The 230,686-nt window shown below is 56.5% G+C and carries 210 protein-coding genes, 3 tRNA genes, 1 pseudogene, 1 riboswitch and 1 other annotated feature (2 of these 216 running past the window's edge); of the genes and pseudogenes, 102 read left to right on the top strand and 112 right to left on the bottom strand.

Annotated elements, in window-relative coordinates:
• Together btuF and NWV12_RS03720 are read left to right on the top strand one after the other, a co-directional pair.
• Positions 1-282: the end of a vitamin B12 ABC transporter substrate-binding protein BtuF gene (gene btuF, locus NWV12_RS03725; protein ID WP_047060090.1), read on the top strand. Its footprint begins 519 nt before the window's first position; only the last 282 of its 801 coding nucleotides appear in the window; the start codon falls outside the window, past its left edge; its stop codon occupies positions 280-282.
• Positions 283-309: 27 nt separating this feature from the next.
• Positions 310-933 carry a TRIC cation channel family protein gene (locus tag NWV12_RS03720; RefSeq protein WP_023310447.1) on the top strand — a complete coding sequence of 208 codons (624 nt, stop codon included), beginning with the start codon at positions 310-312 and terminating at the stop codon, positions 931-933.
• Positions 934-1,026: 93 nt separating this feature from the next.
• On the opposite strand, the gene erpA is transcribed toward NWV12_RS03720, so the two are convergent.
• Positions 1,027-1,374, bottom strand: a complete 348-nt coding sequence (gene erpA / locus NWV12_RS03715; RefSeq protein WP_023310446.1) for an iron-sulfur cluster insertion protein ErpA — start codon at positions 1,372-1,374, stop codon at positions 1,027-1,029.
• A 79-nt stretch (positions 1,375-1,453) separates the two neighbouring features.
• Positions 1,454-2,854: a H(+)/Cl(-) exchange transporter ClcA gene (gene clcA / locus NWV12_RS03710; RefSeq protein WP_048978989.1), complete on the bottom strand. Its 1,401-nt coding sequence runs from the start codon at positions 2,852-2,854 to the stop codon at positions 1,454-1,456.
• Positions 2,855-3,031: 177 nt separating this feature from the next.
• Here clcA and hemL point away from each other — a divergent pair, with 177 nt between their 5' ends.
• On the top strand, positions 3,032-4,312 hold the full coding sequence (gene hemL, locus NWV12_RS03705; protein ID WP_048974989.1) for a glutamate-1-semialdehyde 2,1-aminomutase: 1,281 nt from the start codon (positions 3,032-3,034) through the stop codon (positions 4,310-4,312).
• 93 nt (positions 4,313-4,405) lie between these two features.
• Here the strand turns inward: hemL and fhuB are convergent, their stop codons facing one another.
• From fhuB to hrpB, 6 genes are all read right to left on the bottom strand, one after another.
• Positions 4,406-6,388: a Fe(3+)-hydroxamate ABC transporter permease FhuB gene (gene fhuB, locus NWV12_RS03700; RefSeq protein WP_048978990.1), complete on the bottom strand. Its 1,983-nt coding sequence runs from the start codon at positions 6,386-6,388 to the stop codon at positions 4,406-4,408.
• Positions 6,385-7,275, bottom strand: a complete 891-nt coding sequence (gene fhuD / locus NWV12_RS03695; RefSeq protein ID WP_048978991.1) for a Fe(3+)-hydroxamate ABC transporter substrate-binding protein FhuD — start codon at positions 7,273-7,275, stop codon at positions 6,385-6,387. The genes fhuB and fhuD overlap by 4 nt, the downstream gene beginning before the upstream one ends.
• Positions 7,275-8,072 (bottom strand): Fe3+-hydroxamate ABC transporter ATP-binding protein FhuC, encoded by a 798-nt coding sequence (gene fhuC / locus NWV12_RS03690; protein ID WP_033144663.1) that lies wholly within the window; start codon positions 8,070-8,072, stop codon positions 7,275-7,277. Before fhuC ends, fhuD begins: the two co-directional genes overlap by 1 nt.
• 50 nt (positions 8,073-8,122) lie before the next feature.
• On the bottom strand, positions 8,123-10,372 hold the full coding sequence (gene fhuA / locus NWV12_RS03685) for a ferrichrome porin FhuA (RefSeq protein ID WP_048978992.1): 2,250 nt from the start codon (positions 10,370-10,372) through the stop codon (positions 8,123-8,125).
• Between the two features lie 235 nt (positions 10,373-10,607).
• Entirely contained in the window at positions 10,608-13,133 is a 2,526-nt protein-coding gene (gene mrcB, locus NWV12_RS03680; RefSeq protein WP_033144661.1) for a bifunctional glycosyl transferase/transpeptidase, read from the bottom strand.
• Positions 13,134-13,321: 188 nt separating this feature from the next.
• Positions 13,322-15,751, bottom strand: a complete 2,430-nt coding sequence (gene hrpB, locus NWV12_RS03675) for an ATP-dependent helicase HrpB (protein ID WP_048978993.1) — start codon at positions 15,749-15,751, stop codon at positions 13,322-13,324.
• A 73-nt stretch (positions 15,752-15,824) separates the two neighbouring features.
• On the opposite strand from hrpB, the gene thpR reads away from it, so the two are divergent.
• The 9 genes from thpR to panD all read left to right on the top strand — a co-directional run bounded on the left by thpR (position 15,825) and on the right by panD (position 22,763).
• The gene (gene thpR, locus NWV12_RS03670) at positions 15,825-16,379 is read left to right on the top strand and encodes an RNA 2',3'-cyclic phosphodiesterase (protein ID WP_101744435.1); all 555 of its coding nucleotides are present in this window, start codon (positions 15,825-15,827) and stop codon (positions 16,377-16,379) included.
• The gene (gene sfsA, locus NWV12_RS03665; RefSeq protein WP_048978994.1) at positions 16,369-17,073 is read left to right on the top strand and encodes a DNA/RNA nuclease SfsA; all 705 of its coding nucleotides are present in this window, start codon (positions 16,369-16,371) and stop codon (positions 17,071-17,073) included. The genes thpR and sfsA overlap by 11 nt, the downstream gene beginning before the upstream one ends.
• Positions 17,074-17,249: 176 nt before the next feature.
• Positions 17,250-17,705: an RNA polymerase-binding protein DksA gene (gene dksA / locus NWV12_RS03660; protein ID WP_001155232.1), complete on the top strand. Its 456-nt coding sequence runs from the start codon at positions 17,250-17,252 to the stop codon at positions 17,703-17,705.
• A 59-nt stretch (positions 17,706-17,764) separates the two neighbouring features.
• Positions 17,765-18,655 (top strand): tRNA glutamyl-Q(34) synthetase GluQRS, encoded by an 891-nt coding sequence (gluQRS, locus tag NWV12_RS03655; RefSeq protein ID WP_048978995.1) that lies wholly within the window; start codon positions 17,765-17,767, stop codon positions 18,653-18,655.
• Between the two features lie 42 nt (positions 18,656-18,697).
• The gene (gene pcnB / locus NWV12_RS03650; protein WP_072162357.1) at positions 18,698-20,095 is read left to right on the top strand and encodes a polynucleotide adenylyltransferase PcnB; all 1,398 of its coding nucleotides are present in this window, start codon (positions 18,698-18,700) and stop codon (positions 20,093-20,095) included.
• Positions 20,092-20,571: a 2-amino-4-hydroxy-6-hydroxymethyldihydropteridine diphosphokinase gene (gene folK / locus NWV12_RS03645; protein WP_033144656.1), complete on the top strand. Its 480-nt coding sequence runs from the start codon at positions 20,092-20,094 to the stop codon at positions 20,569-20,571. The genes pcnB and folK overlap by 4 nt, the downstream gene beginning before the upstream one ends.
• A gap of 123 nt (positions 20,572-20,694) precedes the next feature.
• Complete coding sequence (panB, locus tag NWV12_RS03640; protein ID WP_014882600.1) at positions 20,695-21,486, top strand: 3-methyl-2-oxobutanoate hydroxymethyltransferase; 792 nt, start codon at positions 20,695-20,697, stop codon at positions 21,484-21,486.
• A gap of 11 nt (positions 21,487-21,497) precedes the next feature.
• Entirely contained in the window at positions 21,498-22,349 is an 852-nt protein-coding gene (panC, locus tag NWV12_RS03635; protein WP_023310431.1) for a pantoate--beta-alanine ligase, read from the top strand.
• 33 nt (positions 22,350-22,382) lie between these two features.
• On the top strand, positions 22,383-22,763 hold the full coding sequence (panD, locus tag NWV12_RS03630; protein ID WP_006810068.1) for an aspartate 1-decarboxylase: 381 nt from the start codon (positions 22,383-22,385) through the stop codon (positions 22,761-22,763).
• A 3-nt stretch (positions 22,764-22,766) separates the two neighbouring features.
• Here the strand turns inward: panD and NWV12_RS03625 are convergent, their stop codons facing one another.
• The 4 genes from NWV12_RS03625 to NWV12_RS03610 form a co-directional block, all read right to left on the bottom strand.
• A complete protein-coding gene (locus NWV12_RS03625; RefSeq protein ID WP_048978997.1) occupies positions 22,767-24,014 on the bottom strand; it encodes a polysaccharide deacetylase family protein in 1,248 nt (415 codons plus the stop codon).
• 62 nt (positions 24,015-24,076) lie between these two features.
• Complete coding sequence (locus NWV12_RS03620) at positions 24,077-24,517, bottom strand: PTS sugar transporter subunit IIA (protein ID WP_101744434.1); 441 nt, start codon at positions 24,515-24,517, stop codon at positions 24,077-24,079.
• A gap of 104 nt (positions 24,518-24,621) precedes the next feature.
• Complete coding sequence (locus NWV12_RS03615) at positions 24,622-25,392, bottom strand: ABC transporter permease (protein WP_023310428.1); 771 nt, start codon at positions 25,390-25,392, stop codon at positions 24,622-24,624.
• Positions 25,389-26,315 carry an ABC transporter ATP-binding protein gene (locus NWV12_RS03610; RefSeq protein WP_032660633.1) on the bottom strand — a complete coding sequence of 309 codons (927 nt, stop codon included), beginning with the start codon at positions 26,313-26,315 and terminating at the stop codon, positions 25,389-25,391. Before NWV12_RS03610 ends, NWV12_RS03615 begins: the two co-directional genes overlap by 4 nt.
• Positions 26,316-26,422: 107 nt before the next feature.
• Between NWV12_RS03610 and can the strand changes: the two genes are divergently transcribed.
• Positions 26,423-27,085, top strand: a complete 663-nt coding sequence (can, locus tag NWV12_RS03605; RefSeq protein ID WP_008501947.1) for a carbonate dehydratase — start codon at positions 26,423-26,425, stop codon at positions 27,083-27,085.
• A gap of 61 nt (positions 27,086-27,146) precedes the next feature.
• Here the strand turns inward: can and hpt are convergent, their stop codons facing one another.
• Positions 27,147-27,683, bottom strand: a complete 537-nt coding sequence (gene hpt, locus NWV12_RS03600; protein WP_008501948.1) for a hypoxanthine phosphoribosyltransferase — start codon at positions 27,681-27,683, stop codon at positions 27,147-27,149.
• Positions 27,684-27,891: 208 nt separating this feature from the next.
• Here hpt and NWV12_RS03595 point away from each other — a divergent pair, with 208 nt between their 5' ends.
• Complete coding sequence (locus NWV12_RS03595; RefSeq protein WP_039260774.1) at positions 27,892-30,282, top strand: glucose/quinate/shikimate family membrane-bound PQQ-dependent dehydrogenase; 2,391 nt, start codon at positions 27,892-27,894, stop codon at positions 30,280-30,282.
• A 132-nt stretch (positions 30,283-30,414) separates the two neighbouring features.
• Here the strand turns inward: NWV12_RS03595 and cueO are convergent, their stop codons facing one another.
• On the bottom strand, positions 30,415-31,983 hold the full coding sequence (cueO, locus tag NWV12_RS03590) for a multicopper oxidase CueO (protein WP_048978999.1): 1,569 nt from the start codon (positions 31,981-31,983) through the stop codon (positions 30,415-30,417).
• A 145-nt stretch (positions 31,984-32,128) separates the two neighbouring features.
• Here cueO and NWV12_RS03585 point away from each other — a divergent pair, with 145 nt between their 5' ends.
• The 3 genes from NWV12_RS03585 to speD all read left to right on the top strand — a co-directional run bounded on the left by NWV12_RS03585 (position 32,129) and on the right by speD (position 34,256).
• Positions 32,129-32,476: a YacC family pilotin-like protein gene (locus NWV12_RS03585; RefSeq protein ID WP_014882582.1), complete on the top strand. Its 348-nt coding sequence runs from the start codon at positions 32,129-32,131 to the stop codon at positions 32,474-32,476.
• A 115-nt stretch (positions 32,477-32,591) separates the two neighbouring features.
• The gene (speE, locus tag NWV12_RS03580; protein ID WP_023310424.1) at positions 32,592-33,461 is read left to right on the top strand and encodes a polyamine aminopropyltransferase; all 870 of its coding nucleotides are present in this window, start codon (positions 32,592-32,594) and stop codon (positions 33,459-33,461) included.
• On the top strand, positions 33,462-34,256 hold the full coding sequence (gene speD, locus NWV12_RS03575; protein WP_032649781.1) for an adenosylmethionine decarboxylase: 795 nt from the start codon (positions 33,462-33,464) through the stop codon (positions 34,254-34,256).
• Between the two features lie 31 nt (positions 34,257-34,287).
• Here speD and yacL read toward each other — a convergent pair whose 3' ends face one another.
• Together yacL and acnB are read right to left on the bottom strand one after the other, a co-directional pair.
• Complete coding sequence (gene yacL, locus NWV12_RS03570) at positions 34,288-34,650, bottom strand: protein YacL (RefSeq protein ID WP_023310423.1); 363 nt, start codon at positions 34,648-34,650, stop codon at positions 34,288-34,290.
• A gap of 190 nt (positions 34,651-34,840) precedes the next feature.
• Entirely contained in the window at positions 34,841-37,438 is a 2,598-nt protein-coding gene (gene acnB / locus NWV12_RS03565) for a bifunctional aconitate hydratase 2/2-methylisocitrate dehydratase (protein WP_033144650.1), read from the bottom strand.
• A gap of 399 nt (positions 37,439-37,837) precedes the next feature.
• Here acnB and NWV12_RS03560 point away from each other — a divergent pair, with 399 nt between their 5' ends.
• A complete protein-coding gene (locus NWV12_RS03560) occupies positions 37,838-39,394 on the top strand; it encodes a DUF3300 domain-containing protein (RefSeq protein WP_048979000.1) in 1,557 nt (518 codons plus the stop codon).
• A 10-nt stretch (positions 39,395-39,404) separates the two neighbouring features.
• Positions 39,405-40,196, top strand: coding sequence for a DUF2950 family protein (locus NWV12_RS03555; protein WP_048979049.1), 792 nt, complete (start codon positions 39,405-39,407; stop codon positions 40,194-40,196).
• Between the two features lie 53 nt (positions 40,197-40,249).
• On the opposite strand, the gene lpdA is transcribed toward NWV12_RS03555, so the two are convergent.
• From lpdA to pdhR, 4 genes are all read right to left on the bottom strand, one after another.
• Positions 40,250-41,674: a dihydrolipoyl dehydrogenase gene (lpdA, locus tag NWV12_RS03550; protein ID WP_003856313.1), complete on the bottom strand. Its 1,425-nt coding sequence runs from the start codon at positions 41,672-41,674 to the stop codon at positions 40,250-40,252.
• A gap of 175 nt (positions 41,675-41,849) precedes the next feature.
• Complete coding sequence (aceF, locus tag NWV12_RS03545) at positions 41,850-43,745, bottom strand: pyruvate dehydrogenase complex dihydrolipoyllysine-residue acetyltransferase (RefSeq protein ID WP_039260787.1); 1,896 nt, start codon at positions 43,743-43,745, stop codon at positions 41,850-41,852.
• A gap of 14 nt (positions 43,746-43,759) precedes the next feature.
• Positions 43,760-46,423: a pyruvate dehydrogenase (acetyl-transferring), homodimeric type gene (aceE, locus tag NWV12_RS03540; RefSeq protein WP_023310418.1), complete on the bottom strand. Its 2,664-nt coding sequence runs from the start codon at positions 46,421-46,423 to the stop codon at positions 43,760-43,762.
• Between the two features lie 244 nt (positions 46,424-46,667).
• Entirely contained in the window at positions 46,668-47,432 is a 765-nt protein-coding gene (pdhR, locus tag NWV12_RS03535) for a pyruvate dehydrogenase complex transcriptional repressor PdhR (protein ID WP_008501960.1), read from the bottom strand.
• A 263-nt stretch (positions 47,433-47,695) separates the two neighbouring features.
• Between pdhR and NWV12_RS03530 the strand changes: the two genes are divergently transcribed.
• The 4 genes from NWV12_RS03530 (at position 47,696) to NWV12_RS03515 (ending at position 51,863) form a co-directional block, all read left to right on the top strand.
• The gene (locus NWV12_RS03530; protein WP_080277755.1) at positions 47,696-47,923 is read left to right on the top strand and encodes a hypothetical protein; all 228 of its coding nucleotides are present in this window, start codon (positions 47,696-47,698) and stop codon (positions 47,921-47,923) included.
• A 46-nt stretch (positions 47,924-47,969) separates the two neighbouring features.
• Positions 47,970-49,340 (top strand): aromatic amino acid transporter AroP, encoded by a 1,371-nt coding sequence (aroP, locus tag NWV12_RS03525; protein ID WP_029739677.1) that lies wholly within the window; start codon positions 47,970-47,972, stop codon positions 49,338-49,340.
• Positions 49,341-49,504: 164 nt separating this feature from the next.
• On the top strand, positions 49,505-50,902 hold the full coding sequence (locus tag NWV12_RS03520; RefSeq protein ID WP_048979001.1) for a glycoside-pentoside-hexuronide (GPH):cation symporter: 1,398 nt from the start codon (positions 49,505-49,507) through the stop codon (positions 50,900-50,902).
• Positions 50,903-50,912: 10 nt separating this feature from the next.
• On the top strand, positions 50,913-51,863 hold the full coding sequence (locus tag NWV12_RS03515; protein ID WP_048979002.1) for a family 43 glycosylhydrolase: 951 nt from the start codon (positions 50,913-50,915) through the stop codon (positions 51,861-51,863).
• Positions 51,864-51,881: 18 nt separating this feature from the next.
• Here the strand turns inward: NWV12_RS03515 and ampE are convergent, their stop codons facing one another.
• Positions 51,882-52,736 carry a beta-lactamase regulator AmpE gene (gene ampE, locus NWV12_RS03510; RefSeq protein ID WP_033144645.1) on the bottom strand — a complete coding sequence of 285 codons (855 nt, stop codon included), beginning with the start codon at positions 52,734-52,736 and terminating at the stop codon, positions 51,882-51,884.
• A 9-nt stretch (positions 52,737-52,745) separates the two neighbouring features.
• Complete coding sequence (ampD, locus tag NWV12_RS03505) at positions 52,746-53,297, bottom strand: 1,6-anhydro-N-acetylmuramyl-L-alanine amidase AmpD (RefSeq protein WP_048979003.1); 552 nt, start codon at positions 53,295-53,297, stop codon at positions 52,746-52,748.
• Positions 53,298-53,384: 87 nt separating this feature from the next.
• Between ampD and nadC the strand changes: the two genes are divergently transcribed.
• The 4 genes from nadC to hofC all read left to right on the top strand — a co-directional run bounded on the left by nadC (position 53,385) and on the right by hofC (position 57,457).
• Entirely contained in the window at positions 53,385-54,278 is an 894-nt protein-coding gene (nadC, locus tag NWV12_RS03500) for a carboxylating nicotinate-nucleotide diphosphorylase (protein WP_048979004.1), read from the top strand.
• 174 nt (positions 54,279-54,452) lie between these two features.
• Positions 54,453-54,890: a prepilin peptidase-dependent pilin gene (gene ppdD / locus NWV12_RS03495; protein ID WP_048979005.1), complete on the top strand. Its 438-nt coding sequence runs from the start codon at positions 54,453-54,455 to the stop codon at positions 54,888-54,890.
• Positions 54,891-54,900: 10 nt separating this feature from the next.
• Entirely contained in the window at positions 54,901-56,283 is a 1,383-nt protein-coding gene (gene gspE, locus NWV12_RS03490; protein WP_048979006.1) for a type II secretion system protein GspE, read from the top strand.
• Complete coding sequence (gene hofC, locus NWV12_RS03485; RefSeq protein WP_101744433.1) at positions 56,273-57,457, top strand: protein transport protein HofC; 1,185 nt, start codon at positions 56,273-56,275, stop codon at positions 57,455-57,457. Before gspE ends, hofC begins: the two co-directional genes overlap by 11 nt.
• A 43-nt stretch (positions 57,458-57,500) precedes the next feature.
• Here the strand turns inward: hofC and NWV12_RS03480 are convergent, their stop codons facing one another.
• Complete coding sequence (locus NWV12_RS03480) at positions 57,501-58,544, bottom strand: GMP reductase (RefSeq protein ID WP_033144634.1); 1,044 nt, start codon at positions 58,542-58,544, stop codon at positions 57,501-57,503.
• 228 nt (positions 58,545-58,772) lie between these two features.
• Here NWV12_RS03480 and coaE point away from each other — a divergent pair, with 228 nt between their 5' ends.
• The 3 genes from coaE to yacG are packed head-to-tail and all read left to right on the top strand — an operon-like array spanning position 58,773 to position 60,340.
• Entirely contained in the window at positions 58,773-59,393 is a 621-nt protein-coding gene (coaE, locus tag NWV12_RS03475; protein ID WP_039260810.1) for a dephospho-CoA kinase, read from the top strand.
• Entirely contained in the window at positions 59,393-60,136 is a 744-nt protein-coding gene (gene zapD, locus NWV12_RS03470; RefSeq protein ID WP_023310405.1) for a cell division protein ZapD, read from the top strand. Before coaE ends, zapD begins: the two co-directional genes overlap by 1 nt.
• A gap of 9 nt (positions 60,137-60,145) precedes the next feature.
• Entirely contained in the window at positions 60,146-60,340 is a 195-nt protein-coding gene (gene yacG, locus NWV12_RS03465) for a DNA gyrase inhibitor YacG (protein WP_023310404.1), read from the top strand.
• Positions 60,341-60,374: 34 nt separating this feature from the next.
• Here the strand turns inward: yacG and mutT are convergent, their stop codons facing one another.
• From mutT to leuO, 23 genes are all read right to left on the bottom strand, one after another.
• Complete coding sequence (gene mutT, locus NWV12_RS03460; RefSeq protein ID WP_023310403.1) at positions 60,375-60,767, bottom strand: 8-oxo-dGTP diphosphatase MutT; 393 nt, start codon at positions 60,765-60,767, stop codon at positions 60,375-60,377.
• Positions 60,768-60,824: 57 nt separating this feature from the next.
• On the bottom strand, positions 60,825-63,530 hold the full coding sequence (secA, locus tag NWV12_RS03455) for a preprotein translocase subunit SecA (RefSeq protein ID WP_023310402.1): 2,706 nt from the start codon (positions 63,528-63,530) through the stop codon (positions 60,825-60,827).
• A gap of 58 nt (positions 63,531-63,588) precedes the next feature.
• Entirely contained in the window at positions 63,589-64,092 is a 504-nt protein-coding gene (secM, locus tag NWV12_RS03450; RefSeq protein WP_048979050.1) for a secA translation cis-regulator SecM, read from the bottom strand.
• A gap of 279 nt (positions 64,093-64,371) precedes the next feature.
• The gene (lpxC, locus tag NWV12_RS03445) at positions 64,372-65,289 is read right to left on the bottom strand and encodes a UDP-3-O-acyl-N-acetylglucosamine deacetylase (RefSeq protein WP_008501977.1); all 918 of its coding nucleotides are present in this window, start codon (positions 65,287-65,289) and stop codon (positions 64,372-64,374) included.
• Between the two features lie 101 nt (positions 65,290-65,390).
• Entirely contained in the window at positions 65,391-66,542 is a 1,152-nt protein-coding gene (ftsZ, locus tag NWV12_RS03440; RefSeq protein ID WP_008501978.1) for a cell division protein FtsZ, read from the bottom strand.
• A 63-nt stretch (positions 66,543-66,605) separates the two neighbouring features.
• The gene (ftsA, locus tag NWV12_RS03435) at positions 66,606-67,862 is read right to left on the bottom strand and encodes a cell division protein FtsA (RefSeq protein ID WP_023334508.1); all 1,257 of its coding nucleotides are present in this window, start codon (positions 67,860-67,862) and stop codon (positions 66,606-66,608) included.
• On the bottom strand, positions 67,859-68,701 hold the full coding sequence (ftsQ, locus tag NWV12_RS03430; RefSeq protein ID WP_023310399.1) for a cell division protein FtsQ: 843 nt from the start codon (positions 68,699-68,701) through the stop codon (positions 67,859-67,861). The genes ftsA and ftsQ overlap by 4 nt, the downstream gene beginning before the upstream one ends.
• Before the next feature lies 1 nt (position 68,702).
• Positions 68,703-69,623 (bottom strand): D-alanine--D-alanine ligase, encoded by a 921-nt coding sequence (locus NWV12_RS03425; protein ID WP_048979008.1) that lies wholly within the window; start codon positions 69,621-69,623, stop codon positions 68,703-68,705.
• Positions 69,616-71,091 carry a UDP-N-acetylmuramate--L-alanine ligase gene (gene murC, locus NWV12_RS03420; protein WP_033144631.1) on the bottom strand — a complete coding sequence of 492 codons (1,476 nt, stop codon included), beginning with the start codon at positions 71,089-71,091 and terminating at the stop codon, positions 69,616-69,618. The genes NWV12_RS03425 and murC overlap by 8 nt, the downstream gene beginning before the upstream one ends.
• A 56-nt stretch (positions 71,092-71,147) precedes the next feature.
• The gene (murG, locus tag NWV12_RS03415; RefSeq protein WP_048979009.1) at positions 71,148-72,212 is read right to left on the bottom strand and encodes an undecaprenyldiphospho-muramoylpentapeptide beta-N-acetylglucosaminyltransferase; all 1,065 of its coding nucleotides are present in this window, start codon (positions 72,210-72,212) and stop codon (positions 71,148-71,150) included.
• Positions 72,209-73,453: a cell division protein FtsW gene (gene ftsW / locus NWV12_RS03410; protein WP_023310395.1), complete on the bottom strand. Its 1,245-nt coding sequence runs from the start codon at positions 73,451-73,453 to the stop codon at positions 72,209-72,211. The genes murG and ftsW overlap by 4 nt, the downstream gene beginning before the upstream one ends.
• Positions 73,453-74,769: a UDP-N-acetylmuramoyl-L-alanine--D-glutamate ligase gene (gene murD / locus NWV12_RS03405; protein WP_039260814.1), complete on the bottom strand. Its 1,317-nt coding sequence runs from the start codon at positions 74,767-74,769 to the stop codon at positions 73,453-73,455. Before murD ends, ftsW begins: the two co-directional genes overlap by 1 nt.
• 2 nt (positions 74,770-74,771) lie before the next feature.
• On the bottom strand, positions 74,772-75,854 hold the full coding sequence (gene mraY, locus NWV12_RS03400; RefSeq protein WP_008501985.1) for a phospho-N-acetylmuramoyl-pentapeptide-transferase: 1,083 nt from the start codon (positions 75,852-75,854) through the stop codon (positions 74,772-74,774).
• On the bottom strand, positions 75,848-77,206 hold the full coding sequence (murF, locus tag NWV12_RS03395; protein ID WP_048979010.1) for a UDP-N-acetylmuramoyl-tripeptide--D-alanyl-D-alanine ligase: 1,359 nt from the start codon (positions 77,204-77,206) through the stop codon (positions 75,848-75,850). The genes mraY and murF overlap by 7 nt, the downstream gene beginning before the upstream one ends.
• Entirely contained in the window at positions 77,203-78,690 is a 1,488-nt protein-coding gene (gene murE / locus NWV12_RS03390; protein WP_048979011.1) for a UDP-N-acetylmuramoyl-L-alanyl-D-glutamate--2,6-diaminopimelate ligase, read from the bottom strand. The genes murF and murE overlap by 4 nt, the downstream gene beginning before the upstream one ends.
• A complete protein-coding gene (locus NWV12_RS03385) occupies positions 78,677-80,443 on the bottom strand; it encodes a peptidoglycan glycosyltransferase FtsI (RefSeq protein ID WP_033144627.1) in 1,767 nt (588 codons plus the stop codon). Before NWV12_RS03385 ends, murE begins: the two co-directional genes overlap by 14 nt.
• Before the next feature lie 15 nt (positions 80,444-80,458).
• Positions 80,459-80,824: a cell division protein FtsL gene (gene ftsL, locus NWV12_RS03380; protein WP_008501989.1), complete on the bottom strand. Its 366-nt coding sequence runs from the start codon at positions 80,822-80,824 to the stop codon at positions 80,459-80,461.
• Positions 80,821-81,762, bottom strand: coding sequence for a 16S rRNA (cytosine(1402)-N(4))-methyltransferase RsmH (rsmH, locus tag NWV12_RS03375; RefSeq protein WP_021240527.1), 942 nt, complete (start codon positions 81,760-81,762; stop codon positions 80,821-80,823). The genes ftsL and rsmH overlap by 4 nt, the downstream gene beginning before the upstream one ends.
• A gap of 2 nt (positions 81,763-81,764) precedes the next feature.
• Entirely contained in the window at positions 81,765-82,223 is a 459-nt protein-coding gene (mraZ, locus tag NWV12_RS03370) for a division/cell wall cluster transcriptional repressor MraZ (RefSeq protein ID WP_021240528.1), read from the bottom strand.
• A gap of 599 nt (positions 82,224-82,822) precedes the next feature.
• On the bottom strand, positions 82,823-83,830 hold the full coding sequence (cra, locus tag NWV12_RS03365; RefSeq protein ID WP_008501993.1) for a catabolite repressor/activator: 1,008 nt from the start codon (positions 83,828-83,830) through the stop codon (positions 82,823-82,825).
• Positions 83,831-84,008: 178 nt separating this feature from the next.
• Positions 84,009-84,500, bottom strand: a complete 492-nt coding sequence (gene ilvN / locus NWV12_RS03360; protein WP_048979012.1) for an acetolactate synthase small subunit — start codon at positions 84,498-84,500, stop codon at positions 84,009-84,011.
• A 1-nt stretch (position 84,501) separates the two neighbouring features.
• Positions 84,502-86,226, bottom strand: a complete 1,725-nt coding sequence (gene ilvI, locus NWV12_RS03355; RefSeq protein WP_029741224.1) for an acetolactate synthase 3 large subunit — start codon at positions 86,224-86,226, stop codon at positions 84,502-84,504.
• A gap of 379 nt (positions 86,227-86,605) precedes the next feature.
• Positions 86,606-87,550 (bottom strand): transcriptional regulator LeuO, encoded by a 945-nt coding sequence (leuO, locus tag NWV12_RS03350; RefSeq protein WP_047060143.1) that lies wholly within the window; start codon positions 87,548-87,550, stop codon positions 86,606-86,608.
• A 606-nt stretch (positions 87,551-88,156) separates the two neighbouring features.
• On the opposite strand from leuO, the gene leuL reads away from it, so the two are divergent.
• From leuL to NWV12_RS03320, 7 genes are all read left to right on the top strand, one after another.
• The gene (gene leuL, locus NWV12_RS22105; protein ID WP_071786497.1) at positions 88,157-88,243 is read left to right on the top strand and encodes a leu operon leader peptide; all 87 of its coding nucleotides are present in this window, start codon (positions 88,157-88,159) and stop codon (positions 88,241-88,243) included.
• 91 nt (positions 88,244-88,334) lie between these two features.
• Complete coding sequence (leuA, locus tag NWV12_RS03345) at positions 88,335-89,906, top strand: 2-isopropylmalate synthase (RefSeq protein WP_029741222.1); 1,572 nt, start codon at positions 88,335-88,337, stop codon at positions 89,904-89,906.
• A complete protein-coding gene (leuB, locus tag NWV12_RS03340) occupies positions 89,906-90,997 on the top strand; it encodes a 3-isopropylmalate dehydrogenase (protein WP_048979013.1) in 1,092 nt (363 codons plus the stop codon). Before leuA ends, leuB begins: the two co-directional genes overlap by 1 nt.
• A 2-nt stretch (positions 90,998-90,999) precedes the next feature.
• Entirely contained in the window at positions 91,000-92,400 is a 1,401-nt protein-coding gene (leuC, locus tag NWV12_RS03335; protein ID WP_048979014.1) for a 3-isopropylmalate dehydratase large subunit, read from the top strand.
• A 10-nt stretch (positions 92,401-92,410) separates the two neighbouring features.
• Entirely contained in the window at positions 92,411-93,016 is a 606-nt protein-coding gene (gene leuD, locus NWV12_RS03330; RefSeq protein ID WP_039260825.1) for a 3-isopropylmalate dehydratase small subunit, read from the top strand.
• Between the two features lie 162 nt (positions 93,017-93,178).
• Positions 93,179-94,069 carry a cation diffusion facilitator family transporter gene (locus NWV12_RS03325; RefSeq protein WP_048979015.1) on the top strand — a complete coding sequence of 297 codons (891 nt, stop codon included), beginning with the start codon at positions 93,179-93,181 and terminating at the stop codon, positions 94,067-94,069.
• Positions 94,070-94,175: 106 nt separating this feature from the next.
• On the top strand, positions 94,176-94,757 hold the full coding sequence (locus NWV12_RS03320; RefSeq protein ID WP_048979016.1) for a cytochrome b/b6 domain-containing protein: 582 nt from the start codon (positions 94,176-94,178) through the stop codon (positions 94,755-94,757).
• A gap of 48 nt (positions 94,758-94,805) precedes the next feature.
• On the opposite strand, the gene NWV12_RS03315 is transcribed toward NWV12_RS03320, so the two are convergent.
• Positions 94,806-95,984, bottom strand: a complete 1,179-nt coding sequence (locus NWV12_RS03315) for a sugar efflux transporter (protein WP_048979017.1) — start codon at positions 95,982-95,984, stop codon at positions 94,806-94,808.
• Positions 95,985-96,103: 119 nt separating this feature from the next.
• Entirely contained in the window at positions 96,104-96,256 is a 153-nt protein-coding gene (sgrT, locus tag NWV12_RS03310; RefSeq protein WP_023334488.1) for a glucose uptake inhibitor SgrT, read from the bottom strand.
• A gap of 88 nt (positions 96,257-96,344) precedes the next feature.
• On the opposite strand from sgrT, the gene sgrR reads away from it, so the two are divergent.
• From sgrR to thiQ, 4 genes are all read left to right on the top strand, one after another.
• A complete protein-coding gene (gene sgrR / locus NWV12_RS03305) occupies positions 96,345-98,000 on the top strand; it encodes an HTH-type transcriptional regulator SgrR (RefSeq protein WP_048979018.1) in 1,656 nt (551 codons plus the stop codon).
• A gap of 36 nt (positions 98,001-98,036) precedes the next feature.
• Positions 98,037-98,137, top strand: a riboswitch (TPP riboswitch).
• 31 nt (positions 98,138-98,168) lie between these two features.
• The gene (thiB, locus tag NWV12_RS03300) at positions 98,169-99,152 is read left to right on the top strand and encodes a thiamine ABC transporter substrate binding subunit (RefSeq protein ID WP_033144619.1); all 984 of its coding nucleotides are present in this window, start codon (positions 98,169-98,171) and stop codon (positions 99,150-99,152) included.
• A complete protein-coding gene (thiP, locus tag NWV12_RS03295; RefSeq protein WP_048979019.1) occupies positions 99,128-100,738 on the top strand; it encodes a thiamine/thiamine pyrophosphate ABC transporter permease ThiP in 1,611 nt (536 codons plus the stop codon). The genes thiB and thiP overlap by 25 nt, the downstream gene beginning before the upstream one ends.
• Positions 100,722-101,423, top strand: a complete 702-nt coding sequence (gene thiQ, locus NWV12_RS03290) for a thiamine ABC transporter ATP-binding protein ThiQ (protein WP_048975040.1) — start codon at positions 100,722-100,724, stop codon at positions 101,421-101,423. Before thiP ends, thiQ begins: the two co-directional genes overlap by 17 nt.
• Before the next feature lie 44 nt (positions 101,424-101,467).
• Here thiQ and NWV12_RS03285 read toward each other — a convergent pair whose 3' ends face one another.
• Both NWV12_RS03285 and araC read right to left on the bottom strand, forming a co-directional pair.
• Positions 101,468-102,235, bottom strand: a complete 768-nt coding sequence (locus tag NWV12_RS03285; RefSeq protein ID WP_047060155.1) for a DedA family protein — start codon at positions 102,233-102,235, stop codon at positions 101,468-101,470.
• A gap of 128 nt (positions 102,236-102,363) precedes the next feature.
• A complete protein-coding gene (gene araC / locus NWV12_RS03280; protein WP_023310373.1) occupies positions 102,364-103,209 on the bottom strand; it encodes an arabinose operon transcriptional regulator AraC in 846 nt (281 codons plus the stop codon).
• Positions 103,210-103,546: 337 nt separating this feature from the next.
• Between araC and araB the strand changes: the two genes are divergently transcribed.
• The 6 genes from araB to rluA all read left to right on the top strand — a co-directional run bounded on the left by araB (position 103,547) and on the right by rluA (position 113,651).
• Positions 103,547-105,256 carry a ribulokinase gene (araB, locus tag NWV12_RS03275; RefSeq protein WP_048979020.1) on the top strand — a complete coding sequence of 570 codons (1,710 nt, stop codon included), beginning with the start codon at positions 103,547-103,549 and terminating at the stop codon, positions 105,254-105,256.
• Between the two features lie 10 nt (positions 105,257-105,266).
• Positions 105,267-106,769: an L-arabinose isomerase gene (gene araA / locus NWV12_RS03270; RefSeq protein WP_048979021.1), complete on the top strand. Its 1,503-nt coding sequence runs from the start codon at positions 105,267-105,269 to the stop codon at positions 106,767-106,769.
• A 47-nt stretch (positions 106,770-106,816) separates the two neighbouring features.
• A complete protein-coding gene (gene araD, locus NWV12_RS03265; protein WP_048979022.1) occupies positions 106,817-107,512 on the top strand; it encodes an L-ribulose-5-phosphate 4-epimerase in 696 nt (231 codons plus the stop codon).
• Between the two features lie 74 nt (positions 107,513-107,586).
• Positions 107,587-109,944, top strand: coding sequence for a DNA polymerase II (gene polB / locus NWV12_RS03260; RefSeq protein ID WP_048979023.1), 2,358 nt, complete (start codon positions 107,587-107,589; stop codon positions 109,942-109,944).
• Positions 109,945-110,072: 128 nt separating this feature from the next.
• Positions 110,073-112,979, top strand: a complete 2,907-nt coding sequence (gene rapA / locus NWV12_RS03255; RefSeq protein ID WP_048979024.1) for an RNA polymerase-associated protein RapA — start codon at positions 110,073-110,075, stop codon at positions 112,977-112,979.
• 12 nt (positions 112,980-112,991) lie between these two features.
• Positions 112,992-113,651, top strand: coding sequence for a bifunctional tRNA pseudouridine(32) synthase/23S rRNA pseudouridine(746) synthase RluA (gene rluA / locus NWV12_RS03250; RefSeq protein ID WP_008502014.1), 660 nt, complete (start codon positions 112,992-112,994; stop codon positions 113,649-113,651).
• Between the two features lie 29 nt (positions 113,652-113,680).
• Here rluA and djlA read toward each other — a convergent pair whose 3' ends face one another.
• Complete coding sequence (gene djlA, locus NWV12_RS03245; protein WP_008502016.1) at positions 113,681-114,496, bottom strand: co-chaperone DjlA; 816 nt, start codon at positions 114,494-114,496, stop codon at positions 113,681-113,683.
• A gap of 239 nt (positions 114,497-114,735) precedes the next feature.
• Between djlA and lptD the strand changes: the two genes are divergently transcribed.
• The 6 genes from lptD to apaH are packed head-to-tail and all read left to right on the top strand — an operon-like array spanning position 114,736 to position 121,465.
• Positions 114,736-117,087, top strand: coding sequence for an LPS assembly protein LptD (gene lptD / locus NWV12_RS03240; protein ID WP_048979025.1), 2,352 nt, complete (start codon positions 114,736-114,738; stop codon positions 117,085-117,087).
• Between the two features lie 53 nt (positions 117,088-117,140).
• On the top strand, positions 117,141-118,427 hold the full coding sequence (gene surA, locus NWV12_RS03235; RefSeq protein ID WP_023310364.1) for a peptidylprolyl isomerase SurA: 1,287 nt from the start codon (positions 117,141-117,143) through the stop codon (positions 118,425-118,427).
• Entirely contained in the window at positions 118,427-119,413 is a 987-nt protein-coding gene (gene pdxA / locus NWV12_RS03230; RefSeq protein WP_048979026.1) for a 4-hydroxythreonine-4-phosphate dehydrogenase PdxA, read from the top strand. The genes surA and pdxA overlap by 1 nt, the downstream gene beginning before the upstream one ends.
• The gene (rsmA, locus tag NWV12_RS03225) at positions 119,410-120,231 is read left to right on the top strand and encodes a 16S rRNA (adenine(1518)-N(6)/adenine(1519)-N(6))-dimethyltransferase RsmA (RefSeq protein ID WP_023310362.1); all 822 of its coding nucleotides are present in this window, start codon (positions 119,410-119,412) and stop codon (positions 120,229-120,231) included. The genes pdxA and rsmA overlap by 4 nt, the downstream gene beginning before the upstream one ends.
• A gap of 3 nt (positions 120,232-120,234) precedes the next feature.
• A complete protein-coding gene (gene apaG, locus NWV12_RS03220) occupies positions 120,235-120,612 on the top strand; it encodes a Co2+/Mg2+ efflux protein ApaG (RefSeq protein WP_023310361.1) in 378 nt (125 codons plus the stop codon).
• A 4-nt stretch (positions 120,613-120,616) separates the two neighbouring features.
• A complete protein-coding gene (gene apaH, locus NWV12_RS03215; protein ID WP_023310360.1) occupies positions 120,617-121,465 on the top strand; it encodes a bis(5'-nucleosyl)-tetraphosphatase (symmetrical) ApaH in 849 nt (282 codons plus the stop codon).
• 39 nt (positions 121,466-121,504) lie between these two features.
• Here the strand turns inward: apaH and folA are convergent, their stop codons facing one another.
• The 13 genes and pseudogenes from folA to NWV12_RS03150 form a co-directional block, all read right to left on the bottom strand.
• Entirely contained in the window at positions 121,505-121,984 is a 480-nt protein-coding gene (folA, locus tag NWV12_RS03210) for a type 3 dihydrofolate reductase (protein ID WP_008502023.1), read from the bottom strand.
• 114 nt (positions 121,985-122,098) lie between these two features.
• Complete coding sequence (kefC, locus tag NWV12_RS03205; protein WP_033144606.1) at positions 122,099-123,964, bottom strand: glutathione-regulated potassium-efflux system protein KefC; 1,866 nt, start codon at positions 123,962-123,964, stop codon at positions 122,099-122,101.
• Complete coding sequence (kefF, locus tag NWV12_RS03200) at positions 123,957-124,487, bottom strand: glutathione-regulated potassium-efflux system oxidoreductase KefF (RefSeq protein WP_023310358.1); 531 nt, start codon at positions 124,485-124,487, stop codon at positions 123,957-123,959. The genes kefC and kefF overlap by 8 nt, the downstream gene beginning before the upstream one ends.
• A gap of 103 nt (positions 124,488-124,590) precedes the next feature.
• Positions 124,591-124,824, bottom strand: a complete 234-nt coding sequence (locus NWV12_RS03195) for a YgdI/YgdR family lipoprotein (protein WP_023310357.1) — start codon at positions 124,822-124,824, stop codon at positions 124,591-124,593.
• Between the two features lie 138 nt (positions 124,825-124,962).
• A complete protein-coding gene (carB, locus tag NWV12_RS03190; RefSeq protein ID WP_039260850.1) occupies positions 124,963-128,187 on the bottom strand; it encodes a carbamoyl-phosphate synthase large subunit in 3,225 nt (1,074 codons plus the stop codon).
• A gap of 18 nt (positions 128,188-128,205) precedes the next feature.
• A complete protein-coding gene (gene carA / locus NWV12_RS03185) occupies positions 128,206-129,354 on the bottom strand; it encodes a glutamine-hydrolyzing carbamoyl-phosphate synthase small subunit (protein ID WP_048979027.1) in 1,149 nt (382 codons plus the stop codon).
• A 453-nt stretch (positions 129,355-129,807) separates the two neighbouring features.
• Positions 129,808-130,629 (bottom strand): 4-hydroxy-tetrahydrodipicolinate reductase, encoded by an 822-nt coding sequence (dapB, locus tag NWV12_RS03180; protein WP_048979028.1) that lies wholly within the window; start codon positions 130,627-130,629, stop codon positions 129,808-129,810.
• Between the two features lie 205 nt (positions 130,630-130,834).
• Positions 130,835-131,785, bottom strand: a complete 951-nt coding sequence (ispH, locus tag NWV12_RS03175) for a 4-hydroxy-3-methylbut-2-enyl diphosphate reductase (protein ID WP_048979029.1) — start codon at positions 131,783-131,785, stop codon at positions 130,835-130,837.
• Position 131,786: 1 nt separating this feature from the next.
• Positions 131,787-132,236 carry an FKBP-type peptidyl-prolyl cis-trans isomerase gene (gene fkpB, locus NWV12_RS03170; RefSeq protein ID WP_003856450.1) on the bottom strand — a complete coding sequence of 150 codons (450 nt, stop codon included), beginning with the start codon at positions 132,234-132,236 and terminating at the stop codon, positions 131,787-131,789.
• A 52-nt stretch (positions 132,237-132,288) separates the two neighbouring features.
• A complete protein-coding gene (lspA, locus tag NWV12_RS03165; RefSeq protein WP_033144602.1) occupies positions 132,289-132,789 on the bottom strand; it encodes a signal peptidase II in 501 nt (166 codons plus the stop codon).
• Positions 132,789-135,605: an isoleucine--tRNA ligase gene (gene ileS / locus NWV12_RS03160; protein ID WP_032660749.1), complete on the bottom strand. Its 2,817-nt coding sequence runs from the start codon at positions 135,603-135,605 to the stop codon at positions 132,789-132,791. The genes lspA and ileS overlap by 1 nt, the downstream gene beginning before the upstream one ends.
• Positions 135,606-135,650: 45 nt before the next feature.
• On the bottom strand, positions 135,651-136,577 hold the full coding sequence (gene ribF / locus NWV12_RS03155) for a bifunctional riboflavin kinase/FAD synthetase (protein ID WP_023310350.1): 927 nt from the start codon (positions 136,575-136,577) through the stop codon (positions 135,651-135,653).
• Between the two features lie 7 nt (positions 136,578-136,584).
• Positions 136,585-136,803: pseudogene (locus NWV12_RS03150) on the bottom strand (DUF2575 domain-containing protein).
• Between the two features lie 101 nt (positions 136,804-136,904).
• Between NWV12_RS03150 and rpsT the strand changes: the two are divergent.
• Entirely contained in the window at positions 136,905-137,168 is a 264-nt protein-coding gene (gene rpsT, locus NWV12_RS03145) for a 30S ribosomal protein S20 (protein ID WP_003856458.1), read from the top strand.
• Between the two features lie 57 nt (positions 137,169-137,225).
• Here the strand turns inward: rpsT and nhaR are convergent, their stop codons facing one another.
• The 4 genes from nhaR to dnaK form a co-directional block, all read right to left on the bottom strand.
• A complete protein-coding gene (gene nhaR, locus NWV12_RS03140) occupies positions 137,226-138,125 on the bottom strand; it encodes a transcriptional activator NhaR (protein WP_033144600.1) in 900 nt (299 codons plus the stop codon).
• A gap of 58 nt (positions 138,126-138,183) precedes the next feature.
• Positions 138,184-139,359: a Na+/H+ antiporter NhaA gene (gene nhaA, locus NWV12_RS03135; protein WP_048979030.1), complete on the bottom strand. Its 1,176-nt coding sequence runs from the start codon at positions 139,357-139,359 to the stop codon at positions 138,184-138,186.
• A 172-nt stretch (positions 139,360-139,531) separates the two neighbouring features.
• Positions 139,532-140,677 carry a molecular chaperone DnaJ gene (dnaJ, locus tag NWV12_RS03130; RefSeq protein WP_023310347.1) on the bottom strand — a complete coding sequence of 382 codons (1,146 nt, stop codon included), beginning with the start codon at positions 140,675-140,677 and terminating at the stop codon, positions 139,532-139,534.
• A gap of 87 nt (positions 140,678-140,764) precedes the next feature.
• The gene (dnaK, locus tag NWV12_RS03125) at positions 140,765-142,678 is read right to left on the bottom strand and encodes a molecular chaperone DnaK (RefSeq protein ID WP_024907421.1); all 1,914 of its coding nucleotides are present in this window, start codon (positions 142,676-142,678) and stop codon (positions 140,765-140,767) included.
• Positions 142,679-142,974: 296 nt separating this feature from the next.
• Between dnaK and satP the strand changes: the two genes are divergently transcribed.
• The gene (gene satP, locus NWV12_RS03120) at positions 142,975-143,541 is read left to right on the top strand and encodes an acetate uptake transporter (protein WP_023334461.1); all 567 of its coding nucleotides are present in this window, start codon (positions 142,975-142,977) and stop codon (positions 143,539-143,541) included.
• On the opposite strand, the gene NWV12_RS03115 is transcribed toward satP, so the two are convergent.
• The 3 genes from NWV12_RS03115 to tal form a co-directional block, all read right to left on the bottom strand.
• Positions 143,518-144,840, bottom strand: coding sequence for an MFS transporter (locus tag NWV12_RS03115; RefSeq protein ID WP_101744432.1), 1,323 nt, complete (start codon positions 144,838-144,840; stop codon positions 143,518-143,520). The genes satP and NWV12_RS03115 overlap by 24 nt on opposite strands.
• Before the next feature lie 121 nt (positions 144,841-144,961).
• Positions 144,962-145,549, bottom strand: a complete 588-nt coding sequence (gene mog / locus NWV12_RS03110; protein ID WP_023310343.1) for a molybdopterin adenylyltransferase — start codon at positions 145,547-145,549, stop codon at positions 144,962-144,964.
• A 110-nt stretch (positions 145,550-145,659) separates the two neighbouring features.
• Positions 145,660-146,613: a transaldolase gene (gene tal / locus NWV12_RS03105; protein ID WP_023310342.1), complete on the bottom strand. Its 954-nt coding sequence runs from the start codon at positions 146,611-146,613 to the stop codon at positions 145,660-145,662.
• A gap of 262 nt (positions 146,614-146,875) precedes the next feature.
• Here tal and NWV12_RS03100 point away from each other — a divergent pair, with 262 nt between their 5' ends.
• Positions 146,876-148,306, top strand: a complete 1,431-nt coding sequence (locus NWV12_RS03100) for a sodium:alanine symporter family protein (RefSeq protein WP_048979031.1) — start codon at positions 146,876-146,878, stop codon at positions 148,304-148,306.
• A gap of 66 nt (positions 148,307-148,372) precedes the next feature.
• Positions 148,373-149,146, top strand: coding sequence for a peroxide stress protein YaaA (yaaA, locus tag NWV12_RS03095; protein ID WP_048979032.1), 774 nt, complete (start codon positions 148,373-148,375; stop codon positions 149,144-149,146).
• 32 nt (positions 149,147-149,178) lie between these two features.
• On the opposite strand, the gene NWV12_RS03090 is transcribed toward yaaA, so the two are convergent.
• From NWV12_RS03090 to yjjY, 7 genes are all read right to left on the bottom strand, one after another.
• Positions 149,179-149,481, bottom strand: coding sequence for a DUF2502 domain-containing protein (locus NWV12_RS03090; protein ID WP_048979033.1), 303 nt, complete (start codon positions 149,479-149,481; stop codon positions 149,179-149,181).
• Between the two features lie 256 nt (positions 149,482-149,737).
• Positions 149,738-151,024, bottom strand: coding sequence for a threonine synthase (gene thrC / locus NWV12_RS03085; protein WP_039260864.1), 1,287 nt, complete (start codon positions 151,022-151,024; stop codon positions 149,738-149,740).
• Positions 151,025-151,027: 3 nt separating this feature from the next.
• The gene (gene thrB / locus NWV12_RS03080) at positions 151,028-151,957 is read right to left on the bottom strand and encodes a homoserine kinase (RefSeq protein ID WP_023310337.1); all 930 of its coding nucleotides are present in this window, start codon (positions 151,955-151,957) and stop codon (positions 151,028-151,030) included.
• A gap of 1 nt (position 151,958) precedes the next feature.
• Positions 151,959-154,421: a bifunctional aspartate kinase/homoserine dehydrogenase I gene (gene thrA, locus NWV12_RS03075; protein WP_048979034.1), complete on the bottom strand. Its 2,463-nt coding sequence runs from the start codon at positions 154,419-154,421 to the stop codon at positions 151,959-151,961.
• Between the two features lie 24 nt (positions 154,422-154,445).
• Positions 154,446-154,563 (bottom strand) — a sequence feature (Thr leader region).
• Positions 154,502-154,570 (bottom strand): thr operon leader peptide, encoded by a 69-nt coding sequence (gene thrL / locus NWV12_RS03070; protein WP_015572623.1) that lies wholly within the window; start codon positions 154,568-154,570, stop codon positions 154,502-154,504. (Overlaps the previous feature by 62 nt.)
• 211 nt (positions 154,571-154,781) lie before the next feature.
• The gene (locus tag NWV12_RS03065) at positions 154,782-155,468 is read right to left on the bottom strand and encodes a tRNA/rRNA methyltransferase (RefSeq protein ID WP_048979035.1); all 687 of its coding nucleotides are present in this window, start codon (positions 155,466-155,468) and stop codon (positions 154,782-154,784) included.
• Between the two features lie 399 nt (positions 155,469-155,867).
• Complete coding sequence (gene yjjY, locus NWV12_RS03060) at positions 155,868-156,008, bottom strand: protein YjjY (RefSeq protein ID WP_085928893.1); 141 nt, start codon at positions 156,006-156,008, stop codon at positions 155,868-155,870.
• 95 nt (positions 156,009-156,103) lie between these two features.
• Here yjjY and arcA point away from each other — a divergent pair, with 95 nt between their 5' ends.
• A complete protein-coding gene (gene arcA / locus NWV12_RS03055) occupies positions 156,104-156,820 on the top strand; it encodes a two-component system response regulator ArcA (RefSeq protein ID WP_003856501.1) in 717 nt (238 codons plus the stop codon).
• 45 nt (positions 156,821-156,865) lie between these two features.
• On the opposite strand, the gene creD is transcribed toward arcA, so the two are convergent.
• The 4 genes from creD to creA are packed head-to-tail and all read right to left on the bottom strand — an operon-like array spanning position 156,866 to position 160,873.
• A complete protein-coding gene (gene creD, locus NWV12_RS03050) occupies positions 156,866-158,218 on the bottom strand; it encodes a cell envelope integrity protein CreD (protein WP_048979036.1) in 1,353 nt (450 codons plus the stop codon).
• Between the two features lie 56 nt (positions 158,219-158,274).
• Positions 158,275-159,699, bottom strand: coding sequence for a two-component system sensor histidine kinase CreC (creC, locus tag NWV12_RS03045; RefSeq protein WP_033144589.1), 1,425 nt, complete (start codon positions 159,697-159,699; stop codon positions 158,275-158,277).
• Positions 159,699-160,388 carry a two-component system response regulator CreB gene (gene creB / locus NWV12_RS03040; RefSeq protein WP_048979037.1) on the bottom strand — a complete coding sequence of 230 codons (690 nt, stop codon included), beginning with the start codon at positions 160,386-160,388 and terminating at the stop codon, positions 159,699-159,701. The genes creC and creB overlap by 1 nt, the downstream gene beginning before the upstream one ends.
• Before the next feature lie 14 nt (positions 160,389-160,402).
• Positions 160,403-160,873, bottom strand: coding sequence for a protein CreA (gene creA, locus NWV12_RS03035; protein WP_023334448.1), 471 nt, complete (start codon positions 160,871-160,873; stop codon positions 160,403-160,405).
• A 211-nt stretch (positions 160,874-161,084) separates the two neighbouring features.
• Here creA and robA point away from each other — a divergent pair, with 211 nt between their 5' ends.
• Positions 161,085-161,954, top strand: a complete 870-nt coding sequence (gene robA, locus NWV12_RS03030) for an MDR efflux pump AcrAB transcriptional activator RobA (protein WP_029740850.1) — start codon at positions 161,085-161,087, stop codon at positions 161,952-161,954.
• Here the strand turns inward: robA and gpmB are convergent.
• Positions 161,951-162,598: a 2,3-diphosphoglycerate-dependent phosphoglycerate mutase GpmB gene (gpmB, locus tag NWV12_RS03025; protein WP_023310332.1), complete on the bottom strand. Its 648-nt coding sequence runs from the start codon at positions 162,596-162,598 to the stop codon at positions 161,951-161,953. The genes robA and gpmB overlap by 4 nt on opposite strands.
• Positions 162,599-162,648: 50 nt before the next feature.
• Between gpmB and yjjX the strand changes: the two genes are divergently transcribed.
• On the top strand, positions 162,649-163,164 hold the full coding sequence (yjjX, locus tag NWV12_RS03020) for an inosine/xanthosine triphosphatase (protein WP_048979038.1): 516 nt from the start codon (positions 162,649-162,651) through the stop codon (positions 163,162-163,164).
• A gap of 28 nt (positions 163,165-163,192) precedes the next feature.
• Here the strand turns inward: yjjX and trpR are convergent, their stop codons facing one another.
• On the bottom strand, positions 163,193-163,522 hold the full coding sequence (gene trpR / locus NWV12_RS03015) for a trp operon repressor (protein ID WP_039260875.1): 330 nt from the start codon (positions 163,520-163,522) through the stop codon (positions 163,193-163,195).
• 55 nt (positions 163,523-163,577) lie between these two features.
• A complete protein-coding gene (gene sltY, locus NWV12_RS03010; RefSeq protein ID WP_048975080.1) occupies positions 163,578-165,515 on the bottom strand; it encodes a murein transglycosylase in 1,938 nt (645 codons plus the stop codon).
• A 227-nt stretch (positions 165,516-165,742) separates the two neighbouring features.
• Between sltY and ettA the strand changes: the two genes are divergently transcribed.
• Positions 165,743-167,410 (top strand): energy-dependent translational throttle protein EttA, encoded by a 1,668-nt coding sequence (gene ettA / locus NWV12_RS03005; RefSeq protein WP_006810191.1) that lies wholly within the window; start codon positions 165,743-165,745, stop codon positions 167,408-167,410.
• A 91-nt stretch (positions 167,411-167,501) separates the two neighbouring features.
• On the opposite strand, the gene NWV12_RS03000 is transcribed toward ettA, so the two are convergent.
• Positions 167,502-168,401: a LysR family transcriptional regulator gene (locus NWV12_RS03000; protein ID WP_048979039.1), complete on the bottom strand. Its 900-nt coding sequence runs from the start codon at positions 168,399-168,401 to the stop codon at positions 167,502-167,504.
• A 108-nt stretch (positions 168,402-168,509) separates the two neighbouring features.
• Between NWV12_RS03000 and NWV12_RS02995 the strand changes: the two genes are divergently transcribed.
• Positions 168,510-169,511 carry a zinc-binding alcohol dehydrogenase family protein gene (locus tag NWV12_RS02995; protein WP_048979040.1) on the top strand — a complete coding sequence of 334 codons (1,002 nt, stop codon included), beginning with the start codon at positions 168,510-168,512 and terminating at the stop codon, positions 169,509-169,511.
• A gap of 96 nt (positions 169,512-169,607) precedes the next feature.
• Here NWV12_RS02995 and nadR read toward each other — a convergent pair whose 3' ends face one another.
• From nadR to serB, 3 genes are read right to left on the bottom strand one after another with little or no spacing between them, the layout of a single operon-like run.
• Positions 169,608-170,840, bottom strand: coding sequence for a multifunctional transcriptional regulator/nicotinamide-nucleotide adenylyltransferase/ribosylnicotinamide kinase NadR (nadR, locus tag NWV12_RS02990; protein WP_006810194.1), 1,233 nt, complete (start codon positions 170,838-170,840; stop codon positions 169,608-169,610).
• 37 nt (positions 170,841-170,877) lie between these two features.
• Positions 170,878-172,263, bottom strand: a complete 1,386-nt coding sequence (radA, locus tag NWV12_RS02985; RefSeq protein WP_014068810.1) for a DNA repair protein RadA — start codon at positions 172,261-172,263, stop codon at positions 170,878-170,880.
• Positions 172,264-172,274: 11 nt separating this feature from the next.
• Complete coding sequence (gene serB / locus NWV12_RS02980) at positions 172,275-173,243, bottom strand: phosphoserine phosphatase (protein WP_023310325.1); 969 nt, start codon at positions 173,241-173,243, stop codon at positions 172,275-172,277.
• A 117-nt stretch (positions 173,244-173,360) separates the two neighbouring features.
• Here serB and NWV12_RS02975 point away from each other — a divergent pair, with 117 nt between their 5' ends.
• The gene (locus NWV12_RS02975) at positions 173,361-174,005 is read left to right on the top strand and encodes a YtjB family periplasmic protein (protein WP_033144581.1); all 645 of its coding nucleotides are present in this window, start codon (positions 173,361-173,363) and stop codon (positions 174,003-174,005) included.
• A 39-nt stretch (positions 174,006-174,044) separates the two neighbouring features.
• Positions 174,045-175,061 (top strand): lipoate--protein ligase LplA, encoded by a 1,017-nt coding sequence (gene lplA, locus NWV12_RS02970; protein WP_048979041.1) that lies wholly within the window; start codon positions 174,045-174,047, stop codon positions 175,059-175,061.
• A gap of 61 nt (positions 175,062-175,122) precedes the next feature.
• Here lplA and deoD read toward each other — a convergent pair whose 3' ends face one another.
• From deoD to deoC, 4 genes are all read right to left on the bottom strand, one after another.
• Entirely contained in the window at positions 175,123-175,845 is a 723-nt protein-coding gene (gene deoD / locus NWV12_RS02965; RefSeq protein ID WP_010427122.1) for a purine-nucleoside phosphorylase, read from the bottom strand.
• 125 nt (positions 175,846-175,970) lie between these two features.
• A complete protein-coding gene (gene deoB / locus NWV12_RS02960; RefSeq protein WP_048979042.1) occupies positions 175,971-177,194 on the bottom strand; it encodes a phosphopentomutase in 1,224 nt (407 codons plus the stop codon).
• A gap of 53 nt (positions 177,195-177,247) precedes the next feature.
• Positions 177,248-178,570 carry a thymidine phosphorylase gene (deoA, locus tag NWV12_RS02955; protein WP_033144578.1) on the bottom strand — a complete coding sequence of 441 codons (1,323 nt, stop codon included), beginning with the start codon at positions 178,568-178,570 and terminating at the stop codon, positions 177,248-177,250.
• A gap of 109 nt (positions 178,571-178,679) precedes the next feature.
• Positions 178,680-179,459: a deoxyribose-phosphate aldolase gene (deoC, locus tag NWV12_RS02950; RefSeq protein WP_023310320.1), complete on the bottom strand. Its 780-nt coding sequence runs from the start codon at positions 179,457-179,459 to the stop codon at positions 178,680-178,682.
• 262 nt (positions 179,460-179,721) lie between these two features.
• Between deoC and NWV12_RS02945 the strand changes: the two genes are divergently transcribed.
• Both NWV12_RS02945 and NWV12_RS02940 read left to right on the top strand, forming a co-directional pair.
• Positions 179,722-181,269 carry a YjjI family glycine radical enzyme gene (locus tag NWV12_RS02945; protein ID WP_048979043.1) on the top strand — a complete coding sequence of 516 codons (1,548 nt, stop codon included), beginning with the start codon at positions 179,722-179,724 and terminating at the stop codon, positions 181,267-181,269.
• Positions 181,244-182,104, top strand: a complete 861-nt coding sequence (locus NWV12_RS02940) for a YjjW family glycine radical enzyme activase (RefSeq protein WP_048975090.1) — start codon at positions 181,244-181,246, stop codon at positions 182,102-182,104. Before NWV12_RS02945 ends, NWV12_RS02940 begins: the two co-directional genes overlap by 26 nt.
• On the opposite strand, the gene NWV12_RS02935 is transcribed toward NWV12_RS02940, so the two are convergent.
• The 8 genes from NWV12_RS02935 to NWV12_RS02900 form a co-directional block, all read right to left on the bottom strand.
• Positions 182,099-182,881, bottom strand: coding sequence for a TatD family hydrolase (locus NWV12_RS02935; protein WP_048979044.1), 783 nt, complete (start codon positions 182,879-182,881; stop codon positions 182,099-182,101). The genes NWV12_RS02940 and NWV12_RS02935 overlap by 6 nt on opposite strands.
• Positions 182,878-183,930 carry a patatin family protein gene (locus NWV12_RS02930; protein WP_048979045.1) on the bottom strand — a complete coding sequence of 351 codons (1,053 nt, stop codon included), beginning with the start codon at positions 183,928-183,930 and terminating at the stop codon, positions 182,878-182,880. Before NWV12_RS02930 ends, NWV12_RS02935 begins: the two co-directional genes overlap by 4 nt.
• Positions 183,931-184,051: 121 nt before the next feature.
• Positions 184,052-184,213, bottom strand: a complete 162-nt coding sequence (locus tag NWV12_RS02925) for a DUF1328 domain-containing protein (protein ID WP_003856556.1) — start codon at positions 184,211-184,213, stop codon at positions 184,052-184,054.
• 127 nt (positions 184,214-184,340) lie between these two features.
• Entirely contained in the window at positions 184,341-184,958 is a 618-nt protein-coding gene (gene osmY, locus NWV12_RS02920) for a molecular chaperone OsmY (protein WP_032660819.1), read from the bottom strand.
• A 298-nt stretch (positions 184,959-185,256) separates the two neighbouring features.
• A complete protein-coding gene (gene prfC, locus NWV12_RS02915; protein WP_032660822.1) occupies positions 185,257-186,846 on the bottom strand; it encodes a peptide chain release factor 3 in 1,590 nt (529 codons plus the stop codon).
• A 91-nt stretch (positions 186,847-186,937) separates the two neighbouring features.
• Positions 186,938-187,615, bottom strand: a complete 678-nt coding sequence (gene yjjG, locus NWV12_RS02910; protein WP_048979046.1) for a pyrimidine 5'-nucleotidase — start codon at positions 187,613-187,615, stop codon at positions 186,938-186,940.
• 19 nt (positions 187,616-187,634) lie between these two features.
• On the bottom strand, positions 187,635-188,078 hold the full coding sequence (gene rimI / locus NWV12_RS02905; RefSeq protein ID WP_033144573.1) for a ribosomal protein S18-alanine N-acetyltransferase: 444 nt from the start codon (positions 188,076-188,078) through the stop codon (positions 187,635-187,637).
• A complete protein-coding gene (locus NWV12_RS02900) occupies positions 188,047-188,460 on the bottom strand; it encodes a DNA polymerase III subunit psi (protein ID WP_048979047.1) in 414 nt (137 codons plus the stop codon). The genes rimI and NWV12_RS02900 overlap by 32 nt, the downstream gene beginning before the upstream one ends.
• Positions 188,461-188,562: 102 nt before the next feature.
• Between NWV12_RS02900 and rsmC the strand changes: the two genes are divergently transcribed.
• The 4 genes from rsmC to NWV12_RS02880 all read left to right on the top strand — a co-directional run bounded on the left by rsmC (position 188,563) and on the right by NWV12_RS02880 (position 190,084).
• Positions 188,563-189,591, top strand: a complete 1,029-nt coding sequence (rsmC, locus tag NWV12_RS02895) for a 16S rRNA (guanine(1207)-N(2))-methyltransferase RsmC (protein ID WP_048979048.1) — start codon at positions 188,563-188,565, stop codon at positions 189,589-189,591.
• 172 nt (positions 189,592-189,763) lie between these two features.
• Positions 189,764-189,850 (top strand) — tRNA-Leu (locus NWV12_RS02890).
• A gap of 28 nt (positions 189,851-189,878) precedes the next feature.
• Positions 189,879-189,965, top strand: a tRNA-Leu gene (locus tag NWV12_RS02885).
• Positions 189,966-189,998: 33 nt separating this feature from the next.
• Positions 189,999-190,084: transfer RNA gene (locus NWV12_RS02880), tRNA-Leu, on the top strand.
• A gap of 41 nt (positions 190,085-190,125) precedes the next feature.
• Here the strand turns inward: NWV12_RS02880 and NWV12_RS02875 are convergent.
• Positions 190,126-190,395: a DUF1435 domain-containing protein gene (locus NWV12_RS02875; RefSeq protein ID WP_039260915.1), complete on the bottom strand. Its 270-nt coding sequence runs from the start codon at positions 190,393-190,395 to the stop codon at positions 190,126-190,128.
• A 215-nt stretch (positions 190,396-190,610) separates the two neighbouring features.
• On the opposite strand from NWV12_RS02875, the gene NWV12_RS02870 reads away from it, so the two are divergent.
• Positions 190,611-191,675, top strand: coding sequence for a diguanylate cyclase (locus NWV12_RS02870; protein WP_039260916.1), 1,065 nt, complete (start codon positions 190,611-190,613; stop codon positions 191,673-191,675).
• 95 nt (positions 191,676-191,770) lie between these two features.
• Positions 191,771-192,559 (top strand): siderophore-iron reductase FhuF, encoded by a 789-nt coding sequence (gene fhuF, locus NWV12_RS02865; protein ID WP_048978967.1) that lies wholly within the window; start codon positions 191,771-191,773, stop codon positions 192,557-192,559.
• Positions 192,560-192,655: 96 nt separating this feature from the next.
• Here fhuF and NWV12_RS02860 read toward each other — a convergent pair whose 3' ends face one another.
• Positions 192,656-194,002 (bottom strand): PTS sugar transporter subunit IIC, encoded by a 1,347-nt coding sequence (locus NWV12_RS02860; protein ID WP_023310306.1) that lies wholly within the window; start codon positions 194,000-194,002, stop codon positions 192,656-192,658.
• 328 nt (positions 194,003-194,330) lie between these two features.
• On the opposite strand from NWV12_RS02860, the gene NWV12_RS02855 reads away from it, so the two are divergent.
• Positions 194,331-194,789, top strand: coding sequence for a YbaK/EbsC family protein (locus NWV12_RS02855; RefSeq protein ID WP_008502085.1), 459 nt, complete (start codon positions 194,331-194,333; stop codon positions 194,787-194,789).
• 38 nt (positions 194,790-194,827) lie between these two features.
• On the opposite strand, the gene bglJ is transcribed toward NWV12_RS02855, so the two are convergent.
• Together bglJ and NWV12_RS02845 are read right to left on the bottom strand one after the other, a co-directional pair.
• Complete coding sequence (gene bglJ / locus NWV12_RS02850; protein ID WP_048978968.1) at positions 194,828-195,463, bottom strand: DNA-binding transcriptional activator BglJ; 636 nt, start codon at positions 195,461-195,463, stop codon at positions 194,828-194,830.
• Positions 195,460-196,197, bottom strand: coding sequence for a response regulator transcription factor (locus NWV12_RS02845; RefSeq protein ID WP_047060233.1), 738 nt, complete (start codon positions 196,195-196,197; stop codon positions 195,460-195,462). Before NWV12_RS02845 ends, bglJ begins: the two co-directional genes overlap by 4 nt.
• A 409-nt stretch (positions 196,198-196,606) precedes the next feature.
• On the opposite strand from NWV12_RS02845, the gene NWV12_RS02840 reads away from it, so the two are divergent.
• From NWV12_RS02840 to NWV12_RS02795, 10 genes are all read left to right on the top strand, one after another.
• Positions 196,607-197,383, top strand: a complete 777-nt coding sequence (locus tag NWV12_RS02840; protein ID WP_023310303.1) for a threonine/serine exporter ThrE family protein — start codon at positions 196,607-196,609, stop codon at positions 197,381-197,383.
• Positions 197,374-197,847, top strand: a complete 474-nt coding sequence (locus tag NWV12_RS02835; protein ID WP_023310302.1) for a threonine/serine exporter — start codon at positions 197,374-197,376, stop codon at positions 197,845-197,847. The genes NWV12_RS02840 and NWV12_RS02835 overlap by 10 nt, the downstream gene beginning before the upstream one ends.
• 67 nt (positions 197,848-197,914) lie before the next feature.
• Entirely contained in the window at positions 197,915-198,556 is a 642-nt protein-coding gene (locus tag NWV12_RS02830; protein ID WP_033144567.1) for a TetR family transcriptional regulator, read from the top strand.
• A 41-nt stretch (positions 198,557-198,597) separates the two neighbouring features.
• Complete coding sequence (locus NWV12_RS02825; RefSeq protein ID WP_048978978.1) at positions 198,598-199,050, top strand: MarR family winged helix-turn-helix transcriptional regulator; 453 nt, start codon at positions 198,598-198,600, stop codon at positions 199,048-199,050.
• Between the two features lie 83 nt (positions 199,051-199,133).
• A complete protein-coding gene (locus NWV12_RS02820) occupies positions 199,134-199,562 on the top strand; it encodes an organic hydroperoxide resistance protein (protein ID WP_023310299.1) in 429 nt (142 codons plus the stop codon).
• Between the two features lie 148 nt (positions 199,563-199,710).
• Entirely contained in the window at positions 199,711-200,256 is a 546-nt protein-coding gene (gene dnaT, locus NWV12_RS02815) for a primosomal protein DnaT (protein ID WP_033144566.1), read from the top strand.
• Positions 200,253-200,990 carry a DNA replication protein DnaC gene (dnaC, locus tag NWV12_RS02810; protein ID WP_048978969.1) on the top strand — a complete coding sequence of 246 codons (738 nt, stop codon included), beginning with the start codon at positions 200,253-200,255 and terminating at the stop codon, positions 200,988-200,990. The genes dnaT and dnaC overlap by 4 nt, the downstream gene beginning before the upstream one ends.
• Positions 200,991-201,073: 83 nt before the next feature.
• Positions 201,074-201,556 (top strand): DUF2501 domain-containing protein, encoded by a 483-nt coding sequence (locus NWV12_RS02805; RefSeq protein WP_073001066.1) that lies wholly within the window; start codon positions 201,074-201,076, stop codon positions 201,554-201,556.
• Positions 201,557-201,826: 270 nt separating this feature from the next.
• Entirely contained in the window at positions 201,827-204,118 is a 2,292-nt protein-coding gene (gene opgB / locus NWV12_RS02800) for a phosphatidylglycerol--membrane-oligosaccharide glycerophosphotransferase (protein WP_047060246.1), read from the top strand.
• Positions 204,118-204,633 (top strand): GNAT family N-acetyltransferase, encoded by a 516-nt coding sequence (locus NWV12_RS02795; protein WP_048978970.1) that lies wholly within the window; start codon positions 204,118-204,120, stop codon positions 204,631-204,633. Before opgB ends, NWV12_RS02795 begins: the two co-directional genes overlap by 1 nt.
• Before the next feature lie 90 nt (positions 204,634-204,723).
• On the opposite strand, the gene tsr is transcribed toward NWV12_RS02795, so the two are convergent.
• Together tsr and hpaR are read right to left on the bottom strand one after the other, a co-directional pair.
• A complete protein-coding gene (tsr, locus tag NWV12_RS02790) occupies positions 204,724-206,388 on the bottom strand; it encodes a methyl-accepting chemotaxis protein (RefSeq protein WP_047651681.1) in 1,665 nt (554 codons plus the stop codon).
• Between the two features lie 83 nt (positions 206,389-206,471).
• Complete coding sequence (gene hpaR / locus NWV12_RS02785; RefSeq protein ID WP_023334396.1) at positions 206,472-206,912, bottom strand: homoprotocatechuate degradation operon regulator HpaR; 441 nt, start codon at positions 206,910-206,912, stop codon at positions 206,472-206,474.
• Between the two features lie 269 nt (positions 206,913-207,181).
• Between hpaR and hpaG the strand changes: the two genes are divergently transcribed.
• The 14 genes from hpaG (at position 207,182) to yjiA (ending at position 222,158) form a co-directional block, all read left to right on the top strand.
• Complete coding sequence (hpaG, locus tag NWV12_RS02780; RefSeq protein ID WP_048978971.1) at positions 207,182-208,459, top strand: 4-hydroxyphenylacetate degradation bifunctional isomerase/decarboxylase; 1,278 nt, start codon at positions 207,182-207,184, stop codon at positions 208,457-208,459.
• Entirely contained in the window at positions 208,456-209,922 is a 1,467-nt protein-coding gene (gene hpaE, locus NWV12_RS02775; protein ID WP_048978972.1) for a 5-carboxymethyl-2-hydroxymuconate semialdehyde dehydrogenase, read from the top strand. Before hpaG ends, hpaE begins: the two co-directional genes overlap by 4 nt.
• 2 nt (positions 209,923-209,924) lie before the next feature.
• On the top strand, positions 209,925-210,776 hold the full coding sequence (hpaD, locus tag NWV12_RS02770; RefSeq protein ID WP_048978973.1) for a 3,4-dihydroxyphenylacetate 2,3-dioxygenase: 852 nt from the start codon (positions 209,925-209,927) through the stop codon (positions 210,774-210,776).
• 9 nt (positions 210,777-210,785) lie between these two features.
• Complete coding sequence (locus NWV12_RS02765) at positions 210,786-211,166, top strand: 5-carboxymethyl-2-hydroxymuconate Delta-isomerase (protein ID WP_048978974.1); 381 nt, start codon at positions 210,786-210,788, stop codon at positions 211,164-211,166.
• 122 nt (positions 211,167-211,288) lie between these two features.
• Entirely contained in the window at positions 211,289-212,092 is an 804-nt protein-coding gene (hpaH, locus tag NWV12_RS02760) for a 2-oxo-hept-4-ene-1,7-dioate hydratase (RefSeq protein WP_039262280.1), read from the top strand.
• A gap of 10 nt (positions 212,093-212,102) precedes the next feature.
• Positions 212,103-212,900 (top strand): 4-hydroxy-2-oxoheptanedioate aldolase, encoded by a 798-nt coding sequence (gene hpaI, locus NWV12_RS02755; protein WP_048978975.1) that lies wholly within the window; start codon positions 212,103-212,105, stop codon positions 212,898-212,900.
• Positions 212,901-212,921: 21 nt separating this feature from the next.
• Complete coding sequence (gene hpaX, locus NWV12_RS02750) at positions 212,922-214,274, top strand: 4-hydroxyphenylacetate permease (RefSeq protein WP_048978976.1); 1,353 nt, start codon at positions 212,922-212,924, stop codon at positions 214,272-214,274.
• A complete protein-coding gene (hpaA, locus tag NWV12_RS02745; RefSeq protein WP_045888117.1) occupies positions 214,246-215,178 on the top strand; it encodes a 4-hydroxyphenylacetate catabolism regulatory protein HpaA in 933 nt (310 codons plus the stop codon). Before hpaX ends, hpaA begins: the two co-directional genes overlap by 29 nt.
• A 177-nt stretch (positions 215,179-215,355) precedes the next feature.
• Positions 215,356-216,918, top strand: coding sequence for a 4-hydroxyphenylacetate 3-monooxygenase, oxygenase component (gene hpaB, locus NWV12_RS02740; RefSeq protein ID WP_033144556.1), 1,563 nt, complete (start codon positions 215,356-215,358; stop codon positions 216,916-216,918).
• A 17-nt stretch (positions 216,919-216,935) separates the two neighbouring features.
• Positions 216,936-217,448 carry a 4-hydroxyphenylacetate 3-monooxygenase reductase subunit gene (locus NWV12_RS02735; RefSeq protein ID WP_048978977.1) on the top strand — a complete coding sequence of 171 codons (513 nt, stop codon included), beginning with the start codon at positions 216,936-216,938 and terminating at the stop codon, positions 217,446-217,448.
• A 179-nt stretch (positions 217,449-217,627) separates the two neighbouring features.
• Complete coding sequence (locus tag NWV12_RS02730; protein ID WP_039262271.1) at positions 217,628-218,545, top strand: YafY family protein; 918 nt, start codon at positions 217,628-217,630, stop codon at positions 218,543-218,545.
• A 191-nt stretch (positions 218,546-218,736) separates the two neighbouring features.
• Entirely contained in the window at positions 218,737-220,890 is a 2,154-nt protein-coding gene (locus NWV12_RS02725) for a carbon starvation CstA family protein (RefSeq protein WP_023334384.1), read from the top strand.
• Between the two features lie 100 nt (positions 220,891-220,990).
• A complete protein-coding gene (locus NWV12_RS02720; protein ID WP_003856610.1) occupies positions 220,991-221,194 on the top strand; it encodes a YbdD/YjiX family protein in 204 nt (67 codons plus the stop codon).
• Positions 221,195-221,204: 10 nt separating this feature from the next.
• On the top strand, positions 221,205-222,158 hold the full coding sequence (gene yjiA, locus NWV12_RS02715) for a GTPase (protein WP_039262268.1): 954 nt from the start codon (positions 221,205-221,207) through the stop codon (positions 222,156-222,158).
• A 449-nt stretch (positions 222,159-222,607) separates the two neighbouring features.
• Here the strand turns inward: yjiA and NWV12_RS02710 are convergent, their stop codons facing one another.
• Positions 222,608-223,966 carry an esterase-like activity of phytase family protein gene (locus NWV12_RS02710; RefSeq protein ID WP_048980595.1) on the bottom strand — a complete coding sequence of 453 codons (1,359 nt, stop codon included), beginning with the start codon at positions 223,964-223,966 and terminating at the stop codon, positions 222,608-222,610.
• Between the two features lie 411 nt (positions 223,967-224,377).
• On the opposite strand from NWV12_RS02710, the gene NWV12_RS02705 reads away from it, so the two are divergent.
• Together NWV12_RS02705 and NWV12_RS02700 are read left to right on the top strand one after the other, a co-directional pair.
• Positions 224,378-224,923 (top strand): YfaZ family outer membrane protein, encoded by a 546-nt coding sequence (locus NWV12_RS02705; protein ID WP_023310269.1) that lies wholly within the window; start codon positions 224,378-224,380, stop codon positions 224,921-224,923.
• Positions 224,923-225,243, top strand: coding sequence for a hypothetical protein (locus NWV12_RS02700; protein WP_039262264.1), 321 nt, complete (start codon positions 224,923-224,925; stop codon positions 225,241-225,243). The genes NWV12_RS02705 and NWV12_RS02700 overlap by 1 nt, the downstream gene beginning before the upstream one ends.
• A gap of 45 nt (positions 225,244-225,288) precedes the next feature.
• Here the strand turns inward: NWV12_RS02700 and NWV12_RS02695 are convergent, their stop codons facing one another.
• Entirely contained in the window at positions 225,289-226,659 is a 1,371-nt protein-coding gene (locus NWV12_RS02695) for an NAD-dependent succinate-semialdehyde dehydrogenase (RefSeq protein WP_048980598.1), read from the bottom strand.
• A gap of 151 nt (positions 226,660-226,810) precedes the next feature.
• Here NWV12_RS02695 and NWV12_RS02690 point away from each other — a divergent pair, with 151 nt between their 5' ends.
• Positions 226,811-227,554, top strand: a complete 744-nt coding sequence (locus NWV12_RS02690; RefSeq protein ID WP_048980600.1) for an AraC family transcriptional regulator — start codon at positions 226,811-226,813, stop codon at positions 227,552-227,554.
• Between the two features lie 47 nt (positions 227,555-227,601).
• A complete protein-coding gene (locus NWV12_RS02685) occupies positions 227,602-228,240 on the top strand; it encodes a LysE family translocator (RefSeq protein WP_048980602.1) in 639 nt (212 codons plus the stop codon).
• Between the two features lie 30 nt (positions 228,241-228,270).
• Here NWV12_RS02685 and NWV12_RS02680 read toward each other — a convergent pair whose 3' ends face one another.
• Both NWV12_RS02680 and NWV12_RS02675 read right to left on the bottom strand, forming a co-directional pair.
• Positions 228,271-228,573 (bottom strand): BrnA antitoxin family protein, encoded by a 303-nt coding sequence (locus NWV12_RS02680; protein WP_048980603.1) that lies wholly within the window; start codon positions 228,571-228,573, stop codon positions 228,271-228,273.
• Complete coding sequence (locus tag NWV12_RS02675) at positions 228,560-228,847, bottom strand: BrnT family toxin (RefSeq protein WP_048980720.1); 288 nt, start codon at positions 228,845-228,847, stop codon at positions 228,560-228,562. Before NWV12_RS02675 ends, NWV12_RS02680 begins: the two co-directional genes overlap by 14 nt.
• A gap of 170 nt (positions 228,848-229,017) precedes the next feature.
• On the opposite strand from NWV12_RS02675, the gene NWV12_RS02670 reads away from it, so the two are divergent.
• Positions 229,018-230,289, top strand: a complete 1,272-nt coding sequence (locus NWV12_RS02670; RefSeq protein WP_048980604.1) for a DUF445 domain-containing protein — start codon at positions 229,018-229,020, stop codon at positions 230,287-230,289.
• On the opposite strand, the gene NWV12_RS02665 is transcribed toward NWV12_RS02670, so the two are convergent.
• Positions 230,286-230,686, bottom strand: partial view of a DUF2955 domain-containing protein gene (locus tag NWV12_RS02665; RefSeq protein ID WP_023310256.1) — the 3' end only. Its footprint extends 676 nt past the window's final position; the window shows 401 of its 1,077 coding nt (coding positions 677-1,077); its start codon lies off the right edge, out of view; the stop codon is at positions 230,286-230,288. The two genes, NWV12_RS02670 and NWV12_RS02665, sit on opposite strands and share 4 nt — an antisense overlap.

Below are 230,686 nucleotides of genomic sequence, written 5' to 3'. Positions count from 1 at the left end.
TCGATTCAGAACCAGGTACTGGAAGTCTGCGGCGGTGAAAACATCTTTGCTGCCAGCCGGGTACCGTGGCCGCAGGTGAGCCGCGAGCAGGTCCTGGCGCGCCAGCCGCAGGCCATCGTCGTGGTCGGAAATGCGAGCGAGATTCCTAAAATTGAACAATTCTGGCAAAAGCAGCTAAAAATTCCGGTGATCCCACTCAACAGCGACTGGTTTGAACGCGCCAGCCCGCGTATTATCCTCGCCGCAAAACAGCTCTGTGCCGCGCTGGCAGAGAGTCACTAACATAAGACCCTTTTCGAGGATTTAACGATGCTCGTTTATTGGCTGGATATTCTTGGCACAGCCGTTTTTGCTATCTCCGGCGTTCTGCTCGCCGGAAAACTACGCATGGATCCGTTTGGCGTGCTGGTGCTGGGCGTCGTGACCGCCGTCGGCGGCGGGACTATCCGCGATATGGCGCTGGCAAATGGCCCGGTGTTTTGGGTGAAAGATCCTACCGATCTGGTGGTCGCGATGGTCACCTGCCTGTTAACCATTGTGCTGGTTCGCCAGCCCCGCCGCTTGCCCAAGTGGATATTGCCGGTACTGGATGCCGTGGGTCTGGCCGTGTTTGTCGGTATTGGCGTCAACAAGGCGTTTAATGCGGGTACCGGTCCGATGGTGGCAATCTGCATGGGCGTATTAACCGGCGTGGGCGGTGGGATCATTCGCGACATTCTGGCGCGTGAAGTGCCGATGATCCTGCGTACTGAAATTTACGCAACGGCCTGCATTGTGGGCGGGATTGTTCACGCGACAGCGTACTACACCTTTGCCCTCCCGCTGGAAAATGCCGCGATGCTGGGGATGGTCGTGACGCTGGTGATACGCTTAGCGGCGATACGCTGGCACCTGAAGCTGCCGACGTTTGCGCTGGATGATAATGGCAGGTAAAAACAAAACGGTAACCGCAAGGTTACCGTTTTTAGTCTTTTCTCCCTCTCCCTGTGGGAGAGGGACAGAGTAACGGCATCAGCCCGTACTCTGTTAGATGCTGAACGAAGATCCACACCCGCAGGTGCTTGTCGCATTCGGGTTAGTGACCACAAAGCGCGAACCTTCCAGACCCTCGGTGTAATCCACCGAACCACCCACCAGATATTGCAGGCTCATCGGGTCAACCACCAGCGCGACGCCCTGTTTCTCGATAGTCATATCGCCATCGTTAACCTGATCGTCAAAGGTAAAACCATACTGGAAGCCGCTGCAGCCGCCACCGGTAATATAAACGCGCAGTTTCAGATCCGGATTGTCTTCGTCGGCAATCAGAACTTTCACTTTGTTGGCTGCTGCTTCGGTAAATTCGAGCGGTACAGCTACTACGTCATCACTCATCTTATGCTCCCATGAATACTGCTATTGGGTAAAATTCACCCAATTCTTTGTCTCATTATCTAATACCCTGGTAATTCATTCAAGTATTCTGCATGGCGGCCCGTTCAGCCTCTTGTTTCGCCAGGGTACGCGCGAGGATGGTGGAGTATAGCGGTTTTCCACCCAGGAACTGGGCTAATAGTGTCGCGCCGAGACAGGTGATGATCATTGGCAAAATGAGCTGGTAATTGTCCGTCATTTCCAGCACCAGCACGATCCCGGTCAAGGGCGCACGCAGGGACGCGGCCAGCAGCGCCCCCATTCCGGCCACCGCAAAGGTCCCGGCTTCAAGGTGATAGGCGGGAAAGCCCACTTCAGCCGCCATACCAAACGCGGTCCCGAGCAGCGTACCCAGCGCCAGCATCGGGGCAAAAATCCCCCCGGGCGCGCCGGAAGAGAAGCACAGTACCGTCGTGATAACCCGTGAGATAAACATAAACAGCAGCAGACCCACGCTGAAATTCCCCGCCGCCGCAATGGGAATCAGCCCGAACCCGCCGCCTGCGGCATTCGGCTCGATAAACCCGAGTACGCCACACATTCCGCCCAGCAGACCGCCCATCAGCACCCATTTCGTGGTGTTACCGCCGTGAATGCGCTGGAACATATCCTGAGCGCGCAGGATAAAGGTGTTAAACAGCGGTCCCACCACGCCGAAAATCATGCCGAGGATCAGGTAAAGCCACAGGGTGTTGACCGGCGCGTTGGTCAGTTTACCCACCTCAATGACCGCTCCCTCGCCATTAAAGATGCGAAACACGATGCTCGACATAATGACGCCGGTGAATACCGCTTTAATTGAGATCAGGTTGTAGCGGAACTGCGCGCGCATCTCTTCGATAATGAATAAAATGCCCGCCAGCGGCGCGTTAAACGCGGCGGAAAGTCCCGCCGCCGCGCCGGTTGCCAGCAGCGTATGGCGCGCTTCGGCGCTTCGCATCCGAAACAGATCGCCCACCATGCGGCCGACGTTCCCCCCCAGCTGTACCGTGGGTCCTTCCCGTCCAAGCACCATTTCCGCGCCCAGAGTCCCCATGCCGCCGATGAACTTAACCGGAATCACCCGCCACCAGCGCACCGGACGCAGCTCCTCAAGCGCGCCTTCAATTTCAGGGATGCCCGATCCCCCGGCTTCCGGCGCGAATTTTCGCACCAGAAAATACCCCACCATGGCAAACAGCGCGGACAGCCCGAATGCCCACACCCAGACCAGCCATTCGCTGTCGGCGAAACCGGCCACGGTGCCCACTCGCCAGTTGAGTACGGCATTAACCGCTTTTTCAAACGCTACGCCAACCAGGCCCGCGAGAGTGCCCACCACGGCAGCGGCCAGCAGGATCGCCAGCGGCGTTTTATCGCGATTGAGCAGCCGCCGAATGCTGATTCGGTGCTGGGCAAGCGTAAACTGTTGTTCTTCAAAAGACGGAGAATCTGATTTCATGTCCTGTTCTTATTTGTCACACAAAAAGCCGCGAGGATTTTACCAGAGACGGCCCCACCGTCTCCTGAAAATTACTTAACAAATCTTAAAGCATTGCCCGGCTAAAAATTTCATAACCTTCCCCGAATCACTTAGAATAGTGGGCTTAACCATTTTATTCGAACCAGGAACGACGCCATGAGCAAGTCTGAAAACCTCTACAGTGCAGCCCGCGAGCTTATTCCGGGTGGTGTGAACTCACCTGTGCGCGCCTTCACCGGCGTGGGCGGTACGCCGCTGTTTATCGAACGTGCTGACGGCGCGTATCTGTATGATGTCGATGGCAAAGCCTATATCGATTATGTGGGTTCCTGGGGGCCGATGGTGCTGGGGCACAACCATCCGGCCATTCGTAACGCGGTAATTGAAGCCGCCCAGCGCGGCCTGAGCTTCGGTGCGCCAACCGAAATGGAAGTGAAAATGGCGGAGCTGGTGACCGAACTGGTGCCTACCATGGACATGGTGCGTATGGTGAACTCCGGTACCGAAGCCACCATGAGCGCCATCCGCCTGGCGCGCGGTTTTACCGGTCGCGATAAAATCATCAAGTTTGAAGGCTGTTACCACGGTCACGCCGACTGTCTGCTGGTGAAGGCCGGTTCCGGCGCGCTGACGCTCGGCCAGCCGAACTCGCCTGGCGTACCGGCAGATTTCGCGAAGCACACCCTGACCTGCACCTACAACGATCTTGCTACCGTTCGCGCGGCGTTCGAGCAGTATCCGCAGGAGATCGCCTGCATCATCGTTGAGCCGGTTGCCGGCAACATGAACTGCATCCCACCGCAGCCTGACTTCCTGCCGGGCCTGCGTGCCCTGTGCGACGAGTTCGGCGCGCTGCTGATCATCGATGAAGTCATGACCGGCTTCCGCGTGGCGCTGGCGGGTGCCCAGTCTTACTACGACGTAGTGCCGGACCTGACCTGCCTCGGCAAAATCATCGGCGGCGGCATGCCGGTCGGCGCATTCGGTGGTCGTAAGGACGTGATGGAAGCCCTGGCGCCAACCGGCCCGGTTTACCAGGCGGGCACGCTTTCCGGTAACCCTATCGCCATGGCGGCGGGCTTTGCCTGCCTGACCGAAGTGGCACAGCCGGGTATTCACGAAACCCTGACCGACCTGACCTCGCAGCTGGCAAACGGTCTGCTGGAAGCGGCAGAAGAAGCGGGTATTCCGCTGGTGGTTAACCACGTGGGCGGCATGTTCGGGATTTTCTTCACCGATGCGAAAACCGTGACCTGCTATCAGGACGTGGTGAAGTGCGACGTTGAACGCTTCAAGCGCTTCTTCCACCTGATGCTGGAAGAAGGCGTGTACCTGGCGCCGTCCGCGTTCGAAGCGGGCTTTATGTCCGTGGCGCACAGCGAAGATGATATCAACAACACCATCGACGCGGCGCGCAAGGTGTTTGCGAAGCTGTAAGATGTGCGGCTTGATGCCCTCACCCCAACCCTCTCCCACGGGGAGAGGGAGCAAACACTAAAACGGCAATCAAAGGATTGCCGTTTACTTTTATTACCGACTCTGCTTTCTCAACAGATAAATAAAGTACGGCGCACCGATAAAGGTCGACAGCAGACCCGCCGGGATCTGATACGGGAACAGCACCATTCTTCCGCACCAGTCCGCGAACACCAGCATCACCCCGCCCGTCAGGGCCGACATGACGATATGCGGCATCGTCCGGCGGAACCCCATCATTCTGGCAATGTGCGGCGCCATTAGCCCGACAAAACTCAGCGGCCCAATCGTCAGGGTTGCCGTCGCCGTCAGGCACGCCGCCAGCAGCAGCAGGGCCACGCGCGCTGGCGTCAGCGCCATTCCCACCGCACGCGCGGTTTCGCCGCCGAGCGGCAGAATGGTCATCCAGCGGCGGCACAGCGGCACCATCGCCAGCAGCACGAGCATCGCGATCCCGGACCAGACCACCTGGCTGCCGGTGGCGTTGTAGGTTGAGCCGGAAATCCAGGTCAGGATCTTCGCCATACGCGGATCGCCGCTGGCCTGCAGCATCATCAGCAGCATGGTAAATGCGGTGCTGAGCGCCATCCCGGCCAGCAGCATGCGGTGCGGCGAAAATCCGCCGCGACCGGCGGCAATCAGGATAATCATCAGCGTGATTGCCGCGCCGATACTGCCGGCAGGCATCAGCCAGCCAAACGCATTCCCCGGCACAAAGAACAGCATCAGCACCACGCCAAAGGCGGCGCCAGAGCTGATCCCGAGCACTTCAGGGCTTGCCATCGGGTTGCCGGTCAGACGCTGAATAATGCACCCCGCCACCGCCAGCATCACCCCTGCGATCAGCGCGGAGAAGATACGCGGCCAGCGCCACTGCACCAGTTCATTGAGTAAATCACCCGTTGCCCAGTGCCAGCCCATGGCATCGCGTCCGAATGAGAGCGCCGCGAACGAGGCGATAATCAGCACCGCCAGACCGGCAAGGCTAAACCACAGCACCGACTGACGTTCAGCGTAGACTTTATCGCCGGCGTCCATCGCCGGTGCGCTCATGCTGCGCAGGCGCGGCAGCAGCCACAGCAGCAGCGGCGCCCCGATAAGCGCGGTCACAGAGCCGGTGGACACTTCCCTCCAGACCTGCGCCAGCCAGAGAATAAGCTGATCGGAAAGCCAGAGGATCAGCGCTCCAATCAGCGGCGCCAGCATCAGACGCGCCAGCAGGCGACGCGCCCCGAGCATTTTCGCCAGCAGCGGCGCAAACAGGCCGATAAACCCGATGATGCCAACCGCGTTGACCAGCAGGGCACTCAATACAATCGCCAGCGTCAGCGCCGCCAGACGAGCCAGCGACAGCGCCAGCCCCAGGTTACGCGCCACGCCATCATCCAGCCCCATGAGCGTCAGAGGGCGCAGCAGCAGCAGCGTCAGCATGACGCCGCCAGCCAGCTGCGGCCACAGGTGCTCTACAACGCTCCAGTCGGTCTGGGTGAGCGTGCCGGTACTCCACAGGAACATGCTTTGCAGCCGATCGTGATGGAACAGCACCAGCAGCTGGTTAATCGCCCCGCAGTACAGGCTCACCACCAGCCCGGCCAGAATAAGCGTTACCGGAGAAAGGCGCTTGCCCCAGGCCACGCCAAATACCAGCGCGCCCACCACGCACGCCCCCGCGAGTGCCGCAAACTGCGAGGTTAACGCTCCCGGCAGCGCCCACAGCGTGGTGATGGTGATCCCAAGCTGCGCGCCGGTCGCGACGCCGAGCGTGGTTGGTTCTGCCAGCGGGTTACGCAACACCTGCTGGAACAGCACGCCTACCAGCCCTAAGCCGGCCCCGACCAAAAGGGAGATCGCCAGACGCGGCAGCAGGCTGTAGTGGAACAGCATCTGCTGAATATTGTCGATATCCGGCGAGGCCAGAGCGGCCCCCCACTGCGCGCGCGGTAAGGCCGCGGAGAGATTGAAGCCGGTTAATACCAGCGCAACCAGAAAAAGCAGGGATAACAGCAGCGCCGGGAAGCGGGCGATACGCGTACTCATGCTTTACCTCCCAGGGCGTTATCCAGCACGCGGGCAAAATGCATGGCCGACAGCGTCGCGCCGTAGAACCAGACAGCCGGGGCGCGCTGGAAGCGCCTCTCGCGCACAAACGGCATCGCCTGCCAGAGCGGGGTCGCCATCAGGGTTTGCATGTCGCGTTCGTTACCGTGGTCGAAACAGAGCACGTCCACATCGCGAAACGCCGCCAGGCGGTCGATACCCACGGCGGTACTGCCCCAGAAGGTCATCTCCCCTTCCCAGGCGTTGCGAATGCCGAAGCTGTCCAGCACCTCCTGGAACAGACAGTTTTTACCGAAGACCAGCATATGGCGGGCGTCCAGCAGCGTCACCATCAGCAGCGGACGATCGCCCCGGTGAGCAAAGCGCGGCTTCAGGGAGTAGATCAGGGCATCAAATTCGTCGAGATGCTTTTTGGCCTCCGCTTCGCGGTTGAGGAAATGCGCCATCTCGTTAATCGAGTTTTTCGCCACGGCCAGCGGTTTTTTACCGTCACTGAAAGCAAATCCACGTCCCGGCGCAATGCGCGCCATTGTCTCCTCTGACGGGCCGTAGCCCGCTGACCAGAACAGGAACGAGGGTTTCATCTGGGTGAGCAGCTCAAGGTTTGGCTCCGTACGCAGGCCGACGTCGATCACCGAGTCCGGCAGCTTTGGCTCGTTCACCCAGAGGTTATAGTTAGGAATGTCCGCCACGCCATAGGGCGTGACGCCGAGCGCCATCATCAGTTCGACCGGCAGCCACTCCAGAGCCACAATACGGTGCGGATCGACGGCGGCGGCACGCGCCGTATTCATTTTTAACAGCAGCGGCGAGAGCGCCATCGCCGTCAGCAGGCGACGGCGGCTAATGCGTGTGTTATTCAGCATCAATAGACAAAGCTCACCGGTGCAGCCCCGGCCGGGTGAGGCAGAATACCCATCGGAATACCGTAAATATGTTCCAGCGTTTCGCTGCGCATCAGCTCTGCCGGTGTCCCCTGGGCAATCATCTCGCCCCCGCGCAGCGCGACGAGGTAGTCACAATAGCGCGCGGCCATGTTGATATCGTGCAGGACCGCAATGACCGTCAGGCCACGCTGCTGGCTCAGGCGATGCACCAGCGCCAGGACGTCGACCTGATGGGCAATATCCAGCGCAGAGGTCGGTTCATCCAGCAGCAGACAGCGGCTGTCCTGCGCCACCAGCATCGCGATCCACGCGCGCTGACGTTCGCCGCCGGACAGGCTATCCACCAGACGGTGCGCCAGCGGTTTTAGCCCGACCAGCGCAATCGCCTCTTCCACCTTCTCTCTGTCGGCGACGCCGAAGCGCCCAAGCGCACCGTGCCACGGATAACGCCCAATCGCCACCAGCTCGCGCACCGTCATCCCTTCCGCCTGCGGCAGCTGCTGCGGCAGATAGGCCACTTTGCGGGCAAAGGCTTTACTGCTCCAGCTCTCCAGCGGTTGGTCATCCAGCAGAATATCGCCTTCTGAAGGCGGCTGATGGCGCCCCAGCATCTTGAGAAGCGTGGATTTACCGGAACCGTTATGACCAATCAGGCCCGTCACTTTACCGGCCGGAAACGTCAGAGAGAGCGGATGCAGCAGCGTGCGCCCGGGTACGCGAAAGGAGAGATGGTTGAGCGTAAAGGTGGTGTCGGGTTGCGTTTGAATATCCTGCATATCAGCCAACTTAAATAAAAAGGGCACGGCGAACCGTGCCCGAAGAGAGATTAGAAGCGGAAGGTCGCGGTGGCAACAACCTGACGTTCAGCACCCCAGAAGCAGCCGTAGGTATTGAAGCAGCTGGCAACGTACTCACGATCGAACAGGTTGTTTACGTGCAGCGCCACGTTTGAGCCAGCCATGCCAACGCGTGCCAGATCGTATCTGACCAGCGCATCGACTACGGTGTAGCTGCCCACCTTGAAGGAGTTCGCCGGATCGCCATAGCTTGAGCCCGTGTAACGCACGCCGGTACCCAGCGTCAGACCCGACAGCGCACCGTCAAACAGGGTGTAATCGCCCCACAACGATGCCATGTGTTTTGGCACCTGAGCAGGCGTGTTGCCTTTGTAGGTGGTGTCCGTGGTGTATTCCGCATCGGTGTAGGTATAAGACCCCACCAGGTTGACGCTTGCAGACAGGGCCGCTTTCGCTTCCAGTTCTACGCCACGCGCGCGGATTTCACCGCCCTGAACCGAGAAGAAGGAGCCCGCCGGGTCCGCCATCAGGTTGTTGGTTTTGGTCAGCTGGTACAACGCACCGGTGACGACGATCGGACGATCGTTCGGCACGTATTTCACGCCCGCTTCGTACTGTTTGCCTTTAGACGGGGAGAACAGCTTGCCCTGGGCATCGGTCTGCGAAGCCGGTTCAAACGATTCGCTGTAGCTAAAGTACGGAGTTACGCCGTTATCAAACAGATAGTTAACGCCACCGCGCCAGGTGAACTGGGTATCATCACGTTTGGAGGTGGTGTTCGTCACGCGGTTGTAGGATTCCTGATCGGCCCAGTCATAACGGCCGCCCAGGGTTACCAGCACTTTATCCCACTGCGCCTGATCCTGAACGTACAGACCCGTCTGTTTTTGACGGTTGAGGATCTGATATGGGCCGGAGGTCGCGGGATCTTTTGAGCCGAAATCAAAATCGCCGTTTACCGGATTGTAGAGATCCAGCAGCGGAACAGAGTCGTCGTAACCGAACCAGGAGTTGATGTCATTCCGCATGCGCATAAAGTCAACGCCGGTCAGCAGGACGTGGTCCACCTCGCCGGTTGAGAATTTGCTCTGCAGCTGGGTATCAACGGTAAAGTTCTGCAGCTTTTCGTTATCGACAACGTATTTACGCGCCAGATAATGGCCTTTGTCCGATGGCGCTAGCGCGGCACACTGTTTGTTGCCGCTGTTTGCCGGATCGGTACAGACGCCATAGCCATATACGCTGTTTTGCGAGGTTTTGTTCTCGGCAAAGCGCAGGTTCTGACGCACGGTAAAGGTATCGTTGAACTCGTGGTCGAAGCTGTATCCCACCATTTTCTGGTTACGGGAATAGGTATTGTTCTTCGCGCCTTCGTTGAAGTTCGTCGGCAGACGATCGCCGTTCGGCAGCGGCCCAACCGTTCCCTCTTTTGGCAACCAGCCGTAGTAGCCCGTTTCAGGCTCGTTCTGGAAGTAGGAGAGGAACGTGAAGGTGGTTTTATCATCCGGACGCCATGAGAACGATGGCGCGATGGCGTAACGCTGCTCTTCCGCACGCTCCTGCTGAGCGTTATTAGAACGCGCAACGCCCGTTAAGCGATAAGAGTAAACGCCGTCGTCGTCGATCGCATCGCTAAAGTCAAACCCGGTCTGGAACAGGCTATCCGTGCCGACTTTGAACTGGATCTCTTTCAGCGGCTCGGTTGTTGGGCGCTTACTGACCATGTTCAGCAAACCGCCCGGGCTGCTTTTGCCGTACAGAACGGAAACCGGACCGCGCATGATCTCGGCGCGCTCCAGCATATAAGGATCAATCACCGCGTCGTTATAGAAGTTCCCCTGCATTTTCATGCCGTCGAGGTAGTTATTCTGCGTCTGGCCATCGGCCGCGAAGCCGCGGATGATCAAATAGTCATAGGTGTTAGACGCGCCGCGCGTGCCTACCGCAACGCCCGGCGTGTAGCTCAGGGCTTCTTTCACCGAGCGCGGCTGATGCAGCGCCATCTCTTCGGCCGTGACCACAGAAATAGACTGCGGAACCTTTTGAATAGGGGTATCCGTTTTGGTTCCGGTCGCGGATTGCCGTGCGGCGATGGTCGCAGCAGGCCCCCAGGCACTTTCCTGTGCCGCAGGTGCTGCGGTAACCGTAATGGTTTCTTCTTTTTTCGGGGTTTCGGCCGCGTGAGCATAAGCAGACATGCCGGCAACCGCTGTGGCGACGACGACCGCGAGCTTACGCAGCGACGTGTTCATTGGCTGAGCAGTATTGGAAAGCGCCATGTTGAATCTCTGATGTGAAAGTGAATGATAACGTAAACGAGAATTATTATTATGAGCGCCAGAATAATATGCGAAACGCTGGTTGCATAGCAAGCAGTAAGCGGCCCTATGAGAATTAAGGGTTTAAGAAATCATCAAGAGAAAACGAAGGGTTAATCAGAGTTAAAGCGAGGGTTAACGAAATGAGGTTTACGGGTAAAAAAAGCCCCCTTCCAGGGAAGAGGGCTTTAAAAGCTTAGTTACCGCCGAACATGTCTTTAATCCAGCCCGCGACACCGTCGCTGTCTTTCTTCTCATTCTGCTGCTGCGGCTGTTGCTGCTGCGGCTGCTGTGGCTGAGAAGACTGGTCGAACGGGTTACCCGTTGGCTGTTCTGGCTGGCTTTGCTGGCACAGCGAGTCCGGGTTTGCGGTCCAGACAGGCAGCGTACGCATTCCGCCGCCGCAGACGAAGTTACCGGAGCTGTCTACGCCCATATCGACGATATCTTCCGGCGCAACCAGATTCAGCGGCACAGGAGACTGATTCGCCAGATAGCGCTGGTAAATCGACATCGCCCCGCTCGCGCCGTACAGCTTGGTCGGCTGGTTGTTGTCGCGGCCTACCCAGGTGATCACCACTTCACGGCCATCAATACCGGCGAACCAGGTATCGACGTTGTTGTTGGTGGTCCCGGTTTTACCCGCCAGATGCAGACCCGGATACTTCGCGCCCAGCTGACGGCCGGTACCGCGCTGCACGACCTGCTGCATCGTCCACAGCGTCATATAGGCGGCCTGAGCAGGAACGGCACGCTCCGCCTGCGGGAAGCTCTGATACAGCACGGAACCATCTTCGGCAATCACTGAGCGCAGGGCAGACAGCGGCGCGCGGTTGCCCCCGCTGGCAATGGTCTGGAACGCCTGCGCCACTTCGATCGGCGTCAGGTTAAGCGCGCCGAGGATCATCGCCGGCACCGGGTGCAGCTGATCTTTCGCCACGCCCAGTTTTTGCCAGGTATCGACAATCGCCGGCAGTCCCAGCGACATGCCCAGGTTCACCGTTGGCACGTTCATGGAACGGGTCAACGCATCCACCAGCATGACCTGGCCGCTGAACTGTTTATCATCGTTCTGCGGTGACCAGACCTGGCCGTTAGGCTGGCGCAGGGAGATCGGCGCATCCGCAATCCAGGTATTCAGGCGATACTGATTTGGCTGGCTCAGGGCTGTGAGGTAGGTTGCCGGTTTTGCCAGAGAGCCGATTGAGCGACGCGCCTGCATCGCACGGTTGTAGCCCGCAAACTGCGGCTCGGCCCCGCCCACCATCGCGCGCACTTCGCCGGTGTTACGGTCAACCACCACCATCGCGGTTTCCAGATCGGAGAGCTTACGCTGTTTCTTCAGTGCCGGAATGCCTTCCACAGCCGCTTTTTCGGCCGCATCCTGCGCCACGGAGTCAAAGGTGGTGAAGATCTTCACGCCGGAGAGATCTTTGACCTTATCACCGAGCTTGCTTTGCAGCTCCTGACGCACCAGCTGCATAAACGCAGGCTGAGGCGAAATCACGCCGCCGCGCGGCTGAACGCCGAGCGGACGCGCGCTCAGCATGTCGTACAGCTCCTGGTCAATCACCTGCTGCTGTTGCAGCAGACGCAGAACGAGGTTACGACGCTCCAGCGCCAGTTTCGGGTTACGCCACGGGTTATAAATGGACGCCCCTTTCACCATGCCCACCAGCAGCGCCTGCTGGTCCAGGCTCAGCTCTTCTACCGGACGGCCAAAGTAGTACAGGCTCGCCAGCGGGAAGCCGCGGATTTCGTTATCGCCGCTCTGACCAAGGTACACCTCGTTCATGTACAGCTCAAGGATACGATCCTTGCTGTAGCGCGCATCCATCAGCACGGCCATGTAGGCTTCGTTCGCTTTACGCCAGTAAGAGCGTTCGCTGGAGAGGAACAGGTTTTTCACCAGCTGCTGGGTCAGCGTACTCGCTCCCTGCACGGTGCGACCGGCAGTCAGGTTAGCCAGTACCGCACGGCCAATCGAGTAGAGGCTGATGCCATCGTGCTCGTAGAAGTGACGGTCTTCGGTTGCCAGCAGGGTATCAACCAGCAGATCCGGGAAGCCGTTACGCGCCACGAACAGGCGCTGCTCGCCGTTTGCTGACGAAAGCATGGTGATCAGACGCGGATCGAGACGGAAGAAACCGAACTGACGGTTGTTATCCATGTTCTCGATGGTGTCCAGACGATCGCCGTCAAAGGTCAGACGCGCGCGCACCTGCCCCTCTTTGCTGTCCGGGAAATCAAACGGACGACGAATCATCTCAATGCTGTTGGACTGCACGGTAAATTCGCCAGGCCGCGTCATTTTTGACACCTGACGATACTGGGTGGCTTCCAGCAGTTTGACCATCTCGTTCTTGGTGATGGACATATCTGGCTCAAGGTTCACCATACGGCCATACACTGCCGCAGGTAGCTGCCAGACTTTACCGTCGATACGGCTACGGATCTTCTGATCCAGATACACGCCGTAAATCGCCATCAGGACGACAAAAACAATAAACAGCTTCAGCAGCAGCCAGAACCAGCCGCGTTTGCCCCGAGGCTTACGCCCTTTGCCTTTTCCATTACGCGGCATCGGTTCTTCATCCTCATAATCGTCTTCATAGTCATCGTCATAGTCCTCATCTCTGAGGCGACGACGGCTTACCTTTTCTTTCGCCGGACGCGTTGGTTTTCCCTTACGTCCTATTGGCTCGCGGTCATTCCCCGCCATGCTTTTTCTCCGCAACTTTCAGGCGCAAAGGCCAGATTTTCTTTTCTTTCACAGGCCTGTGAAAGAAGAAATCTCTCAAAATAAACAGCAAGACTTTCCTGTCAGGAAAGTCTTTAGTGTTTTCTCCCTCTCCCCGTGGGAGAGGGCCGGGGTGAGGGCATCAGGCCGCACTCCCTCTTTCACCTAACCTACGAATATTTCTTCGTTCGCCGCGTCGGCGCCGTATTCGCCGGATCGTCCGGCCAGACATGTTTGGGATATCGCCCCTTCATCTCTTTTTGCACTTCACGGTAGCTTCCCGCCCAGAACGCACCCAAATCTCGGGTGATTTGTAATGGACGATGCGCAGGCGACAGCAGCTCAAGCACTAACGGCACACGCCCTTCCGCAATGGACGGCGTTGTGGCTTCACCAAACATCTCCTGCATCCGAACCGCCAGCGCCGGAGGATTATCCTCATGATAACGGATGGCAATCCGGCTTCCGGTCGGCACAGTGTAATGCCCTGGCAGTTCACTATCCAGACGTTGACGTAATGACCAGTCCAGTAAATTCTGTAACGCGGTCTTAACATCAAGCGCCTTAAGGGCTCGCAGAGAGTGTACGCCGCTCATTTGCGGCAGTAGCCAGCGCTCAAGCGTAGCGAGCAGCGTCTCGTCATCCACCGCAGGCCAACCGTATTCCGGTAGCCACTTCGCGGCGCAGTGCAGACGAATGCGGTACTGCTCCGCTTCCGGCGTCCAGTTCAGGGCGCTCAGCCCTTTTTCCCGAATTCCGTTCAGCATCGCCTGATGAAGCTCGTCTTCCGACGGCTTCGCCAGCGGCTTCGTCCCAAGCGTCAACTTGCCAATCTGGCTGCGACGAAAGGCCTTCAGCGTGCCCTGGGCGTCATCCCATTCCACGGTATCAGATTGCTGAAGCAGCTGCGGACAGGCACGCGTCAGGGCGTCAATATCTACGGCTATCGCCAGCAGGATACGCGCATCCGGAGAATGGCTGCCCTGCAGCAACAGCGGGGCGATCAGCCATTCGTGACGCGTCAGCGCATCATCGCTATCCAGCATCGCTCCCATGCCGTTTGCCAGCTGGTAGCGACCATCCAGCCCGCGCCGACGCGCGATCCTGTCCGGGAAAGCCTGGGCCAGCAGGAAGGCAATCTTATCGCTGTCAGGCGCACCTCCCCGGCTATTCAGGCGTTTGCCCAGCTGCTGCGCCCGCTGCTGCCAGTTCCCCTGGCTGCGCGAAAACGCCTGCCCCAGATCGCTGCTGCCACCGCGAGGCGGCTCCTCAAGAATAGCCGCCAGTTTTGCCGCCGTGGCAATTTCATCATCCCCTTGCGCGGCCACCAGCATCGCGGCCAGACGCGGATCGTTGCCCAGCGCCGCCATTTTCTGGCCGCGCGCCGTCAGACGCTCGCCTTCCAGCGCGCCAAGCTGCGTCAGCAACGTGCGCGCAGCGGTGAGGTTTACGACAGGAGGAGGATTAAGCCAGGTGAGCTGCTCAGGGTTCGGGCAGCCCCACTGCAGCAGATCCATCACCAGACCAGACAAATCGCTTTGTAAAATTTCCGGCGTGCTTTGCTGTGCAGCGCGTTCAGCCTGCTCCGCGCTGGTCAAATGCAGGCAGATGCCCGGCTCAAGACGCCCCGCGCGGCCCGCGCGCTGCACCATCGACGCCTGGCTGATGCGCTGCGTCAGGAGTTTAGTCAGCCCGGTACGAGGGTCAAAGCTTGCCACCCGCTCCTGCGCGCTATCCACCACCAGGCGAATCCCTTCAATGGTCAAACTGGTTTCAGCAATGTTGGTTGCCAGCACCACCTTGCGCCGCCCCGCCGGTGCGGGAACAATCGCTTTACGCTGATCCTGCAGCGACAACGCGCCGTAGAGCGGACAAAGCAGCACGTCGCCGCCTACGCGGGTAGAAAGCTGCTCCTGCACGCGCTGGATTTCGCCCACGCCGGGTAAAAACAGCAGCAGGGAACCGGCTTCCTGGCGCAGCAGCTCAGCGGTGGCAATGGCGACGGCCTCGTCAAAACGCTGGTGGGAGGGAAGCGGCTGATAGCGGCGTTCAACCGGAAACGCCCGCCCTTCCGAGCTGATGACCGGCGCATCGGGTAATGCCTGTCGTAGCCGCTCGTTATCCAGCGTGGCCGACATAATAAGCAGCCGGAGATCGTCGCGCAGCCCCTGCTGCACGTCCAGCAACAGCGCGAGGGCCAGATCCGCCTGCAGGCTGCGCTCGTGGAATTCATCGAGGATCACCAGCCCGACGCCGTTCAGCTCCGGATCGTTTTGCAGCATGCGGGTGAGAATACCCTCGGTGACCACTTCAAGACGCGTGTTCGGACCAACGCAGGTCTCGGCACGCATCCTGTAACCTACCGTTTCGCCCGGTTTTTCATTCAGCAGCTCCGCCAGACGCTGAGCCACGTTGCGCGCGGCCAGCCTGCGCGGCTCCAGCAGGATAATTTTCCCGCGGATATTTCCGTCTTTCAGAATCTGCAGCGGCAGCCAGGTGGACTTGCCCGCGCCCGTTGGGGCATTCAGCAAAACCTGTGGGGAATGGTGTAAGGCAGCGAGAAGCTCAGGAAGAATGACGGCGACCGGCAATGAGGACACTAACAGCTCCAGAGGGTTAACATTAGTCGGCGTACATTGTAGCATCGGCGCATATCATTACCGAGTCCTCCGTATGCCTGAGTCGAAACGGCTGTTTTTTGCCATTGAATTGCCCACCACAATACAGCGTCAAATTGTTCGCTGGCGCGCCGATTGCTTTCCGCCGGAAGCGGGCCGCCCTGTCGCGGCGGCCAACCTGCACCTGACGCTGGCCTTTTTGGGCGACGTCAGTGCCGAAAAACAGCGGGCGTTAGCCGCAATGGCCGGGCGTATTGCCCAGCCGGAATTGACGCTGCACCTCGACGACGCGGGCCAGTGGCCGCGTTCGCGCGTGGTGTGGCTGGGAACGCGCCAGCCGCCGCGCGGCTTATTGCAGCTGGCGAATATGCTGCGCGCCCAGGCGGCGCGCAGCGGCTGTTATCAGAGCCCACAGCCGTTTCATCCACATATCACGCTGCTGCGCGATGCCGGTCAGGCCGTTGCCATCCCGCCGCCGGGTTTTCACTGGGCCTTTCCGGTCAACGCATTCGCGCTTTACGAATCCGTCTTTGCACAGGGACGCACCCGCTATACGCCGCTACAGCGCTGGACGCTGGGCAACACCGAAAGGAATTCTGATGAAGTTTAGTCCTCCCCTGCAGCACGCTACGCTTATCCAACGCTACAAACGCTTCCTCGCCGACGTGATCACCCCCGAAGGGGTTCATCTCACCCTGCACTGCCCCAATACCGGCGCCATGACGGGGTGTGCGACGCCGGGTGACAGGGTCTGGTATTCCACATCAGAAAATAGTAAACGCAAATATGCCCATACCTGGGAAGTGACCGAAACCCAAAACGGAGCATTTATTTGCGTTAATACCCAGCGCGCAAATCAGCTGGTTAAGGAAGCGCTGACCCTTGGCGCCATTCCCGAACTGGTGGGATATGGCACGCATAAAAGTGAAGTGAAATATGGCGATGAAGGCAGCAGAATTGACTTCATGTTACAGGCGGAAGACAGGCCCGAGTGCTATATTGAAGTAAAATCAGTGACGTTAGCGGAACAGGAAAATGGCTACTTCCCGGATGCGGTAACGCTGCGTGGCCAGAAGCATCTGCGAGAGCTAATGAGTGTTGCGGCGGCGGGCAAACGCGCCGTATTGCTGTTTGCGGTGTTGCATTCAGCCATTGAACGTTTCTCCCCTGCCCGCCATATTGATCCTAAATACGCGCAATTGTTGAATGAGGCACAAAAGCAGGGGGTAGAGGTTTTCGCTTATAAAGCGGAACTTTCTGCCGATAATATGACTCTGAGATCCTCTCTTCCCATTGTCTTGTAAGGGATTAGACGATTGTCGAATAAGTGTTCTGGCCGCGTGCGCAAATACGCTTTTCCTCACAGGCTTGTCAAGTGTTACGTTTAGATAATTGCCTTACGGAAAAGCATCTGCTATTTATAGCGACCTGATTTTTCCCCCAACACGGGGATCGATAGTGCGTGTTAAGGAGAAGCAACATGCAAGAAGGGCAAAACCGTAAAACATCGTCCCTGAGTATTCTCGCCATCGCTGGGGTGGAGCCGTATCAAGAGAAGCCGGGCGAAGAGTATATGAACGAAGCCCAGCTGTCGCACTTCAAGCGTATTCTTGAAGCATGGCGTAATCAACTCAGGGATGAAGTCGATCGCACCGTTACTCATATGCAGGATGAAGCTGCCAACTTCCCGGATCCGGTAGACCGTGCCGCTCAGGAAGAAGAGTTCAGCCTCGAACTGCGTAACCGTGACCGCGAACGCAAACTGATCAAAAAGATCGAGAAAACGCTGAAAAAAGTCGAAGACGAAGATTTTGGCTACTGCGAATCCTGCGGTGTTGAAATCGGTATTCGTCGCCTGGAAGCGCGTCCAACCGCCGATCTGTGCATCGACTGTAAAACGCTGGCCGAAATCCGCGAAAAACAGATGGCCGGTTAATACCAGCGCTGTTTACACACTCCAAAGGCGGGAGTCTCTCCCGCCTTGTTACTGTTGATATGTCTGAATCACACTATATTGGGCGCTTCGCGCCATCTCCTTCCGGTGAATTACACTTCGGCTCATTGATTGCCGCGCTCGGCAGCTACCTGCAGGCTCGCGCCCGCCTGGGAAAATGGCTCGTACGCATTGAAGATATTGACCCTCCTCGTGAAGTTCCCGGTGCTGCAGACACTATTCTGCGTCAGCTGGAACATTACGGTCTTCACTGGGATGACGAGGTGCTCTGGCAGTCAAAACGTCACGATGCCTATCGGGAACGTCTGGCCTGGCTTCGCGATCGGGGGCTTTCATATAACTGCACCTGCACCCGCGCGCGTATCCAGAGCGTGGGAGGGGTCTATGACGGCCACTGCCGCACGCTTAATCTTCCCCCGGAAAATGCCGCCGTACGTATAAAGCAGCGCTCCCCGGTGACGCGCTTTACCGATCTCCTCTCCGGTGAGATTCATGCCGATGAACGTCTGGCGCGTGAGGATTTTATTATTCACCGCCGTGACGGCCTGTTTGCCTATAACCTGGCGGTGGTCGTCGACGATCGTTTCCAGGGCGTGACGGAAATTGTGCGCGGGGCGGATCTGGTCGAGCCGACCGTGCGACAAATATCGCTGTATCACCAGTTTGGCTGGACGGCACCGGACTACATTCATCTGCCGCTGGCGGTCAATGCGCAGGGCTTTAAATTGTCAAAGCAGAACCACGCCCCGGCCCTGCCAGACGGCGATCCGCGTCCTGTTTTGATCGACGCGCTGCGATTTCTCAACCAGAATGTAACCAACGAATGGCAGGATCTGCGTATTGACGAACTGCTGAAAATGGCCGTTGCCAACTGGACGCTCGCGGCAGTGCCAAAAATCCAGCATTCTCAAATGCGTTGCGCTGAGCTATGATTAGCCGCTTTTTTCATAACAAAACACACTACGAGGTGTACCATTTTTACCCGAGTCGCTAATTTTTGCCGTAAAGTGCTAAGCCGCGAAGAGAGCATGGCGAACGATGCTATTGCACAGCCACACATGTCGGTTATTCCGCGTGAGCAGCACACTATTTCCCGCAAAGATATCAGTGAAAATGCCCTCAAGGTGCTCTATCGTCTGAATAAAGCGGGCTACGAGGCCTATCTCGTGGGCGGTGGAGTGCGTGATTTACTGCTGGGCAAAAAACCAAAAGATTTCGACGTGACGACCAGCGCCACGCCTGAGCAGGTGCGCAAATTATTCCGCAACTGCCGTCTCGTTGGCCGCCGTTTCCGTCTGGCTCACGTGATGTTTGGCCCGGAAATTATCGAAGTGGCGACCTTCCGCGGCCACCACGAAGCGGGCGCATCCGATCGCACCACGTCACAGCGCGGCCAGAACGGCATGCTGCTGCGCGACAATATCTTCGGCTCTATTGAAGAAGATGCCCAGCGTCGCGACTTCACCATCAACAGCCTTTATTACAGCGTGGCGGATTTCACCGTGCGTGATTACGTCGGCGGCATGCAGGACCTGAAAGAAGGTCTGATCCGTCTGATCGGCACGCCGGAAACGCGCTATCGCGAAGATCCCGTGCGTATGCTGCGCGCCGTGCGTTTCGCCGCCAAGCTCAATATGCGCATCAGCCCGGAAACGGCAGAGCCGATTCCGCGCCTGGCGACGCTGATTAACGACGTGCCGCCTGCCCGCCTGTTTGAAGAGGCGCTGAAGCTGCTGCAGGCCGGCCACGGCTTTGAAACCTACAATCTGCTGCGCGAATACAACCTTTTCCAGCCCCTGTTCCCGACCATTACCCGCTACTTCACCGAAAGCGGTGACAGCCCAATGGAGCGGATGATTGCGCAGGTGCTGAAAAATACCGATACCCGTATTCGCAACGACATGCGCGTCAATCCGGCGTTCCTGTTTGCGGCGATGTTCTGGTATCCGCTGCTGGAAACGGCCCAGCGAATTACCCAGGAGAGCGGGCTTGCCTATTATGACGCCTTCGCGCTGGCCGCAAACGACGTGCTGGACGAAGGGTGCCGTACGCTCGCTATTCCAAAACGCATTACCACGCTGGTGCGCGATATCTGGCAGCTTCAGCTGCGCATGTCCCGTCGTCAGGGCAAACGCGCCTGGAAGCTGATGGAGCATCCAAAATTCCGCGCCGCCTTCGATCTGCTGTCGCTGCGTGCTGAAATTGAACGCAATCAGGAACTGCAGCGCCTGGCGCAGTGGTGGGCCGAATTCCAGGTTTCCGCCCCGCCGGAGCAAAAAGATATGCTCACCGGGCTGGATGAAGAGCCGGAACCGCGTCGCCGCCATCGCCGTCCGCGCAAACGCGCGCCGCGTCGTGAAGGGACAGCATGACCCTCGCGTATATCGCCATCGGCAGCAATTTAGCCTCTCCGCTGGAGCAGGTGAACGCTGCCGTACAGGCGCTGGGGGAGATCCCGCAAAGTAAGATCGTGGCGGTCTCCTCTTTCTACCGCACGCCGCCGCTGGGCCCGCAGGATCAGCCTGATTATCTCAATGCCGCCGTGGTGCTGGAAACTGCCCTTGATGCCGAAACGCTGCTGGATAACACCCAGCGCATCGAACTGCAGCAGGGACGCGTACGCAAAGCCGAGCGCTGGGGACCGCGCACGCTGGACCTCGACATTATGCTGTTTGGTCACGAAACCATTAACACTGAACGTCTCACCGTTCCGCATTACGACATGAAAAACCGCGGGTTTATGCTTTGGCCGCTGTTTGAAGTCGCCCCCGATCTCATCTTCCCGGATGGCATCCCACTCAGGACCATTCTGGACAACCTCAACGCGGAAAGACCCGCCCGCTGGTGATCCGGTTCCCCTGCCGATTAACCTCAAAATAATTGTGGCTAATCGGTTACCTAAAATCATTGTTCCCCCGAATGTTACTGTTAGAATGCGCAAAGATTCGCTTTTGGGCTATCAGGAAACAGTATGAAACCAACCACCATCTCCTTACTGCAGAAATGCAAACAGGAAAAAAAACGCTTCGCCACCATCACCGCGTATGACTACAGCTTCGCCAAACTCTTTGCCGAAGAGGGTATCAACGTCATGCTGGTCGGAGATTCGTTAGGGATGACGGTACAAGGACATGATTCCACCCTGCCGGTCACGGTTGAGGATATCGCTTACCACACGCGTGCGGTGCGCCGCGGGGCTCCAGCCTGCCTGCTGCTTTCCGATCTGCCGTTTATGGCCTATGCCACGCCGGAGCAGGCATTCGAAAACGCGGCAGCGGTCATGCGTGCTGGCGCTAACATGGTCAAAATTGAAGGCGGCGCCTGGCTGGTGGATACGGTGAAGATGCTCACCGAGCGCGCCGTGCCGGTGTGCGGCCATTTGGGCTTGACGCCGCAGTCCGTCAACATCTTTGGTGGATATAAAGTGCAGGGCCGCGGTGACGCCGCCCAGACGCTGTTTGATGATGCCCTGGCGCTGGAAGCCGCAGGCGCCCAGCTGCTGGTGCTGGAGTGCGTGCCGGTTGAGCTGGCGAAGCGTATTACTGAAGCCCTGTCGATTCCGGTGATTGGTATTGGCGCAGGCAACGTGACCGACGGTCAGATCCTGGTGATGCACGACGCCTTTGGCATCACCGGCGGGCATATTCCGAAGTTTGCCAAAAATTTCCTCACCGAAGCGGGCGACATGCGCGCTGCGGTCAGGCAGTATATTGCCGACGTTGAATCCGGTGTTTACCCGGGTGAAGAACACAGTTTCCATTAAGGAGTCTCGTTGTGCTAATCATTGAAACCCTGCCGCTGCTGCGCCAGCATATCCGTCGTGCGCGTCAGGAAGGTAAACGTATCGCACTGGTCCCGACCATGGGCAACCTGCATGACGGCCATATGAAGCTGGTTGACGAAGCAAGAGCCCGTGCAGATATCGTGGTGGTCAGTATCTTCGTTAACCCAATGCAGTTTGACCGCGCCGACGATCTGGCACGCTATCCGCGCACCCTGCAGGAAGATTGCGAGAAGCTCAAAAAACGCCATGCGGATATTGTCTTCTCTCCGGCACCGGCGGATGTCTATCCTCAGGGTACCGATGAGGCCACCTACGTTGACGTACCGGGCATTTCCACCATGCTGGAAGGCGCAAGCCGCCCGGGTCATTTCCGCGGCGTATCGACCATCGTCAGCAAGCTGTTCAACCTGGTGCAGCCGGACGTTGCCTGCTTCGGTGAGAAAGATTTCCAGCAGCTGGCGCTGATCCGCAAGATGGTTGCGGATATGGGCTACGATATCGAGATTGTCGGCGTACCGATTGTACGCGCGAAAGACGGTCTGGCGCTCAGCTCGCGAAATGGCTACCTGACCGCGGACCAGCGTAAAATCGCGCCGGGCTTAAGCAAGGTCATGAACACCATGGCAGAACAGCTGCTGGCGAAAGAGTTAACGGCCGAAGAGATTATTGCTCTGGCTGAACAGGCGCTGAACGATAAAGGCTTCCGCGCTGATGATATTCAAATTCGCGATGCCGACACGCTTCTGGAGCTTACACAGACCAGCAAACGTGCGGTCATTCTGGTGGCGGCATGGCTCGGTCAGGCCCGCCTAATCGACAACAAAGTGGTTGAACTGGCGTAGGTTTCTCTACCCGGAAGATGAAAGGTAAACGTAATGATTCGCAAAATGCTGCAAGGTAAGCTTCACCGTGTGAAAGTCACCCAGGCCGACCTGCACTATGAAGGCTCCTGCGCCATCGACCAGGATTTCCTTGATGCTGCGGGCATCCTTGAAAACGAAGCGATTGATATCTGGAACGTTAACAACGGCAAACGTTTCTCAACCTACGCCATCGCCGCCGAGCGCGGGTCTAAAATCATCTCCGTTAACGGCGCGGCAGCGCACTGCGCGGACGTGGGCGATATTGTGATTATCGCCAGCTTCGTGATGATGTCTGATGAAGAAGCGCGCCGCTGGCAGCCGAAAGTTGCCTACTTTGAAGGCGACAACGACATGAAACGTACCGCGAAGGCGATTCCGGTTCAGGTTGCTTAAGCACTATCCCTGCGGCTGATTGCTGATCAGCCGCGACATTGTCTCCAGCGAATCCGTTCTTAAGATGTACAGGCGTTTCAGTAAGAACGGATTATCCCCCGGCTTCACCTTCCCTTTCACCGTCGTCACCGCCAGATGGAAACCGGCATCATTCGCCGCCTTTATCGCTTTATTGTCGTAGCCGCCAAACGGATAGGAAAGATAGAGCACGCGTGGATTAAACTGCGCCAGCGCGCGACGCGAGCGTTCAAAATCAAACAAAATCACGTGATAGCTGCGGCTCAGTAAAATCGGGTGCTTATACCCATCCACGCGGTGCAGGAAGTGGGTGTGGGACTGAATATCGAACACATCCTGAATCTCCTTAATCTCCTGCACGCTCATAAACTGCAGCGATTTTGGATCCCACTTCTGCGGATGGCCTTTTATACGGGAAGAGATAATAAACGCGGTAGCCTTGAAGCCGTACTCTTTCAGCACAGGATAGGCATAGCGGCTGACGGATTTCAGGCCGTCGTCAAAGGTAATCACCACCGATTTTGCAGGCAGGTTCATTTTGTTACGCACGTACCCTTCAAGCTGGTACATCGTCAGAGTGGTATAACCCTGATCGCGTAGCCAGGCCATCTGGTTGTTGAACGCACGTACGCTAGTGGTCGTGGACGTATGTCGAAAGCGCGTGTTTTCTTCATCACGCAAAATATGATGGTAGGTCAGAACCGGAAGCCCGTTATCTTCCTGCGCGTCCAGGCTGCTGATCCACGCCAGACGATTACCGATGCGGATCTGGAACCAGGTCTGATTCAGCCGGTCCTTCAGTTTATTCAGTATCGGATAGCGCAGATTGGCGCTTAACGTGCCGAACGGCGCGCTGCCGCTCGACGGCGCGTTATACACCGGCGTGTCTTTCCAGGTAATGAGGTTCTGATTGCTCAGGGGCTTATTGAGATCCCCGAGGCTGTCCTCGACGCGCTGTTTCCCCTGAACCGGCTCCAGGTGCCCCTTGTCGATAAACCCCGTGCCAAAACCGAAGCGAAATTCGTAGTAGTCCGCCGCCGCGGGCACAACGGCCAGGATCTGCCCGGCGCGCACGTTACCGACGTTGATCACACTGTTCCCCACCTGCGCCCAGATCGCCGCATCTTCGGTGGTTTGCATGTACTGGGCAGGCAGCGTGTGCTGACTGAGTAAACTGGCTGAGCTGACGCCGGAAATGAGCATCAATAGCAAGAAAAGAATGCGCGGTAGCATGGTGTCTTAATCGGTGCGGAAAACTGCCACTATTGTAACAAATGAGACATCAATACCCACGTTTAATTCTTATACAAATCGTGGAGCAGGACGAAGGGAGGATTTTTTTGCTGCTGATGCCACAAGCTGCTGACGCCCGGAACGCCCTGCGCCACGATGGCCTGGCGAAACTCTGCGCTGCTTAAGGATCCACGCTGCGGATACATTAACGCCAGCAGGGAGAAGTTAATACCCGAGATCACTTCACAGCACGCGTGCTTATGACTCAGCAACGCGGCTGCGCGGTAAGGCGCCGCGCCCGATTTATCGGTAAGAAAAATCACGCCATCCCCGGTGTCCGTTTCATGCAGGGCATCGCACATCATGCGGCTCAGCATGTTGGTGCTCAACCCGCGCCAGTAGTTTACCGCCCGGCATTGCACCAGCGGGCCAAATCTGGCTTCAAGCTTATCCAGTATTTCCTGCGCCTGTTCATCGTGGCAGGTGATAACCCATCCCAGCATAACTCCCTCCTTAGCAGGCAAGTAGTTTAGCGGAGTGAAGGTTAGCTTACGGTGATAACTGTCAAAGAAAGTGCCCGGCAAACAGAGCGTCGCCGGGCAAAAGATTAGCTGCGCAGCCCGCGTCCGCGCTGGATCAGCGACCAGCAGAGCAGGTAGAAGGCGATGATGAACACCACCAGTACCGCCACCGTGGTAAACAGCGGCACATCGGTGATGCCGAGGAAGCCAAAGCGGAACCCGCTGATCATGTAGACAATCGGGTTCAGGTGCGACAGCGCCTGCCAGAACGGTGGCAGCAGCGTCAGGGAGTAGAACACCCCACCGAGATAGGTCAGCGGCGTCAGCACGAAGGTCGGGATCAGGCTGATATCGTCAAACGTTTTGGCGAACACGGCGTTCAGCAGACCGGCCAGCGAGAACAGGATCGCCGTCAGGAGCAGCGTCAGCGCGACAAACAGCCACGAGTGGACCTGGAACGGCACGAAGAACAGCGAAATCGCCGTGACCAGGATCCCCACGCACAGCCCGCGCGCCACGCCGCCGCCGACATAGCCCGCGATAATAACGTGCGTCGGCACCGGCGCGACCAGCAGCTCTTCAATATTGCGCTGGAACTTGGCGCTGAAAAACGACGACGCCACGTTGGCATAGGCGTTGGTGATCACCGCCATCATGATCAGGCCCGGCACGATAAACTGCATATAGGTAAAGCCGTGCATCTCACCAATCCGGGAGCCAATCAGGTTACCGAAGATGATGAAATAGAGCGTCATCGTGATGACCGGCGGCACCAGAGTTTGCACCCAGATACGCATAAAGCGGTTGATCTCTTTCGCCCAGATACTTTTCAGCGCGACCCAGTAAAGATGCGTCATGCCTTGTCTCCTTGTTTGTCATGTACCAGAGAGACAAACAGCTCTTCCAGTCGGTTCGCTTTGTTACGCATACTTAAAACCTGAATCCCCTGCGCGCTCAGCTGTGAGAACACGCTGTTAATCCCCTGCTCGCGCAGCACTTCCACTTCCAGTGTCGAGGTATCCACCAGACGATAGTTGTAGCCTTCAAGTTTTGGCAGCGCGCTTTTCGCCGCCAGATCGAGAATGAAGGTTTCGGATTTCAGCTTGGAAAGCAGATTCTTCATCGAGGTGTTCTCCACCAGCTCGCCGTTCTGAATGATGCCGATATTGCGGCACAGCATTTCAGCCTCTTCAAGGTAGTGGGTGGTCAGAATAATGGTGGTGCCTTTGTCGTTGAGATCTTTCAGGAAGCCCCACATGGAGCGACGAAGTTCGATGTCAACACCCGCTGTCGGTTCATCGAGGATCAGCAGCTTTGGCTCGTGCATCAGCGCACGGGCGATCATCAGGCGGCGCTTCATCCCGCCGGACAACATGCGCGCGCGTTCGTTACGCTTTTCCCACAGATCGAGCTGCTTAAGGTATTTTTCGCTACGCTCGAGGGCCTCTTTACGCTCAACGCCGTAATAGCCCGCCTGGTTAACGACAATTTGCTGCACCGTCTCGAACGGGTTGAAGTTGAACTCCTGCGGAACCAGCCCCAGCTGGCGCTTGGCGTTCACCACGTCTTTTTGCAGGTCGTACCCAAAGACGCTCACCCGGCCGGACGTTTTATTGACCAGCGAGCTGATAATCCCAATGGTGGTCGATTTCCCGGCCCCGTTCGGCCCCAGAAGCGCGTAAAAATCGCCGGCCTCTACTTTCAGATCTATTCCGCGTAGCGCCTGAACGCCACCCGGATAGGTTTTTTTAAGCTGCTCAAGCTCCAGTGCAATTGCCATGAAATTAACTTACCTTCAGTTCTTACACACGTTGTGTGGTTTCATTAAAAGTCGGGTTACCCTATAGTAGCGCAACGCAATAACTCGGTTACAGGTCGCTAACCTCCATGAACAACATAGATACACTCATCAGCAACAATGCACTATGGTCAAAAATGCTGGTGGAGGAAGACCCCGGATTTTTTGGAAAACTCGCGCAGGCTCAGAACCCACGCTTTCTCTGGATTGGATGTTCCGACAGCCGCGTACCGGCGGAGCGCCTGACCGGCCTTGAACCCGGCGAACTGTTTGTTCACCGCAATGTCGCCAATCTCGTGATTCACACCGATCTCAACTGTCTTTCTGTTGTTCAGTATGCCGTGGACGTTCTGCAAGTCGAGCACATCATCATTTGCGGCCATTATGGCTGCGGCGGCGTGCAGGCGGCGGTTGAAAACACGGAACTGGGGCTCATTGATAACTGGCTACTGCACATCCGCGATATCTGGTTCAAACATAGCTCACTGCTGGGCGAAATGCCGCAGGAGCGTCGCATGGATACCCTTTGCGAACTCAACGTGATGGAGCAGGTGTATAACCTGGGCCACTCAACGATCATGCAATCAGCGTGGAAACGCGGGCAGAAGGTCTCTATCCACGGCTGGGCGTACGGGATTCACGATGGCCTGCTGCGCAATCTGGAAGTGACCGCCACCAACCGCGAAACGCTGGAGCAGCGTTACCGTTCGGGGATTGCTAACCTTCAGCTTAAGCATGTAAATCATAAATAAAGCCGGGGATTTTCTCCCTCTCCCTATGGGAGAGGGCCGGGGTGAGGACATCAGCCCTCGATTACTCGTCCAGCAATACTACTTTCCCAACATACGGCAGATGACGATAGCGCTGCGCGTAGTCAATGCCGTAACCGACGACGAATTCGTCAGGAATCGAGAAGCCCACGAACTCTACCGGCACCTGCACTTCACGACGGTCGGGTTTGTCCAGCAGCGTACAAATCGCCAGAGATTTTGGCTCGCGCAGGCTCAGGATCTCGCGCACTTTTGACAGCGTGTTGCCGGAGTCGATGATGTCCTCAACGATCAACACATCTTTGCCACGAATATCTTCATCCAGATCTTTCAGGATTTTCACATCACGGGTAGTGGACATGCCGCTGCCGTAGCTGGAGGCGGTCATAAAATCGACCTCATGGGGCACATGCACCTCGCGGCACAGGTCTGCCATGAACATGAAAGAACCGCGCAACAGACCGACCAGCACCATTTCGCTGCCGCTGTCCTTGTAATGTTCGGTGATTTGACGACCCAGTTCGGCGATACGCGCTTTGATCTCGGCTTCCGGGATCATCACTTCAACAGTATGTTTCATATTACTAACCAAATGATTTTAATGAAAATCTCTCAATGCTGGTGAATTCATCTCCGGCATCGATACGCAAGCCAGCCATTATATCAGCAAATGGATAACCCTGGCGTATGAGTTATAAAAAGCAAATATTGTGATTCCGATCACACTTGTTAATACCTATAATTAGTTGCTAGCAAATTATTAACAAAAACTGACGAGTACACTTTCTATGGCTGAAACAAACTCTAAACAGCCGCGTCTACTGGTGACATTAACAGCCGCATTCGCAGCCTTCTGCGCGCTGTATCTGTTAATCGGTGGCGTCTGGCTGGTCGCTTTAGGCGGCTCCTGGTACTACCCGATTGCGGGTCTGGTTATGGTTGGCGTAACCGTCCTGCTGTTGCGTAGAAAACAATCTGCGCTGTGGCTGTATGCCGCCCTCCTTCTTGCCACCATGATCTGGGGCGTCTGGGAAGTCGGGTTCGACTTCTGGGCACTGACGCCGCGCAGCGACATCCTGGTCTTCTTCGGTATCTGGCTGATCCTGCCGTTCGTCTGGCGTCGCCTGATTGTGCCGTCCAGCGGTGCTGTGGCGGGCCTGGTTGTTGCCCTGCTGATTACCGGCGGCATTCTGACCTGGGCCGGCTTTAATGACCCGCAGGAGATCAACGGTACGCTGAACGCAGAATCCACGCCTGCTGCGGCTATCTCGCAGGTCGCTGACGGCGACTGGCCAGCGTATGGTCGTAACCAGGAAGGTCAACGTTACTCCCCGCTGAAGCAGATCAACGCGGACAACGTCAAAAACCTGAAGGAAGCCTGGGTATTCCGTACCGGCGACCTGAAGATGCCGAACGATCCGGGTGAACTGACCAACGAAGTCACGCCGATTAAAGTCGGCAATATGCTCTACCTGTGTACGGCGCACCAGCGTCTGTTCGCGCTCGACGCGGCCACCGGTAAAGAGAAATGGCACTTCGATCCGCAGCTGAATTCCAACCCGTCCTTCCAGCACGTCACCTGCCGCGGCGTCTCTTACCATGAAGCGCGCGCCGATAATGCGAGCCCGGAAGTGGTTGCTGACTGTCCTCGCCGCATCATGCTGCCGGTGAACGATGGCCGTCTGTTCGCCATCAATGCCGAAACGGGCAAGCTGTGCGAAACCTTTGCCAACAAAGGTATCCTGAACCTGCAGACCAACATGCCGGACACCACGCCGGGTCTGTATGAGCCAACCTCACCACCAATCATCACCGATAAAACCATCGTGATTGCCGGTTCGGTAACGGATAACTTCTCCACGCGTGAAACCTCCGGCGTAATCCGTGGTTTCGACGTGAACACCGGTAAACTGCTGTGGGCCTTCGACCCGGGCGCGAAAGATCCCAACGCGATCCCGTCGGACGAGCACACCTTTACCTTTAACTCGCCAAACTCCTGGGCACCCGCGGCGTATGACGCGAAGCTGGACCTGGTCTATCTGCCAATGGGTGTGACCACGCCAGATATCTGGGGCGGTAACCGCACGCCGGAGCAGGAGCGTTATGCGAGCGCTATCGTGGCGCTGAATGCGACCACCGGTAAGCTGGCATGGAGCTACCAGACCGTTCACCACGATCTGTGGGATATGGATATGCCGTCCCAGCCGACGCTGGCGGACATTACCGTTGATGGCAAAACCGTTCCGGTGATTTACGCGCCGGCCAAGACGGGCAACATCTTCGTGCTGGATCGCAGCAACGGTAAGCTGGTTGTGCCAGCACCGGAAAAACCGGTTCCGCAGGGCGCGGCGAAAGGCGATTACGTCAGCAAAACCCAGCCGTTCTCTGACCTGAGCTTCCGTCCGAAGAAAGACCTCAGCGGTGCGGACATGTGGGGTGCCACCATGTTTGACCAGCTGGTGTGCCGCGTGATGTTCCACCAGCTGCGCTATGAGGGCATCTTCACGCCGCCGTCTGAGCAGGGCACGCTGGTCTTCCCGGGTAACCTGGGGATGTTCGAGTGGGGCGGGATCTCCGTTGACCCTAACCGTCAGGTGGCAATTGCCAACCCGATGGCGCTGCCGTTCGTTTCCCGCCTGATCCCACGCGGTCCGGGCAACCCAATGGAGCAGCCGAAAGACGCGAAAGGCAGCGGTACCGAAGCCGGCATTCAGCCGCAGTACGGCGTACCGTTTGGCGTAACGCTGAACCCGTTCCTGTCGCCGTTTGGTCTGCCGTGTAAACAGCCTGCCTGGGGTTATATCTCCGGTCTGGATCTGAAAACCAACCAGATCGTATGGAAAAAACGTATTGGTACGCCACAGGACAGCATGCCGTTCCCGATGCCGGTTCCGGTGCCGTTCAATATGGGTATGCCAATGCTGGGTGGCCCAATTTCCACCGCCGGTAACGTGCTGTTCATCGCGGCAACCGCAGATAACTACCTGCGCGCGTACAACATGACCAACGGTGAAAAACTGTGGCAGGGCCGTCTGCCGGCGGGTGGACAGGCCACGCCGATGACCTATGAAGTGAATGGCAAGCAGTACGTTGTCATCTCAGCGGGTGGTCACGGTTCGTTTGGCACGAAGATGGGCGACTATATCGTCGCGTATGCGTTGCCTGACGAAGGCAAATAAAAGCAAAACGGCAACTTCGGTTGCCGTTTTTGTGTTTGTTCCCTCTCCCTGTGGGAGAGGGTCAGGGTGAGGGCATCAGGCCGCACCTGCGAAATCCAGGCCGGGTAAGGTGAAGCCGCCACCCGGCTTTTTTTATACGGTAAAGCCGAGCATCATCCCCGTATCTTCATGCTCCAGCAGGTGGCAGTGCGCCATATAGGCAAACTCTTTCGGCGCCTCGTGGTCAAACTTCACCAGCACCTCGCTGACGCCGCCCTCCACTCTCACCGTATCTTTCCAGCCCGCGCGATGCGCATCCGGCGCTTTGCCGTTCTCTGTGAGAATGCGGAACTGGGTGCCGTGGATATGGAACGGGTGCAGCATCATGTCCCCTTCGCCTGAAATCACCCAGCGCTCAAGCTGACCCTTTGTCGCAGCAAACATCGGCGTGTTCATGTCGAACGCTTTGCCGTTGATCATGTTGGCGTTGTGGAAATCAAAGCCATGGTCGCCGTGATTCATATTCCCCATGCCGCCCATTTTGCCGTGGTCCATATTCATGTGGCCCATCATCTGGCCGTGCTGCATCCCCGCCATCGCCTTATCGCCATATTTCGCCATCAGCGCCTGCATGCCCATCATATCGAGCATCGGGTTCATGGAGAGCTGCAGCTTGCGCTGCGTAAGCCCCTCCAGCGACGGGAGGGCTGGCAAAGTGGTTAACGTATCAGGCAGCGTGCCGGATGCGGCCACCAGCAATGGCTGAATACGCAGCACCGGATGCGGCTTATCAAACGGTGCGACCGCCATCCCCATCTGGCTCACCGGCAGCGTCACGAGGTCAAACGGCTTGCCGTCGCTGATATCCACCAGCACCTCAAAGCGTTCGCCCATGAGCATCGGCAGCTCGCTCACCGTCACCGGCTCCGGCAGCAGCCCGCCGTCGCTGGCTACCACGTACAGCGGGCGTTTATCGCTGGCGGCGAAATTGAGCGAGCGCGCGTTACAGCCGTTGAGCAGGCGCAGGCGCAGCCAGCCTTTCGGCGCGGCGTGCTGAGGGTAAATGGTGCCGTTGGTCAGCAACGTGTCGCCAAACCAGCCTACCGCCGCGCTCATCACGTCCAGCTGATAGTCAATTTGCCCGTCAGCGTTGAATTTCTTGTCCTGCACAATCACCGGTACATCGTCGATGCCCCACTGTTTCGGCAGGCGCAGCAGGCGGCTTTCGTCGTCTTCAATCAGCACCAGCCCCGCCAGCCCCATCGCCACCTGATGGCCCGTTTTGCCATGCTGATGCGGATGGAACCAGCAGGTCGCCGCGCGCTGATCGGGCGTAAAGGTCACGCTGCGCGTACCGCCCGCTTTGATGATGCCCTGCGGCCCGCCGTCCACCTCGCCCGGCACTTCCAGCCCGTGCCAGTGCAGCGTCGTCTCTTCGGCGAGCGTGTTGTGGATATCCACCGTCACCGCTTTCCCTTTACGTAGCTGAAGCGCCGGACCGAGCAAATTGCCGTTATAGCCCCACGTCGTGGCGTTGTGCTCGCCGAACGTCGTTTTACCGGCCTGAACCACAAGCTGGATACGGCTGCGGGCGTCAGCGGTCAGTAAGTCAGGAATGGGTAAGGCAGGCCTGTCGGCCGCGAAAACCGCGCGGCTCCAGAGTGGTAATGCGCTGGCAGCCCCCAGCACAGCGGAATATTTTAAAAAATCACGACGTTGCATGTTCATTTCCTTATTTCCAGCAGGCGATCTTTTGAGCATAAACCCTCCCCTTACCGGAAGGTCAAGTCAAGCGGCAATAATAAAGATCGTCGCACCGGCATCAAGTATGCTAACGTTAATTTTCCGTGAAGAAGTGGTAGAAGCAATGAAGACGTTTTTCAGGACAATTTTGTTCGGAAGCCTGATGGCAATGTGTGCGAACAGCTATGCGCTAAGTGAAAATGAAGCGGAAGATATGGCCGATTTAACGGCGGTTTTTGTATTCCTGAAAAATGATTGTGGCTACCAGAATTTACCCAACGGGCAGATTCGCCGCGCGCTGGTCTTTTTTGCCCAGCAAAACCAGTGGGATCTCAGCAACTACGACAGCTTCGACATGAAGGCGCTCGGCGAAGACAGCTACCGTGACCTAAGCGGTATTGGTATTCCCACTGCCAAAAAATGCAAAGCGCTGGCTCGCGACTCACTCAGCCTGCTCGCCTACGTCAAATAACCTTCCCGACGCCCCCTGTTGAACCTATAGCCGTGCAACCACGGTTATAGTTAGCTATCATGTTTCGCTCATTTTTTGTGAGCGTAACGGATGTTAACAAAGGAGGAGTCCGCGTATGGCCGACCACACGTTGTGGCATGAAACACTGCATGACCAGTTTGGTCAGTACTTTGCCGTTGATAACGTGCTCTATCATGAGAAAACCGATCACCAGGATCTCATCATCTTCGAAAACGCCGCCTTTGGCCGCGTGATGGCGCTGGACGGCGTCGTGCAAACCACCGAGCGCGACGAGTTTATCTATCACGAAATGATGACCCACGTTCCGCTGCTGGCGCACGGTCACGCGAAGCATGTCCTGATTATCGGCGGCGGCGACGGCGCAATGCTGCGTGAAGTGTCCCGCCATCGTTCCATTGAAACCATCACCATGGTGGAAATCGATGCGGGCGTCGTCTCTTTCTGCCGCCAGTATCTGCCCAACCACAATGCCGGTAGCTATGACGATCCGCGCTTTAGCCTGGTGATTGACGACGGCGTTAACTTTGTTAACCAGACCTCGCAGACCTTTGACGTCATTATCTCCGACTGCACCGACCCAATCGGCCCCGGCGCGTCGCTGTTTACCTCCTCCTTCTACGAAGGCTGCAAGCGCTGCCTGAACCCGGGCGGGATCTTCGTCGCACAAAATGGCGTCTGCTTCCTGCAGCAGGATGAAGCGCTCGACAGCCATCGTAAGCTCAGCACCTATTTCGATGACGTCAGCTTCTATCAGGCGGCCATTCCGACGTACTACGGCGGGATCATGACCTTTGCCTGGGCGACCGATAACGACGTATTACGCCATCTCTCCACCGAAATTATTCAGGCCCGCTTCCATCAGGCCGGTCTTCAGTGCCGATACTACAATCCGGCTATCCATACCGCAGCGTTTGCGCTGCCGCAGTACCTGCAAGACGCATTATCCACTAAGGGGGTGAGCTAATTGAAAAAGCTTAAACTGCATGGCTTTAACAACCTGACGAAAAGCCTGAGTTTTTGTATTTACGATATCTGCTATGCCAAAACAGCGGAAGAACGCGATGGTTACATCGCCTATATCGACGAACTCTACAACGCCAACCGTCTGACCGAGATCCTGTCAGAAACCTGTTCCATTATTGGCGCAAACATCCTGAACATCGCCCGACAGGATTATGAACCTCAGGGCGCCAGCGTGACCATTCTGGTCAGCGAAGAGCCGGTCGACCCGAAGCTTATCGACAAAACTGAACATCCGGGCCCGCTGCCGGAAGTGGTCGTGGCCCACCTGGATAAAAGCCATATCTGCGTGCACACCTACCCGGAGAGTCACCCGGAAGGCGGGCTGTGCACGTTCCGCGCCGATATTGAAGTGTCGACCTGCGGCGTGATTTCACCGCTGAACGCGCTGAACTATTTAATCCACCAGCTGGAATCGGACATCGTCACCATTGATTATCGCGTGCGTGGTTTTACCCGCGATATCAACGGCATGAAGCATTTCATCGACCATGAGATCAACTCCATCCAGAACTTTATGTCCGAGGACATGAAATCGCTGTACGACATGATGGACGTGAACGTGTATCAGGAAAACATCTTCCATACCAAGATGTTACTTAAGGAATTTGACCTTAAGCACTATATGTTCCACACGAAGCCGGAAGATTTGAGCGAAGAAGAGCGTAAGGCGATTACTGACCTGCTCTGGAAAGAGATGCGCGAGATTTACTACGGCCGCAATATTCCGGCCGTGTAAGAGCAAGCCGGAGCAGGGATGCTCCGGTCTGTTACTTCTGTTTCATAAAGTCGCGGTAGGCATTTACCACCTGAAGGAAATCCTCTACGCCGCACATCGACAGGCTTTCTTCGTCGTAGTAGCTCATCCCCTCTTCCATCTCGTCACCTGAAAACTCGAGCTGGTTGGCACGCACCATGACCTCTTCACCGTCCATCCACAGCGTATATTCATGCCCGGCGCGCTGCCAGGATCGTTCACTGCCTTTCACCGTATTTGCCGCCTGTTCAACTTCATCAAGAAGTGCGAGATTTTCTTTCACCTCTTCGTTAAACCAGTGTCCAACGGCTTCGTGGCCCATCGACATACGCACTTTCACCACTCCGGTGATGTCGCGCAGAAATTCGTAATCCATAGTGTTTTCCTCTGCAAAGCCATTAAGGTAATTATCGCAGCAGCGAGGAAGAAAAAAAGCGTGAGAGGTGGGAGGAATGAAAATAAAAAGGTGAGAGCAAGACCCTGCGGCCTGATGCCCTCACCCCGTCCCTCTCCCACGGGAGAGGGTGCAAACACTAAAAACCGTCTCGTGGAGACGGTTTTGCTGTTTATACCGCCGTCTGGAAGATCACCCCGTCAGCCTTCTCGGTGTACTGAGAGAGCTGGTCGAAGTTCAGATAGCGATAGGTATCCACCGCGGTCTTATCCACCTGAGCCACAAAGGTCTGGTACTCTTCCGGCGTTGGCAGTTTGCCAATCAGCGCCGCAACCGCCGCCAGCTCCGCAGAGGCCAGGAAGACGTTCGCACCGGTACCTAAACGGTTCGGGAAGTTACGGGTAGAGGTGGAAACCACCGTCGCACCGTCGGCTACGCGCGCCTGGTTGCCCATACACAGGGAACAGCCAGGGATTTCGATACGCGCCCCGCTCTTACCAAACACGCTGTAGTAGCCCTCTTCGGTCAGCTGAGCCGCGTCCATACGGGTTGGCGGCGCTACCCACAGACGGGTTGGCAGCTGGCCTTTGTGGGTATCCAGCAGCTTACCGGCAGCACGGAAGTGACCGATGTTGGTCATACAGGATCCGATGAACACTTCGTCGATCTTCTCGCCCTGAACCTCAGACAGCGGACGCGCGTCGTCCGGATCGTTCGGCGCACACAGGATTGGCTCTTTGATATCCGCCAGATCGATGTCGATCACCGCCGCGTACTCTGCGTCAGCATCGGCTTCCAGCAGCTGCGGATCGGCCAGCCATTTTTCCATGCCCTGGATACGACGCTCCAGCGTACGACGGTCGCCGTAGCCTTCTGCAATCATCCACTTCAGCAGCACGATGTTGGAGGTCAGATACTCAATAATCGGCTCTTTGTTCAGCTTGATGGTACAGCCAGCCGCAGAGCGCTCGGCGGAAGCATCGGTCAGCTCGAACGCCTGCTCCACTTTCAGATCCGGCAGACCTTCAATTTCCAGAATGCGGCCAGAGAAGATGTTTTTCTTCCCTTTCTTCTCAACGGTCAGCAGACCCTGTTTAATCGCATACAGCGGGATCGCGTGGACCAGGTCGCGCAGGGTGATGCCCGGCTGCATTTTACCTTTGAAGCGCACCAGCACCGATTCCGGCATATCCAGCGGCATCACGCCGGTCGCAGCAGCAAACGCCACCAGACCGGAGCCCGCCGGGAAGGAGATACCGATTGGGAAACGGGTATGGGAGTCACCGCCGGTACCGACGGTATCCGGCAGCAGCATGCGGTTCAGCCAGGAGTGGATTACGCCGTCACCCGGACGCAGGGAAACGCCGCCGCGGTTCATGATGAAGTCTGGCAGCGTGTGGTGCGTGGTCACGTCAACCGGCTTCGGATAGGCCGCCGTGTGGCAGAAGGACTGCATCACCAGATCAGAAGAGAAGCCCAGGCACGCCAGGTCTTTCAGTTCGTCACGGGTCATTGGGCCAGTGGTGTCCTGAGAGCCCACGGAGGTCATCTTAGGCTCGCAGTACGCGCCAGGACGAATACCGGCTACGCCGCACGCGCGCCCCACCATTTTCTGTGCCAGAGAATAACCGCGGTTGCTTTCAGCAACGTCTTTCGCCTGACGGAAAACGTCAGAGTGCGGCAGACCCAGCGCTTCACGCGCTTTGGTAGTCAGACCACGACCAATGATCAGCGGGATACGGCCACCGGCGCGCACTTCGTCGATCAGCACGTCGGTTTTCAGCTCGAAGCTTGCCAGCAGCTCGTTGGTCTCGTGGTTGCGCACTTCGCCTTTGTACGGGTAAACGTCAATCACGTCGCCCATGTTCAGGTTAGAAACGTCCACTTCGATCGGCAGGGCGCCCGCATCTTCCATGGTGTTGAAGAAGATTGGCGCAATTTTGCCGCCGAGGCACAGGCCGCCGCCGCGCTTGTTCGGCACGTGCGGAATGTCGTCGCCCATGAACCACAGCACGGAGTTGGTTGCGGACTTGCGGGAAGAACCGGTACCCACAACGTCACCCACATAAGCCAGCGGGAACCCTTTTTTCTGCAGGGCTTCGATCTGTTTGATCGGCCCGACGCTGCCCGGCTGATCCGGCTCAATACCTTCACGGGCGTTTTTCAGCATCGCCAGGGCGTGCAGAGGGATATCCGGGCGAGACCACGCGTCCGGTGCCGGAGAGAGGTCATCGGTGTTGGTTTCACCGGTCACTTTAAAGACGGTAACGGTGATTTTTTCAGCCAGCGCTGGGCGGTTCAGGAACCATTCGGCATCAGCCCAGGACTGCATCACCTGCTTCGCATAGACGTTGCCCGCTTTGGCTTTTTCTTCCACATCGTAGAAGTTATCGAACATCAGCAGCGTGGACGAGAGCGCTTTAGCGGCAATCGGTGCCAGCTTGTCGTTATCCAGCGCGTCAATCAGCGGATGAATGTTGTAACCACCCTGCATGGTGCCGAGCAGTTCAATGGCTTTTTCAGGAGTAACCAGTGGGGAGGTGGCTTCGCCTTTGGCGATAGCAGCAAGGAATCCGGCTTTTACGTAGGCAGCTTCATCTACGCCAGGCGGTACGCGGTTGATCAGCAGATCTAACAGGAATTCTTCTTCGCCCTTAGGCGGGTTCTTCAGCAGCTCGACGAGCGCGGCCATTTGGGTTGCATCTAAAGGTTTGGGTACAATTCCCTCGGCGGCACGTTCTGCTACGTGCTTACGGTATTCTTCTAGCACGACGGTTCTCCTCGCTCTCATTGTCATATGCGGCGGGCGTTCTCTTCACGCTCCTGTGAGACAGCAGTTTGTAGGGTAAATGCCCGATACCGCGTCGGGCAGCATAGCAGGATTTCTGCACAGTGTTAATCCGTTTACAAAAAAGCAACATTAAAAAATTTGCTGAATCGTTAAGCATGGTGTAGCGGGGATTCAGGGCATATTTTTGCGGCATCTTCTGCACCGTGACACTTCAGTTTTTTCTTCATCAGATATAATTGTGTAATAAATACTCACACTCTTTATCCGGACGTCCCGGACGCTTCCCAATAAAAGTCAAAACAGTAAAAGGCGGGTGAATAATACTCACGCCAACCGTAACGCCTCACGGCACAGCGCTTGTCTCGTTGGAGTCATTTTATGAAGTTGCCCTTTAAGCCACATCTGCTCGTCCTTTTGTGCAGTGCCGGGCTGTTTGCCGCCTCGGGCGTCATGTTTGTCAAAGGCCGCGCCACGGAGCCCGCCGCGCCGGCCCCCGTCGCACAACAACCGGCTGCACCTGCGCCTGCCGCAGCCCAGCCCGCACCTGTTGTCGCGCCAGCCTACACTGCCGCGCAAATCGATCAATGGGTTGCTCCCATCGCGCTCTACCCGGATGCTCTGCTGTCGCAAATTTTAATGGCGTCGACCTATCCGGCCAACGTGATCCAGGCGGCGCAGTGGTCCAAAGACAACCCTAAAATGAAAGGGGACGTCGCGATTCAGGCCGTTGCCAGCCAGCCCTGGGATCCCAGCGTAAAATCGCTGGTCGCGTTTCCTCAGCTTATGTCCCTGATGGGTGAGAACCCGCCGTGGGTACAAAATCTGGGTGATGCGTTTCTCGCGCAGCCGAAGGACGTGATGGATTCCGTTCAGCGCCTGCGCGCGCTGGCGCAGAAGACCGGCGCTTTACAATCCACGCCCCAGCAGACGGTCACCACCGTGACAAAACCGGAGCCAGCGAAAACCAGCGCCACCGACGCAACAACAACCACGACGGCCGCGCCCGCTCCAACGGTAATCAAAATTGAATCTGCCGACCCGCAGGTTGTTTACGTCCCGACCTATAACCCCAATACGGTTTACGGGACCTGGCCAAACGCCGCCTATCCGCCCACCTATCTTCCGCCTACACCCGGGGAGCAGTTTGGCAACAGCTTCGTAAACGGTTTAGGCTTCAGCCTGGGCGTCGCCACAACCTATGCCATCTTCAGCAACATCGACTGGGATGATGACGATGACTGGGATCATCACCATGGCGACTGGGATAATCACGGCGGCTATAACCGCAACGGCGATAACAATATCAATATCAACGTTGAGAACTTCAATAAAATCAGCGGACAGCGCCTGACGGACGCCAACCGCACCTGGCAGCACAACCCGGCCTATCGGGAAGGCGTGCCCTATCCGACTAACCAGCTCAACACTCGCTTCCACTCCACCAACGCGGCGACAGGGCTCAGTTCAACGCAGCAAAAACCGGTTAACCGCGATAGCCAGCGTCAGGCCGCGCTAAGCCAGATGGAGAAATCCACGGGTAAAACCTTCCCCCAAACGGCGCGCACCGGAACGAAAGACGTGCAGCGTCAGGCCTCAGGTGAACAGCTGAAGCAGATTTCGCAGCGCAATAACTACCGCGGCTACGACACCAAACCGCAGACGGCGAAGCGGAGCACCGCGCAGCAGCGAGAAAATCGCCAGACCACCGCGCAGAGACAAGAGAAGCGGGCTTCGCAGCCCGCGCAGCAACGCACGCTCCAGCAGCGAAGCAGCCAGCCGCGGGCCAATGCGCTGAGCGGTAACGACAGCCGCTCGGCGAACTGGCAGGCGCAGCAGCAGCGCGGTGCGCAAAGCAGACAGCTCGCTGCGCGCCAGCAGCAGCCGCGTCAGGCGTCTGGTGGACGTGCTGAACGCCGTGAAATTCGACATCGCTAAGGGAACCGACATGAAACGTAAACTACTCAGCGGAATGGTGTTGTTCATGCTTTCGGCCCCGGTGATGGCGCAGCAGTCCTTTAGCACGCCCGATCGGGCAACCGATGCGCTGACCAAAGCCATCAGTGAGCAAAACGAGAGCACGATGACCAACCTGCTTGGAGAGAACTGGCGCGATTTTCTCCCGCCTGAGGGCGTTGATCCGGATGCTGTCGATCGCTTCCTGCGCGACTGGAACGTCCGTCATACCACGGTTGTCGAGGGAGATACGGCGCATCTGGTTGTCGGAGACAGCGGCTGGCAGCTTCCCATCCCGGTGATCAAAACCTCTGCAGGTTGGCAGTTCGACATCAAAGAAGGGGCTGAAGAGATCCTGACCCGTGAAATCGGGCGTAATGAGCTCGCCGCCATTGAAGCCTTGCATGCCTATGTTGATGCGCAGCAAAGCTATTTTGCGATGAACCAGAAATACGCGCAGAAGATTGTCAGCTCGAAAGGCAAAAAAGACGGTTTGTACTGGCCTGCCTCGCCCGGCGAAGCGCCCAGCCCGCTCGGCCCGGCATTTAGCCCAAAAGAGCCAGGTACCGGCTATCACGGCTATCGCTTCCGCATCCTGCCGGACAATCACGGTTTCGCGATGGTGGCCTGGCCGGTCAGCTATGGTCAGACGGGCGTCATGAGCTTTGTGATAAACCAGGACGACAAGGTGTACCAGTCCGATCTCGGCAGCGATTCAGAGCAGAAAGCCCGGGCGCTAGCCGCCTATAGCCCTGATAAAACCTGGCAGCCTGTGGCCCCCTGAACGCAGCGCATAAAAAAAGCGGCCATTGGCCGCTTTTTTTCATCTGAAGAAACTTATTTCTTCTTCGCTTTCGCGTTTGGCAGGTCGGTGATGCTGCCTTCAAACACTTCTGCCGCCAGGCCAACGGACTCGTGCAGAGTCGGGTGAGCGTGGATGGTCAGCGCGATGTCTTCAGCGTCACAGCCCATTTCGATAGCCAGACCGATTTCACCCAGCAGCTCGCCGCCGTTGGTACCGACAATCGCACCACCGATGACGCGGTGAGTCTCTTTGTCGAAGATCAGTTTGGTCATACCGTCAGCGCAGTCGGACGCGATAGCACGGCCAGAAGCAGCCCACGGGAAGGTGGCGGTTTCGTAGCTGATGCCTTTCTCTTTCGCTTCTTTCTCAGTCAGACCCACCCATGCCACTTCTGGCTCGGTGTACGCGATAGATGGAATGACTTTCGGATCGAAGTAGTGCTTCATGCCGGCGATAACTTCAGCGGCAACGTGACCTTCGTGAACACCTTTGTGCGCCAGCATTGGCTGACCGACGATATCGCCGATAGCAAAGATGTGCGGCACGTTAGTACGCAGCTGTTTGTCAACGCGGATAAAGCCACGGTCATCCACTTCCACGCCAGCTTTGCCCGCGTCGAGGTTTTTACCGTTCGGCACACGGCCGATAGCCACCAGCACGGCGTCGTAACGCTGTGGTTCGGATGGGGCTTTTTTACCTTCCATGGAAACGTAAATACCGTCTTCTTTCGCTTCAACGGCAGTCACTTTGGTTTCCAGCATCAGGTTGAATTTCTTGCTGATGCGTTTGGTGAAGACTTTAACGATGTCTTTGTCGGCAGCCGGGATAACCTGGTCGAACATTTCAACCACGTCGATCTCTGAACCCAGCGCATGGTACACGGTACCCATTTCCAGACCGATGATACCGCCGCCCATGACCAGCAGACGCTTAGGAACGGTTTTCAGCTCCAGCGCATCGGTGGAATCCCACACGCGTGGATCTTCATGCGGAATGAATGGCAGTTCGATTGGGCGAGAGCCTGCCGCGATGATCGCGTTGTCGAAGTTGATCACGGTTTTGCCGTTTTCGCCTTCCACTTCCAGGGTGTTCGCACCGGTGAATTTACCCAGACCGTTTACCACTTTCACTTTACGGCCTTTGGCCATACCCGCCAGACCGCCGGTCAGCTGAGTGATAACTTTCTCTTTCCAGGTACGAATTTTGTCGATATCGGTTTTCGGCTCGCCGAAGACGATACCGTGTTCAGCCAGCGCTTTGGCTTCTTCGATAACTTTCGCTACGTGCAGCAGCGCTTTAGAAGGGATACAGCCGACGTTCAGACAAACACCGCCGAGGGTGCTGTAACGTTCTACGATGACGGTTTCCAGACCTAAATCCGCTGCACGGAATGCTGCGGAGTAACCTGCCGGGCCTGCCCCAAGTACTACGACCTGAGTTTTGATTTCTGTGCTCATCATGACCTCTTAATTTATACCCGTCGTCCACCGGGTCGTTCTATCCGCCCGCAGTTTACAAAATTGTTAACAATTTTGAAACAACAAACGGCTCACGAATTGTCGCTTTCGCCAATAACCTCACAAACACCATGAGATTATCAGAAAAAAGCCGGCCGACTGGCCGGCTTTTCGATTACATCACCAGGCGGCGAATGTCGCTCAGCATGTTGTTGATGATGGTGATGAAGCGCGCACCATCAGCACCGTCGATCACGCGGTGGTCGAAGGACAGAGAGATTGGCATCATCAGACGCGGCACGAACTCTTTGCCGTTCCACACCGGCTCCATCGCGGACTTGGACACACCGAGGATAGCCACTTCCGGCGCGTTAACAATCGGTGCGAAGTGGGTGGTACCCAGGCCGCCGATGCTGGAGATAGTGAAGCAGCCGCCCTGCATTTCGCCGGCAGTCAGCTTACCATCACGCGCTTTTTTGGAGATCACGGTCAGTTCACGGGACAGCTCAGTGATGCTCTTCTTGTTCACGTCTTTGAAGACCGGAACAACCAGACCATTTGGCGTATCAACCGCAACACCGATGTTGATGTATTTCTTCAGCGTCAGCTTCTGGCCGTCTTCGGACAGGGAGCTGTTGAAGCGTGGCATCTGCTCAAGGGCAGCGGCAACGGCTTTCATGATGAAGACCACTGGGGTGAATTTCACGTCCAGTTTGCGCTTCTCAGCTTCAGCGTTCTGCTGTTTACGGAACGCTTCCAGATCGGTGATATCGGTTTTGTCGAAGTGCGTAACGTGCGGGATCATCACCCAGTTACGGCTCAGGTTAGCACCAGAGATTTTCTGGATGCGGCCCAGCTCCACTTCTTCGATTTCGCCGAACTTGCTGAAGTCCACTTTCGGCCATGGCAGCATACCCGGGATACCGCCGCCAGCGGCTGCAGCTGGTGCAGCTTCGGCGCGTTTCACCGCGTCTTTCACGTAGGTCTGAACGTCTTCGCGCAGGATACGACCCTTACGGCCGGTCCCTTTTACTTTCGCCAGGTTCACACCGAACTCGCGCGCCAGACGACGAATCAGCGGGGTAGCGTGGACGTAAGCGTCGTTTTCAGCGAACTCTGATTTTTCTGCTTTAGCAGCAGGGGCAGCGGCGGGTTTAGCAGCCTGAGCCGGTGCAGCAGCAGGTGCTGGAGCAGCCGCGGCTGCCGGAGCTGCGGCAGGCGCAGCGCCTTCCACTTCGAAGACCATGATCAGAGAGCCGGTAGACACTTTGTCGCCGGTGCTGATCTTGATCTCTTTAACGGTACCCGCGAACGGCGCAGGCACTTCCATAGAAGCTTTGTCGCCTTCAACGGTGATCAGTGACTGTTCAGCGGCAACTTTGTCGCCCACTTTCACCATCACTTCGGTCACTTCAACTTCGTCACCGCCGATGTCCGGTACGTTAACATCTTTCGCGCCGCCAGCAGCTGCTGGTGCAGCAGCCGGAGCCGGAGCAGCGGCCTGCGCAGGCGCTGCAGCAGGTGCAGCACCCGCCACTTCGAAGACCATGATCAGGGAGCCGGTAGACACTTTGTCGCCGGTGTTGATCTTGATCTCTTTAACGGTACCCGCGAACGGAGCCGGCACTTCCATAGAGGCTTTGTCGCCTTCTACGGTGATCAGTGACTGCTCAGCCGCAACGGTGTCGCCCACTTTCACCAGGATTTCAGTGACTTCAACTTCGTCACCGCCGATGTCAGGCACGTTCACTTCTTTCGCGCTCGCGGCAGCTGCTGGAGCAGCGGCGGCCGGAGCGGCTTTCTTCTCTTCCTGCGCAGGTGCAGCAGCTGCTGCACCGTCGGCGGAATCGAAAATCATGATCAGTTTGCCAGTCTCGGTTTTATCGCCAACAGAGACTTTGATCTCTTTAACGATGCCAGCCTGAGGAGACGGGACTTCCATAGAGGCTTTGTCGCCTTCTACGGTGATCAGCGACTGTTCAGCTTCAACTTTGTCGCCTACTTTGACCAGGATCTCGGTGATTTCAACTTCATCAGCCCCGATGTCCGGTACATTGATTTCGATAGCCATTATTCTTTTACCTCTTACGCCAGACGCGGGTTAACTTTTTCTGCATCGATGTTGAATTTGGTGATTGCGTCCGCAACCACTTTCTTATCGATTTCGCCACGTTTAGCCAGTTCGCCCAGTGCTGCTACAACCACGTAAGAAGCATCAACTTCGAAGTGGTGACGCAGGTTTTCGCGGCTGTCAGAACGACCGAAGCCGTCAGTACCCAGAACGCGATAATCATCAGCTGGAACGTAAGTACGAACCTGCTCTGCGAACAGTTTCATATAGTCAGTAGACGCCACCGCTGGCGCGTCGTTCATCACCTGAGCGATGTACGGAACGCGTGGAGTTTCCAGTGGGTGCAGCATGTTCCAGCGCTCACAATCCTGGCCATCACGCGCCAGTTCGGTGAAGGAGGTCACAGAGTACACGTCGGAACCCACGCCGTAGTCTTTCGCCAGAATCTGCGCTGCTTCACGTACGTGACGCAGGATAGAGCCGGAGCCCAGCAGCTGAACTTTACCTTTGCTACCTTCGATGGTTTCGAGTTTGTAGATACCTTTACGGATACCTTCCTCGGCACCTGCTGGCATTGCCGGCATGTGGTAGTTTTCGTTCAGGGTGGTGATGTAGTAGTAAATGTTCTCTTGCGCTTCACCGTACATGCGCTGCAGACCGTCATGCATGATGACTGCCACTTCGTATGCGTAAGACGGATCGTAAGAGATACAGTTAGGGATAGTCAGAGACTGAATGTGGCTGTGGCCATCTTCGTGCTGCAGACCTTCACCGTTCAGAGTCGTACGACCGGAGGTACCGCCTACCAGGAAGCCGCGAGCCTGCTGGTCGCCTGCCTGCCAGCACAGGTCACCGATACGCTGGAACCCGAACATGGAGTAGTAAATGTAGAACGGGATCATCGGCAGGTTGTTGGTGCTGTAAGAGGTCGCAGCAGCCAGCCAGGATGCGCCTGCGCCCAGCTCGTTGATACCTTCCTGCAGGATCTGACCTTTCTCGTCTTCTTTGTAGTATGCAACCTGCTCACGGTCCTGCGGGGTGTACTGCTGGCCGTTCGGGCTGTAGATACCGATCTGACGGAACAGACCTTCCATACCGAAAGTACGCGCTTCGTCGGCGATGATTGGAACCAGACGATCTTTGATCGACTTGTTCTTCAGCATCACGTTCAGGGCACGAACGAAAGCGATAGTGGTAGAGATCTCTTTGTTCTGCTCTTCCAGCAGCTGAGAGAAGTCTTCCAGCGCTGGCAGTTCCAGCTTCTCTGTGAAGTTAGGCTGACGAGCTGGCAGGTAGCCTTTCAGCGCCTGACGACGTTCGTGCAGGTACTTGTGCTCTTCAGAACCTTCCGGGAAGGTGATGTAAGACAGGTTTTCTACCTGCTCATCGGTCACTGGAACGTTGAAACGGTCGCGGATATAACGCACGCCGTCCATGTTCATTTTCTTAACCTGGTGAGCGATGTTTTTACCTTCTGCGGTATCACCCATGCCGTAACCTTTAATGGTATGGGCCAGGATTACAGTCGCTTTACCTTTGGTTTCACGCGCTTTTTTCAGTGCAGCGTAGACTTTCTTCGGATCGTGACCACCGCGGTTCAGAGCCCAGATCTGCTCATCAGTCCAGTCTGCAACCAGTGCTGCGGTTTCAGGATATTTGCCGAAGAAGTGCTCACGAACGTAGGCACCGTCTTTGGATTTGAAGGTCTGGTAGTCACCGTCAACGGTTTCGTTCATCAGCTGGATCAGTTTACCGCTGGTGTCTTTACGCAGCAGCTCATCCCAACGACCGCCCCACATGACCTTGATCACGTTCCAGCCAGCACCAGCGAAGATGCCTTCCAGTTCGTTGATGATCTTGCCGTTACCGGTTACCGGACCATCCAGACGCTGCAGGTTACAGTTGATGATGAAGCACAGGTTGTCCAGCTTCTCACGGGTTGCGATGGTGATCGCACCTTTGGATTCTGGCTCATCCATTTCGCCGTCGCCCAGGAAGGCGTAAACGGTCTGCTCAGAGGTGTCTTTCAGACCACGGTGTTCCAGGTATTTCAGGAATTTAGCCTGATAGATCGCACCGATTGGGCCCAGACCCATAGATACGGTCGGGAACTGCCAGAATTCAGGCATCAGTTTAGGGTGCGGGTAAGAAGACAGACCTTTACCGTGAACTTCCTGACGGAAGTTGTTCATCTGCTCTTCAGTCAGACGACCTTCCAGGAATGCACGTGCATAGATGCCCGGAGAGATGTGGCCCTGGAAGTACACCAGATCGCCGCCGTCTTTCTCGTTCGCTGCACGGAAGAAGTGGTTGAAGCACACTTCGTAAACGGTTGCAGAAGACTGGAAGGACGCCATGTGGCCACCCAGTTCCAGGTCTTTCTTGGATGCGCGCAGAACGGTCATGATGGCGTTCCAGCGGATTGCAGAACGGATACGACGTTCCAGATCCAGATTGCCCGGGTATTCCGGTTCGTCTTCGACGGCAATCGTGTTTACGTAGTTGCTAGCCCCTGCACCTGAAGCAACCTTCACACCGCCTTTGCGGGCTTCAGAAAGCAGCTGATCAATCAGATACTGAGCGCGCTCAACACCTTCTTCACGGATGACCGATTCGATCGCCTGTAGCCAGTCGCGAGTTTCGATCGGATCCACGTCATTTTGGAGACGTTCTGACATGGGGGTATTCCTTATCTATCTAATACGTTGATTTGTCTGGAACCTGTCCCATTGTGCTATTTGTTCTTAATATTTCGGGTTATCTCTTTGTTGGCTGCGCTTTCTCACCCCGGTCACATAGTTCGCTATGCTCCCGGGGATTCGCGCGCTTGCCGCCGCGATATAACCCGAACTATTTGAACAACCAAAAGCACAATAAGACAGGTTCTGCGTTTAGTTGCCGCGCTCTAAAAGTACCTGGCGCTTAATCCTTTCGTTGCTGTATGCGGCGTAATGAACGTTCGCGACGCGATTGTTCACGGCTGCGGTCCAGCAAGATTTCCTCAATGAAAGCCAGATGTCGGTGCGACGCTTCGCGCGCCTGCTCCGGTTCCCCGGCCATTATCGCCTCGAATACTCGGGTGCGATGGTTGCTTACCAGTGGGAGCATGTCCCGACGGGCATACAACAATTCAAAATTCTGACGAACGTTCTGGGCCAGCATCGGCTCCATGCAGCGTAGCAGATGGAGGAGCACCACGTTGTGGGCCGCTTCGGTGACGGCGATTTGATACTGGACGACGGCGCTGGACTCGGCGTCTAGATCGCCGGACTGCTGTGCCCGTTCAATGGCCTGATGCAGTTCGCGGATACGCACGCGATCTTCATCAGTGCTGCGAAGGGCGGCGTAATAGGCCGCAATACCTTCAAGCGCGTGACGGGTCTCAAGCAGGTCAAACTGGGATTCTGGGTGGTCAGAGAGAAGTTCTACCAGCGGATCGCTGAAGCTCTGCCACAGGCTGTTTTGCACAAAGGTTCCGCCGCCCTGGCGACGAAGCAGCAAGCCCTTTGCTTCGAGACGTTGAATCGCCTCACGCAGAGAGGGACGTGAAACGTCGAACTGTTTTGCCAGCTCGCGTTCTGGCGGAAGTTTCTCACCCGGGCGCAGAGTCCCTTCGAGGATTAAAAACTCCAGCTGCTGCTCAATCACATCAGATAGTTTTGGTTGGCGAATTTTGCTGTAGGCCATATTCCCTGTCTTACGCCTTTTTGCCCGGAGTCAATTGGTCTTACCAATTTCTATTTCGTATCGCTAAAGTAACAAAGTATTCACCTTCTGTCCATATTGGTTTTGATTGAAATCAGTAAACCCTGCACATTTTAACAACCTTACAGAAATAACGTTTCAGAAATGTAACTTTGCACAAATGAATTGATTACTCCTTAAGAGGGAGTTTTAACCATAATGAAACGAGGGTTTTTGCAATCTGAAGCGATTCAACAAGGCAAATAATGAAAATTCGCCCACTTACGGAGCATTTCTATTCTATAGGTTGGGTTAGGAAGAATGAGCGGGCCGATTTACAAATGCTTTCTTTTTATTCAAGTCGTCATCACCCCTTCATAAAGCAGGTGCATTCGCTGGCGCTTACCACTATTCTTGCGCTTACGGAAGTCATGTCCGCTTTTTTCGGTCTCGTTAACCGTAAAGAAATAAATACAGAATATGGATTTTCATAATTACACACGCACAGCGTGAACATAACAACCACACACGAGGTTTCAAATGGAAGCTCAACAGCACGGCGATCAGCTAAAGCGCGGGCTTAAAAACCGCCATATACAGCTCATCGCACTGGGCGGTGCGATTGGTACTGGCCTGTTTCTGGGCAGCGCATCCGTTATCCAGTCAGCCGGTCCCGGCATTATTTTGGGTTACGCGATTGCCGGCTTTATTGCCTTTCTGATTATGCGCCAGCTGGGTGAAATGGTCGTTGAAGAGCCGGTCGCAGGCTCCTTCAGCCACTTTGCCTATAAATACTGGGGCAGCTTTGCCGGTTTCGCCTCGGGCTGGAACTACTGGGTGCTGTACGTTCTGGTTGCCATGGCCGAGCTTACCGCCGTCGGGAAATACATTCAGTTCTGGTATCCCGAGATCCCAACCTGGGCCTCCGCAGCGGCTTTCTTCGTCATTATTAACGCCATTAACCTGACCAACGTAAAAGTGTTCGGTGAGATGGAGTTCTGGTTCGCTATCATCAAGGTCATTGCCGTTGTGGCGATGATCATCTTCGGCGGCTGGCTGCTGTTCAGCGGCAACGGCGGCCCGCAGGCAACCGTGCGCAACCTCTGGGAACAGGGCGGCTTCCTGCCTCACGGCATGACGGGCCTGGTGATGATGATGGCCATCATCATGTTCTCCTTCGGCGGACTCGAGCTGGTGGGCATCACCGCCGCTGAAGCCGACAACCCGGAGCAGAGCATTCCAAAAGCCACTAACCAGGTTATCTACCGCATTCTGATCTTCTATGTGGGCTCGCTGGCCGTGCTGCTCTCCCTGCTGCCGTGGACGCGCGTGACCGCCGACACCAGCCCGTTTGTGCTGATCTTCCACGAGCTGGGCGATACCTTTGTAGCAAACGCACTCAACGTGGTTGTTCTGACAGCAGCGCTCTCCGTTTACAACAGCTGCGTATACTGCAACAGCCGCATGCTGTTCGGCCTGGCCCAGCAGGGCAACGCGCCTAAAGCGCTGCTCAACGTCGATAAACGCGGCGTGCCGGTAAACACAATTCTGGTTTCGGCGGTTGTGACCGCGCTGTGCGTGCTCATTAACTATATGGCACCGGAATCGGCGTTTGGCCTGCTGATGGCACTGGTGGTCTCTGCCCTGGTCATCAACTGGGCGATGATCAGCCTGGCGCACATGAAGTTCCGCCGCGCCAAGCAGCAGCAGGGCGTCACCACCCGCTTCCCTGCGCTGCTCTATCCGCTGGGCAACTGGGTGTGCCTGGTGTTCATGGCGGCCGTGCTGGTGATCATGCTGATCACCCCGGGTATGGCGATTTCCGTCTACCTGATCCCGGTCTGGATTGCGATCCTTGGCGTGGGCTATCTCTTCAGCCAGAAAAGCCGTAATGCCATGAAAGCACACTAAGCCTCTCTCCGCGGCGCCTGCTTTTGCGGGTGCCGCGCGTTGTTACCTCCCTCACACTTTCACGCCCACAGCGCATTTATCCATATCACCGCCCTGATACTGCAACGCATATATTCCTTTGCCAGCAAATAATTCTCTCCATACCGTAAACCGGAGAGCTGTCGATGGATAACAACACACTGTCAGTAAAAGAAAAGATCGGCTATGGGATGGGAGACGCGGGATGCAACATCATCTTCGGCGCCATCATGCTGTTTGTTAACTATTTTTATACGGATATTTTTGGCCTCACCCCTGCGCTGGTTGGCGTGCTGCTGCTTTCCGTGCGCGTGATTGACGCCGTAACGGACCCGATCATGGGCGCGATTGCTGACCGTACCCGCAGCAAATATGGTCGGTTTCGTCCATGGCTGCTGTGGATCGCTTTCCCCTACGCGCTGTTCAGCATTCTGATGTTCACCACGCCGGAGTGGAGCTATAACAGCAAAGTTATCTATGCGTTTGTCACCTACTTCCTGCTCTCTTTAACCTATACGGCCATCAACATTCCCTACTGCTCGCTGGGCGGGGTGATCACCAACGATCCAAAGGAGCGCGTGGCCTGCCAGTCGTATCGCTTCGTGCTGGTCGGCATCGCCACGCTGCTGCTCTCATTAACGCTGCTGCCGATGGCCGACTGGTTTGGCGGGGATAACAAAGCCAAAGGCTATCAAATGGCGATGACCGTTCTGGCGCTGATTGGAACCTGCATGTTCCTGTTCTGCTTCGCCACCGTGCGCGAGCGCGTGCGCCCGGCGGTACAGACCAACGACGAGCTGAAAAACGATCTGAAAGACGTGTGGAAGAACGACCAGTGGGTACGCATTCTGCTCCTGACCCTGTGCAACGTCTGCCCGGGCTTTATCCGCATGGCGGCCACCATGTATTACGTCACCTGGGTGATGGGCCAGAGCACCCATTTCGCCACGCTGTTTATCAGCCTGGGCGTGGTCGGCATGATGCTCGGCAGCGTGCTGGCAAAAGTGCTGACCGACCGCTGGTGTAAGCTCAAGGTCTTCTTCTGGACCAATATCGTTCTGGCGATTTTCTCAACCGCCTTTTATTTCTTCGACCCGAAAGCCACCGCCACCATCGTGGTGCTCTACTTCCTGCTGAACATCCTGCACCAGATCCCGTCTCCGCTGCACTGGTCGCTGATGGCCGACGTGGACGACTACGGCGAGTGGAAGACCGGTAAGCGCATCACCGGGATCAGCTTCTCCGGCAACATCTTCTTCCTGAAGCTGGGGCTGGCGATTGCCGGGGCAATGGTCGGCTTCCTGCTCTCCTGGTACGGCTATGACGCGGGCGCAAAAGCGCAGAGCGCGGACGCCATTAATGGGATCGTGCTGCTCTTTACCGTCATTCCCGGCATTGGATACTTAGTTACCGCTGGCGTAGTGCGCCTGCTGAAAGTGGACCGCGAAACCATGAAGCAGATCCAGTCCGATCTGGAAAAGCGTCGCAATAACTACCGCGAGCTGAATGATTATCAGGAACTCAAAGCCGCAGAGACAAAATAAGGAAAGCCGAATGCAAACCTGGCCAAACCCATTTATTGAACAACGCGCCGATCCGTACATTTTACGCCACGAGGGGCAGTACTATTTTATCGCCTCCGTGCCGGAGTACGACAGGCTGGCGATCCGCCGCGCAGAGTCTCTGGAAGGCTTACGTAATGCCGAAGAAGTGGTGGTCTGGCGCAAACCCAACACCGGCCCGATGAGCCAGCTGATCTGGGCGCCGGAACTGCACCACATCGACGGGAAGTGGTACATCTATTTTGCTGCAACGCACACCCAGGCGCTCGACGCGCTCGGAATGTTCCAGCACCGTATGTTCGCCATTGAATGTGCCGACGGCGATCCGCTCACCGGCACGTGGGTGGAGAAAGGGCAAATCAAAACGCCTTTCGATACCTTCGCTCTGGACGCCACCACCTTTGTTCATCAGGGGAAACGCTGGTATCTGTGGGCGCAAAAAGCGCCGGACATCACCGGTAACTCCAATCTTTATCTGTGTGAAATGGAGACCCCGTGGACGCTGAAAGGCGAGCCGGTGATGCTCAGCAAGCCGGAGTATGACTGGGAGCGTCGCGGATTTTGGGTTAACGAAGGCCCGGCGGTACTGGTTCACGGCGATAAGCTGTTTATCAGCTATTCCGCCAGCGCTACCGACGAGAACTACTGCATGGGTCTACTGTGGATAGACCTGAATGCCGATCCGCAAAACCCGGCAAACTGGCACAAATCCCCCCATCCGGTGTTCGTTACCAGCTACGAAAATCGTCAGTACGGCCCGGGCCACAACAGTTTTACGCAAACGCCGGAAGGGGAAGATGTGCTGGTGTATCACGCGCGGAATTACACCGAAATTGAGGGCGACCCGCTGTACGATCCGAATCGCCATACCCGACTGAAGCTTGTCCGCTGGAATGAAAGCGGGATGCCTGATTTCGGCATCCCGCCCGCGGATACGCTTTAGCCTTTGCGGCGCGCTGGCCTACACCAGCGTGCCGTAGATAGTCAGCAGCGCCACGATAACCACCACCACAAACGACGTTTTCTTCGCCATGGAGACAGCGGCTTTCGGCGTTTCAATCTTGTCGGTATGCGGCTCACGCGCCAGCGAGAACTGCGCCAGACGCGTTAGCACCTGGTACTGCGACGTATGGCGATCGGCAAGAGAAGCGAACCATGCTGGCAGCGCTTTTTCACCGTGACCAATTAACGCGTACACCACGCCGACCAGACGCACCGGGAGCCAGTCGATCACGTGCAGGATGGCGTCAATACCGGACTGCAGGCGTTCATGCGGCGTCAGATAACGGGCAAGCCAGGTCTGCCAGGCGCGCAGGAACGCATATCCCATCAGCAGTACCGGCCCCAGCGGACCACCCACTACAAACCAGAACAGCGGCGCAAGGTAGTAACGGAAGTTAATCCACAGCAGCGCGTTTTGCAGCTCGCGCAGGAATTCGCGCTCGTCGCAGTCCGGCGGCACGCCGTGGATCATCGTCAGCTCGCTCGCCATGGCACCGCGCGCATGGGCATCGTCACGGGAGGCGGCTTTCAGGTATGCGTGATAGTGTAAACGCACCTTGCCTGCGCCAATGCACAGCACGCCGAGCAGGATCCACACCACCAGCAGCGGCACGTTGAAAAAGAGTCCGTACAGCGAACGCAGGAGCAGGAACGTAATGACCATCACCCCTGCCATCATCAGCAGCGTGCGCAGCATGGAAAAATGTTTGATACGGCGGAATAATACCTCCAACCGGTGATCCAGATGCCAGTGCTCGCCGAGCTTAAACAGGCGTTCAGCGATGATAACCAGCAGCATGGTAAACAACGTCATGGTATCTCCTTATTCTGACGACGCGGTGAGCGTGGCGCGAAACCGGGGCCAGTCAAAGGCCTGGCCGGGATCGGTTTTTCTCTCCGGGGCTATATCACTGTGTCCCGTGATATTTTCGGCGATAGCCGGGTAGAGTCCGATAAGCGTGCGGGTCACAGCCGCTAGCTGTTGATACTGTGAATCGGTGTAGGGCGTCGTATCTGTGCCTTCCAGTTCGATTCCGATAGAAAAATCGTTGCACCGTTCGCGCCCGTGATACATCGACACGCCGGCATGCCAGGCGCGCTTATCAAAGGGAACATACTGAACCACTTCACCATCGCGACGAATCAGGCAGTGAGCCGATACGCGCAGATGTGCAATTTCAGCAAAGAAGGGATGAGCATCGGGATCAATCGTTCCCGTGAATAACGCATCGATCCACGGGCCGCCAAATTCACCCGGCGGGAGACTAATATTATGAACCACCAGCAGTGTGGGCTTTTCATCCTCCGGGCGGCAATCGTGGTGCGGCGAGGGCACGTGCCGCGCATCCACCAGCCATCCGTTTTCTAACAACATGCTGGAACTCCTTCTGTATGGTGCAATGACTCGGTTCAGAGTAGCATGTTTCAATATTATGATTCGTTACCAATTTGGAGTTTTATCATGCCGCCTCGCCGCTACAACCCCGACCACCGACGTGAAGCGCTTCTGGAACGTATTAATATGGATATTCCGGCAAGCGTCTCCCATGCTTTGAAAGAAGATCTGGGCGGTGACGTTAACGCTGATAAGGATATTACCGCACAATTGTTGCCAAAAGAGACGCGCTCGCACGCGGTCATTATCACCCGTGAAGAGGGCGTTTTTTGCGGCAAGCGTTGGGTTGAAGAGGTCTTTACCCAGCTGGCGGGTGATGATGTGCAGATTATCTGGCACGTTGAAGACGGCGAGGCAATTACGGCAAACCAGCCGCTGTTCGAACTGAACGGTCCTTCCCGCGTCTTGCTGACCGGCGAACGTACCGCGCTCAATTTTGTACAAACGCTCTCTGGCGTGGCCAGCGAAGTGCGTCGCTACGTTGACCTGCTGGCCGGTACCCGCACCCAGCTGCTGGATACCCGCAAAACGCTGCCGGGCCTGCGCACCGCGCTGAAGTATGCGGTGCTCTGCGGCGGCGGCGCAAACCATCGCCTGGGCTTATCCGACGCCTTCCTGATTAAAGAGAACCACATTATTGCCTCTGGCTCCGTGCGTCAGGCGGTGGAGAAAGCCTTCTGGCTGCACCCGGATGTGCCTGTCGAGGTAGAAGTCGAAAGTCTGGAAGAGCTGGAGCAGGCGATTAAGGCCGGGGCCGATATCATCATGCTCGATAACTTCGAAACAGAGCAGATGCGCGAGGCGGTAAAACTGACTAACGGCCGGGCCCAGCTTGAAGTGTCCGGGAACGTCACTTTCGAAACGATCCGTGAATTCGCCGAAACCGGCGTGGATTACATCTCCGTCGGCGCGTTGACCAAACACGTTCGCGCCCTCGACCTCTCAATGCGCTTCAAATAACGCATTCTCCCCTCTCCACCCGGAGAGGGGAATTTCAGCCCCGCTCCCAGATCCGCTGTTCTTCCCTGCAACACTGAATAAATTCTCTGAAGCCTCCTTCCCGTTCCCTTTTTTGCCTCTCGTTTCTGCTCTTTCTCGCTGACAAAGTAGCGCCACTTTGCATAAGGAGCAGATATGGACAGACAACAAGGCTTCACACTCATTGAGCTGATGGTGGTCATTGGCATCATTGCGATTCTGAGCGCCATCGGCGTTCCCGCCTATCAGAACTACCTGCGCAAGGCGGCGCTGACCGATATGCTGCAAACTTTCGTTCCCTACCGCACGGCCATTGAGCTTTGCGCGCTGGATCACGGTGGCGTGGAGAGCTGCGACGCTGGCAGTAACGGTATCCCTTCCCCCACCACGACACGCTACGTTTCAGGAATGAGCGTGGCGAAAGGGACCGTGACCTTAACAGGACAGGAGAGTCTTAACGGGCTGACGGTAACCATGACGCCACGGTGGAGCTACGGCAACGGTATGACGGGCTGGACGCGCGACTGCAACATCAGTGCTGACAGCGCCCTGAAACAGGCCTGCGAAGACGTTTTCCGCTTCGACAATAACTGAGGAGCGGATAATGAATACCGATCAACTCGTGGCGCTTTGTCAGCGCCATCACGCACTGTTGCTCACCAGCGACAGTGACATGGTCAGCATCGCCGTCGTGGGCAGCCCCGCGGCTGAACTCATGGAGGCGCTGCGCTTCGCGACCCAGAAACGGATTGATATTGAGTGCTGGAGCGCTGAGCGCATGGAAAAACACCGGCAGCTAACGTCACAATCGCATCTGCCCGTCGTTTCGCAAACACACTCGACGGTGGATATCCTCAACCACACGCTGCAGCAGGCAATCAACCAGCGCGCCTCCGACATTCATATCGAACCGATGGAGCATGCATGCCAGATTCGTTTACGCATCGACGGGGTTCTTTGCCCCCAGCCTCCGCTTTCCGCCTCGCTGGCCAGCCTGTTCAGCGCACGTTTAAAGGTGCTGGGTAATCTTGATATTGCAGAACGTCGTTTACCTCAGGACGGTCAGTTTACGATTGAGCTGGCAAACGAGCCGGTCTCGTTTCGGATCGCGACGCTTCCCTGCAGCGGTGGTGAGAAAATTGTGCTGCGTCTCCTGCATCAGGTTCAACAGGCTCTTGAGCCGAAAGTGCTTGGCATGAGCGCAGAACAACTGGCCTGTTTCAATGAGGTTCTCCACCAGCCGCAGGGGCTCATTCTGGTCACCGGCCCCACCGGCAGCGGCAAAACCGTGACGCTGTACAGCGCGCTGCAGGCGCGTAATACCCCTGACGTCAACATCTGTAGCGTGGAGGATCCGATTGAGATCCCCCTTGCGGGATTAAACCAGACGCAGATTAATCCCCGGGCGGGTTTAACATTCCAGAGCGTGCTGAGGGCGCTGCTGCGTCAGGATCCAGACATCATTATGGTCGGCGAAATCCGTGACGGTGAAACGGCAGAAATTGCCATTAATGCCGCCCAGACCGGTCATCTGGTGCTGTCAACGCTGCACACCAACTCGACGACGGAAACCCTGATTCGCCTGGAGCAGATGGGCGTCGCGCGCTGGATGATATCTTCCGCGCTTTCGATGGTGATTGCCCAGAGGCTGGTCCGGCGTTTGTGCCCGCACTGTCGCCGGGAAGCCAGCGAGCATGCTGAATTACCACGCGCCGTATGGTCAAGACCGCTTCCACGCTGGCAGCCCACCGGCTGCGATCGCTGTTATCACGGTTTTTATGGCCGCGTGGCCATTTTTGAAGTACTGGCGATCGACAATACCCTGCGCCAGGCCATTGCCAGCGGGGCGGGAATCGAAGTGATAGAGGCGAGTGCCCGGCAGGCGGGAATGATTTCTCTTTTTGAGCACGGCTGCATGGCCGTCGAAAAAGGGCTGACCACGATCGAAGAGCTGGTGCGCGTGCTGGGAATGCCGGATGGCTGCTAATCAGCTCTGGCGCTGGCGAGCACTCACCAAAGAAGGTGAGCCCCGAAGCGGGACACTCTGGGCCACAGACCGCAATGCCGCCTTCACCAGGCTGATGCGTAGCGATCTCCATCCTCTGGCGCTGACCCGATGCGCTCAGCGGCACCGCTGGCGGCCGCATCACTGCTACGAGATGTTTCGCCAGCTCGCGACGCTTCTGCAGGCGGGGCTGACGTTGTCCCACAGCCTGCAGATGCTGGCAGAGCAACATCCGTTAAAACCGTGGCAGGCGCTGCTGCAAAGCATTGCCGATGAGCTCAGTGAGGGTTCCCCCTTTTCTGAGTCGCTAAAAAAGTGGCCAGCGGTGTTTAGCCCACTGCATGTCTCTATGGTCAAAACCGGTGAGCTCACAGGGAAACTGGAGGAGTGCTGCCGCCAGCTCGCGCAGCAGCAAAAAGCGCAGCAGCAGCTCAGAGAGAAGGTGAAAAAGGCCCTGCGCTATCCGGCGATCGTCCTGACGCTGGCCGTGCTCGTGGTGCTGGCGATGGTCATTCTGGTCTTGCCCGAATTTGCCGCGATCTACAAAACGTTTAACACGCCGCTCCCGATGCTGACACAAATGGCCATGGGGATGGCCGCATTTATCCAGTCCTATGCCCTCGCGTTGTTCGCAGCGTTATTAGCGCCCTTAGCCGCCGCCTGGGCTCTGAGGCAGAACCCTCGCTGGCAGCGCATGCTGATCCATACGCCCGTGATGGGCGCGCTGGCAAAAGGCCAAAAACTGGGACACATCTTTACCGTGCTGTCACTCACGCAGCAGGCAGGTATCCCCTTTTTACAGGGACTGGAGAGCGCAGAGGAGACCGTTGAAAGTTGTTACTGGCGGGGGATACTCCACAGCGTTCGGGAGGACATTGAAAAAGGTCTCCCCGTCTGGTCATCCTTTCAGAAAGCGGCCATCTTTACCCCGCTGTGTATTCAGCTTTTACGAACCGGCGAAATGTCAGGTGCACTGGACATCATGCTGGCAAATCTCGCCCGGCACCACACGGAACAGACCTTTCAGCGGGCAGATAATCTGGCGGCACTTCTCGAGCCAGTGCTTCTGATTGTGACAGGGGTCATCATTGGCACGCTGGTGGTGGCAATGTACCTACCGATTTTCCATCTGGGAGATGCGATGAGCGCGGGTTAGGGCTGAACAGTGCTGGCGCACGGGCATGCGCCAGCAGAAGCCATTACAGGCTATTGAATACGCGGTTTTCCTGTTCCTGAACGCGAATAAACGTCGTACGTTTCGTCAGCTCTTTCAGGCGGGATGCCCCAACGTAGGTGCAGGCCGAGCGCAGGCCGCCGAGGATATCGCGCGCGGTGTATTCAACCGGGCCGCGCAGAGGCAGCTTCACGGTTTTACCTTCTGCCGCACGGTATTTTGCCACGCCACCGACGTGACGGGTCATCGCGGATTCCGAGCTCATGCCGTAGAACAGCATGAATTTCTCGCCATTTTCTTCCACAACGGTACCACCGCTCTCTTCGTGGCCTGCCAGCATACCGCCGAGCATTACGAAGTCTGCGCCGCCGCCGAAGGCTTTCGCAACATCACCCGGCATGGTGCAGCCGCCATCGCTGATGATCTGGCCGCCCAGACCGTGCGCCGCGTCGGCGCATTCAATGACTGCAGAGAGCTGCGGATAACCGACGCCGGTTTTGACGCGGGTCGTGCACACGGAACCCGGGCCAATACCCACTTTCACGATATCTGCACCGGAAAGGATCAGCTCTTCACACATTTCACCGGTCACCACGTTACCCGCGATGATGGTTTTCGTCGGCCAGGCTTCACGCGCCTTGCTGACGAACTGCACGAAGTGCTCGGAGTAACCGTTCGCCACGTCAATACAAACGAAGTTGAGCGCCGGGTTAGCGTTCAGGATCTGTTTGGTCTTCTCGAAATCCGCATCGGAAGTCCCGGTAGAAACCATCACATGCTTGACCACGTCAGCAGGCGCGGACGCAACAAACGCATTCCACTCTTCAGGGCTGTAATGTTTGTGCACGGCGGTGAGAATGTCGAACTGTGCCAGGGCGGTTGCCATCTCAAAGGTTCCCACAGTATCCATGTTGGCAGCGATGATCGGCACGCCAGACCAGGTCTGACCGGAATGCTTAAAGGTGAATTGACGTTCGAGTTCAACGTCTGAGCGACTTTTCAGTGTAGAGCGTTTAGGGCGGATAAGAACGTCTTTGAAACCTAACTTCAGATCTTCTTCGATACGCATGTGCGGATTCCTGGGGTTAGAGGCAAATATGTTAAAAGCACAACTCCAGTGACGTTATCATACGCACTAATACCTGCTCCGCAAGACTGCGAAATTCTCTTTTTTTACGCTACAATCCTATAAATTTACCTGGTAAAAAGCAGGTAAATAGGGCCAAACAGTTGCCGGCGCACCTAAGCGTTTTAATTAATTGATTTTAATAATGAATAATTCCCAGGATTTGAATTAATGGGGTATATCGTCGCATTAACCGGCGGCATCGGTAGTGGCAAAAGTACCGTTGCGGACGCGTTCTCTCGTTTGGGTATCACGATTATTGATGCCGATATCATTGCCCGCCAGGTGGTAGAGCCCAATACACCCGCGCTAAAGGCCATCGCAGAACATTTTGGTCAGGCAGTCATCAGTGCCGATGGCACACTGAATCGCCGTCAGCTTCGCGAATGTATTTTTTCTGATTCTGCGGAAAAAGACTGGCTTAATGCCCTGCTCCACCCCATCATCCACCAGGAAACTCAACGTCAGATAGCCGCAGCCCGCTCGCCCTATGTCCTGTGGGTGGTTCCGCTACTGGTTGAAAATCAGCTGCAGAAGAAAGCCGATCGTGTGCTGGTGATTGATGTCGCACCCGAAACGCAAATCCAGAGAACCATGACGCGCGATCGCGTCTCGCGGGAGCATGCTGAACAAATTCTTGCCGCTCAGGCTACGCGCGCTCAGCGCCTTGCCGTGGCGGATGATGTTATTGATAATAACGGCGCACCAGATGCCATTGCATCGGATGTTGCCCGTCTGCACGCGCAGTATCTGACGTTCGCCGCGCAGGCCGTTGCACAGGAAAAACCATAATGTCGACACACATCCTTTTTGAGCATCCGCTCAACGAAAAAATGCGCACCTGGCTGCGCATCGAATTCCTTATTCAACAACTTTCACAACATCTGCCTGTTAACGATCATGCCACCGCGCTGCACTTCTTCCGCAACGTAGGCGATCTGCTGGATGTGATTGAACGCGGCGATGTCCGCACAGAATTACTCAAAGAGCTGGAGCGCCAGCAGCGTAAATTGCAGGCATGGACGGAGGTCCCCGGCGTAGATCAGAGCCGTATCGATGCGCTCCGCCAGCAGTTGAAAAGCAGCAGTGCCGTCCTGATGGCCGCGCCGCGCGTCGGGCAGTTTTTGCGTGAAGACCGCCTGATTGGCCTGGTGCGCCAGCGTCTGAGCATCCCTGGCGGCTGCTGTAGCTTCGACCTGCCGACGCTGCATATGTGGCTACATATGCCACAGGCGCAGCGTGACGCACAGGTGAACAGCTGGCTGGCAAGCCTGGAGCCAATGCACCAGACGCTGTCGTTGATCCTCGATCTGATCCGTAACTCTGCGCCGTTCCGCAAGCAAACCAGCCTGAATGGTTTCTTCCAGGATAACGGTGATGATGCCGATCTTCTGCGTCTCAATCTGTCTCTCGGCGAACAGCTTTACCCACAGATTTCCGGGCATAAGAGCCGCTTTGCGATTCGCTTTATGCCGCTGGACAGTGAAAATGGCACCGTGCCGGAACGTCTCGATTTTGAACTGGCCTGTTGTTAAGGAGTGCCGATGTCTGATGTCACCACCGTAAGCTGCCCAACCTGTGGCAAAACCGTTGTCTGGGGCGAAGTCAGTCCGTTCCGCCCATTCTGCTGCAAGCGCTGCCAGCTCATTGACCTGGGCGAATGGGCGGCGGAAGAGAAACGCATACCTAGCGAAGGCGATCTCTCGGACAGCGATGACTGGAGTGAAACCCAGCAGTAATCTGTAAAGCCTGCTGGCGCTTCGCTCAGCAGGCCTACGGTTGTGCGACTAACCGCAGGATCACGGGCTCATTAGCTGGCGGGAATTTTTCGGCATCACTTGCCTGAAGTTCCACCCAGTTACCCGGCTGTCCCTCTTTTCCCCAGGGTTCTCCCTCCCAGTTTTCCACCAGCCAGAACCACAGCGTAATGTGCCTGTCCGGAAACTGGTACTCAAGCTTATCAAACAGCGTTGCGCCAAGCGGGGTGATCCCCACCTCTTCCTGAAGCTCCCGAACCAGCGCCTCTTCCGGCGTTTCACCTGACTCGATTTTACCGCCTGGAAACTCCCACTTGTTTGCCATATGGGCGTCGGCAGCGCGCTGGGTGATGAAGATTTGGTTTTGCGGGTTGCGAATAATCCCGACGGCAATTTGCAGTATTTTCATATTGTCACTTCCATAAAAAAGGCGCAGATATCTGCGCCTTTTTGTTTTTTTATGAACTTAGCTCAGGCGGCCGTGGCACGCCTTGTACTTTTTACCGGAACCACACGGGCAAGGATCGTTACGACCCACTTTACGATCGCCGGTCTGCGCGGCGATCGCCGCTGCGGCTTCGCTGTCGTCGGTCTGATGACTCAGCTGTTGCATCTGTGCCAGACGCTCGGCTTCTTCACGACGCTGCTGCTCCATCGCTTCCACTTCTTCCGGCATACGCACCTGAACCTTGCTCAGGGTGCTGATCACTTCATACTTCAGTGATTCCAGCATCGAGGCAAACATGGAGAAGGATTCACGCTTGTATTCCTGCTTCGGATCTTTCTGCGCATAGCCACGCAGGTGAATACCCTGACGCAGGTAGTCCATCGCCGCCAGGTGCTCTTTCCACAGGGAGTCGAGCGTCTGCAGCATTACGCCTTTTTCGAAATGACGCATCATTTCAGCGCCAACAACCTCTTCCTTACGCTTGTAGACGTCCAGCGCGGTTTCAAAGATACGTTCGCGCAGGGTCTCTTCGTGCAGCTCAGGCTCTTTATCCAGCCACTCTTTGATTGGCAGATCGAGGTCAAAGTCATTTTTCAGACGTTCCTGCAGGCCTTCGATATCCCACATCTCTTCCAGAGACTGCGGTGGAATATGCGCGTCGATGGTGGCTTTAAACACATCTTCACGAATGCTGTTGATGGTTTCGCTCACGTCGGACACGTCCAGCAGTTCGTTACGCTGAGTATAGATTGCACGACGCTGATCGTTAGCCACATCATCATATTCCAGCAGCTGCTTACGAATATCAAAGTTGCGGCTTTCCACTTTACGCTGTGCGTTAGCGATCGCTTTAGTCACCCAAGGGTGCTCGATGGCTTCGCCAGGTTTCATCCCCAGCTTACGCATCATGCCGGACACGCGGTCGGAGGCGAAAATACGCATCAGCGCATCTTCCATAGACAGGTAGAAGCGGGATGAACCGGCATCACCCTGACGACCCGCACGGCCACGCAGCTGGTTATCGATACGACGAGACTCGTGACGCTCTGTACCGATGATGTGCAGACCGCCGGAAGCCAGGACGGCGTCATGACGAACCTGCCAGTCAGCTTTGATCTGCGCAATCTGTTCTGGCGTTGGGTTTTCCAGCTCCGCCACTTCAGCCTGCCAGCTACCGCCCAGCATAATATCGGTACCACGACCCGCCATGTTGGTGGCGATGGTTACGGCAGCCGGATAACCCGCCTGCGCAACAATGTCCGCTTCTTTGGCGTGGAATTTGGCGTTCAGAACGTTGTGTTTGATACCCGCTTTAGTCAGCTCGTGAGAAACCACTTCAGATTTCTCGATTGAGATGGTCCCCACCAGAACCGGCTGGCCGTTGGCAGTGCGGTCGCGAATATCTTCGATGATCGCCTGAATTTTTTCCGCTTCGGTCATGTACACCAGGTCCGGCATATCCTTACGGATCATTGGACGGTTGGTTGGAACGACCACGGTATCCAGCTTGTAGATGGAGCTGAATTCAAACGCTTCGGTATCAGCAGTACCGGTCATCCCCGCCAGCTTCTCGTACAGACGGAAGTAGTTCTGGAAGGTGATAGACGCCAGCGTCTGGTTTTCATTCTGAATATCCACACCTTCTTTGGCTTCCACAGCCTGATGCAGACCGTCAGACCAGCGACGTCCCTGCATGGTACGGCCGGTGTGTTCATCGACAATGATCACTTCGCCGTCTTTAACGATGTAATCGACGTCGCGGGTGAACAGCGCGTGGGCGCGCAGTGCAGCGGTCACGTGGTGCATCAGCATAATGTTGCTCGGAGAGTACAGGGACTCGCCCTCCTCCATGATGCCTTCAGCTACCAGCAGCTCTTCAATTTTCACCAGACCACGTTCGGTCAGGTTCACCTGGCGCGCTTTTTCATCTACGGAGAAGTGACCTTCACCCTGGAAGGTATCCGAGTCCTCTTTCTCCTGACGCAGCAGGTGTGGAATGATTTTGTCGACTTTACGGTACATCTCTGAGCTGTCTTCAGCCGGGCCGGAGATGATCAGCGGAGTACGCGCTTCATCGATCAGAATGGAGTCAACCTCATCCACCAGCGCATAGTGCAGCTTACGCTGTACGCGCTCTTCCGGGCTGAACGCCATGTTGTCACGCAGGTAGTCGAAGCCGTATTCGTTGTTGGTGCCGTAGGTGATGTCCGCGTTATACGCTTCGCGCTTGGCTGGCGCAGGCAGGCCGGACATGTTGATGCCGACGGTCATACCGAGGAATTCGAACAGTGGACGGTTGTTTTCGGCGTCACGCTGCGCCAGATAGTCGTTGACGGTAACCACGTGAACGCCTTTACCGGTCAGCGCGTTCAGGTAAGCCGGCAGCGTTGCGGTCAGGGTTTTACCTTCACCGGTACGCATTTCCGCGATGCAGCGCTCGTTGAGCACCATACCACCCAGCAGCTGAACGTCGAAGTGACGCATGCCGAATACGCGCTTACTCGCTTCGCGCACGACAGCAAACGCTTCCGGGATCAGACTTTCTAAGGTTTCACCTTTTTCCAGACGCGCACGGAATTCCGCCGTTTTCGCTTTCAGCTCGTCATCAGAGAGCTTCTCCATCGCCGGTTCCATACCGTTGATGACGGCAACAGCTTTGCGCATACGGCGCAGGGTACGATCGTTACGACTACCAAAAACTTTAGTTAACAATTTGATTAGCATAATAAATTCTCAAACGCCCCATTGTGGGCAGATAAATTAAGGTATTGAAAAAGTTAATTTAGCTGAGGCGTTGCGGCCCGGCGCGAATGCCGTGAGCCTGGCTAATCCAGGTTGAAACAGAGAATGAAGCTGGTGAAACAAACGCACGCTGCGTTGTCTGAAGAACCATGACCGGCGGCTGGCTGTCCTGCGTGAGCAGCGCGTTGAGCGTGTCCAGCAGGGCAAGATGCTGAGCCTGCACCGGCAGCGCCTCTTCCGCAACAGGCATGGCCTGCGGTGCCATCGCAAAGGACAGATGGCGGATAACGGTGCGGATAGCGTGCTGGTGCCAGTAATCGACGGTGAAGTTTGGGCGGCGACTGGCTTCAAGCCACGCGAGGTTAGTGAAGTTAACCCGCGTGCTGAGATCGTGTTTAGTGGTGGAGGTTTTTGCGGGCGTCGCCGCTTCGGCACTGTTGCTGAGCGCAGGCAAGCCGAAACTCGCCGCGACCATCCCTAATAAGAGATGCGGCCAGAAGTAACGTCTGCCCAATTGTCGCCAGCGCGTCAGTATTCCGCTCACCTGCTCCACCCAATAAGCCAGCCTTGCAGAGGCTGAGTTCAGTTATTCATTTTAGCGCCCAGATAGTACCACTAAAGCCAATATACATCAGCAGGAATGAGGTGCCGCCGCGGAGAAAAACGGTCAAGAATGCAGCTAACGCACATATTTTCTGAGTAAGGCAAACGAGAGATACCGCAGGGGTAAACGAAGAAGGGTAAAAATAAAAACGACTGGTCTTCCTGGTCGGAGAGAGTACCAGGTTAACCAGTCGATTTTTTTACGAAACGGTTTGAACCGTTACGCCAGAACCATGCTTGGTGCTTTGAAAGCCAGCGGCAGTTCAGCTTCGTCTTCGAAGGTCACATATTCCCAGGCTTCCTGTTTTGCCAGGACGGCCTGCAACAGTTTGTTGTTCAGCGCATGACCGGATTTGAACGCGGTAAATGCACCAATGATGTTGTGACCACACATGAACAGGTCGCCGATAGCATCCAGCATTTTGTGACGAACGAATTCATCTTCGAAACGCAGGCCGTCTTCGTTCAGTACGCGATAATCGTCAACAACGATGGCACAATCGAAGCTGCCGCCCAGGCACAGGCCGCGGGACTGCAGATATTCGATATCACGCATGAAGCCAAATGTACGGGCTCGGCTGATCTGGCGCATAAACGCATCGGCAGAGAAGTTCATCGCATAGCGCTGGGTGCTGGAGTCAATCGCCGGATGGTTAAAGTCGATGGTAAAGTCCAACGAGAAACCATTGTACGGTTTGAATTCAGCCCACTTGTCGCCATCTTCGACGCGAACGGTCTCTTTGATGCGTACAAATTTCTTCGCGCAGTTCAGTTCTTCGATGCCGGCATCCAGCAACAGATAGACGAACGGTGCAGCACTGCCATCCATAATCGGGATTTCTGGCGCATCGACTTCAACAATAATGTTGTCGATACCCAGACCCGCCAGGGCGGCGTTCAGGTGCTCTACGGTAGAAATCCGCACGTCATGCTCGTTCACCAGACAAGTACAGAGCATAGTATCACGCACAGATTTGGCATCGGCCGGAAAATCTACCGGTGGATTCAAGTCGGTGCGACGATAGATGACCCCGGTATTGGCCGGCGCAGGGCGTAACGTCAGCGTGACTTTCTTGCCGGTATGTAAACCGACACCAGTCGCCTGAACGATACGTTTAAGTGTCCTTTGTTTGATCATCGTATAATCTCGCCAAATTAACTATCCAACCGAGAGTGTATATCACTAACGGTGGGCCAGTTTAGCACAAAGAGCGCAAATCCCCTAATTCCAGCCAATTCTTAGTCAGCTTGCTTACGCAGGAACGCCGGGATATCCAGATAATCTGGCTCTTTCGCCGTTTGCGGCGTTGGGTCGTTCACCACTTTCGCGGCCGGTTTCTGCTCCTGAGTCAGAGGAGACATACCGTGCTGCTGGTAACGATCCATTACCGGTTGCTGAGTCTGCTTGTTGGTCACTAAGGTGATCTCAGGACGCTTGTCCATACCGATACCGGTCGCAACAACGGTAACACGCAGCTCGTCGTTCATTTCAGGGTCAAGGGAAGTACCGATTACCACGGTCGCGTTGTCAGAGGCGAACGCACGGATAGTGTTACCCACGGTTTCGAACTCATCCAGACGCAGGTCAAAGCCAGCGGTAATGTTGACCAGCACGCCGCGCGCACCAGACAGATCGATATCTTCCAGCAGTGGAGAAGAGATAGCCATTTCAGCCGCTTCTTCAGCACGGTCTTCACCGCTCGCCACGCCAGAGCCCATCATCGCGTAGCCCATTTCGGACATCACGGTGCGAACGTCTGCAAAGTCAACGTTCATCAGGCCAGGACGGGTAATCAGTTCAGCGATACCCTGAACCGCGCCTTTCAGCACGTCGTTTGCTGCACCGAATGCGTCCAGCAGGGAAATACCGCGACCCAGAACTTTCAACAGCTTGTCGTTCGGGATGGTGATCAGCGAGTCCACATGCTTGGACAGCTCGGTGATACCCTGCTCCGCGAAGGCCATACGCTTCTTGCCTTCAAAATTGAAAGGCTTGGTCACGACAGCAACGGTCAGGATACCTAAATCTTTTGCCACTTCAGCCACAACAGGTGCTGCGCCGGTACCGGTACCGCCACCCATACCTGCTGCGATGAAGACCATGTCCGCACCTTCCAGTGCAGCGCGCAGCGCTTCACGATCTTCTTCAGCCGCATTACGGCCGACTTCCGGGTTAGCCCCTGCTCCCAGCCCTTTGGTGATACCACCGCCGATCTGGATAGTCTGGCCAACAGCCGTCTTACGCAGTGCCTGCGCATCGGTGTTAACTGCGAAGAATTCAACACCTTCAATGCGTTCACGCACCATATGCTCTACGGCGTTACCGCCGCCGCCACCGACGCCGATGACTTTAATCACCGCGTCGTTGGTCAGTTCCATAGGTTCAAACATAATTTCTCTCTCCGTTGTGCCTGTCGCCCGAGACCGCTAATTCTCTCCGGTCTCTTAAAAAAATTAAAACTCTTTTCGCAACCAGTTGTTCAGTCGTTTGACCCACGACCCCACTGAGACGCGTTTTTCCACTTCTGCTTCACCACTGAGATGAGATTCCTTCCCGTAGTGGAGCAGGCCCACAGCCGTTGAATAATACGGCTCCTGAGCATAATCCGTTAAACCGGTGATATTCAGCGGCGCACCAATACGCACCTGCGTATGGAATACGCGCTGAGCACAGGCAGCAAGACCTTCAATTTGCGCTGCACCGCCGGTTAATACAATCCCCGCCGCAAGATGATGTTTAACGCCCTGCTGACGAAGCTGTTCCTGTAACTGTAAAATCTCTTCGTTGACCAGGTTGAGCAGCTCGGTATAGCGCGGCTCAATGACCTCTGCCAACGTCTGGCGCTGCAGGCTACGAGGTGGACGACCACCGACGCTCGGCACTTCAACGCTCTCATCTTTGCCAACGATAGACCCCAGCGCACAGCCGTGGCGCACTTTGATCGCTTCTGCATCGCTCGGCGGCGTACCAAAAGCGTAAGCAATATCGCTGGTCACAACGTTCCCGGCATAAGGGATCACTTTCGTGTGGCGCAACGCACCGCCGGTATACACGGCGATATCCATTGTACCACCACCAATATCGACCACACAGACACCCAGTTCACGTTCATCTTCGGTCAGTACGGAATAACTTGCCGCCAGACCCGCGAAAATAAGTTGGTCAACTTTCAGGCCACAACGTTCAACGGCTTTTACAATGTTCTTCGCCATATCGTTGTGACATGTGATCAGGTGCACTTTTGCCTGCATACGTACGCCAGAAAGGCCGACCGGGTTCTTGATCCCTTCCTGGTAGTCAATCGCATATTCCTGCGGAATGACATGCAGCACGCGATGCTCGTCGCGGACACGCACGGATTTCGCCGTGTGCACGACGTTTTCAACGTCTTCCTGCGTCACTTCTTCTTCGGAAATCGGCACCATACCGATTTCGTTCTGGCAGCTAATGTGCTTACCAGAAAGGGCCAGATAGACAGAAGAAATCTGGCAATCTGCCATCAGTTCAGCCTGATCGATGGCGCGCTGAACGCATTTCACCACCGATTCAAGATCGTTTACCCCACCTTTATCCATACCACGGGACGGGCAACTGCCTACGCCAATGATATTGACCATACCGTCGGGCAGAACTTCCCCTACTAAAGCGGCAACCTTCGCGGTGCCAATCTCCAGTCCAACTACCAGTTTTCTGTCCGTCGCCTTGATCATTGTTGTTCTGCCTGTACCTGTGCCTGATTCTGTTGCTGATTAGGTTCCTCGACCGGAGCCGGTACCCAACCGACTGCTGCGCCTGAGTCATAGCGCAAATCAACGTAGCTTATCCGTTTGCCGTCAGTCTGTGCCTGCTGCTGTAAAACCGGGTAAAGTTCGACAAAACGCGCCAGACGCTTCATTGTGTCGCCGCGTCCCAGGTTGAGCTTAATGCCGTTTGTTAACGTCAGCTGCCAGGAACGGCGCGCCGTCATGGCAGCATCTTTTAACGTAAACCTGTCCTTCGCCAGCACCTGCCCCATTTCGCGAAAACCTTGTAAAACCTCGTTTTCGCTACCTTCCGGGCCATACAACATCGGTAAATTTTGCTTGTTGACACGATCGGCCGGGACGCTGAAGGAATTTCCGTCTGCGTCAACCATGTGCTGATCATTCCAACGCGCAATGGGCACATATTCAACCAGATGAATCTTCAATTCATCAGGCCATTGCTTTCTTACGCTCGCCTGTTTTATCCATGGCAGACGTTCTATCTGGCTCTGGATAATGTTGACGTCCTGCGTCATAAAAGTGCCAGGCGAGCCCAGCGCCAGAATTGACTGGCGAATATCGTCGTTACGCGTGTAGTGACGCTCACCGGTGACCACCAGCTTAGAAAGCGGCAACCGTTGCGCATCTTCCATCCAGCCCAGGACCATCCAGCCGCTGATAAACACGGTGCACAGCACCCCGAGCAGGAAAATGATGCCTGCAAGACGCGTTCCATTACTGCGGCGTGAAGAGGCGTATTCGTCCTCGTCATCGCGGTTGCGCGTGTTCAATGCAGCCTGAGACATATCAGCCCGCCTGGTCCATAATGCGTACGACTAACTGCGAGAAGCTCATCCCCGCCTGACGCGCGGCCATCGGCACAAGGCTGTGGCTGGTCATTCCCGGAGAGGTATTCGCTTCCAGCAGATAAAATTGTCCGTCACTGTCCTGCATCACGTCGATGCGTCCCCAGCCCTGACAACCCAGAATATGCCAGGCTTTAAGCACCAGGGACTGTAAATCGGCTTCACACTCAGCTTCAAGACCACAAGGGCAGAAATATTGCGTCTCATCAGAGAGATACTTCGCCTCATAATCATAGAAGGTTCCGGCCGGTTGGATACGAATTGACGGTAAAATTTCTTCGCCAAGCATCGCGACGGTAAATTCCGGCCCGCTGAGCCATTTTTCAACCAGAACTTCTTCATCATGTTGAAATGCCAGTGCTAAAGCGGACGAAAGATCTTCAGCTTTCTCGACTTTGGACATTCCCACGCTCGAACCTTCCCGGCTGGGCTTTACAATAACCGGTAAGCCCAGCTCAGCAATGCGTGTATTAACGCTATCCGGCAGGCCCAATTCAAATTCGCGACGCGTCAGTGCTACCCATGGCGCAACGGGTAACCCCGCGCCCTGCCACAGAAGCTTGCTGCGCAGTTTGTCCATAGAGATAGCGGAGGCCATCACGCCGCTGCCGGTGTAAGGCATGCCGATCAAATCCAGAAGCCCCTGCAGGGTGCCGTCTTCGCCGCCGCGACCATGCAAAGCGATAAAGACTTTATCGAAGCCCATGGCTTTTAATTGCGTCACGTCGACCTCTTTTGGGTCGACCAGGTGCGCATTGACGCCAGCTTCACGCAGGCCCGCCAGCACAGCCGCGCCGGAATTCAGGGAAACCTCGCGCTCGGCGGAGGTGCCGCCAGACAGGACAGCAATCTTATCAGCCATGATGCTCATCCTCCTGGGTTTGCGGCTTCAGTTTGATTTCAGCTAAGGTACGGGCGATTTTGCCGATATTTCCCGCGCCCTGAATCAGAATCAAATCATTACCTGTCAGGACCGGTGCCAGAATTTCCGCCACCTGTGCTGGGTCAGAAACCAGAATAGGGTCAACTTTACCGCGTCCACGGATGGTACGACACAGGGAACGGCTGTCAGCCCCCGGAATCGGCGTCTCGCCTGCGGCGTACACGTCCAGCATTAACAGGGTGTCTACCTGTGACAGGACGCTGGCGAAATCGTCGTACAGATCGCGCGTACGCGTGAAGCGGTGCGGCTGGAAGACCATCACCAGATTTTTGTCCGGCCAGCCTGCACGCGCGGCTTTAATGGTGGCATCGACTTCGGTCGGATGGTGGCCGTAGTCGTCCACCAGCATCGCAGTGCCGGCTTTACCGTTCACGGCGTCCAGCGGGAATTCACCGAGGAAGTCGAAGCGACGGCCGGTGCCCTGGAAACTTTCCAGCGCGCGCAGAATGGCATCATCATCAATGCCTTCTTCCGTCGCGACGGCCACAGCCGCTGCGGCATTGAGGGCGTTATGGCGACCTGGCGCATTCAGCGTGACGTGCAGCAGCTCTTTGTCCTGACGCGCCAGCGTGAAGTGCCCCTGCGCACCGATCTGTTTGTACTCTTCCACGCGGACGTCAGCGTCTTCGCTGAAGCCGTAAGTGGTGATTTGACGACCCACGCGCGGCAGCAGCTCGCGGATCACCGGATCGTCTACGCACATCACCGCGCGTCCATAGAATGGCAGGTTGTGCAGGAAGTTGATGAAGGTCTGCTTTAAGTTCTCGAAGTCGCCCTGGTAGGTATCCATATGGTCAGCTTCGATGTTAGTGACAATCGCCACCATCGGCTGCAGGTGCAGGAACGACGCGTCGCTCTCATCCGCTTCGGCAATCAGATAACGACTGTGGCCCAGACGCGCATGTACGCCTGCGGCTTTGACCAGACCGCCGTTGACGAACGTCGGGTCGAGACCAGCTTCCGCATAAATACTGGAGACCATCGCCGTGGTCGTGGTTTTACCGTGGGTCCCGGCAATGGCGATGCCGTGACGGAAACGCATCAGTTCCGCCAGCATTTCTGCACGGCGGATCACCGGAATGCGCGCTTCGTGCGCGGCAACGATTTCCGGGTTGTCAGAGGAGATGGCGCTGGAGACCACCACCACGCTCGCATCGCGCACATTTTCCGGACGATGGTTGAAATAGATAGTCGCCCCAAGCGACGCCAGCTGCTGCGTAACAGGGTTTGGCGCCAGGTCAGACCCGCTGATCTGATAACCTTCGTTAGCTAACACTTCGGCAATACCGCCCATGCCAGCACCACCGATGCCAACAAAGTGAATGTGCCGGACGCGACGCATCTCGGGCACGATTGAACGCAGTTTTGCCAGTTGTTGTGTATTCATTCTCTAAACGCCATCGACTACTTAAAATTCGTGCAGCGCAAAACGCGCTGCGAGGGTTAAGCCTGGGCTGCCAGGCTCACTTCTTTTGCCACCCGTTCCGTCGCATCAGGGATAGCGGTCGCGCGTGCGCGTTGCGCCATCTCCAGCAGTGCGTCTCTGTTCCAGCCCGCCAGGGTGGTGGCGACCGCGTCGGCGGTAAATTGTGGCTGTTCAAAAATCTTCGCGGCACCGGCTTTCTCAAGCGGCAGCGCATTCCAGTACTGCTGTCTGTCTTTGTGCTGGAACGGCACAAACAGGGCCGGCAGACCGGCGGCGGCGATCTCGCTCACCGTCAGCGCGCCTGAACGACAGACCACGACATCGGCCCAGGCATACGCTGCCGCCATGTCGTCGATAAATTCTGTGACTTTATGCTGCGGCTGCCCCGCTTCGGCGTAAGCTTGCTCAACGGTCTGCTGAGCGCCTTTTCCGCTCTGGTGCCAGATGGTCACGGTATCCCCCAGCTTTGCGGCAACCTGCGGCATCGTCTGGTTTAAAATGCGTGCGCCCTGAGAGCCGCCGACGACCAGTACACGAACCGGCCCTTCACGGCCCGTCAGGCGAGCGTCCGGCAGCGGGAGCGCCAGCACGTCCACACGCACCGGGTTACCCACCACGTCCGCTTTCGGGAACGCACCGGGAAACGCCTGCATAACTTTGGTAGCGATTTTCGCCAGCCACTTGTTGGTCAGACCGGCAATTCCATTCTGCTCATGCAGCACAACGGGAATGCCTAACGACCACGCCGCCAGCCCGCCAGGACCAGAGACATAGCCGCCCATGCCCAGCACCACATCTGGCTTAAAGCGCTTCATGATGGTGCGCGCCTGGCGCCAGGCGTTAAAAATACGCACCGGTGCCAGCAGCATTGCCTTGAGGCCTTTGCCCCGAAGGCCGGAAATACGAATAAAGTCGATCTCAATACCGTGCTTCGGCACCAGGTCGGCTTCCATGCGGTCTGCGGTTCCCAGCCAGCGTACCTGCCAGCCCTGATCCATTAAATGGTGCGCAACCGCCAGCCCCGGGAACACGTGTCCGCCGGTACCGCCTGCCATCACCATTAACCGCTTCGGTTGATTCATCGTGAACCTCGTGTAAACGCCTGGGCTTTTTCCAGACGCGTCTCATAATCTATACGCAACAAAAACATGATGGCCGTCGACATAATCAACAGACTCGAACCACCATAACTGATCAACGGCAACGTCAGACCTTTGGTCGGCAGCATACCCGCTGCGGCCCCGACGTTAACCAATGCCTGGAAGCTAAACCAGATACCAATTGAACAGGCTAAGAATCCTGAGAAGCGGTGATCGATCTCCAGCGCTTTCCGGCCGATGGACATGGCGCGGAAAGCGACGAAGAATACCATTAAAAGCGCTAGTACCACACCGATATAACCCAGTTCTTCCGCAATAATGGAGAAGATGAAGTCAGTATGCGCTTCCGGTAAATACTCCAGTTTCTGTACCGAGTTACCCAGCCCTTGCCCCCAGACTTCACCGCGACCAAAGGCCATCAGCGACTGCGTCAGCTGATAGCCGCTGCCGAACGGATCTTCCCACGGGTTCCAGAACGAGGTCACACGGCGAATACGGTAAGGCTCGGCGAGGATCAGCAGCACAACCGCCGAAATCCCCATCCCGATGATAGCGATGAACTGCCACAGCTTCGCGCCCGCCAGGAACAACATGGCCAGAGTGGTAACGAACAGCACGACAACGGTACCGAGGTCAGGCTGCGCCAGCAGTAATACCGCCAGCACCAGAATCACGCCCATCGGTTTTAAGAAGCCGCGGAGGTTGTTACGCACTTCATCAACCTTACGCACCAGGTAGTTAGCCAGGTAGCAGAACAGGGAGAGCTTGGTAAATTCCGCAGGCTGAATGCGCAGCGGGCCAAAGGCGATCCAGCGTGAAGCCCCGTTAACAGAGCTCCCCACCACCAGTACGATCAGCAGCATAATAATCGAGGCGATCAGCATCGCCGTACTGTGGCGCTGCCAGAACTCCATCGGCAGACGCAGGGTCACCAGCGCCAGGCAGAACGCCAGGATGATGTAAAGACCATCACGCTTGGCAAACAGGAAAGGATCGTTCGCCAGACGCTGCCCGACGGGCATTGAGGCTGACGTCACCATAATGAAGCCGACCGCCGCCAGCCCCATAGTGAGCCAGAACAGCGTGCGATCGTACATGACCAGGCTGTCGTTATCTTTTTGACGAGAGCCCATCACCCAGCCTTTGAGCGCCGCAAATACCCATGCCAGGATCCCAAATCCTGGCAGGCGCGGCATTTTCAGGCGAGGGAGAGATAAACGCATTAGCCTAACTCCTTCGCCAGGCGGGTAAAGACATCACCACGCTGTTCGAAATTCTTGAATTGATCGAGGCTGGCACAGGCCGGAGAGAGCAGCACCATATCGCCTGGCTTCACGCGAGGGGCAATCAGCCGCATCGCCTGTTCCATGGTTTCGGTTTGCTCGGCAACCTCAGGGCGCAGTTCAGCCAGCTCGCTGCCGTCACGGCCGAAGCAGTACAGGCGGACGTTATCTCCGGCGAGATACGGCTTCAGGGAGGAAAAATCAGCTGATTTACCGTCGCCGCCCAGCAGTAAATGCAGGGTGCCGTCAACGTGCAGACCGTTCAGCGCGGCCTCCGTGCTTCCGACGTTGGTAGCTTTGGAGTCGTTAATCCAGCGCACGCCGTTGTGCTCCAGCGCCAGCTGGAAACGGTGCGCCAGACCAGAAAACGTGGTTAACGCTTTCAGGCTGGAGGAGCGCGGCAGCCCTACTGCATCCGCCAGCGCCAGCGCCGCCAGGGCATTGGTATAGTTGTGCTGACCAGTGAGCTTCATCTCTTTCACGTTCAGCACTTTCTCACCCTTCACGCGCAGCCAGGTTTCGCCCAGCTGACGGTTCAGGTGGTAATCCCCCATCGTGATACCGAAGCTGATACAGCGATCGTCTGCACCGCGTACGGGCATGGTCAGCGCGTCATCGGCGTTTACAACGCAGACTTTGGCATTTTCATAAACGCGCAGCTTGGCGGCACGGTACTGCTGCAGACCAAATGGATACCTGTCCATATGATCTTCAGTCACGTTGAGGATCGTCGCCGCCGCAGCGTGCAGGCTGGAGGTCGTTTCCAGCTGGAAGCTGGAAAGCTCGAGAACATACAGCTCGCAGCCTTTATCCAGCAGCATCAGAGCGGGTAAACCAATGTTACCGCCAACGCCGACGTTCATGCCCGCCGCTTTCGCCATTTCACCCACCAGGGTGGTGACGGTGCTTTTACCGTTAGAACCGGTAATGGCGATAATAGGTGCCTGCGCTTCGCGGCAGAACAGCTCGATATCGCCGACAATCTCAACGCCCGCATCCGCAGCAGCGCTCAGCGAAGGATGCGCCAGCGCCATACCTGGGCTTGCGACAATCAGATCGGCTGCCAGCAGCCAGTCATCATTCAGACCACCAAGGTGGCGTTCAACCTGTTCCGGCAGTTTGTCCAGACCCGGCGGAGAGACACGCGTATCCATCACGCGTGGCGTCACGCCGCGTGCGAGGAAAAAGTCCACGCAGGAGAGCCCCGTGAGGCCCAACCCGATGATAACGACTTTTTTGCCCTGGTAATCTGCCATGATTAACGTACCTTCAGCGTTGCCAGGCCAATCAGCACTAGCATCAGCGAAATAATCCAGAAGCGCACAATCACGCGCGGCTCCGGCCAGCCTTTCAGTTCATAGTGGTGGTGAATCGGCGCCATACGGAAGATGCGCTGACCGCGCAGCTTGAAGGAACCGACCTGCAAAATCACCGACAGGGTTTCAACCACAAACACGCCGCCCATGATCACCAGCAGGAACTCCTGACGCAGCAGTACGGCGATAATGCCGAGCGCACCGCCCAAGGCCAGAGAACCGACGTCACCCATAAAGACCTGCGCCGGATAGGTGTTGAACCACAGGAAGCCCAGCCCCGCGCCGACAATCGCCGTACAGACGATCACCAGCTCACCCGCATGGCGCAGATAAGGGATGTGCAGGTAGTTCGCAAAGTTCATGTTACCGGTCGCCCACGCCACCAGCGCAAAACCGGCGGCCACAAAGACGGTTGGCATAATGGCCAGGCCATCCAGACCGTCGGTCAGGTTAACGGCGTTACCGGTACCGACAATCACAAAGTAGGCCAGCAGGATGTAGAACAGCCCCAGCTGCGGCATCACGTCTTTAAAGAACGGCACGACCAGCTCGGTAGCTGGCGTGTCTTTGCCTGCCAGATACAGCGCGAAGGCCACGCCCAGCGCGATCACCGACATCCAGAAATACTTCCAGCGCGCGATCAGGCCTTTGGTATCTTTGCGGACGACTTTGCGGTAATCATCCACAAAACCGATGATCCCGTAACCCACCAGTACCGTCAGAACGCACCAGACGTACGGGTTGGAGGGATAGGCCCACAGCAACACGGAAACGACGATGGCGGTCAGGATCATGATCCCGCCCATGGTCGGCGTGCCGCGCTTGCTGAAGTGCGATTCCGGACCGTCGTTACGCACAACCTGGCCGAAAGAGAGTTTTTGCAGACGGGCAATCATGCGCGGGCCCATCCACAACGAGATGAACAGCGCAGTCAGCAGGCTGACGATGGCGCGAAACGTCAGATACGAAAAGACGTTAAAGCCTGAATAATATTTGACCAAATGTTCGGCCAGCCAAACTAACATGTCCCGTTCTCCTGTAATGCGTGCACAACCTCTTCCATGGCGGCACTACGTGAACCTTTCACTAACACAGTCACAATTTGTTTTTCTGTAATCAACGCCTTAAGGCGCGCTATCAACGCGGTTTTATCAGCAAAATGCTCGCCAACGCCGCTGGCTTGGCTAATCGCCTGGCTCAGTTTTCCTGCGCTCAGCACGCAGTCCAGCCCTGCAGCTTTCGCCGCTTCACCGACCTGGGTATGGCAGGCTTCGCTTTCGTCGCCCAGCTCTGCCATATCGCCCACCACCATGATGCGGTAGCCCGGCATTTCAGATAACACCTGCACCGCCGCCGTCATCGAGCCCACGTTCGCGTTGTAGGAGTCATCCAGCAGCAGCTTGTTTTCCGAAAGCTGAATCGGGAACAGACGCCCCGGCACGGCTTTCAGGTTCGCCAGCCCGGTCTTAATCGCTTCATGCGACGCGCCCACTGCCGTCGACAACGCCGCCGCCGCAAGCGCATTGGCGATATTATGGCGACCCGGCAGCGGCAGCAGCACATCTACGCCACCCGTTGGGGTGGTGAGGGTGAACTCCGTACCGTGCGACGTCACATGGATATTGGTCGCGGTAAAATCACTGTTGGCCGCATTCGGCGAGAAGCGCCAGGTTTTACGCGAACCAATAATGCTTTGCCAGTTCAGCCAGTCGTTGTTGTCGGCGTTCAGAATGGCGATACCGTCATCCGGCAGGCCGGTGTAAATCTCACCTTTGGCTTTCGCTACGCCTTCCAGCGAGCCAAAGCCTTCCAGATGCGCCGCCGCGAGGTTATTCACCAGCGCGGCTTCCGGGCGAGTCAGGCTCACGGTCCAGGCGATTTCGCCCTGGTGGTTTGCCCCTAACTCGATTACCGCAAATTCATGTTCTTTGGTCAGGCGGAGTAATGTCATCGGCACGCCGATGTCATTATTGAGGTTGCCCGCGGTATAAAGCGTATTCCCGCACTGGCTGAGGATCGCCGCCGTCATCTCTTTCACCGACGTCTTGCCTGATGAACCGGTCAAGGCGACAACGCGCGTAGGGACCTGCTGGCGAACCCAGGCGGCCAGCTCACCGAACGCGAGACGCGTATCTTTCACCACAATTTGTGGCAGATCGATATCGAGCTTGCGGCTGACGAGCAGCGCACCGGCGCCGTTCTCTTTGGCCTGTTCCGCAAAATCATGCGCGTCAAAACGCTCGCCTTTCAGCGCCACAAACAGACAGCCTGCGGTGATTTTGCGGGTGTCCGTCGTTACGGCATCAATGGTCAGGTCCAGCCCGTGCAGGTCGCCCTTAAGAATGGCAGCTGCCTGGCTTAACGTGATGCTAATCATGCCACGACTCCCAGCAGACGAGCTGCCGTTACGCGGTCCGAGTAGTCCAGACGGCGATTGCCAACGATCTGATAATCTTCATGGCCTTTGCCCGCCAGCAGGACAACATCATTCTCCTGCGCCTGCATGATGGTGTTGGTCACGGCTTCCGCACGCCCTTCCACCACGCGAGCGCGGCCCGCGTCCAGCATGCCCGCCAGAATGTCATTAATGATGGCGCGCGGCTCTTCAGTACGCGGGTTGTCATCGGTCACAACCGGAATATCTGCGAACTGCTCGGCAATAGCCCCCATCAGCGGGCGTTTGCCTTTATCGCGATCGCCGCCGCAGCCAAACACGCACCAGAGCTTACCGGCGCAATGCAGGCGCGCCGCTTCCAGCGCTTTTTCCAGCGCATCCGGCGTGTGGGCATAATCAACCACAACGGTCGGTTTGCCCGGCGCGCTGAACACTTCCATACGGCCGCAAACCGGCTGCAGACGCGCTGAGGTTTTCAGCAGTTCAGCCATCGGATAACCCAGCGCCAGCAGCGTTGCCAGCGCCAGCAGCAGGTTGCTGACGTTAAACGCGCCCATCAGGCGGCTTTCAATTTCGCCTTCACCCCAGGAAGAGGCAAAGCGGATTGTCGCCCCGCTGTCGTGATAATTCACCTCAACCGCCTTCAGCCAGCGGCCGTGGCAGTTCGGATTGATATGGTCTTCCATCGACACCGCAACCGCATCCGGCAGCTTCGCCAGCCAGCGGCGGCCCACTTCGTCGTCGGCGTTGATGATGGCTTGTCCGTAATGGTGAGTAGAGAACAGCAGCCATTTCGCGGCTTCGTAATGCTCCATATCTCCATGATAATCAAGATGATCGCGGCTCAGGTTGGTAAACACGGAAGCAGCAAATTTCAGCGCCGCGACGCGGTGCTGAACCAGACCGTGCGAAGAGACTTCCATCGCAGCAAAGGTTGCCCCCTGCCCTGCCAGACCGGCAAGCACATGCTGTACGTCTACGGCCGAGCCGGTGGTGTTTTCCGTCGGGCTCACTTTGCCCAGCAGGCCGTTACCCACGGTACCCATCACCGCACCGGTTTCACCCAGCAGCTGGGCCCACTGCGCCATCAGCTGCGTGGTAGTGGTTTTACCGTTCGTACCCGTGACGCCTACCAGGCGCAGCTGGTCGGAAGGTTCGTGATAAAAACGTCCCGCCAGCGCGGAAAGACGCTCGTTTAACTGGCTGAGATAGATGACCGGCACCCCGTGCATTTCACGGATCTCACCGTCGGTTGCTTCATCTTTGGCCTCAGCAATAATGGCAGCCACACCTTGCGCAATCGCCTGCGGGATATAACGACGCCCGTCCGCCTGATGACCGACCACCGCCACAAAAAGATCGCCAGAAGCAGCCACGCGGCTGTCCAGTACCATCTCTCGCAGTGCTCGCTCCGGTGCATTTGGCACCCACGGAGCGAGAAGGTCGCGCAAATTACGATCTGCCACCTGTACCCTCGCCTTGATTAATTACAAATTCACTTTTTTCGCCCGTCGCCAGCGCATCCGGTTCGATGTTCATGGTGCGTAACACGCCGCCCATGATAGCCCCGAACACAGGCGCGGAGACGGCGCCGCCGTAGTATTTACCCGCCTGTGGATCGTTTATCACGACCACCAGCGCAAAACGCGGATTGCTTGCAGGCGCAACGCCTGCGGTATAGGCAATGTATTTGTTGATATAGCGGCCGTCCGGCCCTACTTTTTTCGCCGTGCCGGTCTTGATGGCGATGCGATAACCTTTGATTGCCGCCTTCACGCCGCCGCCGCCGGGCAGCGCCACGCTTTCCATCATATGAACAACCGTACGGACGGTTGATTCCGGGAAGATACGCTCGCCGGGAACCGGTGGATCAACTTTGGTAATCGACAGCGGACGATAAACGCCATAGCTGCCGATCGTTGCGTAGACTCGCGCTAACTGTAACGGTGTCACCATTAGCCCGTAGCCGAAAGAGAAGGTGGCCCTCTCTATGTCAGACCACCGTTGTTTTTGAGGATATAAGCCACTGCGTTCTCCGACCAACCCCAAATTGGTCGCCTTTCCAAGCCCAAAACGTGAGTAAGTCTCTACTAACGCTGAGGACGGCATCGCTAACGCCAGCTTTGAAACACCGACGTTACTCGACTTCTGTAACACCCCGGTCAGGGTCAATTCGCTGTAGCGCGCCACGTCTTTGATCTCGTGGCCGTTAATTCGGTATGGAATGGTATTCAGGACGGTGTTTTCATTGACGATACCGCGCTGAAGGGCAGTCATGACCACCATCGGCTTAACGGTCGAACCCGGTTCGAACACGTCGGTGATGGTACGGTTACGCATAATATCCTTCTGCGTACCGGTAAGATTGTTAGGGTTGTAGGACGGGCTATTGGCCATCGCCAGCACTTCACCCGTGTTGACATCGACTAACACGGCACTGCCCGATTCCGCTTTGTTGAAGGCCACGGCATTGTTCAGCTCGCGGTAAACCAGCGCCTGTAGCCGCTCATCAATACTCAGGGCCAGATTGTGCGCGGCCTGGCTGTCCGTAGAGGAAATATCCTCGATCACGCGACCATAGCGGTCCTTACGCACAATACGCTCGCCGGGCTGGCCGGTGAGCCATTTATCAAAGCTTTTTTCAACGCCTTCAATCCCCTGGCTATCAACGTTAGTAAAGCCAATGAGGTGAGCAGTCACTTCGCCGGATGGATAGTAACGACGGGATTCTTCACGCAGATGGATCCCCGGCAGCTTCAATTTTTTGATGTAGTCCGCCATGTCAGGGTTAACCTGACGCGCCAGATAGATAAACCGCCCTCGCGGGTTCGTATTTACGCGTGAAGCTAACTGGTCCAGCGGCATCTTCAGCGCATCCGCAAGCGCCTTCCAGCGGTTATCAAGCGTGATCCCGCCAGCGTCGTGCAGCTCTTTCGGATCGGCCCAGATCGCCTTCACCGGCACGCTCACCGCCAGCGGACGACCCGAACGGTCGGTGATCATCCCGCGGGATGTCGACACTTCCTGGACGCGCAGGGAGCGCATGTCGCCCTGACGCACCAGCATGTCAGGGGCGATGATTTGCAGCCAGGCCACGCGTCCCAGCAGAAAACCCAGAGCGAGTAAAATGCAGCCGCAAAGCAACGCAAAACGCCAACTGACAAAGTTGGCCTGTTCTTCCTGACGTTTTGGTTTTAGCGTTTTTGCCGCTGCTTTCATGCGTCGCGTTTTCCCTTATTTTTGTACTACGATATTTTCCTGCGAAGGATCAACATGCTGCAGCTGCAGCTTTTCCGTTGCGATCCGTTCAACCCGGCTGTGATCGCCGAGCGCGTTTTCTTCAAGGATCAGATTTCGCCATTCAATATCCAGCGCATCGCGTTCCAGTACCATCTGCTCGCGTTGCGCAGTCAATAAACGTGTATGGTGGGCGGTGGTCACCACCGTAACTGCCGTGACAATGATGCAAATGAACAGACAGAGTGGCAGTTTCCCAAACCGCAAAAGATCGTCGCCGATCACGCCAGGCAAGGCATGGCGCTCGTTGCTTCCTAACGAATCCTTAACTTTGCTTAGGGTCTCTGTCACTCTGCCGATCATGCGTTCGTCCTCTCTGCAACACGCAGCACTGAACTACGGGCGCGTGGATTCTCTGCCACTTCTTCTTCGCCCGGCATCAACTTGCCTAATGCTCGCAACTGACGGCCACCCAGTTTCCTGAGTTGTTCTTCCGTCATCGGCAGCCCCGCTGGCACCTGTGGACCGCGGCTTTGCTCACGCATAAAGCGTTTCACAATACGGTCTTCCAGCGAATGGAAGCTGATGATGGATAACCGCCCACCCGGGGCCAGCACGTCGAGCGAGCTTTTTAGCGCCAGCTCTATTTCCTCCAGTTCACTGTTTACCCAGATGCGAACCGCCTGGAAGGTACGGGTCGCGGGATGTTTGTGCTTATCCTTCACCGGTGTCGCCGCCGCGATCACTTCGGCCAACTCTTTGGTGCGGGTCATGGGCTCAATGCGATTGCGCTCAACGATGGCGCGCGCAATACGTTTGCCAAAGCGCTCTTCGCCAAACGTTTTGATGACCCATGCAATATCGGCTTCGTCAGCGGTCTGTAACCACTCAGCGGCAGACTGACCGCGCGTCGGGTCCATACGCATGTCCAGCGGACCATCACGCATAAAGGAGAAACCACGTTCAGCATCATCAAGTTGGGGTGAAGAGACGCCAAGATCGAGAAGAATCCCGTCGATCTTGCCCGTCAGGCCACGCTCGGCAACATAATCCGCGAGCGCAGAGAAAGGTCCATGCACGATGGAAAAGCGTGGGTCATTGATGGTTTGTGCAACGGCAATTGCCTGCGGATCGCGATCGATTGCCAGCAGACGTCCTTCCTCTCCAAGCTGGGAGAGAATCAAACGCGAGTGACCACCGCGACCAAACGTGCCATCAATGTAGATGCCATCCGGACGAATATTCAGACCGTTTACGGCCTCGTCCAGTAACACCGTTTTGTGTTTATAATTTTCCATCATATTTATAGAGACAAGTCCTGCAGCCGTTCCGATAATGTCGCGGAATCAGACTGCTCAGCGTCGATATCTTCCTTGACCTGTTGATACCAGGTCGTTTCATCCCACAGTTCAAACTTGTTGAACTGCCCGACCAGCATCACTTCTTTGGTCAGACCGGCATGTTGCCGCAACACAGGGGCAATCAGTAACCGCCCTGCGTTATCCATCTGACATTCACTGGCATGTCCCAATAACAGCCGCTGCACGCGGCGTTCCTGCGGGTTCATGCTCGACAGTCGCGACAGCTTTTGCTCAATAATTTCCCATTCAGGCAAGGGGTAAAGCAGCAGGCAGGGGGAGTTAATGTCAATGGTGCAAACCATTTGACCCGCAGCGTTCTCAATCAGCTGGTCGCGGTATCGGGTTGGTACCGATAAACGCCCTTTGCTGTCGAGATTGACTAACGTAGCTCCACGGAACATGCCAGTCTCACCCCTCCTCACCACTTTAACCCACAAATTCCCACCTAAAGGAGTTTACGGAGCGAGGGAAAAGCTTGTCAAGCCAGGACTCTCCCTATAAGGACCCGAAAGCCCTCTATTTACAGAGATAAACAGTCCTGGTTAATAACTGCACAACTGGCGAGGCAAAATTAACGTTATGAATATTTGTAAGAAAAAAACCGAATATGCACACTAGCGTTAAAGCTCACTCAATATCATCGCAGATAAATATAAAGTGTCAGTTTGCGACGCGGGCAGCATTTTATGACAGATTCTCAGGGGATAACAGCGCCAGATTCATCCAGGTGCCCGGTAAGCGCGGAGGTTGCCACGTAAGCTGAAGCAGTAAGAGGAAAAACGTCTGAATATTCATCGACCGAAGAGGGTTTGTAACAAAATAATACAAAGATAGCTGTTTAAAATCGCCCGCATGTTCTTTAAAAGGACAATTTAAAAGCCAGAATGAATTAAAAAAATAGGCGATTACGATCCCGCAAGAATTATCCTAATTTCTCTCCGGGAATTATCTGCACGAATAATCACAGCAAAATGGGGCAGATTTCTCCGCCCCGGTCATTTCATTTTTGGCGGCTTAAAATTCCGCGATGGTAGAGATTACGTTTGATACGCGTCAGACCCGGCTTCGGTTTGCGCGGCTCATCCAGGCTTGCCAGCACAATCTCAAGCACGCGTTCAGCCACATCGCGGTGACGCTGTGCTACCGCCAGCACCGGGCACTGCAGGAAGTCGAGCAGCTCATTATCCCCGAACGTGGCAATCGCCAGGTCGGAGGGCAGTTTACCTTCACGACGTAAGGTCACATCCATGACACCCTGCAACAGCGCAAATGACGTGGTGAACAACGCCTGAGGCATCGGATGCGTTTCCAGCCATTTCTCAAACAGCTGCGCTGCGGCTTCACGTTCGTAGCTGTTGGCATAGAGGTAGTGAACCTCGCGCGGATCGTCTTTCCAGGCGGTTCTGAATCCCTGCTCACGCAGGAAGCTCACGGAAAGCTCGGGCAACGCGCCAAGATACAGCACTGTTTCAGCGGGGAACGTTCTCAGCTCTGCGGCCAGCATTTCGGCATCATCCTGATCCGCACCCACGACGCTGGTGAAATGCTCGCGATCGAGCGCGCGGTCCAGCGCAACGATTGGGAACGGGTCGTTCGCCCAGCGCTGGTAGAACGGATGCTCTGGTGGCAAGGAGGTCGACACGATGATGGCATCCACCTGGCGCTGGAGCAGATGCTCAATGCAACGCATTTCGTTGTCGGGCTGGTCTTCCGAGCAGGCAATCAGCAATTGATAGCCGCGCTGGCGCGCCTGACGTTCAAGATAGTTGGCGATACGGGTATAGCTGGTGTTTTCCAGGTCAGGGATCACCAGACCAATAGAGCGGGTACGCCCGGCACGCAGACCGGCTGCGACAGCATTCGGATGGTAGTTATGCTCACGAACCACCGCCATAACTTTTTCAACGGTCTTGTCGCTGACACGGTACTGCTTTGCTTTACCGTTAATCACATAGCTGGCCGTTGTTCGTGACACGCCGGCTAGCCGGGCGATTTCATCCAGTTTCACAATTGCCCCTTAAAAAAAGAAAAGAGTCCATGGCCCTGTCAAGGTTATGGTTAAATCTTTTAACATCTAAACGCAGAAAAGACTTCGCGGCAACCGCTTTTATCTGCGTTGTCGGCTGATTACGCAAAAAAAGCCCGGCTTTGGTGACCGGGCAGAAAGAGGCGAACCTTTTTGACAACTAACGCATGATTTTCTCGCCGCGTGACAGACCTACGACACCCGATCTCGCGACCTCGACAATTTTTGCAACGTCCCGCACGGACGCGAGGAAAGCATCCAGCTTGTCGCTTGTCCCGACCAGCTGCACAGTATAAAGAGAAGGCGTGACGTCGATAATTTGTCCGCGGAAAATATCCGCATTGCGTTTGACTTCATCACGCCCGTAGCCGCTGGCCTGGATTTTCACCAGCATGACCTCACGCTCAACGTAGGCCGCCTGCCCCAGCTCGCTCACGCGCAGTACGTCGACCAGCTTATGCAGCTGTTTTTCAATTTGCTCAAGCACTTTGGCATCGCCGACGGTTTGGATCGTCATGCGCGACAGCGTCGGGTCTTCCGTTGGGGCAACGGTCAGGCTTTCAATGTTATAGCCGCGCTGCGCAAAAAGGCCAATGACGCGAGACAGTGCGCCAGACTCGTTTTCCAGTAAAACAGATAATATCCGGCGCATATCAGGTTCTCTCCGTTTTGCTTAACCACATTTCATCCATACCACCACCACGAATATGCATCGGATAAACGTGCTCAGTTCCATCAACAATCACATCCATAAAGACGAGGCGGTTGTTTTTAACGTGCTCAAGCGCTTGCGCGAGCTTCGTTTCCAGCTCAGCCGGATCGGTCACCCGCATGCCTACATGGCCGTACGCTTCAGCAAGACGAACAAAATCCGGCAGCGATTTCATGTATGACTGAGAGTGGCGGCCAGAGTAGATCATATCCTGCCACTGCTTCACCATACCGAGATACCCGTTATTCAGGTTCAGCACCAGTACGGGCAGTTCATATTGCAGCGCGGTAGACAGCTCCTGAATGTTCATCTGAATACTGCCGTCCCCCGTCACGCAGACGACGGTTTCATTCGGCAGCGCCAGCTTCACGCCCAGCGCGGCAGGCAGACCAAAGCCCATGGTTCCTAAACCACCGGAGTTGATCCAGTGTCGCGGTTTATCAAACGGGTAATACAGGGCGGCAAACATCTGATGCTGCCCCACGTCTGAGGTCACGTACGCCTCACCTTTCGTCAGTCGCCACACCGCTTCAATGACCGCCTGCGGCTTAATGTTTTCACTTTGCGTGTCATATTTCAGGCACTGACGCGCGCGCCACTGTTCAATCTGCTGCCACCAGTCGCGGATCTCATCCAGCGGCTGGGTTGCACTCTCCTGAGTCAGCAGATCCAGCATTTGCTCCAGAACCTGCCGGGCATCACCGACGATCGGCACATCAGCCGACACCGTTTTTGAAATTGACGTTGGATCGATATCAATGTGCAGCACGGTGGCGTTCGGACAATACTTCGCCAGATTGTTAGTGGTGCGATCGTCAAAGCGCACGCCGACGGCAAAGATCACATCGGAATGATGCATTGTCATGTTGGCTTCATAGGTACCGTGCATCCCCAGCATCCCCAGCGCCTGACGATGGGTGGCAGGAAACGCCCCCAGCCCCATCAGCGACGACGCAACGGGCAGGTTAAGCTTTTCAATCAGTTCACGAAGCTGGGCTTCACAGGCAGAGTTGATCGCCCCGCCACCGACATAGACCACCGGTTTTTTAGCTGCCAGAAGCGTTTGCAACGCTCGCTTGATCTGACCTTTATGCCCCTGCGTTGTGGGGTTATAAGAGCGCATGCTGACCGATTCCGGCCAGACATAAGGCAGCTTGTTTGCTGGGTTGAGAATATCTTTAGGCAGATCGACCACCACCGGTCCCGGACGTCCGCTCGCCGCCAGCCAGAAGGCTTTTTTCAGTATGCCGGGAATGTCTTCTGTTTGCTTGACCAGGAAGCTGTGCTTCACAACGGGACGCGAAATCCCGACCATGTCGCACTCCTGAAACGCATCGTAGCCAATCAGTGAGGTTGCCACCTGCCCGGAGAGGATCACCAGCGGAATGGAGTCCATATAGGCCGTCGCAATGCCGGTAATGGCGTTTGTCGCGCCGGGGCCGGACGTGACTAATACCACGCCCACTTCACCCGTCGCACGTGCCAGGCCGTCAGCCATGTGTACCGCCGCCTGCTCGTGACGTACCAGAACATGGTCAATGCCCCCAACCGTATGCAGCGCATCATAAATATCGAGGACCGCACCGCCAGGGTAGCCGAACACTTGCTTTACGCCCTGATCGATCAGCGACCGAACGACCATTTCCGCGCCAGACAACATCTCCATGCTTTGCCTCCAGGCATTTTGTTAAAGACGGACTGCCGAATTCATTTCCGCACCGTCTTACGATTGGGATGAACCAATCTTATATTTTGCAGAGTGTTCTTTACCTTAACCGCTCGTTATGAGGCAGGCAATTAGCAAACCCGGGGAGATAAACGGTGCGTAAAGCAGAAAAAGCAGCCGTTCACAGAAGATATGGTTAATTCCTCTGGGAATAGAGAGTGAGGTGATAAATCATCGCTGAAAAGCGCGACAATGCAGGAAATCATCTATTTTTGCGTGCCGTAGAGCAGCCAAAAAAAATCTTCACAGAAGAAAATATCAGTTATCTAAAAAAACTCAGGATAAATCACATAAACCGATGCGATTTATCCTGATGCGTTTACCGGCGACAGATGCCAACCAGCAACTCTTCCATCCACTGATGTCCTTTATCCCGGCCCGCTGCTTCATGCCAGGAAAGATAACAGGTACGGCTATTTAGCTTGAGCGGCAGAGGCAAAATTTGCAGATTTAAAGGGTCAGAAAACTCTTCTGCCAGCCAGCGCGGCGCAATTGCCACCAGCTGTGTCTGGGAAACCACGTTTAATACGCTGACCATGGCCATGCCCTGATAAGCCACGCTCGCCTGTTTATCCGCAGTGTCATACCACGGCAGGCTAAAGGAAGCATATCTGTCGAGCGCAACAACGGCGTGCTGCTCGTTATAAACATCGTTTTCTCGCAGCGGAGAATTCAGGCGCGGGTGTTTTTTACTGGCGACCAAAACCATTTCATCTTTAAACAGCGGCACGCAGGAAAATTCCGGACGACGGAACTCTTCATACCCCAGAACGAATTCGATCTCCTGATAGCGTAACTGATGTTCTGTGTTTTGATTCAGGGATGATTTAAAAACAAGATTGATATTGGGTGCGATCTCTTCAACTTTATTATAGATAATCGACGTTAAATAATTGTCTAAAGGGCTACAGACACAAAGATGGAATACGCGCTCGCTGCTTAAGGGTTCAAAGCCCGATCCCGGCAGCTCATTTTGGACCAGTTGCAACGCCTGACGAATGGAGCCAAACAGCTGGAATGCGCGCGCCGTAGGCTGGATCCCCCTCCCGTAGCGAACAAATAATTCGTCGTTAAACATAAGCTTAAGCCTGGCAACGGCATTACTCACGGCAGGTTGTGACATCCCCAAGGTTTGGGCAGCGCGGGTGATATTCTGTTCCTGCATGACAGCATCAAACACCGTCAGAAGATTCAGATCCACCGTGCGTAACTGTGGTTTAATCCCATCAGTAGCTTGAGGTTGTTTAATATTATTTTCTGGCACTTCTGACTCCACTGTCACGCTACACCCCTTTGCCAACGTACGGTAATAATCCTGAAAAATATCATTTATCATGCAAATACGATCAGCGAAAGAGAATTATTTAAAATTCGGAATAAATAAAGACTGTATATTAACGAAAATTAATGAACAAAACTGATATGTTTGACTTTAGGATTTAAATGAAACCATAAATCAAACCAATATACAATTGCCGTCAGGTTAATGATGGCTTAAGTATTATTAAACTGTTATTACTATCGCCCTACAGTTAGTTAACAACCTGTTATCTCTGTTCGCTTTTCAGCGTTTCGAAATAGATTCACTGCATTTATAACTTTATGATATCAAAACCCTTTAAGCACCAAGCATCCTCTTCAAAACATTTCACTCATTTTTAAACATTTATATTTATTGGTATCTGCAACTCTTTTCTCAAGTCCAAAATTAGACAATTAATCGGGTCAAAAAAGCTAAAACCAGCACAATTAGCTAAAGTGAATACCCGGTTGATTCCATCTGTCGGGCCCGTTTTCATCCTCAGGGGTTGACATGAACAACCGTATCCAGTACCACTAAAAGCATATTGAATTTAACGGAGCACGATTCATGACACGCACCATTCGTTTCACCGGTCTACTACTACTAAACGCATCCACTGTGCGCGGTAGACTGGCGGGCGAAATTCAGCGTTGAATCGTCACCAGTAAGACTAGAAACCCGCGCCACTGCGCGGGTTTTTTTATGCTCGTAGCAAGGCGCCCTAAGACTGACAAGGACCTAACCCATGAGCCAGCAAGTCATTATTTTCGATACAACTTTACGTGACGGTGAACAGGCATTACAGGCAAGCCTGAGTGTAAAAGAGAAACTGCAGATCGCGCTGGCTCTCGAACGTATGGGTGTTGACGTGATGGAGGTCGGTTTCCCTGTCTCTTCCCCGGGTGATTTCGAATCCGTACAGACCATTGCGCGCACCATTAAAAACAGCCGCGTCTGTGCCCTGGCGCGCTGCGTAGAGAAAGACATCGACGTCGCCGCCGAGTCGCTGAAGGTCGCCGAAGCGTTCCGTATCCACACCTTTATTGCTACCTCGCCTATGCACATCGCAACCAAGCTGCGCAGCACGCTGGATGAGGTGATTGAGCGCGCGGTCTACATGGTTAAACGCGCACGCAACTATACCGATGACGTTGAGTTCTCCTGTGAAGATGCGGGCCGTACGCCAATCGAAGACCTGGCGCGCGTTGTAGAAGCCGCCATCAACGCGGGCGCGAAAACCATCAACATCCCGGACACCGTCGGCTACACCATGCCGTTTGAGTTCTCCAACATCATCACCGGCCTGTATGACCGCGTGCCGAATATTGATAAAGCAATTATCTCCGTCCACACCCACGATGATTTGGGTCTGGCCGTAGGCAATGCCATCGCCGCCGTCCACGCTGGCGCGCGTCAGGTAGAAGGCGCGATGAACGGTATCGGCGAACGCGCGGGCAACTGTTCGCTGGAAGAAGTGATCATGGCGATCAAAGTGCGCAAAGACATCATGGACGTGCACACCCGCATCAATCACAACGAAATCTGGCGCACCAGCCAGACCGTCAGCCAGATTTGCAACATGCCCATTCCGGCTAACAAAGCAATTGTCGGTACCGGCGCCTTCGCGCACTCCTCCGGTATTCACCAGGATGGCGTCCTGAAGAATCGTGAAAACTACGAAATCATGACCCCGGAATCCATCGGCCTGAATCAGGTGCAGTTGAACCTGACCTCCCGTTCCGGTCGCGCGGCGGTTAAACATCGTATGGAAGAGATGGGTTATAAGGACAGCGATTACAACATGGATCAGCTGTACGACGCGTTCCTGAAGCTGGCCGACAAAAAAGGCCAGGTGTTCGACTATGACCTGGAAGCGCTGGCCTTTATTAATAAGCAGCAGGAAGAGCCGGAGCACTTCCGTCTGGATTACTTCAACGTGCAGTCCGGCTCCAGCGACATCGCCACCGCCTCGGTCAAACTGGCCTGCGGCGATGAAATTAAAGCAGAGGCCGCTAACGGTAACGGCCCTGTCGATGCCATCTATCAGGCGATTAATCGCGTCACCGAGTACGACGTTGAGCTGGTGAAATATGACCTGACGGCCAAGGGCCACGGCAAAGATGCACTGGGTCAGGTCGACATTGTTGTTACCCATAATGGCCGCCGCTTCCATGGCGTGGGCCTGGCGACCGATATCGTTGAGTCCTCCGCGAAAGCGATGGTGCACGTGTTGAACAACATCTGGCGCGCCGCCGAAGTCGAAAAAGAGTTGCAACGCAAAGCTCAGAATAAAGAGAACAACAAGGAAACCGTGTAATGTCGAAGAATTACCATATTGCTGTGTTGCCGGGCGACGGTATTGGTCCGGAAGTGATGGCACAGGCGCTGAAAGTACTGGAAGCCGTTCGCGCGCGTTTTGCGATGAAAATCACCACCAGCCACTACGACGTGGGCGGTATTGCGATTGATAACCACGGTACGCCGCTGCCAAAAGCGACCGTGGAAGGCTGCGAAAATGCTGATGCCCTGCTGTTTGGTTCCGTCGGTGGCCCGAAATGGGAACACCTGCCGCCGGCAGAGCAGCCAGAACGCGGCGCGCTGCTGCCGCTGCGTAAACATTTCAAACTGTTCAGCAACCTGCGTCCGGCGAAGCTGTATCAGGGTCTGGAAGAGTTCTGCCCGCTGCGCGCGGATATCGCCGCCAACGGTTTCGACATTCTGTGCGTGCGTGAACTGACCGGCGGGATCTATTTCGGTCAGCCAAAAGGACGCGAAGGCAGCGGACAACACGAGAAAGCGTTCGACACCGAGGTGTATCACCGTTTCGAAATCGAACGTATCGCCCACATCGCGTTCGAGTCGGCGCGCAAACGCCGCCATAAAGTGACCTCCATTGATAAAGCGAACGTGCTGCAGTCTTCCATTTTGTGGCGCGAGATCGTCAGTGAAGTTGCTAAGCAGTACCCGGACGTCGCGCTGTCGCACATGTACATCGACAACGCGACCATGCAGCTGATTAAAGATCCGTCCCAGTTTGACGTGCTGCTGTGCTCCAACCTGTTCGGCGATATTCTCTCTGACGAATGCGCGATGATCACCGGCTCCATGGGCATGCTGCCCTCCGCAAGCCTGAATGAAGAAGGCTTTGGCCTGTACGAGCCTGCGGGCGGCTCCGCGCCGGATATCGCCGGCAAAAATATTGCCAACCCGATTGCGCAGATCCTCTCCCTGGCCCTGCTGCTGCGCTACAGCCTGGATGCAGGCGAGGCGGCAACCGCAATTGAAAACGCCATTAACCGGGCGTTAGAAGAAGGCGTCCGTACCGGCGATTTAGCACGCGGCACGGCGGCAGTCAGTACCGATGAAATGGGCGACATCATTGCCCGCTATGTCGCTGAAGGGGTGTAATCATGGCTAAGACGTTATATGAAAAGTTGTTTGATGCGCACGTTGTTTACGAGGCACCAAACGAAACCCCGCTGCTGTACATTGACCGTCATCTGGTGCACGAAGTGACCTCTCCTCAGGCATTTGACGGCCTGCGCGCGCACAAGCGTCCGGTACGTCAGCCGGGTAAAACCTTCGCGACGATGGATCACAACGTTTCCACCCAGACCAAAGACATCAATGCCTCGGGTGAGATGGCGCGTATCCAGATGCAGGAGCTGATTAAGAACTGCAATGAATTTGGCGTTGAGCTGTACGACCTGAACCATCCGTATCAGGGCATCGTTCACGTGATGGGGCCTGAACAAGGGATCACCCTGCCGGGCATGACCATCGTTTGCGGGGACTCCCATACCGCGACCCACGGCGCGTTTGGCGCTCTGGCGTTCGGGATTGGCACTTCCGAGGTGGAACATGTGCTGGCAACGCAGACCCTGAAACAGGGCCGCGCCAAAACCATGAAGATTGAAGTGAAGGGTAAAGCCGCACCGGGTATTACCGCAAAAGACATCGTGCTGGCCATCATCGGTAAAACAGGCAGCGCAGGCGGCACCGGTCACGTTGTTGAGTTCTGCGGGGAAGCCATCCAGGCGCTGAGCATGGAGGGGCGCATGACCCTGTGCAACATGGCCATTGAGATGGGCGCAAAAGCCGGTCTGGTCGCGCCGGACGAAACCACCTTCAACTACGTGAAGGGTCGTCTGCACGCGCCGAAAGGTCAGAATTTTGACGACGCGGTCGCGTACTGGAAAACCCTGAAAACCGACGATGGGGCAACGTTTGACACCGTCGTCACGCTGCAGGCAGAAGAGATTGCGCCTCAGGTGACCTGGGGCACCAATCCGGGCCAGGTGATTTCCGTTAACGACAATATCCCTGACCCGGCATCCTTTACCGATCCGGTCGAGCGCGCCAGTGCGGAAAAAGCGCTGGCCTACATGGGACTGAAGCCCGGCGTGCCGTTGACCGATGTCGCCATTGATAAAGTCTTTATCGGTTCCTGCACCAACTCCCGTATCGAAGATTTGCGTGCCGCAGCCGAGATTGCCAAAGGCCGCAAAGTGGCGCCAGGCGTTCAGGCGCTGGTGGTACCTGGCTCCGGCCCGGTGAAAGCCCAGGCGGAAGCCGAAGGTCTGGATAAGATCTTTATCGAAGCGGGCTTCGAGTGGCGTCTGCCCGGCTGCTCCATGTGTCTGGCCATGAACAACGATCGCCTGAATCCGGGCGAGCGCTGCGCCTCCACCAGCAACCGTAACTTTGAAGGCCGTCAGGGCCGCGGTGGGCGCACCCATCTGGTCAGCCCGGCAATGGCCGCCGCTGCGGCAGTCACCGGCCATTTCGCCGATATTCGCAGCCTGAAATAAGGAGACAATCATGGCAGAGAAATTTACCCAACATACGGGCCGGGTTGTCCCGCTGGACGCCGCTAACGTCGATACTGACGCTATTATTCCAAAACAGTTTCTGCAGAAAGTGACGCGTACCGGTTTCGGCGCACATCTGTTTAACGACTGGCGTTTCCTGGACGATAAGGGAGAAGTGCCTAATCCGGAATTCGTTCTGAACTTCCCGGAATATAAAGGCGCCTCCATTTTGCTGGCACGCGAAAACTTTGGCTGCGGCTCATCCCGTGAGCACGCGCCGTGGGCGCTCACCGACTACGGTTTTAAAGTGGTCATTGCCCCAAGCTTCGCGGATATTTTTTACGGTAACAGCTTCAACAACCAGCTGCTGCCCGTCACGCTGAGCGATGAACAGGTCGATGAGTTGTTCGCGCTGGTTAAGGCGAATCCGGGCATTTCGTTTGAAGTGGATCTGGAAGCAGAAGTGGTGAAAGCCGGGGATAAGACCTACAGCTTCAGCATTGATGCGTTCCGCCGTCACTGCATGCTTAACGGTCTGGACAGCATCGGTTTAACTCTCCAGCACGACGCGGCGATTGCCGCTTACGAAAACAAACAACCTGCATTTATGAAATAATCCTCCGGCCTGCAGTCCACTCTGCAGGCCGCGTTTTATCCCGATACCCGCCTCCTTCTGTAAATACTTCCCAAACCCAGCCAATAATGACGTTATATTTAATGTCAATTTAATGTTTCCTGCGCAGAATAACCGCTCAATCAGCTGGCAGCGGAAATAATCATGGAAAAGAGAAATGGCAATGAGTCTCATATCCGTTCTCGGGAAATACATAAATGCACATTAGTAAGCGTGATAACAAATAGTTTACTCACCGCCTTTCAGATAGTTGCAGGAATATTTTCCGGCTCACAAGGTTTAATTGCTGATGGGATTCATTCTCTTTCCGATTTATCCTCCGACTTTGTCGTTCTGGTTGCGAATAAAAAGAGTCAGAAAGCCTCTGATATCGATCATCATTACGGTCATCTGCGTTTCGAAAACGGTGCAAAGCTCATTATTGGCGCTATTCTGCTGCTTGTGGGGGTCGGGATGCTCTGGTCCGCAGGCAATAAACTGCTTCACCCCGAGACGCATCAGCTGGTGAAAGGGGCCGCGCTGTGGGTGGCGATTCTGGCGCTGGTGGTAAAGGAAAGCCTGTTCAGATACATGTTTGCCACGGGAAAACGTATTCAGTCGTCGCTGCTGATAGCCAATGCCTGGCATGCCCGTTCTGACGCAGCGTCGTCAGTGGTTGTCGCCATCGGCATTGCCGGGAATTTAGTGGGCTTTCACGCGATGGACCTCATTGCGGCCCTGATTGTCGGAGTATTCATCGCCCATATGGGTTACAAATTTTCTGCCGATGCCCTGCACGATCTGATGGACCGTTCGCTTGAGCCCGAGCTGGAGCACGACATCAAAACGTGTATTCTCGCAACCGAGGGCGTCACCGGACTCCATGATTTAAAAACCCGCAAGATGGGCGATTTAGCCCTTGTCGATGTTCATCTGGAAGTAAACGGCGAATTAAGCGTAAAAGAAGGACATCAGATTGCCGTTAATGCCAGAAATAACGTGATGCAAAAATTCAATGTGCTGAACGTGATGACGCATATTGATCCTGCCCGCTAATCGAAACGCATAAATACAGTGTGACGCAACCGACCGTTAAGGTTTCGTTAATTAATCTGCGTCACACTGCATCGCATCAGCTCTCTCATTATTGAGGTAAAAAGCGATGAAACCAACATTGCGCGATACGCTTCCCCATAAAGAAACGCCTTTTCTTCGCATACTGCACATTCTTGTGGCCTTACTGGTCCTCGCCCAGATTATCAATTCTAATTTCACCGAAAGTGAAGCCCTCCACGAATCCGGGCTGAACGGAATTGTCACCTGGATCCATGTTATCTCCGGATTTGGTTTAATTTTTTGTGGCATTGCCATGATGGCATGGATGTTAACCCAGCGCGGATTTAAGTATTACTTCGCCTGGCTGGCGCTGGATTTTCGCGGAATTGTTGACGATATTCGCACCCTCGCGCAGCGTCAGCTTCCTGACGCGCATGCAGGCGGTATGGCGGCAACGGTGCAAGGTCTGGGCGTGCTGGCGCTGCTGGGCGTTGCACTCTGCGGCGCGGTCTGGTTCGTGCTGAACGCCACGCTCGGGCCGGTATCGTCCGTCACGGAATCCGTCTTAGATTTGCATAAATTCCTGACGGTCTTTATTGAGACATATTTCTGGGCACACGGCTTCATGGGCCTCGTTCATATGTACCTGACGCTACGCGCGCAGCGTAAATATCAGTATTCAGAATAAAACGGTTCACAGAGCCCGGCGTTCCCGGGCTCCGTTTCGTTCATCCGATCACACGTCTTTTACGCGGCAGGTCAGCAGAAGCGTCACGACGGATAGCGCCGCAATCATCCAGTAGACAGACGCATGCCCGTAGCTTTGCGCCAGCGCCCCCTGAATCACGCCCGCCAGAATCACCCCGGTTGAAATGCTGTTGGTAAAAAGCGTGGTCGCCGAGCCGGCACGACCGGGCATGAGATCCTGAAACCAGAGCATGCCGATCCCGGCAACAATCCCAATAAACACGGCGTTAAACAGCTGCAGCACCAGCAACGCTTCCCGCGAATGGAAAAGGATCAGCCCCGCGTAGAACAGCACCCCGGCCGCCACGGCGACAATAATCATCCTGCGCTTTCCAAAGCGCTTAACGTAGTAACCCGCCAGAATCATTGCCGGAATTTCCAGCCCGGCGGCAGTTCCCATTAAGATCCCCGCAAGCTTGTCCGGCAGGCCCAGATCGCTGCTGATCCACAGCGGCATATCGATGATGTACATGGTGTTGCAGGTCCACATCAGCGTGGAGGCAATAAACAGCATGCGGACGTTTTTGTCCTGCCAGCCGCTCACCTCGGTGACAGGTTTATCCGTCGTCTGTTCGACGCGCGCCACGGACGGCAGAGCGAAGGCAATCAGCGCCAGGCTGATGACAAAAATCCCGGCGGCGATGGAAAACATGGTGGTAAAGCCGTAGTTCAACGCCAGCATAAAGGCCAGCGGCGGGCCAATGACCCACGCCAGCGAAAGCTGGGCGCGCATCACCGAGCTGAACATCACCACTTCACGCGCCGAATTATCCGCGTATTCACGGGCCAGCGCGAACAGCTGCGGCATGGCGGTGTTCGCCAGCGACGCCAGCAGCACGCCGCAGGTAATGAGCGTCAGATAATGACGGTTGAAGGCAAAGAGCAGCGCGTTGCCCACGGCCATGGCGCAGCAAAAGAGGATCAGCCTGCGGCGATCGCCCTGGCTGTCCGATCGTTTCGCCAGCACGAGGCTGACCAGGATCCCGGCAATGGCGTTAACGGTGTAAAACAGGCCGACCCAAAACGGCTGCGCCCCCACCTCACGGCTGAGAAACAGGCTCAGCGTCGGCGCCTGCAGCGCCCCCGCCACGCCCATCATAAAGGCCACCAGCATAAAAGCGGCATACACGCCGTTAAGGCGTCGCCCCATCGTCATCAACCACAGCATGCGCAAGTCCTTGTGAAAGCGAATCGAAATTGGGTGAATAGTAAACGAAAAAAGCCAGCAAAAACATTTTGCTGGCGGGTGATAAGCACCAATACTCAGTCACACATGATCGAGGCGAGTTAGCGGGAAGAGGTCGGTGTTGTAACGTCCCACTGCATCAATTCTTCTAACGTTTTCAGCCGTTGCTCTGCACACCGGCGGGCCAGCCAGGACGATCCTTTTGTCGCTGAAAAGTACTGCTGATAGAACTGACGTGCGGTAGACCTCTTCATAATTTACCTCCTCGCTTCATCGGGGAGAATTATTGGCCTAATATAGGGATAAATAAATTGCTGGTTTTTTGTCAGGAGTTCCCCTTTTATGCCTTCCGGTCGTCTGCAACAACAGTTTATCCGCCTCTGGCAGTGCTGCGAGGGGCAATCGCAGGAGACTACGCTCAACGAGCTGGCTGACCTGCTTAGCTGCTCCCGCCGCCATATGCGCACGCTGCTCAACACCATGCAGCAGCAGGGCTGGTTAAGCTGGGAAGCGGAGGCGGGACGCGGCAAACGTTCGCGGCTGACCTTCCTCTATACCGGGCTGGCGCTGCAGCAGCAGCGCGCGGAAGATCTGCTCGAGCAGGACCGCATCGATCAGCTGGTCCAGCTGGTGGGTGACAAAGCCGCCGTGCGCCAGATGCTGGTTTCCCATCTCGGGCGCAGCTTTCGTCAGGGCCGCCACATTCTGCGGGTGCTCTACTACCGTCCGATGAAAAATCTGTTGCCCGGCACGGCCTTACGCCGCTCAGAAACGCATATGGCCCGGCAAATCTTTAGCGGCCTGACGCGGATAAATGAGGAAAACGGGGAACTGGAGGCGGATATCGCGCACCACTGGCAGCAGCTTTCCCCGCGCCACTGGCGCTTCTTTTTACGCCCCGGCATCCACTTTCACCACGGCCGCGAGCTGGAAATGCACGACGTCATCGCCTCCCTGGAACGTGCCCGCAGGCTACCGCTCTACTCGCATATCTCCCGCGTCCACTCGCCCACGGCCTGGACGCTGGATATTGAGCTGTCGCAGCAGGATAAGTGGCTTCCCTGGCTGCTGGGCTACGTGCCGTCGATGATTTTGCCCGGCGAGTGGGAATCAATGAACAATTTTGCCAGCCTGCCGATTGGCACCGGGCCCTACTCCGTGTCCCGCAATAACAGCAACCAGCTGAAAATCCGCGCGTTCGACGACTACTTTGGCTATCGGGCGCTGATCGACGAAGTGAACGTCTGGGTATTGCCGGATCTCAATGAAGACCTGAGCTGCGGGCTAACGCTGGAAGGCCCCACCACGGGAGAAAAGGCCGTGGAGAGTCGCCTCGAGGAAGGGTGTTACTATCTCCTGTTTGACCGCCGCACCCATCGTGGGGCAAATCAGGCCGTCCGCAAGTGGATCAGCCACGTTTTGTCCCCTTCCAATCTGATTTACCATGCGGAAGAGCATTACCAGACATACTGGTTCCCGGCGTACGGCCTGCTTCCGCGCTGGCACCACGCCCGCCCGGTGCACTGCGACAAACCCGCAGGGCTGGAGTCCATCACCCTGACCTACTACCGCGAACACGTGGAGCATCGTTTTATCGCCAGAATCATGACCCGGCTGCTGGCAGCCGAGGGGGTCACGTTAGAGGTCAGGGAAGTGGACTATGACGAATGGCATCAGGGGGAGATAGCCAGTGATATCTGGCTCAACAGCGCCAACTTTACCCTGCCGCTCGATTTTTCCCTTTTCTCGCATCTGTATGAAGTCCCGCTGATCCAGCACTGCATCGACCGTGACTGGCAGCAGGATGCCGCCCTGTGGCGCGCGGGCGAAATGAATCTTGCAGCGTGGTGCCAGCAGCTTCTGGCCGAGCAGGCGATCGTACCCTTGATCCACCACTGGCTGATGATCCAGGGCCAGCGCAGCATGCGCGGCCTGCGGATGAACACCCTGGGCTGGTTTGATTTTAAATCCGCCTGGTTTGCGCCGCCGGAGCCATAACGCTTTCGTAATATTCACCAAATCATTACAATAGCGCCGTTCTCAACGGGGTGCTGCATCACAGATGTGCGCTGAGATAATACCCGTCGAACCTGATCCGGATAACGCCGGCGAAGGGATTTGAGGCTGTCGCTCAAAATCCTTTGCCACTCAACTTTGAGGTGCAAAGTGTTAAAAAAAGTTCTCCCCCTGCTGGCGCTGTTTGCGCTGCCTGCTTTTGCGAAGCCCGTCCTGACGGTCTACACCTATGACTCCTTCTCTGCCGACTGGGGCCCTGGCCCGGTGGTTAAAAAAGCCTTTGAAGCTGACTGTAACTGCGAGCTGAAGTTCGTGGCGCTGGAAGATGGCGTATCGCTGCTCAACCGTCTGCGCATGGAAGGGAAAAACAGCAAGGCCGACGTGGTGCTCGGGCTGGATAACAACCTGCTGGAAGCCGCCTCGCAAACCAAACTGTTTGCCAAAAGCGGCGTAGCGGCAGAGGCCGTTAACGTGCCGGGCGGCTGGAAAAACGACACCTTTGTGCCGTTCGACTATGGCTACTTTGCTTTTGTTTACGACAAAAATAAGCTGAAAAACCCGCCGAAGAGCCTGAAAGAGCTGGTTGAGAGTGACCAGAAATGGCGCGTGATTTATGAAGATCCGCGCACCAGTACGCCAGGCCTGGGCCTGCTGCTGTGGATGCAAAAGGTTTACGGGGATAAAGCGCCGGAGGCGTGGCAGAAACTGGCCGCCAAAACCGTCACCGTCACCAAAGGCTGGAGCGAAGCCTATGGCCTGTTCCTGAAAGGTGAAAGCGATCTGGTGCTGAGCTACACCACCTCTCCGGCCTACCACATCATCGCCGAGAAGAAAGATAACTATGCTGCCGCTGATTTTGCTGAAGGGCACTATCTGCAGGTGGAAGTCGCCGCGCGTACCGCCGCCAGCAAGCAGCCGGAGCTGGCCGAGAAGTTCCTGAAGTTTATGGTTTCACCGGCGTTCCAGAATGCGATTCCCGCAGGCAACTGGATGTATCCGGTCACGAACGTTGCGCTGCCCGCAGGTTTCGAGCAGTTGACCAAACCAAACACCTCGCTGGAGTTTACGCCGCAGCAGGTCGCCGCGCAGCGTGCAGCATGGGTAAGTGAATGGCAACGCGCCGTCAGCCGTTGATTCCCGGCTGGTTACTTCCCGGGCTGCTCGCCGCCACAGTGATGGTGGCGGTCAGCCTGGGGGCTTTTCTTGCACTGTGGTTCAACGCGCCAGAGAGCGACCTGCTCGCCCTCTGGCACGACAGCTACCTCTGGCACGTTATCCGGTTCTCCTTCTGGCAGGCGTCTCTCTCTGCCCTGCTGTCGGTGCTCCCGGCTATTTTCCTGGCACGCGCCCTGTATCGGCGCCGTTTTCCCGGCAGGCTGGCACTGTTGCGCCTGTGCGCCATGACGCTGATCCTGCCCGTGCTGGTGGCGGTATTTGGCATCCTCAGCGTTTACGGTCGCCAGGGCTGGCTGGCTTCGCTGTTCGGCCAGCTTGGTCTGGAATGGTCATTCTCTCCTTACGGACTGCAGGGCATTCTGCTGGCGCACGTGTTTTTCAATATGCCGATGGCAACGCGCCTCTTCTTGCAGGCGCTGGAAAACATTCCCGGCGAACAGCGTCAGATTGCTGCCCAGCTCGGCATGCGCGGCGTGTCATTCTTCCGCTTTGTCGAATGGCCATGGCTGCGCCGCCAGATCCCGCCCGTCGCGGCGTTAATCTTTATGCTCTGCTTTGCCAGCTTTGCCACCGTGCTGTCCCTCGGCGGCGGGCCGCAGGCCACCACCATTGAGCTGGCGATTTACCAGGCGCTGAGTTACGACTACGATCCCGGTCGCGCCGCGCTGCTGGCGATGGTGCAGATGGCGTGCTGCCTTGCGCTGGTCCTGTTGAGCCAGCGACTGAGTAAAGCCATTCCTGCTGGCAGTAATCAAATAACCGGCTGGCGCGATCCGCAGGACAGCCTGCACAGCCGCGTTACCGATTTTATCCTGATCGCGCTGGCGCTCCTGCTTCTGCTGCCGCCGCTGATGGCCGTTATCGTTGACGGACTGAACCTCAATCTCATGTCCGTCCTGCAACAGCCCATCCTCTGGCAGGCGACCTGGACCTCGCTACGTATCGCGCTGGCGGCAGGGTTACTGTGCGTCATGCTAACCATGATGCTGCTGTGGAGCAGCCGTGAACTCTATGCCCGGCAGGCCCAAAAGGCCGGGCAGACGCTGGAGCTGACAGGGATGCTGATTCTGGCGATGCCGGGCATCGTACTGGCGACGGGCTTCTTTTTACTGTTCAACAGCACCATCGGCCTGCCGGAAAGGGCCGACGGCATTGTGATTTTCACCAACGCCCTGATGGCCATCCCTTACGCGCTCAAAGTGCTGGAAAACCCGATGCGCGACGTCAACAGCCGCTACGGTTTGCTGTGCCAGTCGCTGGGCATGCAGGGCTGGCAGCGGCTGAAGGTGGTGGAACTGCGCGCGCTGAAACGTCCGCTGGCGCAGGCGCTGGCGTTTGCCTGCGTGCTGTCGATTGGGGATTTTGGGGTTGTCGCGCTGTTCGGCAATGACGATTTCCGCACGCTGCCATACTGGCTCTATCAGCAAATCGGCTCTTATCGCAGTCAGGACGGCGCGGTCACCGCGCTGTTACTGCTGCTGCTGTGCTTTGCCTTATTTACCGTTATCGAAAAACTTCCGGGGCGTGATGTTAAAACTGACTGATGTAACCTGGCTTTACCAGCATCTGCCGATGCGCTTCACGCTCTCCGCGCGCCAGGGGGAGATGATCGCCGTGCTTGGCCCAAGCGGCGCGGGAAAAAGCACGCTGCTTAATCTGATTGCGGGTTTTCTGCAGCCGGCAAGCGGCGCGATCGTCATTAACAATCACGATCATACCCACACGCCGCCCGCGAAACGTCCGGTCTCAATGCTGTTTCAGGAAAACAACCTGTTTACCCATCTGACGGTGCGGCAAAACATCGCGCTGGGGATGCATCCGGGACTCAGGCTGAACGATGCCCAGCGCCAGAAGCTGGAGATCATTGCCGCCCAGATGGGGATCAACGAGTTCATCGACAGGCTGCCGGGTGAGCTTTCCGGCGGCCAGCGTCAGCGCGTGGCGCTGGCGCGATGTCTTGTCCGCGAGCAGCCGATCCTGCTGCTGGATGAGCCGTTCTCGGCGCTCGATCCCGCGCTGCGCCAGGAGATGCTCGCCCTGGTTCAGGACGTCTGCCAGCGCCAGCAGCTGACGATGCTGATGGTTTCACACAGTATTGAGGATGCCGCCCGCATCGCGCCGCGATCGGTGGTGATTGCCGAAGGGCGTATTTTGTGGGATGGAAAAACAGAAGAACTGCTGAGCGGTAAGGCAGGGGCGTCTTCACTGTTGGGCATTCGTGCCGTCTGATGCCCTCACCATGGCCCTCTCCCACAGGGAGAGGGAAATCGTCGTTAACGGCTCACCACTTTTAATAAAATCTCGCCGTACACCGGCATCAGCGGGTGACGAATCAGCGCAACCAGGGCTACCACAGCCACGCCAAGCGTCAGCGGGGCCAGCCACAAAAGGCGAGAGCGCGGAAGATAGCGCGTCAGGCGATCGACGCTGGCTTTCCCACTGCGCCACAGTCGCCAGCAGAGCCATGCCGCCAGCCACAGCAGCACAGCCGTACCCAGCAGCAGCCACTTAAACTCACCGCTTTGCATACCGTCAGGGATATCGATGGCCGCGCCCGCGAGGATCCCCGGCAGGAAGTAGAACGGCGGCCAGAAGACGCAGCCGATAATGTTCGGCACCACGAATTTCGCGACGGGCAGATCCAGCATCCCCGCCACCATCGGCACCAGCGGACGCGTTGGCCCGACAAAGCGGCCGACGAGGATGGTAAACATGCTGTGCTGATGCAGCGCATGCTCGGTTTTATCCAGCAAGGCTTTGTTCTTTTTCATGAACGACCAGCGGTGCAGCGGCTTCTTAAAGCGCCAGCCCAGCCAGAAGGAGATCCAGTCGCCGAGCAGGCAGCCGATAATCCCGGCCAGCCACGCCTGCCAGAAATTAACCTCGCCGCTGCCAATCAGCGCCCCAAGCCCTGCCATCATCACGGTGCCGGGCAGGATCAGCCCAACCAGCGCCAGCGATTCCAGAAACGCCACCAGCGCCACGGCGATGAGCGAGTACATAACGGACTGGGTAATAAAGTGTTCCAGCAATGCCTGCATAACTATTCCGGTCAGAAAACGAATCAGCGATTCTGCTTAGCGCCCCGCACCGCGTCAAGGCAACAATTGTCTGAATAGTTTACAGGTTGCTTTCTGCATTCACCTGTTTGTTTATATTTTTTTACCGTTTATTCACATCCCGCGCGGAATTCGCTCGGGCTGGCACCGGTGCACTTTTTAAACACGCGAGAAAAATAGAGCTGATCCTCAAAGCCCACGTTGCGTCCGACGGTGGCGATCGGCATCCGGGTGGTGCTGAGCAGCAGCTTCGCCTGGCTGATGCGCTGATCCTCGCGCCAGCTCAATACGCTGACGCCCAGCTGCTGGCGGAACAGATGCGACAGCCGCGACGGCGACAGGCAGACGTGCTGAGCAACGCTGGCGATATCAAACTGGCTATCGGCCAGGTGGTCGCTAATGTACTGGCAGGCGTCGCGCACGCGGTTGTCCAGCGGGGGGTTAAGCGACTCGTTAATCGCCTCCATCCGTCGCAGCAGCAGCTGTTCAAGCAGGTTAATCGCCAGCAGTTCAGCGTAGCGACCACCGGCCTGTCCCGCCTCGATAATCTGCGCAAAAAGCTCGCGAAACTGCGCCAGATGAACCTCATCCGGGCGATAAAAACCGGTATGCGCAAAAATAGCTGGCCACGAAAGCCACTCCTGCCAGTAGGCGCGTGGACGGAAATAGACCCACTGGTGATACCACTCTTTGGCATCCGGATGACGGCCATAGTGGTGGATCTCCCCCGGCGGGAACAGCAGGATATCGCCGGGGCGGCAGACAAACTGCTGGTCACCGTTCTTGATGATCCCTTCTCCTCGCACGGTCAGATTGAGGATATACCCTTTCATGCCGAGCGGTCGGTCGACGTAAAAGTCGAGGTATCCCTCAGCCTCGATAGGGGTCAGTCCCGCCACAAGGTGCGCGTTAAACGAGTATCCCGGCAGCAGGGGATCGTTTTGCGTTTCGGCCATAGATTCAGTTCTCCCAAGGGTCCTGAAGGAAACCAATTGTCCATATCACTAAAAGCAGCTTTAAAATGGCCCGCGAAAAGATCCAAAAAGCATCACGCCGCTTTTACGTCCGCCATGTTTCAGCCTTTCCCCCTGATTTCTCCGCCAGAGCAGGCAGATAACCAGTAACAAAAGTGTCTATAAGTGCGGCAGAAATGTCCACATTGAATATTTGCACGGCGTCACACTTTCCGTTGTAACAGCAATTTAGTCCATAAGATTAGCGGATCCTGCCTGACGACTTTTTTCCCCAGTCTCTAATGTTCTTCCATACCTGTTTTTTCGATGGAGCAACACCATGGCAATTGCGATTGGCCTCGATTTTGGCAGCGATTCGGTTCGCGCGCTGGCAGTGGACTGTACGTCCGGCCAGGAGATAGCAACCAGCGTTGAGTGGTACCCGCGCTGGCAAGAGGGGCGCTACTGTGATGCGCCGAACAACCAGTTCCGTCACCACCCGCGTGACTATATCGAATCGATGGAAGCGGCGATCAAAACCGTCCTTGCCGAACTGACTGACGCCCAGCGGGCTGAGATTGTCGGAATTGGCGTCGACAGCACCGGCTCCACGCCTGCTCCTGTCGATGCCGAAGGCCGCGTGCTGGCGCTGCGCCCGGAGTTTGCCGACAACCCGAACGCCATGTTCGTGCTGTGGAAAGACCACACCGCCGTGGAAGAGGCTGAAGCCATTACGCGCCTGTGCCATCAGCCGGGCAAGACAGACTACTCGCGCTACATCGGCGGGATTTATTCCAGCGAATGGTTCTGGGCCAAGATCCTCCACGTCACCCGTGCCGACGCAGCCGTTGCGCAGGCTGCGGCGTCATGGGTTGAGCTGTGCGACTGGGTGCCTGCCCTGCTCTCCGGCACCACCCGCCCGCAGGATATCCGCCGCGGCCGCTGCAGCGCCGGGCATAAATCCCTGTGGCACGAAAGCTGGGGCGGCCTGCCTCCGGCCGCGTTCTTCGATGAGCTCGACCCGATCCTCAACAAGAGCCTGACGTACCCGCTCTTTACCGACACCTTTACCGCCGATATTCCGGTCGGCACCCTCTGCGAAGAGTGGGCGACGCGCCTCGGCCTGCCTCAGAACGTGGCCATCTCCGGCGGCGCCTTTGACTGCCATATGGGCGCCGTGGGCGCGGGCGCACAGCCAAACACGCTGGTCAAAGTCATCGGGACCTCTACCTGCGACATCCTGACGGCGGATAAAGCCACCGTTGGCGACCGCGCGGTGAAAGGCATCTGCGGCCAGGTTGACGGCAGCGTGGTGCCGGACTTCATCGGTCTTGAAGCCGGACAGTCCGCGTTTGGCGATATCTACGCCTGGTTTGGTCGCGTGCTCGGCTGGCCGCTGGACCAGCTGGCGGCGGTGCATCCTGAACTGAAAACCCAGATAGCCGACAGCAAAAAGCAGCTTCTGCCGCAGCTCACCGAAGCCTGGGCAAAAAATCCGTCTCTCGATCACCTGCCGGTGGTGCTGGACTGGTTTAACGGCCGCCGCACGCCGTTTGCCAACCAGCGTCTGAAAGGGGTGATCACCGATCTCAACCTGGCGACCGACGCCCCTGCGCTGTTCGGCGGTCTGATTGCCGCAACGGCCTTCGGTGCCCGCGCCATTATGGAGTGCTTCACCGGGCAGGGCATCGACGTGAACAACGTGATGGCGCTGGGCGGCATCGCCCGTAAAAACCCGGTGATCATGCAGGCCTGCTGCGACGTGCTGAACCGTCCGCTGCAGATTGTGGCCTCCGATCAGTGCTGCGCGCTGGGCGCGGCGATTTTCGCTGCCGTGGCCGCAGGCGTTCACGCCGACATTCCGACCGCGCAGAAGCATATGGCGAGCGCCGTCGAAAACACGCTTCAGCCGCGTGCCCAGCAGGCGCAACGCTTTGAACAGCTTTATCAGCGCTACCAGCAATGGGCAAAAAGCGCCGAACTTCACTATCTCCCTGTCGCCGCCCCGGCCAAAAGCACCGCGGACACTACGGCAACCCTGACCCATTAAGGACACGATGATGACCATTTTTAATAACTATGAAGTGTGGTTTGTGATTGGCAGCCAGCATCTGTACGGACCGGAAGCGCTGCAGCAGGTGACGAAACACGCGGAGCACGTCGTTAACGCGCTGAACGCGGAAGCTAAACTGCCGTGCAAACTGGTGCTGAAACCGCTGGGCACGACGCCTGACGAAATTACCCACATCTGCCGCGACGCCAACTACGACGATAAATGCGCCGGTCTGGTGGTGTGGCTGCACACCTTCTCACCCGCCAAAATGTGGATCAACGGCCTGTCTATCCTCAACAAACCGCTGCTGCAGTTCCATACCCAGTTCAACGCCTCCCTGCCGTGGGACAGCATCGACATGGACTTTATGAACCTGAACCAGACCGCGCACGGCGGCCGCGAGTTCGGCTTCATCGGCGCGCGTATGCGCCAGCAGCACGCTGTGGTCACCGGCCACTGGCAGGATGGCAAGGCGCAACAGCGTATCGGCTCCTGGATGCGCCAGGCGGTCTCTAAGCAGGATACCCGCCATCTGAAAGTGGTGCGTTTCGGCGACAACATGCGTGAAGTGGCGGTCACCGACGGCGACAAAGTGGCCGCGCAGATCAAGTTCGGCTTCTCCGTGAACACCTGGGCCGTGGGCGACCTGGTGCAGGTGGTGAATGAAGTCAGCGACGGCGACGTGAGCGCGATGGTGGACGAGTACGAAAGCAGCTACCGCCTGACGCCTGCGGCACAAATCAACGGCGACAAGCGTCAGAACGTGCTGGACGCGGCGCGCATCGAGCTGGGCATGAAGCGCTTCCTGGAACAGGGAGGCTTCCACGCCTTTACCACTACCTTTGAAGACCTCCACGGCCTGAAACAGCTGCCGGGTCTGGCGGTACAACGTCTGATGCAGCAGGGCTACGGCTTTGCGGGCGAAGGCGACTGGAAAACTGCCGCTCTGCTTCGCATCATGAAGGTGATGTCGACCGGTCTGCAGGGCGGCACCTCCTTTATGGAGGACTACACCTATCACTTCGAAAACGGCAACGACCTGGTGCTCGGCTCGCACATGCTGGAAGTGTGCCCGACGATCGCCGTGGAAGAGAAACCGATCCTCGACGTGCAGTACCTCGGCATCGGCGGCAAAGCCGATCCGGCGCGTCTGATCTTCAACACCCGTACGGGCCCGGCCATCAACGCCAGCCTGATCGACCTGGGCGATCGCTTCCGCCTGCTGGTGAACTGCGTCGATGCGGTTGAAACGCCGCACTCTCTGCCGAAACTGCCGGTCGCCAACGCCCTGTGGAAAGCACAGCCTGACCTGCCAACCGCCTCAGAGGCCTGGATCCTGGCCGGCGGCGCGCACCACACGGTGTTTAGCCACGCGCTGGATCTGAACGACATGCGTCAGTTCGCCGAGCTGCACGACATCGAGCTGACCGTGATTGATAACGATACCCGCCTGCCCGCCTTCAAAGACGCGCTGCGCTGGAACGAAGTCTATTACGGTTCAAAACGCTAAGTACGGAATGCCCGGTGACGCTACGCTCACCGGGCAGGGAGATAACGATGTTAGACGATCTCAAACGTCAGGTGCTCGAAGCCAACCTGGCGCTGCCGAAACATAATCTGGTCACCCTGACATGGGGCAACGTCAGCGCCGTTGACCGCGAAAAAGGCGTGTTCGTGATTAAGCCTTCCGGCGTGGATTACACGGTGATGACCGCAGACGATATGGTCGTTGTCAGCCTCGAGACCGGCAAAGTGGTCGAAGGTAAGAAAAAACCGTCCTCCGATACGCCGACTCACCGCCTGCTGTATCGGTCATTCCCGACCATCGGCGGCATCGTGCATACCCATTCGCGCCACGCCACCATCTGGGCGCAGGCGGGCCAGTCCATCCCGGCGACCGGCACCACGCACGCGGACTACTTTTACGGCACCATTCCCTGCACGCGTCTGATGACCGACGCCGAGATTAACGGTGAGTACGAGTGGGAAACGGGGAACGTGATTGTCGAAACCTTTGAGAAACAGGGGATCGACGCGGCGCAAATGCCCGGCGTGCTGGTGCACTCCCACGGCCCGTTTGCCTGGGGTAAAAACGCGGAAGACGCGGTGCATAACGCCATCGTGCTCGAAGAGGTCGCCTATATGGGGATCTTCTGTCGCCAGCTGGCGCCGCAGCTGCCGGATATGCAGCAAACCCTGCTGGATAAGCATTACCTGCGCAAGCACGGTGCGAAGGCCTATTACGGGCAGTAAACTGTATATAAACCCAGCATTAAAATCTTAACCAGGCTATAATCAGGCCTGGTTTTGTTTTCTGGGATAACGGCGTGGCGCAGGCGCAAGAAGGCTTTTTACTGACCCGACACTGGCGGGATACCCCTCAGGGCACCGAGGTCGCGTTCTGGCTGGCAACCGACAGCGGTCCGCTGCACGTTACGCTGCCCCCGCAGGAATCCGTGACCTTTATTCCTGAAGCCCACGTCGAAAAGGTGAAGCAGCTGCTGCGCGGCGAAAACGGCTGGCGCATCACCCCGCTTGAGCTGAAAGATTTCCACCGCCAGCCGGTTTATGGCCTCTACTGTCGCGCCCATCGTCAGCTGATGCGCTATGAAAAGCTGCTCCGCGAGGCTGGCGTGACGCTCTATGAGGCCGATATCCGCCCACCGGAACGCTTTCTGATGGAGCGGTTCATCACCGCCCCCGTCTGGGTCGACGGCACCGCGCAGAGCGGCAGCCTCGTTAACGCGCGCCTGAAGCCAAATCCGCACTATCGCCCGCCGCTGAAGTGGGTCTCCCTGGATATCGAAACCACACGTCACGGCGAACTGTACTGCATCGGTCTGGAAGGCTGCGGCGATCGGGTTGTCTATATGCTCGGGCCGCCGAATGGCGATGCGTCCGCGCTGGATTTCCGGCTTGAGTACGTCAACAGCCGCCCGCAGCTGCTGGAGAAGCTTAACCAGTGGTTTGCCGACTACGATCCAGACGTCCTGATCGGCTGGAACGTGGTGCAGTTCGACCTGCGCGTCCTGCAAAAACACGCCGAGCGCTACCGCATCCCGCTGATGCTGGGGCGCGGAAACAGCGAGCTGGAATGGCGCGAACACGGTTTTAAGAACGGTGTTTTCTTCGCGCAGGCTAACGGCCGCCTGATTATCGACGGCATCGAGGCGCTTAAGTCCGCCTTCTGGAACTTCTCTTCATTCTCCCTCGAAGCGGTCGCACAGGAGCTGCTTGGCGAGGGTAAATCCATCGACAACCCCTGGGACAGAATGGACGAGATCGACCGGCGCTTTAATGAAGATAAACCGGCGCTTGCCACCTATAACCTGAAAGACTGCGAGCTGGTCACGCAGATTTTCCACAAAACCGAGATTATGCCGTTCCTGCTGGAGCGCGCGACGGTAAACGGCCTGGCGGCAGACAGGCACGGCGGTTCCGTGGCGGCCTTTAGCCACCTCTATTTTCCGCGCATGCACCGGGCGGGATACGTCGCCCCCAACCTCGGGGACGTGCCGCCGCAGGCAAGCCCCGGCGGGTACGTGATGGACTCCCGGCCAGGTTTGTATGACTCGGTGCTGGTGCTGGACTACAAAAGCCTCTACCCGTCGATTATCCGTACCTTCCTGATCGATCCCGTCGGGCTGGTTGAGGGCATGGCCCAGCCGGACGATGAGCACAGCACCGAAGGTTTCCTCGGCGCACGCTTCTCGCGGGAAAAACACTGCCTGCCTGAAATCGTGGGAAACATCTGGCACGGCCGCGATGAGGCCAAGCGCCACGGCAACAAGCCGCTATCACAGGCGCTGAAAATCATTATGAATGCCTTTTACGGCGTGCTGGGCACCAGCGCCTGCCGCTTCTTTGACCCGCGTCTGGCCTCCTCGATCACCATGCGCGGGCACGAGATCATGCGCCAGACCAAAGCGCTGATTGAGTCCCGGGGCTATGACGTCATCTACGGCGACACGGACTCCACCTTTGTGTGGCTTAAGGGCGCGCATTCAGAAGACGACGCCGCGCAAATCGGCAACGCGCTGGTCGCCTTCGTGAACGACTGGTGGCAGGAACATTTGCAGAAAGAGCAGTTAACCAGCGCGCTGGAGCTGGAATTTGAAACCCATTTCGCCCGCTTTTTAATGCCCACCATTCGCGGCACCGATCAGGGCAGCAAGAAGCGCTACGCCGGGCTGATTCAGGAAGGCGACGCGCAGCGGATGGTTTTTAAAGGGCTGGAGACGGTACGTACCGACTGGACGCCGCTGGCGCAGCAGTTCCAGCAGACGCTCTATCTGCGGGTGTTTCGCAATGAGCCCTATCAGGACTACGTGCGCGAGACGATAGCCAGCCTGATGGCGGGCGAACTTGACGCGCAGCTGGTATACCGCAAGCGCCTGCGCCGCCCGCTGGCGGAGTACCAGCGCAACGTTCCTCCGCACGTACGCGCCGCGCGCCTGGCGGATGAAGAAAACGTACGCCGTGGCCGCGCGCCGCAGTATCAAAACCGGGGAACCATCAAATACGTCTGGACCATTAGCGGCCCGGAACCCGTGGATTATCAGCACTCTCCTCTGGATTACGAACACTATCTGACGCGCCAGCTTCAGCCGGTTGCCGACGGAATTTTGCCCTTCATCGACGATGATTTTGCTACACTGGTTACAGGGCAACTTGGCCTATTTTGACGCGTGACGAAATGGCTGCCATCCAGTACCATAGCGCCCTTTCCATTCCTGGACCCATTTTTCGTTGACCGTCTTTTTTGACGGTAGCCGAACTATTGCCTGCAATTAAAGATTAGAGCCGAACAACTATGCCTTTTACACTTGGTCAACGCTGGATCAGCGATACAGAAAGCGAACTTGGACTAGGAACCGTCGTAGCAATCGATACGCGTATGGTTACCCTCCTCTTCCCTGCCACCGGTGAAAACCGTCTGTACGCTCGCAATGACTCCCCTGTTACCCGCGTGATGTTTAATCCGGGTGACACCGTGACCAGCCATGACGGCTGGCAGCTCAAGATTGAAGACGTAAAAGAAGAGAATGGACTGCTCGCCTACATTGGTACTCGTCTTGATACGGATGAAGCCAATGTCATCCTGCGTGAAGTGCTGCTCGACAGCAAACTGGTGTTCAGCAAGCCGCAGGACCGCCTGTTTGCCGGGCAACTCGACCGTATGGATCGCTTCTCCCTGCGCTATCGCGCGCGTAAGTTCCAGAGTGAACAGTACCGCATGCCGTGGAGCGGCCTGCGCGGCCAGCGCACCAGCCTGATCCCCCACCAGCTGAACATCGCCCACGACGTGGGCCGTCGCCACGCGCCGCGCGTGCTGCTGGCAGATGAAGTGGGCCTGGGTAAAACCATCGAAGCGGGCATGATCCTCCATCAACAGCTGCTTTCCGGCGCAGCCGAACGCGTGCTGATCGTGGTGCCAGAAACCCTGCAGCACCAGTGGCTGGTTGAGATGCTGCGCCGCTTTAACCTGCGTTTCTCCCTGTTCGACGATGAACGCTATGCCGAAGCGCAGCACGACGCCGACAACCCGTTTGAAACCGAACAGCTGGTCATTTGTTCCCTGGACTTCGTGCGCCGCAGCAAGCAGCGTCTTGAGCACCTGTGCGATGCCGAGTGGGACATTATGGTTGTTGACGAAGCGCACCACCTGGTCTGGAGCGAAGACGCGCCGAGCCGCGAATACATGGCTATCGAGCAGCTTGCCGAACGCGTGCCTGGCGTCCTGCTGCTGACCGCAACGCCGGAGCAGCTGGGTCTGGAAAGCCACTTCGCCCGTCTGCGCCTGCTCGATCCAAACCGTTTCCACGACTTTGCGCAGTTCGTGGAAGAACAGAATAACTACCGTCCGGTCGCCGATGCCGTCGCCATGCTGCTGGCGGGCAAGCGTCTTTCGGATGACGAACTCAACACCCTGAGCGATCTGATTGGCGAGCAGGATATCGAGCCGCTTTTGCAGGCTGCGAACAGCGACAGCGACAACGCGGAATCCGCGCGTAAAGAGCTGATCGACATGCTGATGGACCGCCACGGCACCAGCCGCGTGCTGTTCCGTAATACCCGTAACGGCGTCAAAGGCTTCCCGAAACGCGAGCTGCATACGATTAAGCTGCCGCTGCCGACGCAGTATCAGACGGCGATTAAAGTCTCCGGCATTATGGGTGCGCGCAAAACCCAGGAAGAGCGCGCCCGCGACATGCTTTATCCGGAACAAATCTACCAGGAGTTTGAAGGCGATACCGGCACCTGGTGGAACTTCGATCCGCGCGTGGAGTGGCTGATGGGCTACCTGACCGCGCACCGCTCCCAGAAAGTGCTGGTGATCTGCGCCAAAGCGGCCACCGCGCTGCAGCTGGAGCAGGTTCTGCGCGAGCGTGAAGGCATTCGCGCCGCCGTGTTCCACGAAGGCATGTCCATCGTCGAGCGCGACCGCGCCGCGGCGTGGTTCGGGGAAGAGGACAGCGGCGCACAGGTTCTGCTGTGCTCGGAAATCGGCTCTGAAGGCCGTAACTTCCAGTTTGCCAGCAACCTGGTGATGTTCGATCTGCCGTTTAACCCGGATCTGCTGGAGCAGCGTATCGGCCGTCTGGATCGTATCGGTCAGGCGCATGATATTCAGATCCACGTGCCGTATCTGGAAAAAACCGCGCAGTCCGTGCTGGTACGCTGGTTCCACGAAGGTCTGGACGCGTTTGAACATACCTGCCCAACGGGCCGCACCATTTATGATCAAGTGCATGGCGATCTGATCGGCTACCTGGCCGCGCCGGAAAACGCGGAAGGGTTTGATGAGCTGATCAAGTCCTGCCGTGAGAAGCACGACGCGCTGAAAGCGCAGCTGGAGCAGGGCCGCGACCGCCTGCTGGAGATCCACTCCAACGGCGGTGAAAAAGCGCAGGCGCTGGCTGAGAGTATTGAAGAACAGGATGATGACACCAGCCTGATCAGCTTCTCCATGAACCTGTTCGACATCGTCGGCATCAACCAGGACGACCGCGGCGAGAACCTGATTGTCCTGACCCCGTCCGATCACATGCTGGTTCCGGATTTCCCGGGCCTGCCGGAAGATGGCTGTACCATCACCTTTGAGCGTGACGTGGCGCTGTCCCGTGAAGATGCCCAGTTTATCACCTGGGAACACCCGCTGATCCGCAACGGTCTGGACCTGATCCTCTCCGGCGATACCGGCAGCAGCACCATCTCCCTGTTGAAAAACAAGGCGCTGCCGGTGGGCACCCTGCTGGTGGAGCTGATCTACGTTGTGGAAGCGCAGGCGCCGAAACAGCTGCAGCTCACCCGCTTCCTGCCGCCAACGCCCGTCCGCCTGCTGCTGGACAAAAACGGCACGAACCTGGCGGGACAGGTTGAATTCGAGAGTTTCAACCGACAGCTGAGCGCGGTAAACCGCCACACGGGCAGCAAGCTGGTGAACGCGGTACAGCAGGATGTGCACGCTATTCTGCAACTGGGCGAAACCCAGATTGAAAAAGCGGCCAGAGCGCTGATTGACGCCGCGCGCAGTGAAGCCGACGAGAAACTGTCTGCGGAGCTGTCCCGTCTGGAAGCGTTAAAAGCGGTCAACCCGAACATCCGCGACGACGAGCTGGCGGCGATTGAAAGCAACCGTCAGCAGGTGCTGGAAAGCCTGAATCAGGCTGGCTGGCGTCTGGATGCCCTGCGTCTTATCGTTGTGACGCATCAGTAAACGGAGCGCAAGATGGTGATGGAGCCTTACAATCCGCCTCAGGATCCCTGGCTGGTCATTCTGTATCAGGATGAACACATTATGGTGGTCAACAAGCCCAGCGGCCTGTTGTCCGTGCCGGGGCGTCTGGACGAGCACAAAGACAGCGTGATGACGCGCATTCAGCGCGATTATCCGCAGGCGGAGTCTGTCCATCGCCTGGATATGGCCACCAGCGGCGTGATTGTGGTGGCGCTGAACAAAGCGGCGGAACGCGAGTTAAAGCGCCAGTTCCGCGAGCGCGAGCCGAAAAAGCAGTATGTCGCCCGCGTCTGGGGCCACCCCGCGCAGGCGGAAGGGCTGGTAGATTTACCGCTGATCTGCGACTGGCCAAACCGGCCTAAGCAGAAGGTGTGTTACGAAACCGGCAAGGCCGCGCAGACCGAGTACGAAGTGCTGGAGTACGCGCCGGATAATACCGCGCGCGTCCTGCTTAAGCCGATTACCGGACGTTCGCACCAGCTGCGCGTGCATATGCTCGCCCTGGGTCATCCGATTCTGGGCGACCGCTTCTACGCGCCGCCTGAAGCGCTGGCCTTAGCGCCACGTCTGCAGCTGCACGCGCAGACGCTCACCATCACCCATCCGGCCTTCGGTAACGCGATGACGTTTAAAGCCCCGGTGGACTTCTAAAAAAAAGCCCGACATCGTCGGGCTTTTTCTTATTTGAAACCTTTCTTCTCTTTAATGAGCTCGTACGCCTTCTGGATTTCCTGCGCTTTTTGCTTCGCCATCTCCATCATTTCTGGCGGTAAGCCTTTCGCGACCAGTTTGTCCGGATGGTGTTCGCTCATGAGCTTACGATAGGCACGTTTAATCGTGGTCTGATCGTCAGAGGGCTTAACGCCAAGCACGTTGCAGGCGTCTTCCAGCGTCGGACCACGCTGCGCCTGCTGCCAGGCACCGCCGGACGACTGCTGGTGATAGCCGCCGCCAAACTGCGCCCCGCCCTGCATCATGCGCAGGAACTGGTCGAACTGCATGCGGGAGATGCCCAGCTCTTCCGCAATGACGTACAGCACGTCACGTTCATTAGGGTGAAGTGAACCGTCTGCGAAAGCCGCCTGGATTTGAATTTCCAGAAACATCCGAATTAAATCAAAACGTCCAAAGCAGATGCTGCGGAACTGACGCATTTTTTCGCGAAGCGGATAATTATCCGACTTACCGATGCGAAACGCATTTTGCGCTTCCAGACGGGAGTCGCCGTGCAGGTTCATGCGATCCATAAAGACGCTGGCAATCTGAATATCGGCTTCTGTGACACGCCCTTTGGATTTGGTTAAGTGCCCCATGACCTCAAAGGTGGTGGAGAAAAAGAGTGACTGACGCTCGCGCTGATTGGCAAACCAGGCCATTTTGCGGCTGCGCGCCTTATCAAACATATGGCCGATAATAAGCCCAAGCACAATCCCCCAGAACCCGGCACCCATGATGATGGCGAACGCAACGCCGATTATTTTACCCCAATACTGCATATACTCCCCGGATAGTCATATTCCTGGCCGACGCAACGTCATCATCACTGTGTTCAAGTCACGGTCAATTGAAGGACATCGCCTATAATTTGCTTTATCATACTCGTCATTCGATAGCGAGCCTAACACTCTGGCACGCAAACGGGCAGGATTAACGCTGGTACTGCGCAGATGAGTAAGATAGTCTCTGAGCGTTTGTAAGCCGTAGCCACTGATGACGGAACAATAAAATACAACGTATGAAAAAACGTATCCCCACCCTCCTGGCCACAATGATTGGCTCCGCCCTGTACAGTCAACAGGGGCTGGCGGCCGATCTCGCCTCGCAGTGTATGCTTGGCGTTCCAAGTTATAATCGCCCACTGGTGAGTGGCGATACAAATAGCTTGCCGGTAACCATTACTGCCGACAGTTCGAAAGGGACTTACCCTGACAATGCCACCTTTACGGGCAATGTCGATATTAACCAGGGCAATAGCCGCCTGCAGGCAGATGAAGTGCAATTGCACCAGAAACAGCCGGAAGGTGCGGCCGAGCCGGTACGAACGGTGGATGCGCTGGGTAATGTGCACTATGACGACAATCAGGTCATCCTGAAAGGTCCGAAAGCCTGGTCAAACCTGAATACTAAAGATACTAACGTCTGGAAAGGTGATTACCAGATGGTGGGTCGCCAGGGGCGCGGCGACGCTGACCTGATGAAACAGCGCGGCGAAAACCGCTATACGATCCTGGAAAACGGTACGTTCACGTCATGTCTGCCGGGTTCCAATACCTGGAGCGTGGTCGGTAGCGAAGTTATCCATGACCGCGAAGAACAGGTCGCAGAGATCTGGAACGCCCGCTTTAAGCTGGGCCCTGTACCCATATTCTACAGCCCTTATCTACAGCTACCCGTGGGTGACAAACGCCGCTCCGGTTTCCTGATCCCGAATGCCAAATACAGCACGTCGAACTACTTTGAGTTCTACCTGCCGTATTACTGGAACATCGCGCCAAACATGGATGCGACGATCACGCCGCACTATATCCACAAGCGCGGCAACATCATGTGGGAGAACGAGTTCCGCTATCTGACCCACGCCGGTGCGGGTCTGATGGAGCTGGATTATCTGCCGTCGGATAAAGTCTTCCAGGACGAGCATCCGACCGAAGGCGATAAACACCGTTGGTTATTCTACTGGCAGCATGCCGGGGTGATGGATCAGGTGTGGCGCTTTAATGTTGACTACACCAAAGTTAGCGATTCGTCTTATTTTAATGACTTCTCGTCCAAATACGGCTCAAGTACCGATGGCTATGCCACACAGAAATTCAGCGTAGGCTATGCGGTACAGAACTTTGACGCAACCGTCTCGACCAAGCAATTCCAGGTATTTTCTGACCAGTCCACGTCTACCTATGGGGCAGAGCCACAGCTGGACGTTAACTGGTATCAGAATGATGTGGGTCCATTCGATACCCGAGTTTACGCTCAGGCGGTACATTTCGTTAACACGGATTCGGACATGCCTGAAGCGACGCGTGTTCACCTTGAGCCGACGATCAATCTGCCGTGGTCTAACGACTGGGCGAGCCTGAATACCGAAGCCAAGCTGATGGCGACTCACTATCAGCAAAAAAATATCGATAATTACAATGCCAGTAGAAATGCCGACCTTGAAGAGTCGGTTAACCGAACGCTCCCGCAGTTCAAAATGGACGGCAAGCTGATCTTCGAACGTGATATGGCTATGCTGGCGGATGGTTATACCCAGACGCTTGAACCGCGTATGCAGTATTTATACGTGCCATACCGCGACCAGAGCAAAATCCAGAACTACGACTCCTCTTTACTGCAGTCTGACTACAGCGGCCTGTTCCGCGACCGTACTTATGGCGGTCTTGACCGCATCGCGTCTGCTAACCAGTTAACGACCGGCGTCACAACACGTGTTTATGATGATGCTGCCGTTGAACGTTTTAACGTTTCTGTTGGTCAAATCTACTATTTCACCGAGTCACGCACCGGTGATGACAACATTAACTGGGAGAAAGATAACAAAACGGGATCGCTGGTCTGGGCGGGAGATACTTACTGGCGTATGACCGATCGTTGGGGTCTGCGCGGTGGTGTGCAATATGACACTCGCCTCGATAATATTGCCACAAGCAGTGCTGCTGTTGAGTACCGTCGCGATGAAGACCGTATGGTCCAGTTGACGTATCGTTACGCCAGCCCGGAATATATTCAGGCAACATTGCCATCTTATGCTGGCTCAGAACCCTATAAAGACGGTATTTCGCAGGTGGGTGGCGCAGCGAGCTGGCCAATCGCCGACCGCTGGTCAATCGTAGGCGCTTACTACTTTGACACTAACGCTAATAAACCTGCTGACCAGATGGTGGGTCTGCAATATAACTCCTGCTGTTACGCGCTGCGTGTCGGCTACGAACGCAAGCTTAACGGCTGGAACAGTGAAAACAATCAGAGCAAATACGATAACGTGATTGGCTTTAACTTCGAGTTACGCGGCCTGAGTTCCAACTACGGTCTGGGTACGCAGAAAATGCTGCGCTCGAATATTCTGCCGTACAGTAGCGCCTTGTAATGTGCTTGATTTGCAACGTAATCCGCTTTGCGGTTAATTGAAATGGAAAAAGTATGAAGAACTGGAAAACGCTGCTGCTCGGTGTCGCTATGGTTGCGAATACCAGCTTCGCGGCCCCCCAGGTTGTTGATAAAGTCGCTGCTGTGGTTAACAACGGCGTCGTGCTTGAAAGTGACGTTGACGGTCTGATGAAATCGGTGAAGCTCAATTCGGGCGAAGCCGGTCAACAGCTTCCTGATGACGCCACGCTTCGCCACCAGATCCTGGAGCGTCTGATCATGGATCAGATCGTTCTGCAGATGGGGCAGAAAATGGGTGTGAAGGTCACTGACGAGCAGCTCGATCAGGCGATCGCTAACATCGCGAAGCAGAACAATATGTCTTTAGACCAGATGCGCAGCCGCCTGGCCTATGACGGCATCAGCTACGCCACTTACCGTAACCAGATCCGTAAAGAGATGCTGATTTCGGAAGTGCGTAACAACGAAGTGCGTCGCCGCGTCACCATCCTGCCTCAGGAAGTGGACGCGCTGGCAAAACAGGTGGGTAACCAGAACGATGCGAGCACAGAGCTGAACCTGAGCCACATTCTGATCCCACTGCCAGAGAACCCAACGTCCGATCAGGCTGCGGAAGCAGAAAGCCAGGCGCGTTCGATTGTTGAACAGGCGCGTAACGGCGGCGACTTTGGCAAGCTGGCAATCACCTACTCCGCTGACCAACAGGCGCTGAAAGGCGGCCAGATGGGCTGGGGACGTATTCAGGAGCTGCCATCTATCTTTGCCCAGGCGCTGAGCACGGCGAAGAAAGGGGATATCGTTGGTCCTATCCGTTCAGGCGTGGGCTTCCACATTCTGAAGGTGAACGATCTGCGCGGCCAGAGCCAAAATATCTCCGTCACCGAAGTTCACGCTCGCCACATACTTCTGAAACCGTCACCGATCATGACTGACGATCAGGCGCGTGTGAAGCTGGAACAGATCGCAGCTGACATTAAGAGCGGTAAAACCTCATTTGCGAAAGCAGCAAAAGAGTTCTCTCAGGATCCAGGCTCTGCTAACCAGGGCGGCGATCTGGGCTGGGCGGCTGCGGATATCTACGATCCTGCCTTCCGCGATGCGTTGATGAAGCTGAACAAAGGCCAGATCAGCGCGCCGGTCCACTCTTCATTTGGCTGGCATCTGATCGAGCTGATGGACACCCGTAACGTTGATAAAACGGATGCGGCACAGAAAGACAGAGCCTACCGTATGCTGTTTAACCGTAAGTTCTCTGAAGAAGCCGCAACCTGGATGCAGGAACAACGCGCCAGCGCTTACGTGAAAGTTCTGAGCAACTAATGAAACAGCATCGTGTTGTTATCACGCCCGGCGAACCCGCCGGGATTGGGCCTGACCTCGTTGTCCAGCTCGCCCAGCGCAGCTGGCCGGTAGAACTGGTTGTCTGCGCCGATGCAACACTGTTACAAGACCGGGCAACGCTGCTCGGTCTGCCTTTAACGCTCATCCCTTACGTTGAAGGCCAACAGCCAGCACCGCAGCAAGCCGGTACCCTCACCCTTCTTTCTGTTCCCCTTCGTACGCCGGTTATTCCGGGCCAGCTCAGCACGGAAAACGGCCACTATGTCGTTGAAACCCTGGCGCGCGCCTGCGACGGTTGCCTGAAGGGCGAATTTGCCGCCCTGATCACCGGCCCCGTCCACAAAGGCGTCATCAACGAAGCGGGTATACCCTTTACCGGGCATACGGAGTTCTTCGAAGAGCGCTCGCACAGCCCGAAAGTGGTGATGATGCTGGCGACGGAGGAAATGCGCGTTGCGCTGGTGACCACCCATCTGCCGATCAAAGCCATTCCTGATGCGATCACCCCTGAACTCCTGAGCGAGATCATCGGGATTTTGCATCACGATCTGCAGACAAAGTTTGGGATCCCGCAGCCGCACGTGCTGGTCTGCGGCCTGAATCCACACGCCGGTGAAGGCGGGCACATGGGTACCGAAGAGATCGACACCATCATTCCGGTACTCAACGAAATGCGGGCGAAGGGGATGAATCTCAGCGGGCCGCTGCCTGCAGATACCCTTTTCCAGCCGAAATACCTGGATAATGCCGACGCCGTGCTCGCGATGTACCACGATCAGGGTCTGCCCGTGCTAAAATACCAGGGCTTTGGCCGCGGGGTGAATATCACCCTCGGTTTACCCTTTATTCGAACGTCCGTTGACCACGGTACTGCGCTGGATCTGGCAGGCCAGGGGAAAGCGGATGTCGGCAGTTTTATTACGGCGCTTAATCTCGCCATCAAAATGATTGTTAATACTCAATGACTAATCGAGTCCACCAGGGCCACTTAGCCCGTAAACGTTTCGGGCAAAACTTCCTTAACGATCAGTTCGTGATCGAAAGCATTGTCTCGGCTATTAATCCGCAAAAAGGTCAGGCGATGGTCGAAATCGGCCCGGGCCTTGCCGCGCTGACCGAGCCGGTAGGCGAACGCCTCGACGAGCTGACCGTCATCGAACTGGACCGCGATCTGGCCGCACGCCTGCAAACGCACCCGTTCCTCGGGCCGAAGCTGACCATCTATCAGCAGGACGCCATGACCATGAACTTTGGCGAACTGTCCGAAAAAATGGGCCAGCCGCTGCGCGTGTTCGGCAACCTGCCGTACAACATCTCCACGCCGCTCATGTTCCACCTCTTTAGCTATACTGATGCCATTGCCGACATGCACTTCATGTTGCAAAAAGAGGTTGTTAACCGTCTGGTTGCAGGCCCGAACAGTAAAGCGTATGGTCGTTTAAGCGTGATGGCACAGTATTACTGCAACGTGATCCCGGTACTCGAAGTACCGCCGTCAGCGTTCACACCACCACCAAAAGTGGATTCAGCGGTTGTGCGCCTTGTGCCGCACAAGACGAAACCGTATCCGGTTAAAGATCTGCGCGTACTGAGCCGCATTACCACAGAAGCCTTTAACCAGCGCCGTAAAACGATCCGTAACAGCCTGAGCAATTCGTTTACCGTTGAGGTGTTAGCCGAGCTGGGGATTGACCCGGCAATGCGTGCGGAGAACATTTCCGTAGAGCAGTACTGCAAGCTGGCTAATTACATCAGCGATAATGCGCCGCCGAAGGAGAGTTAAGCCATGATTGATTCGCCCCGCGTATGTGTCCATGTACAAAGCGTCTATGTTGAATCACAGTCCTCACCGGACGAAGAACGTTTTGTTTTCGCTTACACCGTGACCATTCGCAATCTGGGGCGGATGCCCGTGCAGCTGCGCGGGCGCTACTGGCTTATCACTAACGGCAATGGTCGCGAAATCGAAGTTCAGGGCGAAGGTGTGGTCGGTGAACAGCCCCACATCGCCCCTGGCGAAGAGTATCAGTACACCAGCGGCGCGGTGATTGAAACGCCGATGGGTACCATGCAGGGCCATTATGAAATGGTCGACGTCGATGGCAATGATTTCCGCGTTGCCATTCCTGTGTTCCGTCTCGCCGTAACCACACTCATTCATTAATCTAATGTCTACATATCTGATTGGCGACGTTCACGGTTGCTACGATGAACTGATCGCATTATTAAAACAGGTCGACTTTACGCCAGGACAGGACACGCTCTGGCTGACGGGCGATTTAGTCGCGCGTGGCCCCGGCTCCCTTGAAGTATTACGTTTCGTCAAATCGCTGGGCGATAGCGTGCGCATGGTGCTGGGCAATCACGATCTGCATCTGCTGGCGGTTTTCGCCGGGATCAGCCGCAATAAACCTAAAGATCGCCTCACCCCACTGCTGGATGCGCCGGACGCGGACGATCTGATTAACTGGCTGCGCCGTCAGCCCCTGCTGCAGATCGACGAAGAGAAAAAGCTGGTCATGGCGCATGCCGGGATCACCCCGCAATGGGATCTTGAGACGGCGAAAACCTGCGCGCGTGACGTTGAGGCGGTGCTGGCAAGCGACTCGTATCCTTTCTTCCTCGATGCCATGTACGGCGATATGCCGAACCACTGGAGCGAGGATCTCAGCGGTCTGGCCCGTCTGCGCTTTATCACCAACGCGTTCACCCGCATGCGCTTCTGCTTCCCGAACGGACAGCTGGATATGTATTCCAAAGAGACGCCGGAGAGCGCGCCCGCGCCGCTCAAGCCGTGGTTTGCCATTCCGGGACCGGTGACAAGCGAGTACAGCGTGGTATTTGGCCACTGGGCTGCACTGGAAGGAAAAGGAACACCGGAAGGGATTTACGGTCTGGATACCGGATGCTGCTGGGGCGGAGAGTTAACCTGCTTACGCTGGGAAGATAAAGCTTACTTTGTGCAGCCGTCCAACCGACAGCTGGACCTGGGGGAAAGCGAGGCCGTTGCCTCCTGATACGTAATTCCCTCTCCCGGCCGGGAGAGGGAAAATCACTTAACGACGTTCCAGAATCTCGAAGCAGTAGCTGTGGGAGTTCTGTGCATCCGCGTCGTGGAATTCGCTGAATACCGATTCCCACTCGTCCGGATCGTAGTCCGGGAAATGAGTATCCCCTTCCACTTCTGCATCAATGTGGGTCAGATACAGCTTCTGCGCTTTTGGCAGGAACTGCTCGTACACGCGCCCACCGCCGATCACCATGATCTCTTCGGCATTGCCGCATGCAGCAATCGCCTCGTCTACTGATTTTACCCATTCGACGCGATCGTCAGTGCCCGGCTGGCTGCTGATAACGATATTCTTACGGCCCGGCAATGGACGACCAATCGACTCCCAGGTCAGGCGGCCCATCACTACCGGCTTGTTTAACGTAGTACGTTTAAACCATGCGAGATCGGCAGGCAGGTTCCACGGCATGGCATTTTCCATACCGATAACGCGGTCCACCGCCAGCGCTGCAATCAGACTGATCATTGAAAATTTCCCGGATGCAAAAAATTGCCGCCACTATACGGAAAGCTTAATCTTTCGTCGACTGGCGGCAGGGTAAAGATAAAGAAATTTTTTAATATTGCTGGCAACTCCACTTCACGCGGAAGGTTTACTCTCGGGCTCGTCAGCCGGATCGCCGGTATGCTTGCCCTCTTCCGTGCCCTGCCAGCCATGGCGCTGGATCAGCGACAGGTGGTTACGGTCCTCGTTAATGATTTCCGTCAGCATCGCACTGGTGCGTTTGAACACCGCCGCACGCTCGGTGGCGGTACTGCCAGCCATCGCCGCCATCTCTTCGACCATCTCGGTATTAAAGCGGCGGAACAGGTCTGCCCGTTCGCGTGCTTCATACGCGCCAAGTCCAAGATTTTCCAGCGCCATGCGGCCAGACTTCAGCGCACCTTCGAAGGTTTCACGCTCGGGCGCGTCTACGCCCGCCTGCCGCAGCCGGATGTAGTGATCTACATCGCGCGCGCGGGAGATAATAGTCAGCGCCGGGAAATGCTCTTTTACCAGCTCCACCATCTGCATGCTGGTTTCCGGATCGTCAATGGCGTTAATCAACACCTCGGCTTTTGCCGCCCCGGCGGATTCCAGCAGATCGACGCGGGTTGCATCCCCGTAAAACACCTTCATATCAAATTTACGCAGGGTATCGACATGGTCGGGGTCGTGATCGAGGATGACCATTTTCACCCCGCTCGACAGCAGTAAACGACCCACGATCTGCCCGTAGCGGCCAAATCCGGCGATGATGACGCGCGGCTGCTCCTCGTCGATCTCGTCGGCCTCGCGCTCCTGCCCGCTGTCCGATTTTTCCAGACGCGTCAGCACCACCAGCAGCACCGGCGTCGCCGCCATCGACAGGGCGACCGCCAGCGTCAGCGCCTTCGCCCACTCGGGATCGAGCACGTTTGCCATCTGCGCGGCGCCAAAGACCACGAACGCAAATTCACTCCCCTGCCCCAGCAGCACGGCGAACCAGCGGCGCTGCCTGCCCGGCACGTTCAGTGGGCGAGCAATCAGCCACAGCATCACCATTTTAATGACCAGGAAGCCGACGAGCAGGATGACGATCCGCAGCGGATGCGTCACCAGCGTGCCGAAGTCGACGGACATCCCGACGCCGATGAAAAACAGTCCCAGCAGCAGTCCTTTGAACGGCTCGATATCGCTTTCCAGCGCGTGACGGTATTCAGAGCTCGCCAGCAGAACGCCTGCGAGGAACGCCCCCATCGCCATCGACAGCCCGGCCTCCTCCAGCAGCAGACCGAAGCCAAACACCAGGAACAGCGCCACGGCGCTGAACACTTCGCGCAGGCCAGAACGGGCGACAAACCGCAGCAGCGGGCGGGTCACGTAGCGGCCAAGCAGCACCACCAGCGCCAGCGCGCCCGCCACCTTCAGCGCCGACAGCGCGAAAGCGCCCAGCGTGGTAGAGGAACCGCTGGCCGCCAGCAGCGGGATCATCGCCACCAGCGGGATAGCGGCAATGTCCTGGAACAGCAGCACCGAGAACGCGCTGCGTCCCATCTGGGAGACCGTCAGATTTCGCTCGTTCATCGCCTGCATGGCAATCGCCGTGGAGGAGAGCGCCAGCGTCATGCCGATGAGCTCTGCCACTTTCCAGTCCATTCCTAACAGGATACAGAACCCACCCAGCAGCAGGCCGCAGGCCACCATCTGCAGCGCACCACCGCCAAATACCGAGGCGCGAAGCTTCCACAGCCGCTGCGGGTCGAGCTCCAGGCCAATCACAAACAGCATCAGCACCACGCCAATCTCAGCGAAATGGAGAATCGCCTCGGCATCCGTGACCAGTCTAAAGCCCCACGGCCCAATGACGCAGCCTGCAATCAGGTAGCCGAGCACCGAACCCAGCCCCAGGCGTACCGCCACGGGCACAATCAGCGCCGCCGCGCCGAGGTAAATCAGCGCCTGTATCAGCGTATGGCTATCCATGGTGCGTCTCCTGCCACTCAAGTAAGCGTTGTTTATAATGACGAGCCTGCGCCTGCAGCGTTTCATCGTCGCAAACAAACGTGCAGTGCATCGCAAACGGCGGGAGCCAGTTCAGACCGCAATAGAGCGCGGTCGCCTGCAGCGGCTGCGCCAGGACGTCAAACCCCGGGAAGGAACCGATATCAAAATGGCTTTCCCCACCGCCGGTGGTGACCGCCCACATCAGGCTTTTTCCTTTTAGCGCATTGCCGTTGTGGCCATACGCCCAGCCGTGGGAGAAGACTTTATCAATCCACAGTTTCAGGAGCGGGGGCGTGCTGTACCACTGCATTGGATGCTGCCAGATAATCAGATCGGCACGGGAAAGCGCCTCCTGTTCGGCGGCGATATCGATATTAAAATCGGGATAAAGTTGATAGAGGGAACGTATCTCTACGTTATCAAGCGTCCTTACCTGCTCAAGCATCCGCTTATTCGCATGCGAGTGCTGCGGATAAGGATGGGCATAAATTATCAGAATCATTGATTAGCCTGTTGTTACTGCTTTCTTTTAACAAAAGAGTGTAGTCAGTAATTCAACAGGCTAATAGTGAATATTATTGACGGGCTTACGTCAGAATTCTGAATTAGTTATCCAGCTCGCCCATAGATTTCACCTGGTCACGGTTGATCTGCTCGGTTTGACCGGTTTCGGCGTTTTTGTACGACACCAGACCGGTATCGTCATCCACCTGAGGTTTGCCGTCGGTGACAATGGTTTTGCCATCGGTGGTTTTTACGGCTTGATTAGACGAACAGCCCGCAACGGTAAACATTGTCGTGGCAGCCAGAACGGAAGCGATCAGTAATTTATTTTGCATGGTGTTTTCCCCTGCTCTCAGTTGAATTTCGTTATCGACCTAACCATTTTAGGCTAACTGACTGAAAGCGGATGAAAAACCAGAAGGTTCTGAAGATGGGAGAATGCCCGGCAGCCGAACGGCACCGGGCATTTTTACTTATTTGCTAATCTGCGCGTGCATTTCCTGCACTGAAATCACCTTCTCGGTGGCATCCGCGTTCAGCGCCATGGCCGTTGCGAAACCGCCGTTCAGGGTGGTGTCATAGTGCACTTTGTACTGCAGCGCGCTGCGACGAATCAGCTTGGAGTCTTCAATCGCCTGGCGGCCTGCGGTGGTGTTGATGATGTAGGTGTATTCGCCATTCTTGATACGGTCCTGAATGTGCGGACGACCTTCATGCACCTTGTTCACCAGACGCGGGTTGATGCCGGCTTCGCCCAGCACAATCGCGGTACCGTGGGTCGCGTCCAGCTCGAAGCCCTGTTTCAGCAGCTTGGCGGCCAGGTCAACCACGCGCTCTTTGTCGCCTTCGCGAACGGAGAGCAGCGCACGGCCTGATTTTCTCATGGTGGAGCTACTGCCCAGCTGCGCCTTCGCGAACGCTTCTGCGAAGGTGCGGCCCACACCCATAACTTCCCCGGTAGAGCGCATTTCTGGCCCTAACAGCGGGTCAACGCCCGGGAATTTGTTGAACGGCAGCACCACTTCTTTCACCGAGTAGTACGGTGGAATGATCTCTTTGGTCACGCCCTGCTGCGCCAGCGTCTGGCCCGCCATCACGCGCGCCGCCACTTTCGCCAGCGGTACGCCGGTGGCTTTGGAGACGAACGGTACGGTACGTGCCGCACGCGGGTTGACTTCAATCAGGTAGACTTCGTTGTCTTTCACCGCAAACTGGACGTTCATCAGACCGCGAACCTGCAGCTCGAAGGCCAGCTTCTGCACCTGCTGGCGCATCACGTCCTGAATCTCCTGGCTCAGCGTGTAGGCTGGCAGAGAACAGGCGGAGTCGCCGGAGTGCACGCCCGCCTGCTCGATGTGCTCCATGATGCCGCCAATCAGCACCATTTCGCCGTCGCAGATGGCGTCAACGTCCACTTCTACCGCGTCGTCGAGGAAGCGGTCGAGCAGCACTGGCGCATCGTTGGAGACGCTCACCGCAGTCTGGAAGTAGCGACGCAGGTCGGCTTCGTCATACACGATTTCCATCGCGCGGCCGCCCAGCACGTAGGAAGGACGCACCACCAGCGGGTAGCCAATCTCTTTCGCCTTCTCAACGGCCATTTCAATGGCGGTGACGGTGGCGTTCGCCGGCTGTTTCAGCTTCAGACGGTCAACCGCCTGCTGGAAACGCTCGCGGTCTTCCGCACGGTCAATCGCGTCCGGGCTGGTGCCGATAACCGGCACGCCTGCTGCTTCCAGCGCGCGCGCCAGCTTCAGCGGGGTCTGGCCGCCGTACTGCACGATAACGCCTTTTGGCTTCTCGATGCGCACGATTTCCAGCACGTCTTCCAGGGTAACCGGCTCGAAGTAGAGGCGATCAGAGGTGTCGTAGTCGGTAGAGACGGTTTCCGGGTTACAGTTGACCATGATGGTCTCGTAACCGTCTTCGCGCAGCGCCAGCGAGGCGTGTACGCAGCAGTAGTCGAACTCGATGCCCTGGCCGATACGGTTTGGACCGCCGCCCAGCACCATAATCTTGTCGCGGTCGACGGACGGGTTCGCTTCGCACTCGTCTTCATAGGTGGAGTACATGTAGGCGGTGTCGGTCGAGAATTCAGCCGCACAGGTGTCCACGCGCTTGTAGACCGGGTGCAGGTCGTACTGGTCGCGCAGCTTGCGGATTTCCGCTTCACGCACGCCCGCCAGCTTAGCCAGACGCGCATCGGCGAAGCCTTTGCGCTTCAGCACGCGCAGGAAGTCAGCGTCCAGGCCGTTGATGCCCAGCTCCGCTACCTGCTCTTCCAGACGCACCAGCTCTTCAATCTGCACCAGGAACCAGCGGTCGATGTTGGTCAGGTTGAACACGCCGTCGACGGACAGGCCCGCACGGAAGGCATCGGCGATATACCAGATACGCTCTGCGCCCGCGTCTTTCAGCTCGCGGCGGATTTTGGTCAGCGCTTCCGGGTCGTCCAGGCTCACCTTCGGGTCAAAGCCGGTCGCGCCCACTTCGAGGCCGCGCAGCGCTTTCTGCAGGGATTCCTGCTGCGTGCGGCCAATCGCCATCACTTCACCGACAGACTTCATCTGGGTGGTCAGACGGTCGTTCGCACCTGCGAATTTCTCGAAGTTGAAGCGTGGAATTTTGGTCACAACGTAGTCGATTGACGGCTCGAAGGACGCAGGCGTGCGGCCACCGGTGATGTCGTTCATCAGCTCGTCGAGGGTATAACCCACCGCCAGCTTCGCCGCCACTTTCGCAATCGGGAAGCCGGTCGCTTTAGAGGCCAGCGCGGAGGAACGGGACACGCGCGGGTTCATTTCGATAACAATCAGGCGGCCGGTTTTCGGGTTAACGGAGAACTGCACGTTAGAACCGCCGGTTTCCACGCCGATTTCACGCAGTACCGCCATCGAGGCGTTACGCATGATTTGATACTCTTTGTCGGTCAGGGTCTGGGCTGGCGCAACGGTGATGGAGTCACCGGTGTGGATACCCATCGCATCGAAGTTTTCGATGGAGCAGACGATGATGCAGTTGTCGTTTTTATCACGCACCACTTCCATCTCGTACTCTTTCCAGCCAATCAGCGATTCATCAATCAGCAGCTCTTTGGTTGGAGAGAGATCCAGACCGCGTTCGCAAATCTCTTCGAACTCTTCGCGGTTGTAGGCGATACCGCCGCCGGTGCCGCCCATGGTGAACGATGGACGGATGATGCACGGATAGCCCACGTCAGCCGCGACGGCCAGCGCTTCTTCCATGTTGTGTGCGATACCGGAACGTGCGGTGTCGAGGCCGATTTTCTTCATCGCCACGTCGAAGCGTCGACGGTCTTCTGCTTTATCAATCGCGTCGGCGGTCGCACCAATCATGGTCACGCCGAACTCTTCCAGCACGCCCTGACGCTCCAGCTCCAGCGCACAGTTCAGCGCCGTCTGGCCGCCCATGGTTGGCAGCACCGCGTCCGGACGCTCTTTCTCGATGATTTTACGCACCACTTCCCAGTGAATCGGCTCGATGTAGGTTGCATCAGCCATTTCCGGGTCGGTCATGATGGTTGCCGGGTTAGAGTTTACCAGGATTACGCGGTAACCCTCTTCACGCAGGGCTTTACACGCCTGCGCGCCGGAGTAGTCGAATTCGCAGGCCTGGCCGATCACGATCGGGCCAGCGCCAAGGATCAGGATGCTTTTTATGTCTGTACGTTTTGGCATTGTCTTCTCGGCTCCTGATTATTTAGCGGTCTTACGGTATTGCTCGATAAGTTCGATGAAGTGATCGAACAGCGGCGCGGCGTCGTGTGGGCCCGGGCTGGCTTCCGGGTGACCCTGGAAGCTGAATGCTGGCTTATCGGTGCGATGAATTCCCTGCAGGGTGGCATCGAACAGCGACTTATGGGTCACGCGCAGGTTAGCCGGCATCGAGGCTTCATCGACAGCAAAGCCGTGGTTCTGCGCGGTGATCATCACCGTGTTGTTATCGATGTCTTTCACCGGGTGGTTACCACCGTGGTGGCCGAACTTCATCTTAACGGTGTTCGCACCGCTCGCCAGCGCCAGCAGCTGATGGCCGAGGCAGATGCCGAATACCGGGATGTCGGTTTCCAGGAAGGACTTGATGGCGGCGATGGCGTAATCGCACGGCGCCGGGTCGCCAGGGCCGTTGGACAGGAAAATACCGTCCGGATTCATCTTCAGCACGTCTTCGGCAGACGTTTGTGCCGGAACCACCGTCAGGCGGCAGCCGCGGTCAACCAGCATGCGCAGGATGTTGCGCTTGGCGCCGAAATCGTAGGCCACCACGTGGAACGGCAGCTCGCTCTCTTTTTTCGCTTCAGGCAGGTCGCGTTCCAGCGTCCAGCTACCCTGCGTCCAGCTGTAGGCTTCAGCAGTAGTCACTTCTTTCGCCAGGTCCATGCCGTTCAGGCCCGGGAAGGCTTTCGCTTTTTCCAGCGCCAGCGTCGCATCGAGGTTATCACCCGCGATGATGCAGCCGTTCTGTGCACCCTTCTCGCGCAGCAGACGCGTTAACTTACGGGTATCGATATCGGCAATCGCCACGATGTTATGGCGCTTCAGGTAAGAAGAGAGGTCTTCGGTATTGCGGAAGTTGCTGGCAATCAGCGGCAGGTCGCGGATGACCAGGCCTTGCGCATGTACCTGAGAAGATTCTTCGTCAGCCGCATTGGTGCCGACATTGCCGATATGAGGATAAGTAAGAGTAACGATTTGGCGAGAATAGGAAGGATCAGTGAGGATTTCTTGATAACCGGTCATTGAAGTATTGAAAACGACTTCCCCAACCGCCGAACCCGTTGCCCCTATGGCCCGACCGATAAACTGGGTTCCGTCTTCCAGAACCAATAGCGCTGACTTAATCAAAACACCCTCCAGAGAATATTCACTCACTTTATTTGCATATTAATTCATAGCATGTCATGGATCAATGCAAATGTGTTGCCAGCGGATTTTTGGCAAACGGCGGCATTCTGGGGATTTGGTGGGTAAAAGTCAACTTAAAACGGATATTTTGTTTACTCTTTTGCAAGTCTGGCGATTGGAATGCAGCTTAAGCGACAAAAAGATCAGGTAAATCACTGCAGAAAACGCTTGCGCGCCTGGTTTAATGAAAAATGAGATAGTGCAGCACTATAAAGTGGACCAGATGGTCAAAATTTACATTTCAGTAACGTTAAAACGCCACAAGAGAGAGATATTTAGAGACTTGATCAAAAATACATAATGAAACAGATAAAATAAAAGGGCAATAAAATATTGCCCTATGCAATCAAACAATTACGACTGCAATAACCACATCACGATGGGTAATAATGCTTACAAATTGTTGAGATCGAGCACATCCCGCATATCAAAAAGGCCATCTTTCTTGTTTTTAAGCCACAAAGCGGAACGTACGGCGCCGTTGGCGAACGTCATTCGGCTGGAAGCTTTATGCGTAATTTCGACGCGTTCGCCAATATCGGCGAACATCGCCGTGTGTTCGCCGACGATGTCACCCGCTCGCACGGTTGCGAAACCAATAGTGCCAGGAACGCGTTCGCCGGTGTAACCTTCACGCGTATAGACCGCGCAGTCTTTTAAATCTTTATCAAGTGCATGAGCAATCGCTTCGCCCATCGCCAGCGCCGTACCCGATGGCGCATCAACTTTGTAACGGTGGTGAGCTTCTACGATCTCGATATCGGTATAGTTGCCCATCACCTTCGCGGCCTTCTCCAGCAGCTTTAGCATGACGTTAACGCCCACGCTGAAGTTTGCCGCGAAGACAATCGCAATCTCTTTTGATGCATCCTGGATAGCCTGCTTGCCCGCATCGTCAAAACCGGTGGTGCCGATCACCATCCCCTTGCCGTGCTGACGACAAAACGCCAGATGCGCGAGCGTCCCTTCCGGGCGGGTAAAATCGATGAAGACATCGAAGTCCTCTTTTACCGCCTCCAGGCTGCTTTGCACGGTAACGCCCGTTTGGCCTGCGCCCGCCAGCTCACCGGCATCGGTCCCCAGAAGTGAAGAACCTTCACGTTCCAGTGCCGCGCCAAGCGCGACGCCATCCATCTGAAGTGCCGCCTGAATAAGCTGACGGCCCATACGTCCACCCGCGCCCGCAATGGCGACACGGATCTGTGCATCATGCATAGTTATTCTCTTACGTTAAAATGATGTAAACCGTTTTCAGATTAACCAGCCTTGAGAAGCACTGCCAACTGAAAACACCGATAATTAGAATTTAACGTGAAACCGACTTAAATATCAGTAAAAGACATGATTTTGTCGTCACGATAAAGTAACGGGTAAAAAAAAGGCCAGCACAGGAGGTGCTGGCCTTTCATCAGAAAAAGGACTATTCGACTTCGCGGGCGTCGATGCGCAGTTCTTTCGGGACTTCAAAAACAATGTTCTCTTCACGTCCTTCCAGCGGCACCGCTTCGCCACCGCCCAGTTCCTGCAAACGAGAAATGACGTTCTGTACCAAAATATCTGGCGCAGACGCCCCGGCCGTCACGCCGACACAGGCCGCGTGCTTAACCCACGCCTCCTGAATATCCGACGCGTCATCAATCAGGAAAGCCGCTTTCCCCATGCGTTGCGCCAGTTCGGCCAGGCGGTTGGAGTTAGACGAGTTTTTGGAGCCGACTACCAGCACCACATCCGCCCGTTCAGCCAGTGCGCGCACCGCTTCCTGACGGTTAGTGGTCGCGTAGCAGATATCATCCTTACGCGGGCCGACGATCTTCGGGAAGCGCTGACGCAGCGCGTCAATCACCTCTGAGGTATCGTCTACGGAGAGCGTCGTCTGGGTCATAAACGACAGACGGGCTTCATTTTTCACGTTCAGCGTAAAGACATCTTCAGGCGACTCAACCAGATACATGCCCCCTTCCGGGTTACTGTACTGGCCCATGGTGCCTTCGACTTCCGGATGACCGGCATGGCCAATCAGAATCGACTCTTCACCACGACGGCTGGCGCGAGCCACTTCCATATGCACTTTTGTCACCAGCGGACAGGTGGCATCGAATACGGTCAGATCGCGGCTTTTTGCTTCGTTACGTACCGCCTGAGAGACGCCGTGCGCGGAGAAGATCAGGATCGCACCGTCCGGCACTTCGCTGATTTGTTCAATGAAGATGGCTCCGCGCTCGCGCAGGCTGTCGACCACGTAGCGGTTGTGCACCACTTCGTGACGTACATAAATCGGCGCGCCGTAAATCTCCAGCGCGTTTTCAACAATGCTGATAGCGCGGTCTACACCGGCGCAGAAGCCGCGCGGGTTAGCCAACAGGATCTGCATTTCAGGCCTCCAGTGCAGGATCGATTTCCAGCACTTCAACATCAAAATGAACGGTACGCCCGGCAAGCGGATGGTTGAAGTCAACGGTAATAGAGTCGCCGTTGATCTCGCGGATCACGCCAGGCATTTCGCTGCCGTCCATAGCGGTAAAGAGCATAATCGCTCCGATCTCCGGTTCACCCGCGTCCATAAACTCGCGGCGCGAGAAATACTGGATCAGGTCCGGACTCGGCACGCCAAACGCGGCATCCGGCTCCAGCGAAAAGGCTTTTTTCTCACCCTCTTTCAGGCCCAGAAGCTGCTGCTCAAGACCTTCAGACAGGGAGGTATCGCCAAGACGAAACAGGGCCGGTTTGCCGTTATTGCGGGTGGATTCGGCCGTGGAGCCGTCATCCAGCTTCAGCGTGAAGTGAACGAGAACCGCGCTGTTGCTCTGTACGGATTTAGACATGCAAATTGCTCGCTTGTTTTGCCCGGTAGCATTACGCCACCGGGCGAGTGTGTTACGCCTGCTCTTTCGCGGCCGGTTTAGGCAAGAAGCCTTCCAGCACGATTAACGCCGCACCGATACAAATTGCCGTATCGGCCAGGTTAAAGGTCGCGAAGTGCCAGTCGCCGACGTAGAAGTCGATCATATCGACCACAAAGCCGTGCCACAGACGGTCAAACAGGTTGCCCAGCGCGCCGCCAATGATCAGCGCGTAGGCAATGTTATTCAGCTTTTGCGTGGCCTTCGAGCGGTACATCAGCACCGCGAGGATCACGCAGATACCGAGAGCGATACCCGCAAAGAACCAGCGCTGCCAGCCACCGCTGTCGGCAAGGAAACTAAACGCTGCGCCGTAGTTACGCGCGTAGTGCAGGTTAAGCGACGGGAACAGCGGAACCGTCTCCCCCAGAGCAAAATTCTGGAGGATCAGGAACTTGCTGCCCAGATCGATAATCAGCACCACCACAACCAGCCACAGCCAGCGCAGTCCTGTTGAACAGAGAGTTTTACTCATCAGGCAAACTTACGTTTTTCGCCGTCACCGGCGACGTTGCTTACACAGCGTCCGCAGATGTCTGCGTGTTCCGCCACCTGGCCAACATCGGTGGTGTAATGCCAGCAACGCGGGCATTTCTCACCGTCGGCTTTGCTCAGCGCGACTTTCAGTCCTTTGAGCAGCTCGCTCTGCTGAGCATCAGCAGAAGCATCGGCATAATCCGCAACTTTCGCACCGGAGGTCAACAGGACAAATCGTAATTCATCGCCCAGCGCCGTCAGCTTCGCCGCCAGCTCCGGTTCGGCATACAGCGTAACTGCCGCTTCCAGAGAGCCGCCGACTTTCTTGTCCGCGCGCGCCTGCTCGATAACCTTGTTCACTTCGCCACGCACTTTGAGCAGCTCGTCCCAGAAGGCATCGTTCATCGCTTCGGTGCTGGAGAGATCGAACAGACCTTCGTACCACTCGCCCGTGAACACATACTTCTCACGGTCGCCCGGCAGGTAGCCCCAGATTTCATCCGCGGTGAAGGACATGATCGGCGCCATCCAGCGCACCAGCGCTTCTGCGATGTGGAACAGCGCGGTCTGGCAGCTACGACGCGCCACGCTGTCCGCTTTCGCGGTGTACTGGCGGTCTTTGATGATGTCGAGGTAGAACGAGCCCATCTCGATGGAGCAGAAGCGCATCAGGCGCTGCACCACTTCGTGGAAGTCGTAAGACTCATAGGCTTTCAGAATATCTTCCTGCGCCGCTTTCGCGCAGCCTACCGCCCAGCGGTCCAGCACCACCATCTCTTCCGGTTTCACCATGTCTTTTGCCGGATCGAACCCGTTCAGGTTCGCCAGCAGGAAGCGCGCGGTGTTACGGATACGACGATAGCTGTCGGCAGCACGCTTCAGTATCTCGTCAGACACCGCCATTTCGCCGGTGTAATCGGTAGAGGCCACCCACAGACGCAGAATGTCTGCGCCCAGCTTGTTCATCACATCCTGCGGAGAAACGGTGTTACCGATAGATTTGGACATCTTACGGCCCTGACCATCCACGGTGAAGCCGTGAGTCAGTACCTGACGGTAAGGCGCTTTACCCTTCATGGCGGTGGAGATCATGAGAGATGACATGAACCAGCCGCGGTGTTGGTCAGACCCTTCCAGATACATATCGGCAGCGTGACCGGCAAATTCCGGACGCACGTCAACCACGGAAGAGTGGGTAGACCCGGAGTCGAACCACACGTCCAGGGTATCCGGCACTTTCTCGTAGTTGTCTGCGTCAGCGCCCAGGATGTCGCGGGAGTCGAGATCCCACCACGCCTGAATACCGTCAACTTCGACGCGCTTCGCCACTTCTTCCATCAGTTCCAGGGTGTTTGGGTGCAGCTCCTGCGTCTCTTTATGCACGAACAGAGACATCGGCACGCCCCAGGTACGCTGACGGGAGATACACCAGTCAGGACGGTTAGCCACCATGGATTCGATACGCGCCTGGCCCCAGTCAGGGATCCACTGCACGCCTTTGATCTCTTTCAGAGACTGCTCGCGCAGGCCTTTCTGATCCATGCTGACGAACCACTGCGGGGTCGCACGGAAGATGATCGGCGTTTTATGACGCCAGCAGCACGGATAGCTGTGCTGCATTTTTTCAACGTGCAGCAGCGCGCCGCTGGTGCGCAGCATGTCGACGATGATGTCGTTCGCCTTGAAGACGTTGATACCGTCCAGCGCCGGATAGGTACCTGGCAGGTAAGATCCGTCCGGGCCAACAGGGTTAGCGATTTCCAGACCGTATTTCAGGCTGATGTTGTAGTCATCAGGACCGTGGCCACCGGCGGTATGCACCGCACCGGTACCCGCTTCCAGCGTCACGTGGTCGCCCAGGATCGCCGGAACGTCGAAGTCCAGGAACGGGTGCTTGAAGCGCATCAGCTCCAGCGCGTCGCCTTTCACGGTGCCCAGCACGGTGTAGTCGCTGATATGGGCGCGCTTCAGCACGCTCTCAACCAGATCTTTCGCCAGGATAACCGCCTGACCGTCAATCTGCACCAGCGCGTATTCGAACTCACCGGACAGGGAGATCGCACGGTTGGCCGGCAGGGTCCACGGGGTGGTGGTCCAGATCACCAGAGAGATCGGGCCGTTTACCGAGGAGACGCCAAATTTAGCCTTCACCGCATCCTGATCGACGGCATGGAACGCCACGTCGATAGATGGAGAGGTTTTGTCGTAATACTCAACTTCCGCTTCTGCCAGCGCAGAGCGGCAGTCCACGCACCAGTGCACCGGCTTAGCGCCTTTGTGCAGGTGGCCGTTACCGATGATTTTACCCAGCGCACGGATGATGTTGGCTTCAGTTTTGAAGTCCATGGTCAGGTACGGGTGCGACCAGTCGCCCAGCACGCCCAGACGGATGAAGTCAGCGCGCTGACCGTCAACCTGCGTGGCTGCGTATTCGCGGCACTTCGCACGGAACTCGGCGGCGGTGAACTTCTCACCCGGTTTGCCAAACTCTTGCTCCACTTTAAGCTCGATTGGCAGACCGTGGCAGTCCCAGCCAGGAACGTAAGGCGAGTCATATCCCGTGAGGCCTTTGGACTTCACGATAATGTCTTTCAGAATCTTGTTAACCGAGTGACCAATATGAATGCTGCCATTCGCATATGGAGGGCCATCATGCAGAATGAAGGTTTTTTTGCCTTTTTTGGCTGCACGAATGATGCCGTACAGGTCATCATCGGTCCAACGCGCCAGCATTCCCGGTTCGCGCTTGGCGAGATCGCCGCGCATCGGGAACCCTGTTTCCGGCAAATTCAGGGTTGATTTATAGTCACTCATCAGATTCTCGGTTCCGTATTTATCACGTAGGCAGTTAAGCCGGGTTCAAAGCCCAAAAAACTCGCGGGCCGTCAATTCATCTCGCGCAATTTGCGCTTTTAGTTCATCCAGCGAACCAAATCGCTGCTCGTTGCGTATTTTTTTACGCAGTATCACATCTATATGGCGACCATAGAGGTCCATTACAACGTCCAGCAGGTGCACTTCTAACTGTTGACGCACACCGGCGACGGTCGGACGCGTGCCAATGTTGGCGACGCCGTAGAACGGCTTATCGCCCAGTCCTGCCACTTCCACCGCATACACCCCTTTAACCGGGGAAACCTGACGACGCAGCGGTATATTCGCCGTCGGGAAGCCTATCGTGCGGCCCAGCGCATCGCCATGGACCACGCGGCCAGAGATGGTGAACGGATGCCCCAGCAGGGTTTCTGCCGTGTCCAGGTCATCATTAGCCAGCGCCTGACGCACCGCGGTGCTGCTGACGCGCACGCCGCCTTCGCAGAAGGTCATCGCGCTGGTGACGTCAAATCCATACTCCAGACCAGCCTTCTGTAATAGCAAGAAATCGCCCTGACGACCAGCGCCAAAGCGGAAATCATCGCCCACGGCAAGAAACTGTACGCCAAGACGCTTAACCAGCAGGTCGCTGACGAAATTTTGTGCTGTCAGCGCGGCAAAGCGACGATCGAAACGTAAACACAATACATAGTCCACGCCGGACTCCGCCAGATAGCGCAATTTCTCGCGCAGGCGAGTGAGTCGGGCGGGAGATTTATCGCCCGCGAACAATTCCAGCGGCTGCGGCTCGAAAATCATCACTACAACGGGCAGGCCGCGGGCCTCCCCTTCTTTCCGCAATCCCTGCAACAGCGCCTGATGACCACGATGCACGCCGTCGAAATTACCAATAGTCAGCACGCACCCGTGTGGCGCGCTGCTGAGATTATGTATGCCGCGTATCAGCTTCATGTCTGGCTCAAAACAGTGAAAATCGCCAAAGTATACCTTGTACAGCGGTTAAGGTTAACCGGCGATTGTTCGCGCAAAACAGAAAGCCGTAATGATTTCATCAGGCTGACCTTTCGCAGCGAAAAAATCTGCTCGTGAACTGCGATTTTTATGCCGAAAGGCTGTATTCAGGGAAGACAAGCTGGTAGAATCCTGCGCCATCACTACGTAACGTAGCGTCGCTAATTAACGGCGCTTATTTGCACAAATCCATTGACAAAAGAAGGCAAAGAGGGCATATTCCTCGGCCTTTGAATTGTCCACATAGAACATATTTGGGAGTTGGACTTGGCTAATATCAAATCAGCTAAGAAACGTGCCGTTCAGTCTGAAAAGGCTCGTAAGCACAACGCAAGCCGTCGCTCTATGATGCGTACTTTCATCAAGAAAGTATACGCAGCAATCGAAGCAGGCGACAAAGCTGCAGCGCAGAACGCATTTAACGAAATGCAACCAATCGTGGATCGTCAGGCTGCTAAAGGTCTGATCCACAAAAACAAAGCAGCGCGTCATAAAGCAAACCTGACCGCGCAGATCAACAAACTGGCTTAATCGCTACTTGTTGTTGCTTGTTTAAAGAACCCGCTTAACGCGGGTTTTTTTATGCCTTCAGATTGCCGGTGGCGTAAACAGCGCCGAGTAGTCACGGTTGCAGATTCGCTGCACCGCCGGGTGCTGAATCATCCGTTCGGCAAATATGGCATGATACTCCTCCATCACGTTATCCACTCTGCCTATCTCCGTAATCTTGTCGTCCGAATAGAGATCGTGCGCGTACAGCGTCGGCGCAACGAAGATCGCATTATGCGCTTCGCCAAAGGCTTTCATCAGCGCCGCATCGTCGAACTCACCGAGGATTTCTACCTTCAGCCCCTGCGAGTTAAACCAGTTCAGCAGCTTGCGTCCGAGCATTGAGCGCCTTCCCGGCACCAGCAGGCGACGCTCTTCCAGGCAGGCCGGGAAAGTTTTCTCCGGCGGCGGGTTGATACACCAGAAGCTCACGCCACATTCGCCAATCTTCACCGAGAACAGCCCTTCCTGCTGGGTGGAGTCAATCGGGCAGTCCGAGATAATCATGTCCAGCTTGTGCTGGCTCAGCTGTTCCAGCAGCATCTCGTGGGTGGATTCAAAGCAGCGCAGGTGAATTTGCTCGTCTTCAACTACCGCCGCATCCAGCACGCCGCTCACCAGCCGCTTGGACAGCGCATCCGCCACGCCAACGTCAAAGAGCAGGTTCGACTCTTTGCGGTAGTTGACGATATCCAGCATCTCCTGGCTCAGGGTGAACATTTTGTCCGCATAGCGGAACACCAGTTCACCCAATTCGCTGGGTTCAATCCCACGCCCTTTACGCTTGAACAGCTTGCCCTGCAGGCGCTCTTCCAGGGCCTTGATTTGCCCGGTGATGGTTTGCGGCGTCAGGTAGAGCGCCTCTGCCGCCCCCACCACCGAGCCCTGTTTATAGACGTGCCAGAAGTAGTACAGATGGTTGTAATTTAAATGAGACATCGCGTCTTCTCTCCCTGAGTATGTATCGGGAGGAGGATCGCCTTCTCCCGGTGTTCCGTTATGCCTGGACAGCCTGTCCGGACAACTTCACCTTCAACAAGGTATAACCGATTACCGCGGCCAGTAATGATCCGATGAGAATGCCGAGTTTAGCCCAGACGATAAGCTCAGGCGCATGCGCACCAAACGCCAGCGTCGAGATAAAGATCGACATCGTAAACCCGATTCCACACAGCACGCCGACGGCCATAATCTGCGAAAATGTGGTGCCATGCGGCAATGACGCCAGCTTCAGCTTCGTCGCCAGCCAGCAGAAGAGGCTAATGCCCAGCGGCTTACCGATAAACAGCCCGGCAATGATGCCCAGCGGCAGCACGGACGTCAGCCCGTCCAGCGTCACGCCGCCGAGGGAAACGCCCGCGTTGGCAAACGCAAACAGCGGCAGGATCATAAAGGCAACCCACGGGTGCAGCACATGCTCCAGCTGTTTGGCAGGCGACTTGCCGTCCTGCGGCTTAAGCGGTACGAAGAAGCCCACAATCACGCCTGCCAGCGTGGCGTGCACGCCGGATTTCAGCACCGCCGTCCACAGCACCATCCCCACCAGGATATAGATACCGATGCGGCGAACATTGAAGATGTTCAGCAGCGCCAGCACCGCAATCGCCCCGGCGGCGACGCTCAGGGACAGGATCGACAGATCGCTGGTGTAGAACAGCGCGATAATCACAATGGCACCCAGGTCATCGATGATCGCCAGCGCCATCAGGAAGATTTTCAGGGCCACCGGCACGCGGCTACCGAGCAAGGCTAAGACACCGAGCGCAAAGGCGATATCCGTCGCGGCCGGGATCGCCCAGCCGTCACGCGCAACAGGATCCTGCCAGGTGAACGCCAGGAAGAGCAACGCCGGAACGACCATTCCGCCAATCGCTGCGATCACCGGAAACGCCGCGCGCTGGCGGCTGGCAAGCGAGCCCAGCACCAGCTCGCGCTTAACCTCAAGACCCACCAGCAGGAAGAACACCGCCATTAGCGCATCGTTGATCCACAGCAGCATGTTCTTATTAATTTCCAGCGCCCCGACCTTCAGCTCAACGGGCGTTTCCAGAAATGCATGGTAGAGATCCTGCGTGATGCCAAGGTTAGCCAGCACCATCGCGGCCGCTGCGGCAATAATCAGGATCACGCCACCGGACGCCTCACTGCTAAAGAAACGGTGTAGTAATTTCATTTAAGTTCTCTCTTTTACAACAATACCTCGATAAAACCATAATACCAAGCCAAATAGCTCGGCAAAAACAGATTAATGTTGAGTATAGACTCAGTTTAACCGAGCTATACGCGCAAATAAAAAAGCCCGGAATCGCTTCCGGGCTTTGAGAAGATGAAAACCAGCTAACGAATCAGCGGGTCAAATCATCGAAGAATTTTTTGACGCCATCGAAGAAGCTTTTGGAACGCGGGCTGTTTTTCTCACCCGTCGGACCGCCAAAGCTCTCCTGCAGTTCTTTCAGCAGCTGTTTCTGCTTGTCGTTCAGGCCAACCGGCGTTTCCACGACGACGCGGCACAGCAGATCGCCCTGCGCGCCACCGCGAACGGATTTAACGCCTTTCCCGCGCATGCGGAACAGCTTGCCGGTCTGGGTTTCCCCAGGCACTTTCAGGTTCACGCGACCGTCCAGCGTTGGCACTTCGATTTCGCCACCGAGTGCCGCCATCGCGAAGTTGATCGGCACTTCGCAGTACAGGTTATTACCTTCACGCTCGAAAATAGCGTGCTGTTTCACCTGCACCTGAACGTAAAGATCGCCCGCCGGTGCGCCGTGCTCCCCTGCTTCGCCCTCACCTGCCAGACGGATTCGGTCGCCCGTATCGACGCCAGCCGGGATCTTAACGGACAGAGTTTTGGTTTTCTCAACGCGACCGTGCCCGTGGCATTTGGTGCATGGATCTTTAATCAGCGTGCCGCGACCGTGACAGTGAGGACAGGCCTGCTGTACCGCGAAGAAGCCCTGACGCATCTGTACCTGACCAGAGCCGTGACAGGTAGGACAGGTCTGAGGCTGTGTGCCCGCTTTCGCGCCGCTGCCGTGGCAAACGTCACACTCTTCCAGCGTCGGGATACGGATCTCTTTGGTTACGCCGCGAACGGCCTCTTCCAGCGTCAGCTCCATGTTGTAGCGCAGGTCCGCGCCGCGCGCCGCGCGCTGACGACCGCGGCCGCCGCCGAAGATGTCGCCGAATACATCGCCAAAGATATCGCTGAAGTCAGCGCCGCCGCCAAAGCCGCCGCCACCGAATCCACCGCCGCCCATGCCGCCCTGTTCAAAGGCTGCGTGACCGTACTGGTCATAGGCCGCACGTTTTTGTGCATCGGTCAGGACTTCGTAGGCTTCTTTGATCTCTTTAAATTTGGCTTCAGCCTCTTTGTCACCCTGGTTACGGTCCGGGTGGAATTTCATGGCCAGGCGCTTGTACGCCTTTTTGATTTCACGCTCTTCCGCAGTTTTCGGAACGCCTAAAATCTCGTAATAGTCTTGCTTTGCCATTGGTTTTTTTAAGCCCCTTAACATGCGAGCACGGGCGTGGAGAGTTCTCCTACGCCCGTGCCGATTAATTACCCTGCATCAGGGCGATTATTTTTTATCTTTAACTTCTTCGAACTCAGCGTCGACAACGTCGTCGTCTTTCGCGTTGTTCGCCGAAGCGTCAGCGCCCGCCTGCTGTTGAGCGTGCTGCTGCTGAGCGATTTCCATCAGCTTCTGAGAAGCCTGCGCCAGTTCCTGCATCTTCGCTTCGATGTCCGCTTTATCTTCACCTTTCAGTGAGGATTCCAGCGCGCTCAGTGCAGCTTCGATAGCAGTCTTGTCTTCCGCTGGCAGTTTATCGCCTGCTTCTTCAACCTGCTTACGGGTGCTGTGCAGCAGATGGTCACCCTGGTTACGGGTCTGAACCAGCTCTTCGAACTTACGGTCGGATTCCGCGTTAGCTTCGGCATCGCGAACCATTTTTTCGATTTCCGCTTCGTTCAGGCCAGAAGATGCCTTGATGGTGATCTTCTGCTCTTTACCGCTGTTTTTGTCTTTCGCAGACACGTGCAGGATACCGTCAGCATCGATGTCGAAGGTGACTTCGATCTGCGGCATGCCGCGCGGTGCCGGGTTAATACCGTCCAGGTTGAACTGACCCAGAGATTTGTTATCAGCCGCACGCTTACGCTCACCCTGAATCACATGGATGGTTACCGCAGACTGGTTGTCTTCAGCGGTAGAGAATACCTGGCTGTGTTTCGTTGGGATGGTGGTGTTTTTGTTGATGAGCGCAGTCATCACTCCGCCCATGGTTTCGATACCCAGAGACAGCGGGGTAACGTCCAGCAGCAGTACGTCTTTAACTTCACCGGTCAGTACGCCACCCTGAACCGCAGCACCGATTGCGACCGCTTCGTCCGGGTTAACGTCTTTACGTGGCTCTTTACCAAAGAACTCAGCCACTTTCTTCTGAACCATTGGCATACGCGTCTGACCACCCACCAGGATAACGTCCTGGATGTCAGATACGGACAGGCCAGCGTCCTGCAGGGCAACTTTCAGCGGCTCGATTGAACGGTTCACCAGGTCTTCTACCAGGCTTTCCAGTTTCGCACGGGTCACTTTGATGTTCATGTGTTTAGGACCGGTCGCGTCTGCAGTGATGTACGGCAGGTTCACGTCGGTCTGCTGAGCGGAAGAAAGTTCGATCTTCGCTTTCTCAGCGGCTTCTTTCAGGCGCTGCATGGCCAGCGGGTCGTTACGCAGGTCAATGCCCTGATCTTTCTTGAACTCGTCAACGAGATAGTTGATCAGACGAGTATCGAAGTCTTCACCACCCAGGTGGGTATCACCGTTGGTTGCCAGAACTTCGAAGGTTTTTTCGCCATCAACTTCGTCGATTTCGATAATAGAGATATCGAAGGTACCACCACCCAGGTCGTAAACCGCGATAGTACGGTTGCCAACTTCTTTATCCAGACCGTAAGCCAGTGCAGCAGCGGTTGGTTCGTTGATGATACGTTTTACTTCCAGACCTGCGATACGGCCAGCATCTTTGGTTGCCTGACGCTGAGCATCGTTGAAGTAGGCAGGTACGGTGATAACAGCTTCAGTTACCGGCTCACCCAGGTAATCTTCAGCGGTTTTCTTCATTTTCTTCAGCACTTCAGCAGAAATCTGCGGTGGTGCAGTTTTAGCGCCTTTCACATCAAGCCATGCATCGCCGTTATCTGCCGCGATGATTTTGTAAGGCATGATGGAAACGTCACGCTGAACTTCTTCGTCCTGGAAGCGGCGGCCGATCAGGCGTTTAATCGCAAACAGGGTGTTTTGCGGGTTTGTCACTGCCTGACGTTTAGCCGGCTGACCAACCAGAGTTTCACCATCCTGGGTATAAGCAATGATAGAAGGCGTGGTGCGATCGCCCTCGGCGTTCTCCAGCACGCGTGCAGTAGTGCCATCCATAATCGCTACACAAGAGTTGGTAGTACCCAGGTCGATACCAATAATTTTACCCATCTAAACGTCTCCACTAAAAATTCAGTCAACATGTGGTTGTGTACCTGTAATAAGGGCAGAACGTGCTTTTTCAACTGCCCAGATTTGATTTTTTTCAGGTCCACACACTGCGGTTGACTACAAGATGGGGTCGCGACGGCATCCATCAAGGGGCAAGCATAAAAAAAATTTTAATTTCACCCTGATGAGATCATAGACGCCACCGATTGCGCCCATTATGATGCCGCGCCCAGTCAGGGAGAACTGACGCGGGTTTAACCATTTCACCATATTAATGATGATTTTTTTGAGGACTTATGGGCAACACTAAGTTGGCTAATCCGGCTCCGCTGGGCCTGATGGGTTTTGGCATGACCACTATCCTGCTGAACCTGCACAATATCGGGATGTTCCCGATGGATGGCATCATCCTGGCGATGGGCATTTTTTACGGCGGTATCGCGCAAATCTTCGCGGGCCTGCTGGAATATAAGAAAGGCAATACCTTCGGCTTAACCGCCTTCACCTCTTACGGTTCTTTCTGGCTGACCCTGGTTGCCATTCTGCTGCTGCCTAAAATGGGCATGGCAGACGCGGCAAACGCCCACTTCCTGGGCGTTTACCTGGGCCTGTGGGGCGTCTTCACCCTGTTCATGTTCTTCGGTACCCTGAAAGGTAACCGCATGCTGCAGTTCGTTTTCCTGAGCCTGACCGTGCTGTTCGCCCTGCTGGCGATCGGACACCTGGTGGATAACGAAGGCATCGTTCATGTTGCAGGCTGGATTGGTCTGGTTTGCGGCGCAAGCGCTATCTACCTCGCAATGGGTGAAGTGCTGAACGAACAGTTTGACCGCACCATTCTACCGATTGGTGAAAAACACTGATCCCTCTGTCGTGTCCGCTTCGCGGGCACGACATCCCTTCATCTGCCCCAGCCAAATCCCTAATCCCAGCCCCATCAACGAAAGCGCGAGTACATACCAGGCTGGCGCCATAGGCGACACGCCCATCAGCACCGTCACCGCAATCGGCGTCAGCCCGCCGAAAATGGCATACGACACGTTGTAGGAAAATGAGATCCCGGTGAAGCGTACCTCCGGCGGGAACGCGCGGACCATCACGTACGGTACCGCCCCGACAACGCCCACGCACAGCCCTACCGTGCCGTACAGCAGGAACAGCTGTTCAGGATGGCTGCCCGCCAGATGGTAAAACGCCCAGCTTGATGCGGCCAGTAACAGGCTGCCGACGATAAAGGTAACGCTGGCGCCGAAACGATCTGCCGCCAGCCCGGCGGCCAGACAGCCAAAGCAGAGCATGATTGTCGCGATACTGTTCGCCTGTAACGTCACGGCAGGGGCGAAACCGTACTGCTTTTGCAGCCACACCGGGGACATCAATATCACCACCACAATGCCCGCCGAAAGCAGCCAGGTGAGCAGCATCGACACCACCACCGCTTTTTTATGACGTACCACGACCGCCTTCACCGGCAGCTCCTGCGCCAGCGCTTTGCGCTGCTGCATCTCGAGGAAAATCGGCGTCTCCTGCAGCCAGCGGCGCAGGTACATCGCGACCAGACCAAACGCCCCGCCCAGCAGGAACGGAATACGCCAGCCCCAGTCGTGCACGGCCTGCTGCGTCATGCTGGTGTTGACAATTGTCGCGACGACGGAACCGAGCAAAATCCCTACCGTTAACCCCGCGGTTAAGGTTCCGCAGGCGATTCCAATGCGGCGCGCCGGAACATGCTCCGCGACAAACACCCACGCGCCCGGCACTTCACCGCCAATCGCCGCGCCCTGAAGAACGCGCATCAGCAACAGCAGCAACGGAGCGAGAATGCCCATCGAGGCATAGGTGGGCAGCAGACCAATAGCCAGCGTCGGCACGGCCATCAGCAGGATGCTAAGGGTAAACATCTTCTTGCGCCCGACCAGATCGCCAAAGTGGGCCATGATAATGCCGCCCAGCGGACGCGCCAGATACCCGGCGGCAAAAATGCCGAAGGTTTGCACCTGACGCAGCCAATCCGGGATATCCGCCGGGAAGAAGAGCTCTCCCACCACGGCGGCGAAGAAGACGAAGATGATAAAGTCGTAAAACTCCAGCGCACCGCCTAAGGCCGCGAGCGTGAGAGTTTTGTAGTCCTGTCGATTCAGAGGTCGGGTGTTATGTGACATAGCGAACCATTTGCGTGTATTGTGGATTTATTTTTACAGCAGTCGTAAAGAAAAAATTACTATACCGTAAAAGCTTTACCACGCCATCGCCGCTTCAGCTAATGTCACATATTGGTTAATTTCAGGAGATTGTTTCGCGACGTGCGTTTTTCGGGCGAAAAGCTGCTACCACTTTCTCATCGGTTTCCACATAGGGGCCGTCAAGGAGCTGTATACAATACGGTACACTTGCAAAGATGCCGTGAACGAGGACGCTGCCATCTTCCGCTTTCAGCCCTTCCAGCGTCTCTTTGATCGACTTCGGCTGCCCCGGCAGGTTCAGAATCAATGCCTGTTTGCGGATTACGCCCACCTGACGGGAAAGAATGGCCGTCGGGACAAAGTGTAGACTTATCTGGCGCATCTGCTCGCCAAAGCCCGGCATTTCACGATCGGCAATCGCCAGCGTTGCGTCCGGCGTCACGTCGCGGCGCGCGGGGCCGGTTCCGCCCGTCGTCAGAACAAGGTGGCAGCTCATCTCATCCACCAGCTCGCAGAGCGTCTGCTCGATGATCGGCTGTTCGTCAGGGATCAGGCGGGTCTGAATGTCAAAGGGGGTGGTCAGCGCGCTGCCAAGCCACTCTTCCAGAGCGGGGATGCCTTTATCCTGGTAAACACCGCTGGAGGCGCGGTCAGAAATCGACACTAGGCCGATGCGTAAGGTATTCATATCCATTCCATTCAAAAAGTACTGATTAAAGGGAATGATACACGCAGAGAGGAGATTCAGACAGGGTACGAAAGAAGTCGCGTGACCGGAAGCCCGGTCACGCAGAATGATTACAGCAGGTCGCCGATCATTTTTTCCAGTTTGCCCTGGTCAACAGCAAACTTACGGATACCGTCCGCCAGCTTATCGACAGCCATTGGATCCTGGTTGTGCTGCCACAGGAACTCGGATTCAGTGATGCGCTCTGGGCGCGCTTTCACTTCACCGGTGTAAGACAGCTTACGCTCGATGGTACCTTCGCTTTCTGCCAGCTCTTTCAGCAGCGCAGGGGCGATGGTCAGGCGGTCACAGCCAGCCAGCTCGATGATTTCACCGACGTTACGGAAGCTTGCGCCCATAACCACAGTCTCATAGCCGTGCTGTTTGTAGTATTCGTAGATTTCAGTAACAGAAACCACGCCTGGATCTTCAGCCGGCGCGTACTCTTTCTTATCGGTGTTGGCTTTGTACCAGTCCAGAATACGGCCCACGAACGGAGAAATCAGGTATACGCCTGCTTCTGCACATGCACGCGCCTGCGCGAAGGAGAACAGCAGGGTCAGGTTACAGTTGATACCGTCTTTTTCCAGCTGCTCTGCCGCGCGGATACCCTGCCAGGTAGAAGCCAGTTTGATCAGGATACGGTCGTTGCTGATGCCTGCATCGTTGTACATTTTGATCAGACGTTTCGCTTTGGCGATAGACGCTTCGGTGTCGTAGGAGAGACGTGCATCCACTTCGGTAGAGATACGGCCAGGAACCAGCTTCAGGATTTCCAGACCGATGTTCACTGCCAGTTTGTCGGTGGCATCCACAACCTGCTGCGCGCGGTCGTTGCTCTGTGCTTTCGCCCAGGTCACTGCGTCGTCAATCAGTTTGCGATACTCAGGGATCTGTGCGGCGTTAAGGATCAGAGAAGGGTTAGTTGTGGCATCCTGCGGCTGGTACAGCTTCATTGCCGCGATATCTCCGGTGTCAGCTACGACAGTGGTGAACTGACGAAGGGAGGTCAATTTATCCGTCATGATAGTGTTTCTCTTTTAACGTGCCCTGGATAATTCACGCTACCGACAGCATGTCTGCAGCGGAAAAATGACAGGTTTACTTGTTAGGGGGATGTAACCGGTCTGCCCTGATGATAACACGACGGAGGGGTAGCGCAACCGCAGACAGTGCGCTTAGGTAGAGTATGGTAAACTCGGAAGATTAACAGGCTGCTAAGCAACAGCATGCCCAATCAGTGGTAGCGCTTACATATTCACTTTGGCATCAACAAGAGGGACGTTAATGCCTGATTTCTTTTTCTTTATTAACGAAGTCCTGTGGGGTTCGATAATGATTTACCTGCTTCTGGGAGCAGGTATTTGGTTTACGCTACGCAGTGGGTTTATCCAGTTTCGTTATATTCGCAAGTTTGGCAGAAGTCTGAAAAACAGCGTTACGCCCCAGCCGGGCGGATTAACGTCGTTCCAGGCACTCTGTACCAGCCTGGCGGCACGCCTCGGCAGCGGGAATCTGGCGGGCGTTGCGCTGGCCATCAGCGCCGGCGGGCCAGGCGCGGTCTTCTGGATGTGGGTGACGGCGCTACTCGGAATGGCCACCTCCTTTGCCGAAAGTTCGCTCGCCCAGCTGTATAAAGAGAAAGATAAAAACGGCCAGTTTCGCGGCGGTCCTGCCTGGTACATGGCGCGTGGTTTGGGGATGCGCTGGATGGGCGTTCTGTTCTCGCTTTTTTTACTGCTCGCATACGGTCTTATTTTTAATACCGTCCAGGCAAATTCTGTCGCCAATGCCCTGCGCTATGCCTTCTCCTGCCCGGAGTGGGTCGCCGGTATTGCTTTAGCCCTCGTCGTTCTGCTCACCATTTCTGCCGGTCTCAGGGGCGTTGCCCGCCTGATGCAGTGGCTGGTTCCCGTTATGGCGCTGCTTTGGGTTGTCGCGAGCCTGTTCGTCGCCGCCCTGCATATCGACCAGGTGCCTGGCGTGATTGCGACCATCGTCAAAAGCGCTTTTGGCTGGCGCGAGGTGGCCTCCGGGGCGCTGGGCTATACCTTTAGCCAGGCGCTGATGGCGGGTTTTCAGCGGGGCATGTTCTCCAATGAAGCCGGAATGGGGTCAACCCCCAACGCGGCCGCTGCCGCCTCTTCCTGGCCGCCGCACCCGGCCGCACAGGGCATTGTGCAGATGATTGGCGTCTTTACCGATACCATTATCATCTGCTCCGCCAGCGCCATGATTTTGCTGCTGGCAGGCCCCGTCCCGCACTCCTCAGGAACCGCCGGAATACAGCTTCTCCAGCAGGCGCTGGTGAACCTGACCGGCGGCTGGGGCGCAGGGTTTGTCTCGCTCATTCTGGTGTTGTTTGCCTTCAGTTCGATTGTGGTGAATTACCTCTACGCCGAAAATAACCTTATTTTCCTGAAGCTCGACTCGCGCGCCGCAATCGGAACCCTGCAGCTCGCGGTCATTCTGATGATCATCGCTGGCTCCTTCCTCAGTATGCCGCTGGTCTGGCAGCTGGCCGATATCATAATGGCGCTAATGGCGATCACGAACCTCACTGCTATCCTGCTGCTCTCACCCGTTGTGACCCTGATTGCCAGAGACTATCTGCGTCAGCGCAAACTCGGCGTTCCTCCGGTATTTGATCCCGCCCGCTATCCCGACGTTAAGGCGCAGCTTGCCCCCGGCACGTGGGATGATTTGCCGCGGCAATAACAGCTATCGATCAATTCAGGGCGATTTTTTGCTAAAGTCGCTCTAAATTTCCTGCAAGGACTGGATATGCTGATTCTGATTTCACCTGCAAAAACGCTCGACTACCAGAGCCCGCTCGCCACCGAGCGCTATACCCAGCCTGAACTGCTGGACTACTCGCAACAGCTGATCCGCGAAGCGCGTAAGCTCTCTGCGCCGCAAATCGCCTCGCTGATGAGCATCAGCGACAAGCTGGCCGATCTTAACGCGACCCGCTTTCACGAGTGGCACCCGGATTTCACCCCGGCTAACGCTCGCCAGGCGATTCTGGCGTTTAAAGGTGATGTCTACACCGGCCTGCAGGCGGAAGATTTTAGCGAAGCCGATTTCGATTTTGCCCAGCAGCATCTGCGCATGCTGTCAGGTCTGTACGGCGTACTGCGCCCGCTGGATCTGATGCAGCCGTATCGTCTGGAGATGGGGATTCGCCTGGAAAATGCCAAAGGCAAAGACCTGTATCATTTCTGGGGCGATATCATTACCGACAAGCTGAACGCGGCGCTGCACGCTCAGGGCGATAACGTGTTGATTAACCTGGCATCCGACGAATACTACAAGTCGGTGAAGCCGAAAAAGCTGGATGCGGAGATTATCAAACCGGTGTTCCTCGACGAGAAGAACGGTAAGTTCAAAGTGATCAGCTTCTACGCCAAGAAAGCGCGAGGCCTGATGAGCCGCTACATCATCCAGAACCGCCTGACGAAACCGGAGCAGTTAACCAAATTTAACAGCGAAGGCTATTTCTTTGACGAGGCGTCGTCAGGGAAAGGCGAGCTGGTGTTTAAGCGCCACGAGCAGTAAAAACAAACCCCGCCAGCTGGCGGGGTTTTGCATTAATGGTGTTTCCAGTCCGGGCCGCGATCGTCGCGGCGGTCATCGTGGTGATGGTCATCGTGACGATCGTCGTGTTTACGATGCTCATCATGTGGGCGCCAGTGGTTATCACGCCAGTCATAATGCGCCTTCCACCAGTCGTGGTCGCGCCAGCGGCCGCCGTCCCAGTAATGCCCGTTGTTATCCCGGTCGCCAATCTGCAGTTTGACCGCCGGTACGAGGGTAATTTCAGATGCCTGAACCGCCATGGGGGCGGCCAGCACCAGTGAAAGCGCGATGAGTGCAGGTTTCAGTGTAGACACAGGTGACTCCTTATTCTTCTTGCCCAACGTGGGCCGATGTAAGGAGAGTACGCGAGGGGAACGGGGGATGTTATTCTCTGCAATCCTAAACGCTAAGTGACCGCATTTATTGGGAATTTCTGCTTTTTTCCTGCTTTTTCTCTCCTTAATTTCTCCATAAAAAAGCCGGGTGGTGGCTTCACCTTACCCGGCCTACGATGAGGTCGTCGTGGTCGTTGTAGGCCCGGTAAGGCGTAGCCGCCACCGGGCAACACAATCACGCGCGCGTCATCATCAGCTTACGCAGCGCGGCAAAATCCGCGGGCAGCTCATGTGACAGCAGCGGCAGGTCGGCGCGCTCGGCCAGCTCTTTCGGAAGCGGCAGCGTTTCGCCCAGGATCGCTTCCACGCTCTCTTTGAACTTCGCCGGATGCGCGGTGCCCAGGAACAGGCCATATTCACCCGGGTTAAGCTGGTCGCGCAGCGCGCGGTAGGCAATCGCCGCGTGCGGTTCAGAGGTATACCCCACCGCCTTCAGCTCGCGCATGGTCTCTTTGGTGGTTTCATCCGTCACCGCGGCGTAGCCCAGGTCACCCAGACGCCAGATCTTACGGCGGAACAGCTCTTCCACTCGCGGCCAGTTATTCGGCTGTGACACATCCATCGCGTTGGAGAGCGTCGCCTGCGTGGCGTTCGGCGCCCACTTCCCGTCTTTCAGGAAGCGCGGCACGGTGTCGTTGGCGTTGGTCGCGGCGATAAAGCGTTTCACCGGCAGACCCAGGGATTTCGCCAGCAGACCTGCAGTCAGGTCACCGAAGTTACCGCTCGGCACGGAGATCACCAGCTGGTTGCGCGCTTCCTGCGGCAGTTGCGCCACCGCTTCGAAGTAGTAGCAGATCTGCGCCAGCAGACGGCTGATGTTGATGGAGTTGGCAGAGTTCAGACCCAGAGCCACCTTCAGCTCTTCGTCGTCGAAGGCCTGCTTGACCAGCGCCTGGCAGGCATCGAAATCGCCGTCAATTGCCACGGTTTCAATGTTGCCGCCGAGCGTACAGAACAGTTTTTCCTGCAGCGGGCTGATTTTGCCTTTCGGATAGAGGATCACCACGCGGACGTTTTTCAGGCCATAGAAAGCATGCGCCACCGCCGCACCGGTATCGCCGGAGGTCGCGGTCAGGATGGTCACCGGTTTGTCGCCGCTGATGTGGGTCAGCATCTGCGCCATAAAGCGGCCGCCGAAGTCTTTAAACGCCAGGGTCGGACCGTGGAACAGCTCCAGGCAGCCAACGTCAGGCTCAACCTGCTTCACCGGCGCCGGGAAAGCGAACGCCGCACGCACGCGCTCTTCCAGAAGCTCCTGCGGAATTTCGTCGCCGATAAACGCAGACAGAATTTTGGTGCTGCGGGTGACGAAGTCCTGCTTCAGCAGCTCGTCGATCTCGGTCAGCTGGAATTCCGGCAGGTCATGCGGGAAGAACAGCCCCTGATTTTTGCCCAGCCCCTGAGTTACCGCCTGCGCGAAGCTGACCTGCTCGTTATGATCTTTAAGGTTATAGAGTTTCATTAATTATCCCAGTACTCGTGCGCCAGCCGTGTCCAGACGGCAAATATGAACAAAGCCTTCCTGATTTTGCAGGTAGTGTTTAGAGAGCCAGTCCGCCACGCGCTGCGCGGTGTCAGGCTTGTCGCACAGGGCGAACAGCGTCGGGCCGGAGCCGGAGATGCCGCACGCCTGCGCGCCGATATCCATCGATGCCTGTCGCGCCTCGTTAAAGCCGGGCAGCAGCTTCGTGCGGTACGGCTCGGCAATGACGTCCTTCATCAGCTTCGCCGCCAGCTGCGGCTGACGGGTGTAGCAGGCGTGGATAAAGCCCGCCAGATGACGCCCGTGGGCGATGCAGTCCTGACGACGATACTGCGCGGGCAGGATCGCACGCGCTTCCGCGGTAGAGACCTTAATGCCCGGATAGGCCAGCACCCACAGCCACTCATCAAACCCTGGCACCTGCTGGCTGATGATGCCATTTTCTTCGATCATCAGCTGCATGCCGCCGAGGAAGCACGGCGCCACGTTATCATAGTGAATGCTGCCGGAGATGCGCCCTTCCAGCTCGCCCATCAACCCCAGCAGACGGTTGTTGTTCAGCGGCTTGCCGCAGTGCTCGTTCATCGCCACCAGCGCGGCGACCACCGAACAGGCGCTGGAACCCAGTCCCGAGCCAATCGGCATGCTTTTTTCCAGCGTCATGGCGACCGGCACGTTTTTGCCGATCTCCTGACAGAAGCGTTCCCAGCACTGATAGACGATATTCTCGCGCGGGTCGGACGGCAGTTTGCTGGCGAAGCGGCCCACGTTATTCAGGCTGAAGCTGTCTGCCGCTTCCACCGTGACCGTATCGCCCAGCAGTGAACCATCCACCGGCGTCACCGCCGCGCCCAGCACGTCAAATCCGACGCTCATATTCGCGCTGGAAGCCGGGGCATAAACTTTGACCATGTTAAACTCCTAACTTCCATGACAGGGTACGCAGCAGATCGGCAAACACACCCGCCGCCGTAACATCGTTCCCTGCGCCATAGCCGCGAAGCACCAGCGGCAATGGCTGATAATAGTGGCTGTAAAACGCGAGGGCGTTTTCGCCGTTTTTAACTTTGTACAGCGGGTCGTTGCCATCCACTTCGGCAATCTTCACCCGGCACACGCCATCTTCTTCAATGTTGCCAACATAGCGCAATACCTTACCTTCATCACGGGCTTTCGCAACGCGCGCGGCAAAAGCATCGTCAAGCTGCGGCAAATTTGCCATGAATGCAGCGACATCACCGCTGCTGTCAAATTCTACTGGCAGCACCGGTTCAATCACGATATCAGAAAGCTCAAGCTCACGGCCCGTTTCACGTGCCAGAATCAGCAGCTTGCGCGCCACGTCCATACCGGAGAGATCGTCACGCGGATCCGGCTCGGTATAGCCCAGCTCGCGCGCGGCGCGGGTCGCTTCCGAGAGGCTCATGCCTTCATCCAGCTTGCCGAAGATAAAGGACAGCGAGCCGGAGAGAATGCCGGAGAAACGCTGCAGCTCGTCGCCCGCGTTCAGCAGGTTCTGCAGGTTCTCGATAACCGGCAGCCCCGCGCCCACGTTGGTGTCGTACAGGAACTTGCGGCGCGACTTGCTCGCCGCCAGACGCAGCTGGTGATAGTAATCCATCGACGAGGTGTTGGCCTTTTTGTTCGGCGTCACCACGTGGAAACCTTCGCGCAGGAAGTCGGCGTACTGATCGGCCACCGCCTGGTTCGAGGTACAGTCGACAATCACCGGGTTAAGCAGGTGGTACTCTTTCACCAGACGGATCAGGCGGCCCAGGTTGAACGGCTCTTTCGCCTCGTTCATCTCGGCCTGCCAGTTCTCCAGGTTCAGACCGTGAACGTTGGTGAGCAGCGCTCTGGAGTTGGCAATTCCGCAGACGCGCAGATCGATATGTTTCTTCTTCAGCCACTCCTGCTGACGCTTCACCTGCTCCAGCAGCGCGCCGCCCACCCCGCCGACGCCAATCAGGAACAGCTCGATAACCTGATCGGTGTTGAACAGCATCTGGTGAACCACGCGTACGCCGGTGGTGGCGTCATCATTGTCCACGACAACAGAAATTGAACGCTCAGACGAGCCCTGAGCAATCGCCACGATATTGATATTGGCGCGCGCCAGCGCGGCAAAGAACCTGGCGGAGATACCCCGCAGCGTACGCATGCCGTCGCCGACCACGGAGATAATCGCCAGACGCTCCTGAATGGCGAGCGGCTCCAGCAGCTCTTCTTTGAGTTCCAGATAGAACTCCTCCTCCAGCGCGCGACGGGCGCGCAGGCAGTCAGCCTGCGGCACGCAGAAGCTGATGCTGTATTCGGAAGAAGACTGGGTAATCAGCACCACCGAGATACCGTTGCGGGACATAGCCGCAAAGACGCGCGCCGCCATGCCGACCATCCCCTTCATCCCCGGGCCGGAGACGCTGAACATCGCCATGTTGTTCAGGTTGGAGATGCCTTTGACCGGCAAACCGTCTTCATCGGTACTCGCGCCAATCAGCGTACCCGGCGCCTGCGGGTTACCGGTGTTTTTAATCAGGCAAGGGATCTGGAACTGGGCAATCGGGGAGATGGTACGAGGGTGAAGCACTTTGGCGCCGAAGTAGGAAAGCTCCATCGCTTCCTGGTACGACATCGACTTCAGCAGCCTGGCGTCCGGAACCTGGCGCGGGTCACAGGTATAAACGCCGTCGACGTCAGTCCAGATCTCACAACAGTCCGCGCGTAAACAGGCGGCCAGCACGGCGGCGGAGTAGTCGGAGCCGTTACGGCCCAGCACCACCAGCTCGCCCTTCTCGTTACCGGCGGTGAAGCCTGCCATCAGGATCATATGGTCAGAAGGAATTTTGCTTGCGGCGATACGGCGGGTTGATTCGGCAATATCAACGGTGGATTCGAGGTAGTGGCCCACCGCCAGCAGTTTTTCAACCGGGTCGATCACGGTCACGCTATGTCCGCGCGCTTCCAGCACGCCGGCCATGATGGCGATAGAGAGTTTTTCGCCCCGGCAGATCAGCGCCGCGTTGACGCTGTCCGGGCACTGGCCGAGAAGGCTGATGCCGTGCAGGACATGTTTGATTTGCGCGAATTCCTGCTCAACGAAGGACTTCAGCTGAGCGTGTGGGAAGCCTGGCAGCGCCTCTGCCAGCCCTTGCAGCAAGTCAGCGAAGATACGCTCTGCGTCGCTGATGTTCGGGAGTGCATCCTGGCCACCGATGGTTTTTTCAATCATCGCCACCAGATGGTTCGTGATTTTTGCCGGGGCAGAGAGCACGGTAGCAACCTGCCCCTGCCTGGCGTTGCTTTCCAGGATATCGGCAACACGCAGAAAACGTTCTGCATTTGCCACTGATGTACCGCCGAACTTCAACACTCGCATGGTTCTACCTCGTTTCCTTTAGCCGAAAAAAAAGCCCGCACTGTTCAGGTGCGGGCTTTTTTTTGTTTTTCCTGTACGCGTCAGCCCGCATCGTTACCTGTGGTAATGATGATGGTTGTAGTAATGGTGGTGATGCTGATGCGTTTCATGGATGTTGTGTACTCTGTCATTATTATCTGTCTGTCCTGTATTCTTTTAGGGTTAAAGGATCGGGCACCTTAAGTCAACGAATTTTTAATTTGATCACAATTCAGGAGACTCTCACGTCCCGCTGTTTGCAGATTTATTTTCATCCGATTCGCCCAAGTGCAACCCATCAGTACAGACTTATTCGCCATAGTAAAAACTTATGACAGGATTTTACTCCGCCAATTTTTTTTCAATATCGTGCAGCAAACGGTGCAGCATTGCGGTGTCCCGCTGCTCAAGACGGCCCAAACGCTGCTGCAGCCAGTAAGCCATTTTCTGATCGTCCGCCACCCCCAGCTGAGACAATAGTTGCTCAACGCGAGCGCGCAGCGCAGCCAGCTGATTTTCATTTGCCCCTTCTGCCGGAGGTTGAGGGATTTGTATTAGGGAGGCTAATTGATAGCAATAGACCATGACCGCCTGGCCTAAATTCAGGGAGGGATAATCGGCGACCATCGGCGCACCGGTAAGAACGTCCGCCAGCTCCAGCTCTTCGTTGGTTAATCCGGAATCTTCGCGACCAAACACCAGCGCGGCTTTATCCAGCCACTGGCTTTTCTCGCTCAACATCGGCACCAGCTCCGCTGGCGTGGCATAGTAATGGAACTTCGCACGGCTGCGCGCGGTGGTCGCAACGGTAAACGAAATGTCGTGCAGCGCATCAGCAAGCGTCGCGTAAGTGGTTATATTATCGAGGATATCGCCCGATCCGTGCGCGACCCAACGAGCCGCAGGCTCCAGGTGGGCAGTGCTGTCCACGATACGTAAATCGGTGAATCCCATGGTCTTCATGGCGCGCGCGGCAGCGCCTATATTTTCGGCTCTGGCTGGGGCAACCAGTACAATCGACAGATGCATTTATGCTCTCTTTTTAATCAGTTAGCGGGCAAAAATGTGATGCACTTCAACATATTACGCGGCGCGAATTTACAAAAATGCAACACAAATCACCGAAATAGCGTTTCATAACAAATTAAAAACGCTAAACTATTCCTTGTCTGAACAATCAGTTAGAATGTTAACAGAACACTATTATCCCCATGTTTTATAATGATAATAGCGACATGAATACCCTATTCTGATTGGATTCGCTTCGTTTATAAATCAATGTCCGCAACTAGTTGGTTTATTGAAAAATTGTGACAAAGGCTAGCATTCGGCTACGATGATTTCATCAAACTGTTAACGTGCTACAATTGAACTTGATATATGTCAACGAAGCGTAGTTTTATTGGGTGTCTGGTGTCACTTAGCCTGTTATGTTGCTGTTAAAATGGTTAGGATGACAGCCGTTTTTGACACTGTCGGGTCCAAAGGGAAAGTACCCAAGACCAAGCTAATGATGTTGTTGACGTTGATGGAAAGTGCATCAAGAACGCAATTACGTACTTTAGTCACGTTAAGCCGATCATGTTAATTTGCGACATGCATCAGGCAGGTCAGGGACTTTTGTACTTCCTGTTTCGATTTAGTTGGCAATTTAGGTAGCAAACATGCAGACCCCGCACATTCTTATCGTTGAAGACGAGTTGGTAACACGCAACACGTTAAAGAGCATTTTCGAAGCAGAAGGCTACGATGTCTTTGAAGCGACCGATGGCGCAGAGATGCATCAGATCCTTTCTGAAAATGATATCAACCTGGTGATCATGGATATTAACCTGCCGGGCAAAAACGGTCTTCTTCTGGCGCGCGAACTGCGCGAGCAGGCGAACGTCGCGTTAATGTTCCTGACGGGCCGTGATAACGAAGTTGATAAAATTCTTGGCCTGGAAATCGGTGCGGATGACTACATCACCAAGCCGTTCAATCCTCGCGAGTTAACCATTCGTGCACGCAACCTGCTGTCCCGCACCATGAACCTGGGTACGGTCAGCGAAGAGCGTCGTAGCGTAGACAGCTACAAATTCAACGGCTGGGAACTTGATATCAATAGCCGTTCGCTGATTAGCCCGAACGGTGAGCAGTATAAACTGCCGCGCAGTGAATTCCGCGCGATGCTGCACTTCTGCGAAAACCCGGGCAAAATTCAGTCCCGTGCAGAGCTGCTGAAGAAAATGACCGGCCGTGAGCTGAAACCGCACGACCGTACCGTAGACGTGACCATTCGTCGTATTCGTAAGCATTTCGAATCTACGCCAGATACGCCGGAAATCATCGCCACGATCCACGGCGAAGGGTATCGTTTCTGCGGCGATCTGCAAGAGTAATCCCGCAGTTAACGCATTAAAAAACGGCGCATTTGCGCCGTTTTTTTATTTCCAGATCCGCATCGTATCGTTATCAGATGCTGCGGGTGGCTCTGGTCGCTTCGGCTGAGAGAGCGAGTACCAGTCGAAATGCCGGGTCAGGTACATCACCGCGAACAGCGCCAGGGCAAGAACAGCAGAGCCCAGTAGCAATGCGCTGTCCTCCGAGCGCAGCAGGAACCACATCACGACATCCAGTCCGAGTAGTGCCAGCACAAACAGCCCGCTGCGTTTCCAGCTTTTCAGCACGGCCTGCAGGTACATTCCGTTCATCGCTGCGCCAACCAGGCTTGCAACAACCCAGGCTGGCGTAAACCCGACGTGTTCAGACAGCGCCAGCAACACCAGATAGAACAGGACCAGCGACAGCCCCACCAGCAGATACTGCATCGGATGAAGGCGTAATCCGGTTAAGGTTTCGAAGACAAAGAAAGCCATAAACGTCAGCGCAATCAACAAAATAGCGTATTTAATTGCCCGGTCGGTCAATTGATACTGGTCGGCTGGCGTCGCTACCGTCACGCTAAAGGCCGGGAGCGCCTCCCACTCCGGCGACTCCTTGCCGTAGAACCAGCTCTCAAGGTTATTTGCAAACCAGCTGCTCTGCCAGTTCGCCTGGAAACCAGACTCACCTATCTGATGCTTAACAGGGAGATAATCGCCCATAAAACCCGGATGCGGCCAGTTGCTGTTGAGCGTCATTTCGCTATTACGCCCTACCGGCACCACCGCAAAACTGCCGGTTCCCGCCAGGCTGAGGGACATATCAAGCGCAAACGTTTTGGCTTCCAGCGCTTTGTCGGTCAGCGGGATGTGGATCCCAGCAAGCGCACCGTAGACGCCTGAACCGGGTTCCACGCTTAGGGTCTCACCATTGATTTTAGAGATACTGACCGCGCCAATACCCCGCGCGTCGCCAACGCCCGTCACGATAAACGGCTGCCCTGTCGCGATCGTTTCCCCTTTCAACTGCTTCAGCTCTTCGGTATTAAACTGCGCTTTTATCTTCAGGTCCGTGTTCCAGATCTGCCCGTCATAGATACCAATATTTCTCAACTCAACGCGTTGGTTCCCTTCAACAACCAGAGATTCCGGCAGAATGAAATGCATGTAGCTTTTCTTGTATTCGACCTTCTTCTCATCCTCTATCTTGTAAAAGATCTCCGTCATCGGAATCGCAATCATCGGGCCGACCAGTTTTTGCGGTCCGCTGGTACTCTGGCGCAGCGTATTTTCGACATCGTTGCGGTAGCTCTCGCGCTCTGAAATCAGGTTACTGACCATAAACAGCGGAACTAACAGCAGCAGGATGCACCCCAGCAGGGTGCTAATTTTCCAGAACAGTGGGGATTTCATCATTACGTCTCCTTTGTGATGAGGAGAGCGTAACCAGGCCGTGTGGGGTTAGTTTGAAGTTATGTGAAGGGACGGTGAAGTATCAGCGTGGCCATCACGCCACCTTCATCACGATTACGCAATGTAATCTCTCCCTGATGCAGACGCGCCACCTCCTGAACAAACGCCAGCCCGAGCCCGCTGCTCTTCAATCCGTTCTCCCGCGGCAGAGAATAAAAGCGCTCAAAAATACGATCCAGCGCGTAATCCGGGATCCCGCTTCCGCTGTCGGTGACGATCAGCTGTATCTGCCCCTGCACTTCCCGGGCCGCCAGTTCAATGGCGCCGCCCTGCGGCGTAAAATCGATAGCGTTATCCAGTAAATTACCGAGTGCCTGTTCGAGAAGGTCGGGATCGCCTTCAACATGAATCGAAGCGGGCTGAAGGGTCAGTACAATCTCTTTTGCTGCCAACAGCGCCGAGCGCGCGTCGGCAAGACGCGTAAACAGCAGGTCGACACGGACGATCTGAGGCGTAATTTCGACCCGATTTTCAAGACGCGACTGAGTGAGCAGTTTTTCAACCAGCGACTGCATACGCGCGTTTTGCACCAGAATATTATCGATAAACCGCGCGGCCACCTGCGGCGGCGGCTGCTCGGAGAGAATTTCCGCCGCGCCGCGTATGGCGGCGATGGGGCTTTTCAGCTCGTGGGTCAGCGCATGGACATAGTGTTCAATGTAGTTTTTCCCTTCCAGGCGAATGCGCATACTCTCCAGCGCCAATGCCAGCTTGTGCAGTTCGCTACTGCCAGGATTAGGCAGCGGGAGAGGCGTATCCGTGGTCACCGAGTCGGCATAGCGCGATAACGTCGCGATAGATCGATTGATCCACCACGCCACAACGAGGCCAATCAGCAGGGCAATGCCGAGCAGCGCCCCGCCTGCCCACAGGATCCGCCGCTCGCTGCGATGGATAACCGGTGCCATCGCGCTGTTAGGTTTCCCGACCGACACCACGCCGATAATCTTGCCCTGCTCCACAACCGGCGCGGCAACATACATCACCGTGCTCTCCGGATCGTCGGGATGGCTTTGCGTACTGCGCGCGCCGTATTCGCCGCGAAGCGTCAGCCAGACGTCGTTCCAGCGCGAGTAATCTTGCCCCACGGCCAGACCGGCGGAATCAAATACCACTCTGCCCTGCGCATCGGTCATGTAGACGTGGTACTCGTTACGCACTTTATGAATCCCGCCGATATTAGCGCGGAAAGGGCGCTGATGAAGCTGAGAAAAGGCCTGGGCCAGTTTGCCCTGCTGCGCATGACCCGAAAGCAAATCGTCACGTCCAATTTCAGCCAACAGGGTCGCGGTGTCGATTAACGTGCCCTCGGTTGCCCTGCGCACGCCGGGTTTTACTTCCTGAACAAAGATCGACAGCACAAACCACGCGGCGATGGCCACGATCAGGAAGTACCCCAGCAATAGCCGCATCCCAATGCGCATCAGTAAAGGCCCAGACTGTAGCCCATACCGCGATGGGTGCTGATGGGTGACAGTTCCTCGTTCACCGCCCGCAGTTTGGCGCGCAGGGTTTTGATGTGGGTGTCCACGGTACGATCGAAGCTGTCGCCGTCTTCACCCCACACCTTGTCCATGAGCTGCTGACGAGAAAAGACCCGCCCGGGGGCCTGCAACAAGGTTTTGAGCAGCAAGAATTCATAGCGGGTCAGGGGCAGTGCTTCACCGCACCAGCTAATTCGCGCGGCAGGCTCGTTCAGTTCAAACTGCCCGATACGCAACGTTGCTGCTGGCGCAGCGGATTTTTGCATGCGCCGTAAAATCGTCCGCACCCGGGCGCAGACTTCACGAGGGGAGAAAGGTTTCGCAACGTAGTCATCAGCCCCCATTTCCAGGCCAAGCAGCTTGTCTACCTCATCACTGCGCGCCGTCAGAAACAGCACGGGCAGTGAGGGATGCTGCGCCAGAAGCTGGCGGCAAAGCTCAAATCCACTGATGTCCGGCAGCCCGACGTCCAGAATAGCGAGCGCCGGAACCTGCCGCCGCGCCTCCTCCAGCACGGGTAAACCGCGTTCAAACGCCTTTACCGCGAATCCTTCCTGCTGAAGCATGTAGATCAGCGTATCGGCGATACTGGTTTCGTCTTCAACCAGCCAGACCACAGGTTGTTGCATAGTTCATCCCTGAATTAATGCCACGGCATAATCGGCACCGCGCTGATCGCGTTTTTCGGCGAGCCTTCCACCACTTTGTCAGAGTAGGCAAGGTAAGCCAGGGTGTTGCGTTTGGCATCATAGAAACGCACCACCTGCAGCTTTTTGAACACCAGTGAGGTCCGTTTCTGGAACACCACGTCGCCCTGCGCTTTGCCGTTTTTAATTTTATCACTCAATTCAACTGGCCCCACCTGCTGACAGGAAATCGCCGCATCGGAGGTATCTTCCGCCAGTCCCAGCCCGCCTTTGATACCACCCGTTTTCGCGCGGCTGACGTAGCAGGTGACGTTTTTCACGTCCGGATCGTCAAACGCCTCCACCACGATTTTGTGGTCCGGGCCGAACATTTTGAACACGGTATCGACGGAGCCAATCTGTTCTGCCTGCGCCACGCGTCCAACCATCAGCATCAACGCGGTGAAGATCAAAGTCTTGTATTTCATATTGTTACCATTCTTTAAAATTACACTGAGCGATTATTCAACACTTTAGACAAAAATGTAGCAAGATCACAGGATTAGAATATATCTGCCTGTAATGTGCTCTAAAAAGCATGAATGCGCAAAAAAAACACTGAATGCTAAAACATCAAAAAATGCTATTATCCGCTAACCTGTTATCAGGCACCTGCTGTTTTAAGGATGAGGATAGTATATGGATCAGGCTGGAATTATTCGCGACCTGCTCACCTGGCTGGAAGGTCATCTCGACCAGCCTTTGTCACTGGATAATGTGGCGGCTAAAGCAGGCTATTCCAAGTGGCATCTGCAAAGGATGTTCAAGGATGTCACCGGTCATGCTATCGGGGCCTATATTCGCGCACGTCGTTTATCAAAATCTGCTGTGGCATTGCGCCTGACCGCGCGGCCTATTCTGGATATTGCCCTGCAATATCGTTTCGATTCACAGCAGACCTTCACCCGCGCCTTCAAAAAACAGTTCTCGTTGACGCCAGCGCTTTATCGTCGCTCGCCTGACTGGAGCTCGTTTGGCATGCGTCCGCCGCTGCGTCTGGGCGAATTCGCAATGCCGAAATATGAAATTGTCGCGCTGCCGGAAACCCATCTGATCGGCACGACACAAAGCTACTCCTGTTCACTGGAGCAGATTTCTGAGTTCCGTCATCAGATGCGCGTCCAGTTCTGGCGCGACTTCCTGAGCCACGCACCGGCGATCCCGCCAATCCTGTATGGCCTCAACGAAACGCACCCAAGCCAGGAAAAAGACGACGAGCAGGAGGTGTTCTACACCACCGCGCTGACGCCAGAGATGGCCAATGGTTACATTCAGGGTTCGAAGCCTGTCGTGCTGGAAGGCGGCGAATACGTGATGTTCGCCTATGAAGGGCTGGGAACGGGGGTTCAGGAATTTATCCTGACCGTTTACGGAACCTGCATGCCGATGCTGAATCTGAATCGCCGTAAAGGTCAGGACATTGAGCGCTACTACCCGGCGCAGGATGCCAAACCGGAAGAAGGCCCAATCAATCTGCGTATGGAATTCTTGATTCCAATACGTCGTTAACGCTGCAGTTCGTCAAGCGCAGGGGCATCAAGATGCGAAATGTCCCCTGCCATCTCCACTACCCAGCCCGACGCCAGCCACGCGCTTTCCTGATAATCAATCCGGGAAATGGAGCAGTTGCGCAGGCGCAAACGGCGCTCAGCGTAAGCTGGTAACCCCAGAATAGTGCTCACCAGGCAACCCAACGCAATCCCGTGACTCACCAGCAGCGGACGGCTTCCCGCCGGCAGCTTCAGGCACTCCGCCAGGGCGGCATGCATGCGTACGCTAAGCTCCTGCATGGACTCGCCTTCAGGAATACGGCCATCTTCGGTACCGTTCACGAGAGTGCGGCGCCAGCCCTCCTCCGCTTCCGTCAGCGTATCGATATGGCGTTTCTCCAGCACGCCCATATCCAGCTCGCGCAGGCGCGGCTCCAGCATGACGTCACAGCCGCAGGCATCTGCGATGATGCGCGCCGTCTGCTGTGTGCGACCTAAATCGCTGGTAATCACGTGGGTAATGCCCAGCGTTCTGGCGCGTTCCGCCACCTGCCACGCTTGCTGCACACCCTTCTCGGTGAGAGGACTGTCTGACTGGCCTTGAATACGTCGCTCGGCGTTCCACTGCGTTTCACCGTGGCGAACAAGGTATACCTGTAACATGCTTTTTTTCCGTTATACTGCGATGAGTTTTTTTTGAATCGAGCTTAATTATGCACCATGTTGTCTCTGCTACCACTAATCCTGCCAAAATTCAGGCAATTCTAAGGGCATTTGACGAGATCTTCGGCGCAGGATCCTGCCATATTGAGGCCATCGGCGTCGAGAGCGGCGTTCCTGAACAGCCGTTTGGCAGCGAGGAAACGCGCGCTGGCGCACGAAATCGCGTGGCAAACGCAAAGACTGCCGCACCGGATGCTGACTTTTGGGTAGCGATTGAAGCAGGTATCGACGAAGGCGCAACCTTTAGCTGGGTGGTCATCGAAAGCCGCGAGCAGCGCGGTGAAGCGCGTTCGGCCACCCTGCCGCTGCCGGAGATCATTCTGGAAAAAGTCCGTGCGGGTGAAGCGCTCGGGCCGGTGATGTCGCAGTACACCGGAATCGATGAGATTGGCCGTAAAGAAGGGGCGATTGGCGTCTTTACCGCAGGTGCGCTGACGCGTTCAGGCGTTTATCATCAGGCCGTGATTCTGGCCTTAAGCCCGTTCCATAACGCGATTTATCGGTAAGTTTTTTTGGCCGGATAAGGCAAAGCAGTCATCCGGCGTCTTTCAGCAATACCGCTTCCAGCCACTGGCGCAGCTCAACCGGGGCCGACTTCAGGCTGTTCGAGCCTCGGGTGATCGTTGCAATACCCGCGCCGAGCTCATTTTTCAGCTCGCGCTGGCTCATCTCGCCGCGCAGCAGCTCTTCAATGATCCGCACGCGGGTGCCCAGCGCCTCACGCTCGTCCGGCGTGAGCATCAGCTGCATAAGGGGTAAATGCAGATCCTGTTCGTAAGACTGACGCAGCAGCTCCACAAAACGAAGCCACTCCAGATGACGTTGTTCGGCCATTGCCGAGGAATACGGGGAATGCTGGGTCATGTTATGCTGCCTCTTGTACTCTTTAGCGAGTACAGCATAACACAACCCACGCCGATCAGTAACGTCTCTGCCACTCGGCATCGCTCATCAGGGTATCTTTCTGCCCCATGAAGTAGCGATAGTAAGCGTCATAGGCCAGCACGTTCTTCACGTAGCCGCGCGTTTCCGAGAACGGAATGCTCTCCACAAACGCTACGGCGTCGATGCGTCCGGCGCTGTTGCCGAGCCAGGTGCGTACGCGTCCTGGCCCCGCGTTATACGCCGCCGAAGAGAAGATGCGGTTATTGCCGAACTGCTGATACACGTACTGGAGATAGCTGGTACCGATGTTGATGTTGGTATCCGGATCCAGAAGCTGCGACGGACTGCTGTAGCCAGGAATATTAAACATCTTCACCGTGTGCGTCGCCGTGCCTGGCATAATCTGCATCAGGCCGCTGGCGCCCACCGGGGAGCGGACTTTCGGGTTCCACGCGCTCTCCTGACGGGCAATCGCCATCGCGTAGCTTTGCGGGATATCTTTGCCGCTGGTGTAGCGATCGAACAGATCTTTGTACGCCAGCGGGAAACGCTCTTCCAGATGATCCCAAAGCTTGCCGGCGATCGTCGCCTGCACGCTGAGATCCCACCAGTGATTATCAAACGCATAGCGGGCAAGCTGGGCTTTCTCATCGGTGGTGCGGCTGGTCACCAGATTCGCCCACTCGCTGCGCGCGGTGTTATCCATATTCCAGTACATCAGCTCGCGAACGCGCGCCATTTCTGGCCCCTGCGTCAGCGCCGGGTTCGCGTTGGCAGGCGCTTTATCTATACGGAAGGTGTATTCCTCGCCCAGACGCTGCGCGGCAGCCATTGGGTAAAACCCGCGCTGCTGCATCAGCGAATGGAGGATCTCTTTGGCCTCATCATCACGACCGCGCTCCATCAGCAGATCGGCCTGCCAGTAGCGCCATTCGTCTTTCTCTTTGGCCTCCATGGGCAACCGCGCGAGCCAGGTATTCAGCCCACGGCGATCGCCCGTGCCCAGCGCCATGCGCACACGGCGTTCCACCAGCGACGTGGAGTTCGAACGCATAATGGCATCGTCACGCCAGCGCGCCTGTTCATCGGTCACATCGGTGCCCATCAGTCGCCACGCCACGATGTCGCGCAACTCCTGGGTTTGCTCCTCATTGAGCTGCTGCGCCTGCACCAGCTGCGGGATCATCAGCCGCGCGTTTTCGACATCGTCACGCGCCACGCTGGCAAAGGCCACCGCCGCCATCTGGCGGGTAAAATCGGTCGCGCCGGTACTGCGGGCAAAGGTCAGGACGCTGTTTGGATCGTTAGCCAGCGAGATAACCGCCGTGGAGATCGTCTGGTAATCGGACGGCATCTGCCCCGCCAGCGTGGTCACCAGACGCGTGTTACCGGCTTTCATCGCCAGACGGATGCGTTCAAGGTAGGAGAGCGGATCCTGCTTGCCGGAAGCACGCCACGCGCTAAACAGGGAATCACAGGCGTTCGGCTGGTTTTTTCCGGTCAGCCAGAGCTCTTTCGCTCCGGCCCAGGCCTCTTCCTGCTGGCCGGTCGCCCATTTTGCGTAGTAATAGTTACACTGCGCTTCGGTGGCGTTCGGCTTTTCAGGGCTAAACGCCAGCAGTCCGCGCCAGTCTTCGCGACGCGCCAGCTCATTCACAAAGCGAGACTGCAGATTTCGGGCTGGCGGCAGGGTTGGGTTCGCCTGAATGAAGTTATTCACGGTGACGGTAGGCTGGTTCATCAGATCGTCGGTTATCTGGCGATACTCCAGATACGGATACAGCGGATAATCCTTTAGCGTCGGCATCAGCGCCTGCACGGTATCCATCTGCTTGTTGTCCCACGCCTGTTTAATCTGGGCGTAGCGGTTACGTTGTTCATCCAGTGAATCGGCATGCACCGCCTGGCTTACCGCCATTACGCATACGCTGGCAGCCAGCAGACGCCAGACCACCCGTTTGGCTTTTTCCACAAGCTCTTCCTCATTGTTTTTTCGTCAATTGCAGCGTCTTGCCACGTCAAAGTCTAATTAACTTATGCTAACCAGGCATCCTTCAACGCGCCACGTCATGGACACTTTTTTACCTTTCTTGCGCGTTTTAACACTCCCGACGTTCCTGGCTGGGATTAGGACGTGAAAAAGGCTACACTTCGAGGCTGAAATTCCTTCTCATTACGATAAAAGAGGCGAAGTCCAACGTGGCTCAATTCGTTTATACCATGCATCGTGTCGGCAAAGTTGTCCCGCCGAAACGTCATATTCTTAAAAATATCTCGCTGAGCTTCTTCCCGGGCGCAAAAATCGGTGTTCTGGGTCTCAACGGTGCCGGTAAGTCCACCCTGCTGCGCATCATGGCCGGCATTGATACAGACATCGAAGGTGAAGCCCGTCCGCAGCCTGGCATCAAGATTGGTTACCTGCCGCAGGAACCTCAGCTGAACCCGGAACACACCGTTCGCGAATCCGTTGAAGAAGCGGTATCCGAAGTGGTTAACGCGCTGAAAGGTCTGGATGAAGTGTATGCCAAATACGCTGAGCCGGATGCGGACTTCGACAAGCTGGCCGCGCAACAGGGCAAGTATGAAGAGATCATCCAGGCGCACGACGGTCACAACCTGAACGTGCAGCTGGAGCGCGCGGCTGATGCCCTGCGTCTGCCGGACTGGGATGCGAAAATCGCGAACCTCTCCGGGGGTGAACGCCGCCGCGTGGCGCTGTGCCGCCTGCTGCTGGAAAAACCAGACATGCTGCTGCTCGACGAACCGACTAACCACCTGGACGCAGAATCCGTGGCGTGGCTGGAACGCTTCCTGCACGACTTCGAAGGCACCGTTGTGGCGATTACCCACGACCGTTACTTCCTCGACAACGTCGCTGGCTGGATCCTGGAACTGGACCGCGGCGAAGGTATTCCGTGGGAAGGCAACTACTCCTCCTGGCTGGAGCAGAAAGATCAGCGTCTGGCGCAGGAAGCTTCCCAGGAAGCGGCGCGTCGTAAGTCTATCGAGAAAGAGCTGGAGTGGGTTCGTCAGGGCGCGAAAGGCCGTCAGTCTAAGGGCAAAGCCCGTCTGGCACGCTTCGAAGAGCTGAACAACACCGAATACCAGAAACGTAACGAAACCAACGAACTGTTTATTCCACCTGGAGCACGTCTGGGGGATAAAGTGGTTGAAGTGACCAACCTGCGTAAATCCTACGGCGACCGTCTGCTGATCGACGACCTGACCTTCTCCGTACCGAAAGGCGCTATCGTCGGGATCATCGGTCCGAACGGCGCGGGTAAATCGACCCTGTTCCGCATGATGTCCGGTCAGGAACAGCCTGACAGCGGCTCTATCACCCTGGGTGAAACCGTGAAGCTGGCCTCCGTTGACCAGTTCCGTGACGCAATGGATAACAGCAAAACCGTGTGGGAAGAAGTGTCCGGCGGTCTGGATATCATGCGTATCGGCAACACCGAGATGCCAAGCCGCGCCTACGTTGGCCGCTTTAACTTCAAAGGCACCGACCAGGGCAAACGCGTGGGCGAACTGTCCGGCGGCGAGCGCGGTCGTCTGCACCTGGCGAAGCTGCTGCAGGTGGGCGGTAACGTTCTGCTGCTCGATGAACCAACAAACGACCTGGATATCGAAACCCTGCGCGCGCTGGAAAACGCCCTGCTGGAGTTCCCGGGCTGTGCGATGGTTATCTCGCACGACCGCTGGTTCCTGGACCGTATCGCGACCCACATCCTGGACTATCAGGACGAAGGTAAAGTGGAGTTCTTCGAAGGTAACTTCACCGAATACGAAGAGTACAAGAAACGCACGCTGGGCGCCGACGCGCTGGAGCCGAAGCGTATTAAGTACAAGCGTATTGCGAAATAAAAGCAAAACGGCAACCTCGGTTGCCGTTTTTTATGTTTGTACCCTCTCCCCGTGGGAGAGGGCCAGGGTGAGGGCATCAGGCCGCACAAAATCACCCACCCACGTAATACCGCTTCACCTCGTCAAACTGCATCGCAAAGTCGATATAGCTCATCAGCGCAGGCGAATTCAGCTTGCGGCTTGGATACGCCAGCCACAGATCGTTACCTTCAACATTCCACTCCGGCAGCACCTGAACCAGCGCACCTTTTTCAATTTTATCTTCCAGCAGAAACGCGGGTAAGAGCGTGATCCCCGCACCGGCAATCGCACACTCGCGGGCGTAGACCAGATTATCGGTCATGTGCGCGTTATCCGGCAGATAGCGGTAATCCTCGCTCTCGCTTCGCAGAAGCCACTCCGACCACGCCCGGTGCGTGATACAGCGGTGCTCCACCAGCTGACGGGGATGCGTCAGCGGATCCCGACGCGCCAGATAGTCCGGTGAGGCCAGCATGTAGCGCGGGCAGTGCCCGATCATCCGGCCAATCAGGGAGGAGTCCTGCGGCTTACCGGTACGCAGCGCTACGTCAAAACCGGCCTCGACCAGATCCACCACGTCATCAGAGATCGACACATCCAGCGAAACGTCAGGATAGCGAAGCTGAAACTCGGCATTCATGTGCGCCAGCAGCGTCGCCCCAATTCCCGCCGGACAGGTGATCCGCAGCCGCCCGCTGGGGTTTTCGCGCAGCCGCTGAATGGCGTACTCGGCCCGCTCGCTGGCCGCCAGCATTTCGCGACAGTGCACCAGATAGTGCTCGCCCGCAAACGTGAGGCTAATCCTGCGCGTGGTGCGGTTCAGAAGGCGAATACCCACCTGCTGCTCCAGCTGGCTAATTCGCTGGCTAACGCTGGATTTCGGCAGTTCGGCTTTCTGCGCGGCAGCGGTAAAGCTGCCCATCTCCGCCACCAGCGCGAACAGCGCCATATCCTGCAGCTGTTTAAACATGATTGTTCATCCTGTACGAACGCTGAGTTCTTGATTGTCCATCTTATCACGCAGCTGGCCACTTTATAGACTAGCCTCAACAAAACGCATGCCATTGAGGAGCACACCATGTCTGTTAAAGCTATTGCCGTTAACCCAGAAAATCCGTCCACCTTCATTGAAATCACCCCGCCAATGCCGCAGCCCAGCGAGCACGATCTGCTGGTAGAGGTGAAGGCCGTCTCCGTTAACCCGGTCGATACCAAAGTCCACGCGGGCATTGCTAAAAACGGGCTGAGCGAGCCGCGTATTCTCGGGTGGGACGCCAGCGGGATCGTCAAAGCCGTGGGGGCTGGCGTGACCGGATTCAAACCGGGTGACGAGGTCTGGTACGCGGGCGACATCACCCGCCCGGGCAGCAACACCACGCACCAGCTGATTGATGCACGCATAGTCGGCCACAAGCCTGCCAGCCTCGGCTGGGCGGCTGCCGCTGCACTGCCGTTGACCGCGCTCACCGCGTGGGAAGGTCTGTTTGAACGCCTGAACATTCAGGATGCCGGGGCGGACAAAACGCTGCTGATCATCGGCGGCGCGGGCGGCGTGGGATCGCTGGCGATCCCCTTTGCGAAGCACAACAGCAAGGTGAAGATCGTCGCAACGGCTTCACGAGAAGATTCCGCCCGGTGGTGCCGCGATCGCGGGGCTGATATTGTCGTCAACTACCGCGATCTGAAAGGCGAGCTGGCGAAACAGGGGCTCACCTTTGTGGATTACATTTTCATCCTCAACGACACCGACGGGCACTGGGATGCGGTCAGCGAACTGATTGCGCCGCAGGGGCATATCTGTTCCATCGTTGAAAATGAACGTCCGCTGAACCAGGACAAGCTGAAGTCCAAATCCGCCGCCCTGCACTGGGAGTTTATGTACACCCGCAGCATGTACCAGACCGCGGATATGGCGCGTCAGGGTGAGATCCTCAATGAGGTGGCAAAACTGGTGGATAACGGCGTGGTTGAAAGTTCGCTCAGCGAAACGCTGCACGGGCTGAGCGTGGAAAGCATTACCGAGGCGCACCGTAAAGTGCTGGAGGGACATATGCGGGGGAAAGTGGTGGTTGAGTTCTGAGTGGCTTGATGCCCTCACCCCGGCCCTCTCCCACAGGGAGAGGGCGGTTAAAGTCCCCTCTCCCTTTGGGAGAGGGTTAGGGTGAGGGGTAAGTTTTTACCCCTGCTCCCCCATCATCTCCTTCACCAGCTCGACGCAGCGCAGGAAGCGGGAGTCGTAGTCAGACTCTTCCACATGGACAAACTCAACGTTGTTTTCGTTGAGCATCTCCACCAGCATGGACTGGAATTCCCGCCTGTCCACGGAGCTGCCGAGGCTGCGCATGCCGTCGGCCACCCACGGGGTGTTGTTTTCCAGCAGGATCACCAGGTCAAAGCGGTATTCGTCAATCAGCGCCTGCACGAACGGGTGCTCGCGCCCTTCATATTTTTTACAGAACGCCTGTGTGGTCACGAAATCGGTATCGATAAACGCCACTTTGTTGGCGTATTTGACCGCAAAATCAATGTACTGGGCATGACCGAGCGCGATTTTGTCGTAATCGGAATATTGCAGCGCCATCTCGTCGCCGCCAAGGTGCGAGAAGACATAATCGCGGCCGTACTCCCACGCGCTGGTGGTATTGAAGATGTTCGCCAGCTTGTTGACCAGCGTCGATTTCCCGCTCGACTCGCCGCCCAGGATCGCGACGGTACGCACGAAGAACGGCTTCACTTCGGTCGGAATGTAATCCCAGTAGCGGAACGGGTTTTCGCGGATCTGCGCCCCGCTGATGTTCATAAAGGTGCGTTTCGGGTCGATCAGCACCGTCTCGATGCCCAGATGCTCGCGGAACTGCGGCGCGTCGGACTCTTCAGAGGTGTAGATCCAGTTAGGCGCAATGCCCTTCTCTTCCATAAACGCTTTGATGCCGTTGCTCCACACGTCCCAGCCGTGCGGATACGGCTCCATGCCCTCTTCGTTAAAGGCATGAATACGAATATTTTTCTGGTACTTAAAGGTCTGGAGCAGCCAGCGCAGGCGGTCCGGCACGGTCGGCTGCTGCGACATGGCGCTGTCTTCAAACAGCTGACGGTCGCGGGTTTCGTCGTAGCCCATGATGATATGCAGCTCGTCAACCTGGCTACAGGCGCGCTGAATCAGATAGATATGTCCGGTATGCAGGGGGTAAAACTTGCCGAACACCACGCCGATGTTCTTTTGCATACGCGGGAACTCCAGCCCCAGAAAGCGATGCAGCGCTTCCAGCTTCTGCGCGCTGGGGCTTTTGATTTTGGCGTTCAGCAGCTGGCTCAGGTAGCCTTTGGTCATGCCGCTGGCGTCCGCCACCTGCTGCAGCGTGCAGCCCTTCTGGCGGATTGCGGTCTTGATGTAGTCAAATGATGACATAAATTACGGTGCCTCCTGCAAAATCAAATTTACGTAATTATAAGTCGTCAAAGACATTTAACGCATCAGCGAGTTTTTTCACGCCGAAAACCTGCATCCCTTCCGGGATCTTTTTCGGCACGTTGGCAGCGGGAACGATCGCCCGGCGGAAACCGTGTTTTGCCGCCTCGGAGATACGCTCCTGGCCGCTGGGTACCGGACGGATTTCCCCGGCGAGGCCCACTTCGCCGAAGACGACCAGGTCCTGCGGCAGCGGCCTGTCGCGCAGGCTGGAGACCATCGCCAGCAGCAGCGCCAGGTCTGCGCTGGTCTCCGTGACTTTGACGCCGCCGACCACGTTAACGAAGACGTCCTGATCCGCCATCTGCAGCCCGCCGTGGCGGTGCAGCACCGCCAGCAGGATCGCCAGACGGTTCTGTTCCAGACCGACCGCCACGCGCCGCGGGTTGCCCATCATCGACACGTCCACCAGCGCCTGAATTTCGACAAGCAGCGGGCGCGTCCCTTCCCACAGCACCATCACCGAGCTACCGGAGGTGATCTCATCGCCACGGCTCAGGAAGATGGCCGACGGGTTGCTGACTTCGCGCAGCCCCTGTTCGGTCATGGCAAACACGCCCAGTTCGTTAACCGCGCCAAAGCGGTTTTTATGGCTGCGCAGGGTACGGAAACGGGAATCCGCGTCGCCGTCGAGCATCACGGAGCAGTCGATACAGTGTTCAAGCACCTTCGGTCCGGCCAGCGAGCCGTCTTTGGTCACGTGGCCGACCATCACAATCGCCACGCCGCGCGTTTTGGCAAAGCGCGTCAGGTAAGCCGCGGTTTCACGCACCTGCGCGACGCTGCCCGGTGAGGACTGAATGTCCGCCATGTGCATCACCTGAATGGAGTCGATCACCATCAGCTTCGGCTGCTCTTCTTCGGCAATCATGCAGATCTGCTCGATGCTGGTTTCGGAGAGCATGTTCAGGTTGCCGGTCGGCAGGCCCAGACGGTGCGCGCGCATCGCCACCTGCTGCAGAGACTCCTCGCCCGTGACGTACAGGGTTTTCATCTGTTCGGCAAGCTTGCAGAGCGTTTGCAGCAGCAGGGTCGATTTACCCGCGCCCGGGTTACCGCCGATCAGGATCGCGCTGCCCGGCACCACGCCGCCGCCGAGCACGCGGTCAAACTCTTTGAACCCGGTGGAGAAGCGCGGCAGCTCTTCGAGGCTGATGTCCGAAAGTTTTTGCACCTTCGCCACGCCCGCGTTACCGGCATAGCCGCTCAGGCGCTCATTGCGCGCCACGCTCGGCGAAGCCGCCACACCACGCACTTCGGTGATGGTGTTCCAGGCATGACAGGCGCTGCATTGCCCCTGCCAGCGCGGATAATCCGCACCACATTCATTACAGACAAATGCGCGTTTTGGAGCTTTCGCCACGGTTTACCTCGTTATTTCTGATTAATGCTGCCGGAGAGAATGCAGAACACCCCCATCAGGTCAGCGTGACGGATAGTGACTTCCGTCTTTTCATTCACTTTTGGCTTGGCATGGTAGGCAATGCCCAGACCGGCGGCTTTGATCATCGGCAGGTCGTTCGCGCCATCGCCGATGGCGACGGTCTGCACGACCGGAATTTCATATTTTTCCGCCAGACGCGTGAGCGTATTGGCTTTGTACTGGGCATCAACGATATCGCCGATCACCTGGCCGGTCAGCTTGCCGTCCATGATCTCCAGCTCATTGGCCACCACGGTGGTCAGATGGAGTTTTTCCCGCAGGTAATCCGCGAAGAAGGTGAAGCCACCGGAAGCAATCGCCACCTTCCAGCCGAGGGACTGCAGCTTCAGCACCAGCTGCGTCAGCCCTGGCATCAGCGGCAGCACGTCGCGCACCTGACGCAGAATGTTGGCATCGGCCCCTTTCAGGGTCGCCACGCGCTGGCGCAGGCTGGCGGTGAAGTCCAGCTCGCCGCGCATCGCACGCTCGGTGACTTCCGCCACCAGCTCGCCGCTGCCCGCCAGCTTCGCAATCTCGTCAATACACTCGATCTGAATGGCGGTAGAGTCCATGTCCATCACCAGCAGGCCAGGGGTTTTCAGATGCGGAATTTTGCCCAGCGGCGCGACGTCCAGCCCGGCGTCGTGCGCCAGACGCGTTGCGCGCTGCGTCAGGGAACCCGCCAGGCGAATAACCTGGTAGTCTTCCACGCACCAGGCGGCGACGATGACCATTGCCGCACCCAGCTTGCTTTGATACTGGGTCAGGCGTTGCTTATCCAGACCGCGTCCGTAGAGGAGCCAGCCGCTACGACCGGCGTGGTAATCCAGAGGCATCACCTCATCGCCACTTAAAGAGAGCGGCAATCCTGGCCATAAAGAGACATCCGTTGGCAGGTCACACCAGGTAATGTTCGGCATTAAAGCTCCTGTAATTTCGTTCGCGCCGGAAGGTTGCAGAGGGAAAATAACGCATGAGGCTACCCTGTAACCATCACTTCTGGCAACATTAAGCCGTAAATTTTCAGCAGGTGGAATATGGCTCGCGCAAAACTGAAATTCCGGCTCCATCGCGCCGTGATTGTCCTTTCCTGTCTCGCACTATTAGTGGTGCTGATGCAAGGGGCATCGTGGTTTAGCCAGAACCATCAACGGCAACGCAACCCGCAGTTTGAAGAGCTGGCCCGCACGCTGGCGCGCCAGGTGACGCTCAACGTCGCGCCGTCCATGCGTACCGAAACGCCGGACGAGAAGCGGATAGGCCAGGTTTTACGCCTGCTCACGGAGAACAGCCGCATTCTTGATGCCGGCGTCTATGATGAGCAAGGCAACCTGATTGCCCGCGCGGGCGAGCACGTCGACGTGCGCGACAGGCTGGCGCTGGACGGGAAAAAAGCCGGGGGCTACTTTAACCAGCAGATTGTCGAACCTATTCAGGGGAAGAATGGCCCACTGGGCTATCTGCGCCTGACCCTCGATACCCACACCCTGCCTACTGAAGCCAAACAGGTCGATAATACCACCAATATTCTGCGCCTGATGCTGCTGCTTTCACTCGCCATCGGAGTTGTGCTGGCGCGCACCCTGCTTCGCGGCAAGCGCTCGCGCTGGCAGCAATCCCCGTTCCTGCTGACCGCCAGCAACTCCGTCCCCGAAGACGAAGAGAGCGAGAAGAAAGATTAGTGATAAAGTAAGCGAACGATTCGGAAAAGGAACTTTGCCATGACGACGTTACGCCTGCTTATCTCTGACTCTTACGATCCCTGGTTTAATCTCGCGGTAGAAGAGTGCATCTTCCGCCAGATGCCCGCCACCCAGCGCGTACTGTTTCTCTGGCGGAACGCCGATACGGTGGTCATCGGCCGCGCGCAAAACCCTTGGAAAGAGTGCAATACGCGGCGTATGGAAGAGGACAACGTCCGTCTCGCACGTCGCAGCAGCGGCGGCGGCGCGGTGTTTCACGATCTGGGCAATACCTGCTTTACCTTTATGGCGGGCAAACCGGAATACGACAAAACCATCTCAACGTCCATCGTCCTCAACGCGCTCAATTCACTCGGCGTGACGGCAGAAGCCTCCGGGCGTAACGATCTGGTGGTGAAAACCCCCGAGGGCGACCGGAAGGTCTCCGGCTCCGCCTACCGCGAAACGATGGATCGCGGCTTCCACCACGGCACCCTGTTGCTGAACGCCGATCTGAGCCGTCTGGCGAACTACCTGAATCCGGATAAGAAAAAGCTCCAGGCCAAAGGAATTACCTCCGTGCGCGGCCGCGTGGCAAATCTGGTAGAACTGCTGCCGGGAATTACGCACGAGCAGATTTGCGATGCGATCCGTGACGCGTTCTTTGAACATTACGGCGAGCGCGTGGAAGCAGAAGTCATCTCCCCTGACAAAACCCCGGACCTGCCCAACTTCGCCGAAACCTTCGCCCGCCAGAGCAGCTGGGAGTGGAACTTCGGTCAGGCTCCTGCGTTTTCCCATCTGCTGGACGAGCGTTTTACCTGGGGCGGCGTGGAGCTGCATTTTGACGTGGAGAAAGGCCATATCACCCGCACGCAGGTGTTTACCGATAGCCTGAACCCGGCACCGTTAGAGGCGCTGGCGGCACGTTTGCAGGGCTGTTTGTACAGGGCTGATATGCTGCAGCAGGAATGCGACGCGTTGATCGGAGATTTCCCGGAGCAGGAAAATGAGCTGCGGGAGCTGTCGGCGTGGATTGCACAGGCCGTGCGCTAGGTGCGGTCTGGTGCCCTCACCCCTGCCCTCTCCCATAGGGAGAGGGAGGGAAGAGACAGAATTACTCTTTATCGCCCAGCAGAACGGATTCCAGCGCGATTTTGATCATGTCGTTGAAGGTAGTCTGACGCTCGGCAGCGGTGGTCTGCTCGTGGGTACGGATGTGGTCAGACACGGTGCAGATGGTCAGCGCTTTCGCACCAAACTCAGCCGCGACGCCGTAGATACCCGCCGCTTCCATTTCCACGCCCAGGATGCCGTATTTCTCCATCACGTCGAACATCTCGCCGCCGTCCGGGGCATAGAACAGGTCAGCAGAGAAGATGTTACCCACGCGCGCTTCAACGCCCAGCGCTTTTGCCGCGTCAACCGCGTCACGCACCATGCCGAAGTCAGCAATCGCCGCGAAGTCATGGTCTTTGAAACGCATGCGGTTAACTTTGGAATCGGTGCAGGCGCCCATACCGATAACGATGTCGCGCAGCTTAACGTCCATGCGCACCGCGCCGCAGGAGCCTACGCGGATGATTTTCTTCACGCCGAAGTCGGTGATCAGCTCTTTGGTGTAGATAGAGCAGGATGGGATACCCATACCGTGGCCCATAACGGAGATTTTGCGGCCTTTATAGGTACCGGTGAAGCCCAGCATGCCGCGAACGTTGTTCACTTCACGCACGTCTTCCAGGAAAGTTTCTGCAATGTGCTTCGCGCGCAGCGGGTCGCCCGGCATCAATACGACGTCAGCGAAATCACCCATTTCTGCATTAATGTGAGGAGTTGCCATCTTCAGTTCCTTTTACATTGTTGTTTTTGCCGGGTGGCGGCTACGCCTGACCCGGCCTACATTCTGTTCTCCCTCTCCCTGTGGGAGAGGGTCGGGGTGAGGGCATCAGGCCGCACCCAATCCGTTTAGAACATGGCCTTGCCATATTCCATGTCAGACGTACCAAAGTATTTCGCCAGGGTCTGGCCGATGTCCGCGAAGGTTTCACGGTGACCGAGCGAGCCCGGCTTCACTTTCGGGCCGTACACCAGCACCGGAATGTGCTCACGGGTGTGGTCGGTACCGGTCCAGGTTGGGTCACAGCCGTGGTCCGCGGTCAGGATCAGAATGTCATCTTCGCCCACCAGCGCCATCAGCTCCGGCAGACGGCGGTCGAACAGCTCAAGACCCGCTGCATAGCCCGCAACGTCGCGACGGTGGCCCCAGGAGGAGTCGAAGTCCACGAAGTTGGTGAAGACGATGGTCTTGTCGCCCGCTTCTTTCATCTCTTTGATGGTGGCATCGAACAGCGCATCCAGACCGGTGGCTTTCACTTTTTTGGTGATGCCGCAGTTGGCGTAGATATCCGCGATTTTACCCACGGAAACCACGTGGCCGTCTTTCTCTTCAACCAGCTTCTGCAGCACGGTTGGCGCCGGTGGCTCAACGGCCAGGTCATGACGGTTACCGGTACGCTGGAAGTTACCCGCTTTGTCGCCCACAAACGGACGCGCGATCACTCGGCCGATGTTGTAGCCGCCTTCGGTCAGCTCTTCTCGGGCGATTTCGCACAGCTCGTAGAGTTTATCCAGGCCGTAGGTCTCTTCGTGGCAGGCAATCTGGAACACGGAGTCAGCAGAGGTGTAGAAAATCGGCTTGCCGGTTTTCATGTGCTCTTCGCCGAGTTCATCGAGAATCACGGTACCAGAAGAGTGGCAGTTACCGAGGTAGCCCGGCAGATTGGCACGCTTCACCAGCTTATCGAGCAGCTCCTGCGGGAAGCTGTTCTCGTGATCGGAGAAATAGCCCCAGTCGAACAGCACAGGCACACCGGCGATTTCCCAGTGGCCAGACGGGGTGTCTTTACCGGAGGAGAGCTCGTGAGCCCAGGCGTAGGCGCCCACGACTTCCGCGTTGCCGTCCATACCGGCTGCGATTTTACCGGTAGAACCTTCATGCGCTTTCACCAGACCGAGGCGGGTCAGGTTAGGTAGAGTCAGAGGGCCTTTACGACCGTTATCCGCTTCGCCTTTCGCACAGGCTTCCGCGATATGACCCATGGTATCGGAACCCACGTCACCAAAACGTTCTGCATCTTCGGTTGCGCCGATGCCGAATGAGTCCAGCACCATAATAAATGCACGTTTCATAATTGTTCTCCGTACGTAGTGCTTCAAAAATTATCGATCAGATCAGTATACCGCTATTCGGTGATACGGCGATAGACAGTCGGTGTGGTTTCCGGCGCTTTATCGTCAAGCGTAATTGCCGCTTTCACCGCTTTAGCCGCTTCCTGCCAGCTGGCTTCGTCTTTCGCGTGGATCACCGCAAGCGGACGTTGACCGTCAACGCTGTCGCCCAGACGGGCCATATCGGTAAAGCCGACGCTGTAATCAATGGTGTCTGACGCCTGACGACGGCCGCCGCCCATCGAGACCACCGCCATACCCAGCGCACGGGTGTCCATTGCAGAGACATACCCTTCGCTATCGGCATACACCGCTTTGCTAAGCGTCGCGGTTGGCAGGTATTTCGCGTAGTTTTCGACGAAATCGGTCGGGCCTTTCTGGGCTGCAACCATGCGGCCGAAAATATCCGCCGCTTTGCCGTTATCCAGCACCGCCTGCAGCTTCGCGCGGGCTTCTGCGTCGTCTTTGGCCAGCTTGCCGGAGATTAACATCTCAACGCACAGCGCCATGGTGACGTCGAACAGACGCGGGTTGCGGTATTCACCGGTGAGGAACTGCACCGCTTCACGCACTTCGACGGCGTTACCGGCGCTGGACGCCAGCACCTGGTTCATGTCGGTGAGCAGCGCGGTGGTGCGCACGCCCGCGCCGTTGGATACGCCAACGATCGCTTCCGCGAGCGCAGCAGAAAGTTCATAGGTCGGCATAAACGCGCCGCTGCCCACCTTCACGTCCATCACCAGCGCGTCCAGCCCTTCTGCCAGTTTCTTCGCCAGGATAGAGGCGGTGATCAGCGGGATGGAGTCAACGGTCGCGGTGATGTCGCGGGTGGCGTAGAAACGCTTGTCTGCCGGAGCAAGAGAGCTGGTCTGGCCGATAATCGCCACACCAACGTCTTTAATAATGTCGCGGAAGCGGTTGTCGTCCGGGAAGATATCGAAGCCCGGAATGGCTTCCAGTTTGTCGAGCGTACCGCCGGTGTGGCCCAGGCCGCGCCCGGAGATCATCGGGATGTAACCGCCGCAGGCTGCCACCATTGGGCCGAGCATCAGAGACGTCACGTCACCCACGCCGCCGGTGGAGTGCTTATCCACAATCGGGCCGTTAAGGTTGAGGCTTTTCCAGTCCAGAACGGTTCCTGAATCTCGCATCGCCATGGTCAGCGACACGCGCTCAGGCATCGACATATCGTGGAAGAAAATGGTCATCGCCAGAGCCGCAATCTGCCCTTCTGAGACGGTGTTATCACGAATGCCGTTGATGAAGAAACGGATCTCTTCATCGCTTAATGCATGACCATCACGTTTTTTACGAATAATTTCTTGTGCGAGAAACACGGTAACCTCCATGCGGAATCGGGGGAGTTGTGGCGGGTGGCGCTACGCTTACCCGCCCTACGATCCTGTCGGCCGGATGAGCGAAGCATCATCCGGCATTGTCTGGCAATCAGTAGCTGCTTGCGCTCTTACCGTCGCCGTGACCCAGCGCTTTCAGCAGGCTGGCCAGCAGGCTGGACGCACCGAAGCGGTAGTGACGGGAATCGGCCCAGTCGGCGCCAAACAACTCGTCGGCAATCGCCAGGAACTGCTGCGCGTCTTCAGCGGTACGCACGCCGCCCGCAGGTTTGAAACCAACGGTTTTGGATACGCCCATGTCACGGATCACTTCCATCATGATGCGCGCGCTTTCCGGGGTCGCATTCACCGGCACTTTACCGGTAGAGGTTTTAATGAAATCCGCACCGGCTTTGATGGAGATTTCAGATGCTTTACGAATCAGCGCCTCTTCTTTCAGCTCGCCGGTTTCGATGATCACTTTCAGCAGCACATTTGCCGCCGCGCACGCGTCTTTACAGGCTTTCACCAGGTCAAAACCGACCTGCTCGTTGCCGGCGATCAGCGCGCGGTACGGGAACACAACGTCAACTTCGTCTGCGCCGTAAGCAATCGCCGCGCGGGTTTCTGCCAGCGCGATCTCGATATCGTCGTTGCCATGCGGGAAGTTAGTTACGGTTGCAATGCGCACGTCCGGCGTACCCTGCTCTTTCAGAGTCTTACGGGCAATCGGGATAAAGCGCGGGTAGATACAGATGGCTGCGGTGTTACCCACCGGCGTTTTCGCCTGATGGCACAGGGCGATGACTTTTTCATTGGTGTCGTCATCGTTCAGGGTGGTCAGGTCCATCAGTTTCAACGCGCGCAGGCTGCTTGCAGTTAAATCGGTCATAACATTCTCCAACGGCAGTGCCGTATAAATTTTACCTTGCGGGTCTGTGAGTATTCTAACATTCACCCGCATCCACACTTCGACATTCATCACAGTTAATGAAAACTGCATACAAATTTGCATTACTGTAATGAGATCTTCTTCAAACTTTAGCGCGTAAATTGCCGACTAAAGCAGCGATACCCCCTGTCGGATCAAAAGCCCCGACAGGCTGGCTTCCTACAATCCGTTCATCATCCGCAGAACACTCAAGGAAGCGACTATGCCCCACTCCAGCCCCGACGCCCTGCAACAACGTTGCCAGCACATTGTCACAAGCCCGGTGTTAACCCCGGAACAAAAACGTCATTTTCTGGCGCTGGAAGCGGAAAACAACCTGCCTTACCCGGCACTTCCTGAGGCCGCACGAGCCGCACTGGACGAAGGGTTTATCTGCGACATGTTCGAAGGCCATTCGCCTTACAAACCCCGTTACGTTCTGCCGGATTACGCAAAATTTCTGGCTAACGGTTCAGCGTGGCTGGAGCTGGAAGGCGCGAAAGATCTCGACGACGCCCTCTCGCTGTTAACCATCCTCTACCATCATGTTCCGTCCGTCACATCGATGCCGGTCTATCTCGGTCAGCTTGATGCGATATTGACCCCATATGTTAGAATTCTAACACAAGAAGAGATCGATAGCCGAATAAAACGTTTCTGGCGCTATCTCGACCGTACGCTGCCGGATGCGTTTATGCACGCAAACATCGGGCCTGAAGATACGCCAGTCACGCGCGCCATTCTGCGTGCCGATGCAGAGCTGAAGCAGGTCGCGCCGAACCTGACCTTTATCTACGATCCCGATATCACCCCACATGATTTGCTGCTTGAGGTGGCGAAAAACATTTGTGAATGCAGCAAACCGCATATTTCTAATGGCCCGATGAATGATAAAATTTTCACAAAAGGCCGTTACGGCGTGGTGAGCTGTTACAACTCCCTGCCGCTTGCAGGCGGCGGCAGCACCCTGGTGCGCCTTAACCTCAAAGCCATTGCTGAACGCAGCGCATCCATTGACGACTTCTTCACCCGCACGCTCCCGCACTACTGCCAGCAGCAAATTGCCATCATCGATGCACGCTGCGGTTTCCTTTACGAGCAATCTGGCTTCTTTGAGAATAGCTTCCTGGTAAAAGAGGGGCTGATTGATGCGGAACGGTTTGTACCCATGTTTGGCATGTACGGCCTGGCGGAAGCGGTAAACGCGCTCTGTGAGAAAGCAGGAATAGCGGGACGCTACGGAAAGGATGAACAGGCCAACGCGCTGGGCTATCGCATCAGCGAACAGCTTGCAGCGTTCGTTGAAAGCACGCCGGTGAAGCACGGCTGGAAGCTTCGCGCGATGCTTCACGCGCAGTCGGGGATCAGTTCCGATTCGGGCACCACGCCGGGCGCGCGCTTGCCTTACGGCGACGAGCCGGATCCCATCAGCCATCTGCTGGCCGTTGCGCCGCATCACAAACACTATCACTCCGGAATCAGCGATATTCTCACCCTGGAGGAGACGGTCAAACGCAACCCGCAGGCGGTGGTTCAGCTTTGCCTGGGGGCGTTCAGAGCGGGAATGCGTGAATTTACCGCCAACGTAGCGGGTAACGATCTGGTCCGCGTGACAGGCTACATGGTTCGCTTGTCGGATCTGGAGAAATACCGGGAAGCCGGATCGCGCACCAATACCACGTGGCTGGGGGAAGAGGCCGCACGCAATACCCGTATTCTGGAACGTCAGCCGCGCGTGATAAGCCATGAACAGCAGATGCGCTTTAGTTAGTCAGGTCATTCCTTTTTCCTGCGTGGACGGGCCGGGCAGCCGCCTGGCGCTGTTCCTGCAGGGCTGCAACCTGCGCTGTAAAACCTGCCACAACCCGTGGACGATCGGCCGCTGCAACGACTGCGGGGACTGTGTGCCCCACTGCCCGCACGACGCGCTGACGATTCAGGCCGGACGCGTCTGGTGGCAGGAGAGTGACTGCCAGCAGTGCGACACCTGCCTGCATCTGTGCCAGCAGCAGGCAACGCCTATGGCGCACCGCTTCAGCGTGGAAGAGATCCTCGCTCAGGTCCGCAAATCCGCACCGTTTATCGAAGGGATCACCGTCAGCGGCGGCGAAGCCACAACGCAATTGCCGTTTTTGATTGCCCTGTTTACCGCGATCAAAGCCGATCCCGCCCTGCGCCACCTCACCTGCCTGGTAGACAGCAACGGTCTGTTAGGCGAAACCGGCTGGCAAAAGCTGCTGCCGGTACTGGATGGCGCAATGCTGGATCTGAAGGCGTGGGGGAACGAGCATCACCGTTTCCTGACCGGACGCGAAAACCCGCAGATCAAGCAGAGCATCCGCTGGCTGGCAGATCGTCACCGTTTGACGGAACTCCGCCTGCTGGTGATTCCGGAGCAGTGTGATTACCTGGAACATCTCAAACCGCTAACGACCTTTATCCACGGGCTTGGAAATGTGCCGGTGCGCATCAACGCGTTTCATGCGCATGGCGTTTACGGTGAGGCGGCCTCATGGCGCAGCGCCACGCCCGAGGACGTTGAACCGCTGGCGCGGGCGCTGGAAAAACAGAAGATAACGGTGATCCGTCCGGCGCTTTACCTATAGCGTGATGCCAAATACCGAACGGGTATTTTCCAGCAGCGCATCGGCAATCACCTCTGCAGGCTCCTTTCGCAGTTCACACAGGGTGGTAAACACGCGCGCCGCCTGTTCCGGGCGATTCGGCTGGCCCTGAAAACCATTCAGCGGCATATCCGGCGCGTCGGTTTCCAGCAGCAGCGCCGACAGCGGCAGCTGTGCCATCACGTCCCGGGTTTTACTGGCGCGCGGATAGGTGATGGTGCCGCCGACGCCGATTTTATAGCCCAGCTCGATAAAACGCTGCGCCTGCTGCAGGCTGCCGGAGAAACCGTGCACGACCCCTTTTCGCGGCAGATCGATGCGTTTCAGGTGCATCGCCAGCTTATCGTGCGTGCGTCTTGAATGGAGGATCACCGGCAGCTCGTGGCGCTTTGCCAGCCTGAGCTGCGCGTCGAGGATCGTCTGCTGGCGCTCAAACTGCGGATCCTCACGATAAAGATCGAGGCCGATCTCACCGATGGCGACAAGTTTGTCTCCTGCGGTCTGCACGACCTCATCAAGCCTCTCAATGTGCTCATCAAGATGCCGTTCAATCACAATCGGATGCAGGCCGAGCGCGGCATAGAGCGCAGGGTGCTGTGTGGAAAGATCCAGCACCCGGGAAAAATAGGCCGCTTCCACTGCCGGCACAATGATAGCCTGAACGCCTGCTTCGGCCGCTTTCGCTATGCTTTGCGCTTCATCCCCGGTAAACGGCGGAAAATCAAAGTGGCAGTGGGTATCGACAAAGCGGAGCGTCACGCCAGATCCTCGTTATCCAGTAAAGCGTCATTCGCCTGCGGAATATCCACCAGCGGCATCGTCAGGGCGTCGTTGGCGACAATAGCAGGCGGCAAAATAATGCGTTTATGGCGATGAAGCGGCGGTTGCTCCGCCAGCATTTTCCCCACCGTCGCCAGGAAGTAACGCCCGCACAGCCGCCCCGTTTTGTAATCCATGCGCAGCGCAGGGACGCGGCTGCCCAGGGCCATGCTCAGCAGCGGCTTAGGCGGATAGATTTCAAAAATACGCAGCTTGCCCGGCGGTTTTTCAATGAAGCGCTGCATCGCGCCGTAGGTGGTTTCATGCTGCTTCGCAATGTTCACCAGCGGCTGCAGGCTGCTGTCGCCCAACCAGCGCTCCATCCGTTTGAACCACTGCGGCGTGTAATACATTTGCGACGGTACGGTACGGATCACCACAATGGTTTTCGCCCCGCGCCGGGCGGCTTCCTGCACCGGCACCGCGTCACTGATCCCCCCGTCCAGGTAGCTAATGCCGTCCAGCAGGGCTCCCGTACGATAAAAACCGGGGATCGCGCTGGAGGCGCGGATGATGTCCAGCCAGTTCTCCTTCTGAGGAGAAAAATAGCCCGGCGAATAGTCATCGCCCCGGCTGGCGCACATCCAGAACTCTTTGCCGCTATCAAACAGACGGGCAGCGGTATCCATGGCCAGCGGCATCTGGCTGGAGGTTGACTCCAGCAGCCAGTCGAGATCGATCAGGTTGCCGCCGCGCACAAAGCGCACCGGATTAAAAAATTCTTTCGCCGTGGTGTAGCGCATGATGACCTTTCGCGCATACCCAGGCTGGTTACATACATAGGCAGAGAGGTTCTGCGCCCCGGCAGAGGTGCCGAAGTAAAGGTCAAACGGGTTGAACTGCGCGCGCATAAATTCATCCAGCACGCCGGCGGTGAAAATGCCGCGCTGTCCTCCACCCTCGCAGACCAACGCGAGTTGACCTGCGCGAAACGGTTTTAACGTCAGCGGCGCAATATTGCCGAGCGTAACGGGAATTCGTTGCCCCACCTCTGCTTTCCTGTTTTTGATTATTTTATAACACCACAGTAACGCACCCGACCTGTTCCGCAAATAAGAAAAAGCCAGTCGCAGTGACTGGCTTTATTTTGTTGAAGGAATATTGCGTTTGCTACGGACGTCTGCGACCCGTAAACAGGCTGACCAGGAACAGAATAATACCCACAACGAAGACAATTTTAGCTGCCCATGCCGCTGTACCTGCCAGTCCACCAAAGCCCAATGCGGCGGCAATTAACGCGATAACCAGAAATATAATGCCCCAACGAAACATAAGCTTCTCCTTTACCATAGTTAATGTCGGCCGCTAAACGTGAGCGCTCAGGTCACTCACCGGCGTTCTTCCAGAGTCGTTCTTATTTCGCCCGCAGGTTTTAACCAGACGGGCGAATGGTCCAGATTTACTTCGTTTTCAGATCGTTTTTAACGCTTTTCACACCGTCAATCGCTTTCGCGATGGACTCGGCGCGTTCACTTTGCGCCTGCGAATCTACCGTACCGGAAAGCTGAACCACACCATCGGTGGTTTCCACTTTCACCTTACGGGACGGCACGATGTCATCTGCTAAAAGTTTAGCTTTGATTTCGCTGGTAGTAGCGGCATCACCGGCATAACCTTTCACCGACGCGTTTTTACCGTCACGTACGTGCAGCTTATCGCTGACGGACGCAACGCCTTCGACGCCCTTCGCGACTTTCACCGCCTGCTCGGCCTGAGCCTGGCTTTCCACGAAGCCGCTCAGCGTGACCACTTTCTTGTCGGTCTTAACGGAAATATCGGTACTTTTGATGGATTCATCATCCACCAGTGCGGCTTTCACTTTTGCTGTGATTGAGCTGTCATCCATGAAGTTGCCGACTTTATTCATAGAGCTATCGATTTTTTGCCCTGCGGTATCGGCAGTGGACTGTGCTTTATCCATGGTGGTGCTTTCCGCCAGAGCGGAACCGCTCACCAGAACGCTACCCAGGGTTACAGCCAGCAGAGTTTTCGAAATCTTCAGTCTTGTCATATTCATCGATCTATTCCTGTGTTTACCCGTTATTCGGGCTACATACTTCCTTAGTAGTTTTATATATTGCGAATAAACACACGGGCAAAATGGACAACCTAAAGTCATGCATTGAACAGTTAATTTATCCACACCCGGTGTTAAACACTGAGTTAAATATAGATCACTCTCACAGAGCCGCTTTCAGAATTGGGTAAAAAACGCGCGAATAGCGTGAAATTGCGTTGAATTAAGAACATTCCGCAAGGGATTAATAAGACAGGAATTAAAGAAGAGCACGGCGGCAGCCGTGCTCTGAGAGGGATTAGTGCTCGCGGGTTTTACGGAACTGAACGTCAGGGTAACGTTCCTGCGTCAGGTTCAGGTTCACCATCGTTGGCGCGATATAGGTCAGGTTATCGCCGCCATCCAGCGCCAGCTGAATTTCGTTCTTACGCTTAAATTCTTCGAATTTCTTCACGTCAGAACACTCAACCCAGCGCGCGGTCGCGACGTTCACAGACTCGTAAATCGCTTCCACGTTGTACTCGCTCTTCAGACGCGCGACAACCACGTCGAACTGCAGCACGCCGACCGCACCCACGATCAGATCGTTGTTCGCGATTGGGCGGAACACCTGCACGGCGCCCTCTTCGGAGAGCTGAACCAGGCCTTTCAGCAGCTGTTTCTGCTTCAGCGGATCGCGCAGACGGATACGACGGAACAGCTCCGGCGCGAAGTTCGGAATACCGGTAAACTTCATCATTTCACCCTGGGTAAAGGTATCGCCGATCTGAATCGTGCCGTGGTTGTGCAGACCGATGATGTCGCCCGGATACGCCTCTTCAACGTGCGAACGGTCGCCCGCCATAAAGGTCAGCGCATCGGAGATCACCACGTCTTTCCCGGTACGCACCTGGCGCAGCTTCATGCCCTTTTCATACTTACCGGACACCACGCGCATAAAGGCCACGCGGTCGCGGTGTTTCGGGTCCATATTGGCCTGAATTTTGAACACGAAGCCGGTGAATTTCTCTTCCTTCGCTTCCACTTCACGGGTGTCGGTTTTACGCGGCATCGGGCGCGGCGCCCACTCCACCAGACCGTCCAGCATGTGGTCAACGCCGAAGTTACCCAGCGCGGTACCGAAGAAGACCGGGGTGATTTCACCGCTCAGGAACAGCTCTTTATCGAACTCGTGAGACGCCCCCTTCACCAGCTCCAGCTCGTCGCGCAGCTGCGCGGCCAGCTCTTCGCCGACTGCCACGTCCAGCTCAGGGTTATCCAGACCTTTCACCACGCGAACTTCCTGAATGGTGTGGCCTTTACCGGTCTGATACAGGTAGGTTTCGTCTTTATAGAGGTGATACACCCCTTTGAACAGCTTACCGCAGCCAATTGGCCAGGTGATTGGCGCACAGGCGATTTTCAGCTCGCTTTCCACTTCGTCCATCACCTCCATCGGGTCACGGATGTCGCGGTCGAGTTTGTTCATGAAGGTGAGGATCGGCGTATCGCGCAGACGGGTGACTTCCATCAGCTTACGGGTCCTGTCTTCTACACCTTTCGCGGCGTCGATCACCATCAGACAGCAGTCCACCGCCGTCAGGGTACGGTAGGTATCTTCGGAGAAGTCTTCGTGGCCCGGGGTGTCCAGCAGATTCACGAGGCAGTCGTGATACGGGAACTGCATCACTGAGGTGGTAATCGAAATACCACGCTGCTTTTCCATCTCCATCCAGTCAGATTTTGCATGCTGACTGGAGCCACGGCCTTTAACGGTACCGGCAGTCTGGATCGCCTGTCCGAACAGCAACACCTTCTCAGTGATGGTCGTTTTACCGGCATCCGGGTGCGAGATAATGGCAAAAGTGCGGCGCTTGGCCACCTCTTGCAGATAAGGAGACAACGTCATAATTAAATCTTCTTTTATAAGCGCGGCAGCACGCCACGCATCATGGAATACAAAATTGCGGCTATTTTACCCATCAATGGGGGGCAGGCAATCATTGTTTACACAGGAGTTGCTCCAGTTCGTTCAACGACGTCACGGTCCAGGTCGGCTCGATGCCTTCAGGCTTCACGCGGCCATGCGCGTTGAGCCAGACGGTCGACAAACCTGACTTCATGCCGCCCAGGATATCTGACTCTGCCGTATCACCCACCATCAGGACGCGATCGCGGTCAGGATGACCGGCCTGGGCCAGCGCGTAGTCGAAAATACGCGGATCCGGTTTAGGTACGCCCACCTCTTCCGAGATCACCAGCGCGTCGAAATGATCGCGCAGGCCGATGCGCTCGAGGCGGATCTGCTGCAGGGCGGTAAAACCGTTGGTGATGATCCCCAGTTTCACCTTGCCTTTCAACGCATTCAGCAGGGAAACCGCCCCCGGCAGTGGCGCACAGATATCGGCCATCGCGTTCAGGAAGGCATCATTCAGCGTTCCCGGACTGACCTTTAAGCGTTCCGCCCAGACGTCAAAACGCTGGTGCTGTAGTTGTAACGCGGTGATGGCACCGTTCTGGTAATCCACCCACAGCGGCTTGTTTACCGCCTGATAGTCCTGAAAATCTTCAGCGGTGAAAGTCACGCTATAGTCGAGAAACATCCGCTGCAGGCCGCCGAACGAGTCAAACGTAAACAGCGTTTCGTCGGCATCAAAGAAAATCCAGTCCCATTTCATCGTTACAACCTTATATTCGTTATCCAATCGGCAGAGCCATTATGATGGCGTCTTCACGTCCCTCTGCGGTGGGGTAGTAGTTACGGCGGACTGTCGCCTCGTTAAAGCCTAAGCTTTCATAGAGCGCGATGGCGGCGACATTCGACGCGCGCACCTCCAGCCACAGGGTGAAAACGTCACGGGTTTCGAGCTCACGAATGAGGTGCTCGAGCAGTTCTCTTCCCAGCCCACGGCGCTGGAACGCGGGATCAACCGCAATATTAAACAGCGTCGCTTCATCAAGAACAACCTGCGTGATCGCGAAGGCGGCCATGGTGCCGTCAACGTCCAGACGGAAGTTCAGATACCGTTCGCCCTGATTGCTGGCGAAGGTTTTTTCGCTCCACGGAAAGGCGTGGGCGCGTGTTTCAATCGCAAACGCTGTGGTCAGGTCAGGCGTCGTGAGGGAAGAAATCGTGTTCATATTCGCAGATTTGTTGCCATAGCGCGCTGCGCGCTTTTGGGTTGGCTTTCAGTTCGTCCAGCGCTGGCGAGCAGATCTGGCTCCCCTGGAGGGGGATCTCGTTTGTCTCTCCGATACGCCAGCTGTTACAGCGGCTATCAGGAGGAAGCATCGCGACACGCTCTGGCGTCAGCTGTAAAACCTGGTCGGCCGTCATCTTCAGGCTGCGAAGGACATCATCGATCAGGGGTTCATTCAGGGCAGGCAGTTCTTCCGCCACCATCACCAGACGTACGTGCTCAGGGATGGAAATGGCGATTTCGCCCTGCAACGCCGTCGGGCGACGCAAAGCCCACTGGGTAATGCCCAGCTGCTGCAACTGCCAGTCTCGTCGGGATGTCATAGGGAAAACTCCTGTCTCTCAGGCGCGCAAATATAGCAAATGTGTCGAAAGTGCGCCATCTACCTACTATAATCCCCGCCTGAGTTTATTGAGGAACAATTCATGTCTGCATTTACCCCGGCAAGTGAAGTCTTGCTGCGTCACAGTGATGATTTCGAAGAAAGCCGTATTCTGTTTGCCGGAGATATGCAGGATGACCTGCCTGCGCGTTTCGACTGTGCTGAAAGCCGTGCCCATACCCAATACTACCACCACTGGCAGGTGCTGAGCCGCCAGATGGGCGAGCGCGCGCGCTTTAGCCTGGTGGCGGAGCAGAGCGATATCGCCGACTGCGATACGCTGATCTACTACTGGCCGAAGAATAAACCGGAAGCCCAGTTTCAGCTGATGAACCTGCTCTCCCTGCTGCCGGTCGGCTGCGATATTTTCGTGGTAGGTGAGAACCGCAGCGGCGTGCGTAGCGCTGAACAGATGCTGGAAGGCTACGCGCCGCTGAATAAAGTCGACAGCGCACGCCGCTGTGGTCTGTATCATGGCCGTCTGGAAAAACAGACAACGTTCGCTCCACAGGCATACTGGGACGAGTACCAGCTTGACGGCCTGACCATCAAAACCCTGCCGGGCGTATTCAGCCGCGACGCGCTGGATACGGGCAGCAAGCTGCTGCTCTCCACCCTGACGCCGCACACCAAAGGCAAAGTGCTGGACGTCGGCTGCGGCGCGGGCGTGCTCTCTACCGTGCTTGCCAGCCATTCACCCAAAGTGCGCTTAACCCTCTGTGACGTGAGCGCCCCGGCGGTTGAAGCCAGCCGCGCAACGCTTGCCGCAAACGGCATTGAAGGCGAGGTGATTGCCAGCAACGTCTTCTCCGACGTCACCGGTCGCTTCGACATGATTATCTCCAACCCGCCGTTCCACGACGGTATGGAGACCAGCCTTGAAGCGGCACAAACGCTGATCCGCGGCGCAACCCGTCATCTGAACAGCGGCGGCGAGCTGCGTATTGTCGCGAACGCCTTCCTGGCGTACCCGAAAGTGCTGGACGAAACCTTCGGCTTCCACGAAGTGATCGCCCAGACCGGCCGCTTTAAGGTCTACCGTACCGTCATGACGCGCCAGGCCAAAAAGTAATCTCCGCTCCAGCAGGCCGGATAAGCGCAAGCGCCATCCGGCTCCGCATGGCGCCTGCATCGGCCATTTTTGCAGCAATCAAGGCGTCGCGCGCACTTTTCTGTTGACGTAAAGCTGAAAACATCTAGAATGCGCCTCCGTGGTTACGATACTTTTACAGTATCGATGGTATGCGAAGGTGGCGGAATTGGTAGACGCGCTAGCTTCAGGTGTTAGTGTCCTTACGGATGTGGGGGTTCGAGTCCCCCCCCTCGCACCATAAATCACAATGATATTGCTCGCACTGGGCGAAGGTGGCGGAATTGGTAGACGCGCTAGCTTCAGGTGTTAGTGTCCTTACGGATGTGGGGGTTCGAGTCCCCCCCCTCGCACCAACGAGGCGATATCAAAAATAGTAAGATGACTGTGCGAAGGTGGCGGAATTGGTAGACGCGCTAGCTTCAGGTGTTAGTGTCCTTAGGATGTGGGGGTTCGAGTCCCCCCCCTCGCACCAATTATCTTACATCCCTTCTGAAGTTCCCCTTGTTTTCCCTGTTATTTCAAACTCATCAGTATCACCAGAATTCCACTGACCAGTGCTACGCATGATGGCAGTAAAACAAAGTGGCGAAGCTGCTTATGCCAGATCATGCCTGACGTGACTAACAGTCCTGACACAATGATCGCTTTCCAGGTATCAAGGGAGAGATCGGCAAACATCAACCCGCCGAGAATGGCTCCCGGTAGCAATACCCCCCAACCACTGCCAAGCGCCCTGTTCAACATGATCTGCCCTCTCGCAACGATAATGATAACCAATATCATATGACACAAGTTATCATTTGTCAGCTGAATGAATCAAAATCCATCGACCTTTACCTTTCCCGTAATGACAGGAATTGCCTAAGGTGATAAATTGCACACCTGTTAACAACATCTAAAGATTTTCTGATAATTACTCTTTGAGTTTTTTGCATGTTTTATTGCGAAACAGCACCTACTTATTTGTTTTAATTAAATTTTAATAAAAACGCACGACTATGACATCACAATCCTGGCGGTCTTTGGTTCACAGAAAATATCAATTGTCGTTACGTTTATTTTTATTTCTGAACGCAACTTCGGCAGTGTTCTCGGTAACAAATCCGCTCAATTCTGTACGCCTGTTATCTGCCCCACTTATTGCTATTTTCTCCATCAGCACCGGCCTGTTCGTCTGGCACTGGAGAAAGCGCGCACGGAAGATAAATATTCCCGTTGTTTCAGGGATCTTCGGTATTTTGTGGGCCTGGCAAATTGAGTCTAAATTCGCCTTAATTCCCCACGACCACGCGACGTATTTGTTAATCGCTCTATTAACGGTACTTTTTATCGGAACGCTGGCATTCGCGAGTAATATCAAAGCATTTACGCTGCACTCATTGCCCACCTTTATTGTCTGCCTGTGGCTAAGCGATCACGATATATGGCTGAGAATGACCTATTCTTTCGCACTTCCTGTGGTGGCAATTGCTATACATAACATTTTGCAAACGCGTAACGACCGTTTCGCTCAGGAATTGCTCTCGCGCCTGTTGGAAGAGCGAGAAACCCTTACCGATCTCAGCATGATGGACCCGCTTACCGGGCTCTATAATCGTCGCGGTCTGCAAAGCCGTCTGGAGAACCTGCCGACGGTAGAAAATGGCGAGCACTTTGTCCTACTGATGGATATCGATCACTTCAAAGCCTATAACGATCACTATGGCCATATGATGGGCGATCAGGCGCTGAAGCGCGTCTCTGCGGCAATCCGCGACGCCGTGCGTTCTCGCGATATTGTGGCGCGTTTTGGCGGAGAAGAGTTCATGGTGCTGCTGACCAATATTTCACTCGAACATGCTCGCCAGACGGCCGAGCGGATCCGTCAGAAAGTCTACGATTTGAAAATCCCGCATCTGTTTAACGAGAGCGTCGCGACAAACGTCACCATCAGCATTGGTATTGCCATTTTCGAGGATGAAGACGTGGAAGGCGCGCTGGAAAAAGCGGACAAAGCCCTCTACGAAGCAAAGCATATGGGGCGCAATAACATTCTGTTAAGTGAAGAGCTGCAGACGGCATAAACATCACGGCGGTGTCTTAAAGACAAAAGTCTTGCCATTGATATGAGCAATAGTTAGGATTGGCAATCATTATCATTTAGATTTCTATCTATACTATGGCTACGCATACCGCACACATCGTCGAGCCCCTCCTCTGGCGAGCGCCCCTCACCAGCGGGAATGCTTCGCTTGCTGATGCCATACGGGAAAAGATTGCGGAGACGCGCGCCCACCTGCTGGACTTTATCCGCCTTGATGAAGCGCACCCGAACCACGCCATGACGCTCTCAGAGTGGCGTCAACCGACAAAACTGCAGTCGCTGCTGGCCACCTATTCCGACCATATCTATCGCAATCAGCCCACTCTTACGCGGGAAAATAAACCACTGCTCTCTCTTTGGGCGCAGTGGTATATCGGCCTGATGGTGCCTCCCCTCATGCTGGCGCTGTTAACCCAGAAGAGCATGCTGGAACTTTCGCCGGATAATTTCCACGTCGAGTTTCACGAAACCGGGCGCGCAGCCTGTTTCTGGATTGATCTGCACGAAGACCAGAACGCGGAACGCCTGACGGCTCAGGAACGCATGGAGCAGCTTATAACCCAGGCCCTGATCCCGGTGGTGGAAGTGCTTGAAGCGACGGGAGAGATTAACGCGAAGCTTATCTGGAGCAATACGGGCTATTTAATCCACTGGTATTTAACGGAAATGAAGCCTCTGCTTGGTGATGAGAACGTTGATGCCCTGCGTCAGTCCTGCTTCTTTGCAAAACAGCTTTCCGATGGCCGCGACAACCCGTTATTCCGTACCGTCGTGCTCCGTGATGGGCTTCTGGTTCGCCGCACCTGCTGCCAGCGCTACCGCCTGCCGGACGTTAAGCAGTGCGGGGATTGCACGCTGAAGTAGTCGGCCCCGGCCTGATGCCCTCAACCTGCCCCCTTTCCCACAGGGAGAGGGAACAAACACTAAAAACGGCAACCTGAGTTGCCGTTTTGCTTTAACCTAAGCCACCTGCTGATTGTCCTCTTCCGCGTTACGCTGTGCCTCTTCCGCTTCCTGCTCCAGCAGCTGTTTCTCGTACACTTTGAAGAACGGGAAGTAGATGATTGCCGATACGCAGGCCAGAACCACAACCAGAATAGCCGCGCGGAAATCCCAGCCCAGAGCCCACGCAGCGCCTATTGGCGCCGGTGCCGTCCAGGGAACCACTGAGATGACGCGGCCAATCAGGTCAAACGTCATCGCCGCCCAGGCCAGCACGGCATTTACCATCGGTGCCAGCAGGAACGGAATAAAGAACACCGGGTTCATAACGATTGGCGTACCGAAGATAACGGGTTCATTGATGTTAAAGAAGCTGGGTACCACGCTCAAACGCCCGATAGAGCGTAAATGCGCTGAACGGCTACGCAAATAGCAAATCACCAGCCCCATCGTGGCGCCCGACCCGCCAATCACGATAAAGAACGTCCAGAACGCCTCCATAAAAATATGCGGCAGAGGCTGGCTGGCGGCCAGCGCGGTCTGGTTAGCGCCCAGGTTGGTCAGCCAGAACATCTGCAGCATCCCGGAGACGATGGCGGCGCCGTGGATCCCGGCGAACCACAGCAGATGGCCAATCAACACGGCCAGCAGGATCGCAGGCAGGGAATCCGCTGCGGAAACCAGAGGTTTAAAGACCGACATAATGGCCTGCGGGATCAGCATGCCGAACTGAGACTGAATGAGCAGGCTCAGAGGATAAAGCGTCAACACCACTACCAGCACCGGGATGAGCAGATCAAAAGAGTTTTTGATCATCGGAGGTACCTGGTCTGGCAGGCGAATACCGATGTTATGCGCCTTGAGGAAACGCATCATCTCAACGCAGTAGATCGCCACCAGGATCGCGGTAAAAATCCCCGTCCCACCCAGGCTATCGACAGGCAGCGTGCCTTTGGTTTTCGGTGCCGCGACCAGCAGAAACGCCATCAGCGACAGCATGGCGCACATAAACGGGTCTAACTGGTGTGATTTGACATAGTGTTTGCCAAGGTTATAGGCGATGGCCGCACAGATATAAATGGACATAATGCCCATCGTCATATCAAACGGCGTCAGGATCTGGCCTTCAAACTGCTTCGCCATATCCAGCCAGGCTCGGGCGAACCCCCAGGTGGTATCCGGCGAAAACGGCGGGTATGCGAACACTAACAAAAATGAACCCACAATCATAAATGGCATCGCGGAGATAAACCCATCACGGATAGCCATGACATGACGCTGGGAAGAGATCCGCCCGGCAATCGGGCTCACGTAATTTTCAACAAAACGGAATATCAGGTTAAACGCAGCATGGTTGGCAGACATGGCAGATCTCCTGTCAGACGTTTGTTACGGGCACATTTGCGCCGCACGTTGTTCCATAAATCACCTTCACAACCTTGCTGGCTTGTGTACCAGTGGTACTGCTCAGACGGAATGGTTTCATAATTTGCTCTTATTATTGGATACAGGGGACGTTACGTACTCAGTATTAATCGACGCATCACGCTCTGCAACCGGTTACTGTAACCGGTTTCCGTGATTGTGAAGAGGATCCAGAAATCAGCCGTTCGGGATATTTGTTACTGAAGAGATATTTACAGAGCATAAATTCTTATGACAGATTACGCAGGATATTTGTCAGGAGGAAACAATGAGTTTGCAGTCTGTACAGCAGTTTTTTGCCGACAACGCGCCGGATATAGACGTTATTGAACTTAGCCAGAGTACTGCTACCGTTGCGTTGGCTGCTGCCGCCCATCGTGTTGAACCGGGACAAATCGCCAAGACCTTGTCATTAAAGGTGAAAAATGAGGTGATACTGGTGGTGGCGAAAGGCGATGCGCGCCTGGATAACAAAAAGCTGAAAGATACGTTTGGTGCAAAAGCGCGCATGCTCAGCAGTGATGAAGTGGTGACCATCACCGGTCACCCCGTTGGCGGCGTGTGCCCGTTCGGCCTGGAAAACCCGCTCGCGGTTTACTGCGATATCTCATTAAAGCAGTACGCCGAAGTTCTGCCCGCAGCAGGTGCAATTCATAGTGCCGTGCGTATTTCACCTGACAGAATGGCAGAGCTGACTTCCGCAAAATGGGTTGATGTTTGCATCTGATTGATGCGCCAGAGCCTGTCTGGCGCTCATCAGGCAGGTTATAAAAAAGTCGGCTTGCTGAGTATCGAACTTCGCGGTTCTCTTGCTGAAAGATGGGTAATAATATCCGCCGCATCGAGCAGCCCTACGTCAGAGTTCACCCCCAGCTTGACCATCGCATTAAACTTATGCGCCCGGATGGTCTTAATATTGCGTTCAAGCTGTGCCGCGATTTGAGGAATGGAATAGCCGCAAGACATATAACGCAATATTGCCCGTTCCGTTGGGCTTAACATTCTGCTTTGACTCTGGTACCAGTGATTCATCATATTGTCATTGATGCGCAGGGTTTCGCTCAGCAACACCATGAGTTCCTTCTGCAGGAGCTCAAGCTTCAGCGATTTACTGACCACACCGTGAAGGCGTGACGGGGAAAGATGGCTAATCAATCTTGCTTCCATCTCATCAGCGACCAGGATAATGCGCTGGATGTGGCCATGCGTAAAGGCAAAATCCCGCAGGTGCGCCAGGCAGCTACGACGGTCGTCTCGCGCATCGGAATATGAATAGATCAGCGAGAAAAAATTGACGTGCTGAAGTGCTTTCTGAAAGCTGTCAAATTCACTAAACAGATGCAGTTGATAATGATTCAGGCCGGGCAGCGCAAAAAGATGCTGTAGCCCAACAGCACTCATCGTGCAATTTTCAACGATGGCGATATGTCTTGTTGAATCGGTTTTTTCCATTCCTCGAACTCTCCATAGGCTGACATCAAACTCAGCTCTCGCATTCCCTGTGTACTGTTTATCCAGGCGTACATATCGGCATTACTGCGTAATGACAGCCGTCGCATCGCACTGTTTTTCTGCGCACTGACGGTTTTATTGCTCTTCTTAAGCAATGTGGCGATTTGGTTAATCCCCCATCCTTTACCCAACAGTCGCAAAACTTTGCGTTCGGAGTGCGTAAGCGCGATAACCTGTTCGTCTTCTTCCCCCGTACTTTGAGGTTCCGGGGTTAACAACGTCTGGCTTACCCGCTCTGCGCGTTCGCTACCTGCCCGAATAGCGTTAACCAGGCCTTCAATGGGTTCCATATCAGAAAGCAACGTACTTTCCGGGCGCACAAGTAGCTCAACGGCAATAGGGTTAAGCGGCCGCGAAACTAAAAAGATCCAGTGAATGTTCCGGTATTGATTCAATAAATTGAAATACTCTTCGAGCGCGCCCCGAGGATTCCAGTATTCGCCTGTAATATCGGCAATGATGACGTCAGCGCGGCGTAGCTGGAGCAGTGTTAACTCCTGCAATGAGCTGCAATAGGTCAATTCAAAATCGGGGAAATGGCGAGTCATTACGCCCCCCAACCCGTTTTGCATGACCGGTATCCGGCTAATGATAACGCTATGCTTACCGTGCAAAGACAACATAGACCCTCCGTGTCCATTCTTCATTTAATGAGTAACGTTAAAACGCATCAACGTATGAGTATTTTCGTCCCTGAGTGTAAAGCAGGTTAATACAAGCAGAAGATGAGATGTATTCTTAGTTTAAGAAATACCTAAACAGCAGTAATATCTCACAAAGCGAAATTAAATTTAATTGCAGTGTCATTAAAATAACTACAATATAAAATTAGAATAACTAAATATATATAACTTATCTTTTAATAATTATAATTCACCAGAATGATGAATTAATCCCACCCCCTTCCGCACGTAGGGGCTGCAACTGTTTGCATAAACCTTGATCTGGCCCACAGCAAGAGGCACTGCACTTTGTGCTAAAAGTAATCGCTATGGGCCAACCGGCAACTTTCCACCTTCTTCAGGACAATACATGCAGGCAGATCGGTCAACGCAGCGTGCTATCACGCGGCTATGTATTCAGTGCGGTCTTTTTCTGCTCCAGCACGGCGCGGAAAGCGCGCTGGTTGAGGAGCTTTCCACCCGGCTGGGACTGGCGCTGGGTATGGATAGCGTTGAAAGCGCTATTTCATCTAATGCCATCGTGCTGACCACGATCAAAGACGGCCAGTGCCTGACCTCCACCCGCAAAAACCATGATCGCGGCATTAACATGCATGTCGTGACCGAAGTGCAGCACATCGTCATCCTTGCTGAACATAAGCTTCTCGATCTTCGGGAGATTGAAAAACGGTTCAGCCAAATTAAGCCATTGCGTTATCCGCGCTGGCTTGTCGTGGTGATGGTAGGGCTGTCTTGCGCCTGCTTTTGTAAGCTCAACAAAGGCGGCTGGGACGGCGCGATCGTCACCTTTTTCGCCAGCAGTATCGCCATGTATGTTCGCCAGCTGCTGACGCACCGGCAGCTGCATCCGCAAATTAACTTCTGCATTACCGCGTTTGTCGCCACCACGGTTTCCGGCCTGCTGCTGCGCCTGCCGCAGTTTGCCACTACCCCGACGATTGCCATGGCCGCCAGCGTGCTTCTGCTGGTTCCGGGCTTTCCGTTGATTAACGCCGTCGCCGACATGTTTAAAGGACACATCAATACCGGTCTGGCACGCTGGGCTATTGCCAGCCTGCTGACGCTGGCGACCTGCATCGGCGTTGTGATGGCCATGACACTCTGGGGGTTACGCGGATGGGCGTGATAGATTTTCTGCTGGCGCTGGCACAGGACATGCTTCTGGCCGCCATTCCTGCCGTCGGCTTTGCGATGGTGTTTAACGTTCCGCAACGCGCTCTGCGATGGTGTGCGCTGCTGGGCGCGATTGGCCATGGCTCGCGAATGGTGATGATGACCGCAGGATTTAACATCGAATGGTCGACATTTATGGCCTCCATGCTGGTTGGCAGTATCGGCATTCAGTGGTCGCGCTGGTATCTGGCGCATCCCAAGGTGTTCACCGTCGCCGCCGTGATCCCAATGTTCCCCGGCATATCTGCCTATACGGCGATGATTTCCGCGGTGAAAATCAGCCATTTTGGCTACACCGAGCCTCAGATGATCCTCCTCCTGAGCAACTTTCTTAAGGCCTCGTCCATCGTCGGCGCGCTCTCTATCGGGCTGTCGATCCCCGGGCTGTGGTTGTACCGCAAACGCCCACGCGTTTGATATTTGTGTTATTTCGCTGCCATGGAGATAATCTTTCTGGTCCGTTTGGTGAAAATAAGGAAAGGATGTGGCTAACCCTGGCAGCGAACACCCCGAGCACAGCGAAGAATCCAGCCTGAAAGAGAAAATTTTTCAGAGCGCCATCGCGCTTTTTGCCGAGTATGGATTGAACGGTGCCCGCATGGAGCAGATCGCGGAGAAAGCGGGCACCACCAAACGCATGGTGGTTTATCATTTTAAGAATAAAGAGAATCTCTATCTCCTGGTTCTGGAACATGTTTACACCCAGATTCGCGCCAGTGAAAAAGCGCTAAGCCTGGCGGGAATGCCCCCCGTCGAAGCGCTGGTCAACCTGGTTGAAGCCACCTTTGACTATCATGCCGACCACCCGGACTACATCCGGATTATCTGCATGGAAAACATGCAGCGGGGCCGCTTTATGCAGCAGTCGAGCTATCTTCGCCAGGTTAACCGTAGTGCGCTCGACCTGCTGGAGGGCATCCTGCTCCGGGGCAAAGAAAAGCAGCTCTTCAGCCAGACGGTTGACGCCCGCGATCTTCACCGCCTGATAAGCAGCTTCAGCTTTCACTACGTTGCCAACAGCTACACCTTCACGCTCCTGTTTGAAGACGGGGCGGACGAACAGGCTCAGCGCCAGCACTACCGCAAAATGGCCGTTCAGGTGGCGCTCCGCTACACCTGCCCATAAAATTGCTTGCAATTAAATCGCACACTATCTATATTCATCTTATGAACGCGAAAACGAACGACGCAACCGCTGCGCTCAAGCTGGATAACCAGCTCTGCTTTGCCCTCTATTCGGCAAATCTGGCGCTTAACAAGCTGTACCGGCAACTGCTGGCACCGCTGAAACTTACTTACCCGCAATATCTGGTAATGCTGGTGCTGTGGGAGCAGGATGACGTCACGGTGTCGGACATCGGCGAACGCCTGTTTCTGGATTCTGCGACACTGACGCCGCTGTTAAAACGGCTGGAAAGTGGTGGGTTAATCAACCGTCACCGTTCGCGTAAAGACGAACGTCAGGTCGCCGTTACCCTGAGCGAAGCGGGACGTGAACTGCAGCAGCAGGCATTGGGTATTCCCCATGCGGTGGGTTGCGCAGCGCAGTGTGATACCGACACTTTGCTGGCGCTCAAACAGCAGCTCGAACTTTTGCGACAACAGCTACACCGCGCGTAAAGCTATACTTTACGCGTGATTATCACCCATATATATCGCACGCTATTTAATAGCACACATTAAAGCAAGATGAGGAACCTGCCATGTCTTTAGAAAAAGTAGTGTATACCGCCAAAGCAAAAGCAACCGGTGGCCGTGACGGCCGCGCGACCTCTTCCGATGGCGTACTGGACGTAAAACTGGGCGTGCCAAAAGAGATGGGCGGCATGGGCGGAGAAGTGACGAACCCTGAGCAGCTATTTGCTGCGGGCTACTCTGCCTGCTTCCTGGGCGCGATGAAGTTCGTGGCCGCACGCGACAAATTCACCCTGCCAAAAGATGCCTTTATTGAAGGCGAAGTGGGTATTGGCCCGCTGCCAACCGGTTTTGGTATCGAGGCAAAACTGAACATCCACGTTGAGGGTATGGATCCCGCGGAAGCCAAAAAGCTGGTCGATGCGGCGCACATTGTTTGCCCGTACTCTAACGCGACCCGCGGCAACATCGACGTGACCCTGAATATCATCGCGTGATAAATACCTGATGGCGCTGCGCTTATCAGGTCTATGACCGTAGCCCCGGTAAGCGCAGCGCCACCGGGGAAATCCCCTCCTTCCCTTTCCTCTCTCTGTGCTACCATAAGCCCATATCACGCCCGTAGTAATCAGTAGAGTAAGCGTTATGTCCTCCAGAATTCTGACCACCAGCATTGCTGGCATTGATGCCTTTATGCGCGACCCACGCGGTGTGTTGACCCACGCCGAAGGCGGCACGGTTGCGGTTTTTGCCGACAACGCGCCGGCGTTCTACGCAATCACGCCGGAACGCCTGGCACAGCTTCTGGAGATTGAAGCGCAACTGTCACGCCCGGCGAGCGATATCACGCTGGACAACCAGTTCTTTGATGAGCCGGTCAACGCCCCCGTGACCGTTCCGATGGGAAAATTTGCCCTGTACGCGGGCTGGCAGCCGGATGCGGATTTTCAGCGGCAGGCCGCGCTGTGGGGCATCGCGTTAACCCAGCCGGCCACCGCGGAAGAGCTCGCCGCGTTTACCGCCTGGTGGCAGGCGGAAGGTAAAGTCTTCACCCATATTCAATGGCAACAAAAGCTCGCGCGTCATCTTCAAATTACCCGCGCCGGCAACAACGGCCAGCCCAAACGCGATATCAACGCGTTTTCCGAACCGGATAAACAGATCCCCAGCGGATTCCGAGGTGCGAAATGAAGAACGTCGGCGACCTGATGAAACGTCTGCAAAAAATGATGCCTGCCAACGTGAAGCCCGCGTTCACCACGGGTGAAGAGCTGCTGGCGTGGCAAAAAGAGCAAGGTGAGATCCGCGCCGCCGCGCTCGCCCGGGAGAACCGGGCGATGAAAATGCAGCGCACCTTTAACCGTTCCGGTATCCGTCCCCTGCACCAGAACTGCTCGTTCGATAACTATAAAATCGAGACCAGCGGGCAGATGGACGCCCTTGCCGCCGCCCGTCAGTACGTGGATGAATTCGACGGCAATATCGCCAGCTTCATCTTTAGCGGCAAGCCGGGCACCGGAAAAAACCACCTTGCAGCCGCTATCTGCAACGAGCTGCTTCTGCGGGGTAAATCGGTCCTCATCATCACCGTGGCCGATATCATGTCTGCGATGAAAGACACCTTCAGCAACCGCGAAACCAGCGAAGAACAGCTGCTTAACGATCTGAGCAATGTCGATTTACTGGTCATCGACGAGATTGGCGTTCAGACAGAATCCCGCTATGAAAAAGTGATCATCAACCAGATTGTCGACCGCCGCTCCTCGTCCAAACGCCCCACCGGCATGCTGACGAACCACAATATCGACGAGATGACCCGCCTGCTGGGAGAACGCGTCATGGACCGCATGAAGCTCGGTAACAGTCTTTATGTCATCTTCGACTGGGAAAGTTACCGCAGCCGCGTTACCGGCAAAGAGTATTAAGACAGTTCCAGGAATCGCCGCCTGGGCACAGGTATATACTGGAACCCCTTCGGCCCAAAACGGACCTTTTTGAGAGAGCCATGATGAAAAAACAGATTCTAATCAGCACCTTTTTAGGCGCGCTGCTGGTGACTGGCGCAGCGCAAGCGGCGTCCTGGCAGGAGTCCCTGTCAAGCGCGGCAAATGAGCTGACCAAAGAGAGCAGCAGCTCTCAGGGTGGACTCTCCGCCTCTTCCCTCACCAGCCTGCTGGGCAACAGCTCTCAGAGCCTTAGCGCAGGCACGATGAACAACGCGGCGGGGATTCTGGAATATTGCGCGAAGCAAAAGCTGGCCTCCGTGACCGACGCGCAAAACGTGAAAAACCAGGTGCTGGGTAAACTGGGTCTGGATACGCAGGAGCAGAAAGCGGACACCAACTATATGGACGGCATTCAGGGCCTGCTTAACGCGCAAAACGGGCAGCAGCTTAACCTGAGCACCCTCGGCAACTCTTCTCTGGCAAAACAGGTGAAAACCAAAGCCTGCGATCTGGTGCTGAAACAAGGCGTTAATTTCATCTCCTGATCCACCCCATTTTCTGCCACAACACGCCGCGTTTAATGCGATAGCCTTGCAACGCGGCGCTAAACGAGCGTTTTTCCTGGTTGCCACCGTCTCAGCGTCCGTTTGTCAGGATGCGACCTTCTTCATAAAAACGATTTTCTAAACCAAATCCTAACAACAGCACACTTTCGTGACACTAAAATTGCAGCTTAACGACATCGCAATTACATTGTATGACCCAAAAAATAAACAGTTAGCCAGCGAAGCACCTGGCGTCATGAGGATATGCTGTTGTCAGAATTCATGTCTCTTATCCTTTTTCTGGCTTCTGTCGGCGTTTACGCCTGGAAAGCCGGCCGTCACACCTGGTGGTTTATCGCCACGCTGGTGGTGCTCGGCATTTTTATTATTTTAAACATTACCTTATACGCCAGCGACTACTTTACCGGTGACGGTATTAACGATGCGGTGCTCTACACGCTAACGAACAGCCTGACGGGCGCGGGTGTGGGCAAGTACATTCTTCCGGGGCTCGGCCTTATCGTCGCGCTGGTGACGATTTTTGGCGCGCTGGCCTGGGTGCTGCGTCGACGTCGCCATCTTCCGCACCATCATGGCTACAGCCTGCTGGCGTTATTCCTGGCGCTGGCCTCCGTCGACGCCAGCCCGGCGTTCCATCAGATCACCGAGCTGGTGAAATCCCAGTCGCGCGACGGCGATCCGGATTTCGCGGCTTACTACAAAGAACCGTCCAAAACGATCGCCAGCCCGAAGCTCAACCTGGTCTACATCTACGGTGAAAGCCTGGAACGCACGTACTTTGATAACGATGCCTTCCCGAACCTGACGCCAGACTTGGGCGCGCTGAAAAACGAAGGGCTCGACTTCAGCCACACCATGCAGCTGCCGGGTACGGACTATACGATTGCCGGAATGGTTGCCTCCCAGTGCGGTATCCCGCTGTTCGCGCCTTTTGAAGGTAACGCCTCAGCCTCGATGTCGACGTTCTTCCCCCAGAATATTTGCCTCGGCGATATCCTGAAAAACTCCGGCTACGAAAACTATTTTGTGCAGGGGGCAAACCTGCGCTTTGCCGGAAAAGACGTGTTCCTGAAATCCCACGGTTTTGACCACCTGTATGGCTCAGAAGAGTTAAAAACGACGGTTGCCGATCCGAGCTACCGTAACGACTGGGGCTTCTATGACGATACGGTACTCGACGAAACCTGGAAGAAATTCGAGGAGCTTTCCCGCGCGGGCAAGCGTTTCTCCCTCTTTGCGCTGACGGTGGACACCCACCATCCGGACGGGTTCGTCTCGCGCAGCTGCAAACGCAAAAGCTATGACGTGGATGGCAAAAACAACACGTCTTTCAGCGCCGTGACCTGTAGTCAGGAGCACATTGCCGCGCTGGTCGAGAAAATCAAAGCCTCGCCCTGGTTTAAAAACACGGTCATCGTCGTTTCGTCTGACCATCTGGCGATGAAAAACAGCGCATGGGATCGGCTCAACAAGCAGGATCGCAGCAACCTGTTCTTCGTCCTGCGCGGCGACCAGCCGCAGCAGGAGGTCATCGCCACCAAACGCAACTCCATGGATAACGGCGCAACCGTGCTGGACATTCTGGGCGGCGACAACTTTATTGGCCTGGGCCGCAGCACGCTGTCGGGGCAATCCCTGTCGGAAGTGTTCCTCAACATGAAGGATAAAATCCTCGCCTGGAAGCCAGACATTATCCGCCTGTGGAACTTCCCGAAAGAGATGAAGGACTTCACCGTCGATCGGGATAAAAACACGATTGCCTTCTCGGGCAGCAGCTTCCGTCTACCGCTGCTGGTGCGCGTGTCGGCGGGGCGCGTCGAGCCGCTGCCGGAAAGCGAATATTCCGCGCCGCTGCGCTATCAGCTGGCCGATTTTGCCCCACGCGATAATTTCGTATGGGTCGACAGATGTTACAAGATGGGCCAGCTCTGGTCGCAGCCGCTGGCGCTTTCTACCGACTGGTGCGTCTCTCAGGGTCAGCTCGGCGGAGAGCAAACCGTACAGCACGTGGATAAAGCCCAGTGGAAAGGCAAAACCGCGTTCAACGATACGGTGATTGATACCGCGCGCTATCAGCGTAACGTCGACATGCTGAAAATCAGCGATAACGATATTCGCTACAAAGCGGACAGCTTTATCTTTAACGTGGCCGGCGCGCCCGAGGAAGTGAAGCAGTTTAGCGGCATCTCGCGTCCGGAGTCCTGGGGGCGCTGGTCCAACGCGCAGCTGGGCAACGAGGTGAAAATTGAGTACGCCCATCCCCTGCCGGAACAGTTCGACCTGGTGATCACCGCCAGAGCGTATGGCCCCAACGCTAACAAGCCCGTACCGGTTCGCGTGGGCAGCCAGGAGCAGATGCTGACGCTCGGGAACGACGTGAGCACGCACACGCTGCATTTTGAGAACCCATCCCGCAGCAATACCCTGGTGATCGTGCCGCCGGACCCGCAGTCCACGAACGAGGGGAATATCCTTGGGCACTCACCGCGCGAGCTCGGCATTGGCATGGTCGAAATTAAAATTGTGAGTCGCGCAGGCTAATGGTCGACGTTAACATCACCGTCCGCCCCACGCGTCCCGGCGACGTTGCCTCCCTGCCCGCCATTGAACGCGCGGCGGGCGAGCGCTTTCGTGAAGACCCGTGTCTCGCCTGGCTTGCCGACGGTGAGGTCATTTCCGCTGAGCAGCACCTTGAGTATGCCGAACGTGGGCTAAGCTGGCTGGCGCTGGCGAACGACCAGCCCGTCGGGTTTATCCTTGCCGAGGCCCACCCTTCATCACTGTTTATTGTCGAACTCTCGGTTGATCTGGACTGGCAGGGAAAAGGGATCGGCAGGCAGCTTATCGCCTGCGTGGCAGACCATGCCCGCACGCTGGGGCTGGCGTCGCTGACGTTGACGACGTTCAGGGACGTACCCTGGAACGCGCCGTTCTATGCGCGGCTGGGGTTTGAAAAAATGACGACGCTGACGCCTGAACTGCGTCAGAAAAGGGAAGAAGAGACAGCGCACGGTTTCGCGTATGAAACGCGCTGCGCCATGCGCCTGCCTCTGTAATATCGCCCGGTGGCGCTGCGCTTACCGGTCCTGCAACAACCTTCCGTAGGCCGGGTAAGGCGTAGCCGCCACCCGGCACAACGCACAGGGTTAGAACGTTTCCCAGTTATCGCCTGAATCGGCCGTCGCGGTTTTACGCGCCATCACCGGCGTGGAAACCGCTTTAGCCGCAGCGAATTCGCGCGCTTTCATCTGCTCCTGCTGAATGCGGAATACCGCCACGGCCTGAGTCAGACGGCTCGCCTGCTCTTCCAGTGCGGCCGCCGCTGCGGCAGATTCCTCTACCAGCGAGGCGTTCTGCTGGGTCACGCGATCCATCTCAGCGACCGCCAGACCCACCTGGTCGATACCGCGGCTCTGCTCGTCAGACGCAGAGGCGATTTCACCCATGATGTCCGTTACGCGGGTCACCGCGTTCACGATCTCACCCATGGTTTCACCGGCGCTTTCTACCAGCGTTGAGCCCACTTCCACGCGGCCCACAGAGTCTTCAATCAGGCTCTTGATCTCGCGAGCCGCCTGGGCGCTGCGCTGGGCCAGGTTACGTACTTCACCAGCCACCACCGCAAAACCACGACCCTGCTCGCCCGCACGCGCCGCTTCTACCGCCGCGTTCAGTGCCAGAATGTTGGTCTGGAAGGCAATGCCGTCGATCACGCTGATAATGTCGGCAATTTTCTGCGAGCTGCCCGCGATATCACGCATGGTCTGCACCACGTTATCCACCACTTTGCCGCCTTTCTGCGCGGTTTCAGAGGCGCTCAGCGCAAGATGGCTCGCCTGACGGGCGTTTTCGGCGTTCTGCTTAACGGTCGCCGTCAGCTGCTCCATGCTGGCAGCGGTCTCTTCCAGAGAAGCGGCCTGCTGTTCAGTACGGGAAGAGAGGTCGTTATTGCCCATCGCAATTTCGCTCGCGCCGCTGTAGATAGCGTTCGCGCCGTTACGCACGTCGCCGACGGTACGCACCAGCTCACCCTGCATATGGCGCAGCGAGTCGGCCAGTTCACCCATCTCGTTGGTGCCCTGAACCTCAATGCGCTTCACCAGGTCGCCGCTGGCGATATGGCGAATGTTGTCGATCAGACGATTCAGCGGAGAGATCAGCGTCTGCTTGATGTTGAGCCAGACGGCCACGATCACCACCAGCACGGCAATCAGGACGCTGATAAGCACCCAGATAGCCTGGCTGTAGGAGCTGTTGCTGTCTTCGACCGCCGTCTGATACAGCTTGTCGTTCTGCTGCAGGTAGCTCACATACTGCTTCTCAAAACCGTCCTGATAGCTCTGGGTCGGCTGGTCGAAGAAGGCGTTGATTTTGCCGGCACCCAGCAGCTGAATCAGCTCCGCCAGCGCACCGTGGTAAATATCATAGTTACGCTTGATCTCCATGGCATCCGCATCGCTTTGACGCGGATCGCGCGGCAGGGCTTCGTAGGCAGCCCAGTTTTTTTCCGCCTGTTTCAGAGACGTAGACGCGATTTGCATCAAATCGTTAACGGTCGCGCCGCTGCCGATATTGCTCTGATCCATCATGTAGCGGATACCCGCACGGTTCAGGGTATTACGGGTTTGCAGCAACGCTACCCAGCTGGCGTTCAGCGTGGATTGTTGCTGGCGAATGGTTTGCAGGACGGTGAAATTCTCTTTGTCATTCTTAAGGGCATTAAAGAAAAGACCACCGGACGTGAGTTGTAAAAGGCCAAATATCGCTAAAACCAGCATTAAGCTGGTGACAATCTTGATACGGTTTAACATGTTTTCTCTTTCCTCAGACAGATACAGAATTTTCGGCCTGGAAAGGGAAAACTTTACGAAAATCATCCTGGAATTTGTGGTTTTTACTCTTCTTCCCGCGCTGCGTTATGCCGGTTTCCGAGTTCAATAAACTCTTCCAGCAGCGCCGTCAGCTGTTTCATCTTCTCCGGCGTGTATTCCGCCTCGATCTGCTGATACGCCTCTTCGACCTGCGCCTGGGCGTGTTCATACAGCGCATTCCCCTCTTTGGTCAGCGACACGTACAGCTTGCGCTGGTCGTTCACCGGCTTTAGGCGCAGCACCAGGCCGTCACGCTCCATGCGCGTCAGAATGCCCGTCAGGCTCGGGCGCAGGATGCAGGTGCGAAACGCCAGATCGTGAAAATCCATCGACGGATGTTCAGCCAGCACGCGCACAATGCGCCACTGCTGCTCGGTCAGATTATGGCGCTTCACGATCGGGCGAAAGTACGACATCGCCGCTTCCCGCGCCTGCAGCAGCGCGATGGTTAATGAGTCATGCATAGCCTCTCCCTTCACATCATTAACAAGTAAACAATCACTAAAAGATGCTTTTATAAACAATACGTTTTCCGTCAAAAAGTCTAACAGAAACCCGTCAATTTTATTAAGCACATGATTTTATTATCAATAAACCCAATGTGTAAATTTATTGTTATTCCCATCACAAATCTTTCACTTCTGATTGCGAAATAAACAGCAAAAGCATAAAACCAGATCATTAACATATTAATGAAATCATAACCCGGACCGCCGGGATGAGGAGTATGTGAATGAAAGGTACCGTTTTTGCCGTCGCCCTCAACCATCAAAGCCAGCGCGAAGCCTGGCGTAAGGCCTTTGAAAAAGCGCCCTACAACACGCCGCCGAAAACGGCGGTGTGGTTTATCAAGCCGCATAACACGGTGATTCGCGCGGGCGAGCCGATTCCCTTCCCGCACGGGGAAACGGTGCTGAGCGGCGCGACGGTGGCGCTGGTCGTGGGCAAAACCGCCAGCAGGGTACGCGTGGAGGACGCCGCGGAGTACATCGCGGGCTATGCGCTCGCCAACGAGGTGAGCCTGCCGGAAGAGAGCTTCTACCGCCCGGCCATCAAGGCCAAATGCCGGGACGGATTTTGCCCGCTCGGCGAGCTGGTCACCGTGGATAACGTGGATAACCTGACCATCATCACCGAGATCAACGGCCGCGAAGCGGACCACTGGAGCACGGCCGATCTTCAGCGCAGCGCCGCCGAACTGCTGAGCGCCCTGAGCGAGTTCGCCACCCTCAATCCCGGCGATGCGATCCTGCTCGGCACCCCGCAAAGCCGCGTTGAGATCCGCCCGGGCGATCGCGTGCGCGTTCTGGCGGAAGGTTTTCCGCCGCTGGAAAACCCGGTGGTGGATGAACGCGACGTCGCCATTGCGCACAGCACGCCGCCGCACGCCACGCTGTTTGCCCTCGGTCTGAACTATGCCGACCACGCCAGCGAGCTGGACTTCAAGCCGCCCACCGAGCCGCTGGTATTTATCAAAGCCCCGAACACCTTCAACGGCGACGGCCAGACGTCGGTGCGCCCGAACAATATCGAATACATGCATTACGAAGCGGAGCTGGTGGTGGTCATCGGTAAAACCGCGCGTAAGGTCAGCGAAGCCGAGGCGATGGACTATGTTGCGGGCTATACGGTCTGCAACGACTACGCCATCCGCGACTACCTGGAAAACTACTACCGACCGAACCTGAGGGTGAAAAGCCGGGACGGGCTGACCCCCATTTCCCCAAACATCGTGCCAAAAGAAGCCATCCCCGATCCGCACAACCTCGCCCTGCGCACCTTCGTCAACGGCGAGCTGCGCCAGGAAGGCACCACCGCCGATCTCATTTTTAGCATCCCGTACCTGATTGCGTACCTGAGCGATTTTATGACCCTGCAGCCGGGCGACATGATTGCCACCGGCACGCCGAAGGGGCTATCCGACGTGGTGCCGGGCGATGAAGTGGTGGTGGAAGTGGAAGGCGTGGGACGCCTGGTGAACCGGATTGTCAGCGAGGAGACTGCAAAATGAAAAAGATTAACCACTGGATCAACGGTAAAAACGTCGCCGGAAGCGAGTACTTCCACACTACCAACCCGGCCTCCGGCGAGGTATTAGCGGAAGTCGCCGCCGGCGATGAAGCTGAAGTTCACCAGGCCGTCGCTGCCGCCAAAGAGGCGTTCCCGAAATGGGCCAACCTGCCGATGAAGGAGCGCGCACGCCTGATGCGTCGTCTGGGTGACCTGATCGACCAGAACGTGCCCGAGATCGCCGCCATGGAAACCGCCGACACCGGCCTGCCGATCCACCAGACCAAAAACGTGCTGATCCCGCGCGCCTCACACAACTTCGAGTTCTTCGCCGAGGTGTGCCAGCAGATGAACGGCAAAACCTACCCGGTCGACGACAAGATGCTCAACTACACCCTGGTGCAGCCGGTGGGCGTCTGCGCGCTGGTGTCGCCGTGGAACGTGCCGTTTATGACCGCCACCTGGAAGGTCGCGCCGTGCCTGGCACTCGGAAACACCGCGGTGCTGAAGATGTCTGAACTCTCCCCGCTGACCGCCGACCGTCTGGGCGAGCTGGCGCTGGAGGCGGGCATTCCGGCGGGCGTGCTCAACGTGGTGCAGGGCTACGGCGCGACGGCAGGCGACGCGCTGGTGCGCCATCAAGACGTGCGCGCCGTCTCCTTCACCGGCGGCACCGCCACCGGGCGCAACATCATGAAAAACGCCGGGCTGAAGAAATACTCCATGGAGCTGGGCGGCAAATCCCCGGTGCTGATTTTTGAAGATGCCGACATCGAGCGCGCGCTGGACGCCGCCCTGTTCACCATCTTCTCCATCAACGGCGAGCGCTGCACCGCGGGCTCGCGCATCTTTATCCAGCAGAGCATCTACCCGGAATTCGTGAAGCGCTTTGCCGAACGCGCCAACCGCCTGCGCGTGGGCGACCCGACCGATCCGAACACCCAGATCGGCGCACTCATCAGCAAGCAGCACTGGGAGAAAGTCTCCGGCTACATCCGCCTCGGCATTGAAGAGGGTGCAACCCTGCTGGCGGGCGGCCCGGACAAACCGACCGACCTGCCTGCGCACCTGAAGGGCGGCAATTTCCTGCGACCAACCGTGCTGGCGGACGTCGACAACCGCATGCGCGTGGCGCAGGAGGAGATCTTCGGGCCGGTGGCCTGCCTGCTGCCGTTTAAGGACGAAGCAGAAGGCCTGCGCCTGGCGAACGACGTGGAGTACGGCCTGGCGTCGTACATCTGGACCCAGGACGTCAGCAAAGTGCTGCGCCTGGCGCGGAATATCGAAGCGGGGATGGTGTTCGTCAACACCCAGAACGTGCGCGACCTGCGCCAGCCGTTTGGCGGCGTGAAGGCCTCCGGCACCGGCCGCGAGGGCGGCGAGTACAGCTTCGAAGTGTTCGCGGAGATGAAGAACGTCTGCATCTCCATGGGCGACCATCCGATTCCAAAGTGGGGGATCTGACCATGGGTAAATTAGCGTTAGCGGCAAAAATCACTCACGTTCCGTCGATGTACCTCTCCGAGCTGCCGGGGAAAAACCACGGCTGCCGCCAGTCGGCCATCGACGGGCATAAAGAGATTGGCAAGCGCTGCCGCGAGCTGGGCGTGGACACCATCATCGTGTTCGACACCCACTGGCTGGTGAACAGCGCGTACCACATCAACTGTGCGGACCATTTTGCGGGCGTCTACACCAGCAACGAGCTGCCGCACTTTATCCGCGACATGACCTACGACTACGACGGCAACCCGGCGCTCGGCCAGCTGATTGCCGACGAGGCGGTGAAGCTCGGCGTGCGCGCCAAAGCGCACAACATCCCGAGCCTCAAGCTGGAGTACGGCACGCTGGTGCCGATGCGCTACATGAACGCGGATAAACACTTCAAAGTGGTCTCCATCTCGGCGTTCTGCACGGTCCACGACTTCGCCGACAGCCGCAGGCTGGGCGAGGCCATCGTCAGCGCCATCGAAAAATACGACGGCACCGTGGCGGTGCTCGCCAGCGGCTCGCTGTCGCACCGCTTTATCGACGACCAGCGCGCGGAAGAAGGGATGAACAGCTACACCCGCGAGTTCGACCGCCAGATGGACGAACGCGTGGTGAAGCTGTGGCGCGAGGGGCAGTTCAAAGAGTTTTGCAGCATGCTGCCGGAGTACGCCGACTACTGCTACGGCGAGGGCAACATGCACGACACGGTGATGCTGCTGGGGATGCTCGGCTGGGACAAATACGACGGCAAGGTGGAGTTCCTCACCGAGCTGTTCGCCAGCTCCGGCACCGGCCAGGTCAACGCCGTTTTCCCGCTGCCCGCGTAAGGAGCCACCATGCCGCACTTTATTGCTGAATGTACCGACAATATCCGCGAGCAGGCCGACCTGCCGGGGCTGTTTGCCAAAGTGAATGAGGCGCTGGCCGCCACGGGCATCTTCCCCATCGGCGGCATCCGCAGCCGCGCCCACTGGCTGGACACCTGGCAGATGGCCGACGGCAGGCACGATTACGCCTTTGTGCATATGACGCTGAAGATTGGCGCCGGGCGCAGCCTGGAGAGCCGGGAAGCCGTGGGGGAGATGCTGTTTGCGCTGATCAAAACGCACTTCTCGGCGCTAATGGCGAGCCGCTATCTGGCGCTGTCGTTCGAGCTCGACGAGCTGCATCCGACGCTCAATTACAAACAAAACAACGTTCACGCGTTGTTTAAGTAATACCGTCCCCTCTCCCTTTGGGAGAGGGTTAGGGTGAGGGGAAATCTCTGCGGCCTGATGCCCTCACCCCGTCCCTCTCCCACGGGGAGAGGGAGAAAACAAACGTAAAACAGGATATCGCCATGCTCGACAAACATACCCATACCCTGATCGCCCATCGTCTGCATCAGGCGGAACAGTCCCGGGAGCAGATCCGCCAGATCTCCCTTGACTACCCGACGATCACCATCGACGACGCCTACGCCGTACAGCGCGAATGGGTCAGCCTGAAGATCGCCGAAGGCCGCGTGCTGAAGGGCCACAAGATCGGCCTGACCTCCAAAGCGATGCAGGCCAGCTCGCAGATTAGCGAACCGGACTACGGCGCGCTGCTGGACGACATGTTCTTCCACGACGGCAGCGACATCCCGGTCGATCGCTTCATCGTCCCGCGCATCGAAGTGGAGCTGGCCTTCGTGCTGGCAAAACCGCTGCGCGGCCCGAACTGCACCATCTTCGACGTCTACAACGCCACGGACTATGTGATCCCCGCGCTGGAGCTGATCGACGCCCGCTGCCACAACGTTGACCCGGAAACCCAGCGCCCGCGCAAGGTGTTCGATACCATCTCCGATAACGCCGCCAACGCGGGGGTGATCCTCGGCGGCCGTCCGATTAAGCCCGACGAGCTGGATCTGCGCTGGATCTCCGCCCTGCTCTACCGCAACGGCGTGATCGAAGAGACCGGCGTCGCCGCAGGCGTGCTTAACCACCCGGCGAACGGCGTGGCGTGGCTGGCGAACAAGCTGGCACCGTACGACGTGCAGCTTGAGCCCGGCCAGATTATTCTCGGCGGCTCGTTTACCCGCCCGGTGCCCGCCAGCAGAGGCGACACCTTCCACGTCGACTACGGCAACATGGGCTCCATCAGCTGCCGCTTTGTGTAAGGAGATAACCATGCAAAACGCATTCAAAGCGGCGCTGAAGTCGGGCTGTCCGCAAATCGGTTTATGGCTGGGGCTCACCAGCAGCTACAGCGCCGAGCTGCTGGCCGGGGCAGGCTTCGACTGGCTGCTGATCGACGGCGAGCACGCGCCGAACAGCGTGCAAACCGTCTTAGCCCAGTTACAGGCCATCGCGCCCTATCCCAGCCAGCCGGTGGTGCGCCCGTCGTGGAACGACCCGGTGCAGATCAAACAGTTGCTGGACGTGGGCGCGCAAACCCTGCTGGTGCCGATGGTGCAAAACGCCGACGAAGCGCGGCTGGCGGTACGTGCCACCCGCTACCCGCCCGCGGGCATTCGCGGGGTCGGAAGCGCCCTGGCGCGCGCCTCGCGCTGGAACCGCATCCCGGATTACCTGCAGCAGGCCAACGACGCCATGTGCGTGCTGGTGCAGATTGAAACCCGCGAGGCGCTAAAAAATCTGCCGCAGATCCTCGACGTTGAAGGCGTCGACGGCGTGTTTATCGGCCCGGCGGATCTGAGCGCCGACATGGGCTTTGCCGGCAATCCGCAGCACCCGGAGGTGCAGGCCGCCATCGAGCAGGCTATCGCGCAGATCCTCAGCGCGGGCAAAGCCCCCGGCATCCTGATGGCGAACGAGCCGCTGGCGAAACGCTACCTCGAGCTTGGCGCGCTGTTTGTCGCCGTCGGCGTCGACACCACCCTGCTCGCCCGCGGCGCCGAAGCGCTGGCGGCACGCTTTATCGAACAACCGGTTACGTCAGTTAATAACAATAAATCCGTCTACTAAACGTAAGATCTGGAGCGCACCATGACGACCTCTACCCTGCAAACCCATGATAATAAAGCTGTTGAACATCGCGCCATTAACAAGCTGTTCCGACGCCTGATCGTCTTTCTCTTTATCCTGTTTGTCTTTTCGTTTCTCGATCGTATCAACATCGGCTTTGCCGGGCTGACGATGGGCAAAGATCTGGGCCTCACGTCGACCATGTTTGGCCTGGCCGCGACGCTGTTTTACGTCACCTACGTGCTGTGCGGGATCCCGAGCAACATCATGCTGGCGAAGATCGGCGCGCGGCGCTGGATCGCCGGGATCATGGTGGTGTGGGGCATCGCCTCCACCTGCACCATGTTTGCCACCAGCCCTGAAACGCTCTACGTTCTGCGCATGCTGGTAGGCATTGCCGAAGCGGGCTTCCTGCCGGGGATTTTGGTCTACCTCACATGGTGGTTCCCGGCCTATCACCGCGCCCGCGCCAACGCGCTGTTTATGATCGCCATGCCGGTGACCATGATGCTCGGCTCGATCCTCTCCGGCTACATTCTGGCGATGGATGGGCTGTGGAACCTGAAGGGCTGGCAGTGGCTGTTCCTGCTGGAGGGGCTGCCGTCGGTGGTGCTCGGCGTGGTGACCTGGTTTTACCTCAACGACACGCCGGATCAAGCCACCTGGCTCGACGACGACGAAAAGCAGGCGCTGAAAACGATGATCGCCCGCGAGCAGGAGGTCGCCATTGCCCAGTCCGTCACGCCGCGATCGACGCTGCGCGAAGTGCTGACCCCGGCGGTGCTGCTCTACACGCTGGCCTACTTCTGCCTGACCAACACGCTCAGCGCCATCAACATCTGGACGCCGCAGATCCTGCAAAGCTTTAACACGGGGAGCAGCAATATCGTCATCGGTCTGCTGGCGGCGATCCCGCAGTTTTGCACCATTCTCGGGATGATCTGGTGGAGCCGACGCTCCGACAGGCTGAAAGAGCGAAAAAAGCACACCATCCTGCCGTACCTGTTCGCCGCGGCGGGATGGATGCTGGCCTCGGCCACCGATCACAGCCTGATCCAGCTGCTTGGCATCATTATGGCCTCAACCGGATCCTTTACCGCCATGGCGATATTCTGGACCACGCCGGATCGGGTGATTAGCCTGCAGTCCCGCGCGGTGGCGCTGGCGGTGATCAACGCGATCGGCAACGTCGGATCCGCCGTCAGCCCGCTGCTGATCGGCATTCTGCGTGATGCGACCGGCAGCTTCAGCTCCGGACTGTGGTTTGTGGCCGGGCTGCTGGTGGTCGGCGCGCTGGTGCTGACGCGCATTCCGATGACGCAGCGGGATCAACAGAGGAACGAGCATGTGCCAGAGCCCTATCGCCAACATTGATATCAGCAAGGAGTACGACGAAAGTCTGGGCACTGACGATGTGCACTACCAGTCGTTCGCGCGCATGGCGGCCTTTTTTGGCCGCGACATGCAGGCGCACCGTCACGACCAGTATTTTCAGATGCACTTTCTCGATACAGGGCAGATTGAGCTCCAGCTCGACGATCACCGCTACTCGGTGCAGGCCCCGCTGTTCGTCCTCACGCCGCCGTCGGTGCCGCACGCGTTTATCACCGAATCCGACAGCGACGGACACGTGCTGACGGTGCGCGAGGATCTGATCTGGCCGCTGCTGGAGGTGCTCTATCCCGGCACGCGGGAAGCGTTTGGCCTGCCGGGGATCTGCCTCTCGCTGGCCGACAGGCCGGACGAGCTGGCGGCGCTGAAGCACTACTGGCAGCTTATCGCCCGGGAATCCACGGAACAGCTGCCGGGTCGCGAACATACTCTGGTCCTGCTGGCGCAGGCGGTGTTTACCCTGCTGCTGCGCAACGCGAAGCTCGACGACCACGCTTCGGGCGGCATGCGCGGCGAGCTGAAGCTGTTCCAGCGCTTTACCCAGCTGATTGACGTTCATTACCACCAGCACTGGACGGTGCCGGAATACGCCAGCGAGCTGCACCTGACCGAATCCCGCCTGACCGATATCTGCCGCCGCTTCGCCAACCGCCCACCGAAGCGGCTGATCTTCGACCGCCAGCTGCGGGAAGCCAGGCGGCTGCTGCTCTTCTCCGACAGCGCGGTCAGCGACATTGCCTGGCAGCTGGGGTTTAAGGACCCGGCCTATTTTGCCCGGTTTTTTAATCGCTTAGTGGGATGCTCGCCTAGCGCGTATCGGGCGCAGAAAGTACCGGTGTCGCCTGTTCCCCTCACCCCGGCCCTCTCCCAAAGGGGGAGGGAGTAACCGTCCCCTCTCCCTTTGGGAGAGGGTTAGGGTGAGGGAAATCACACTCTGCGACCTCTCGCGAAAAGTACCCGTCGTTGTCCCAATCGTCCCTTCACGTTCCGCCCCTCTCAGGCTTCAATTAAACAACAAAAACAAAACATAAATTTAACAACCTTATTCCGATACGAGGTCCCTATGAAGCCTGAAGATTTCCGCGCTGATGCCAAACGTCCGTTAACCGGCGAAGAGTATTTAAAAAGCCTGCAGGACGGCCGTGAGATTTATATCTACGGCGAGCGCGTCAAAGACGTCACCACCCATCCGGCGTTTCGCAACGCGGCGGCCTCCATCGCACAGATGTACGACGCGCTGCACAAGCCGGAGATGCAGGACACGCTCTGCTGGGGCACCGACACCGGCAGCGGCGGCTATACCCACAAGTTCTTCCGCGTGGCGAAAAGCGCCGACGACCTGCGCCAGCAGCGCGACGCCATCGCCGAGTGGTCGCGCCTGAGCTACGGCTGGATGGGCCGCACGCCGGACTACAAAGCCGCGTTCGGCTGCGCGCTCGGCGCCAACCCGGCCTTCTACGGCCAGTTCGAACAGAACGCCCGCAACTGGTACACCCGCATTCAGGAAACCGGCCTGTACTTCAACCACGCCATCGTTAACCCGCCGATCGACCGCCACAAGCCGGCGGACGAGGTGAAAGACGTCTACATCAAGCTGGAGAAAGAGACCGACGCCGGGATTATCGTCAGCGGCGCGAAAGTGGTGGCAACCAACTCGGCGCTGACCCACTACAACATGATCGGCTTCGGCTCCGCGCAGGTGATGGGCGAAAACCCGGACTTCGCGCTGATGTTCGTCGCGCCGATGGATGCCGAAGGCGTGAAGCTGATCTCCCGCGCCTCTTACGAGATGGTGGCAGGCGCAACCGGATCCCCGTACGACTACCCGCTCTCCAGCCGCTTCGACGAGAACGACGCGATCCTGGTGATGGATCATGTGCTGATCCCGTGGGAAAACGTGCTGATCTACCGCGATTTCGACCGCTGCCGTCGCTGGACGATGGAAGGCGGCTTTGCGCGGATGTACCCGCTGCAGGCCTGCGTGCGTCTGGCGGTAAAGCTCGACTTCATCACCGCCCTGCTGAAGAAATCCCTGGAGTGCACCGGCACCCTGGAGTTCCGCGGCGTGCAGGCGGATCTCGGCGAAGTGGTGGCCTGGCGCAACATGTTCTGGGCGCTGAGCGACTCCATGTGCTCCGAAGCCACCCCGTGGGTCAACGGCGCGTATCTGCCGGATCACGCCGCGCTACAAACCTACCGCGTGATGGCGCCGATGGCCTACGCGAAGATCAAGAACATCATCGAGCGTAACGTGACGTCCGGGCTGATCTACCTGCCGTCCAGCGCCCGGGATCTGAACAACCCGCAGATCGACCAGTATCTGGCGAAGTACGTGCGCGGCTCCAACGGCATGGATCACGTCGAACGCATCAAGATTTTGAAGCTGATGTGGGACGCCATCGGCAGCGAGTTTGGCGGCCGTCACGAGCTGTACGAAATCAACTACTCCGGCAGCCAGGATGAGATCCGCCTGCAGTGTCTGCGCCAGGCGCAGAGCTCTGGCAACATGGACAAAATGATGGCGATGGTCGACCGCTGCATGTCCGAGTACGACCAGCACGGCTGGACGGTGCCGCACCTGCACAACAACAGCGATATCAACATGCTCGACAAGCTGCTGAAATAGCGCAGCGGGAGGTTGCAATGCATTCAGATGAACAACGCCTGCGTTTTCGCGACGCAATGAGCAGCCTGTCGGCGGCGGTTAATGTGGTCACCACCGAGGGCGAGGCGGGCCGCTGCGGCATTACCGCTACAGCCGTCTGTTCGGTGACGGACACCCCGCCGTCGGTTATGGTGTGCATCAACGCCAACAGCGCCATGAACCCGGTATTTCAGGGCAACGGCAGGATGTGCGTTAACGTACTGAACCACGAGCAGGAGATCATGGCTCGCCATTTCGCCGGGATGACCGGTATGACGATGGAGGAGCGTTTTGCCTTCTCCTGCTGGCAGAAAGGCCCGCTGGGGCAGCCGGTGCTCAAGGGCGCGCTCGCCAGCCTTGAAGGCGAGATTAGCCAGGTGCAAACCATCGGCACGCATCTTGTCTACCTTGTTGAAGTTAAGAACATCATTCTGAGTGACGCGGGACACGGTCTGATCTACTTCAAGCGCCGTTTCCACCCGGTCATGCTGGAGGCGGAAGCCGCCGTGTGATCCCCCCTCGCGCTGGCCTTTTTTTCCGGCCAGCGCCGCTTTCTACAAAAACTCCTAAGGTTTCCGCTAAATCACGCCGTTATATAACCATAAGAGAAATTTTCTGTGACTGAATACTGACACCCTTTGTCAGTGCATCCGCATCATTCAGCGCATACCTAAATATACAGGATGACCTTATGGCTAAAACGACGCGGAGCCGCTCGGCTGAACGTCTGGTCGATATTCTGGTTGAGCTACATTTAAACGGTGTGGTAAACCGCAGTGCGCTAATGGAGAAATTTAAAATTACCGAGCGTACCGTCTACCGGGATTTAAATGCCCTCTCTCCCATTGTTGAACATACCGGTAACGGGCTATATCGGCTGATCCATTCTGCGCAATCGCCCGGCGGACAAGGCTTACATCACACCCTTGCTAACTTCCTGAATGCTGACAGCTTTTTCCCTGAAAGAAACATGGAATTCTGGCAAAAGCTTGAAACGCGCGTTGACGAAAACCATATTCTTATTCTTGGCAATGAGGCAGAACACACGGTAGAACGCGATATTCGCCGTCATTTAACGAAAATCGAGAAATCGATTAAAAACCATAATGTTTGTCAGATCGTTTATAAGGGAAAAACCCGTCTGATTAATCCCTATAAACTCATTAACAAAAAAAATATATGGTATTTACAAGCCACCGAAAATAGCCGCCTGAAATCCTTCTCATTGAGCCAGATTAGCTGGTTTGATATTCAGAAAACGACCTTCACGCCCGAAGAAAATGTCCTGGAGCTGCTGGAGAAAAGTCTCGACCCCTGGGTGTCTGAAAATACTTTCGCGGTGAAAATATTTATCAAGGATAATATTTCACATTACTTCCTGCGCCGCGATCTTCTGCCGGAACAGGAGCTGCTGGAGGAGCAGCAGGGCGGCGTCACGCTGCGCTGCCAGGCGGCGCACGAAAACCAGATCCTGCCGCTGCTGTTCTACTGGCTGCCCCACATTCAGATTCTGGAGCCGAACTGGCTGAAGGAAAAACTGATTAGAACGCTGGAGAACTATCTGGCGGTGGAGCGTAACCCGAATAATCAAGTGATCTCAATCACATAATTTCGCCCCCTGGCGGCGAGCCGGAACCGCTCGTCGCCCCCTTTGACCACTCACCCGGCACTTTCAACCACTCATTCATTTACCGTCCTTTACACGCGCGAGGATCTGGCACGATCGCTCCAGCATTAATCAATACCTCCTCACAACGAACCCTGACCCTTTTTTCTTTACATAAAAAACCAGGTCTTACTATGGATACTAAAAAACTACTGAAGCACGTGCCCTGGGCCTTACTCGGGATCCTCGGCGCTTTTTGTCTGGCGGTTGTCGCATTACGCCGGGGCGAACACGTAAGCGCCCTGTGGATCGTGGTCGCGTCGGTTTCCGTCTATCTTGTTGCTTATCGCTACTACAGCTTGTACATCGCGCAGAAGGTCATGAAGCTCGACCCGACGCGCGCCACTCCGGCGGTCATTAACAATGACGGCCTGAACTACGTGCCAACCAACCGCTACGTGCTGTTTGGTCACCACTTTGCCGCTATCGCGGGCGCGGGCCCGTTGGTGGGCCCGGTGCTGGCCGCGCAGATGGGCTACCTGCCGGGTACCCTGTGGCTGCTCGCCGGCGTGGTGCTGGCGGGTGCGGTGCAGGACTTTATGGTGCTGTTTATCTCTTCTCGCCGTAACGGCGCCTCTCTGGGTGAGATGGTCAAAGAAGAGATGGGCCGCGTGCCGGGGACGATCGCTCTGTTCGGCTGCTTCCTGATTATGATCATCATCCTAGCGGTGCTGGCCCTGATCGTGGTGAAAGCGCTGGCCGAAAGTCCGTGGGGCGTCTTCACCGTCTGCTCAACCGTGCCGATTGCGCTGTTCATGGGTATCTACATGCGCTTCCTGCGTCCGGGACGCGTGGGTGAAGTGTCGGTGATTGGTATCGTGCTGCTGGTAGCCTCCATCTACTTCGGCGGCGTGATTGCGCACGACCCTTACTGGGGCCCGGCGCTGACCTTCAAGGACACCACCATTACCTTCGCGCTGATTGGCTATGCGTTTATCTCCGCGCTGCTGCCGGTCTGGCTGATTCTGGCCCCGCGTGACTACCTCGCGACCTTCCTCAAAATCGGCGTTATCGTCGGTCTGGCGATCGGCATCCTGGTGATTAACCCGGATCTGAAAATGCCTGCGGTCACGCAGTACATCGACGGCACCGGCCCGCTGTGGAAAGGCGCCCTGTTCCCGTTCCTGTTTATCACCATCGCCTGCGGTGCGGTCTCCGGCTTCCACGCCCTGATTGCCTCCGGTACCACGCCTAAGCTGCTGGCGAACGAGAAAGACGCGCGTCTGATCGGCTACGGCGCGATGCTGATGGAGTCCTTCGTGGCGATCATGGCGCTGGTTGCAGCCTCCATTATCGAACCGGGTCTCTACTTCGCGATGAACACCCCGCCTGCTGGCCTCGGCATCACCATGCCAAACCTGCACGAAATGGGCGGTGACAACGCGGCGCTGATTATGGCGCAGCTGAAGGACGCGAGCGCACACGCGGCGGCGACCGTCAGCTCCTGGGGCTTCGTGATTTCGCCTGAGCAGATTATGCAGACGGCGAAGGACATCGGCGAACCGTCCGTGCTGAACCGCGCCGGTGGCGCGCCTACGCTGGCGGTGGGTATCGCACACGTGTTCCACAAGGTGCTGCCGTGGGCGGACATGGGCTTCTGGTACCACTTCGGTATTCTGTTCGAAGCGCTGTTCATCCTGACCGCGCTGGACGCCGGTACCCGTGCGGGCCGCTTCATGCTGCAGGACCTGCTCGGTAACTTCGTGCCGTTCCTGAAGAAAACCGACTCTCTGGTGGCGGGCATTCTGGGTACTGCGGGCTGCGTAGGCCTGTGGGGCTACCTGTTGTATCAGGGCGTTGTCGACCCGCTCGGCGGCGTGAAGAGCCTGTGGCCGCTGTTCGGTATCTCTAACCAGATGCTCGCAGCCGTTGCTCTGGTGCTCGGTACCGTGGTCCTCGTGAAGATGAAGCGCACCAAATACATCTGGGTAACCGTTGTTCCTGCGCTGTGGCTGCTGCTCTGCACCACCTGGGCGCTTGGCCTGAAGCTGTTCAGCGCCAACCCGCAGCTGGAAGGCTTCTTCTTCATGGCTAACCAGTACAAAGAGAAGATTGCCGCAGGCGGCGCGGACCTGACCGCGCAGCAGATTGCCAACATGAACCATATCGTGGTGAACAACTACACCAACGCGGGTCTGAGCATTCTGTTCCTGGTGGTGGTGTACAGCATCATCTTCTACGGCATCAAAACCTGGCTGAACGTGCGTAACGCCGACGGCCGTACGGATAAAGAAACCCCGTACGTGCCGGTGCCGGAAGGCGGCGTGAAGACCTCTTCACACCATTAATCCGCAATCCTCCCCCTCTCCCTTTGGGAGAGGGCTGGGGTGAGAGGAACATAAGCCCAGCGGACTCACATCGCCGGGCTTTTTCTGTCTGGAACCCACAATGTTTGGTAACTTAGGCGAAGCAAAAAAATACCTCGGTCAGGCGGCGAAAATGCTGATTGGCATTCCGGACTATGACAACTACGTTGAGCACATGAAGACCAACCATCCGGATAAGCCGTACATGACCTACACCGAATTCTTCCGCGAGCGCCAGGAAGCGCGCTACGGCGGAAGTGGAGAAGGCGGCGTTCGCTGCTGCTAAAGGAGAGACCATGACCCCGATTGCCGTTACCCTGCTGACCGGTTTCCTCGGCGCCGGTAAAACCACCCTGCTGCGCCACATCCTGAACGAACAGCACGGCTTCAAAATCGCCGTCATCGAAAACGAATTCGGCGAGGTCTCCGTTGACGATCAATTGATCGGCGATCGCGCCACCCAGATCAAAACCCTGACCAACGGCTGCATCTGCTGCACCCGCTCTAACGAATTAGAAGACGCCCTGCTGGATCTGCTCGACAGCCGCGATCGCGGCGAGATCGACTTTGACCGCCTGGTGATCGAGTGCACCGGCATGGCCGACCCCGGCCCGATTATTCAGACCTTTTTCTCTCACGAAATCCTCTGCCAGCGCTACCTGCTGGACGGCGTGATTGCCCTGGTCGACGCGGTTCACGCCGACGAGCAGATGAACCAGTTCACCATCGCCCAGTCTCAGGTGGGCTACGCCGACCGCATCCTGCTGACCAAAACCGACGTGGCGGGCGAAAGCGAAAAACTGCGCGAGCGCCTGACGCGCATTAACTCCCGCGCGCCGGTTTACACGGTGACGCATGGCGACATCGATCTGTCTCAGCTGTTCAACACCAACGGCTTTATGCTGGAGGAGAACGTCACCGCAAAACCGCGCTTCCACTTTATGGGAGACAGGCAAAACGACGTGGCGTCGATAGTGGTGGAGCTGGACTACCCGGTGGACATCGGCGAGGTTTCGCGCGTGATGGAAAACCTGCTGCTGTCGTTTGCCGACAAGCTGCTGCGCTACAAAGGGATGCTGTGGATTGACGGCGAGCCGAACCGCCTGCTGTTCCAGGGCGTACAGCGCCTGTACAGCGCAGACTGGGACAGACCCTGGGGCGAGGAAGCGCCGCACAGCGTGATGGTATTTATAGGCATACAGCTGCCGGAAGAGGAAATTCGGGCGGCGTTTGCGGGCCTGAAGAAATAACCGCTATGCATCTCCTCTCCCCTGTGGGGCTGAGGGATCCCCGGTAATTTTTTAACCTGAAGCGATGAATGTTGCTTCAGAAAAATTAGTGGCTCACAGCGATGCCCTGGTCCGGCTGTAAATCGCCGAAGCGTTTCCGTAAGGCCGGGGCGAGGCGCAGGGATGCGCCGAGAGGGCGTGGCCTGCAGGGATGCAGGCTCATGCCCGACCCGATAGCCTGAAGGAATAAGCTGAGGGCACCGCGAAGCGGCGATTTACCGCCGGGAGCCCGGGTCGCCAGGGTGGTGGCGATTGAGCCACCCTGGCACGTTCACCGGTCATGCCGTTACAGAGTAGCAAGGAACATGAAGTGAACGGAATGACCACTAGAGCCGTATGTTCCCCCTCACCCCAGCCCTCTCCCTCAAGGGAGAGGGGGCGTCTGTGCAGGCATTATTTTGTGGGGATACTTATTTCACCGCCTCCGGCAGCGTCACAATCCACAGCTCGCTGTCCGACTCCGGCTTCTTCAGCGGCTTCACGCTGAGCGTGGTTTCCACCGGCTTATCATCCAGCGTCAGCTTGCCTTTCGCGTTCACCCGATAATCCTTGAGCTTCTTGCCCTCGACCGGGTTTTGCATCGCCACCTTTACGCCAAAGTCGTTATCGTTCGCTACCGCAAGCGTTTTGCTGTCGATCAGCGCCAGCCCTTCGGCCTTTTCCTGCTGCCAGCCCAGCGCGCGGAGATCGACGACCTGCGTTTTAGCCGCAAGGGTAATGCCGCGCTGCGCCAGGGTTTTCTCATCATCAAACTCCGGGTACTCGCCCGGCTTGTCGAAGGCGGAAAGGTCGCTCGCCTTGCTGAGATCCACCTTGTAAATCAGGTTACGCATCCCGTCGTTTTTATCGCTTCCCTGCTCAATCAGCAGGATGTGCTGGTCATCGAGCGCCACGATGTCGCCGATTTTGGCGTCGCTGTTTTTGCTGTAGGCCGCGCTGTCGATAGGGTAACCGTACATCGCCGTTTTCCCGGTCGCCGGGTCGAAGCTCACCAGACGCGTAAACAGCGCCTGCTTTTTGCTCTTGCCGTCAATATCCAGCGTGCTTTGCACGGCGGCGATAATCCGCCCGTCCGGCATCCGGGTCAGGCCTTCAAAGCCCCGGTTCGCCTGGCGCCATTTGATAATGTTTGGCAGGCCGCCCGCGATGGATTTCTCCCCTTCCGCGGCCTGCGGCCCGTGGATCGCCAGGATCTTCCCTTTGCTGTCGACGTTAATCAGGAACGGACCATATTCGTCGCACAGCCAGTAGCCGCCTTTGCCGTCCGGGGTGATGCCTTCCGTGTCCAGCCCGCGGTTGTCACCCTTCAGGATCTTGAGGGTATCGCTGAACGCCACTTCATTGGTGGAGCCAATCACGCCGCTTTGCAGCGGCAGACCGTTAATCTCGCCTTTATCATCATGCAGCGGGCGGGCGTCGACAGCCTCCGCTTTGCCGTTCTGAACGCGGATGGTCATCAGCAGCGGCGCGAAATCAGGTGTGACAAATATTTTGGCTTCGTTTTTACCCATTTTTGGCGCATCGGCGTTTGGACCGCGATCGGTCACGGTCGCAAAGGTCAGGGCGTCGCCCTGCTTGCCCGTAAACAGCAGGCCGGAGCCAATGCCCACGGGGAGTCCGTTCGGAAAGGCGCTGGCAAACGCGCCGCTGTAGCTCACGTGGGAGCCTTCAGGGAAGCTGACGACATAGCGCTCAGCAGTAGGCTGCGCCGCCAGGCCAGAGAAAGAGAGCGCACAGCCGATTAGCACAGGAATAATTTTTCTTTTCATATTGTTAGCATCCAGTTAGTGAAGCCAACAACGTAAAGAATAAACGTGTCAGAAAAATGACATGGAAGGGAAACCGGCCTGCGCGATTGAACGTATATTCATCGCTCGAAATGTAAGGCTTTGTTGTTTTGTGTGACAGGCGAAACATTTTTGGAAATTATTAGAAACCCAATTAATTCATCTCAAATCACTATCCCCGCCTCGTTCAGTTTATGTTTAGTCAAAAAACTAAACGGTTCCTAAACGCTAAAAACATCCCCTGTTGACACCCCGACAATCAAACATCATTGCAACAACTTCAATAAAAAAGTTAACAATATCAGTATAAAACCGCGATTTATATCACATTTGCAGTCATTAACATCGCTTGTTAAGGTGCGCCCAGATGAATTTAATGACGAGGCATAAAACATGAAAAAACTGAATATCCTTCTTCTTTCTGCTCTGGCTGCCGTATCGGGTTCCGCACTGGCGATGGGCGGCACCGTTGAGCAGGGTAAAAACTTTACCAACCTCAATCTGGAAATGGGGAAATCCTCATCCGGTGTTTATCTGGAAAGTAACTGGCTGAAAAACACCGACGACGGTACCCAGACCGGCGGCGTGGGCGCAGGCTACAACCTGGGTCTTGGCCCGGTGATGCTGAACGCGGGCGCAAAAGCCATCTACCTCGGCCCGAAAAAAGGCGATAACGGCGTGGCGTTCCCGATTGGCGGCGGCGTAAACGTTGCCCTGACCGACAGCATCCACGTGTACGGTGAAGGCTATGTCGCACCAGAAGGCCTGAACAACAGCGTGAAAAACTACGTCGAAGCCAACGGCGGCGTAAGCTGGACGCCAATTACGCCAGTGACCCTGAAAGTGGGCTACCGCCACGTGAGCGTGGACGGCAAAGACGGTCGTCCTGGCCACACGCTGATTGACGGCGCATATGTAGGCGGTGGAGTCACCTTCTGATGAAACACCGCATGACCGCGCTTTGCGTTCTGAGCCTCACGCTGATGCTCGCCGGCTGCGTCCAGTACAAATGGGTGAAACCGGGCGTCAGCGATGCGGAAATGAATAAAAAGCTCACGGAATGCGAAGCGCAGGCGCTGATCGATCTGCCCCCGGATAACGTCGTAACCGGATCCAGCTCGGAAAAAACGGACAAAAAGAACAAGAAAAAGGATATTTCCACGAGCTACACGGTTGAAGACGCGAATGAATATCGACGGGATACGTTAGTTGACAGCTGCATGTTCAAAAGCGGCTGGGACAAGATCGAAGTGCAATAATCCCTTTAAAAAAACCTGCCGGCTGGCAGGTTTTTTTATGACCTCTTACTTACGCACCACCACCAGCTTCTGGTTCACAAACTCTTTGATCCCCAGATCCGACAGCTCGCGCCCGTAGCCGGAGCGCTTCACGCCACCGAACGGCAGCTCTGGCGCGGTATCGGTGAGCCAGTTGATGTACACCATCCCGGTTTCAATCCGCGACGCCATTTTCTTCGCGCGCTCGATATTCTGGCTGAATACCGCCCCGCCCAGGCCGTAGTGGGAGTCGTTCGCCAGCGCGACCGCCTCGTCGTCGTTTTTCACCACGTACATCTGCGCCACCGGGCCGAAGAACTCTTCGAAATACGCCGGGTTATCGCGGGAGATATTCGTCAGGATCGTCGGTTCGAAGAAACTCCCGTCGCGCTGCGCCGGTTTGCCGCCATAGTGCAGCGTGGCGCCGTTTTTCACCGCCTCGTTAACCTGTCTGGTCAGCGTTTCGAGCGCATCTTTAGACGACAGCGGCCCCAGCGTGGTGCTTTCGTCCAGCGGATCGCCAATCTTCACCTGCTTAAAGGCCTCGGTGAATTTGCTCAGGAAGGCATCCGCAATCTTTTCATGCAGGATAAAGCGCTTCGCCGCGGTACAGACCTGCCCGGCGTTGTTGAGCCGCGCGTTAACGCCAATTTTCACGGCCTTCTCAAGGTCTGCGTCATCCAGGACCACGAACACGTCATTACCGCCCAGCTCCAGCGTAGATTTCTTGATGTGCTTCGCCGCCTGCGCCGCCACCACGCTGCCCGCCTTTTCGGAGCCGGTTAATGCGGCGCCCTGCACGCGATCGTCGGCAATGATGTTCGCCACCTGCTCGGACGAAATAAACAAGTTGGTCCATGCCCCTTCCGGTGCCCCCGCCTCGCGCACCAGATGGGCAAAGGTCTCGGCGCAGTGCGGCACGATGCTGGCATGCTTGGCGATGACGGGGTTACCCGCCGCCAGGTTCGGCGCCAGGACGCGCATCAGCTGGTAATACGGGAAGTTCCACGGCTCAACGGCCATCAGCACGCCGATGGGGTGATGCTCCACCCACGCTTCCCCGAGCTCAGAGTCGTACTTCACCGGGGCAAGGAACCGCTGCGCGTTGTCGGCGTAGTAGCGGGCGATCTGCGCGCACAGCTTCACCTCGCCGCGGCTCTGTTCGATGAGCTTACCCATCTCCTGGCTGGCGATTTTCGCAAGATCCTCCACGCGCTCGTCGATCAGATCGGCAAGCTTATAAAGCACCGGCAGGCGCTGGCTGATGTCGCCTTTCGCCCAGTCCGAATGATAAAGCGCATCGGCCGCGCTGAGCGCCGCTTCGATATCCGCGTCGGTATGTGAGGGGTATTCTTTGATGAGCTGGTTAGTGGCAGGATTTACTGTCTGATAAGCCATGTCGAATCTCCTTGTTTTACCGCTTAGGGTATTAAGGGTAGTCAACATGACTGGCTGTGGACGTAAAGTTGGGTATATCCGGAAGGTTCTTAATGAAGCGCTGCCGGACGGTTCGCTGACGTGGTATAAAAAACCTCCAGAAGGAGCGACCATGACCGATACCCGACATATCCGCCAGACTTTTCACCGCGCCTCAGGCCTTGAGCTGCGCAGCACCTGGCAGAGCACGCAGGCGTACAAACGCCACAGTCACCCTCAGCTCTCCATCGGCGCGATTGTGGAGGGCCAGACTTGCTGCGTATGTCATGACAGAGAGTACATCCTTCATCCCGGGGACCTCATCGCGATCCCGGCCGGTGCGCCGCACAGCTGCAACCCCGTCGCCGGGCAACCGCGCAGCTACCATATGCTCTATATCGACACCGGGCTTCCGCTGGCGCTACAGGTGATTCGTAGCCCAACCCTCTTTGCCCATTACCTGGACGTTGTCGAGGCCCTGTCTCCGGCATCACTGGAGACGCTGCTTTCTTCCCTTCCCCGCGCCGCGGATAACGCTGACGCGCTTCGCGCAACCAGCCAGCAGATTCAGCAGGCGTTTCTTTCCGATCTCGCCTGCCCGCCTTCCCTCGACGAGCTTGCCCAACGCTTCTCGCTGCGCAAGGAGACGCTGATCCGCACCTTCAGGCAGGACACCGGCCTGACGCCGGGCAGTTTTCTCAACATCTCCCGCGTGGAGTACGCCAAGGTGCGGCTGCGTGCCGGGGACGATATTGCCGACATCGGCTACCAGAGCGGCTTTGCCGACCAGAGCCATTTTCATAAGACCTTCGTCAGCTATACCGCCGCCACGCCGCGCCAGTACGCCACCGGCCGATCAATATCAGACAATAAATAGGTTCTGCAGCGCCGTACTCTGACCTCGGATTGTTAACCGAGGTCGCTATGGAACTGTTCTTCCCTTCCGCTTTTCTCGCCCTGGCGCTGGCGCACTTTGTTGCCCTGTTAAGCCCGGGCCCGGATTTCTTCCTGCTGGTGGGCTACGCCGCGCGCTATCGGCTGCGCGGCAGCGCCGGACTGTGCCTCGGCATTGCCGCGGGCAACGCGCTTTATATTCTTCTGGTGATTATCGGCTGGAGCGCGCTGCGCCAGTTTACGTGGCTGTTTACCCTTATCGAACTTTGCGGGGCGCTGTACCTGCTGTGGGTCGGCTCGCATCTGATTCGCAGCCGCCAGCAGGCGCTGGCGCTGAATGAAACCCACCAGCGCTTTCCCTCACGGCAAAAGCAGATCCTGCTGGGGCTCAGTTCGGCGCTGCTAAACCCGAAGAACGCGCTGTTCTATCTGGCGCTGATGACGGCCTTGCTGGGTCCGGACGTCACGCTGCTTCAGCAATCGATCTGCGGCGTCTGGATGGTGGTGGTGGTGCTGGTGTGGGATCTGGCGCTGGTATCGCTGATGGGGCTATCGTCGGTGCAAAAGAAGCTCAGCCGTTCGCTGTGGCTGATAGAGCGCACGGCGGGGGTGGTGCTGATGGGATTTGGCGGGTGGGTGCTGTGGCGGCTACTGGAAAATATACGCTGAGATAGCGGGCAGCCTGACGCCGCCCGTTGCTTATTTTTTGTTTTGATCGCGCAGCATAGCTTCACGCAAAATGGCATTGAGCCTCGTCTGGTAACCTTTTCCAGGCCGTTTAAGCCACTCCATCACGTCAGCGTCGATACGTACAGACGCCTGAGTTTTGAGTGGCCGATAGAACTTCCCTCGCACCGCCCCTGACCACTGTTCATCTCCCATGGCAGGGATATCGCTGTAATCAATCTCTGCTTCCGATTTTTCGGCTAGTGCTTTGAGCTCAGCCTCACGGCGAGCACTCATCTCAGGCGCACTACCGCGTTTATATTTAACCATGCTCATAACGGTTCCTCTCTTTACGGTCCGCCTTTCGTGCGCTAATGATTCGAATGACTTCGTCACCACTTTCAAAACGTACCGTGTGTGCGACCATAATGACAATTAGACCATGTACAAGGCCAATGGTCTGCCAACGGAACTCTCCATTTTCATGACGATCCTGCAAAGATAAATGGTAAGGATCGTCAAACACCAGAACAGCTTCTTCAAAGCGAATCCCATGCTTAATGAGATTGCTTTTCGCTTTGTTGGTATCCCATTCAAACTCCGTTGGCATAGTGTACCCTTCCCTTATTGTATATACAAAAAAGCATATACAAAACGTTCGTAAATTGAACCGGTCGACATCGTTCAATTTCAATATCTGAAGGCGCATTCCAGAAGCTGAAACGCGGAGGTCCTTCTCCTTCTTTGCACTTTCCCCCCGCTTCCCTCTATCCTTAACCCATGGAAAAAATAGCTGAACTCAAACGCGCCAAGCTGCTGGCGCTGTCGCTGCTGCTGATTGCCGCCGCGGCGTTTATCACCACCCTGTTCCTGCCGCAGACCTTCTGGGTGCGCGGCGTGAAGGCCATTGCCGAGGCGGCGATGGTCGGCGCGCTGGCAGACTGGTTTGCCGTGGTTGCGCTGTTCCGTCGGGTGCCCATTCCGTTTATCTCGCGCCATACGGCGATTATCCCGCGCAATAAAGACCGGATCGGCGACAATCTCGGTCAGTTTGTGCAGGAGAAATTTCTCGACACACAATCGCTGGTCGCGTTGATTCGCCGCTATGAACCTGCCCAGATGATCGGCGCCTGGTTCAGCAAGCCCGACAACGCCCAGCGCGTCGGGCTGCACTTGATGCAGGTGATGAGCGGTTTTCTCGAACTGACCGATGACGGACGCATTCAGCGCCTGCTGAAACGGGCGGTGCATAAGGCCATCGATAAGGTCGATTTCACCGAAACCAGCGCCGTGATGCTGGAGAGCATGACCAAAAACAACCGTCACCAGGTGCTGCTGGACGCGATCATCAATCGTCTGATTACCCTGATTCAGCGGGAGAGCACGCGGGACTTTATTGCCGATCAGATTGTCCACTGGCTGAAGACCGAACACCCGCGCAAGGCGATGGTGCTGCCCACCGAGTGGCTGGGCGATCAAAGCGCGGAGATGGTGTCGAACGCGGTGAACGCGCTGCTGGACGATATCAGCCACGACCGCACGCACCAGATCCGCCAGGCGTTCGACCGCGCCACGCTGAAGCTTATCGACAACCTGAAAAACGATCCGGAAATGGCGGCGAAAGCCGACAACATCAAGCACTACCTGAAAAACGATGAGGCGTTTAACCGCTATCTGGGAGAGATGTGGGCCGACCTGCGCCAGTGGCTGAAAGCGGATATGCAAAGCGAGGATTCGCGGGTGAAGCAGCGCATCGCCAACGCCGGGCTGTGGTTTGGCGAAACGCTGTCTAATGACGCCAGCCTGCGGGCGTCGCTGAACGAGCATCTGGAGCAGGCCGCGCACCGCCTCGCGCCGGATTTCGCGGCGTTTCTGACTCGCCACATCAGCGACACGGTCAAAAGCTGGGACGCTAAAGACATGTCCCGCCAGATTGAGCTCAATATCGGTAAAGATCTGCAGTTCATCCGCGTCAACGGCACGCTGGTCGGCGGGACGATTGGCCTGATCCTGTTTTTACTCTCGCAGCTGCCTGCCGTGCTGGGGCATTAATCTACTTTGGGCGGCGCGATGACGTAGCGCGTCGCCTCGAAGCGGTTGAGGATAAGGTGCACCAGGAAGACCATCGTCAGCGTTGCGACCAGCGAAAAGGTGACGGAGGTGATGCGGTAGAGATCGCTGAACACGAGATCAGTGTCCGGGTGCATGTTCTGCCCGAACATAATGCCGATGGTGGTGATGCTGGAAAACCCCACGCCCGCGCCCACCTTTTCCATCACGTGCAGACGCGCGCCAAACGCCAGCCCGAGGCCGATCAGCGGCATCATCAACAGCATATGGCTGCTGTGATCGTAGAGGATCAGCTGCACCACCAGAATGTAGAGGCAGCCCAGCACCACGCCGACCACGCGCCAGATCGAGCTCATCACCGAACCGCGGTAGTGCATGG

The sequence above is a fragment of the Enterobacter sp. Crenshaw genome (genome assembly GCF_024734705.1).
GTDB lineage: Bacteria > Pseudomonadota > Gammaproteobacteria > Enterobacterales > Enterobacteriaceae > Enterobacter > Enterobacter asburiae_B.
Note: the sequence above shows the minus strand (reverse complement) of the source record. Positions and strands in the feature narration are given on the sequence as shown.

Coding starts and splice junctions, on each gene's coding strand:
- creB (WP_048979037.1), bottom strand. CDS start 160,388: ATGCAACAACCTGTGGTCTGGCTGGTTGAAGACGAAACCAGTATCGCC.
- thiQ (WP_048975040.1), top strand. CDS start 100,722: ATGTTAAAACTGACTGATGTAACCTGGCTTTACCAGCATCTGCCGATG.
- NWV12_RS02925 (WP_003856556.1), bottom strand. CDS start 184,213: ATGTTTCGTTGGGGCATTATATTTCTGGTTATCGCGTTAATTGCCGCC.
- araC (WP_023310373.1), bottom strand. CDS start 103,209: ATGGCCGAAACGCAAAACGATCCCCTGCTGCCGGGATACTCGTTTAAC.
- ftsQ (WP_023310399.1), bottom strand. CDS start 68,701: ATGTCTCAGGCTGCATTGAACACGCGCAACCGCGATGACGAGGACGAA.
- tsr (WP_047651681.1), bottom strand. CDS start 206,388: ATGTTAAACCGTATCAAGATTGTCACCAGCTTAATGCTGGTTTTAGCG.
- kefF (WP_023310358.1), bottom strand. CDS start 124,487: ATGATTCTGATAATTTATGCCCATCCTTATCCGCAGCACTCGCATGCG.
- coaE (WP_039260810.1), top strand. CDS start 58,773: ATGGGGTATATCGTCGCATTAACCGGCGGCATCGGTAGTGGCAAAAGT.
- speE (WP_023310424.1), top strand. CDS start 32,592: ATGGCCGACCACACGTTGTGGCATGAAACACTGCATGACCAGTTTGGT.
- NWV12_RS02695 (WP_048980598.1), bottom strand. CDS start 226,659: ATGGCTTATCAGACAGTAAATCCTGCCACTAACCAGCTCATCAAAGAA.
- NWV12_RS03720 (WP_023310447.1), top strand. CDS start 310: ATGCTCGTTTATTGGCTGGATATTCTTGGCACAGCCGTTTTTGCTATC.
- NWV12_RS02765 (WP_048978974.1), top strand. CDS start 210,786: ATGCCGCACTTTATTGCTGAATGTACCGACAATATCCGCGAGCAGGCC.
- trpR (WP_039260875.1), bottom strand. CDS start 163,522: ATGACCCAGCATTCCCCGTATTCCTCGGCAATGGCCGAACAACGTCAT.
- araA (WP_048979021.1), top strand. CDS start 105,267: ATGACCATTTTTAATAACTATGAAGTGTGGTTTGTGATTGGCAGCCAG.
- mrcB (WP_033144661.1), bottom strand. CDS start 13,133: ATGGCGGGGAATGACCGCGAGCCAATAGGACGTAAGGGAAAACCAACG.
- hpaR (WP_023334396.1), bottom strand. CDS start 206,912: ATGCATGACTCATTAACCATCGCGCTGCTGCAGGCGCGGGAAGCGGCG.
- ilvN (WP_048979012.1), bottom strand. CDS start 84,500: ATGCGCCGGATATTATCTGTTTTACTGGAAAACGAGTCTGGCGCACTG.
- dnaJ (WP_023310347.1), bottom strand. CDS start 140,677: ATGGCAAAGCAAGACTATTACGAGATTTTAGGCGTTCCGAAAACTGCG.
- hpaG (WP_048978971.1), top strand. CDS start 207,182: ATGAAAGGTACCGTTTTTGCCGTCGCCCTCAACCATCAAAGCCAGCGC.
- NWV12_RS02845 (WP_047060233.1), bottom strand. CDS start 196,197: ATGTTGTCTTTGCACGGTAAGCATAGCGTTATCATTAGCCGGATACCG.
- NWV12_RS03610 (WP_032660633.1), bottom strand. CDS start 26,315: ATGGCAATTGCACTGGAGCTTGAGCAGCTTAAAAAAACCTATCCGGGT.
- NWV12_RS02680 (WP_048980603.1), bottom strand. CDS start 228,573: ATGAGCATGGTTAAATATAAACGCGGTAGTGCGCCTGAGATGAGTGCT.
- NWV12_RS03100 (WP_048979031.1), top strand. CDS start 146,876: ATGCCTGATTTCTTTTTCTTTATTAACGAAGTCCTGTGGGGTTCGATA.
- NWV12_RS02900 (WP_048979047.1), bottom strand. CDS start 188,460: ATGACATCCCGACGAGACTGGCAGTTGCAGCAGCTGGGCATTACCCAG.
- thpR (WP_101744435.1), top strand. CDS start 15,825: ATGCCTGAGTCGAAACGGCTGTTTTTTGCCATTGAATTGCCCACCACA.
- NWV12_RS03595 (WP_039260774.1), top strand. CDS start 27,892: ATGGCTGAAACAAACTCTAAACAGCCGCGTCTACTGGTGACATTAACA.
- NWV12_RS02945 (WP_048979043.1), top strand. CDS start 179,722: ATGCCCCACTCCAGCCCCGACGCCCTGCAACAACGTTGCCAGCACATT.
- ileS (WP_032660749.1), bottom strand. CDS start 135,605: ATGAGTGACTATAAATCAACCCTGAATTTGCCGGAAACAGGGTTCCCG.
- NWV12_RS03520 (WP_048979001.1), top strand. CDS start 49,505: ATGGATAACAACACACTGTCAGTAAAAGAAAAGATCGGCTATGGGATG.
- murF (WP_048979010.1), bottom strand. CDS start 77,206: ATGATTAGCATCACGTTAAGCCAGGCAGCTGCCATTCTTAAGGGCGAC.
- NWV12_RS03530 (WP_080277755.1), top strand. CDS start 47,696: ATGAAAATTCGCCCACTTACGGAGCATTTCTATTCTATAGGTTGGGTT.
- zapD (WP_023310405.1), top strand. CDS start 59,393: ATGTCGACACACATCCTTTTTGAGCATCCGCTCAACGAAAAAATGCGC.
- ftsZ (WP_008501978.1), bottom strand. CDS start 66,542: ATGTTTGAACCTATGGAACTGACCAACGACGCGGTGATTAAAGTCATC.
- gluQRS (WP_048978995.1), top strand. CDS start 17,765: ATGTCTGAATCACACTATATTGGGCGCTTCGCGCCATCTCCTTCCGGT.
- NWV12_RS02855 (WP_008502085.1), top strand. CDS start 194,331: ATGAGTTTGCAGTCTGTACAGCAGTTTTTTGCCGACAACGCGCCGGAT.
- NWV12_RS03385 (WP_033144627.1), bottom strand. CDS start 80,443: ATGAAAGCAGCGGCAAAAACGCTAAAACCAAAACGTCAGGAAGAACAG.
- NWV12_RS02840 (WP_023310303.1), top strand. CDS start 196,607: ATGCAGGCAGATCGGTCAACGCAGCGTGCTATCACGCGGCTATGTATT.
- thrC (WP_039260864.1), bottom strand. CDS start 151,024: ATGAAACTCTATAACCTTAAAGATCATAACGAGCAGGTCAGCTTCGCG.
- osmY (WP_032660819.1), bottom strand. CDS start 184,958: ATGAATATGACAAGACTGAAGATTTCGAAAACTCTGCTGGCTGTAACC.
- NWV12_RS02690 (WP_048980600.1), top strand. CDS start 226,811: ATGACCGATACCCGACATATCCGCCAGACTTTTCACCGCGCCTCAGGC.
- sgrT (WP_023334488.1), bottom strand. CDS start 96,256: ATGAAGAGGTCTACCGCACGTCAGTTCTATCAGCAGTACTTTTCAGCG.
- deoB (WP_048979042.1), bottom strand. CDS start 177,194: ATGAAACGTGCATTTATTATGGTGCTGGACTCATTCGGCATCGGCGCA.
- NWV12_RS03425 (WP_048979008.1), bottom strand. CDS start 69,623: ATGGCTGATAAGATTGCTGTCCTGTCTGGCGGCACCTCCGCCGAGCGC.
- hpt (WP_008501948.1), bottom strand. CDS start 27,683: ATGAAACATACTGTTGAAGTGATGATCCCGGAAGCCGAGATCAAAGCG.
- sfsA (WP_048978994.1), top strand. CDS start 16,369: ATGAAGTTTAGTCCTCCCCTGCAGCACGCTACGCTTATCCAACGCTAC.
- rsmA (WP_023310362.1), top strand. CDS start 119,410: ATGACTAATCGAGTCCACCAGGGCCACTTAGCCCGTAAACGTTTCGGG.
- folA (WP_008502023.1), bottom strand. CDS start 121,984: ATGATCAGTCTGATTGCAGCGCTGGCGGTGGACCGCGTTATCGGTATG.
- NWV12_RS02825 (WP_048978978.1), top strand. CDS start 198,598: ATGAACGCGAAAACGAACGACGCAACCGCTGCGCTCAAGCTGGATAAC.
- satP (WP_023334461.1), top strand. CDS start 142,975: ATGGGCAACACTAAGTTGGCTAATCCGGCTCCGCTGGGCCTGATGGGT.
- murD (WP_039260814.1), bottom strand. CDS start 74,769: ATGGCAGATTACCAGGGCAAAAAAGTCGTTATCATCGGGTTGGGCCTC.
- apaH (WP_023310360.1), top strand. CDS start 120,617: ATGTCTACATATCTGATTGGCGACGTTCACGGTTGCTACGATGAACTG.
- yacG (WP_023310404.1), top strand. CDS start 60,146: ATGTCTGATGTCACCACCGTAAGCTGCCCAACCTGTGGCAAAACCGTT.
- hpaA (WP_045888117.1), top strand. CDS start 214,246: ATGTGCCAGAGCCCTATCGCCAACATTGATATCAGCAAGGAGTACGAC.
- ispH (WP_048979029.1), bottom strand. CDS start 131,785: ATGCAGATCCTGTTGGCTAACCCGCGCGGCTTCTGCGCCGGTGTAGAC.
- secA (WP_023310402.1), bottom strand. CDS start 63,530: ATGCTAATCAAATTGTTAACTAAAGTTTTTGGTAGTCGTAACGATCGT.
- NWV12_RS03195 (WP_023310357.1), bottom strand. CDS start 124,824: ATGCAAAATAAATTACTGATCGCTTCCGTTCTGGCTGCCACGACAATG.
- pdhR (WP_008501960.1), bottom strand. CDS start 47,432: ATGGCCTACAGCAAAATTCGCCAACCAAAACTATCTGATGTGATTGAG.
- hemL (WP_048974989.1), top strand. CDS start 3,032: ATGAGCAAGTCTGAAAACCTCTACAGTGCAGCCCGCGAGCTTATTCCG.
- ftsL (WP_008501989.1), bottom strand. CDS start 80,824: ATGATCGGCAGAGTGACAGAGACCCTAAGCAAAGTTAAGGATTCGTTA.
- dnaT (WP_033144566.1), top strand. CDS start 199,711: ATGTCCTCCAGAATTCTGACCACCAGCATTGCTGGCATTGATGCCTTT.
- arcA (WP_003856501.1), top strand. CDS start 156,104: ATGCAGACCCCGCACATTCTTATCGTTGAAGACGAGTTGGTAACACGC.
- NWV12_RS02735 (WP_048978977.1), top strand. CDS start 216,936: ATGCATTCAGATGAACAACGCCTGCGTTTTCGCGACGCAATGAGCAGC.
- NWV12_RS03320 (WP_048979016.1), top strand. CDS start 94,176: ATGAAACCAACATTGCGCGATACGCTTCCCCATAAAGAAACGCCTTTT.
- NWV12_RS02995 (WP_048979040.1), top strand. CDS start 168,510: ATGTCTGTTAAAGCTATTGCCGTTAACCCAGAAAATCCGTCCACCTTC.
- NWV12_RS02795 (WP_048978970.1), top strand. CDS start 204,118: ATGGTCGACGTTAACATCACCGTCCGCCCCACGCGTCCCGGCGACGTT.
- mraZ (WP_021240528.1), bottom strand. CDS start 82,223: ATGTTCCGTGGAGCTACGTTAGTCAATCTCGACAGCAAAGGGCGTTTA.
- NWV12_RS03325 (WP_048979015.1), top strand. CDS start 93,179: ATGGAAAAGAGAAATGGCAATGAGTCTCATATCCGTTCTCGGGAAATA.
- bglJ (WP_048978968.1), bottom strand. CDS start 195,463: ATGAGTGCTGTTGGGCTACAGCATCTTTTTGCGCTGCCCGGCCTGAAT.
- ampD (WP_048979003.1), bottom strand. CDS start 53,297: ATGTTGTTAGAAAACGGATGGCTGGTGGATGCGCGGCACGTGCCCTCG.
- NWV12_RS02835 (WP_023310302.1), top strand. CDS start 197,374: ATGGGCGTGATAGATTTTCTGCTGGCGCTGGCACAGGACATGCTTCTG.
- rluA (WP_008502014.1), top strand. CDS start 112,992: ATGGTGATGGAGCCTTACAATCCGCCTCAGGATCCCTGGCTGGTCATT.
- erpA (WP_023310446.1), bottom strand. CDS start 1,374: ATGAGTGATGACGTAGTAGCTGTACCGCTCGAATTTACCGAAGCAGCA.
- mraY (WP_008501985.1), bottom strand. CDS start 75,854: ATGTTAGTTTGGCTGGCCGAACATTTGGTCAAATATTATTCAGGCTTT.
- thrB (WP_023310337.1), bottom strand. CDS start 151,957: ATGGTCAAAGTTTATGCCCCGGCTTCCAGCGCGAATATGAGCGTCGGA.
- ampE (WP_033144645.1), bottom strand. CDS start 52,736: ATGACGTTGTTTACCATGCTGCTGGTTATCATCGCTGAACGCCTGTTT.
- nadC (WP_048979004.1), top strand. CDS start 53,385: ATGCCGCCTCGCCGCTACAACCCCGACCACCGACGTGAAGCGCTTCTG.
- panB (WP_014882600.1), top strand. CDS start 20,695: ATGAAACCAACCACCATCTCCTTACTGCAGAAATGCAAACAGGAAAAA.
- aceF (WP_039260787.1), bottom strand. CDS start 43,745: ATGGCTATCGAAATCAATGTACCGGACATCGGGGCTGATGAAGTTGAA.
- leuA (WP_029741222.1), top strand. CDS start 88,335: ATGAGCCAGCAAGTCATTATTTTCGATACAACTTTACGTGACGGTGAA.
- lptD (WP_048979025.1), top strand. CDS start 114,736: ATGAAAAAACGTATCCCCACCCTCCTGGCCACAATGATTGGCTCCGCC.
- NWV12_RS02940 (WP_048975090.1), top strand. CDS start 181,244: ATGAACAGCAGATGCGCTTTAGTTAGTCAGGTCATTCCTTTTTCCTGC.
- deoD (WP_010427122.1), bottom strand. CDS start 175,845: ATGGCAACTCCTCACATTAATGCAGAAATGGGTGATTTCGCTGACGTC.
- ilvI (WP_029741224.1), bottom strand. CDS start 86,226: ATGGAGATGTTGTCTGGCGCGGAAATGGTCGTTCGGTCGCTGATCGAT.
- rimI (WP_033144573.1), bottom strand. CDS start 188,078: ATGAACACGATTTCTTCCCTCACGACGCCTGACCTGACCACAGCGTTT.
- leuC (WP_048979014.1), top strand. CDS start 91,000: ATGGCTAAGACGTTATATGAAAAGTTGTTTGATGCGCACGTTGTTTAC.
- araD (WP_048979022.1), top strand. CDS start 106,817: ATGTTAGACGATCTCAAACGTCAGGTGCTCGAAGCCAACCTGGCGCTG.
- NWV12_RS02875 (WP_039260915.1), bottom strand. CDS start 190,395: ATGATATTGGTTATCATTATCGTTGCGAGAGGGCAGATCATGTTGAAC.
- dnaK (WP_024907421.1), bottom strand. CDS start 142,678: ATGGGTAAAATTATTGGTATCGACCTGGGTACTACCAACTCTTGTGTA.
- dksA (WP_001155232.1), top strand. CDS start 17,250: ATGCAAGAAGGGCAAAACCGTAAAACATCGTCCCTGAGTATTCTCGCC.
- hpaH (WP_039262280.1), top strand. CDS start 211,289: ATGCTCGACAAACATACCCATACCCTGATCGCCCATCGTCTGCATCAG.
- lpdA (WP_003856313.1), bottom strand. CDS start 41,674: ATGAGCACAGAAATCAAAACTCAGGTCGTAGTACTTGGGGCAGGCCCG.
- fkpB (WP_003856450.1), bottom strand. CDS start 132,236: ATGTCTAAATCCGTACAGAGCAACAGCGCGGTTCTCGTTCACTTCACG.
- hofC (WP_101744433.1), top strand. CDS start 56,273: ATGGCTGCTAATCAGCTCTGGCGCTGGCGAGCACTCACCAAAGAAGGT.
- hpaX (WP_048978976.1), top strand. CDS start 212,922: ATGACGACCTCTACCCTGCAAACCCATGATAATAAAGCTGTTGAACAT.
- nadR (WP_006810194.1), bottom strand. CDS start 170,840: ATGTCATCATTTGACTACATCAAGACCGCAATCCGCCAGAAGGGCTGC.
- NWV12_RS02720 (WP_003856610.1), top strand. CDS start 220,991: ATGTTTGGTAACTTAGGCGAAGCAAAAAAATACCTCGGTCAGGCGGCG.
- lspA (WP_033144602.1), bottom strand. CDS start 132,789: ATGAGTAAAACTCTCTGTTCAACAGGACTGCGCTGGCTGTGGCTGGTT.
- yjjX (WP_048979038.1), top strand. CDS start 162,649: ATGCACCATGTTGTCTCTGCTACCACTAATCCTGCCAAAATTCAGGCA.
- creA (WP_023334448.1), bottom strand. CDS start 160,873: ATGAAATACAAGACTTTGATCTTCACCGCGTTGATGCTGATGGTTGGA.
- hpaE (WP_048978972.1), top strand. CDS start 208,456: ATGAAAAAGATTAACCACTGGATCAACGGTAAAAACGTCGCCGGAAGC.
- fhuC (WP_033144663.1), bottom strand. CDS start 8,072: ATGCAGGATATTCAAACGCAACCCGACACCACCTTTACGCTCAACCAT.
- can (WP_008501947.1), top strand. CDS start 26,423: ATGAACAACATAGATACACTCATCAGCAACAATGCACTATGGTCAAAA.
- NWV12_RS03115 (WP_101744432.1), bottom strand. CDS start 144,840: ATGTCACATAACACCCGACCTCTGAATCGACAGGACTACAAAACTCTC.
- tal (WP_023310342.1), bottom strand. CDS start 146,613: ATGACGGATAAATTGACCTCCCTTCGTCAGTTCACCACTGTCGTAGCT.
- gspE (WP_048979006.1), top strand. CDS start 54,901: ATGAATACCGATCAACTCGTGGCGCTTTGTCAGCGCCATCACGCACTG.
- ppdD (WP_048979005.1), top strand. CDS start 54,453: ATGGACAGACAACAAGGCTTCACACTCATTGAGCTGATGGTGGTCATT.
- gpmB (WP_023310332.1), bottom strand. CDS start 162,598: ATGTTACAGGTATACCTTGTTCGCCACGGTGAAACGCAGTGGAACGCC.
- NWV12_RS02670 (WP_048980604.1), top strand. CDS start 229,018: ATGGAAAAAATAGCTGAACTCAAACGCGCCAAGCTGCTGGCGCTGTCG.
- pdxA (WP_048979026.1), top strand. CDS start 118,427: ATGAAACAGCATCGTGTTGTTATCACGCCCGGCGAACCCGCCGGGATT.
- NWV12_RS03615 (WP_023310428.1), bottom strand. CDS start 25,392: ATGACGCATCTTTACTGGGTCGCGCTGAAAAGTATCTGGGCGAAAGAG.
- serB (WP_023310325.1), bottom strand. CDS start 173,243: ATGCCGAACATTACCTGGTGTGACCTGCCAACGGATGTCTCTTTATGG.
- NWV12_RS02975 (WP_033144581.1), top strand. CDS start 173,361: ATGGCTCGCGCAAAACTGAAATTCCGGCTCCATCGCGCCGTGATTGTC.
- hpaD (WP_048978973.1), top strand. CDS start 209,925: ATGGGTAAATTAGCGTTAGCGGCAAAAATCACTCACGTTCCGTCGATG.
- NWV12_RS03555 (WP_048979049.1), top strand. CDS start 39,405: ATGAAACGTAAACTACTCAGCGGAATGGTGTTGTTCATGCTTTCGGCC.
- creD (WP_048979036.1), bottom strand. CDS start 158,218: ATGATGAAATCCCCACTGTTCTGGAAAATTAGCACCCTGCTGGGGTGC.
- djlA (WP_008502016.1), bottom strand. CDS start 114,496: ATGCAGTATTGGGGTAAAATAATCGGCGTTGCGTTCGCCATCATCATG.
- ftsA (WP_023334508.1), bottom strand. CDS start 67,862: ATGATCAAGGCGACGGACAGAAAACTGGTAGTTGGACTGGAGATTGGC.
- NWV12_RS03620 (WP_101744434.1), bottom strand. CDS start 24,517: ATGCTGGGATGGGTTATCACCTGCCACGATGAACAGGCGCAGGAAATA.
- rsmC (WP_048979048.1), top strand. CDS start 188,563: ATGTCTGCATTTACCCCGGCAAGTGAAGTCTTGCTGCGTCACAGTGAT.
- murG (WP_048979009.1), bottom strand. CDS start 72,212: ATGAATCAACCGAAGCGGTTAATGGTGATGGCAGGCGGTACCGGCGGA.
- yjjG (WP_048979046.1), bottom strand. CDS start 187,615: ATGAAATGGGACTGGATTTTCTTTGATGCCGACGAAACGCTGTTTACG.
- NWV12_RS03065 (WP_048979035.1), bottom strand. CDS start 155,468: ATGCATCTGTCGATTGTACTGGTTGCCCCAGCCAGAGCCGAAAATATA.
- NWV12_RS03480 (WP_033144634.1), bottom strand. CDS start 58,544: ATGCGTATCGAAGAAGATCTGAAGTTAGGTTTCAAAGACGTTCTTATC.
- yacL (WP_023310423.1), bottom strand. CDS start 34,650: ATGGATTACGAATTTCTGCGCGACATCACCGGAGTGGTGAAAGTGCGT.
- murC (WP_033144631.1), bottom strand. CDS start 71,091: ATGAATACACAACAACTGGCAAAACTGCGTTCAATCGTGCCCGAGATG.
- nhaA (WP_048979030.1), bottom strand. CDS start 139,359: ATGAAATTACTACACCGTTTCTTTAGCAGTGAGGCGTCCGGTGGCGTG.
- NWV12_RS03585 (WP_014882582.1), top strand. CDS start 32,129: ATGAAGACGTTTTTCAGGACAATTTTGTTCGGAAGCCTGATGGCAATG.
- fhuD (WP_048978991.1), bottom strand. CDS start 7,275: ATGCTGAATAACACACGCATTAGCCGCCGTCGCCTGCTGACGGCGATG.
- NWV12_RS03625 (WP_048978997.1), bottom strand. CDS start 24,014: ATGCTACCGCGCATTCTTTTCTTGCTATTGATGCTCATTTCCGGCGTC.
- yaaA (WP_048979032.1), top strand. CDS start 148,373: ATGCTGATTCTGATTTCACCTGCAAAAACGCTCGACTACCAGAGCCCG.
- NWV12_RS02725 (WP_023334384.1), top strand. CDS start 218,737: ATGGATACTAAAAAACTACTGAAGCACGTGCCCTGGGCCTTACTCGGG.
- sgrR (WP_048979018.1), top strand. CDS start 96,345: ATGCCTTCCGGTCGTCTGCAACAACAGTTTATCCGCCTCTGGCAGTGC.
- lpxC (WP_008501977.1), bottom strand. CDS start 65,289: ATGATCAAACAAAGGACACTTAAACGTATCGTTCAGGCGACTGGTGTC.
- NWV12_RS02870 (WP_039260916.1), top strand. CDS start 190,611: ATGACATCACAATCCTGGCGGTCTTTGGTTCACAGAAAATATCAATTG.
- NWV12_RS02820 (WP_023310299.1), top strand. CDS start 199,134: ATGTCTTTAGAAAAAGTAGTGTATACCGCCAAAGCAAAAGCAACCGGT.
- creC (WP_033144589.1), bottom strand. CDS start 159,699: ATGCGCATTGGGATGCGGCTATTGCTGGGGTACTTCCTGATCGTGGCC.
- thiP (WP_048979019.1), top strand. CDS start 99,128: ATGGCAACGCGCCGTCAGCCGTTGATTCCCGGCTGGTTACTTCCCGGG.
- rapA (WP_048979024.1), top strand. CDS start 110,073: ATGCCTTTTACACTTGGTCAACGCTGGATCAGCGATACAGAAAGCGAA.
- fhuF (WP_048978967.1), top strand. CDS start 191,771: ATGGCTACGCATACCGCACACATCGTCGAGCCCCTCCTCTGGCGAGCG.
- apaG (WP_023310361.1), top strand. CDS start 120,235: ATGATTGATTCGCCCCGCGTATGTGTCCATGTACAAAGCGTCTATGTT.
- leuB (WP_048979013.1), top strand. CDS start 89,906: ATGTCGAAGAATTACCATATTGCTGTGTTGCCGGGCGACGGTATTGGT.
- deoC (WP_023310320.1), bottom strand. CDS start 179,459: ATGACCGATTTAACTGCAAGCAGCCTGCGCGCGTTGAAACTGATGGAC.
- mog (WP_023310343.1), bottom strand. CDS start 145,549: ATGAATACCTTACGCATCGGCCTAGTGTCGATTTCTGACCGCGCCTCC.
- panD (WP_006810068.1), top strand. CDS start 22,383: ATGATTCGCAAAATGCTGCAAGGTAAGCTTCACCGTGTGAAAGTCACC.
- NWV12_RS03515 (WP_048979002.1), top strand. CDS start 50,913: ATGCAAACCTGGCCAAACCCATTTATTGAACAACGCGCCGATCCGTAC.
- NWV12_RS02700 (WP_039262264.1), top strand. CDS start 224,923: ATGAAACACCGCATGACCGCGCTTTGCGTTCTGAGCCTCACGCTGATG.
- NWV12_RS02710 (WP_048980595.1), bottom strand. CDS start 223,966: ATGAAAAGAAAAATTATTCCTGTGCTAATCGGCTGTGCGCTCTCTTTC.
- NWV12_RS02685 (WP_048980602.1), top strand. CDS start 227,602: ATGGAACTGTTCTTCCCTTCCGCTTTTCTCGCCCTGGCGCTGGCGCAC.
- NWV12_RS03000 (WP_048979039.1), bottom strand. CDS start 168,401: ATGTTTAAACAGCTGCAGGATATGGCGCTGTTCGCGCTGGTGGCGGAG.
- NWV12_RS02860 (WP_023310306.1), bottom strand. CDS start 194,002: ATGTCTGCCAACCATGCTGCGTTTAACCTGATATTCCGTTTTGTTGAA.
- prfC (WP_032660822.1), bottom strand. CDS start 186,846: ATGACGTTGTCTCCTTATCTGCAAGAGGTGGCCAAGCGCCGCACTTTT.
- clcA (WP_048978989.1), bottom strand. CDS start 2,854: ATGAAATCAGATTCTCCGTCTTTTGAAGAACAACAGTTTACGCTTGCC.
- thrA (WP_048979034.1), bottom strand. CDS start 154,421: ATGCGAGTGTTGAAGTTCGGCGGTACATCAGTGGCAAATGCAGAACGT.
- lplA (WP_048979041.1), top strand. CDS start 174,045: ATGACGACGTTACGCCTGCTTATCTCTGACTCTTACGATCCCTGGTTT.
- leuD (WP_039260825.1), top strand. CDS start 92,411: ATGGCAGAGAAATTTACCCAACATACGGGCCGGGTTGTCCCGCTGGAC.
- cueO (WP_048978999.1), bottom strand. CDS start 31,983: ATGCAACGTCGTGATTTTTTAAAATATTCCGCTGTGCTGGGGGCTGCC.
- ribF (WP_023310350.1), bottom strand. CDS start 136,577: ATGAAGCTGATACGCGGCATACATAATCTCAGCAGCGCGCCACACGGG.
- kefC (WP_033144606.1), bottom strand. CDS start 123,964: ATGGATAGCCATACGCTGATACAGGCGCTGATTTACCTCGGCGCGGCG.
- araB (WP_048979020.1), top strand. CDS start 103,547: ATGGCAATTGCGATTGGCCTCGATTTTGGCAGCGATTCGGTTCGCGCG.
- NWV12_RS02730 (WP_039262271.1), top strand. CDS start 217,628: ATGGCTAAAACGACGCGGAGCCGCTCGGCTGAACGTCTGGTCGATATT.
- NWV12_RS03560 (WP_048979000.1), top strand. CDS start 37,838: ATGAAGTTGCCCTTTAAGCCACATCTGCTCGTCCTTTTGTGCAGTGCC.
- carB (WP_039260850.1), bottom strand. CDS start 128,187: ATGCCAAAACGTACAGACATAAAAAGCATCCTGATCCTTGGCGCTGGC.
- NWV12_RS03315 (WP_048979017.1), bottom strand. CDS start 95,984: ATGCTGTGGTTGATGACGATGGGGCGACGCCTTAACGGCGTGTATGCC.
- mutT (WP_023310403.1), bottom strand. CDS start 60,767: ATGAAAATACTGCAAATTGCCGTCGGGATTATTCGCAACCCGCAAAAC.
- surA (WP_023310364.1), top strand. CDS start 117,141: ATGAAGAACTGGAAAACGCTGCTGCTCGGTGTCGCTATGGTTGCGAAT.
- leuL (WP_071786497.1), top strand. CDS start 88,157: ATGACACGCACCATTCGTTTCACCGGTCTACTACTACTAAACGCATCC.
- dapB (WP_048979028.1), bottom strand. CDS start 130,629: ATGCATGATGCACAGATCCGTGTCGCCATTGCGGGCGCGGGTGGACGT.
- yjiA (WP_039262268.1), top strand. CDS start 221,205: ATGACCCCGATTGCCGTTACCCTGCTGACCGGTTTCCTCGGCGCCGGT.
- robA (WP_029740850.1), top strand. CDS start 161,085: ATGGATCAGGCTGGAATTATTCGCGACCTGCTCACCTGGCTGGAAGGT.
- NWV12_RS02675 (WP_048980720.1), bottom strand. CDS start 228,847: ATGCCAACGGAGTTTGAATGGGATACCAACAAAGCGAAAAGCAATCTC.
- rsmH (WP_021240527.1), bottom strand. CDS start 81,762: ATGATGGAAAATTATAAACACAAAACGGTGTTACTGGACGAGGCCGTA.
- NWV12_RS02705 (WP_023310269.1), top strand. CDS start 224,378: ATGAAAAAACTGAATATCCTTCTTCTTTCTGCTCTGGCTGCCGTATCG.
- nhaR (WP_033144600.1), bottom strand. CDS start 138,125: ATGTCTCATTTAAATTACAACCATCTGTACTACTTCTGGCACGTCTAT.
- hpaI (WP_048978975.1), top strand. CDS start 212,103: ATGCAAAACGCATTCAAAGCGGCGCTGAAGTCGGGCTGTCCGCAAATC.
- fhuB (WP_048978990.1), bottom strand. CDS start 6,388: ATGAGTACGCGTATCGCCCGCTTCCCGGCGCTGCTGTTATCCCTGCTT.
- NWV12_RS02805 (WP_073001066.1), top strand. CDS start 201,074: ATGAAAAAACAGATTCTAATCAGCACCTTTTTAGGCGCGCTGCTGGTG.
- folK (WP_033144656.1), top strand. CDS start 20,092: ATGACCCTCGCGTATATCGCCATCGGCAGCAATTTAGCCTCTCCGCTG.
- aceE (WP_023310418.1), bottom strand. CDS start 46,423: ATGTCAGAACGTCTCCAAAATGACGTGGATCCGATCGAAACTCGCGAC.
- fhuA (WP_048978992.1), bottom strand. CDS start 10,372: ATGGCGCTTTCCAATACTGCTCAGCCAATGAACACGTCGCTGCGTAAG.
- hpaB (WP_033144556.1), top strand. CDS start 215,356: ATGAAGCCTGAAGATTTCCGCGCTGATGCCAAACGTCCGTTAACCGGC.
- ftsW (WP_023310395.1), bottom strand. CDS start 73,453: ATGCGTTTATCTCTCCCTCGCCTGAAAATGCCGCGCCTGCCAGGATTT.
- aroP (WP_029739677.1), top strand. CDS start 47,970: ATGGAAGCTCAACAGCACGGCGATCAGCTAAAGCGCGGGCTTAAAAAC.
- NWV12_RS03285 (WP_047060155.1), bottom strand. CDS start 102,235: ATGCAGGCATTGCTGGAACACTTTATTACCCAGTCCGTTATGTACTCG.
- dnaC (WP_048978969.1), top strand. CDS start 200,253: ATGAAGAACGTCGGCGACCTGATGAAACGTCTGCAAAAAATGATGCCT.